151 protein-coding genes, 2 tRNA genes, 1 other RNA gene and 1 pseudogene (1 of these 155 running past the window's edge) are annotated in these 174,610 nt (G+C 59.2%); 67 read left to right on the top strand and 88 right to left on the bottom strand.

The window, feature by feature from the left end; genetic code table 11:
* Positions 1 to 373: 373 nt before the first annotated feature.
* From msrQ to mrcB, 9 genes are all read right to left on the bottom strand, one after another.
* On the bottom strand, positions 374 to 994 hold the full coding sequence (msrQ, locus tag TX23_RS18000) for a protein-methionine-sulfoxide reductase heme-binding subunit MsrQ (RefSeq protein ID WP_057703344.1): 621 nt from the start codon (positions 992 to 994) through the stop codon (positions 374 to 376).
* The gene (gene msrP / locus TX23_RS17995) at positions 994 to 2,007 is read right to left on the bottom strand and encodes a protein-methionine-sulfoxide reductase catalytic subunit MsrP (RefSeq protein WP_057703343.1); all 1,014 of its coding nucleotides are present in this window, start codon (positions 2,005 to 2,007) and stop codon (positions 994 to 996) included. The genes msrQ and msrP overlap by 1 nt, the downstream gene beginning before the upstream one ends.
* Before the next feature lie 63 nt (positions 2,008 to 2,070).
* Positions 2,071 to 2,928: a CDP-diacylglycerol--serine O-phosphatidyltransferase gene (gene pssA, locus TX23_RS17990; RefSeq protein WP_005791399.1), complete on the bottom strand. Its 858-nt coding sequence runs from the start codon at positions 2,926 to 2,928 to the stop codon at positions 2,071 to 2,073.
* 145 nt (positions 2,929 to 3,073) lie between these two features.
* Positions 3,074 to 4,090, bottom strand: coding sequence for a ketol-acid reductoisomerase (gene ilvC / locus TX23_RS17985; protein ID WP_057703342.1), 1,017 nt, complete (start codon positions 4,088 to 4,090; stop codon positions 3,074 to 3,076).
* A 47-nt stretch (positions 4,091 to 4,137) separates the two neighbouring features.
* Positions 4,138 to 4,629, bottom strand: coding sequence for an acetolactate synthase small subunit (gene ilvN, locus TX23_RS17980; protein ID WP_003176102.1), 492 nt, complete (start codon positions 4,627 to 4,629; stop codon positions 4,138 to 4,140).
* Between the two features lie 2 nt (positions 4,630 to 4,631).
* The gene (locus TX23_RS17975) at positions 4,632 to 6,356 is read right to left on the bottom strand and encodes an acetolactate synthase 3 large subunit (RefSeq protein WP_057703354.1); all 1,725 of its coding nucleotides are present in this window, start codon (positions 6,354 to 6,356) and stop codon (positions 4,632 to 4,634) included.
* A 431-nt stretch (positions 6,357 to 6,787) separates the two neighbouring features.
* Entirely contained in the window at positions 6,788 to 7,117 is a 330-nt protein-coding gene (locus TX23_RS17970; protein ID WP_005791409.1) for a YqcC family protein, read from the bottom strand.
* Complete coding sequence (locus TX23_RS17965) at positions 7,117 to 7,851, bottom strand: tetratricopeptide repeat protein (RefSeq protein WP_057703341.1); 735 nt, start codon at positions 7,849 to 7,851, stop codon at positions 7,117 to 7,119. The genes TX23_RS17970 and TX23_RS17965 overlap by 1 nt, the downstream gene beginning before the upstream one ends.
* A 16-nt stretch (positions 7,852 to 7,867) precedes the next feature.
* Complete coding sequence (gene mrcB / locus TX23_RS17960) at positions 7,868 to 10,192, bottom strand: penicillin-binding protein 1B (protein WP_057703340.1); 2,325 nt, start codon at positions 10,190 to 10,192, stop codon at positions 7,868 to 7,870.
* Positions 10,193 to 10,310: 118 nt separating this feature from the next.
* Here mrcB and TX23_RS17955 point away from each other — a divergent pair, with 118 nt between their 5' ends.
* The 3 genes from TX23_RS17955 (at position 10,311) to TX23_RS17945 (ending at position 12,777) form a co-directional block, all read left to right on the top strand.
* Entirely contained in the window at positions 10,311 to 11,867 is a 1,557-nt protein-coding gene (locus TX23_RS17955) for a bifunctional aminoglycoside phosphotransferase/ATP-binding protein (RefSeq protein ID WP_057703339.1), read from the top strand.
* 90 nt (positions 11,868 to 11,957) lie between these two features.
* Positions 11,958 to 12,302, top strand: a complete 345-nt coding sequence (locus TX23_RS17950) for a pentapeptide repeat-containing protein (RefSeq protein ID WP_057703338.1) — start codon at positions 11,958 to 11,960, stop codon at positions 12,300 to 12,302.
* Between the two features lie 202 nt (positions 12,303 to 12,504).
* Entirely contained in the window at positions 12,505 to 12,777 is a 273-nt protein-coding gene (locus TX23_RS17945) for a TfoX/Sxy family protein (RefSeq protein ID WP_005791418.1), read from the top strand.
* A 241-nt stretch (positions 12,778 to 13,018) separates the two neighbouring features.
* Here TX23_RS17945 and TX23_RS17940 read toward each other — a convergent pair whose 3' ends face one another.
* The 3 genes from TX23_RS17940 to TX23_RS17930 are packed head-to-tail and all read right to left on the bottom strand — an operon-like array spanning position 13,019 to position 15,698.
* Positions 13,019 to 13,786, bottom strand: coding sequence for a heme ABC transporter ATP-binding protein (locus TX23_RS17940; protein WP_057703337.1), 768 nt, complete (start codon positions 13,784 to 13,786; stop codon positions 13,019 to 13,021).
* The gene (locus TX23_RS17935) at positions 13,786 to 14,823 is read right to left on the bottom strand and encodes a FecCD family ABC transporter permease (protein ID WP_057703336.1); all 1,038 of its coding nucleotides are present in this window, start codon (positions 14,821 to 14,823) and stop codon (positions 13,786 to 13,788) included. The genes TX23_RS17940 and TX23_RS17935 overlap by 1 nt, the downstream gene beginning before the upstream one ends.
* Complete coding sequence (locus tag TX23_RS17930) at positions 14,820 to 15,698, bottom strand: heme/hemin ABC transporter substrate-binding protein (protein ID WP_057703335.1); 879 nt, start codon at positions 15,696 to 15,698, stop codon at positions 14,820 to 14,822. The genes TX23_RS17935 and TX23_RS17930 overlap by 4 nt, the downstream gene beginning before the upstream one ends.
* 156 nt (positions 15,699 to 15,854) lie before the next feature.
* Between TX23_RS17930 and TX23_RS17925 the strand changes: the two genes are divergently transcribed.
* The gene (locus TX23_RS17925) at positions 15,855 to 16,172 is read left to right on the top strand and encodes a Rieske (2Fe-2S) protein (RefSeq protein WP_057703334.1); all 318 of its coding nucleotides are present in this window, start codon (positions 15,855 to 15,857) and stop codon (positions 16,170 to 16,172) included.
* On the opposite strand, the gene sfsA is transcribed toward TX23_RS17925, so the two are convergent.
* The gene (gene sfsA / locus TX23_RS17920; protein WP_057703333.1) at positions 16,169 to 16,882 is read right to left on the bottom strand and encodes a DNA/RNA nuclease SfsA; all 714 of its coding nucleotides are present in this window, start codon (positions 16,880 to 16,882) and stop codon (positions 16,169 to 16,171) included. The two genes, TX23_RS17925 and sfsA, sit on opposite strands and share 4 nt — an antisense overlap.
* The gene (locus TX23_RS17915; RefSeq protein ID WP_057703332.1) at positions 16,882 to 18,054 is read right to left on the bottom strand and encodes a pyridoxal phosphate-dependent aminotransferase; all 1,173 of its coding nucleotides are present in this window, start codon (positions 18,052 to 18,054) and stop codon (positions 16,882 to 16,884) included. The genes sfsA and TX23_RS17915 overlap by 1 nt, the downstream gene beginning before the upstream one ends.
* A 319-nt stretch (positions 18,055 to 18,373) precedes the next feature.
* Here TX23_RS17915 and dksA point away from each other — a divergent pair, with 319 nt between their 5' ends.
* The 13 genes from dksA (at position 18,374) to TX23_RS17850 (ending at position 37,081) form a co-directional block, all read left to right on the top strand.
* On the top strand, positions 18,374 to 18,817 hold the full coding sequence (gene dksA / locus TX23_RS17910) for an RNA polymerase-binding protein DksA (protein WP_057703331.1): 444 nt from the start codon (positions 18,374 to 18,376) through the stop codon (positions 18,815 to 18,817).
* Positions 18,818 to 18,899: 82 nt separating this feature from the next.
* Positions 18,900 to 19,787 carry a tRNA glutamyl-Q(34) synthetase GluQRS gene (gluQRS, locus tag TX23_RS17905; RefSeq protein WP_057703330.1) on the top strand — a complete coding sequence of 296 codons (888 nt, stop codon included), beginning with the start codon at positions 18,900 to 18,902 and terminating at the stop codon, positions 19,785 to 19,787.
* A 62-nt stretch (positions 19,788 to 19,849) separates the two neighbouring features.
* A complete protein-coding gene (locus TX23_RS27855) occupies positions 19,850 to 20,026 on the top strand; it encodes a hypothetical protein (RefSeq protein ID WP_003176118.1) in 177 nt (58 codons plus the stop codon).
* Positions 20,010 to 22,964 carry a sensor histidine kinase gene (locus tag TX23_RS17895; protein ID WP_167346941.1) on the top strand — a complete coding sequence of 985 codons (2,955 nt, stop codon included), beginning with the start codon at positions 20,010 to 20,012 and terminating at the stop codon, positions 22,962 to 22,964. The genes TX23_RS27855 and TX23_RS17895 overlap by 17 nt, the downstream gene beginning before the upstream one ends.
* 22 nt (positions 22,965 to 22,986) lie before the next feature.
* Positions 22,987 to 24,426 (top strand): sigma-54-dependent transcriptional regulator, encoded by a 1,440-nt coding sequence (locus tag TX23_RS17890; protein ID WP_057703328.1) that lies wholly within the window; start codon positions 22,987 to 22,989, stop codon positions 24,424 to 24,426.
* Between the two features lie 697 nt (positions 24,427 to 25,123).
* Positions 25,124 to 26,527, top strand: coding sequence for a polynucleotide adenylyltransferase PcnB (locus TX23_RS17885; protein ID WP_057703327.1), 1,404 nt, complete (start codon positions 25,124 to 25,126; stop codon positions 26,525 to 26,527).
* 2 nt (positions 26,528 to 26,529) lie between these two features.
* Positions 26,530 to 27,015, top strand: coding sequence for a 2-amino-4-hydroxy-6-hydroxymethyldihydropteridine diphosphokinase (folK, locus tag TX23_RS17880; RefSeq protein WP_057703326.1), 486 nt, complete (start codon positions 26,530 to 26,532; stop codon positions 27,013 to 27,015).
* A 365-nt stretch (positions 27,016 to 27,380) separates the two neighbouring features.
* Positions 27,381 to 28,181 (top strand): 3-methyl-2-oxobutanoate hydroxymethyltransferase, encoded by an 801-nt coding sequence (panB, locus tag TX23_RS17875; protein WP_057703325.1) that lies wholly within the window; start codon positions 27,381 to 27,383, stop codon positions 28,179 to 28,181.
* A complete protein-coding gene (panC, locus tag TX23_RS17870) occupies positions 28,178 to 29,029 on the top strand; it encodes a pantoate--beta-alanine ligase (RefSeq protein WP_057703324.1) in 852 nt (283 codons plus the stop codon). Before panB ends, panC begins: the two co-directional genes overlap by 4 nt.
* A gap of 224 nt (positions 29,030 to 29,253) precedes the next feature.
* Positions 29,254 to 30,918 carry a glucose-6-phosphate isomerase gene (pgi, locus tag TX23_RS17865; protein WP_057703323.1) on the top strand — a complete coding sequence of 555 codons (1,665 nt, stop codon included), beginning with the start codon at positions 29,254 to 29,256 and terminating at the stop codon, positions 30,916 to 30,918.
* Positions 30,919 to 31,023: 105 nt separating this feature from the next.
* Positions 31,024 to 32,961 (top strand): acetate--CoA ligase, encoded by a 1,938-nt coding sequence (gene acs / locus TX23_RS17860; protein ID WP_057703322.1) that lies wholly within the window; start codon positions 31,024 to 31,026, stop codon positions 32,959 to 32,961.
* 94 nt (positions 32,962 to 33,055) lie between these two features.
* Complete coding sequence (locus tag TX23_RS17855) at positions 33,056 to 34,072, top strand: class I SAM-dependent rRNA methyltransferase (protein WP_057703321.1); 1,017 nt, start codon at positions 33,056 to 33,058, stop codon at positions 34,070 to 34,072.
* Positions 34,073 to 34,159: 87 nt separating this feature from the next.
* Complete coding sequence (locus tag TX23_RS17850) at positions 34,160 to 37,081, top strand: DUF748 domain-containing protein (protein ID WP_057703320.1); 2,922 nt, start codon at positions 34,160 to 34,162, stop codon at positions 37,079 to 37,081.
* Between the two features lie 700 nt (positions 37,082 to 37,781).
* Here TX23_RS17850 and TX23_RS17845 read toward each other — a convergent pair.
* The 16 genes from TX23_RS17845 to rlmE form a co-directional block, all read right to left on the bottom strand.
* Positions 37,782 to 38,405 carry a BON domain-containing protein gene (locus TX23_RS17845; protein ID WP_057703319.1) on the bottom strand — a complete coding sequence of 208 codons (624 nt, stop codon included), beginning with the start codon at positions 38,403 to 38,405 and terminating at the stop codon, positions 37,782 to 37,784.
* Between the two features lie 295 nt (positions 38,406 to 38,700).
* Positions 38,701 to 40,806 carry a polyribonucleotide nucleotidyltransferase gene (pnp, locus tag TX23_RS17840; protein WP_005791474.1) on the bottom strand — a complete coding sequence of 702 codons (2,106 nt, stop codon included), beginning with the start codon at positions 40,804 to 40,806 and terminating at the stop codon, positions 38,701 to 38,703.
* 195 nt (positions 40,807 to 41,001) lie between these two features.
* Positions 41,002 to 41,271, bottom strand: a complete 270-nt coding sequence (rpsO, locus tag TX23_RS17835) for a 30S ribosomal protein S15 (protein WP_003177875.1) — start codon at positions 41,269 to 41,271, stop codon at positions 41,002 to 41,004.
* Between the two features lie 115 nt (positions 41,272 to 41,386).
* Positions 41,387 to 42,304 carry a tRNA pseudouridine(55) synthase TruB gene (truB, locus tag TX23_RS17830; protein ID WP_014719950.1) on the bottom strand — a complete coding sequence of 306 codons (918 nt, stop codon included), beginning with the start codon at positions 42,302 to 42,304 and terminating at the stop codon, positions 41,387 to 41,389.
* 3 nt (positions 42,305 to 42,307) lie between these two features.
* Positions 42,308 to 42,703: a 30S ribosome-binding factor RbfA gene (gene rbfA / locus TX23_RS17825; RefSeq protein ID WP_003176137.1), complete on the bottom strand. Its 396-nt coding sequence runs from the start codon at positions 42,701 to 42,703 to the stop codon at positions 42,308 to 42,310.
* Between the two features lie 159 nt (positions 42,704 to 42,862).
* The gene (gene infB / locus TX23_RS17820) at positions 42,863 to 45,379 is read right to left on the bottom strand and encodes a translation initiation factor IF-2 (protein ID WP_057703318.1); all 2,517 of its coding nucleotides are present in this window, start codon (positions 45,377 to 45,379) and stop codon (positions 42,863 to 42,865) included.
* A gap of 27 nt (positions 45,380 to 45,406) precedes the next feature.
* Positions 45,407 to 46,888, bottom strand: a complete 1,482-nt coding sequence (gene nusA, locus TX23_RS17815; protein WP_057703317.1) for a transcription termination factor NusA — start codon at positions 46,886 to 46,888, stop codon at positions 45,407 to 45,409.
* A gap of 47 nt (positions 46,889 to 46,935) precedes the next feature.
* On the bottom strand, positions 46,936 to 47,394 hold the full coding sequence (gene rimP / locus TX23_RS17810) for a ribosome maturation factor RimP (protein ID WP_032873230.1): 459 nt from the start codon (positions 47,392 to 47,394) through the stop codon (positions 46,936 to 46,938).
* 140 nt (positions 47,395 to 47,534) lie between these two features.
* Positions 47,535 to 47,611, bottom strand: a tRNA-Met gene (locus TX23_RS17805).
* Positions 47,612 to 47,707: 96 nt separating this feature from the next.
* Positions 47,708 to 47,793 (bottom strand) — tRNA-Leu (locus TX23_RS17800).
* Between the two features lie 22 nt (positions 47,794 to 47,815).
* The gene (gene secG / locus TX23_RS27355) at positions 47,816 to 48,199 is read right to left on the bottom strand and encodes a preprotein translocase subunit SecG (protein WP_003194191.1); all 384 of its coding nucleotides are present in this window, start codon (positions 48,197 to 48,199) and stop codon (positions 47,816 to 47,818) included.
* A gap of 4 nt (positions 48,200 to 48,203) precedes the next feature.
* Positions 48,204 to 48,959, bottom strand: a complete 756-nt coding sequence (gene tpiA, locus TX23_RS17795; protein ID WP_005791483.1) for a triose-phosphate isomerase — start codon at positions 48,957 to 48,959, stop codon at positions 48,204 to 48,206.
* A gap of 66 nt (positions 48,960 to 49,025) precedes the next feature.
* Positions 49,026 to 50,363, bottom strand: coding sequence for a phosphoglucosamine mutase (gene glmM, locus TX23_RS17790; RefSeq protein WP_054917976.1), 1,338 nt, complete (start codon positions 50,361 to 50,363; stop codon positions 49,026 to 49,028).
* Positions 50,364 to 50,379: 16 nt separating this feature from the next.
* Entirely contained in the window at positions 50,380 to 51,231 is an 852-nt protein-coding gene (folP, locus tag TX23_RS17785; protein WP_057703316.1) for a dihydropteroate synthase, read from the bottom strand.
* An 8-nt stretch (positions 51,232 to 51,239) separates the two neighbouring features.
* The gene (gene ftsH / locus TX23_RS17780) at positions 51,240 to 53,150 is read right to left on the bottom strand and encodes an ATP-dependent zinc metalloprotease FtsH (RefSeq protein ID WP_043205904.1); all 1,911 of its coding nucleotides are present in this window, start codon (positions 53,148 to 53,150) and stop codon (positions 51,240 to 51,242) included.
* Positions 53,151 to 53,350: 200 nt separating this feature from the next.
* Positions 53,351 to 54,001 carry a 23S rRNA (uridine(2552)-2'-O)-methyltransferase RlmE gene (gene rlmE, locus TX23_RS17775; RefSeq protein WP_003194199.1) on the bottom strand — a complete coding sequence of 217 codons (651 nt, stop codon included), beginning with the start codon at positions 53,999 to 54,001 and terminating at the stop codon, positions 53,351 to 53,353.
* Between the two features lie 106 nt (positions 54,002 to 54,107).
* Between rlmE and TX23_RS17770 the strand changes: the two genes are divergently transcribed.
* Complete coding sequence (locus TX23_RS17770; protein WP_010206607.1) at positions 54,108 to 54,416, top strand: YhbY family RNA-binding protein; 309 nt, start codon at positions 54,108 to 54,110, stop codon at positions 54,414 to 54,416.
* Positions 54,417 to 54,425: 9 nt separating this feature from the next.
* Here the strand turns inward: TX23_RS17770 and TX23_RS17765 are convergent, their stop codons facing one another.
* From TX23_RS17765 to grpE, 8 genes are all read right to left on the bottom strand, one after another.
* Complete coding sequence (locus tag TX23_RS17765; protein WP_057703315.1) at positions 54,426 to 54,830, bottom strand: hypothetical protein; 405 nt, start codon at positions 54,828 to 54,830, stop codon at positions 54,426 to 54,428.
* A gap of 28 nt (positions 54,831 to 54,858) precedes the next feature.
* Positions 54,859 to 55,335, bottom strand: coding sequence for a transcription elongation factor GreA (greA, locus tag TX23_RS17760; RefSeq protein WP_032873232.1), 477 nt, complete (start codon positions 55,333 to 55,335; stop codon positions 54,859 to 54,861).
* 2 nt (positions 55,336 to 55,337) lie between these two features.
* Positions 55,338 to 58,559 carry a carbamoyl-phosphate synthase large subunit gene (gene carB / locus TX23_RS17755; RefSeq protein WP_005791497.1) on the bottom strand — a complete coding sequence of 1,074 codons (3,222 nt, stop codon included), beginning with the start codon at positions 58,557 to 58,559 and terminating at the stop codon, positions 55,338 to 55,340.
* A gap of 104 nt (positions 58,560 to 58,663) precedes the next feature.
* Complete coding sequence (gene carA, locus TX23_RS17750) at positions 58,664 to 59,800, bottom strand: glutamine-hydrolyzing carbamoyl-phosphate synthase small subunit (protein WP_005791498.1); 1,137 nt, start codon at positions 59,798 to 59,800, stop codon at positions 58,664 to 58,666.
* A 259-nt stretch (positions 59,801 to 60,059) separates the two neighbouring features.
* Positions 60,060 to 60,866: a 4-hydroxy-tetrahydrodipicolinate reductase gene (gene dapB, locus TX23_RS17745; RefSeq protein ID WP_057703314.1), complete on the bottom strand. Its 807-nt coding sequence runs from the start codon at positions 60,864 to 60,866 to the stop codon at positions 60,060 to 60,062.
* A gap of 10 nt (positions 60,867 to 60,876) precedes the next feature.
* Positions 60,877 to 62,001, bottom strand: coding sequence for a molecular chaperone DnaJ (dnaJ, locus tag TX23_RS17740; protein WP_057703313.1), 1,125 nt, complete (start codon positions 61,999 to 62,001; stop codon positions 60,877 to 60,879).
* Between the two features lie 318 nt (positions 62,002 to 62,319).
* Entirely contained in the window at positions 62,320 to 64,236 is a 1,917-nt protein-coding gene (dnaK, locus tag TX23_RS17735; RefSeq protein WP_057703312.1) for a molecular chaperone DnaK, read from the bottom strand.
* A 102-nt stretch (positions 64,237 to 64,338) separates the two neighbouring features.
* Entirely contained in the window at positions 64,339 to 64,899 is a 561-nt protein-coding gene (grpE, locus tag TX23_RS17730) for a nucleotide exchange factor GrpE (protein WP_057703311.1), read from the bottom strand.
* Between the two features lie 254 nt (positions 64,900 to 65,153).
* Here grpE and recN point away from each other — a divergent pair, with 254 nt between their 5' ends.
* Positions 65,154 to 66,827 carry a DNA repair protein RecN gene (gene recN / locus TX23_RS17725; protein WP_057703310.1) on the top strand — a complete coding sequence of 558 codons (1,674 nt, stop codon included), beginning with the start codon at positions 65,154 to 65,156 and terminating at the stop codon, positions 66,825 to 66,827.
* A gap of 86 nt (positions 66,828 to 66,913) precedes the next feature.
* On the opposite strand, the gene fur is transcribed toward recN, so the two are convergent.
* Positions 66,914 to 67,318 carry a ferric iron uptake transcriptional regulator gene (fur, locus tag TX23_RS17720; RefSeq protein WP_003194220.1) on the bottom strand — a complete coding sequence of 135 codons (405 nt, stop codon included), beginning with the start codon at positions 67,316 to 67,318 and terminating at the stop codon, positions 66,914 to 66,916.
* 98 nt (positions 67,319 to 67,416) lie between these two features.
* Between fur and TX23_RS17715 the strand changes: the two genes are divergently transcribed.
* The gene (locus tag TX23_RS17715) at positions 67,417 to 67,944 is read left to right on the top strand and encodes an outer membrane protein assembly factor BamE (RefSeq protein WP_005791510.1); all 528 of its coding nucleotides are present in this window, start codon (positions 67,417 to 67,419) and stop codon (positions 67,942 to 67,944) included.
* A 63-nt stretch (positions 67,945 to 68,007) separates the two neighbouring features.
* On the opposite strand, the gene TX23_RS17710 is transcribed toward TX23_RS17715, so the two are convergent.
* A complete protein-coding gene (locus TX23_RS17710) occupies positions 68,008 to 68,310 on the bottom strand; it encodes an RnfH family protein (protein WP_057703309.1) in 303 nt (100 codons plus the stop codon).
* Positions 68,303 to 68,737, bottom strand: coding sequence for a type II toxin-antitoxin system RatA family toxin (locus tag TX23_RS17705; RefSeq protein WP_005791512.1), 435 nt, complete (start codon positions 68,735 to 68,737; stop codon positions 68,303 to 68,305). Before TX23_RS17705 ends, TX23_RS17710 begins: the two co-directional genes overlap by 8 nt.
* A gap of 167 nt (positions 68,738 to 68,904) precedes the next feature.
* On the opposite strand from TX23_RS17705, the gene smpB reads away from it, so the two are divergent.
* Positions 68,905 to 69,387: an SsrA-binding protein SmpB gene (smpB, locus tag TX23_RS17700; protein ID WP_005791513.1), complete on the top strand. Its 483-nt coding sequence runs from the start codon at positions 68,905 to 68,907 to the stop codon at positions 69,385 to 69,387.
* 36 nt (positions 69,388 to 69,423) lie between these two features.
* On the opposite strand, the gene TX23_RS17695 is transcribed toward smpB, so the two are convergent.
* Positions 69,424 to 70,191 carry an FCD domain-containing protein gene (locus TX23_RS17695; RefSeq protein ID WP_057703308.1) on the bottom strand — a complete coding sequence of 256 codons (768 nt, stop codon included), beginning with the start codon at positions 70,189 to 70,191 and terminating at the stop codon, positions 69,424 to 69,426.
* 250 nt (positions 70,192 to 70,441) lie between these two features.
* Between TX23_RS17695 and TX23_RS17690 the strand changes: the two genes are divergently transcribed.
* From TX23_RS17690 to TX23_RS17675, 5 genes are all read left to right on the top strand, one after another.
* Positions 70,442 to 72,136, top strand: a complete 1,695-nt coding sequence (locus TX23_RS17690; RefSeq protein ID WP_057703307.1) for a lactate permease LctP family transporter — start codon at positions 70,442 to 70,444, stop codon at positions 72,134 to 72,136.
* A gap of 70 nt (positions 72,137 to 72,206) precedes the next feature.
* Positions 72,207 to 75,035: an FAD-binding and (Fe-S)-binding domain-containing protein gene (locus TX23_RS17685; protein ID WP_057703306.1), complete on the top strand. Its 2,829-nt coding sequence runs from the start codon at positions 72,207 to 72,209 to the stop codon at positions 75,033 to 75,035.
* Between the two features lie 112 nt (positions 75,036 to 75,147).
* Entirely contained in the window at positions 75,148 to 75,426 is a 279-nt protein-coding gene (locus TX23_RS17680) for a hypothetical protein (protein ID WP_020301768.1), read from the top strand.
* A gap of 94 nt (positions 75,427 to 75,520) precedes the next feature.
* Positions 75,521 to 75,917: a transfer-messenger RNA gene (gene ssrA, locus TX23_RS27350) on the top strand.
* Between the two features lie 303 nt (positions 75,918 to 76,220).
* Positions 76,221 to 76,433 (top strand): DUF4224 domain-containing protein, encoded by a 213-nt coding sequence (locus tag TX23_RS17675; protein WP_057703305.1) that lies wholly within the window; start codon positions 76,221 to 76,223, stop codon positions 76,431 to 76,433.
* A 70-nt stretch (positions 76,434 to 76,503) separates the two neighbouring features.
* Here the strand turns inward: TX23_RS17675 and TX23_RS17670 are convergent, their stop codons facing one another.
* The 3 genes from TX23_RS17670 to TX23_RS17655 form a co-directional block, all read right to left on the bottom strand.
* On the bottom strand, positions 76,504 to 77,502 hold the full coding sequence (locus TX23_RS17670) for a DUF4238 domain-containing protein (RefSeq protein ID WP_057703304.1): 999 nt from the start codon (positions 77,500 to 77,502) through the stop codon (positions 76,504 to 76,506).
* A 797-nt stretch (positions 77,503 to 78,299) separates the two neighbouring features.
* Positions 78,300 to 79,742, bottom strand: coding sequence for a hypothetical protein (locus TX23_RS17660; protein ID WP_157243925.1), 1,443 nt, complete (start codon positions 79,740 to 79,742; stop codon positions 78,300 to 78,302).
* Between the two features lie 83 nt (positions 79,743 to 79,825).
* Positions 79,826 to 80,422, bottom strand: a complete 597-nt coding sequence (locus TX23_RS17655; RefSeq protein WP_057703301.1) for a hypothetical protein — start codon at positions 80,420 to 80,422, stop codon at positions 79,826 to 79,828.
* A 1,059-nt stretch (positions 80,423 to 81,481) separates the two neighbouring features.
* Between TX23_RS17655 and TX23_RS17650 the strand changes: the two genes are divergently transcribed.
* From TX23_RS17650 to TX23_RS17630, 5 genes are read left to right on the top strand one after another with little or no spacing between them, the layout of a single operon-like run.
* Positions 81,482 to 82,351: a GTPase gene (locus tag TX23_RS17650; protein WP_057703300.1), complete on the top strand. Its 870-nt coding sequence runs from the start codon at positions 81,482 to 81,484 to the stop codon at positions 82,349 to 82,351.
* A gap of 11 nt (positions 82,352 to 82,362) precedes the next feature.
* Positions 82,363 to 82,956 carry a hypothetical protein gene (locus TX23_RS17645; protein ID WP_057703299.1) on the top strand — a complete coding sequence of 198 codons (594 nt, stop codon included), beginning with the start codon at positions 82,363 to 82,365 and terminating at the stop codon, positions 82,954 to 82,956.
* 7 nt (positions 82,957 to 82,963) lie between these two features.
* Positions 82,964 to 84,727 carry a dynamin family protein gene (locus tag TX23_RS17640; RefSeq protein ID WP_057703298.1) on the top strand — a complete coding sequence of 588 codons (1,764 nt, stop codon included), beginning with the start codon at positions 82,964 to 82,966 and terminating at the stop codon, positions 84,725 to 84,727.
* The gene (locus TX23_RS17635) at positions 84,724 to 86,358 is read left to right on the top strand and encodes a GTPase (protein ID WP_057703297.1); all 1,635 of its coding nucleotides are present in this window, start codon (positions 84,724 to 84,726) and stop codon (positions 86,356 to 86,358) included. Before TX23_RS17640 ends, TX23_RS17635 begins: the two co-directional genes overlap by 4 nt.
* On the top strand, positions 86,351 to 86,674 hold the full coding sequence (locus TX23_RS17630) for a YkgJ family cysteine cluster protein (protein WP_057703296.1): 324 nt from the start codon (positions 86,351 to 86,353) through the stop codon (positions 86,672 to 86,674). Before TX23_RS17635 ends, TX23_RS17630 begins: the two co-directional genes overlap by 8 nt.
* A gap of 64 nt (positions 86,675 to 86,738) precedes the next feature.
* On the opposite strand, the gene TX23_RS17625 is transcribed toward TX23_RS17630, so the two are convergent.
* The gene (locus tag TX23_RS17625) at positions 86,739 to 87,476 is read right to left on the bottom strand and encodes a hypothetical protein (RefSeq protein WP_057703295.1); all 738 of its coding nucleotides are present in this window, start codon (positions 87,474 to 87,476) and stop codon (positions 86,739 to 86,741) included.
* A 296-nt stretch (positions 87,477 to 87,772) separates the two neighbouring features.
* Between TX23_RS17625 and TX23_RS17620 the strand changes: the two are divergent.
* The 7 genes and pseudogenes from TX23_RS17620 to TX23_RS17590 form a co-directional block, all read left to right on the top strand.
* Positions 87,773 to 88,009 (top strand): annotated as a pseudogene (locus TX23_RS17620) (LysR substrate-binding domain-containing protein); the annotation flags it as partial.
* 235 nt (positions 88,010 to 88,244) lie between these two features.
* The gene (locus tag TX23_RS17615; protein WP_057703293.1) at positions 88,245 to 88,763 is read left to right on the top strand and encodes a cysteine hydrolase family protein; all 519 of its coding nucleotides are present in this window, start codon (positions 88,245 to 88,247) and stop codon (positions 88,761 to 88,763) included.
* A gap of 622 nt (positions 88,764 to 89,385) precedes the next feature.
* On the top strand, positions 89,386 to 89,637 hold the full coding sequence (locus TX23_RS17610; protein WP_057703292.1) for a DUF6124 family protein: 252 nt from the start codon (positions 89,386 to 89,388) through the stop codon (positions 89,635 to 89,637).
* 128 nt (positions 89,638 to 89,765) lie between these two features.
* Positions 89,766 to 90,299 carry a hypothetical protein gene (locus TX23_RS17605; protein ID WP_057703291.1) on the top strand — a complete coding sequence of 178 codons (534 nt, stop codon included), beginning with the start codon at positions 89,766 to 89,768 and terminating at the stop codon, positions 90,297 to 90,299.
* A gap of 417 nt (positions 90,300 to 90,716) precedes the next feature.
* Positions 90,717 to 90,971, top strand: coding sequence for a DUF6124 family protein (locus tag TX23_RS17600; RefSeq protein WP_057703290.1), 255 nt, complete (start codon positions 90,717 to 90,719; stop codon positions 90,969 to 90,971).
* Between the two features lie 106 nt (positions 90,972 to 91,077).
* Positions 91,078 to 92,103, top strand: a complete 1,026-nt coding sequence (locus TX23_RS17595; protein WP_057703289.1) for a hypothetical protein — start codon at positions 91,078 to 91,080, stop codon at positions 92,101 to 92,103.
* Positions 92,104 to 92,219: 116 nt separating this feature from the next.
* The gene (locus TX23_RS17590) at positions 92,220 to 93,653 is read left to right on the top strand and encodes an ArnT family glycosyltransferase (RefSeq protein ID WP_057703288.1); all 1,434 of its coding nucleotides are present in this window, start codon (positions 92,220 to 92,222) and stop codon (positions 93,651 to 93,653) included.
* 15 nt (positions 93,654 to 93,668) lie between these two features.
* Here TX23_RS17590 and TX23_RS17585 read toward each other — a convergent pair whose 3' ends face one another.
* Positions 93,669 to 94,157, bottom strand: a complete 489-nt coding sequence (locus TX23_RS17585; RefSeq protein WP_057703287.1) for a TIGR00645 family protein — start codon at positions 94,155 to 94,157, stop codon at positions 93,669 to 93,671.
* A gap of 162 nt (positions 94,158 to 94,319) precedes the next feature.
* On the opposite strand from TX23_RS17585, the gene TX23_RS17580 reads away from it, so the two are divergent.
* The gene (locus tag TX23_RS17580) at positions 94,320 to 96,143 is read left to right on the top strand and encodes a hypothetical protein (RefSeq protein WP_082629649.1); all 1,824 of its coding nucleotides are present in this window, start codon (positions 94,320 to 94,322) and stop codon (positions 96,141 to 96,143) included.
* Positions 96,144 to 96,149: 6 nt separating this feature from the next.
* Here TX23_RS17580 and TX23_RS17575 read toward each other — a convergent pair whose 3' ends face one another.
* On the bottom strand, positions 96,150 to 96,467 hold the full coding sequence (locus tag TX23_RS17575) for a PA4575 family protein (RefSeq protein ID WP_005791586.1): 318 nt from the start codon (positions 96,465 to 96,467) through the stop codon (positions 96,150 to 96,152).
* 400 nt (positions 96,468 to 96,867) lie between these two features.
* Positions 96,868 to 99,306 carry a Lon protease family protein gene (locus TX23_RS17570; protein WP_057703286.1) on the bottom strand — a complete coding sequence of 813 codons (2,439 nt, stop codon included), beginning with the start codon at positions 99,304 to 99,306 and terminating at the stop codon, positions 96,868 to 96,870.
* A 264-nt stretch (positions 99,307 to 99,570) separates the two neighbouring features.
* On the opposite strand from TX23_RS17570, the gene TX23_RS17565 reads away from it, so the two are divergent.
* The 4 genes from TX23_RS17565 (at position 99,571) to TX23_RS17550 (ending at position 103,149) form a co-directional block, all read left to right on the top strand.
* Positions 99,571 to 100,059, top strand: a complete 489-nt coding sequence (locus tag TX23_RS17565) for a DUF3015 domain-containing protein (protein ID WP_003194274.1) — start codon at positions 99,571 to 99,573, stop codon at positions 100,057 to 100,059.
* A 91-nt stretch (positions 100,060 to 100,150) separates the two neighbouring features.
* The gene (locus tag TX23_RS17560; RefSeq protein ID WP_057703285.1) at positions 100,151 to 102,004 is read left to right on the top strand and encodes an Lnb N-terminal periplasmic domain-containing protein; all 1,854 of its coding nucleotides are present in this window, start codon (positions 100,151 to 100,153) and stop codon (positions 102,002 to 102,004) included.
* Between the two features lie 220 nt (positions 102,005 to 102,224).
* Complete coding sequence (locus TX23_RS17555; protein ID WP_057703284.1) at positions 102,225 to 102,581, top strand: hypothetical protein; 357 nt, start codon at positions 102,225 to 102,227, stop codon at positions 102,579 to 102,581.
* A gap of 70 nt (positions 102,582 to 102,651) precedes the next feature.
* Entirely contained in the window at positions 102,652 to 103,149 is a 498-nt protein-coding gene (locus tag TX23_RS17550) for a GreA/GreB family elongation factor (protein ID WP_057703283.1), read from the top strand.
* Here the strand turns inward: TX23_RS17550 and gdhA are convergent.
* Entirely contained in the window at positions 103,146 to 104,483 is a 1,338-nt protein-coding gene (gdhA, locus tag TX23_RS17545) for an NADP-specific glutamate dehydrogenase (RefSeq protein WP_057703282.1), read from the bottom strand. The two genes, TX23_RS17550 and gdhA, sit on opposite strands and share 4 nt — an antisense overlap.
* A 347-nt stretch (positions 104,484 to 104,830) precedes the next feature.
* Positions 104,831 to 106,495, bottom strand: a complete 1,665-nt coding sequence (gene ettA / locus TX23_RS17540; RefSeq protein ID WP_057703281.1) for an energy-dependent translational throttle protein EttA — start codon at positions 106,493 to 106,495, stop codon at positions 104,831 to 104,833.
* 284 nt (positions 106,496 to 106,779) lie between these two features.
* On the opposite strand from ettA, the gene TX23_RS17535 reads away from it, so the two are divergent.
* Together TX23_RS17535 and glyA are read left to right on the top strand one after the other, a co-directional pair.
* A complete protein-coding gene (locus tag TX23_RS17535; RefSeq protein WP_057703352.1) occupies positions 106,780 to 110,631 on the top strand; it encodes a sensor domain-containing protein in 3,852 nt (1,283 codons plus the stop codon).
* 231 nt (positions 110,632 to 110,862) lie between these two features.
* The gene (gene glyA / locus TX23_RS17530) at positions 110,863 to 112,116 is read left to right on the top strand and encodes a serine hydroxymethyltransferase (RefSeq protein ID WP_057703280.1); all 1,254 of its coding nucleotides are present in this window, start codon (positions 110,863 to 110,865) and stop codon (positions 112,114 to 112,116) included.
* A 126-nt stretch (positions 112,117 to 112,242) separates the two neighbouring features.
* Here the strand turns inward: glyA and yjiA are convergent, their stop codons facing one another.
* From yjiA to TX23_RS17515, 3 genes are all read right to left on the bottom strand, one after another.
* Positions 112,243 to 113,202, bottom strand: a complete 960-nt coding sequence (yjiA, locus tag TX23_RS17525) for a GTPase (RefSeq protein ID WP_057703279.1) — start codon at positions 113,200 to 113,202, stop codon at positions 112,243 to 112,245.
* A 156-nt stretch (positions 113,203 to 113,358) separates the two neighbouring features.
* Positions 113,359 to 113,556: a YbdD/YjiX family protein gene (locus TX23_RS17520; RefSeq protein WP_057703278.1), complete on the bottom strand. Its 198-nt coding sequence runs from the start codon at positions 113,554 to 113,556 to the stop codon at positions 113,359 to 113,361.
* Positions 113,557 to 113,570: 14 nt separating this feature from the next.
* The gene (locus TX23_RS17515; RefSeq protein WP_057703277.1) at positions 113,571 to 115,637 is read right to left on the bottom strand and encodes a carbon starvation CstA family protein; all 2,067 of its coding nucleotides are present in this window, start codon (positions 115,635 to 115,637) and stop codon (positions 113,571 to 113,573) included.
* Between the two features lie 173 nt (positions 115,638 to 115,810).
* Here TX23_RS17515 and TX23_RS17510 point away from each other — a divergent pair, with 173 nt between their 5' ends.
* Complete coding sequence (locus TX23_RS17510) at positions 115,811 to 116,179, top strand: PilZ domain-containing protein (RefSeq protein ID WP_057703276.1); 369 nt, start codon at positions 115,811 to 115,813, stop codon at positions 116,177 to 116,179.
* Positions 116,180 to 116,291: 112 nt separating this feature from the next.
* On the opposite strand, the gene radA is transcribed toward TX23_RS17510, so the two are convergent.
* From radA to katB, 3 genes are read right to left on the bottom strand one after another with little or no spacing between them, the layout of a single operon-like run.
* Positions 116,292 to 117,659 (bottom strand): DNA repair protein RadA, encoded by a 1,368-nt coding sequence (gene radA, locus TX23_RS17505; RefSeq protein WP_046069598.1) that lies wholly within the window; start codon positions 117,657 to 117,659, stop codon positions 116,292 to 116,294.
* Positions 117,660 to 117,694: 35 nt separating this feature from the next.
* Positions 117,695 to 118,234, bottom strand: a complete 540-nt coding sequence (locus TX23_RS17500) for an ankyrin repeat domain-containing protein (protein WP_057703275.1) — start codon at positions 118,232 to 118,234, stop codon at positions 117,695 to 117,697.
* A gap of 57 nt (positions 118,235 to 118,291) precedes the next feature.
* Positions 118,292 to 119,833, bottom strand: coding sequence for a catalase KatB (gene katB, locus TX23_RS17495; protein WP_057703274.1), 1,542 nt, complete (start codon positions 119,831 to 119,833; stop codon positions 118,292 to 118,294).
* 287 nt (positions 119,834 to 120,120) lie between these two features.
* Here katB and mscL point away from each other — a divergent pair, with 287 nt between their 5' ends.
* Positions 120,121 to 120,540, top strand: a complete 420-nt coding sequence (gene mscL / locus TX23_RS17490) for a large-conductance mechanosensitive channel protein MscL (RefSeq protein ID WP_057703273.1) — start codon at positions 120,121 to 120,123, stop codon at positions 120,538 to 120,540.
* A 40-nt stretch (positions 120,541 to 120,580) separates the two neighbouring features.
* Here the strand turns inward: mscL and TX23_RS17485 are convergent, their stop codons facing one another.
* Positions 120,581 to 121,357 carry a ferredoxin--NADP reductase gene (locus TX23_RS17485; RefSeq protein ID WP_057703272.1) on the bottom strand — a complete coding sequence of 259 codons (777 nt, stop codon included), beginning with the start codon at positions 121,355 to 121,357 and terminating at the stop codon, positions 120,581 to 120,583.
* 449 nt (positions 121,358 to 121,806) lie between these two features.
* Between TX23_RS17485 and TX23_RS17480 the strand changes: the two genes are divergently transcribed.
* Both TX23_RS17480 and TX23_RS17475 read left to right on the top strand, forming a co-directional pair.
* Positions 121,807 to 122,517, top strand: a complete 711-nt coding sequence (locus TX23_RS17480) for a helix-turn-helix transcriptional regulator (RefSeq protein WP_057703271.1) — start codon at positions 121,807 to 121,809, stop codon at positions 122,515 to 122,517.
* 144 nt (positions 122,518 to 122,661) lie between these two features.
* Complete coding sequence (locus tag TX23_RS17475; protein ID WP_057703270.1) at positions 122,662 to 123,786, top strand: methyltransferase; 1,125 nt, start codon at positions 122,662 to 122,664, stop codon at positions 123,784 to 123,786.
* A 119-nt stretch (positions 123,787 to 123,905) separates the two neighbouring features.
* Here TX23_RS17475 and TX23_RS27345 read toward each other — a convergent pair whose 3' ends face one another.
* From TX23_RS27345 to TX23_RS17465, 3 genes are read right to left on the bottom strand one after another with little or no spacing between them, the layout of a single operon-like run.
* The gene (locus tag TX23_RS27345) at positions 123,906 to 124,073 is read right to left on the bottom strand and encodes a DUF2474 domain-containing protein (RefSeq protein ID WP_005791626.1); all 168 of its coding nucleotides are present in this window, start codon (positions 124,071 to 124,073) and stop codon (positions 123,906 to 123,908) included.
* A gap of 12 nt (positions 124,074 to 124,085) precedes the next feature.
* The gene (gene cydB, locus TX23_RS17470) at positions 124,086 to 125,093 is read right to left on the bottom strand and encodes a cytochrome d ubiquinol oxidase subunit II (protein WP_005791627.1); all 1,008 of its coding nucleotides are present in this window, start codon (positions 125,091 to 125,093) and stop codon (positions 124,086 to 124,088) included.
* A 1-nt stretch (position 125,094) separates the two neighbouring features.
* On the bottom strand, positions 125,095 to 126,534 hold the full coding sequence (locus TX23_RS17465; protein WP_057703269.1) for a cytochrome ubiquinol oxidase subunit I: 1,440 nt from the start codon (positions 126,532 to 126,534) through the stop codon (positions 125,095 to 125,097).
* A gap of 317 nt (positions 126,535 to 126,851) precedes the next feature.
* On the opposite strand from TX23_RS17465, the gene TX23_RS17460 reads away from it, so the two are divergent.
* Positions 126,852 to 128,090: an MFS transporter gene (locus tag TX23_RS17460; RefSeq protein WP_057703268.1), complete on the top strand. Its 1,239-nt coding sequence runs from the start codon at positions 126,852 to 126,854 to the stop codon at positions 128,088 to 128,090.
* A 137-nt stretch (positions 128,091 to 128,227) separates the two neighbouring features.
* Here TX23_RS17460 and TX23_RS17455 read toward each other — a convergent pair whose 3' ends face one another.
* The 4 genes from TX23_RS17455 to TX23_RS17440 all read right to left on the bottom strand — a co-directional run bounded on the left by TX23_RS17455 (position 128,228) and on the right by TX23_RS17440 (position 132,461).
* Positions 128,228 to 130,411: a xanthine dehydrogenase family protein molybdopterin-binding subunit gene (locus TX23_RS17455; RefSeq protein WP_057703267.1), complete on the bottom strand. Its 2,184-nt coding sequence runs from the start codon at positions 130,409 to 130,411 to the stop codon at positions 128,228 to 128,230.
* Entirely contained in the window at positions 130,408 to 131,397 is a 990-nt protein-coding gene (locus TX23_RS17450; RefSeq protein ID WP_057703266.1) for an FAD binding domain-containing protein, read from the bottom strand. Before TX23_RS17450 ends, TX23_RS17455 begins: the two co-directional genes overlap by 4 nt.
* The gene (locus TX23_RS17445) at positions 131,397 to 131,918 is read right to left on the bottom strand and encodes a (2Fe-2S)-binding protein (protein ID WP_057703265.1); all 522 of its coding nucleotides are present in this window, start codon (positions 131,916 to 131,918) and stop codon (positions 131,397 to 131,399) included. Before TX23_RS17445 ends, TX23_RS17450 begins: the two co-directional genes overlap by 1 nt.
* 96 nt (positions 131,919 to 132,014) lie before the next feature.
* Entirely contained in the window at positions 132,015 to 132,461 is a 447-nt protein-coding gene (locus TX23_RS17440) for a DUF4879 domain-containing protein (RefSeq protein ID WP_057703351.1), read from the bottom strand.
* 188 nt (positions 132,462 to 132,649) lie between these two features.
* Here TX23_RS17440 and TX23_RS17435 point away from each other — a divergent pair, with 188 nt between their 5' ends.
* Entirely contained in the window at positions 132,650 to 133,945 is a 1,296-nt protein-coding gene (locus TX23_RS17435; RefSeq protein WP_005791636.1) for an NCS2 family permease, read from the top strand.
* Positions 133,942 to 135,021 (top strand): tRNA (uridine(54)-C5)-methyltransferase TrmA, encoded by a 1,080-nt coding sequence (trmA, locus tag TX23_RS17430; protein ID WP_057703264.1) that lies wholly within the window; start codon positions 133,942 to 133,944, stop codon positions 135,019 to 135,021. The genes TX23_RS17435 and trmA overlap by 4 nt, the downstream gene beginning before the upstream one ends.
* Before the next feature lie 125 nt (positions 135,022 to 135,146).
* Here trmA and TX23_RS17425 read toward each other — a convergent pair whose 3' ends face one another.
* From TX23_RS17425 to TX23_RS17385, 9 genes are all read right to left on the bottom strand, one after another.
* On the bottom strand, positions 135,147 to 135,614 hold the full coding sequence (locus TX23_RS17425; RefSeq protein WP_057703263.1) for a DUF2442 domain-containing protein: 468 nt from the start codon (positions 135,612 to 135,614) through the stop codon (positions 135,147 to 135,149).
* The gene (locus TX23_RS17420) at positions 135,611 to 136,039 is read right to left on the bottom strand and encodes a DUF4160 domain-containing protein (RefSeq protein WP_057703262.1); all 429 of its coding nucleotides are present in this window, start codon (positions 136,037 to 136,039) and stop codon (positions 135,611 to 135,613) included. The genes TX23_RS17425 and TX23_RS17420 overlap by 4 nt, the downstream gene beginning before the upstream one ends.
* Positions 136,040 to 136,174: 135 nt before the next feature.
* Complete coding sequence (locus tag TX23_RS17415; RefSeq protein WP_057703261.1) at positions 136,175 to 137,503, bottom strand: TolC family outer membrane protein; 1,329 nt, start codon at positions 137,501 to 137,503, stop codon at positions 136,175 to 136,177.
* Positions 137,500 to 138,825 carry an HlyD family type I secretion periplasmic adaptor subunit gene (locus TX23_RS17410; protein ID WP_057703260.1) on the bottom strand — a complete coding sequence of 442 codons (1,326 nt, stop codon included), beginning with the start codon at positions 138,823 to 138,825 and terminating at the stop codon, positions 137,500 to 137,502. Before TX23_RS17410 ends, TX23_RS17415 begins: the two co-directional genes overlap by 4 nt.
* A complete protein-coding gene (locus TX23_RS17405) occupies positions 138,822 to 140,570 on the bottom strand; it encodes a type I secretion system permease/ATPase (RefSeq protein ID WP_057703259.1) in 1,749 nt (582 codons plus the stop codon). Before TX23_RS17405 ends, TX23_RS17410 begins: the two co-directional genes overlap by 4 nt.
* Positions 140,571 to 140,689: 119 nt before the next feature.
* Complete coding sequence (locus tag TX23_RS17400; protein ID WP_057703258.1) at positions 140,690 to 141,310, bottom strand: heme acquisition protein HasA; 621 nt, start codon at positions 141,308 to 141,310, stop codon at positions 140,690 to 140,692.
* A gap of 81 nt (positions 141,311 to 141,391) precedes the next feature.
* Complete coding sequence (locus tag TX23_RS17395; protein WP_057703257.1) at positions 141,392 to 144,049, bottom strand: TonB-dependent receptor; 2,658 nt, start codon at positions 144,047 to 144,049, stop codon at positions 141,392 to 141,394.
* Between the two features lie 214 nt (positions 144,050 to 144,263).
* Positions 144,264 to 145,262, bottom strand: a complete 999-nt coding sequence (locus TX23_RS17390; RefSeq protein WP_057703256.1) for a FecR family protein — start codon at positions 145,260 to 145,262, stop codon at positions 144,264 to 144,266.
* Between the two features lie 63 nt (positions 145,263 to 145,325).
* Positions 145,326 to 145,847, bottom strand: coding sequence for an RNA polymerase sigma factor (locus TX23_RS17385; protein WP_057703255.1), 522 nt, complete (start codon positions 145,845 to 145,847; stop codon positions 145,326 to 145,328).
* Between the two features lie 205 nt (positions 145,848 to 146,052).
* On the opposite strand from TX23_RS17385, the gene aroQ reads away from it, so the two are divergent.
* Positions 146,053 to 146,499 carry a type II 3-dehydroquinate dehydratase gene (gene aroQ / locus TX23_RS17380; RefSeq protein ID WP_057703254.1) on the top strand — a complete coding sequence of 149 codons (447 nt, stop codon included), beginning with the start codon at positions 146,053 to 146,055 and terminating at the stop codon, positions 146,497 to 146,499.
* On the top strand, positions 146,499 to 147,347 hold the full coding sequence (locus TX23_RS17375) for a shikimate dehydrogenase (RefSeq protein WP_057703253.1): 849 nt from the start codon (positions 146,499 to 146,501) through the stop codon (positions 147,345 to 147,347). Before aroQ ends, TX23_RS17375 begins: the two co-directional genes overlap by 1 nt.
* Positions 147,348 to 147,488: 141 nt before the next feature.
* On the opposite strand, the gene TX23_RS17370 is transcribed toward TX23_RS17375, so the two are convergent.
* Together TX23_RS17370 and quiC are read right to left on the bottom strand one after the other, a co-directional pair.
* Positions 147,489 to 148,154: a TetR/AcrR family transcriptional regulator gene (locus TX23_RS17370; RefSeq protein WP_014720036.1), complete on the bottom strand. Its 666-nt coding sequence runs from the start codon at positions 148,152 to 148,154 to the stop codon at positions 147,489 to 147,491.
* Between the two features lie 77 nt (positions 148,155 to 148,231).
* Positions 148,232 to 150,133 (bottom strand): 3-dehydroshikimate dehydratase QuiC, encoded by a 1,902-nt coding sequence (gene quiC / locus TX23_RS17365; protein ID WP_057703252.1) that lies wholly within the window; start codon positions 150,131 to 150,133, stop codon positions 148,232 to 148,234.
* Positions 150,134 to 150,358: 225 nt separating this feature from the next.
* On the opposite strand from quiC, the gene TX23_RS17360 reads away from it, so the two are divergent.
* Entirely contained in the window at positions 150,359 to 151,693 is a 1,335-nt protein-coding gene (locus tag TX23_RS17360) for an MFS transporter (RefSeq protein ID WP_057703251.1), read from the top strand.
* 1 nt (position 151,694) lies between these two features.
* Here TX23_RS17360 and TX23_RS17355 read toward each other — a convergent pair whose 3' ends face one another.
* Positions 151,695 to 152,573: a DMT family transporter gene (locus TX23_RS17355; protein ID WP_057703250.1), complete on the bottom strand. Its 879-nt coding sequence runs from the start codon at positions 152,571 to 152,573 to the stop codon at positions 151,695 to 151,697.
* Between the two features lie 184 nt (positions 152,574 to 152,757).
* Here TX23_RS17355 and TX23_RS17350 point away from each other — a divergent pair, with 184 nt between their 5' ends.
* The 3 genes from TX23_RS17350 to TX23_RS17340 are packed head-to-tail and all read left to right on the top strand — an operon-like array spanning position 152,758 to position 155,076.
* The gene (locus tag TX23_RS17350) at positions 152,758 to 153,168 is read left to right on the top strand and encodes a membrane lipoprotein lipid attachment site-containing protein (RefSeq protein ID WP_057703249.1); all 411 of its coding nucleotides are present in this window, start codon (positions 152,758 to 152,760) and stop codon (positions 153,166 to 153,168) included.
* A 45-nt stretch (positions 153,169 to 153,213) separates the two neighbouring features.
* Positions 153,214 to 154,101 carry a KPN_02809 family neutral zinc metallopeptidase gene (gene ypfJ, locus TX23_RS17345; protein ID WP_057703248.1) on the top strand — a complete coding sequence of 296 codons (888 nt, stop codon included), beginning with the start codon at positions 153,214 to 153,216 and terminating at the stop codon, positions 154,099 to 154,101.
* Positions 154,102 to 155,076, top strand: coding sequence for a hypothetical protein (locus TX23_RS17340; protein WP_057703247.1), 975 nt, complete (start codon positions 154,102 to 154,104; stop codon positions 155,074 to 155,076).
* A gap of 133 nt (positions 155,077 to 155,209) precedes the next feature.
* Here the strand turns inward: TX23_RS17340 and TX23_RS17335 are convergent, their stop codons facing one another.
* From TX23_RS17335 to TX23_RS17325, 3 genes are all read right to left on the bottom strand, one after another.
* Positions 155,210 to 155,797, bottom strand: coding sequence for an HAD family hydrolase (locus tag TX23_RS17335; protein ID WP_057703246.1), 588 nt, complete (start codon positions 155,795 to 155,797; stop codon positions 155,210 to 155,212).
* On the bottom strand, positions 155,794 to 156,663 hold the full coding sequence (tesB, locus tag TX23_RS17330) for an acyl-CoA thioesterase II (RefSeq protein ID WP_005791655.1): 870 nt from the start codon (positions 156,661 to 156,663) through the stop codon (positions 155,794 to 155,796). The genes TX23_RS17335 and tesB overlap by 4 nt, the downstream gene beginning before the upstream one ends.
* A 159-nt stretch (positions 156,664 to 156,822) precedes the next feature.
* Complete coding sequence (locus tag TX23_RS17325; protein WP_057703245.1) at positions 156,823 to 157,392, bottom strand: GNAT family N-acetyltransferase; 570 nt, start codon at positions 157,390 to 157,392, stop codon at positions 156,823 to 156,825.
* A 76-nt stretch (positions 157,393 to 157,468) separates the two neighbouring features.
* Between TX23_RS17325 and TX23_RS17320 the strand changes: the two genes are divergently transcribed.
* Positions 157,469 to 158,389 carry a histone deacetylase family protein gene (locus TX23_RS17320; RefSeq protein ID WP_057703244.1) on the top strand — a complete coding sequence of 307 codons (921 nt, stop codon included), beginning with the start codon at positions 157,469 to 157,471 and terminating at the stop codon, positions 158,387 to 158,389.
* Positions 158,390 to 158,560: 171 nt separating this feature from the next.
* Positions 158,561 to 159,787, top strand: coding sequence for a TIGR03862 family flavoprotein (locus tag TX23_RS17315; protein WP_057703243.1), 1,227 nt, complete (start codon positions 158,561 to 158,563; stop codon positions 159,785 to 159,787).
* Between the two features lie 120 nt (positions 159,788 to 159,907).
* Here the strand turns inward: TX23_RS17315 and TX23_RS17310 are convergent, their stop codons facing one another.
* Both TX23_RS17310 and yedA read right to left on the bottom strand, forming a co-directional pair.
* On the bottom strand, positions 159,908 to 161,242 hold the full coding sequence (locus TX23_RS17310; protein ID WP_057703242.1) for a DEAD/DEAH box helicase: 1,335 nt from the start codon (positions 161,240 to 161,242) through the stop codon (positions 159,908 to 159,910).
* 48 nt (positions 161,243 to 161,290) lie between these two features.
* On the bottom strand, positions 161,291 to 162,187 hold the full coding sequence (yedA, locus tag TX23_RS17305) for a drug/metabolite exporter YedA (RefSeq protein ID WP_057703241.1): 897 nt from the start codon (positions 162,185 to 162,187) through the stop codon (positions 161,291 to 161,293).
* A 160-nt stretch (positions 162,188 to 162,347) separates the two neighbouring features.
* Between yedA and TX23_RS17300 the strand changes: the two genes are divergently transcribed.
* Positions 162,348 to 162,809: an Lrp/AsnC family transcriptional regulator gene (locus tag TX23_RS17300; protein ID WP_057703240.1), complete on the top strand. Its 462-nt coding sequence runs from the start codon at positions 162,348 to 162,350 to the stop codon at positions 162,807 to 162,809.
* 90 nt (positions 162,810 to 162,899) lie between these two features.
* On the opposite strand, the gene TX23_RS17295 is transcribed toward TX23_RS17300, so the two are convergent.
* The 4 genes from TX23_RS17295 to TX23_RS17280 form a co-directional block, all read right to left on the bottom strand.
* Positions 162,900 to 163,163: a hypothetical protein gene (locus tag TX23_RS17295; protein ID WP_057703239.1), complete on the bottom strand. Its 264-nt coding sequence runs from the start codon at positions 163,161 to 163,163 to the stop codon at positions 162,900 to 162,902.
* A gap of 253 nt (positions 163,164 to 163,416) precedes the next feature.
* Positions 163,417 to 164,028 carry a 3'-5' exonuclease gene (locus tag TX23_RS17290; protein ID WP_057703238.1) on the bottom strand — a complete coding sequence of 204 codons (612 nt, stop codon included), beginning with the start codon at positions 164,026 to 164,028 and terminating at the stop codon, positions 163,417 to 163,419.
* A 25-nt stretch (positions 164,029 to 164,053) separates the two neighbouring features.
* Positions 164,054 to 164,530, bottom strand: coding sequence for a LabA-like NYN domain-containing protein (locus tag TX23_RS17285; RefSeq protein WP_003194396.1), 477 nt, complete (start codon positions 164,528 to 164,530; stop codon positions 164,054 to 164,056).
* 120 nt (positions 164,531 to 164,650) lie between these two features.
* A complete protein-coding gene (locus tag TX23_RS17280) occupies positions 164,651 to 165,373 on the bottom strand; it encodes a DUF2076 domain-containing protein (RefSeq protein ID WP_057703237.1) in 723 nt (240 codons plus the stop codon).
* 182 nt (positions 165,374 to 165,555) lie between these two features.
* Here TX23_RS17280 and TX23_RS17275 point away from each other — a divergent pair, with 182 nt between their 5' ends.
* Both TX23_RS17275 and TX23_RS17270 read left to right on the top strand, forming a co-directional pair.
* The gene (locus TX23_RS17275; RefSeq protein ID WP_057703350.1) at positions 165,556 to 166,215 is read left to right on the top strand and encodes a YciC family protein; all 660 of its coding nucleotides are present in this window, start codon (positions 165,556 to 165,558) and stop codon (positions 166,213 to 166,215) included.
* Between the two features lie 41 nt (positions 166,216 to 166,256).
* The gene (locus TX23_RS17270) at positions 166,257 to 167,345 is read left to right on the top strand and encodes an endonuclease/exonuclease/phosphatase family protein (protein ID WP_057703236.1); all 1,089 of its coding nucleotides are present in this window, start codon (positions 166,257 to 166,259) and stop codon (positions 167,343 to 167,345) included.
* A gap of 3 nt (positions 167,346 to 167,348) precedes the next feature.
* Here the strand turns inward: TX23_RS17270 and TX23_RS17265 are convergent, their stop codons facing one another.
* On the bottom strand, positions 167,349 to 168,104 hold the full coding sequence (locus TX23_RS17265; protein WP_057703235.1) for a hydroxypyruvate isomerase family protein: 756 nt from the start codon (positions 168,102 to 168,104) through the stop codon (positions 167,349 to 167,351).
* Positions 168,105 to 168,294: 190 nt separating this feature from the next.
* On the opposite strand from TX23_RS17265, the gene TX23_RS17260 reads away from it, so the two are divergent.
* The 4 genes from TX23_RS17260 to TX23_RS17245 all read left to right on the top strand — a co-directional run bounded on the left by TX23_RS17260 (position 168,295) and on the right by TX23_RS17245 (position 174,048).
* Positions 168,295 to 169,197 carry a GntR family transcriptional regulator gene (locus tag TX23_RS17260; RefSeq protein ID WP_057703234.1) on the top strand — a complete coding sequence of 301 codons (903 nt, stop codon included), beginning with the start codon at positions 168,295 to 168,297 and terminating at the stop codon, positions 169,195 to 169,197.
* 372 nt (positions 169,198 to 169,569) lie between these two features.
* Complete coding sequence (locus TX23_RS17255; RefSeq protein WP_057703233.1) at positions 169,570 to 172,026, top strand: membrane-bound PQQ-dependent dehydrogenase, glucose/quinate/shikimate family; 2,457 nt, start codon at positions 169,570 to 169,572, stop codon at positions 172,024 to 172,026.
* A 296-nt stretch (positions 172,027 to 172,322) separates the two neighbouring features.
* Complete coding sequence (locus TX23_RS17250) at positions 172,323 to 173,060, top strand: TSUP family transporter (RefSeq protein WP_005791677.1); 738 nt, start codon at positions 172,323 to 172,325, stop codon at positions 173,058 to 173,060.
* Positions 173,061 to 173,091: 31 nt separating this feature from the next.
* Positions 173,092 to 174,048, top strand: coding sequence for a TauD/TfdA family dioxygenase (locus TX23_RS17245; RefSeq protein WP_057703232.1), 957 nt, complete (start codon positions 173,092 to 173,094; stop codon positions 174,046 to 174,048).
* An 86-nt stretch (positions 174,049 to 174,134) separates the two neighbouring features.
* On the opposite strand, the gene hrpB is transcribed toward TX23_RS17245, so the two are convergent.
* A protein-coding gene (gene hrpB / locus TX23_RS17240; protein ID WP_057703231.1) for an ATP-dependent helicase HrpB crosses the window boundary here: on the bottom strand, positions 174,135 to 174,610 show its final stretch. Its footprint extends 2,035 nt past the window's final position; 476 of the gene's 2,511 nt are visible here — the last part of the coding sequence; its start codon lies off the right edge, out of view; it ends in the stop codon at positions 174,135 to 174,137.

Here is a 174,610-nt window from a genome sequence, read left to right as displayed (position 1 = left end):
CTCCACAAGCACCCACACGAATTGCTTGATTCAGTTGTTAAAGAGCGGTTGGTTAAGATCTTTCGTCTCAACCGAGGCGCGCATTCTACAGCAGCCTCATTTGCTGTCAAGTGATTATTTTCAGAAGCTTTCGAAGATTTCTTCAACAACTTCAACCACTTGCGCTTAAGATCTCTCCGAAGCGGGAGGCGAATTCTACAGCGTTACACGCTGCTGTCAACACCTCTTTTTCAACTTCCTTTTGGCTTCGATGAACTGAAGCAACCCACTGCCGAAAACTGCGTAACTCATTGTTTAAAAAGGAGTTTTAAGTTTCGACTGCGCCGAAAGTGGGGCGAATTATAGGCTCCCAGAATCTGCCGTCAAGGGTTAATTACACTTTTGTTGCAGAAGGCGTTTTTTTAGCAATAAGGCGAGGGATTCGGCGCATCACCGGCGGCACCCGCAACAGCAGCAGCAGCGCACCAATGGAAGCATAGACAGCCCACTCTTTCAGATCTGCCCGAACTATCCAGAGCATGTGCAGCAAGCCCAGCCCCAGAATCACATAGACCAAGCGATGCAACTTCTTCCAACGACTACCCAGCCGTCGCTGGCTGTAGCGATTGGATGTGACGGCCAGCACCAATAAAGCAAGAAACCCCAACGCCCCCACAATTATGTAAGGCCGCTTGCGCAGCTCTACGCCGAGCTGGGACCAATCGAGCCCAAGGACGAACACGCAATATGCCGCCAAATGCAACACCACATAGGCAAAGCACCACAACCCCAGTTGCCGCCGTACCGCTATCCACCCCGCCCAACCGCTCAACTTCTGCAGCGGCGTCATCCCAAGCGTTATCAGCAGCAGGATCAAAGTACCCAGCCCCAGGCGATCGACCAGCACTTTGCCCGGATCAGGCCCCAGGGCAAAACTCCAAGCCTCATATAGCCAGAGCAAGGGCCAAACCGCCGCAGCGATAAAGACCCCAATGCGCCAGATTGGAAAACGCATCAGTAGTTCTTCCGTAGGTCGAGGCCTGTATATAGAGAGGCGACCTCTTCCGAGTAGCCATTGAACATCTGCGTATCGCGCACGTTCGGGCTGAACAGGCCGCTGGGTAGACGTCGCTCCCGCGCCTGAGTCCATCGTGGATGATCGACCGTGGGGTTCACGTTTGCATAGAACCCATACTCATCTGCCGCAATGCTTTGCCAGGTGGTTTTCGGCTGCTCGCTGACAAGACTGATCCGCACGATGGATTTGACACTTTTGAAGCCGTACTTCCACGGCACCACCAAGCGCAACGGCGCACCATTCTGGTTAGGCAGCTCGCGTCCATACATGCCCACGGCGAGGATCGCCAGCGGGTTCATCGCCTCATCCAGACGCAGCCCTTCTACATAAGGCCAGTCGATCAAACCGAAACTGGAGCGCTGCCCTGGCATGCTCTTCGGATCCTGGAGGGTTTCGAAACGGATGTACTTCGCCTTAGAGGTAGGTTCAACCTGCTTGAGCAAGGCCGAGATCGGGAAACCGATCCACGGAATCACCATCGACCAGGCTTCAACACAGCGCAGTCGATAGATCCGCTCTTCCAGCTCATAAGGCTTCATGAAGTCTTCCAAGGCATAACGCCCAGGCTTGGCTACCTCACCATCAATCACAACACTCCACGGCTCGGTCTTGAGCGAACCTGCATTCGCCGCCGGGTCGCCCTTGTCGGTACCGAACTCATAGAAATTGTTGTAGTGGGTTGCGTCCTTGAACGGCGTGATCGCCTCGTCTTTGACCGTCACCGCCTGCCATTTCGTACCAGCAAGCTTCTCGGCAAACCAGTTGGGCGCCCTGCCCGCTTCGACATCGGCATAACGCGCTGCATCTTGCGCACTGGCCCAACGCGGCAAGCTACTGGCGGCAATGCCGGCCAGCGCACCGCCGAGCAAGCTGCGACGAGACAAATAGAGGGATTCAGGCGTGACATCCGACTCGTGGCAATCGGACGCTTTGGGTAGTTTGATTAACATGGCAACTCCGCAGCATTGGAGAACTGATGCACCAATAGACTGCGGAGTATGGGGGAAATTACATTAAGGCAATGTTTTGTCCCGGCGCAGATGCAGCAAATACTGAATCGGACCAGAAGCGGCGTAAACCAGGAACGCCAGCAGCAGAATCCGCGGCGGATCGCTGAACACCACTGCGAACACCAGCACTACCACAAGGATCGCCACGAAAGGCACGCGGCCTTTGAGATCCAGTTCCTTGAAGCTGTTGTACTTGATATTGCTGACCATCAGCATCCCGGCCGCTGCAACCATCAACGCTACCAGGAACGACATCTTCGACCCCTGGATGCCGTAATCACTGAACGCCCAGACGATACCTGCAACGACGCCAGCTGCTGCCGGGCTGGCAAGCCCGATGAAGTAACGCTTGTCGGCAGTGCCCACCTGCGTATTGAAACGTGCCAGTCGCAACGCGGCACCTGCGACATAGATAAAGGCAACCATCCAGCCAACCTTGCCCATGTCACCCAATGCCCAGGCAAATGCCAGCAATGCGGGGGCAACACCGAAGGCGACCATGTCCGACAGCGAGTCGTACTCGGCGCCGAAAGCGCTTTGAGTATTGGTCATACGCGCCACGCGCCCATCCAGGCCGTCGAGCACCATGGCCACGAAAATGGCGATAGCAGCAAAACCGAAGTATTTGCTGGCACTCGCCGCATCACCTGCCGCCAGCGCACTCTGGGCACTCATGGAGTTGATGATGGAATAGAAGCCGGCAAACAGGTTTGCCGTGGTAAACAGGTTGGGCAGCAGATAGATGCCACGATGCCGGACCTTGCGGCCTTCGGCGTCATGCCCTTCTTCGACATGTTCATCGATCGGCAGCATGCTTTCGGCGTCGGAAGCCTGATTTGGCTCTTCGGGACGTTCGCTCATGGACTTTACCTTGCAACGGTGTGAAAAAAATTCGACAGATACTTGCGGCGAGTGTTCGCCCGCAAACGATGCAGCTTTATACCAGAACCAACCCCTCAAACGAAAAAACGCGGCCTAAGCCGCGTTTTCCCTTGATGTGTACGACTTAGTTCTTGGCTTTGTCGACGATCTTGTTGGCACCGATCCACGGCATCATGGAGCGCAGTTGCTCGCCGATGACTTCGATACCGTGAGCGGCGTTGTTACGACGCTTGGCGGTCATCGAAGGGTAGCCGGTAGCGCCTTCGCTGATGAACATTTTGGCGTATTCGCCGTCCTGAATACGTTTCAGGGCGTTGCGCATGGCCTGACGGGACTCGGCGTTGATCACTTCCGGACCGGTCACGTACTCGCCGTACTCGGCGTTGTTGGAGATCGAGTAGTTCATGTTGGCGATACCGCCTTCGTACATGAGGTCAACGATCAGCTTGAGTTCGTGCAGGCATTCGAAGTAGGCCATTTCCGGCGCGTAGCCAGCTTCAACCAGGGTTTCGAAACCAGCTTTTACCAGCTCAACGGTACCGCCGCACAGAACAGCTTGCTCGCCGAACAGGTCGGTTTCGGTCTCGTCCTTGAACGTGGTTTCGATGATGCCGGTACGACCGCCACCCACGCCAGCAGCGTAGGACAGGGCTACGTTCTTGGCGTTGCCCGACGCGTCCTGGTAGATCGCGATCAGGTCAGGGATACCGCCGCCTTTGACGAACTCGGAACGCACGGTGTGGCCCGGTGCTTTCGGCGCGATCATGATCACGTCGAGGTCAGCGCGCGGCACAACCTGGTTGTAGTGAATCGCGAAGCCGTGGGAGAAGGCCAGGGTGGCGCCCTTCTTGATGTTCGGCTCGATTTCGTTCTTGTACAGCGAGGACTGGAACTCGTCCGGGGTCAGAATCATGACCAGGTCGGCAGCCGCGACAGCAGAAGCAACGTCAGTCACTTTCAGGCCATGGGCTTCAGCCTTGGCGACAGTGGGCGAGCCTTTACGCAGGCCAACGGTGACGTCAACGCCGGAGTCTTTCAGGTTGCACGCTTGAGCGTGGCCCTGGGAACCGTAGCCGATGATGGCGACTTTCTTGCCCTGGATGATCGACAGGTCACAATCTTTATCGTAATAAACTTTCATGAGGTTCCTCTATATATCCAGGCCGTAAGGCCATTCGCTAATTTGGGTTAGATGCTGAGTACTTTGTCGCCACGGGCAATCCCGGTGACACCACTGCGTACGGTTTCCAGAATCGAGGCCGTCCCGATCGACTGGATGAAGCTGTCCAGCTTGTCGCTTGTACCGGTCAGTTGAACGGTATAAACGCTGGCGCTCACATCGACGATCTGCCCGCGATAAATATCGGTAGTGCGCTTGATCTCGGCACGCTGGGCGCCTGTGGCCTTGACCTTGACCAGCATCAGTTCGCGCTCGATGTGGGCGCTTTCCGACAGGTCGACCAGCTTGACCACTTCGATCAGCTTGTTGAGGTTCTTGGTGATCTGCTCGATCACCTCATCGTGGCCTACGGTGGTCAACGTCAGGCGCGACAGGGTCGGGTCTTCGGTCGGGGCCACGGTCAGGCTTTCAATGTTGTAGTTGCGTTGCGAAAACAGGCCGACAACACGGGACAAGGCGCCGGGTTCGTTCTCCAGAAGCAGGGAGATAATATGCCGCATGATTAAGTACGCTCCGTCTTGTTCAGCCACATGTCGCGCATAGAGCCGTCTTTGATTTGCATCGGATAGACGTGCTCGCTGGTATCGACCTGAATATCGATGAACACCAGACGGTCCTTCATGGCAAACGCTTCTTCCATCTTCGGCTTCAGATCTTTCAAATCAGTGATGCGAACGCCGACGTGGCCATAGGCTTCAACCAACTTGATGAAATCCGGCAACGATTCCATGTAGGAATGGGAGTGACGGCTACCGTAGCTCATGTCCTGCCATTGACGAACCATGCCGAGCACGCCGTTGTTCAAGCAGACGATCTTCACCGGAAGACCGTATTGCAGGCACGTCGACAGTTCCTGGATGTTCATCTGGATGCTGCCTTCGCCGGTGACGCAGGCAACGTCGGCATCCGGGAAGCTCAGTTTCACACCCATGGCCGCAGGGAAACCAAAGCCCATCGTGCCCAGGCCACCGGAGTTGATCCAGCGGTTAGGCTTGTCGAACTTGTAGTACTGCGCCGCGAACATCTGGTGCTGGCCCACGTCGGAGGTCACAAAGGCGTCGCCCTTGGTCACTTCGCACAGGGTTTCGATCACGGTTTGTGGCTTGATGATGCTGCCGTCACCCTTGTCATAAGGGAACAGGCCGCGATCACCGCGCCATTCGTCAATCTGCTTCCACCAGCTGGCAACGGATTCCTTGTTCGGCGCCTCGCCAATGTCCTTGAGCGCGGCAACCATCTCGGTCAGCACGCTTTCCACCGGCCCAACAATCGGCACATCGGCCTTGATGGTCTTGGAGATGGACGCCGGGTCGATGTCGATATGGATGATCTTGGCATTCGGGCAGAATTTGCTCGCACCGTTGATCACACGGTCATCGAACCGCGCGCCCACGGCCAGGATCACGTCAGCGTGGTGCATGGTCAGGTTGGCGGTGTAGCTGCCGTGCATGCCGAGCATACCGACGAACTGGCGGTCCGTACCCGGGAATGCGCCGAGGCCCATCAGGGTGTTGGTCACCGGCAGGTTGAGCAGCTTGGCCAGCTCGGTCAGTGGCGCGGAACCGCCGCCCAGAATCACGCCACCGCCGGAGTACAACACGGGGCGCTTGGCCGCCAGGAGCATTTCTGCTGCCTTGCGGATCTGCCCCGAGTGCCCACGGACGGCCGGGCTGTAGGAACGCAGCTTGGCTTTCTTGGGAAAAACGTATTCGAATTTTTCGGCCGGGTTGGTCATGTCTTTCGGGATATCGACCACCACAGGGCCCGGGCGACCGGACTGGGCGAGGTAGAACGCCTTTTTCATGACTTCCGGGATTTCCGACGCGTGCTTGATCATGAAGCTGTGTTTCACGATCGGGCGGGAAATACCGATCATGTCGGTTTCCTGGAAAGCGTCGGTGCCGACCATGGTGCTAGGCACCTGGCCAGAGATGATCACCATCGGGATGGAATCCATATACGCAGTCGCGATGCCGGTAATGGCATTGGTTGCGCCTGGGCCGGACGTTACCAGCACCACGCCGGCTTTACCGGTGGCACGGGCGTAACCGTCAGCCATATGGGTCGCGGCCTGTTCGTGGCGAACCAGGATGTGGGTAACAGCCGGTTCCTTGAACAGTGCGTCGTAGACATGCAGCAGAGCACCGCCTGGGTACCCGTAGATATAGTCGACGCCTTCGTCACGCAAAAAGCGGACGAGCATCTCACCGCCAGATAAAAGCTCCACGTTGTTCACCTCTAAAACGCCAGAATACCGTCCGTTAAAAACCGACGGGTCTTAATAGGTTTACTTCTCAACAGAGCATGAGCGACGGTGGTCGCCGACTACGTCAGCACTGACTGAGCAAGTATTGGGATCGTCCCAAGTGTTGCGGGCTTTTCCCACCCAGCGCGAGGTAACGCGTTGCGGGTGTTACAGGTCGGCGCGGATGTGCGCCTCATGATCTGCTGAGCGGGCCTGCTTCTGGCAGTCCCGATACAGCGGACTTTGGATTCTTCTGTTTCAGGCCCTTCAAGTCAAGCAATAATTGCGCTTTTTTCCAACTAAGCGCATGTGAACGTAGAAGAAAGGGCTGTGATGAGGGATAAAACTCGCCTGAATGTCGTCAAGCGGTAGAAATGTGCGCAAGACTGCCGGAAAACCCGGCAGTCAGGCAATTAACGAGCGTCGACGATCAATTGGTCGAACTTTTTCAGCGCGTTACGCAAGCCAAGGCTCTGTAACGGTCGGTCGGCATAGACCATTTCGGCCATTTCCAGGATCCCCGACGCATTCGGTAATGGCAGGTCCTGTTCCAGAATCTGCTTCATGCGCACCAGGAAGATCCATTGCAGCCACTGGTGGAAGTCCAGGGTATCGACTGAAAAGGGTTCGACACTGCTGAGCGCTTCAGCACCCGGCGACTCTTCGTCCCACCAGCCCTGCACGCGCAGCTCTCGCTCGATCAGCAATAACTGTTCGGCAATCGCGGGAAAACGCGCATCCATCAGAGGCTGACCTTGGCTTTTTGTCGCGCCTGGGCGGCACCTGCAGCATCACCCTGAGCGGCACGCGCATCACCGATCAAGGCCCACAGGCTGGCTTGCAGGTCTGGCCGGCCATTGGCCAGGCTCAAGCCGCGGCGAGCGAATTGTTCCGCCTGTGGCGCATCGCCCTGAGCCATGCGCACCTGGGCCAGGCGATACAGCACTTGTGGCTCGCGAGGCGCCACGCGCTGGGCACGTTCAAGGCTCGACGAGGCGCCATTCAGATCGCCACCCGCTTGCTGCTGTTGTGCGGTGGTCAGCAGCGCCAGCACCGGGCCATCGAGCTGTTCGTCAGCCGACAACCCGCCGGAATTGGACGATGACGGAATACCGCTCGGCGTCGAAGGCATGTTGTAGGTGCCCTGATTGACCGGTGCAGTTTGAATCGGTGTGGAGTTCACCGGCCCGGACGTACTTGGGCCTGGGGTCCATGGCTCGGCACTGATAGGCGCCGAGGTCGCAGCACCACTGCCGGGCACCATCACCACCACGCCGGAATCCTGGGGAATTGCCTGGGTTGCAGCTTGGGCAGGCCGTTTGACCACGGTCTGGCGGAAGCCACCATTGGCCGAAATGCGGTCGTTATTGGAGACGGACGTGCTTGAGTCCACCACCGGGATGGAGCCGCGCTGCACGCTGGAGCAACCGCCGAGCAAAGCCAGAGCCGTAATGGCTGGAATCCACAACTTGTTCACTTGAAACCCTCTTTGCTTAATTCATCCAGCCCTTGACCCAATCCATCACCGAATCCGCATCAGCAGGGGCACTGCCACCGCACGCGGCGCCGGGTGGTGGTTCGCTGCCGCGAATATACGGCATCTGCACCGCGCCCGGACAGTTGGCATCCGAGCCTTGGCCCGTGTGCGGATCAATCCAGGCCTGCACGATGTTGTCCGGCTGCGGCATGTTGAGCGGCAACGGGTCAGCTTTACGCATAAAACTGGTCCACACCTGCAGCGCGCCGGTCGCGCCGGTAAACGGTGTCTTGCCGTTATCGTCACGCCCCAGCCACACCACCGCCAATACATCCTGGCCGAACCCTGCAAACCAACTGTCACGCGAGTCGTTACTGGTACCGGTCTTGCCTGCCAGCGTCAGGTTCGACGGCAGCACGCTGTAGACCGAGCGCCCCGTACCCTCACGCATCACGCGCTGCATGGCGTTCTGGATCAGGTAGATAGAACCCGCATCGAAACGCTGCTGGATCTGGAACGGGTAGCGCTTGAGCGGTTCGCCTTCGGCGGTCAGCACACTGCGGATCCCGCGCATCGGCGTATTGAAACCACCGTTGGCGAGGGTCTGGTACATGGTCGCCACTTCCATCGGGGTCATGGCCGCAGCGCCCAGAAGCATGGATGGGAATGCCGGGAACTCACGTTCCACCCCCAGTCGCGCTATGGTTTTCAGCACATTCGGCACGCCGACTTCAAGCCCCAGGCGTGAGGTCGAAATATTGTAGGAATGCGCCAGCCCCTGATACAGAAACACCGTACCGTGGGAGCGGCGATCGAAGTTCTTGGGCGTCCATACCTGGCCATTCGCGCCCTTGACCGACAACGGGTCATCCGACAGCCAACTGGTCAGCGTGTACTTGCTGGGCTTTTCCAACGCACTCAGATAGACCGCCGGCTTGACCAGCGAGCCAATCGGCCGCACGGCGTCCAGTGCCCGGTTGAAGCCGGCGAAACTGGCCTGACGGCTGCCGATCATGGCCTGGACTTCACCGGTTTCCGGGTTGGTCACCACCATGGCGGCTTCGACTTCATCCGAGCCTTTACGGCCGGTCAGACGCTTGAAGGTGTCGTTGACCGACGCCTCGGCCTTCATCTGCAGGATCGGGTCGAAGCTGGTGAAAATCCGCAAGCCCTCTTCGGTCAAGTCTTCGTCACGGTAGTCTTCACGCAACTGGCGCTTGACCAGATCGATAAAGCCGGGGAATGAGCTATCCGCCAACTTGCCGCGAGTGGTCACACCCAGCGGCATTTTTTTCGCAGCGGCCACCTGCTCAGCCGTGGCGACGCCCTGCTGTTCCAGTACATCGAGGACCAGGTTGCGACGCTCAAGCGCCCGCTCCGGGTTGCGACGCGGGTTGTAATAGGACGGCCCCTTGACCATCCCCACCAGCAACGCGACCTGATGCAACTTCAACTCGGACAACGGTTGCCCAAAGAAGAACTGGCTGGCCAAACCGAAACCGTGCACCGCGCGCTGGCCATCCTGACCGACGAATACCTCGTTGAGGTACGCCTCAAGGATTTCCTGCTTGCTGTAATGCAGCTCCAGCAACATCGCCATCATGGCTTCGGTGAGTTTGCGGGTGAGGCTGCGCTCGTTGGTCAGGTAGAAGTTCTTGACCAGCTGCTGCGTGAGCGTACTGCCGCCCTGGGTCATCTTGCCGCCAGAGGTGTTGACCCAGACAGCGCGGGCAATCGACTTCGGCGAGACGCCCCAGTGGCTGTAGAAATCGCGGTCTTCGACCGCCACCAGGGTTTCCAGCAAATAAGGCGGTACCTGATCAAGCTTGATCAGGATGCGATCTTCAAGGTTTTTCGGATAAATACCGCCGATCATCAACGGTTCCAGGCGCACTACCGGCAGCTTGGAGCCATTGAGCGAGGACAGTTCAGCCACATAGTCGCCGGAGAAACGCACGCGCACCGGCTGGGCTTTTTCCAGGCCTTCGTAGAACTGGAAGCCACGGGTATTGAGGTCGACGGTGTTACCGCTGACGGCTGCGGCGCCGGGGCCATTGCTCACAGGTTCGCGGCGATAGCCCAGTGCGTCGAGCTCGGTAAGGAAGTCTTCTTTGCTCAGCTTCTGGCCGGAGAACAGTTCCAGCGGGCGTGCATACACCTTGGCCGGAATCGTCCAGCGCTTGCCGGAGAATTTTTCCTGCACCACGGCATCGAGGTACACCGCAAAGCCGGCGACCACTACAAGGCCAACCAGGCCCAGCTTGAGCGCCCAGCCCAACCAGGGGCGCAAGCTGCGGGAAGGAGGTTTTTTACGGGAACGGGGAGATCGGGTTCGAGTCATGGCGGCGGATTATACGCACTTTATTGATGATCAACATGAGCCGGACAGCGGTTTGCACGACTGGCATCAGCAGCCATAATGGCCGCCATGATTTCTCCCAGACTTTGAAGGATCGCCCGTGAGCCAGTCCCTGATCGCTGCCCTGCAAAACCCGGCTTTGTACCCTCATCCGGTTGAAGCGTTTCAAGTCATCGAGACCCATATTTCCTGGGTGGTACTGACAGGTCCTTATGCTTATAAATTGAAGAAACCGATGAACTTCGGATTTCTGGATTTCACCGACCTGGAAAAACGCGGCCACTTCTGCAATGAGGAGCTGCGTCTGAACCAGCGCTTGACCAAAGACTTGTATCTTGAAGTGTTGCCGATTACCGGCACTGCCGACGTGCCGCAGTTGGGCGGCGACGGCCCGGTGATCGAGTACGCGCTGAAAATGCGCCAGTTCCCGCAAAGCCAGATGCTTAGCACCCTGCAAGCCAACGGCGAACTGACCAATGGCCACATCGACGAGATGGCCAGGCAGATTGCGCACTTTCACCTCACCGCGCCCAAAGTCCCGCAGGAGCACCCGGCCGGCACGCCCGATGAAGTCATGGCGCCGGTACGCCAGAACTTCGACCAGATTCGCCCATTCCTCAGCGACAAAGCCGACCTGACGCAACTTGAGGCCTTGCAAGCCTGGGCCGAAAGCAGCTTCGAGCGCCTCAAACCGCTGCTGGAGCAACGCAAGCTCAATGGTTTCACTCGCGAATGCCACGGTGATATCCACTTGGGCAATGCCACCCTGATTGACGGCCACGTCGTGATCTTCGACTGCATCGAGTTCAACGAGCCTTTCCGCTTTACCGATGTGTACGCCGATACCGCCTTCCTCGCCATGGACCTTGAAGACCGTGGGCTCAAGTCCCTGGCGCGCCGCTTCATCAGCCAGTACCTGGAACTGACCGGCGACTATCAAGGCCTGGAGGTGCTGAATTTCTATAAAGCCTACCGTGCGCTGGTACGTGCAAAGGTTGCGCTGTTCAGCATGCCGAGCGAGGCAAGCCCGGTGCAGCGCGCCACTACCCTGCGCCAGTACCGCAACTACGCCAACCTCGCGGAAAGCTACAGCACCATCCCGTCGCGCTTTTTGGCAATCACCCATGGTGTTTCGGCGGTGGGCAAGAGCCATGTTGCCATGCGCCTGGTCGAAGCCCTGGGCGCCGTACGCCTGCGTTCGGATGTGGAGCGCAAGCGCCTGTTTGGCGAGCAACAGATCGAAAACACGCCACAGGCCGGCATCTACAATCAGGACGCGAGCACTGCGACTTACGCACGTCTGAATGAAATTGCCGAGACCGTACTGCGCGCCGGTTACCCGGTGGTGCTGGATGCAACCTTCTTGAAACAGGCACAACGTGACGCGGCAGCCCAGATCGCCGAAGCCACCGGTGCGCCATTCCTGATCCTCGATTGCAACGCACCTCAAGCGGTTATTACCAGTTGGCTGGCACAACGTCAGGCGGATCTAAACGATCCGTCCGACGCAACGCTGAGCGTTATCCAAGAGCAGCAAGCCAGTCGTGAGCCGCTGACGGCGCAAGAGCTGCTGTTGAGCAAGCGCGTGGAGACCAATGAAAGCGGGACTCTCGATGCGTTGGTCGCGCAGATTCGCCAGCGCCTGCCGGGCCTGTAAGAAATATTTCTTGGTCGTGTCGCCTACATTCGCGCACGACCGAACAATAGAGCCACTATAATGACATCACCCCCAACAGGAGTCGCTATCGTGAGTCAGCCCAAGCTTCTTGATACCCCGCTCTATGCGCTCCTGCACAAGGACGACATCCGAGGCTTCAACCAGCAGCGCCCTCAAGACGGCCCCATCGACATGCGCGGTGGCGACTTCCGAGGGCTGGACCTGCGAGACCTGAACGCCGCAGGTGTTGACTTCACCGACGCCTATTTTCGCTCTGCCGACTTGCGCGGCCTGGACTTACGCGACTGCTCGCTGGAAGGCGCCAGCCTGGCTCACGCGCAGATTTCCGGCACTTACTTCCCACCCGAGCTCACGGCTGACGAGATCCTGATGTCAGTCAACTTCGGCACTCGCCTGCGCTACCGCACCAAGTAACCCCCCTTCTGAGCCCCGGCTTCGCCTAAAGCGAGCCGGGCGTTTCCCGCCTGCCCTTCAGCTAAAGCATCGCCACATTCTTATAAGCTTTTCAGCCGCTCCTGCCCAAAGAACTGCGTTTTTTCTACTGAGCGCTACACTCATTTTCAGGCTGCCTGGTCACGATACCCACCGCACCATTCGGCCGTCGCAAGGAGGCTTGATGAACGATGAGCTGCAACACCTGAAAAACCTCGGCAAGACGTCAGCGCAGTGGCTGCATGCGGTGGGTATCCACAGCGCGTCTGACTTGCGCCGCCTGGGCGCGGTCGATGCTTACCGAGCCGTACGGACTCGCGGCTTCCGAGCTTCGAAAGTCCTGTTGTACGCAATTGAAGGCGCGTTGATGGATGTGCACTGGAACGACCTTCCCTCTGAACGCAAGGAGGCGCTGAACCGCCAGTTGGACGCTCTGTCAGCGCGCCAGAAAAACTAGATCTTCCCTCAAGCCCAATGTTTACCCGTATTACAAACGAGCGTTTGAGAAAATTCGATGAGCTGATAAAACAATAGTTGACTCTCAAATGAGAATCGTTATGATTATCACAACTGGTCGCGAGATCAGCCGATAACTGAAAGACCATTGGTTCGGACTCTCAGATTATCTCCTCATCAGGCTAATCACGGTTATTTGACCCGGCTCTTGCCGGGTCTTTTTTTGCCTGCGAATTACTGACTCAGCGCGCAATGATCAACGGATGCCCACGCTCCGGATGCGGCTGTACCAGCACATCCAGGCCAAACACGGCCTTGAGCGGCTCAGGTTGCAGGACTTTTGCGGGCGTATCCAGGGCATGGGGGCGTCCGCTCTCCAACAGCAGGATCCGGTCGCAGTAACGCGCCGCCAGGTTTAAGTCATGCAGGATCACCAGCACCGCAGCGCCTCTGTCGGCAAAGCGGCGAATCGCCTGCAAGGTGGTGTGCTGGTGCAGGGGATCGAGCATCGACGTTGGCTCGTCCAGCAACAGCGTTTGCCCCGCCTCACCCGGCCATAACTGCGCTAACACCCGCGCCAGGTGCACCCGCTGTCGCTCGCCGCCCGACAGGGCCAGGTAACTGCGACCACTCAGGTGGCCCACATCCGCCGCGTGCAGCGCCGCGCAGATGATTTCATCATCGCGCACTCGCCCGGACTGATGAGGCAAGCGCCCCATGCCCACTACCTCTTCGACACGAAAGGCAAAGTCCAGGGTGGAGGTCTGTGGCAACACCGCCAGGCGCTGGGCACGTTGCGCCCCTCCCAGGCTCTTCAGCTCTTGCTGGTCCAACCAGATCTTGCCCTGATCAGGCAACAACTCTCCGCACAGCGCTCCGAGCAAGGTACTTTTGCCCGCGCCATTGGGGCCCAACACGCCCAGCACTTCACCCGGTACCAGGTCCAGGGTGACATCGGACAACACGGTTTTAGCACCGCGCCGAATCTGCAACGCTTCTACCCGCAGCATCAGGCGCGCCCTCGTAACAATAAATAGAGGAAAAATGGCGCACCGATAAACGCAGTGACAATACCGATCGGCAGTTCCGCCGGCGCCAACGCCAAGCGCGCCACCAGATCAGCAAACAACAGCAGGCTCGCACCTGCCAGCACTGACGCCGGTAACAACACCCGATGATCCGGCCCCGCCAGCAGCCGCACCAGATGTGGCACCACCAAACCGACAAAACCAATCATGCCCGCCGCCGCCACGGCTGCGCCAACACCCAGGGCCGTGCAGAGCACCAACTCACGCTTGAGCCCTTCAACATCAACCCCCAGATGATTGGCCTCCGACTCACCCAGCAACAATGCGTTCAGCGCCTTCGCGCGGCGCGGCAACCACAGCGCCACACCCGCGCTCACCAGCAGCAAGGGCCACAACCGCGAATAGCTCGCGCCATTGAGGCTACCCAGGTTCCAGAACGTCAGGGTGCGCAAGGTGGCATCGTCGGCCAGATAGGTAAACAGCCCCACCGTTGAACTGGCCAGGGCCGTCAGCGCGATACCGGCAAGCAGCATTGTTGCGACATTGGTTTGGCCATTGCGACGTCCCAACCGGTATACCAGTGCGGTAACGCCCAGGCCACCCAGAAATGCGCACAGCGACAACAAATAGGGGCCGAACGCATCCGGCAGCCCACCCAACAACGACCCGCCGACAATCGCCACCGCCGCCCCCAACGCGGCACCGCTGGACACCCCCACCAACCCGGGATCGGCCAGCGGGTTGCGAAACAACCCCTGCATCGCCACACCCGACAACGCAAGCACACCACCGACCGCCAGCCCCAATAGGGTGCGCGGCAGGCGAATCTGCCCCAGGATCAATTCCGCCTGCTCCAGCCCCGCGGCCTCAATCGGCACGCCCACAAGCCTTAATGCGGCCCTGAGCGTATCGATCAATGGCAAGCTGACCGGGCCGAGAGCCAATGAAAGCCAGATCGCCAAGACACACAGCAGCGACAGACCAATAAACAGCGTCTTGGGCTTAAGCAGAGTAGTCATGGAGCCGATTTAGCCTGGGATGGATAAAACCCGGCGGAGAGTTTCACCAGGCTTTCCGGTAACCGCGGCCCCAGGCCACCTACCAGCAAGGTCGGATCCAACTCAAACACGCGCCCACCCTTGGCTGCCGGTGTCGACGCGAGAATCGGGTTTTCCTTGAACAGGGCTGCACGCGCCGCATCACCGGTCAGCGCACGATCGGCAAACACCAATACATCAGGGCTCAACCCCGCCAAAGACTCGACTGAAAAAGGCTTATAACCCGAGTGCGTGGCCAGATTACGCCCGCCTGCCTGCTGCAGTATCCAATCGGCGGCCGTGTCCTTGCCGGCGATCAGCGGCTTGCCGCCAGCATGGCCCAGCAGCAACAGTACGCCCGGAGCCTTTTGCGCCGCCTGGGCCTTGGTCACCCAGTTTTTTTGCTGCTCCAGCGCCTGACCGTATTGGGCAAAGAGCGCATCTGCCTGGGCCTCACTGCCCAGCAGTTTTCCCAAATGTTCAAGGTTGCCTTTCAATGTCGGCAAATCCGGCTGGGCCGAAAACAGCTCAACCTGTACGCCGGCATTGCGAATCTGCGTCAGTACCGGTGGCGGCCCCATTTCTTCTGTGCCCACCAGGATGTGCGGGCGCAGGCTGAGAATGCCTTCAGCCGACAGCTGCCGCTGGTAGCCAATGCTCGGCAACGCCTTGAGCGACTGCGGATGCTGGCTGGTGGTGTCGACCCCGACCAATTTAGATTCGCCACCCAAAGCCGTCACCCATTCCGATAGCGCCCCTCCTGCACTGACCCAGCGTTGTGGCAGTTCAGAGGCTTGTGCCCCGTGGTTGACCAGCAATGAGGCAACAAGCGCAATAGCGCTGGTTCTCAGGCGCATAACAGGGTTTCCTTCCTAGGGCAGGGCCACTCAGGTACTCATCAATGTGACAGAGAACCGCTGCCGAACATCGTAATGAGCACCCAGTCAGCTGACGGGCGAAGCGGGCATTTGATAATTGTTTGCATTTGCACGTCAAGGCACTTAAGGATTGAAATGAAGTTTCTCTGCCCCTCAAGCGACCTCGCACCCAACAGCAGCCGTGGTTTTGATATCGACGGCCACAAACTGCTGGCAGTGCGCCGGGACGGCATTGCCTACTTCTATCGCAACCGCTGCCCCCATCGCGGCATCCCGCTGGAATGGCAGCCCGACAGTTTCCTCGACGCCAGCGCCAGTCTGATCCAATGCGCGACCCATGGCGCTCTGTTCCTGATCGAGAGCGGCGAGTGTATTGCCGGCCCTTGCGCAGGCCAAAGTCTCACCGCCCTGCCCGGCCATGAGGATGAACAAGGCTTGTGGGTAGAACTCTAGTCGCCCAGCAAAACCTTCAGGCGGTGCTCGACGTACATCTCTTGCGGCGTGACCCGCACGCCGTACGCCAACACCTCGACACCCGCGGCCTTGGCCTCGCGTAATGCCGCAGCGTAACCGGCGTCAATTTCCACCGCTGGGCGCACCGCATCAACACCCGATAGACACACGCAATACAGCTGCACCGCCCGCACACCTTCACGCGCCAGGTGAGCCAGTTCACGCAAGTGCTTGGCACCGCGCTGCGTCACCGCATCAGGAAAAGCCGCCACCGACGTTCCATCGAAGCCCAGGGTGACGCTCTTGACCTCAACGAAAGCGGCACCCTGTGGGTAATCCAGGCGAAAGTCGATGCGACTCTTCTCCTGACCGTATGGCACTTCACGCTTGAGCGCCGTAAAGCCCTTGAGTTCAGTGATCACACCAGCCAGCAGCGCCTCTTCCACCAACTGATTGGCTCGCGCGGTGTTGACGCACGCCAGCCGGCCCTGAGGCGTTTCGGCAATTTCCCAGGTGCCTGGCAACTTGCGCTTGGGGTCCGAGGACCGGCTGAACCAGACCTGGCCACCTTCGACCATGCAATTGAGCATCGATCCGGTGTTCGGGCAATGAATGGTGAGCAACTCGCCGGTAACGGTTTCGATATCGGTGAGAAAGCGTTTGTAGCGGCGGATCAGCCGCCCTTCTTCGAGGGGAGGATGAAAGCGCATCAGCCTTGCCAGCTCCGCAGGCCACGAGCGATGCGCTCCACCGCTTCTTGCAGCCGGTCAATATTTTGCGTGTAGGCAAAACGCACATGATGGCCCGCTTGATAACGACCGAAATCCAGCCCGGGTGTAAACGCCACGTGCTCGGTTTCCAGAAAGTGACGGCAGAACGCGAAGGCATCGCCGCCAAACGCGCTGATATCGGCGTACAAGTAGAACGCGCCTTCCGGCTCCACGGCGATGCCGAATCCAAGCTCACGCAAGGCTGGCAGCAAAAAGTCACGACGCCGACCGAATTCGGCTCGACGCTCTTCAAGAATGCTCAGGGTCTGCGGGGTAAAACAGGCCAAGGCAGCGTACTGAGCCATGCTCGGCGCACTGATGTAGAGGTTCTGCGCCAGTTTCTCCAATTCGCTGATCGCAGCGGTAGGCGCTATCAGCCAACCGAGGCGCCAGCCGGTCATCCCGAAATACTTCGAAAAACTATTCAAGACGAAGGCGTCATCGTCGACCTCCAGCACGCTGGCCGCATCAGTGCCGTAGGTGAGACCGTGGTAGATCTCGTCCACCACCAAGTGGCCGTTACGCGCTTTGACTGCACTCGACAAGCCTGCCAGTTCGTCCCGCGTGAGGACTGTGCCGGTAGGATTGGCCGGGGATGCAACCAGCGCGCCCACGCTGTCCTGGTCCCAGTGCCTGGCGACCAGATCGGAGGTCAATTGATAGCGGACCTCAGGGCCCACCGGCACCAGTTGCGCCGCGCCCTCGACCAGTCGCAGAAAGTGTCGATTGCAGGGGTAGCCTGGGTCAGCCAGCAGCCAGTGCTTGCCAGGGTCGACCAGCAAGCTGCTGGCCAATAACAACGCACCGGAGCCACCGGGCGTAATCAAGATACGCTCGGGATCGACGCTCAAACCGTAGCGCTGCTGGTAAAACCCGCTGATCGCCTCACGCAACTCGGGCACCCCACGGGCAGCGGTGTAACGCGTCTTGCCGTTGGCCAGCGCAGCCTGGCCGGCCTGGATGATCGGCTCGGCGGTAGTGAAGTCCGGTTCGCCGATTTCCAGATGAATCACGTCATGGCCGGCAGCCTGCAGCTCATTGGCGCGGGCCAGCAACGCCATGACATGAAAAGGTTCGATGGCGCGACTGCGCGCACTGTAGGGCTGAGCCATTAGCCTTCCTTAACGGTTAGGACAAAATCAGGATTCTACCGAACCCTCGCGTTAAAACATGCTCTATTGCCTGATTGGGGCTGCAAGTGCACCCTGCGCACGCTCGTAAAACAGCTAAAATCAACATTCGAGGCGATACATAACCAGTCATGGCGGGCTGCTGCGGTTTGCAACCCCTTTGCCCTGGAGCTCGACAACCGGGAGTAGCGCACCCTGAATCTATCTGGTAAGTTCGCCCGCTTGCAGCCGCAGGGCCGGCAGGTGTCGGTGACGTTGCAATCCTGCGCAATGGATTAGAAGAGTGAGAGGCGGTCTATTCATGTCCACCCAAGCAAAGCAACAACAATCCTCAGCCCTCAGCGGCTTCACACCCTACGTCGAGACAAAGGGTGAGGAGTATATGAGCGAGTCCATGCGTAAGCATTTCTCCAATATTCTGAAGAAGTGGAAGCAGGACTTGATGCAGGAAGTCGACCGCACGGTTGACCATATGAAGGACGAAGCAGCCAACTTCCCGGACCCGGCAGACCGTGCCAGCCAGGAAGAGGAATTCGCTCTGGAACTGCGTGCCCGTGATCGCGAGCGCAAGTTGATCAAAAAGATCGACAAGACCCTGCAATTGATCGAAGACGAAGAGTATGGCTGGTGCGAATCCTGCGGCGTCGAGATCGGTATTCGCCGCCTTGAAGCCCGCCCGACCGCGGACCTGTGCGTAGACTGCAAGACCTTGGCTGAAATCAAGGAAAAACAGGTCGGCAAGTAACCTTGCCGGTCTGAACAAATGGGGCGTGCAAACGCCCCATTTTTGTTTCTGGCGTTTACCGGTTTTGCAGTAGTATCCGCCCATGACAGCCTCTACCTATATCGGGCGTTTCGCCCCCACGCCCAGCGGCCATTTGCACTTCGGCTCCCTGGTTGCCGCCCTCGCCTCCTACCTCGACGCACGCGCCCACCATGGCCGCTGGTTGATGCGTATGGAAGATCTCGACCCTCCCCGTGAAGAACCCGGCGCCCAGGCAGCGATCCTGCATGCCCTGCAAAGCTACGGCTTTGAATGGGATGGCGAACTGGTCAGGCAGAGCGATCGGCATGACGCCTACGCCAAAGTGCTGAATGACCTGTTCAACCACGGCCTGGCCTACGCCTGTACCTGCTCGCGTAAGCAATTGGAGCCCTACCACGGGATTTACCCAGGCTTGTGCCGCAATGCCGGCCACGAACAGCAGGATGCCGCGATCCGCCTGCGTGTTCCCGAACTGGAATATCACTTTACCGACCGCGTGCAGGGCGAGTTCCGACAGCATCTGGGCCGCGACGCCGGCGACTTCATCATCCGGCGCCGCGACGGTCTCTACGCTTATCAGCTGGCCGTGGTCCTCGACGATGCCTGGCAAGGTGTCACCGATATTGTGCGCGGCGCCGACCTGCTGGACTCCACGCCGCGCCAGCTTTACTTGCAAGAGCTGCTCGGCCTGCGCCAGCCTCGTTACCTGCACGTACCGCTGATTGTGCAGCCGGACGGCAACAAACTGGGCAAGTCCTACCGCTCCCCACCATTGACCGCCGACCAGGCCACGCCTTTGCTGCTCAGAGCCCTGCGCGCCCTCGGCCAGCCAGCCGGTGACGAACTGCTTTACGCAAGCCCACGCGAACTGCTGGATTGGGGCATTGCGCACTGGGACGCTACGCAGATCCCGCGCACACTCACGCTGGCCGAAGCGCAATTGAGTTGAAGGCGCTTGCAGGTTGCCAGCCATCCGTTACCATCGCCGCAGATTTTTAATCAGAGGCCAATATGTACATCTATCGATTGGTCCTGCTGCTGGTCGTCGGGATCTACCTGTTTTCCCCCGCCATCATGGACTGGTGGATCGACGCCACGGGCGCCTGGTACCGCCCTTATCTGCTGTGGCTGATCCTGATCGTTGTGACCTTCATCCTGCAGAGCCAAAAAGATGCCGATGAGCTTTAGCCTCACCCAGATGCTGCTGATCAGCGCCGCCTACCTGGCTGCGTTGTTCGGCGTGGCCTGGATCAGTGAGCGCGGAATGATTCCGCGGGCGATCATTCGCCATCCGCTGACTTACACCTTGTCCCTGGGCGTGTACGCCAGCGCCTGGGCGTTCTACGGAACGGTGGGCCTGGCCTATCAATACGGCTACGGGTTTCTGTCCAGTTACCTGGGGGTGTCCGGTGCGTTCCTGCTGGCGCCGGTGTTGCTGTACCCGATTCTGAAAATTACTCGCACCTACCAGTTATCGTCCCTGGCAGACCTGTTCGCCTTTCGCTTTCGCAGCACCTGGGCCGGTGCGCTGACCACGATTTTCATGCTGATCGGCGTACTGCCATTGCTGGCCCTGCAGATTCAAGCGGTAGCCGATTCCATCAGCATCCTCACCCGCGAACCGGTGCAGCACCGCGTCGCACTGGCGTTTTGCGCACTGATCAGCCTGTTCACGATTTTCTTCGGCTCGCGCCATATTGCTACCCGCGAGAAGCACGAAGGGTTGGTGTTCGCGATTGCCTTTGAGTCGGTCATCAAGCTGATCGCCATTGGCGGCGTTGGCCTGTATGCGCTCTATGGGGTGTTCGACGGCCCGCAACAACTGGAGCTGTGGCTGCTGCAAAACCAGACCGCCCTCGCCGCGCTGCACACGCCCTTGCAGGAAGGCCCCTGGCGCACGCTGCTGTTGGTGTTTTTCGCCTCAGCGATCGTGATGCCGCACATGTACCACATGACCTTCACCGAAAATCTCAACCCACGCTCGCTGGTGAGCGCGAGCTGGGGTTTGCCGCTGTTCCTGTTGCTGATGAGCCTGGCGGTGCCGTTGATCCTGTGGGCCGGCCTGAAACTGGGGGCCACCACCAACCCTGAGTACTTCACCTTGGGTATCGGCATTGCCGCCAACAGCCCGGCGTTGGCACTGCTGGCGTATGTCGGCGGTTTGTCGGCGGCCAGCGGCTTGATCATTGTCACCACGCTGGCGCTATCGGGCATGGCACTCAACCACTTGGTGCTGCCGCTGTACCAGCCGCCGGCTGAGGGCAATATCTACCGCTGGTTGAAATGGACCCGCCGCGCGCTGATCGTCGCGATCATTACCGCAGGCTACGGGTTCTATCTGCTGCTCGGCGCCGGGCAAGACCTGGCCAACCTCGGCATTGTCGCGTTTGTGGCCACCTTGCAGTTCTTGCCGGGGGTGTTGTCGGTGCTGTACTGGCCGACCGCCAACCGCCGTGGGTTTATCGCCGGGCTGCTGGCGGGGATCCTGGTGTGGGTCGTCACCATGCTGCTACCGCTGGTCGGCAACTTGCAGGGCTTCTACATTCCGTTGCTGAACATGATTTACGTGCTCGACGACACCAGCTGGCACATGGCGGCCATTGCCTCGCTGGCCGCCAACGTACTGATGTTTACCCTCATCTCACTGTTCACCAATGCCAGTGCCGAAGAAACCAGCGCCGCCGAAGCCTGCGCAGTGGACAACGTGCGCCGCCCGCAACGCCGCGAACTGCACGCCGCCTCGCCCCAGGAGTTTGCCACGCAGCTGGCCAAGCCACTGGGCGCCAAGGCGGCGCAAAAGGAAGTCGAACAAGCGCTGCGTGACCTCTACCTGCCGTTCGACGAGCGCCGTCCTTATGCCCTGCGCCGCCTGCGTGACCGGATCGAGGCCAACCTCTCCGGCCTGATGGGCCCCAGCGTGTCCCAGGACATGGTCGAAACCTTCCTGCCCTATAAGGCGGGCGGCGAAAACTACGTGACCGAAGACATCCATTTCATCGAAAGCCGGCTGGAGGATTACCACTCACGCCTGACCGGCCTGGCTGCCGAACTCGACGCCTTGCGCCGTTACCACCGCCAGACCTTGCAGGAACTGCCGATGGGCGTCTGCTCCCTGGCCAAGGACCAGGAAATCCTGATGTGGAACAAGGCCATGGAAGAACTCACCGGCATCGCCGCGCAACGGGTGGTGGGCTCGCGGCTCAACACCCTCGCCGATCCGTGGAAAGAACTGCTGCAGGGTTTCATCAACCTGCCCGACGAGCACTTGCACAAGCAGCACCTGGCCCTCGATGGCCAGACTCGCTGGCTCAACCTGCACAAAGCCGCCATCGATGAGCCCCTGGCCCCCGGTAACAGCGGCCTGGTTTTGCTGGTAGAAGACCTCACCGACACGCAGATGCTCGAAGACAAGCTGGTGCATTCCGAGCGCCTGGCCAGTATTGGCCGCCTGGCGGCTGGCGTGGCCCATGAAATCGGCAACCCGATCACCGGTATCGCCTGCCTGGCGCAGAACCTGCGCGAAGAGCGCGAGGAAGACGGTGAAATCACCGAAATCAGCGGGCAAATCCTCGAACAGACCAAGCGGGTGTCCCGCATCGTGCAGTCACTGATGAGCTTCGCCCACTCCGGCGCGCATCAAAATCAGGACGAAGCAGTGTGCCTGGCCGAAGTGGCGCAGGACGCGATTGGGCTTTTGGCCTTGAACCGGCGCAATTTCGAAGTACAGTTCTTTAATTTGTGTGATCCGGACCATTGGGTCGACGGCGACTCACAACGCCTGGCACAGGTATTGATAAACCTGTTGTCCAACGCCCGCGATGCCTCTCCGCCCCACAGTGCGGTACGCGTCAAGAGCGAGGCTTTCGAGCACACGGTCGACCTGATCGTGGAGGACGAAGGCAGCGGCATCCCGCAGAACATCATGGACCGATTATTCGAACCCTTCTTCACCACCAAGGACCCCGGTGAAGGTACCGGTCTGGGCCTTGCACTGGTCTATTCCATCGTTGAAGAGCATTATGGACAAATCACCATCGACAGCCCGGCTGACACACAAAGCCAACGCGGCACCCGTATACGGGTGACCTTGCCGCGTCATGTCGAAGCGACGTCCGCTGTGAACTGAGACCGTCGAGAGAATTGAATCAATGCCGCACATTTTGATCGTCGAAGACGAAACCATTATCCGCTCTGCCTTGCGTCGCCTGCTTGAACGAAATCAGTACCAGGTCAGCGAAGCCGGCTCGGTGCAGGAAGCCCAGGAGCGGTTCAGCATCCCCACGTTCGACCTGATTGTCAGCGACCTGCGCCTGCCCGGAGCCCCGGGCACCGAGCTGATCAAGCTGGGCCAAGGCACCCCGGTGCTGATCATGACCAGCTACGCCAGCCTGCGCTCGGCCGTCGACTCGATGAAGATGGGCGCGGTGGACTACATCGCCAAGCCTTTTGATCACGATGAGATGCTCCAGGCCGTAGCCCGCATTCTGCGTGACCGTTCGTCCGCCAGCAGCGCGCCTGCCGAACAGCGCCCGGCCGGCAAAGCGGCCAGCAGCGCCGACAAGCCCGGCGTGGACAACAGCAACGGCGAGATCGGCATCATCGGCTCCTGCCCACCCATGCAGGACCTGTACAGCAAGATCCGCAAAGTGGCGCCGACCGACTCCAATGTATTGATCCAGGGCGAGTCGGGCACCGGCAAGGAGCTGGTCGCTCGCGCCCTGCACAACCTGTCCAAGCGCGCCAAGGCACCGATGATCTCGGTGAACTGCGCAGCTATCCCTGAATCGCTGATCGAATCCGAACTGTTCGGCCACGAGAAAGGCGCGTTCACCGGCGCCAGCGCCGGGCGTGCCGGCCTGGTCGAAGCGGCGGACGGCGGCACCTTGTTCCTCGATGAAATCGGCGAGCTGCCGCTGGAAGCCCAGGCGCGCCTGCTGCGCGTGTTGCAGGAAGGCGAGATTCGCCGGGTCGGTTCGGTGCAATCGCAAAAGGTTGATGTGCGGCTTATTGCAGCAACGCACCGTGACCTCAAGAGCTTGGCCAAGATCGGCCAGTTCCGGGAAGACTTGTATTACCGCCTGCACGTGATCGCCTTGAAATTGCCAGCGCTGCGTGAGCGCGGCGCCGACGTCAACGAGATCGCCAATGCCTTCCTGTTGCGCCAGAGCGCGCGTATCAACCGTACCGACCTGAGGTTTGCCGCGGACGCCGAGCAGGCCATCCGGCATTACTCGTGGCCGGGTAACGTGCGGGAACTGGAGAACGCCGTGGAGCGTGCGGTGATTCTGTCGGAGAGCCCGGAGATTTCCGCCGAGCTTTTGGGCATTGATATCGAGCTCAGCGACCTGGAAGACGACGACTTCATCGGCCTGGCCCCACAACAGGGCGGCGGTAGCAATACCAGCCATGAGCCGACGGAGGATTTGTCACTGGAAGACTACTTCCAGCATTTCGTCCTGGAGCATCAGGACCATATGACCGAGACCGAACTGGCCCGCAAACTGGGTGTAAGTCGCAAGTGCCTGTGGGAACGGCGCCAGCGCCTGGGTATTCCGCGGCGCAAGACCGGAGTCGCCAGCGAAAGCTGAGGCGGCGCGCCCACAGGTAACACCTGTGGATGTGAAAAAACTGTTACCGCTGACTTTTCACGTAACAAAAGCCGGGGCTTACGGTAACGAAGCCCCGGCTTTTTTTGGGCCCCGAAAACTGCAAAACCACCTCAACCCCCTTATTTTGCTGGCCGGCGCAAAAGTTGGCACGCACCCTGCTATATGCTTAGTACAAAAACAATAACAAGCTTTGTACAAGACAATAAAAATAAGACGAATCGACTCACGCATAACAAAAACAACACGGCGGAGGCGCAGCTAACTGATTCTTTTGGAGAGGCGTTGCATTTGGGGCTTGCCCCGCAACCAGGCCGAGAACAACAAAAACTGCCCTAAGGCAGAGCCTGAACTGGTTGGATCGTAGATCAGCAACACAGCGACCAAAGCAATCCGTTTGCTCTTGACTCTCGATTGGGAGTGTCATGAAGGTGAAGCTTCATGGCGAGGGCGATCAACAAAAACAAGAAGCCCGACATCAATAATAAAAATAGAGCACGCAACTACTTCTGGGGGAGCTTCGGCTCCCCTTGTAGTTTCCGGAATTTGACCTCCAAACGCTTATGGCGCAATGCCTGTAGCTTGTTCCTACACCATCCCCTGACTAAATGCTAGAATCCCCGCCCATCATGCGGTCATTCTTCGTTATGGCCGAACATTCCTTCAAACAGTGCATCCCATGCTGAAGAAGTTGTTCCAGTCATTCCGTTCTCCCTTGCGTCGTACGCAACACAAACGCAGCACGCCTGAAGTGCTCAACAGCAGCCAGCATTCGTTGCAGCGCGCTCAATTCAGCCGTTATGCAGTGAACATCGTCGAACGTTTGCAGAACGCCGGCTACCAGGCTTATCTGGTGGGTGGTTGCGTACGCGACATGCTGCTCAATATCACGCCCAAGGATTTCGACGTCGCCACCAGCGCCACGCCTGAACAAGTGCGCGCCGAGTTTCGTAACGCACGAATCATCGGCCGGCGCTTCAAGCTGGTGCATATCCACTTTGGTCGCGAAATCATTGAGGTCGCGACCTTTCGCGCCGGTCACCCGCAAAACGACGAAGAGGAAGACACCAACCAGTCTTCCCGCAACGAGAGCGGGCGCATCCTGCGCGATAACGTCTACGGCACTCTGGAGGAGGACGCGCAACGTCGCGACTTCACCATCAATGCTCTTTATTACGACCCGGTCAGCGAGCGCATCCTCGATTACGCCAATGGCGTACACGACATTCGCAACAACCTGATCCGTCTGATCGGCGACCCGACGCAACGCTACCAGGAAGACCCGGTACGTATGCTGCGTGCCGTGCGGTTTGCCGCCAAGCTCAACTTCGGCATCGAGAAGCACACCGCCGCGCCGATTCGCGAGCTGGCACCCATGCTGCGCGAAATCCCCTCGGCACGCCTGTTCGAAGAAGTGCTCAAGCTGTTCCTCTCGGGCTACGCCGCCGACACCTTCGAAATGCTCGTCGACCTGCAGTTGTTCGACCCGCTGTTCCCGGCCAGCGCCGAGGCGCTCGAATACAACCCGACGTACACGCACACACTGATCAGCGAAGCGTTGATCAACACCGACCTGCGCATCAAGCAGAACAAACCGGTAACCCCGGCGTTCCTGTTTGCCGCACTGCTGTGGCCGGCCCTGCCCAAGCGCGTACTGCGCCTGCAGGACCGTGGCATGCCGCCGATCCCGGCCATGCAAGAAGCGGCTCACGAGCTGATCGCCGAGCAGTGCCAGCGCATCGCCATCCCGAAACGCTTCACCATGCCGATCCGCGAGATCTGGGACATGCAGGAGCGCCTGCCGCGTCGCAGCGGTAAGCGCGCCGACCTGTTGCTGGACAACCCGCGCTTCCGTGCCGGCTACGACTTCCTGCTGCTGCGCGAAAGCGCCGGTGAGCAGACCGATGGCCTGGGCGAATGGTGGACCGACTATCAGGACGCCAACGACAGCCAGCGTCGCGAGATGATTCGTGAGCTTGGCAGCAAAGGCGATGGCGCCAGTGAAGGGCCGAAAAAGCGTCGCCGCAGCGGCAGCAAGCGCAAACGCAGCGCTGCCGATGCCTCGGGCAACGCGGGCGAATAAACGTGGAGCGCATCTACGTAGGCCTGGGCAGTAACCTGGCAGCGCCGGAACAGCAATTGCGCAACGCGATCAAAGCGTTGGCGCAATTGCCTGGCACCCACCTCGCCGGAGTGTCCGCCTTCTATCAAAGCGATTCACTGCTGCCAGGCCAGCCGCGCTACACCAACGCAGTTGCGGCACTGGACAGTCACCTGGCGCCCCTGGACTTGCTCGATGCATTACAAGCTATAGAAAACGATCAGGGCCGCGAACGCCTCGAACGGTGGGGCCCGCGCACCCTGGATCTGGATATCCTTCTGTTCGGCGATCGCCTGATCGACGAGCCACGCCTCAAGGTGCCGCACTACCAGATGCATGTGCGGGCGTTTGTGCTTTACCCGCTGGCCGAGCTGGCGCCAGCCGACCTGCAGTTGCCCGACGGGCAAAGCCTCAACGGCCTGCTTGAAGCCTGCCCATTCGTCGGCCTGGAACGCCTCCCTCAAGAATGACTCGGTCAATGTGGGAGCTGGCTTGCCTGCGATGCAAGCGACACGGTGTATCAGCCACACCGAGGTGATGCCATCGCAGGCAAGCCAGCTCCCACATTAGATATTCAGTGCCCCCCAAACCTGTGCCCATCTTGCTGAATCGCGTCAGTAACAGCGGTAACACCGCCATCGTAACAATGCGGTAACACATCCAATTGACTTCCCGTGTCCTCCTCACGACTATAGGCGTCCCGCTGCCGCCAACCCGGCGCTACAGGGCGCAATCCAGGCCTTATAAGCACTGCTTTCAAGACAGTGCGCCTGTATAAACGAAGACTCACGCGCGTTACTCGCTGTTTCCAAGCGCCTGAACGAGGACCCTTTTCATGCCAGACATTACCCTGACCACCTTGCAGAGCCTCAAGCTCAAAGGTGAAAAAATCACCATGCTGACCTGCTACGACGCCACTTTCGCCCACGCCAGCTGCCAGGCAGGGGTCGAGGTGTTGCTGGTGGGCGACTCCCTGGGCATGGTTCTTCAAGGGAATGACAGCACGCTGCCCGTGACCACGGATGAACTGGCCTACCACACCGCCAGCGTCAAGCGTGGCAACGACGGTGCGCTGATCATCGCCGACCTGCCGTTCATGGGTTACGCCACTCTGGAGCAAACCTTCCAGAACGCCGGCAAACTGATGCAGGCTGGCGCGCACATGGTCAAAGTCGAAGGTGCCGTGTGGCTTGCCGAGTCGATCCGCCTTTTGGCTGAGCGCGGCGTGCCAGTGTGCGCACACATGGGCCTGACGCCACAGTCGGTGAACATCCTCGGCGGCTACAAGGTACAGGGCCGCAATGAAGCCCAGGCCCGCCAGATGCGCGCCGATGCCATTGCCCTGGAACAAGCCGGTGCGGCGATGATTCTGCTCGAATGCGTGCCGAGCGAACTGGCCGCAGAAATTACCCAGGCCGTCAAAGTGCCAGTGATCGGCATTGGTGCCGGCTCTGCCACTGACGGCCAGGTGCTGGTACTGCACGACATGCTCGGCCTGTCGATCAGCGGTCACGTGCCGAAGTTCGTGAAGAACTTCATGGCCGGCCAGGGCAGCATCCATGCAGCACTGAGCGCTTACGTCAGCGAAGTCAAAGCCGTTACTTTCCCCGGCATCGAACACGGATTCTCTGCATGAACACGGTTAAAACCCTGCGTGAACTGCGCGCTGCCGTTACTCACGCCCGCAGCGCCGGCAAACGCATTGGCTTTGTGCCCACTATGGGCAATCTGCACAGCGGCCACGCCACGCTGGTGACCAAGGCTGCGCAGCAGGCGGATTTCGTAGTGGCGAGCATTTTCGTCAACCCGCTGCAATTCGGCGCCGGCGAAGATCTGGACAAGTACCCGCGCACACTGGCGGCCGATCAGGAAAAACTCCTGCAAGCCGGCTGCAACCTGCTGTTCGCCCCTACCGTCGAGGAGATGTACCCCGGCGGCATGACCGGCCAAACCCGCGTTATTGTTCCCGAGTTGTCCGAAGGGTTGTGCGGTGCCAGCCGCCCGGGCCATTTCGAAGGCGTGGCGACAGTAGTCAGCAAGCTGTTCAACATGGTCCAGCCGGACATGGCCGTGTTCGGCCAGAAGGATTACCAACAGCTGGCGGTGATCCGCGCCATGGTCCATGACCTGAACATGCCGATCCAGATCATCGGCGAGCCTACCGTGCGCGCCGAGGACGGCCTGGCGCTGTCATCGCGCAACGGCTACCTCACCGAGGAGCAACGCGCCGTTGCGCCGATCCTGTACCGGGCCCTCAGCCAGATCGCCACGGCCATCAAGGGCGGCGAGCGCGATTTCGCCCAGCTGCGCGCCGAGCAGGTCCGGCACATCGAGGCCGCCGGCCTGCGCATGGACTATCTGGAAGTGCGCCACGGCGTGAATTTGCGCCCGGCCACCGCGCAAGATCAGGATCTGGTGATCCTGGTCGCCGCTTATCTGGGCACCACACGCCTGATCGATAACCTGCACCTGAACCTCGCCTGATCCATCTTTAATCCCCAACCTGTTGCCCCGAGGGCTGTGCCGGTATAAAAAAGTACCGGCCACAGCGCAGACAAAGCCAAGACATATCCACACGCTAGGTTTAATGTAATCGCCCTGCGCTATGGTTAGCGCTGTCTGGAACCCAGTCGTTGAGACAAGAATGGATGTTCCGGGCTTTTAAGTGTCCTAAAGGCAGTCCCTGTAATAAAAGGAAACCCGCAGCGATGGCGTACTACCGCACCCCTCATGACGTTACCGCTCTGCCCGCCTGGCAAGCGCTTGTTCAACATCGCCAAGCCATGCAGGATTTCAGCATGCGCGAGGCGTTCAATGCCGATCCTCAGCGTTTTTCCCAATTCACCTTGAGCAGCTGCGGACTTTTCCTCGATTACTCGAAAAACCTGATCACCAGCGAAACCCGCGACTTGCTGGTGGGCCTGGCCAAGGAAGTGAACCTTAAAGGCGCCATTGATGCGCTGTACGCCGGCGAGCCTGTCAACTCTTCCGAAGGCCGCCCGGCGCTGCATACCGCGCTGCGCCGTCCGGTGGGTGACAAGCTGTCGGTCAACGGCGTGAACATCATGCCGGACGTGCACAAGGTACTGAACCAGATCACTGACCTGGTCGGCCGCATTCACGACGGCCTGTGGCGCGGCTACACCGAAAAGCCGATCACCGACGTGGTGAACATCGGCATCGGTGGCTCGTTCCTCGGCCCGGAACTGGTCTCCGAAGCGCTGTTGTCCTACGCCCACAAAGGCGTGCGCTGCCACTACCTGGCCAATATCGACGGCAGCGAGTTCCACGAGCTGACCATGAAGCTGCGCGCCGAGACCACGCTGTTCATTGTCTCGTCCAAATCCTTCAACACCCTCGAAACCCTGAAGAACGCCCAGGCCGCCCGCGCCTGGTACCTGGCCCAGGGTGGTTCGGAAGCTGAGTTGTATCGCCACTTCATCGCCGTATCGAGCAACAACGCTGCGGCCGTGGCCTTCGGTATTCGTGAAGAGAACATTTTCCCGATGTGGGACTGGGTAGGCGGGCGTTACTCGCTGTGGTCGGCCATTGGCTTGCCAATCGCCCTGGCCATCGGCATGTCCAACTTCAAGGAATTGCTGTCGGGTGCCTACACCATGGACCAGCACTTCCTGAACGCGCCGTTCGAAGCCAACATGCCTGTGCTGCTGGGTTTGCTGGGTGTGTGGTACGGCAACTTCTGGGGTGCGCAGAGCCATGCGATCCTGCCGTACGACCATTACCTGCGCAACATCACCAAGCACTTGCAACAGCTGGACATGGAATCCAACGGCAAAAGCGTGCGCCAGGACGGCACGCCGGTATCCACCGATACCGGCCCGGTGATCTGGGGCGGCGTAGGCTGCAACGGGCAGCACGCTTACCACCAGCTGCTGCACCAAGGGACCCAACTGATCCCGGCTGACTTCATCGTGCCGATCGTCAGCTTCAACCCGGTCTCTGATCATCACCAGTGGCTGTACGCCAACTGCCTGTCCCAGAGCCAGGCCCTGATGCTCGGCAAAACCCGTAGCGAGGCCGAAGCCGAGCTGCGCGAGAAGGGCCTGCCGGAAGCCGAAGTGCAGAAGCTGGCCCCGCACAAGGTGATCCCGGGCAACCGCCCGAGCAACACTATCGTGGTGGAGCGCATCAGCCCGCGTCGCCTGGGCGCACTGGTAGCGATGTATGAACACAAGGTGTTCGTACAGAGCGTGGTCTGGGGTATCAACGCCTTCGACCAATGGGGCGTTGAACTGGGCAAGGAACTGGGCAAAGGCGTGTATAACCGTCTGACGGGCGCCGAAGAAACCTCCGCCGAGGACGCTTCGACCCAAGGCCTGATCAACTATTTCCGCGGTCGTCACCGCGGCTGATGCTGATCACTCAAGGCCAACGTCCGTTTGGACGTTGGCCTTGAACCCTCCCATCACAGGGTGCATCTTTATGACTTGTCGCAAAAACAAGAATAAGGATCGCTCATGTTCGATATCAGCACGTTTCCCACCGCCGATGCCGTCCGCCGGGCTGCGCAACTCAGTCAAGAGGACTATCAGCGCCTCTATCGCCAATCCATTAAACAGCCAGATGCCTTCTGGGCCGAACAGGCCAAGGGCTTTCTCGACTGGATAACTCCCTGGCACACCGTTCAGCAGTCAGACATCTACACCGGAGCCGCTCAGTGGTTTGCCGGCGGTCAACTGAACGTCAGTTACAACTGCATTGACCGTCACCTGGCGCAACGCGCCGATCAGACGGCCTTCATTTGGGAAGGCGATGATCCATCAAAATCCTCCAGGATCACTTACCGCCAACTGCATCAAAACGTCAGTCGCCTGGCCAACGTGTTGAAAAGCCGTGGCGTGAAGAAAGGCGACCGCGTGTGCATCTACATGCCGATGATCCCGGAAGCAGCGTACGCCATGCTGGCCTGCACGCGAATTGGCGCGGTGCACTCGGTGGTGTTCGGCGGCTTTTCGCCTGATGCCCTGCGTGACCGTATTCTCGATGCCGATTGCCGCACCGTGATCACTGCCGATGAAGGCGTGCGCGGCGGCAAGCCCGTGGCATTGAAACAGAATGTCGATAAAGCCCTGACCAGTTGCCCCAATGTCAGCACGGTGTTGGTGGTCGAGCGCACCGGAGCAAGCGTGAACTGGACCGAGGGGCGCGACCTCAAGTATCAAGCGGCCCTGGACGCCGTCAGTGACAACTGCCCGCCTGAACCAATGGACGCCGAAGATCCCTTGTTCATCCTCTACACCTCCGGCAGCACCGGCAAACCCAAAGGCGTGCTACACACCACCGGTGGCTACCTGCTGCAAGCGGCGATGACCTTCAAATACGTGCTTGATTACCAAGAGGGTGAAGTGTTCTGGTGCACCGCCGATGTGGGCTGGGTCACCGGGCACAGTTACATCGTCTACGGCCCGCTGGCCAATGGCGCCACTTCACTGATGTTCGAGGGCGTGCCGAGCTATCCGGACAGTTCGCGCTTCTGGCAGGTGATCGATAAACATCAGGTGAATATTTTCTACACCGCGCCCACTGCCTTGCGCGCCCTGATGCGTGAAGGCCAAGGCCCATTGGCGAGCACCTCCCGCGCCAGCCTGCGCCTGCTGGGTAGCGTCGGTGAGCCGATCAACCCGGAGGCCTGGGACTGGTACTTCAATGCGGTGGGCGAACAGCGCTGCCCCATCGTCGATACCTGGTGGCAGACCGAAACCGGCGGCATCATGCTCAGCCCGCTGGTCAGCGCCCAGCGCATCAAGCCAGGCTGCGCGACACAGCCGATGTTCGGCATTCAGCCGGTACTGCTCGATGAGCAAGGCAAGGAAATCAACGGCCCCGGCAGTGGCGTGCTCGCTATCAAATCAAGCTGGCCGGGGCAGATTCGCAGCGTCTACGGCGACCCGCAGCGCATGATCGACACCTATTTCAAACCCTACCCGGGCTATTACTTCACCGGCGACGGCGCGCGCCGCGATGAAGATGGCGACTACTGGATCACCGGGCGCATTGATGATGTGATCAACGTATCCGGCCATCGCATCGGCACCGCCGAGGTGGAAAGCGCCCTGGTGCTGCATGATCAGGTCGCTGAAGCCGCTGTGGTCGGCTACCCCCATGACGTCAAGGGCCAGGGTATCTATGCCTTTGTAACGCCAATGAACGGCGTCGAGCCCAGCGATACGCTGAAAAAGCACTTGCTGGACCTGGTCAGCAAGGAAATCGGCAGCTTTGCCAAGCCGGAGCTGATCCAATGGGCGCCTGCCCTGCCGAAAACCCGCTCCGGCAAGATCATGCGCCGCATCTTGCGCAAGATCGCCTGCAACGAACTGGACAGCCTGGGCGATACCTCGACTCTGGCTGACCCAAGCGTCGTAGACGGATTGATCGACAAACGCCTGAACCGATAGCACTCAGGATAATCCCCGGCCTGTGCAGGCCGGGGTTAACTGTTAAACTGCGCGCCCCCGATTTTCTTATTTATCTGCAAGCAAGGCGCGCTCCATGACTCCCCTGAATCAGGCGCTGCGCGCCGCACTCGATCATCGTCAAGACCTGATCAACGAACTGCACGCCCAGGGCACGGACTGCTATCGGCTGTTTCACGGCAGCCAGGAAGGTGCCGGGGGTCTGACCATCGACCGCTACGGCCCGCAATTGCTGGTGCAGAGCTTCCACCATTCGCTGGATAGCGCAGACCTGCTGGACCTGCATCAACTGATCAACCAATACATGGGTCTGGAGTTGCTGCTGGTGTACAACGACCGCGCCCGAGGCAACTCGCGTATCGATCGTGAAGACACGGTGTACCGCGCAGAGCTTGCGGCGCTGGAAGACCTGGTCGGCCATGAATGGGGCCTGAGCTACCGTGTACGCGGGCGCCATGCCGGGCAAGACCCGTTATTGTTTCTCGACCTGCGTAACACCCGTGGCTGGGTGAAGGAGCACAGCGCCGGCAAAAGCGTGCTGAACCTGTTCGCCTACACCTGCGGCGTGGGCTTGAGCGCGGCCGCCGGCGGCGCACGTGAAGTCTGTAACCTGGATTTTGCCGAGGGGAACCTGGCGGTTGGGCGTGAAAACGGCCAGCTCAACCCGCAATTGCCGAGCATGGAGTTTGTACAGTCCGATTACTTCCCGGCCATTCGCCAACTGGCCGGCCTGCCGATCACCCAGCGTCGCGGCCAGAAGCTGCCGAGCTATCCGCGCCTGGAGCAGCGCCAGTATGACCTGGTGCTGCTTGATCCGCCCGCCTGGGCCAAAAGCGCGTTCGGTACCGTCGACCTGCTGCGCGACTATCAGAGTTTGCTCAAACCTGCGCTGCTGGCCACCGCTGACAACGGCGTGCTGATCTGCTGCAACAACCTGGCGAAAGTCAGCATGGATGACTGGCGTGAACAGGTGCTGCGCTGTGCGGAAAAAGCCGGTCGCCCTGTGCGCGACTGGCAGGTCATGACACCCGGGGCGGACTTTCCGTCCACCGATCAGCAGCCTCCGTTAAAGACCTTGATCCTGCATTTGTAGGAAGTTTCCCAACAGCCACTGTTCTTCGGAACCGAATTACCGTGCCATACTCCAAGGCACTCTCGTTCGACACAGATGGCGTCACCCATGCCCAAAGGATTGATCCGCGCCGTAGGCGCCTTGTTGACCGCCCTTGCTTTGTACAGCTTGCTGGGCTTTCTGATTTTACCCGGCATCGCTCTTCGCATTGCCAACCAACAGTTGGCCAATTACGCCACGGTGCCGGCGCGAATCGAGCGCATCGAGCTCAACCCGTTCAGCCTGGAACTCACGCTGTGGGGCCTGAAGATCGGTGAGCCGGGCAAAGAACAAGTGGGCTTCGAGCGCTTCTACGCCAACCTGCAGGCCGACAGTCTCTGGACCCGCGCCCTGCACCTGGCCGATGTGCAACTGGATCAGCCCAAGACCGAACTGCTGTTCGATAAATCCGGCCAGTTGAACCTGGCGCAGTTGTTCAAACTGCCGCCGAGCGAGCCGACGCCCACAGATCCCGATACCAAACCGTTCCCGCTGCGTATCGACAGCATCAAGCTGGCGGGCGGCAACCTGCATTTCCAGGACTTGCGCCCCAGCGAACCGATCGAATTCCTCTACGACGAACTCGACTTTGAGCTGAAAAACCTCAGCACATTGCCCGAGGACAACGCCGACATGACCCTGGTGGCCGCCGGCCCTGACGGCGGGCAGATCGACTGGAAAGGCAATTTCAGCCTGGTGCCGATCACCTCCGAAGGTACCTTGAAGGTCACCGACGGCAAGATGAAAGCCTGGTGGCCGTATGTACGTGACGCCCTGCCATTGGTGCTCGAAGACGGTGTGCTCAACTTCAGCACCCACTACAAGTTCAGCCTGGCCAAAGAGACCGAACTGAACCTGACCAACACTGCTGCGAGCATTGCGCCCTTCGCGATCAAGGCGCCGGATGGCCGACCATTGGTGCGCCTAGAACGCCTGGACGTCAGCGAAACCACGGTAGACCTGGCCAAGCAGCAGGTGGTTGTCGGCAAGATCCGCAGCAACAAGCTGGAAACCTGGGCAGCCCTTGAAGCCGATGGCCAACTCGACTGGCAGAAACTGTTCGCCAGCCAACCGAGCAAGCCCGCCAAAGCGCCGGAAGCGGCGACTGCCAACGCGCCCGAAGCGCAACCGGCAGCCCCGAGCAAACCCTGGCAAGTGCTGCTCAAGGATGTACAACTGCGTAACTATCAGGTGCACCTGGCCGACCGCCAGGCCAAACCCGCAGTCGCACTGGAGCTGGGCCCGCTGAACGTCGATGTACAAAACTTCGACAGCCTCAACCAAAGCCCCTTCACCTTGAAAGTCGATAGCGGCGTGGGCAAACAAGGCAAGCTTCAGGCAACCGGTGAAGTTAACCTCAACCCGGTCAGCGCCAAGCTTAAGGTCAACACCCAGGACATCGACCTGCGCGTTGCCCAGTCGTATATCAGCCCCTTTATCCGCCTGGAACTGCGCAGCGGCATGTTGGGCAGCAATCTGGACGTGAACCTCAAAAGCACCGAGCCGTTGGCCCTGCAAGTCACCGGCCGCGCTCAGGTCGATCAGTTGCACACCCTGGACACCCTCAAGACCCGCGACTTCCTCAAGTGGCAGCGCCTGGTACTCGAAGGTGTGAACTATCAGCACGGCCAAAGCCTGTCGATCGATAAGGTCAACCTGCTGCAGCCCTATGCGCGCTTCATGATCAACGACGACCGCACCACCAATATCGATGACTTGCTGATTCCCCAGCCTGCCGACAGTGGCGCCAAGTCAGCCGCCAAGCCGGCGGCCAGTAAGGACAAGCCCCTGGGCATCCACATCGGGCAGATCGCGATCAACGATGGTTCGGCCAACTTTGCCGACTTCAGCCTGACCCCGAACTTCGCCACCGCAATTCAACAGCTCAACGGCCAGATTGGCACCATCGACAGTCGCCAGGCCAAACCGGCCAGCGTTGATATCAAGGGTAAGGTGGACCGTTACGCACCGGTGACCATCAAGGGCAGCGTGAACCCGTTTGACCCGATGGCAGCTCTGGATATCGCGACCAGCTTCAAACGTGTCGAATTGACCAACCTGACGCCTTACTCGGGCAAGTTTGCAGGCTTCCGTATCCGCAAGGGCCGGCTGAATCTCGACTTGCACTATGTGATCACCAAAGGCCAGTTGAAGGCCGACAACAAAGTCGTGGTCGAGCAGCTGCAGCTGGGTGAAAAAGTCGACAGCTCCGACGCGGTGGACTTGCCGATTCGCCTGGCCATCGCCCTGCTCAAGGACAGCGACGGCAAAATCTCCATCGAACTGCCGGTCAGTGGCGACCTGAATAACCCGCAATTCAGCGTGATGCCGATTGTGTGGCAAACCCTGCGCAACCTTGTCGTGCGCGCTGCGACGGCGCCCTTCAAGTTTATTGGCGGCCTGGTCACCGGCGGTGGCTCGGAAGATTTGGGTAATGTGTCCTTCGCCGCAGGCTCCAGTGAGCTGAACAAAGATGCAGAAGGCGCGCTGAACACTCTGGCCAAGGCGCTGAAAGAACGCCCTACCCTGCGCCTGGAAATTGAAGGCACGGCGGCTGCCAGCAGCGACGGGCCGTTCCTGGCGGCACAGCGACTGGAACGTGAATACCAATACAACTACTACAAGATCCTCCAGCGCCGTGGCGACAAGGTTCCCGCCCAAGCCTCGCTGCTTGAAGTGCCCGAGAAGGAAAAGGCACCGTTGCTGGAAGGTATCTACCGCACTCGACTCAAACAGCAACCGCCCGCCGAATGGAAAGACCTGGGCAGCGATGAGCGCTCGGCGAAGCTCAAGGACGGCGTGATCAAGTTCTGGAGTGGCAGTGATGTACTGCTGCGCCAACTGGGCCAGGACCGCGCCAGTACCATCAAGGATTACCTGGTGGACAAGGGCCAGCTGGAAGATGAGCGGGTGTACTTCATTGATGCGCAACTGGGCCAGGCCGAGAAAGATGGCCGGGTCATCACCCCGATGCACCTGGATGCCGAATAACCCAAAGCTGGCGCATTACTAAATATGGGAGGGGCCTTGCCCCCGATAGCGGTGTGACAGTCAATATGTAAGTGACTGAGCTACCGTCATCGGGGCATGGTTATCTACACAACGGTAGTTCGCATTACCGACCCCACGGTAACCACGATGCGAAGCGAGCCGCTCTTGCTCTTGCTTTTGATCTGCTTTTGATCTTGATCTTAGGCGCCCCGTCAAACCACGCTGGCCGGAATTCGCCATGGATTTGGGGGGTAAACCGGCAGGGATGCCGGTTTAGCCGCCCCGCGCCATGGATGGCGCGTGGCGGCGGCCCCACAAATCCATGGCGGATTACGGGCACACCGAGCCTAAGCGAGGTGCCGAGTGGTGGGGCAAGAGCCCTTTGGTTACTTTGGGGCTCTTTTCCAAAGTGACCCGCTGTAAAAGCGGAACCAATAGCAGCCGTGACCCAAATAACGGATATGCACTCGATCAAAGTCCAGCATCCTGGTCAGCCCTGAGGCCGCCATCGGGGGCAAGCCCCCTCCCACATTTCATTCCGTTCATTGCACCCTCGGAAATAGAACAGGCCCCGACACAAGTGCCGGGGCCTGTAATGACCACATCCATGTGGTCGGTCGCATGAACTCCAGAGGTGCATCGGGTGGATAACTGGCTCACCCTAAGCCGCCGCTATTTCGTTCAGACGAAACCTTTAACGTTACTCTGCTTTCAGGCCATCGGCCGATACAGCTTTAACGCCTTTAATCTTCTTGGTGATAGCGACCGCAGTTTCTTTCTGCGATGCAGTCACGGCAGTCGGGGACGACAGGGACACTACGCCCTTGTTGGTTTCGACCTTGATATCGGTACCAGGAATACCTTTCTCGGTCACCAGGTCAGCTTTTACTTTGGTGGTGATCCAGGTATCGCTAGTCGCCTCGCCAGCATCGTGTGCAGCACCTTTGGTCTTGTCGATGCCGTCAGCTTTGGTAGCACCGCCAGCCAACAGGCCGTCAGCCGAAACAGCAGTCACACCTTTGATTTTCTTGGTTATGGCTACAGCAGTCGCTTTCTGCGAGTCCGAGATAGCTACTTCCGAAGACAGGGAAACCACGCCTTTGTTGGTTTCTACCTTGATGTCGGAGCCTGGGATGCCTTTTTCAGTCAGCAGGTCTGCTTTGACTTTGGTGGTGATCCAGGTATCCGAGGTGGATTCTTTAGCCTTGGTCATTTCGCCAGCTGCCAGAGTCATTGGCGCCTGGGTTGGCTGAGCGAAGGCGGCGTTAGCCATGGCCAGGGTCAGAGCGGTAGCAGTTGCGGTAGCGAGAGCGAACTTCTTCATACGAGTAACTCCTGTTTTATTAAAAGACTGCAGCGTGTGAACCTTGATACGGCAGCGCTAACAGGGATATTGCAGGCGGCGTGCCAAGTCACTAAACAGGATAAAAACGTTATAAAACAACGAGTTAAAAAACATGGTGATTTTTGAAATCATGCAAATTGCATGAAGCCGGTCGTGTCTGCGTGCAAGTTGCGGTTTTTTGCCGGCGACTAAACGACTGATTTTAGGGGATTTTCCTTCTCCCATAAAAAAGGGACTCCGAAGAGTCCCTTTTTTCAGCTAGAGCGCGGGGTGATTAAACGCCCGAAGCCTTGGCTGCTGCTACGTCCTTGATGGACAGCTTGATACGGCCGCGGTTGTCCACGTCCAGTACCAGTACTTCCACTTCCTGACCTTCTTTAAGAATGTCGGTCACTTTCTCAACACGAGCATCGCTCAGCATGGAGATGTGAACCAAACCGTCTTTGCCTGGCAGGATGTTGACGAATGCGCCGAAGTCGACGATGCGCTCAACCTTACCAACGTAGATCTTGCCGATCTCGGCTTCAGCGGTGATGCCCAGGACGCGCTGACGTGCAGCTTCAGCCGCTTCCTTGGTTTCGCCGAAGATCTTGATCGAGCCGTCGTCTTCGATGTCGATCGAAGCCTTGGTCTCTTCACAGATCGCACGGATAGTCGCGCCGCCTTTACCGATAACATCACGGATTTTGTCGGTGTCGATTTTCATCGCGATCATGGTCGGAGCGTTTTCCGACAGTTCGGTACGCGACTGGCCAATGATCTGGTTCATCTGGCCGAGGATGTTCAGGCGCGCTTCCAGGGCTTGGCCCAGAGCGATTTCCATGATCTCTTCGGTGATGCCCTTGATCTTGATGTCCATCTGCAGCGCGGTCACACCTTTAGCGGTACCGGCTACTTTGAAGTCCATGTCGCCCAGGTGATCTTCGTCACCCAGGATGTCGGTCAGGATGGCGAACTTCTCGCCTTCTTTAACCAGACCCATGGCGATACCGGCAACCGGCGCCTTCATCGGCACACCAGCGTCCATCAGCGCCAGGGAAGCACCGCAAACGGAAGCCATCGAGCTGGAACCGTTGGATTCGGTGATTTCCGACACGACACGGATGGTGTACGGGAACACGTCGGCAGCCGGCAGCATCGCTGCAATCGAACGACGGGCCAGACGGCCGTGACCGATTTCACGACGACCAGCACCACCCATGCGGCCACACTCGCCCACCGAGAACGGAGGGAAGTTGTAGTGCAGCATGAACGGGTCTTTTTTCTCGCCTTCCAGGGTGTCCAGCAGCTGGGCGTCACGGGCAGTACCCAGAGTCGCGACTACCAGGGCCTGAGTTTCGCCACGGGTGAACAGCGCCGAACCGTGAGTCTTGGGCAGCACGCCAACTTCGATGTTCAGCGGGCGCACGGTGCGAGTGTCGCGACCGTCGATACGTGGCTTGCCGTTAACGATGTTTTCGCGAACGGTGCGGTATTCGATTTCACCGAATGCAGCTTTAACGTCGCTGGCCGAAGGCTGGCCTTCTTCACCGGACAGCTTGGCGACAACCTGATCCTTCAACTCGCCCAGGCGAGCGTAACGGTCGGCCTTGACGGTGATGGTGTAAGCGTCGGAGATGGCTGCGCCGAACTCGGAGCGGATAGCGCCCAGCAGGTCGGTGGCTTCCGGGGCAGCAGCCCAGGTCCAGGTTGGCTTGGCAGCTTCGGCAGCCAATTCCTTGACCGCGTTGATTACCACCTGGAACTCGTCGTGAGCAAACAGCACGGCGCCCAGCATCTGGTCTTCGGTCAGCTCTTTGGCTTCCGATTCAACCATCAATACGGCTTCGGACGTACCGGCAACGACCATGTCCAGGCTCGATGCTTTCTGTTGCTCGTAGGACGGGTTCAGCAGGTAACCGGTGCTTTCATGGAAAGCAACGCGAGCGGCACCGATAGGGCCGTCGAACGGAATGCCCGAAATAGCCAGCGCAGCCGAAGTACCGATCATCGCAGCGATGTCCGGATCGGTCTTTTTGCTGGTGGAAACGACGGTGCAGACAACCTGCACTTCGTTCATGAAGCCTTCTGGGAACAGCGGACGGATCGGACGGTCGATCAGTCGGGAAGTCAGGGTTTCTTTCTCGGAAGGACGGCCTTCGCGCTTGAAGAAACCGCCAGGGATCTTACCGGCAGCGTAAGTTTTTTCCTGGTAGTGAACGGACAGAGGGAAGAAGCCCTTGCTCGGGTCAGCGGTCTTGGCGCCAACAACGGTCACCAATACGGTCACGTCGTCGTCAACGGTAACCAGCACTGCGCCGGAGGCTTGACGGGCGATACGGCCTGTCTCGAGGGTAACGGTCGACTGACCGAACTGGAATTTTTTGATAACCGGGTTCACGGTGTCCTACCTTCTTTGTGGCTCTTGGGGGAACTTGTCTTCTTGCGAAATTCTTGGGCAATGCCGGGAATCGGCCCGACGCTCGTCCAGGGTAAAACGTGTATCCAGATAAAACTTGAGGCTGGGAGCCTACCATGGGCCAGCGGGAATCCCGATGACACACGGCAGACAACCAACCTCTAGCGCAATCGCTGATTAGCGACGCAGACCCAGGCGACCGATCAGAGTCTGATAACGACCCAGATCCTTGCCTTTCAGGTAGTCCAGCAGCTTACGGCGCTGGTTTACCATGCGGATCAGACCACGACGGGAGTGGTGATCTTTACCGTTGGCCTTGAAGTGACCTTGCAGTTTGTTGATGTTGTGGGTCAGCAGTGCAACTTGCACTTCTGGCGAACCAGTGTCACCAACAGCTTGCTGATAGTCAGCTACGATTTGTGCTTTTTCTTGAACGTCGAGAGCCATGAGGCAATCCTTTTTTCAGGAAACCACCCAAGGGGTGATCTCAATAGGCCGAGGGCATACCCCCGTATCTATAAATGAGAAGTGACCATGCCTATTAACAGCCACCCTCGTTCGGTCATTCTGACCGAATCAGTCGACGCGGCGCGATGCGCCCGTCTTCGCTCACTTCACCGATACCGATAAAGCGACCGTTATGATCCTGTACTCGCACCATGCCGAACTTCGGGGCATCCGGGGCGCGTACCGGCTGGCCGTTGAGCCAGTAGAACGCGCTGTGCTCCGAGAAGTGCAGCAGCGGCCAATCGAGCAAACCGCTGTCCGATGGCATCAGGAAGCGATCAACCGCTTCATTGCCGCCCTCGGCGTGTACCGCTTCCAACTCTTCCAGCGTGACCGTCTGGGCCAGGCTGAAAGGCCCGGCCTGGGTGCGTCGCAGTTCTGCAACGTACGCGCCGCAACCGAGCTTTTCACCAATATCTTCCACCAGGGTACGGATATAGGTGCCTTTGCTGCAGTCCACCGCCAATCGAGCAGTGTCACCTTCACAGGCGAGCAGCTCCAGCCGGGCAATAGTAACAGAACGCGGTTCGCGCTCCACCACTTCGCCCGCACGTGCCAGCTTATAAAGAGGTTGCCCATCGCGCTTGAGCGCCGAGTACATCGGCGGTATCTGACTGATTTGCCCACGAAAAGCGGGTAAGGCAGCTTCGATATCCGCACGACCAACGGTCACGTCGCGAACCTGCAAAACATCACCTTCGGCGTCGGCCGTGGTGGTTGTCTTGCCCAGTTGCATGAGGGTTTCATAACCCTTGTCCGAATCAAGCAGGTATTGCGAGAACTTGGTGGCCTCACCAAAGCACAACGGCAGTACGCCGGTGGCCAGTGGATCCAGACTGCCGGTGTGCCCCGCCTTCTCGGCGTTAAGCAGCCAGCGGACCTTCTGCAGTGCCGCATTGGAGGTAAAACCAATGGGCTTGTCGAGCAGAATGATGCCACTGACGTTGCGACGGATACGTTTGACCTGAGCCACCGCTTACTCCTTGGCGTCTTCAGGTGTGGACGGATGCTGGCTGTCTTCAGCCACGGCGCGCTCGATCAGGGCCGACAGGTGCGCGCCACGCACGACGCTTTCGTCGTAATGGAAGTGCAACTGCGGAACGCTGCGCAGCTTCATTTCACGGGCCAGCTGCATCCGCAGGAAACCTGCGGCGGAGTTGAGCACCTTGATGCTTTGCGCGATTTCTTCGCTGTTGTCCTGCCCCATCACGGTGATGAAGATTTTGGCATGACCCACGTCACGGCTCACTTCAACGGCGGTGATGGTGACCAGGCCAACGCGCGGGTCTTTGACTTCGCGACGGATCAGTTGGGCCAGCTCGCGCTGCATCTGATCGCCGATACGCTGGGTACGGCTGTATTCTTTTGCCATGTCTTGTTACCTGTTACTGCCACACGGTGAAACCCGTGGGGTCTGAAAGCGGCAAACGCCCGGCCTGACAAAAGCCAGACCGGGCGTTGCGTTTAGAGTCCGGACACGGCGCGAGGCATGTACATGCCCACGCGCTGTGTGGCTCCTGAAGTGCGCGAGTTAGAGGCTGCGAGCAACCTGAACCTTCTCGAAGACTTCGATCTTGTCGCCAACCTTGACGTCGTTGTAGCTCTTGACGCCGATACCGCATTCCATGCCGGCACGTACTTCGGCAGCGTCATCCTTGAAGCGGCGCAGGGATTCCAGCTCGCCTTCGAAGATAACGATGTCTTCACGCAGTACACGGATTGGACGGTTACGGTACACGGTGCCTTCAACAACCATGCAACCGGCAATCGCGCCGAATTTCGGCGAGCGGAACACGTCACGCACCTCGGCGATACCCAGGATGTTCTCCCGGACGTCGCTGCCAAGCATACCGGTAAGGGCTTTCTTGACGTCTTCGATGATGTCGTAGATGACGTTGTAGTAACGCATGTCCAGGCCTTCCTGCTCGACGATCTTGCGAGCGCCGGCATCGGCACGCACGTTGAAGCCGAACAGTACAGCGTTGGAAGCCAGTGCCAGGTTGGCGTCGGATTCGGTGATACCACCGACACCGCCACCGACAACACGCACTTGCACTTCGTCGTTACCCAGGCCGTTCAAGGCGCCGTTCAACGCTTCGAGGGAACCACGAACGTCAGATTTGAGGACGATGTTAAGCGTCTTCTTCTCTTCCTGGCCCATGTTCTCGAAGATGTTTTCCAGCTTGCCGGCGTGAGCACGGGCCAGCTTGACCTCGCGGAACTTGCCTTGACGGAACAGAGCCACTTCACGGGCTTTCTTCTCGTCGGCAACTACGCTCATCTCGTCGCCAGCGTCCGGCGTACCGTCCAGGCCGAGGATCTCGACCGGGATAGCAGGACCTGCTTCCTTGATTGGCTTGCCGTTCTCGTCGAGCATGGCACGTACACGGCCGTAGTTCGAACCGACCAGTACCATGTCGCCTTGGCGCAGGGTACCGTCTTGAACCAGCACGGTCGCGACTGGGCCACGGCCCTTGTCGAGGCGGGACTCAACCACAACACCACGGCCTGGGGCCGAAGGCGTAGCGGTCAGTTCCAGGACTTCAGCTTGCAACAGGACGGCTTCGAGCAGTTCGTCAACGCCGGTACCCATTTTCGCCGAGACCGATACGAATGGCGTCTCGCCACCCCATTCCTCGGACGTCACACCGTGAACCGACAGTTCGCTACGGATGCGATCAAGATCGGCGCCCGGCTTGTCGATTTTGTTCACGGCTACAACCAGAGGAACACCGGCAGCCTTGGCGTGCTGGACAGCTTCAATGGTCTGCGGCATTACGCCGTCGTCCGCTGCAACCACCAGGATCACGATGTCGGTCGCCTTGGCACCACGGGCACGCATTGCGGTAAACGCGGCGTGACCTGGGGTGTCGAGGAAGGTGACCATGCCGCGTTCGGTTTCAACGTGGTATGCACCGATGTGCTGGGTAATACCACCGGCTTCGCCTGCGGCAACCTTGGCACGACGGATGTAGTCGAGCAGGGAAGTTTTACCGTGGTCAACGTGGCCCATTACGGTCACGACCGGCGCACGGGAAACTGCCTCGCCTTCAAACTTCAGGGACTCGGCCAGGGAATCTTCCAGGGCGGTGTCGCTGACCAGGGTCACTTTGTGGCCCAGCTCCTCAGCAACCAGTTGGGCAGTTTCCTGATCCAGTACCTGGTTGATGGTGGCCGGGGTGCCCAGCTTGAACATGAACTTGATGATTTCAGCAGCCTTGACCGACATCTGCTGGGCCAGATCGCCCACAGTGATGGTCTCGCCGATCTTCACTTCACGCACGACAGGGCCGGTTGGGCTCTGGAAACCGTGGGCGTTGCGTTTTTTCAGCTTGGCCTTGCCGCGACCACCCCGACGGAAGCCATCGCTTTCTTCGTCGGTAGTACGTGGGGCAACGCGTGGAGCAGGCGCTTTCTCTTTGACCGAGGCGCGATGCGGAGCGTTTTTACGCTCGCCATCGCCACCACCACCGCGACGATTGTTATCGTCGGCACGTGGTTTGTCCGGACGACGAGGCTCGTCGCGCTTGCGGGCGTCTGCTGCAGGAGCTGGTGCGGCGGCAACCGGGGCGGCCTCACGCACAGCTTCAACAGGGGCGGCGACCGCGTCAGTGGCAGCAGGTTGCGCAGCAGCAGGCTGGCGACGCGCTTCTTCTTCGGCGCGACGCTTGGCTTCTTCTTCAGCCTTCTGGCGAGCAGCATTTTCTACTGCGCGACGTTCATCCAGCTCGCGTTTGCGCTCGGCTTCGATTTCTTCCGGGCTGCGCTGTACGAAGACTTTCTTCTTGCGTACTTCTACGCTGATGCTCTTGCTACCCGCAACACGCAGGGTGCTGGTGGTTTTGCGCTGCAATGTAATCTTGCGCGGTTCTTCCACTTTCGCCTTGTGGCTGCTCTTCAAGTGAGTCAGCAAAGACTGCTTCTCACTATCGCTCACACCTTCATCGGCGGCGGTGTGCGGCAGACCTGCCTCACGCATCTGCTGCAACAGGCGCTCTACCGGTGTTTTGACCTCATCGGCCAGTTGTTTCACCGTGACTTGCGTCATGCACTTCTCTCCTCAGGCCGCGCCTAATTACTCGAACCAATGGGCTCGGGCGGCCATGATCAACTTGCCGGCACGATCTTCGTCAATGCCGTCGATGTCGAGCAGATCGTCAATAGACTGCTCGGCCAGGTCTTCGCGGGTAATTACGCCGCGCACCGCCAGTTCCATCGCCAAATCCTTGTCCATACCCTCAAGCGAGAGCAGGTCTTCGGCCGGATGGGCGTCTGCCAGCTTTTCCTCAGTAGCGATGGCTTTAGTCAACAAACGATCCTTGGCCCGAGCGCGAAGCTCGTTGACGGTGTCTTCGTCAAAGCCGTCGATGTTGAGCATTTCTTCCAACGGTACGTAGGCAATCTCTTCCAGGCTGGTGAAGCCTTCATCAACCAGTACCTGTGCCAGGTCTTCATCGACTTCCAACTCTTCGATGAAGTTGCGCAGGATGTCGCCGGTTTCAGCTTGCTGCTTAGCCTGGATGTCCGATTCGGTCATCACGTTCAGGGTCCAGCCGGTCAGTTGGCTGGCCAGACGCACGTTCTGACCACCACGACCAATGGCCTGAGCCAGATTGTCTGCGCCAACGGCGATGTCCATTGCATGGGCATCTTCGTCAACGATAATTGCCGCCACTTCAGCCGGCGACATGGCGTTGATCACGAACTGCGCCGGGTTATCGTCCCACAGGACGATGTCCACACGCTCACCGCCCAATTCGCCCGACACTGCCTGGACGCGCGAACCGCGCATACCGATGCAAGCGCCTTGCGGGTCGATGCGTTTGTCCTTGGAGCGAACCGCGATCTTGGCGCGCGAACCCGGGTCGCGGGACGCAGCCATGACTTCGATCAGACCTTCGGCAATTTCCGGCACTTCGATGCGGAACAGCTCGATCAGCATTTCCGGCGCTGTACGCGACAGGATCAACTGAGGGCCGCGGTTCTCGGTGCGGATTTCCTTGAGCAGCGCACGCAGACGCACGCCGACACGGAAGGTTTCGCGAGAGATGATGTCTTCGCGGGCCAGCAACGCTTCGGCGTTGTTGCCCAGGTCGACGATAACGTTGTCGCGGGTAACTTTTTTCACGGTGCCGGAGATGATTTCACCCAGGCGTTCGCGATAGGCGTCAACGACTTGAGCGCGCTCGGCTTCGCGAACCTTCTGCACGATGACCTGCTTGGCGGTCTGTGCAGCAATACGGCCGAATTCGATCGACTCGATCTTTTCTTCGACAACATCGCCAACCTGGGCGCCCGGATGCGTTTGCGCAACCTTGCTTGGCCAGGTTTCGATGGCCGGATCATCAAGATCGTCCTCTTCGACCACCGTCCAACGACGGAAAGTCTCATAGGCACCGGTGTGGCGGTTGATTTCCACACGCAGATCTACTTCGTCTTCAAAACGTTTCTTGGTAGCAGTGGCCAGGGCCAGCTCCAACGCTTCAAAAATCACGCTTGCCGGTACACCCTTTTCATTGGATACCGACTCCACAACCAGCAGTACTTCTTTGCTCATCGTACGCCTCGCCTTTCGCAAGCCATTGGATCCGCGGGATCCGCGTCTCAGTCAAAACTGGGAATAATGTTGGCCTTGTCGATCATATCGATCGGCAACAGGAACTCATGGTCTTCTACCTGCACCACGACATCCTGCTCTTCTACACCGCGCAGAAGGCCCTGAAAGTTGCGTCGCCCTTCAAAGGGGGAGCGCAGCTTGATCTTCACTTGTTCACCGGCATATTTAGCAAACTGCTCGATAGTGAACAGTGGGCGTTCCATGCCTGGCGAGGAAACTTCAAGGGTGTATTCAACGGAGATTGGATCTTCAACATCCAGCACACCGCTGATCTGACGGCTGACAATGGCACAATCGTCCACCAGCACGCCGCCCTCTTTATCGATATAAACGCGCAACATTGAGTGGCGACCTTGAGCCGAAAACTCAATACCCCAGCATTCATAGCCTAGGGCCACGACCACCGGGGCCAGCAAGGCCTGCAACTCTTCTAGCTTGCTCGACACCTGAACCCCCTCGTGCATGTATGTGCATGCTGTGCAAAATAAAAAAATGGGCGAAACGCCCATCCTTGAAACGCCGTCGAACAGCGGCGTTGAAAGTGTCCAGCTAACAAAAAGCCCCTTAAAAGGGGCTCCGCTAAAACTGGTTGCGGGGGCCGGATTTGAACCGACGACCTTCGGGTTATGAGCCCGACGAGCTACCAGACTGCTCCACCCCGCGACAAAGCTGGGGCGGAAGTATACGACCGATCCCTTACAGGGTCAATGTAACCTTCCACCTACAAGAAAGCCCGCAACAGCGGGCTCTCCTGATAATTGGTACCGAGAAGGGGACTCGAACCCCTACACCCTATGGGCACAACCACCTCAAGGTTGCGTGTCTACCAATTCCACCACCTCGGCAATACAGCGCTTACAACCCTTCTTACTTTTGCTCTTGAGCTGGAGGTACGTCAGTCGCTGGAGTAGCCGACTTTTGCTCTTGAAGCACCGGGACATCATCAGAAGCCGGTTTTGCTTTTGGAACTTCCAACACCGCTGGGTTTGGCAAACCTACTTGAGTCAGCACATGAGCTTTCTCTTTAGCAAAGTAACCTAACCCTAAGCTGGTTATGAAGAAACCTGCGGCAAGTATAGCAGTAAACTTACTAAGAAAGGTAGAGGAACCTTGGCTTCCGAACACAGTATTTGAAGCACCTGCACCGAAAGACGCACCAGCATCCGCACCTTTACCCTGTTGCAACAAAACCAGAGCAACTACGCTCAGGGCAGCCAACAGATGAAAAACGACTACGACTGTTTCCAGCATTTTTTCAGTTTCCCGCGGCGCGACAGATCGCACCGAACTCATCTGCATTCAGGGAAGCTCCACCAATGAGCCCCCCATCGATATCCGGCATGCCGAACAGTTCGACCGCATTGGCCGCCTTCACGCTGCCGCCGTATAGAAGCCGCACACCTTGCGCGACTTCAGAATTCTCTGCCGCCAACTGCGCGCGGATGGCTGCGTGCACATCCTGCGCCTGTTGCGGTGTAGCAGTCAGCCCGGTGCCAATGGCCCAGACCGGCTCGTAAGCAATAACCGCCTTTGCAAACGCACCAACACCCAGCTCCTCGATGATGCTGCCCAGCTGACGCGAGACAACCTCAAGAGTCTTGCCCGATTCACGCTGCTCAAGGGTTTCCCCTATGCACAACACTGGAACCAGACCACAAGCCTGTGCTGCGGCGAATTTGCGGTTGAGCGTTGCATCCCGCTCGCCCATCATCTGACGGCGCTCGGAGTGCCCGACAAGTACATAGGCACAACCCGCATCAACCAGCTGACTCGGCGAAATCTCACCGGTCAACGCACCTTGCATCGGCTCCACCGCAGAATTCTGCGCGCCGACCTGGATCGACTTACCCTTCAAGCCATCAACCACTTGGTTGATATGCAAGCAAGGCGGGAAAACCGCGACATCAACACCGCTAGGCAAGGCCAAGTGACGAAGGCCATTGATCAGCTCAGCGACACTGGCGCGGGTACCGTGCATCTTCCAGTTACCAGCTACCATAGTGCGACGCATGCTGTACCCCGTCGGTCAAAGTGGGCGCAGATGTTACCCAACCACACCATCACTGGCAAGCCGAATTCAGGCGCAAACTTCAGTTACCAGTTTTGCCAGGTCTTCGGCATGGCCGCGAACCTGGGTTTCGTCCTCGCCTTCGACCATGACACGCACCAGAGGCTCGGTGCCCGACTTGCGCAACAACACGCGCCCACGCCCGGCCATTGCCTGGGTGACACGCTCACAAGCCTCTTTGACGGCTGGGTGCTCAATCGGATTTTCGCCACCGGCAAAACGTACATTGAGCAGCACTTGCGGGCACTTGCGCAGAGCCTGACGCGCCTGCGCCAGGCTTTCTTCACGGCGACGCAGAGCCAGAAGCACCTGCAGCGCAGCGATGATGGCATCCCCCGTGGTGGTGTGCTGGAAGCAGACAACGTGCCCCGAGTTCTCGCCGCCTACCAGCCAGTTACGCTCCAGAAGCTCAGCGATCACATAACGGTCGCCGACATTGGCGCGGATAAACGGAATACCCAACTCAGCCAACGCCAATTCAAGCCCCAGATTGCTCATCAGGGTACCCACGACGCCGCCTTGCAGCTTGTTACGCTCATGCAGATCACGGGCAATGATGAACAGCAAATCATCACCATCCACAATCATGCCGGTGTGATCCACCATCAGCACACGATCGCCGTCGCCATCGAACGCAATACCCAGATCCGCGTGTTCGGCCAGAACCGCCGCCTGCAGTTGCTCCATGTGCGTGGAACCGCAGTTGTCGTTGATGTTCAAACCGTTAGGCTGAGCCGACAGCACGGTAACCTGGGCACCCAACTCCTTGAATACACTTGGCGCCACCTTGTAGGTCGCACCGTGGGCACAATCGACAACGATCTTCAGCCCGGCAAAATTGGTGCTGCTCGGCACGCTGCTTTTGCAGAATTCGATATAGCGACCTGACGCGTCGTTAATACGCGAGACCTTGCCCAGCTTGCTGGACTCAACCACCGTCATCGGCGCATCCAGCAGCTCTTCGATCATCAACTCGATCTCATCCGGCAGCTTGGTGCCCTGCCCCGAGAAAAACTTGATGCCGTTGTCGTCATGGGGATTGTGCGACGCGCTGATCACAATACCGGCTTCAGCGTGGAAGGTACGCGTCAGGTAAGCGATCGCCGGCGTGGGCATAGGCCCCAGCAGCATCACATCAGCTCCGGCGGCTGACAAGCCGGCCTCCAGCGCGGACTCAAACATGTAGCCCGAAATACGGGTGTCCTTGCCCACCAGGATGCGACACGCGCCCATGCTACGGAACGCCATGCCTGCCGCCCAACCCAGCTTGAGCATGAAATCAGGGGTAATCGGAAATTCGCCGACCCGACCACGAATGCCGTCGGTACCAAAATATTTTTTAGTCATAAGTACTCCATCATTCTTATTCGGCTGATTCTACAGCAGCAACCATGCGCACCACGTCCACCGTCTCGGCAACGTCATGCACACGCAAAATACGCGCGCCCTTGGTCACGGCAAGCGCTGCAAGCGCAAGGCCGCCGTACAAGCGCTCGCCCACCGGACGATTCAAGGCCAGACCTATCATGCTCTTGCGCGACACACCGACCAACAGCGGTCGACCAAGGGCGTGCAGCGCCTCCATATGCTTGAACAGGCTTAAATTATGTTGCAGGGTCTTGGCAAAGCCAAACCCCGGGTCAAGGATGATCTTTTCGCTCGCGATGCCCACCCCGACACACTGAGCGATCCTGTCTGCCAGGAACCCCGTGACCTCACCGATCAGATTGTCGTAGTGAGGACTGTCCTGCATGTTGCCGGGCTCCCCCAGCATATGCATCAGGCACACCGGCAGGCCGGTCGCTGCCGCTGCATCGAGAGCGCCATCACGCCGCAACGAGCGCACATCATTGATGAGCCCCGCGCCCAAGCGCGCTGTTTCACGCATTACCGCGGGAGTTGAAGTGTCCACCGAAATGATCACATCCAGCTCACGGGCGATACGCTCGACGATAGGCGCTACCCGCTCAAGCTCTTCCAACGGGGAAACCACACGAGCCCCGGGCCGAGTGGACTCGCCACCCACGTCGATCAAGGTCGCGCCGGCAGCCACCATCGCCTCGGCATGACGCAACGCGGCATCCAGCTGGCTGAAACGGCCACCATCGGAAAAGGAATCAGGGGTTACATTGAGAATGCCCATGACGTGCGTATGGGCCAAATCAAGAACCCGATTGCCGCAAGGCAACCGGGTAGAGGACAAAGCAGAAGTCATTTCAAACCTTAGTGGTCAGCTGCCGGGCCACCGATCGGGGTCTCAGGACGCTCATTCTGAACGACGGGCGGGGTGCCCGAAGTACCTGAACCACCTTCCCAATCGCGAGGCTCACGCGGCGCACGGCCCGCCATGATGTCGTCGATCTGATCCGCATCGATCGTCTCGTACTTCATCAACGCATCAGCCATGGCATCCAGCTTGTCACGATTGTCGGTCAGGATCTGCTTGGCCGTGCCGTAGCACTGATCAATGATGCTGCGAACTTCAGAGTCGATCAGCTTGGCTGTTTCACCGGAGAAGCTGGCACTTTGCCCGCCACCACCGCGACCCAGGAACACTTCACCCTCTTCCTCTGCATACATCAAAGGACCGAGTTTTTCCGACAAACCCCACTTGGTCACCATATTTCGTGCGATCTGGCTGGCACGCATGATGTCATTGGAAGCACCTGTGGTAACGCCGTCGAAGCCCAACGTCATCTCTTCAGCAATTCGACCACCGTACAGCGAGCAGATCTGGCTGATCAGTGCGCGCTTGGAAAGGCTGTAGCGATCCTCTTCAGGCAGGAACATGGTCACACCCAGCGCCCGGCCACGAGGAATGATCGACACCTTGTAGACCGGGTCATGCTCAGGCACAACGCGACCCACAATGGCGTGACCGGCTTCGTGATAAGCGGTGTTTTGTTTCTCTTTCTCGGACATGACCATGGATTTGCGCTCAGCGCCCATCATGATCTTGTCTTTTGCCAATTCGAACTCTTTCATTTCAACGATGCGCTTGCCGGTACGGGCAGCAAACAACGAAGCCTCGTTGACCAGGTTGGCCAGGTCGGCACCGGAGAAGCCAGGCGTACCACGAGCGATCACGGCCGGAGCTACGTCGTCACCCATTGGCACTTTACGCATGTGAACTTTAAGGATCTGTTCACGACCGCGGATATCCGGCAGACCAACCACGACCTGACGGTCGAAACGGCCCGGACGCAGCAAGGCTGGGTCGAGCACGTCCGGACGGTTGGTCGCGGCGATGACGATAATGCCGTCATTCATCTCGAAACCATCCATCTCTACCAGCAACTGGTTGAGGGTCTGCTCACGCTCATCATGACCACCGCCCATGCCAGCGCCACGGTGGCGACCAACGGCATCGATCTCGTCGATGAAGATGATGCACGGTGCGTGCTTCTTGGCCTGCTCGAACATGTCGCGAACACGGCTGGCACCCACACCGACGAACATCTCGACGAAGTCAGAACCGGAAATAGTGAAGAAAGGCACCTTGGCTTCGCCGGCAATCGCCTTGGCCAGCAAGGTTTTACCGGTACCCGGCGGGCCCACCATCAGCACACCGCGAGGGATACGGCCACCCAGGCGCTGGAACTTGCCCGGATCACGCAGGAACTCGACCAGCTCACCGACTTCTTCCTTGGCTTCGTCGCAACCGGCAACGTCAGCCAGGGTAGTCTTCACCTGATCCTCGGAGAGCAGGCGCGCCTTGCTCTTGCCGAAGCTCATCGGCCCGCCCTTGCCTCCCGCACCACCTTGCATCTGGCGCATGAAGAACATGAACACGGCGATAATCACCAGAATCGGGAAGCTTGCCACCAGGAGCTGAGTCCAGATGCTTTGCTGTTCAGGCTGCTTGCCTTCGACAACCACGTGGTTATCCACCAGGTCGCCGATCAGACCGTTGTCCTGGATTGCCGGACGAATGGTCTTGAAGCTGTCGCCGTCGTTGCGCTTACCGGTAATCACGTAGCCATCAACCGCTACGCGCTCGACCTTGCCATCCTTAACTTGCTGGATGAAGTCGGAATAGTTGAGGGTCTGCGGCTCGTTAGGGCTGGAGAAGTTGTTCATCACCGTCACCAGGACAGCCGCGATGATCAACCACAGGATCAGATTCTTTGCCATATCGTTCAATTAACTACCCTCTGAAGCAAGCTCCGCTACTGGCGCGCGCTTCGCATGATATTCACCGGCCTAACTTACTACATTACCTACAACTCTGGCAGGCGCCGTCTGTAACCCTTTGTGAAACTTTGACTACACAATATTCGTAAAGCTTCGTGACGAAAGCGATATAAAAAAACCTATCGCCCTCCTCGAATTTCTCAAAAGCGCTCTTCACTCGCCGCGCCTTCGACGCCGCGGTAGCCACGGCACAGCAGATACTGCTCCCTGGACCTGTCACGGGAAGAGTCCGGTTTACGGGTCTGCACCTTGTCGAACAACTTGCGAATGTTCTTGTGGTACTCGTCGAAACCTTCACCCTGGAAGACCTTCACCAGGAAATCGCCACCCGGACGCAACACCCGACCCGCCAAATCCAGCGCCAGTTCACACAGGAACATGGCACGCGGCATATCAACAGCCGGTAATCCACTCATATTGGGGGCCATGTCGGAAATCACAAGGTCTACCTGTGAATTTCCCACAGCCTCCAGGATCTCGGCCAATACCTTGTCCTCGGTGAAATCGCCGTGAACAAAGGTCACGTCCGGGATGCTGTCCATTTCGAGGATGTCGGAAGCGATCAATCGGCCTTGCCCACCAATCAGACGACTGGTCACCTGGGACCAGCCACCGGGGGCCGCGCCGAGATCGATAACACTCATGCCTGGACGGATTAATTTGTCCTTGTCCTGGATCTCCAGCAGCTTGTAGCTGGCCCGGGAACGGTAGCCGTCCTTTTGCGCCTTTTTGACGTAAGGATCGTTGAAATGTTCTTGTAGCCACTTAAGGCTGGTTTTGGAACGGGCCACGGGCCACCTCGAAAAATAAAACGGGTCGTGATTAACTGGGCGGTCCCGGACTCGCTCGGGTAAACTGGCCGCCGCTTTTTACAAGATCAGACGCAGGGGTCAGATTATGCCGCTCACTCAAGAGCAGAAGAAACAGTACAAATCCATTGGCCACCATCTGAAACCAGTTCTGATTGTGGCAGACAATGGGTTGACTGAAGGTGTTTTAGCCGAATTTGAACGCGCACTGAACGATCACGAACTGATCAAGATCAAGGTCAATATCCTCGATCGCGAAGCGCGTTTGGCCGCCATTGCAGAACTGTGCAAGGTGGGCAAAGCGGACCTGGTTCAGGTCATCGGCAAGATGGCGCTGCTGTATCGCAAGAACTTCAGCGTCAACAAGCAACTGTCGAACGTTCATCGCTTCAAATGATGAAAAGGGTCACGGGCGTGCTTCGCGCGCCCTGCCACTCCACCCCGGCGCCGGCTGCATGACCAGCACCAAACCGGAAAACCCTAGCACAAGATAGCTGAATAACTGCCAGCGCAACGCTTGCGGTAGCCAAATATACACCACGCAAAACATCGCGCACGCATACAGCGACATCAACAGCAGTTGCCCGCGAATGTCCCGCCATAAACTCTCCAAACCCTCAGCCTTGACCAGCACTAACGCCTGGAGCAACACACACGCCGCCGCAAAACCCACCAGCAACGCGCTCAGCAATCTGTCGATCTCATCGATCAGCAACGGTGCCAGACCAATAAGGCCAAGCACCGGTAACACACCCATATGCAACAGCCACAGGCCACCCACCCAAAGCATCTGAGAGAACTGCCAGAGCATGGCGCCCGCGCGTAGCGGGCGCCGTCTTTCAGATGTGGCGAACTTCGACAATCTCGTACTCAATGACGCCGCTCGGCGTTTTCACGGCAACGACGTCGCCCTCTTCCTTGGCAATCAAGGCGCGAGCGATAGGCGAGCCGACAGAGATCTTGCCTTGCTTGAAGTCAGCCTCGTCCTCACCCACGATCTGGTAAGTCACGCTTTCGTCAGTCTCGACGTTGGCGATTTCCACGGTCGTGCCGAAAATCACCTTTCCGGTATGCGGGATGGTCGTGACATCAATGATCACCGCATTCTGCATGCGGCCTTCGATGTCACGAATCCGCGCCTCGACCATACCCTGCTGCTCGCGAGCAGCGTGGTATTCGGCGTTTTCCTTCAAGTCACCCAGCTCGCGAGCCGTACCGATGTCCTGGCTCAGCTTCGGACGTACGACCTTGGTCAGGTGGGCGTGTTCCTCTTCCAGGGCGCGAGCGCCCTGAACGGTCATCGGGTATTTGGTTATGCTCATGCCTTCAATCCTGCGTGTAGATCCTGCAAGCGACGCACGGTCTTTTCCGGACCGAACTTGAGCGCTTCGCAGATGGCTTCGCCAGCAGCAATGGTGGTGGTGCAGTAGATCTTGTGCTGCAGGGCATTACGACGAATGGAGTAGGAATCCGCGATCGACTGACGACCTTCGGTGGTGTTGATGATCAGGGTGACTTCGTCATTCTTGATCATGTCGACCACATGCGGACGGCCTTCCGTCACCTTGTTCACGCGACGTACTTTCAGGCCGGCAGCTTCGATTAGCTTGGCGGTCCCGGCAGTCGCGACGACTTCAAAGCCCAAGTTGATCAGATCACGGGCCACGCCCGCAACCAGTGGCTTGTCGTCATCACGCACGCTGATAAACGCGGTACCGCCAGTCGGCAGGACTTCGCTGGCACCCATCTGGGCCTTGGCGAACGCCTCACCGAAGGTATCGCCCACGCCCATCACTTCACCGGTGGACTTCATCTCTGGGCCCAGGATCGGGTCCACACCAGGGAATTTGGCGAATGGGAACACCGCCTCTTTCACGCTGTAGAAGTTTGGAATGATTTCCTTGGTAAAGCCGATTTCCTTCAGGGTCTTACCAGCCATCACGCGGGCAGCGATCATGGCCAGGGACACACCGATGCACTTGGAAACAAACGGCACGGTACGCGAGGCACGCGGGTTGACTTCGATGACGTAGATGTCCTCGCCTTGCAGCGCCAACTGTACGTTCATCAGGCCGACCACACCCAGTTCCAGGGCCATTTTCTTGACCTGTTCGCGCATCTCGTCCTGGATGTGCGCCGGCAGCGAGTACGGCGGCAGCGAGCACGCAGAGTCACCGGAGTGAACGCCAGCCTGCTCGATGTGCTGCATGATCGCGCCGATCACCACATCAGTGCCGTCGCACACCGCATCCACGTCCATTTCAATGGCGCAGTTGAGGAAGTGATCCAGCAGCACCGGGCTGTCGTTGGACACTTTTACCGCATCACGCAGGTAACGCTTGAGCTCGTCTTCTTCGTAGACGATTTCCATCGCACGACCACCCAGTACGTAGGACGGACGCACCACCAGCGGGTAGCCGATCTTGCTGGCCGCGCGGATGGCTTCGTCTTCGCTGCGCACGGTAGCGTTTGGCGGCTGACGCAGGTTCAGGCGCTCAACCATCTGCTGGAAGCGCTCACGGTCTTCGGCACGGTCGATAGCGTCCGGGCTGGTACCGATGATCGGCACGCCAGCAGCTTCCAGGGCACGCGCCAGTTTCAACGGGGTCTGGCCGCCGTATTGGACGATGACGCCTTTAGGCTTCTCGACGCGGCAGATTTCCAATACGTCTTCCAGCGTTACCGGCTCAAAGTACAGACGGTCGGAAGTGTCATAGTCGGTGGAAACGGTTTCCGGGTTGCAGTTGACCATGATGGTCTCGTACCCGTCTTCGCGCAGGGCGAGAGCGGCGTGTACACAGCAGTAGTCGAACTCGATACCTTGGCCGATACGGTTCGGACCGCCGCCCAGAATGATGATCTTGTCGCGATCCGACGGCGCAGCTTCGCACTCCTCCTCATAGGTGGAGTACATGTAGGCCGTGTCTGTAGCAAACTCAGCCGCGCAGGTATCAACGCGCTTGTAGACCGGGAAGATATCCAGCTTGTGGCGATGAGTACGCAGGTTCTTCTCGGTCACACCCAGCAGCTTGGCCAGACGCTGGTCGGAGAAGCCTTTGCGCTTGAGGCGGAACATCAGGTCGCGGTCGATAGACGACAGGCCAAGGGTTTTGACCTTCTCTTCTTCCTTGATCAGATCTTCGATCTGCACCAGGAACCACGGGTCGATCATGTTCATGCCGAAGATATCTTCGACGCTCAGGCCGGCACGGAAGGCGTCAGCCACGTACCAGATACGCTCGGCACCCGGCACGGTCAGCTCGCGCTTGAGGATGCTCATGCTTTCCGGGTTGCTCAGGTCGAGCTTCTCGTCCAGGCCGCAAACGCCGACTTCCAGGCCGCGCAGGGCTTTCTGCAAGGACTCCTGGAAGGTGCGGCCGATCGCCATGACTTCACCAACAGACTTCATCTGGGTGGTCAGGCGCGCATCAGCCTTGGCGAATTTCTCGAAGGCAAAGCGCGGCAGCTTGGTCACGACGTAGTCGATAGACGGCTCGAAAGACGCCGGCATAGCGCCGCCGGTGATTTCGTTTTGCAGCTCGTCCAGGGTGTAGCCGATAGCCAGCTTGGCGGCGATACGCGCAATCGGGAAGCCGGTCGCTTTCGAGGCCAGGGCCGAAGAACGCGATACACGTGGGTTCATCTCGATCACGACCATGCGGCCGGTGTCCGGGCAGATGCCGAACTGAACGTTGGAACCGCCGGTTTCAACGCCGATCTCGCGCAGTACCGCCAGGGAGGCGTTACGCAGGATCTGGTATTCCTTGTCGGTCAGGGTCTGTGCCGGAGCCACGGTGATCGAGTCACCGGTGTGCACGCCCATCGGGTCGAAGTTTTCGATGGAGCAGACGATGATGCAGTTGTCCTTCTTATCGCGGACCACCTCCATCTCGTATTCTTTCCAGCCGATCAGGGATTCGTCGATCAGCAGCTCTTTGGTCGGTGACAGGTCCAGGCCACGGGCGCAGATTTCTTCGAACTCTTCACGGTTGTAAGCAATACCGCCGCCGGTGCCGCCCATGGTGAACGACGGACGAATAATGCACGGGAAGCCCAGGGTCTCAAGGACCGCGTTGGCCTCTTCCATGCTGTGGGCGATACCGGAACGCGGGCAAGCCAGGCCGATGGACTTCATGGCCTTGTCGAAACGCGAACGGTCTTCAGCCTTGTCGATGGTGTCGGCATTGGCGCCGATCATCTCTACGCCGAACTTTTCCAGAACGCCTTCGCGCTCCAGGTCCAGGGCACAGTTCAGTGCGGTCTGGCCGCCCATGGTTGGCAGCAGCGCGTCCGGACGCTCTTTCTCGATGATCTTGGCAACGGTCTGCCATTTGATCGGCTCGATGTAGGTCGCGTCGGCCATGGCCGGGTCGGTCATGATGGTGGCCGGGTTGGAGTTCACCAGGATGACGCGGTAACCCTCCTCACGCAGGGCTTTACAGGCCTGGGCGCCGGAGTAGTCGAATTCGCAGGCCTGGCCGATCACGATCGGGCCAGCGCCGAGAATCAGGATGCTTTTTATGTCTGTACGTTTTGGCATGGGTTTGTCACTCAAATCCGCAGGTCAGTCGGCAAGCCGTCTTGAACAATCCTTGAAGAGCCTGCGGGGGCCACCGAGTTCGGGGCCGCCCGCAGACCACTCAGTCAGCGTCGCTTGGCCATCTCATTGATGAAACGGTCGAACAGCGGCGCTACGTCGTTCGGGCCCGGGCTGGCTTCAGGGTGGCCCTGGAAGCTGAACGCGCTCTTGTCGGTGCGCTCGATACCCTGAAGGGAGCCGTCGAACAGCGACTTGTGAATGGCGCGCACGTTACTCGGCAAGCTGGCTTCATCGACCGCAAAACCGTGGTTCTGGCTGGTGATCATCACAACGCCGGTGTCCAGGTCTTGTACCGGGTGGTTGGCACCGTGATGGCCGTGGCCCATTTTCAGGGTCTTGGCGCCGGAAGCCAGGGCCAGCAGTTGGTGGCCAAGGCAGATACCGAACACCGGAATGTCGGTTTCCAGCACGTCCTTGATAGCCTGGATAGCGTAGTCACATGGCTCGGGATCACCCGGGCCGTTGGACAGGAACACACCGTCCGGCTGCATCGCCAGCACATCGCTGGCAGGCGTTTGCGCCGGCACCACGGTCACGCGGCAGCCACGCTCGACCAACATGCGCAGGATGTTGTACTTGACGCCGTAGTCGTAGGCGACCACGTGGTAAGGCAGATCGGCAGCCTCGATAGTCGCGTGGCTGTCGGTCTTCAAGTCCCAGACCGTGGAGCGCCACTCGTACTTTTCTTTGACGCTGACGACTTTCGCCAGGTCCATGCCTTTCAGGCCAGGGAAACCTTGTGCTGCGGCAATCGCCGCCTCGTCGGAAATATTGTCACCGACCATGATGCAGCCATTCTGCGAGCCCTTTTCACGCAGGATGCGCGTGAGGCGGCGCGTATCGATACCGGCGATCGCCACAACATTGTTGGCTTTCAGGTAATCGGACAGCGACATCGTGTTACGCCAGTTGCTCGCAACCAGGGGCAGGTCACGAATCACCAGGCCCGCCGACCAGACACGATCAGACTCGACGTCTTCCGGCGTAGTGCCGGTGTTGCCGATGTGCGGATAGGTCAGGGTAACGATCTGTTGGGCGTAGGAAGGATCGGTAAGGATTTCCTGATAGCCGGTCATGGCGGTGTTAAACACCACCTCTCCAACGGTTTGACCGTCGGCTCCAATGGCTTCGCCGCGAAAAATGCTGCCATCAGCAAGGGCGAGTATGGCTGGCTTAGTCAAGAAGACCTCCCGTAAATAAAGCCTGAAAGGGCGATCGCAGGTTGTAAAAAAGCGGAGTGACGTATGGACACGTCACCCCGCTTCTTCACCGAATTATTCTGCGCGCTTTTAGTGGACACACTAAAGCTGTAGCTTACAGAAAAAGGCTTTTTGGGTCCACCGCTAATGAGCCTTAAAGGCAGGAGAATGCGACAGGACGTCGCTTAGCGGGTAAAAACGAGGCCACAGGATAATCCTGAGGCCTCGTTTAAGCTACTGATTAGTGCAGATCCAGCACGTCACGCATGTCATACAGGCCCGGCTCGCGACCGTCCAACCAAAGCGCAGCACGCACCGCGCCCTTGGCGAAGGTCATGCGGCTGGAGGCTTTGTGCGTGATCTCCAGGCGCTCGCCTTCGGTGGCGAACAGCACGGTGTGATCGCCAACCACATCACCACCGCGCACGGTTGCAAAACCGATGGTGTCGCGTGCGCGCTCACCGGTGTGGCCTTCACGCCCGTATACCGCCACTTTCGACAGATCGCGACCCAGCGCATCGGCAATAGCTTCACCCATGCGCAACGCAGTGCCCGACGGAGCGTCGATCTTGTGACGGTGATGAGTCTCGATAATCTCGATATCAGCCTCATCACCCAGCACGCGCGCCGCCAGGTCCAGCAACTTCAGCGACAGGTTCACGCCAACGCTGAAGTTGGCAGCAAAGACGATCGGAATATCCTTGCCCGCCTCCACCAGCAACTGCTTTTGTTCAACGCTCAAGCCGGTCGTGCCGATCACCATGGCCTTGCCTGCCTTGCGGCAGAAGGCCAGGTTTTTCAGCATCACGTCAGGCAAGGTGAAGTCGATGAGCACATCGAACTCGTCAGCCACCTGCTCCAGGCTGCCCGTCAACGAAACACCAATGCGGCCCAACGAAGCCAACTCACCGGCATCCGCGCCGATCAACGTGCTGCCCGGGCGAACAATCGCCGCCGTCAGCCCGGAGGCCGGCGAGCGCTGCTGCACCGCCTCGACCAGCGTCTTGCCCATGCGCCCGGCAGCGCCCATTACGGCTATACGTCGCATACTCACGTCCTTACAGGTCGCCGAAGAAGCGTTTCACGCCATCGAAAAAGCCCGTGGTTTTCGGCGAATGAGAGTGATCGCCTTCCAGCGAGCTACGGAACTCTTCGAGCAGTTCGCGCTGACGACGCCCCAGGTTAACCGGGGTTTCCACCGCCACACGACACATCAGGTCGCCCGCACCGCCACCGCGCACCGGCGCAACGCCTTTGCCACGAATACGGAACTGCTTGCCGGTCTGAGTCCCTTCGGGAATCTTGAGCTTGACTCGACCATCAAGGGTCGGAATCTCCAACTCACCACCCAGGGCCGCATCGACAAAGCTGATCGGCACTTCGCAGAACAGGTGTTTGCCATCGCGCTGAAAGATCGAGTGCTCACGCACATTGATCACCACGTACAGGTCGCCCGTCGGACCACCCTGGGTCCCCGCCTCACCTTCGCCCGACAGGCGAATACGATCACCGGTATCCACACCCGCCGGCACTTTCACCGAGAGGGTCTTGTACTCTTCAACGCGGCCTTCGCCGTGGCAAGAGTCGCACGGGTCGGAAATGATCTTGCCCTGGCCATGGCACCGCGGGCAGGTTTGCTGCACCGAGAAGAAGCCCTGCTGCATGCGCACCTGACCGATACCACCACAGGTCGGGCACGTGATCGGCGAGGAGCCTTTCTTCGCACCCGAACCGTCGCACGGCTTGCAGTTAACCAGCGTCGGCACCCGAATATTGACGCTGGTGCCGCGCACGGCTTCTTCCAGATTCAACTCAAGGGTGTAGCGCAAGTCACTGCCACGCTGCGCGCCGCCACGCTGACCGCCACGGCCACCGCCGAAGAAATCGCTGAACACGTCGCCGAAAATATCGGAGAAGTTCTGACCGCCGAAACCGGCACCGCCACCACCCATGCTCGGGTCGACGCCGGCATGACCGTACTGGTCGTAGGCCGCACGCTTGTTTGGATCACACAGGCATTCGTAGGCCTCATTGGCCTCTTTGAACATCTCTTCGGATTCTTTGTTATCCGGATTACGGTCCGGGTGGTGCTTCATCGCCAGGCGACGGTAAGCCTTTTTCAGCTCCGCTTCGCTGGCCCCGCGCTCCACACCCAATACTTCGTAATAGTCACGCTTTGCCATAAGTCTTTGCACTCTTAAGGACGTTCGGCCTGGCCCTCCTGAACCCTGCCAAACTCGTTGAGCCCCAATACAGGCCCGGACCCAACTCACGTCAATTCAACGATCCTGGTCATTACTGCTTTCAGCCAGGGACCCGGCCAAAAAACGCGGTGACAGTCACTCGAAAAGCAGGAGCATTCCCGATCACACCGCCAGCATCCGAGCGTTGTCGCATGCTGTAAAAATTCGCGTACCCCAGACACGCCAACGCGGGAGCAAGCTCCCGCGCGGCGACATCCTACCAGTCACCGCTGGATCGCGGTCAACCGGACGAGCAGATTACTTCTGCTCTTTGACTTCTTCGAACTCGGCATCGACAACATCATCGTGCTTGGCTTCTGGCTCTGCTTGCTGCGCAGCACCGTCAGTCGGCTGGCCTTGTTCGGCGTACATTTTCTGAGCGACCGGCGCGGAGACTTTCGACAGCTCCTCGATCTTGGCTTCGATGGCAGCCTTGTCGTCGCCTTTAATGGCGGCCTCCAGGGCAACCACGGCAGCTTCGATTGCGGTTTTCTCTTCTTCGGTCACTTTATCGCCAGCATCAGCGATCATCTTGCGAGTCGAGTGCACCAGCGCATCACCCTGGTTACGGGCACCGGCCAGTTCAGCAAACTTGGCATCCGCATCAGCGTTGGCTTCAGCATCACGAATCATCTGTTGAATTTCTTCATCAGACAGACCGGAGTTGGCCTTGATGGTGATCTTCTGCTCTTTGCCGGTGGCCTTGTCTTTCGCGCCGACGTGCAGGATGCCGTTGGCGTCGATGTCGAAGGTCACTTCGATTTGCGGCACACCGCGTGGTGCTGGTGGAATCTCAGCCAGGTCGAACTTGCCCAGGGACTTGTTCTGAGCGGCTTGCTTGCGCTCACCTTGCAGCACGTGAATGGTCACAGCGCCCTGGTTGTCATCGGCAGTCGAGAACACCTGGGATTTCTTGGTAGGAATCGTGGTGTTTTTCTCGATCAGCGCAGTCATTACGCCACCCATGGTTTCGATACCCAGGGTCAGCGGGCTTACGTCCAGCAGCAATACGTCTTTTACGTCACCGGCCAATACAGCACCCTGGATGGCAGCACCCATGGCAACGGCTTCGTCCGGGTTCACGTCTTTACGTGCTTCCTTGCCGAAGAACTCGGTGACCAGCTTCTGAACCAGCGGCATACGGGTCTGACCGCCCACCAGGATCACGTCGTTGATCGAACCAACGTCGATACCGGAGTCTTTCAGTGCAATACGGCAAGGCTCGATGGTGCGCTGAACCAGGTCTTCAACCAGAGCTTCGAGCTTGGAGCGCGAGATTTTCACGTTCAAGTGCTTAGGACCGGTAGCGTCTGCAGTGATGTACGGCAGGTTCACGTCGGTCGACTGAGCGGAAGACAGCTCGATCTTGGCTTTTTCAGCGGCTTCTTTCAGGCGCTGCATGGCCAGCGGGTCACCCTTGAGGTTCATGCCGCTTTCTTTCTTGAATTCGTCTACGAGGTAGTCGATCAGACGAATGTCAAAGTCTTCACCACCCAGGAAGGTGTCGCCGTTAGTGGCCAACACTTCGAACTGGTGCTCGCCGTCAACTTCTGCGATCTCGATCACGGAGACGTCGAAAGTGCCGCCACCCAGGTCGTAAACGATCACAGTGTGGTCGCCCTTGGCCTTGTCCATGCCGTAGGCCAGAGCGGCCGCGGTTGGCTCGTTGATGATACGTTTTACGTCCAGACCCGCGATGCGACCAGCGTCTTTGGTAGCCTGGCGCTGGCTGTCGTTGAAGTAGGCCGGAACGGTAATTACCGCCTCAGTCACTGCTTCACCCAGATAGTCTTCGGCGGTTTTCTTCATCTTTTTCAAGATTTCAGCCGAAATTTGCGGCGGCGACATTTTCTGGCCGTTTACTTCAACCCAGGCGTCACCGTTGTCGGCCTTGGCAATTTTGTAAGGGACCATCTTGATGTCTTTTTGTACGACTTCTTCGTCGAACTTACGACCGATCAAACGCTTTACCGCATACAGGGTGTTATGCGGGTTGGTCACTGCCTGGCGCTTGGCCGACTGACCGACGAGGATTTCACCGTCGTTGGCGTACGCGATGATCGACGGAGTGGTACGTGCGCCTTCGGCGTTTTCGATAACTTTTGCAACGCCGTTTTCCAGCACGGAGACGCAGGAGTTGGTGGTCCCCAGGTCGATACCGATAATTTTGCCCATGATTTACTCTCCCGAAACTTGAATTTGGTTGCCGCAGCAGTTTTGGCTAACTGCGGTAGCACTTAAACGCTTGACTTATAAATGGGGGCCTTGCGGCGAATTTCAAGCCTGCTCATCAATAGTAGGTGCAACGGGTGAAGGAGCCTTGCTCACCACCACCATTGCCGGACGCATCAGGCGACCGTTGAGCTGGTAGCCCTTCTGGAACACTTTCATCACGCTGTTAGGCTCCAGGTCGTGGCTTTCCTGCATGGCCATGGCCTGGTGATGTTCAGCGTTGAACGGCTCGCCGCCTTGCGGATCGATCGCTTCCAGCTGATAACGCTTCAGGGTGTCCTGGAACATTTTCAGCGTCAGCTCGATCCCTTCGCGCATTGGGCGAATGTTTTCGTCGGCCGGGTCAGACAACTCAAGACCACGCTCCAGGCTGTCGATGATCGGCAGCAGGTCACCGGCGAATTTTTCCAGCGCGAATTTGTGCGCCTTTTCTACGTCCTGCTCGGCACGGCGGCGGACGTTCTGCAGATCGGCGGCAACACGCAACGATTGATCCTGCGCAGCGGCCAATTGCTCTTCGAGCACCTGCACACGAGTCGCCAGTTCATCACCGGCAGCCGAATTGGCGTCTGGAGTTTGCGTATCCTGCGTCTGTTCGTCAGCCATAGATTTCTCCTTTCAAAATCATGCGCGATCTCGACTCGCGCTTCTGTTCCGGTATATGGGGCCACAATTTCCAGGTTCAAGGGCGCGGGCGTTACCAAAAGTCTTTCGCATGACTTGGATCATTTCCTGCCGCCACATTCCTCATCGCGCTAAAAAAAGCCATTGACCAAGCAAATCGAGCTAAGCGTCAGGATTGTCAGCCACAAACAAAACACTGTATAAATAACCAGACCTAAAGCCTGGGAGCGGCCGTCATGCTCGTGCACCTGTCTGTACATAACTACGCCATCGTTGAACATCTGGATCTCGAACTGGATCGCGGGATGAGCGTAATCACAGGCGAAACCGGCGCCGGCAAGTCGATCATGCTCGACGCCCTGGGCCTGACCCTCGGCGACCGCGCCGACAGCGGCGTGGTACGCCCAGGCTCCGACAAGGCCGATATCCTGGCCACCTTTGACCTGGCCGACATTCCCGAAGCTGAGGCATGGCTGGTCGAGCGCGACCTGAATAATGAAGGCCCGTGCATCTTGCGCCGGGTGATCACTGCCGAAGGGCGCTCCCGCGGCTATATCAACGGCACGCCCTGCCCACTGGGCGACTTGAAAGCCCTGGGCGAATTGCTGATCGATATCCACAGCCAGCACGAACACCAATCCCTGCTGAAAACCGATACCCATCGTCGCCTGCTCGATGAATACGCCGGTGCCACCGACCTTTCCCGGCAGGTTCAACTGGCCGCCCAACGCTGGCGCCAGACACGCCAGGAACTAGAACGCCTTTCCAACTCCGGCGACGAACAACGCGCCCGCCACCAGTTGCTCAGCTATCAACTCGAAGAGCTCGAAAGCCTGGGCCTGGGTGAGACCGAGCTGGAACAGCTTGAGCAGGAACACAAGAACCTGACCAACGCCGAGACCCTGCTGGGTATTTGCCGTCAGGTGGTCGAGCAATGCAGCGAGAGCGACTCGGGCAATGTGCTCAACGCACTGACCGCCAGCCTCAATCGCCTGTCCAGCGTGAACAATGCTTCCGGCTCGCTGAGCGAAGCGACCACCCTGTTGACCAGCGCGCAGATCCAGGTTGAAGAGGCCGTGGGCGAACTCAATCGTTTCCTGGACCACTTCGACGCCGACCCCGCACGCCTGCAGGAAATAGAAGAACGCCTGGACACTATCTATACCCTGGCTCGCAAGCATCGAATCCAGCCGACGGAAGTCGCAACCATGCAGCAGAAACTGCTGGATGAAATCGAAACACTCAACGCGAACGACGAATCCATCGAACGACTGGGCGAGGAGCTCGCTTCGTTTGCCCGTCATTATCAGGAAAAGGCCCGAGAGCTGAGCGCTCTGCGCCAGCAGGCGGCTACTAGCCTGGCCAGCGCCGTCGAGCAGGAAATTCAGCGCCTGGGTATGCCAGGCGGGCGCTTCACCATCGAGCTGCATCCCAATGCCAGTCAAGAATTGCAGCCCCATGGTCTGGAGCACGTCGAACTGCTGGTGAGTGCCAACCCCGGGCAACCGCTCAAGGCCCTGGCCAAAGTGGCCTCAGGCGGCGAGTTGTCGCGGATCAGCCTGGCGATTCAGGTGATTACCGCGCAGACCTCGCGGGTACCGACCCTGGTGTTCGATGAAGTAGACGTTGGCATCGGCGGGCCAACCGCAGAGATTGTTGGGCAGCTGTTGCGCCGCCTGGGGGATCGCGGACAGGTACTGACGGTGACCCACTTGCCGCAGGTGGCCGCTCAAGGGCATCAACATCTATTTGTGCATAAGGTGCGCGGCAGCGACGCGACACACACGGCCGTCTCCAAGCTGAACAAGTCCGAACGGGTAGAAGAAGTCGCGCGGATGCTTGGCGGTATCGACCTGACCAAGGAGTCGTTGGCTCACGCGAAAAAAATGGTCGTGGCCGCGAAGGCTTGAACGGGTACTTTTCCTCTTTATAGAAAGCACGAAGGCGACCCCAGGGTCGCCTTCAATCGTTTCGCAGAGCAAAACTGCGTCGATTTTTACTTTTTCTTACGGATGTACAGCACCAGATTATGGTCGACCAAATCGAAACCGTGCTCCTCAGCAATCTTGTGCTGCAGCGCTTCGATTTCAGGGCTGGTGAACTCGATAACCTCATTGGTATCCAGATCAACCATGTGGTCATGGTGGCCACCGTCAGCCAATTCGAACACGGCATGACCGCCGTCGAAATTATGGCGAACCACCAGCCCTGCGGCTTCAAACTGGGTCAGTACACGGTAGACCGTGGCCAGACCGACGTCCTCGTTAGACTCCATCAGCGCCTTGTAAACATCCTCGGCACTCATGTGGCGCTGCTCAGCAGAATCGAGCATTTGTAGAATCTTGACTCGTGGCAGAGTCACTTTGAGACCGGCTTTGCGTAGTTCGCTATTTTCAACCATGGTTAGCTTTCTCGCGGATGCTGCTTCGCAGCTTCTCTTAATACGGGTATGATCGGCGTTTACGTTGTCCCAGCCAAGATAGTGGAAGTCGCCCACCGATGCAAAACACCAAGCTCTTGCTAACCAGTTTCACCTTTGTGGGACTGCTCGCACTCGCCGGTTGTTCATTCCCCGGGGTTTACAAAATCGACATCCAGCAGGGCAATGTCGTCACGCAGGACATGATAGACCAGTTACGCCCGGGAATGACCCGACGGCAAGTACGGTTTATCATGGGTAACCCCCTGCTGACCGACACTTTCCATGCCGATCGCTGGGATTATCTCTACAGCCTGCAGCCTGGTGGCGGTGAACGCCAACAGGAGCGCGTCAGTGTCATCTTCAATGGCAATGACCAGCTCGTGAGCCTGTCCGGTGACTTCATGCCCGGCGTAAGCCGCGATGAAGCCTTGCTGGGCAAGGACAGCGGCACTAACGTGACTGCGCCTGCGCAGGAAGCCGAAAAGCCAAAATCCGAGGTGCCGGCCAAGCCAGGCTCCTTGCTGGACCAGATCCAGAAAGACGTCGACGGCGTAGAAACTGTGCCCGTCCCGACGCCACAGCCCCTGGACACCAGCCCGCAATAATTTTGCGGCGCTCGATAAAAAGCCCGGCATGCCGGGCTTTTTGTTGCCTGCCGGTTGGCAAGCTTAGGTGTTCTGCCGCTTGAACATCGCCGCCTTGGCCGCACGCAGCCTGCGTATTTCCTTGGGATCTGCCAGCAACGGCCGGTAGATCTCAATTCGATCTCCCGACTGCACGGCGCGCACATCAGCGTCCGCCACCACCTTACCGAAGATGCCCAGCGTGCAGTCCGCCAACGCCAACTGCGGAAAATGTTCTGCAATGCCCGACGCCAGCACTGCCGCCCTCAAGCTTGTGCCCGCCGGCATCGTTACGGCCAGCAGAACCTGGCGATCGACATCGGCATACACCACTTCAAGATCAACCATGCAATTGCTTGGCTCGCTGACAGAAAGCGTCCACCAAGGTATTGGCGGCCTGATTGAACAGTGGCCCCAACGTCGCCCGCACAATGGGGCCGGCATAATCGAACGAAAGATCCAGACTGATCTTGCAGGCCTTATCCGTCAGCGCCTTGAACACCCACACGCCGTGCAGCTGCGTGAACGGCCCTTCCTGCAAATTCATTTCAATGGACTTGCCCGGCACCAGCACATTGCGGGTAACAAAATGCTGACTGAGGCCACCCTTGGCCACCCCGACACTGGCAACCATGTGCTCATCACTGCTCTCCAAAACCTCGGCAGTCGAACACCAAGGCAGGAATTCCGGGTAACGCGCCACGTCGTTGACCAGGTCATAGAGCGCCTGTGCCGGATAGGGCAGCAGGGCTGAACGTTGAATATGCGTCGTCATGTGAGCGTTACTTCCACTGCTTAAGGCAAACATCGCGAAAGTACAGCCCAATCCGCGAGCGAAAAAAACCAAAGAACTGCCCGTATTGTCCGGGATTCGTCCAACACGCTCAAGCACGCAGGTTGACCGTAGCCGACACGCTCGCAACTCCCTATAATGCCGCCCCTATGGCTAAACAAAAGAAACACCCCACAGGGACCATCGCGCAAAATAAAAAGGCGCGACACGATTACTTCATCGAACATCGGTTCGAGGCTGGTCTGGTCCTGGCCGGCTGGGAAGTAAAAAGTCTGCGTGCCAGCAAACTGCAGCTGGTCGACAGCTATGTGCTGCTCAAGGATGGCGAGGCGTGGCTGCTCGGCAGTCATATCACCCCGCTGACCACCGCGAGCACCCACGTGATTGCCGACCCGGTACGCACGCGCAAGCTGTTGCTCAATGCCCGCGAACTGGAAAAGCTCGCCGCGGCCGTGCAGCAAAAAGGCTACGCGTGCGTCTGCTTGTCCTGGTACTGGAGCAAGCACCTGGTCAAGTGCGAAATCGCACTGGGCAAGGGCAAGAAGGAATACGACAAGCGCGACACCGAACGCGAGCGCGACTCCAATCGCGAACTGCATCGCGCCGTGCGCAACAAGGGCAAGGAAGACTAGCCCGTGTGACGATGTAGCCGCGGGCAGCCCCCGTGGCTACATGCCTTTACGTCGTTCCGCCCGCGCTACGCGCTGAACCTCCTGACGCACTTCCTCCAACACTTCCTGCACGTACAACAGGTGACGTGTTGAAACGTCGCGCGCCTGCTCGGCCCGCCCCTCAATAATCGCCAGGTACAGGTCCCGATGCTGACTGATCAGCATGTCGCGAGTCTCGGTGCGCTGTTGATACATACCGCCAATATTGGTCACCACGTTGCGCTTGAGCAGGTCGAACAACCCGCGAATGGTGTGCAGCAGCACAGCGTTATGACTGGCCTCGGCAATCGCCAAGTGAAACCTTGCATCCGCAGCGCCCTCCTCCACTCGGCTCACCTCGTCGGCTTGCGCATAACAATCCTGCAGCGCCTCAAACGCCGCCGTTAACCGCTCACGGTCGACCTCGGTTGCACGCAATGCCGCGTAATAAGCACACGAAGCTTCCAGGGTCTGGCGAAACTCAAGAAGATCGCGCTGCGCTTCAGGATTGTTTTCCAGCAGATGCAGCAGCGGATCACTGAAGGTCGAGCCCAGGGAATCCACCACATAGTTGCCGCCGCCCTGTCGACTGACCAACAAACCCTTGGCCGCCAACTTCTGGATTGCCTCACGCAATGAAGGACGCGACACACCAAACTGTTCAGCCAAAGCGCGTTCCGCCGGCAAGCGCTCGCCCGACTTCAACGTGCCCTCAAGGATCATGCCCTCAAGCTGCTCGACAATATCGTCAGACAAACGGCGCTGACGCACCTGATCAAACCCCATAACTCACTCTCCACCATCCCGACCACTCGCCGGGGCCCCTATTCTGGCCTATCGCCGCGCTTGCAGCACCTATCAGAACACCTTCGATTTACCCGATCAGAACACTCGACACCCACTCTCAGACCAAAGTTTGACGAGCGGCAAATTGACACACCCCTGCCAAGGCTCTTAATCTAGCCCACAGCAACTGTAAATTGGTATTACCAATTATCCAAGCTGACCAAACAACAACAATCAGGGGCCACCCCATATGCAAACCTGGCAACAGCTCTACAGCCCACTCGGCAGCCTCGGCCTGTCCGCACTGGCCGCCGTTATTCCCATCGTGTTCTTCTTCCTGGCCCTGGCCGTATTCCGCCTCAAAGGCCATGTGGCCGGCAGCATCACCCTGGCGCTGTCGATCCTGGTCGCCATCTTCGCCTTCCAGATGCCGGTAGACATGGCGCTGGCAGCGGCCGGTTACGGATTTGCCTATGGCTTGTGGCCGATCGCCTGGATCATCGTGGCGGCAGTATTTCTCTACAAACTGACGGTCAAGAGCGGGCAGTTCGAGATCATCCGCAGCTCCGTCTTGTCGATCACCGATGACCAGCGCTTGCAGGTGTTGCTGATCGGTTTCTGCTTTGGCGCCTTCCTGGAAGGCGCCGCCGGGTTCGGCGCGCCTGTGGCCATCACCGCCGCTCTGCTGGTGGGCCTGGGCTTCAATCCGCTGTACGCCGCGGGACTGTGCCTGATCGCCAACACCGCGCCGGTTGCGTTCGGCGCACTGGGCATCCCGATCATCGTCGCAGGCCAGGTCACGGGCATCGATGCGTTCAAGATCGGCGCCATGACCGGCCGCCAACTGCCGCTGCTGTCGCTGTTCGTGCCGTTCTGGCTGGTGTTCATGATGGACGGCCTGCGCGGCGTGCGTGAAACCTGGCCGGCAGCCCTGGTGGCCGGCTTGAGCTTTGCCGTCACCCAGTATTTCACCTCCAACTTTATTGGCCCGGAACTGCCGGATATCACCTCGGCACTCGCCAGCCTGATCTCCCTGACACTGTTTCTGAAAATCTGGCAACCCAAGCGCACCGCAGGCGCACAGATTGCCGGTGCTACCTCCAGCGTAGCGGTCACCTCCAGCGCCGGCGGCTTTGGCTTGCCGCGCAGCACAGTGGTTTCACCCTACAGCCTGGGGCAGATTTTCAAGGCCTGGTCGCCGTTCCTGATCCTGACCGTGCTGGTCACCATCTGGACCCTCAAACCTTTCAAGGCCATGTTCGCCGCGGGCGGTTCGATGTACAGCTGGGTGTTCAACTTCGCGATCCCTCATCTGGACCAAATGGTAATCAAAGTCGCGCCAATCGTGACTAACCCCACCGCCATCCCCGCCGTCTTCAAGCTGGACCCGATTTCGGCCACCGGCACTGCGATTTTCTTCTCCGCGCTGGTCTCGATGCTGGTACTGAAAATTGACGTCAAAACTGGTCTTACCACTTTAAAAGAGACGTTCTTTGAGCTGCGCTGGCCGATTCTTTCCATCGGCATGGTGCTGGCGTTCGCCTTCGTCACCAACTACTCCGGCATGTCCTCGACCATGGCCCTGGTATTGGCCGGTACCGGTGCCGCCTTCCCGTTCTTCTCGCCATTCCTCGGCTGGCTTGGAGTTTTCCTGACAGGCTCGGATACCTCATCCAACGCTCTGTTCAGCTCGTTGCAAGCCACCACCGCCCACCAGATTGGCGTCAACGACACCTTGCTGGTAGCCGCCAATACCAGCGGCGGCGTGACCGGCAAAATGATCTCGCCGCAATCGATCGCCGTGGCTTGCGCAGCCACTGGCCTGGTGGGCAAAGAGTCCGATCTGTTCCGCTTTACCCTAAAGCACAGCCTGTTCTTCGCCACCATCGTCGGGCTGATCACCTTGGCGCAGGCGTACTGGTTCACCGGTATGCTGGTGCACTGAGACCTGCACGTAATAGGGTAAGAATCGACGCCGGACAACGATGCCGGCGTCTGCTATTTCTGGAGGACCGATGAGCCTGCCTGCTGCTTTTCTCAGCGACGTCGCACAACTGATCCCGCAAGATCGCCGCTTCGACGATCCACTTTCCACCCTCGCCTTCGGCACCGACGCCAGCTTCTACCGATTGATCCCACAGCTGGTGATCCGCGTGGAGTCGGAAGATGAAGTGGTCGCACTGCTGCAACTGGCCCAGCGGGATCATGTGCCGGTGACCTTCCGGGCAGCGGGCACCAGCCTGTCGGGGCAGGCGATCAGCGACTCGGTGCTGATTGTGCTCGGTGACAATTGGAACCACCGCGAAATTCGTGGGCAAGGCACACAGATCCGCCTGCAACCCGGCGTCATCGGGGCCCAGGCCAACGCCTGGCTCGCGCCATTCGGGCGCAAGATCGGCCCAGACCCAGCGTCAATTAACGCCTGTAAGATCGGCGGTATCGTCGCCAATAATGCCAGTGGCATGTGCTGCGGCACCGCGCAAAACACCTACCACACCCTGGCGGGCATCCGCCTGGTACTGGCCGATGGCAGCCGCCTGGACACCGAAGATGCCGCCAGCGTGCAAGCCTTCCGCCAGTCACATAGCGCACTGCTTGAACGCCTCGCCCTGCTGGGCCGCGAGACACGGGCAAATACTGAGCTGGCGGTAAAGATTCGCCATAAATACCGCCTGAAAAACACCACCGGCCTGTCACTCAATGCCTTGGTGGATTTCGATGACCCTCTGGACATCCTCAGCCATCTGCTGGTCGGCTCCGAGGGCACCCTGGGGTTTATCAGTGCGGTCACCTACGACACCGTGATCGATCACCCAAACAAAGCCTCAGCGCTGATCGTCTTCCCGGATGTCGAAACTTGCTGCAACGCAGTCACCGTGCTGAAAACCCAGCCAGTCTCCGCCGTTGAACTGCTGGACCGACGCAGTATGCGCTCGGTGCAAAACAAACCGGGCATGCCCGACTTCGTACAACACTTATCGGAAAACGCCTGCGCACTGCTGATCGAATCCCGCGCCGCCTCGCCATCACTACTGCACGAACAACTAACGCGGATCATGGCCTCCCTGGCGGCGTTTCCCGTGGAGCAACAAGTCGACTTCACCGAAGACCCACTGGAAAACGCACGCCTGTGGGCCATCCGCAAAGACACCTTCCCCGCCGTAGGTGCCGTGCGCAAAACCGGCACCACCGTGATCATCGAAGACGTCACCTTCCCGGTAGAACAATTGGCGATTGGCGTGAACCGCCTGATCGCACTGTTCGACAAACACCACTACGACGAAGCCATCCTTTTCGGACATGCCCTGGAAGGCAATCTGCACTTTGTGTTCACTCAAGGCTTCAACAGCAGCGAAGAAGTCGCGCGCTATCAAGCGTTCATGGACGACGTCGCGCAACTGGTGGCCGTGGAGTTCGGTGGCTCGCTGAAGGCCGAACACGGCACCGGTCGCAATATGGCGCCGTTCGTTGAGCTGGAATGGGGCAGCGACGCCTATCAATTAATGTGGCAACTCAAGCGCCTGCTCGACCCCAACGGCATCCTCAACCCGGACGTGGTACTCAGCGAAGACCCGCAGATCCACCTCAAACACCTCAAGCCGTTGCCCGCCGCCGATGAGCTTGTGGATAAGTGCATCGAGTGTGGCTTCTGCGAACCGGTGTGCCCATCAAAAGGCCTGACCCTGAGCCCGCGCCAGCGCATTGTGATCTGGCGCGACATCCAGGCCAAAAAACGCGCAGGCGTGGACACCACCGAACTGGAAGCGGCCTACCACTACCAGGGCATCGACACCTGCGCCGCCACCGGCTTATGCGCGCAACGTTGCCCTGTAGGCATCAATACCGGCGACCTGGTGAAAAAGCTGCGCAGCCGCGAGGCGGACCGTACGAAAACCGCCGACTGGCTCGCCAGCCATTTCGCCACCGCACTGCAAGGTGCGCGCTTTACCCTGCACGTCGCCAATGGTGCACGCATGTTATTGGGTGCCCCGCGCCTGACGAAGTGGTCGGCCACCGTGAACAGACTGTCCAAAGGGCAAATCCCGCAGTGGACCAATGCCATGCCGCAACCGGAAAAAGCCATTCGCTTCAGCCCACCGGTGACGGACGAGCGCCCACGGGTGGTCTACCTGGCCGCCTGTGTCTCCCGCGCCATGGGCCCGGCAGCCGGTGATAAAGAGCAGATGTCGCTGTACGACAAAACCCGCCATCTGCTGGAAAAAGCCGGTTACCAAGTGGTCTTCCCCGACAACCAGGACAGCCTCTGCTGCGGCCAACCCTTCGCCTCCAAAGGCTACGCCGAACAGGCCGAACACAAGCGCCAGGAGCTGATCGGCGCCCTGCTCCACGCCAGCCGCGGCGGCCTCGACCCGATCTACTGCGACACCAGCCCCTGCACCCTGCGCCTGGTACAAGACCTGGGTGAGACGCGTCTGGACCTCTACGACCCGGTGCGCTTTATCCGCACTCACCTGATGGACCGCCTCGACTTCACCCCCCAGGAAGCGCCCATCGCCGTACACGTCACCTGCAGCACCCAGCACTTGGGCGAAAGCCAGGCCCTGATCGAACTGGCCCGCCGCTGCGCAAAAACCGTCGTCATCCCCGAAGGCATTCACTGCTGCGGCTTTGCCGGCGACAAAGGCTTCACCACCCCGGAACTCAACGCCCACTCCCTGCGCTCACTCAAGGACGCCGTGCAATATTGCAGCGAAGGCATCTCCACCAGCCGCACCTGCGAGATAGGCCTGAGCCAACATGGCGGCATCGACTACCACAGCCTGGTCTACCTGGTAGACCGCGTCACCCGCGCCCACTGCCCCGGCAAAAAAACCGAACCCTGACGCACCGGCGCAGTCATCTGCATAGGCCTCGACAAACGAGGCCCTTCAGTGATGTCGCTGGCAGCGGTTGAAGGCCAGCAGCGTCGAGCCCTTTTGCGCAAGGAGACACCCTATGAAGCGTTCCGCTCTTGCTGGCTTGTTCATGACCGCTGCGATGCTCGCCTCCCCCGCTTTCGCCGCCGGTGACAAAGACCTGTGCCAGATCAACTTGGACAAAATCAACAACGGCAAAGCCCTGCTCGCCACCGACACCAGCGGTAAAAGTGGCGAAATAGACACCGCCGTCTCCCAGGCCAAGGCAGCCCACGCTGCAGGTGATGAGAAGAAGTGCATCGAAATCACCTCCAAGGCCCTGCAAGACCTGCAGAACAGCGAGAAAGGCGGCCAGTAAGCGAGAGGGCCAACCTTCGGGTTGGCCTTCGCTGACGTTTTGGCGTACACTGCACAGGCTTGTCACTCACTAAGAAACAACGAGTTACAAGCACGGGGCCGTTTAGGATTCGACGCCGGTCGCGAAACTTTAGGTGCATGCCGAGTTGGTAACAGAACTCGTAAATCCACTGTTGCAACTTCTTATAGTTGCCAATGACGAAAACTACGGCCAGGAATTCGCTCTCGCTGCGTAAGCAGCCTTAGCCCTGAGCTTCTGGTACCTTCGGGTCCAGCAATCACCAGGGGATGTCTGTAAACCCAAAGTGATTGTCATATAGAACAGAATCGCCGTGCAGTACGTTGTGGACGAAGCGGCTAAAACTTACACAACTCGCCCAAAGCACCCTGCCCTTCGGGTCGCTGAGGGTTAACTTAATAGAAACGGCTACGCATGTAGTACCGACAGCGGAGTACTGGCGGACGGGGGTTCAAATCCCCCCGGCTCCACCAATTGAACGAAAAAAGACGTCTTTGGACGTCTTTTTTTGTGTCTGGAATTCAGTGAATACGGTGTGAAAAATAAGTCCGTCCCCTTTTCCAGGTCTCTGATTTCATCAATTTCTCGCAGGTATCGTGCAGCTAGTCCGTATCTCACCAGGTCGGGTTGGATGGCGTGAGTCAGCAATCATTGCTTGGCAGGAAAATCCTGGCAAGTGGTGCTCCACAGATGCCCTGTGACTCATCCTTCCAGATAACTTCGCCCCAGTCGCAGCGCCAGGCTGCCCGGGGCGCTTCACATACGAGGTATACGCTATGAGTTCCCACGTGGACAACGTCTTGGTATTTGCAGATCTCCAACGTATTACCGGCTACCAACGCCGCTATGATGTCGAGAAGACACTTGCCGAACAGGGCATCCGATTCTTCCGAGGTCGCTGTGGGCCATGGACAACGATTGATCTCATTAACTACGCTGGCGGCATCACAGCGACCAACAGCGAACGCTACAACGCCGATATTTTATGAGGCGTCAAGGGAAACCATCCTATGCGAATTACGCAGCCCTCCCCCTGATCAGGGAAAAGCGTGCGGTCGGTCAGACCGTAACACGACCCTCAAAAGTTCTCCGGTACCGTCTCCCGATGTGCGTTTGGAAGGGACGAATGGCCTTCTCGGTATCACCGATAATATGCACCATCGATTGAGCTGCAACCTTGGCATTGAGCTCCACCACGGTGTCTTCATCAACCCAATTCTTGCCCGATGTGAACCGTTCGGAATCGCAAATTATGTAGGCGATTCGCGGAGAGATCGGATAGTAAAAATCAGCATGTTCAGGTGCGACGAACTCTGTCTCTGAAACACACGGGTGCACGTTGACGACAGGATGGTCTGACGTAATGAAAGGCACATTGGTGTCGTTTACCAATAACGCATGCCTATCATTCTGGCGACTCGCGTACAGGTTGAATCCGATACTCATCCCAAACATGTAGCTTAGAAACCACCAGGCGTGCGCCATCGCGTCGGCCACTTCAATCTCTAGAGCGTTGCGTCGGGGTTGAGCCGTGATCACGCCATCTCGGAAAGGCTTCGTGCGGGAGATCTGGTGTCCAAAGAACATCATGAACTCAATCATGTGCTGGTCATCTTGCAGTACATCAAGTTGCTCATCAGCAAGCGCGGACAACACAGTGAGTGCCCCTTTTTCGTGGGATGCGTGAAGATTCTCCAGCAGGTTGCACTTCATGGCATGAAGATGCAGCTCGGCTTCTTGATTCTGCACACCAGACTCACGATAGATAGCCTCAGCGTGCTGCATCCTCAGGAAGTCATTGAGGTATGACACATGCTGCTGATGAAGACGGTCAGGGCTTTTTCTGGAGAAGCCTTTAATCACTTCCACGTGCATGTTGGTAAGCGCAGTGGTCTTGTAGAAATAGTCGTCAGCAGCTATGGCTCGCACGCTGTCGTGGGCAATCTTGCCAGTCTTCGTGGTGTAGAAAACTTTATTCGTGCCGCTTCCCCAGCGGGTCAAATATTTCGCCCAAACGTAATGGTGACGCTTCTTGGCTTCGAGGTCTTTGCGCGACATGGGCGTCCGTTCCATAGGGTGTTGGCTCGCAAGCTCTCAGCCTACGAAGCTACCGTCAAGCCATTCGTTGTACCTACCTGGGGATGACAGCTCGCCTGCTGACTGGCCAACTTAGCGTCGGTGTCAGGCCGCTCTCTGCTAGTCATTACTACCGCGTGTTTTCGTTAAGGGGATGCAAAGGGTTGACGCCACGAATGCAATTGACTGGTCAGTGAAAACGCAAATATGCGATCACGTCCATGCAATGACGCAAACGCCCCCGCAAGCACTTGCATGTCGAGAAGTGAAAATGAAATAACCAGCCAGACCAGGCTGGAAGCTTTGCACCATAAGGCCTGCACGCGTTCCGTGAGCTCCCACTTCATAAGCATGAACCCCAAGAAAACAAGCCGTTTACTTTGAGAAAACTCCGCCGCCCCCCTATTGCCATTGGGTTTGGTGACTTGAAACGCCGCCTTGAAGGGGGCGCTGTCTGTGTAATGGTTTGTCATTTTCTTTCAAAACTTTGCACAAAATGAAATTGACGATTGCCTGGGAGGCCCCACGGCCCGCCTAGGCTGGAGGATGGTTTGCACTACACCTATGTTTGCAATAAAAACGCACACGAAGCGCGTCGGCGGGAGAGGGATAAGTGCTTTTCCATGGCGTTTTTTTAAGCATTCGATTGCAGCTGTTGCAGTGAGTGCTTTTTTACATCCCTCCCCGGCGTGAACAAAAACAGCTACGGGATGCTCATCAACATCATGAACATCCCGCGTCAAGCGATTACATGCCGCATGTTGCGGGGTCTACTACATTCAAGACATTATTATTCGATTTTTTATATCGTTCAATATATCTTCAAGAGGAGTTTTCTTTTCAAACTTGAGACCTTCAAGTGCAACAATCAAATCAGCGTCAGTTAACGGTATTATCAAGCCGTGACCATTCTTGAATGAGTCCCTGCACCGTTCAATGAACAGATCCTTTTTAGATATTTCCCTACAAGTTATGATCCCAAGCATGCCGCGATTAACAGTCAACCTTCCGATCATCTGATCGAGCTCAGGATTTTGTATATCCTTAGTATAATTCTTGCATTCGATGATCACATACGGACAAGGGATTTTATTAATCATATGGAGATTATAGAAAAAGCCTTCCTTAGCACAATTTTCAAAGTATATATCGATCCTCTTCCTACCTTGATTGATCTCGGCCTCAAGAACTGGAGAAGATGCACTCGGATAAAACAACATCTCCAGCACACCAACTATGGTCTTGTGGTACTCCGAAGCAGTTGCAGCACCCTGCTTGATAGCGTTAAGTCTAGAAATCAAGTGATCAACCACAACATTTAAATTCAACTTTGTATCAATTGAGTCAGATGGTAGAGGTCTTACCTGTTCCGCTTGCTGCTCTCTGAACGACTGAAAAACCAACGGATGATTTTCTGTAAATTCAAATAACCACTCTTTGCTGAACTTCTTAACGAAATTCTCTTTTAAGCTCTTTTTGGATATATAGGGGGTCCCATCTTTACGGTGCTCAACCCATATACTGCCAGACCTTATATGCTCGTGCTGAAGATACTCCAACACGTGCATATTGTAGTAGTTTTCAGGTGCATAAGCCTTGCTATAAGAAACGATACCTTTCGGTGTTAGAAGGATCTTCTTCCCCTCCACCAGTAATGTGTCCTCATGAGAAAAAGTCCATTTTTTCTTAGAGGCATCCCAGATCGGCCCCGCAGACACACCAGCAGTCAAAGCAATGCCGTGTAATTTGCACTGAGCTTGCGTGTAGGCAATGAGACTCCCCCTAATGAGGTTGGTAGTCATGTCAGATACCTTATCTTTCCCAATGCCTGGGATGAATAACCTGAAGTCCTCTAAATCAGTAATTTTTCCAGACTTTATCGCCTTGCTACCCATGATGCTTTCAAATAATTTTTTTGCATCTTCACTTCCAATACCATTACCTCTAGGCCTACCCGAAGAAAGCCCCAAGCAAGTTTCATTTGGTTCATGAAGATGTGAAAACAACTCAAAAGCATCTTCATCCTTTCCTTCACGAACAAGATCTAAAAAATGTGAGAAAAAAGATCTCACAGAACTAGATGCCTTCATTGACCAGCGATCCGGTCTAAGTCCTAACAAATAAGGGTCAACAAACAGCCTAGTATCAAGATCAGTATCAATATCCACAAAATCGAGTTCAAACTGAGTTTTTGAAAGACTGAAGCGCTTCGATAATTTCATAAAACCCTTAATCCACGAGAAAACACTGACCGCTTTTTGAGAACTCATCGACTACTGAATAATCTTGAGAACTATATTTGATCTCAAAGCGCAGACACGTATGCCAGCTCCGCATTAACCATCTTCATTAGTTTCGCTTGCGAAAGCGAGTCATTAGAACTGCAAAATAGCTTTCCATTTCTGACATCAAGCACCGCCATTTTACAGTCTGCAACTGCCCCCCCAGATAGTGCGATCACCATCAACGCGAGGACAATATCTATGCGGAGCTTTTGCAGAGGCTCATCTTTGAGATACAGTTTTATTAGAAACGGCTCGCCTTCAATGACGAGACCTAGCTCCGGATTAATTCCAATATCAATACCTTGAAAGCTATAATTCGAACTGAACGGCGCACTCCAAGCAATATTCTTTTTCCCCCACCACTTCTCGTAACCTTGGATGGCTTTCGGATAATTTTTTATCTTTTTTTCATCAGTGAGAAATTTCAGAATTTCGTAAAGTTCTTTTTTCGAATGACTGTTCTGGTGAACTGAAACAATGCCTTCCCTGAGAGCCTTACAGAAGTCAGTCTGAGGAGAATAAGATTGGCGATATTTTATTTGACTGACTTTTGTTGCCTTGGGAGTTCCCGACTTGGAAATGATGTCTACAACGTCGGTGAGAGAAATTCTCGGCATCCATGACCCCCTAGACAAAAAATCGCTTTTTTTGCTCGATCTATAAACTCTAGACCAATAGAGGCTTTTTGCAATCACAAGAAGGAAGGATCAGGCGTTTTGTAGGGTAATGCTGTCAATCCGCAACAAGCTGCGAAGCGCGCGCTTTGTTTATCCCGCTACGGCGCAGAAGGACTGATTCAATTTCAGCGGTGTCAGGGTCTGAGAGCTGAAAATAGGGAAGAAATCTCAGCAGAAGTATAGAGAGGAGTAACCAGGAGCATCTAGTTTGCTGTCACGCTGCTGTCACCGCATGAGAAGAAAACGACCTTCCTGGTCCGAAAGCATTGAAAAATATGGTGTCCCAGGGCAGGTTCGAACTGCCAACTTTCCCCTTAGGAGGGTGGAGGTCCGCTTCTGGCCGGTTTCTGCCAGCCACCACCTTCAGCTTTTTATCAAGCGTAACCTGTGTCCCGACAGCGGCAGGAAGATCACCCCTGATCATAGATGAGAGCAAGGGTGTAAAATTGATTACAAGCGACGGGCCAGAGCATGGCTATCTCGTGAGGTATTCCAATTGGTATTCCAATAAAAATAAAAAAAGAAAGTTAATTATACTAATCAATAGTATAGGAGGCCAATTCAGATTACCCCGACCCACCAAACAAGCTATAAAAATCAGTCACTTAGCGTTTATCACAAGTGCCTTTTTTGTGCCTGTCAGGTTTTTGGGGCTGGGTACTGCCAGCTTTATGACAGCCTGCCTGACCGCGAAGCCCATCCTCGGCCTGTCGCCTTTAGCTGTCCAATGCCACTGCCCAATCGCTGGCATTTAACAATTCGGCGAGAGCCAGAGTACTGAGCCTTACAAGCGTAACGGGTCCTGGCGGAAAGGAATTTCGGAATCATTTTTCGTCCCAACGTTTACGCAGCGTCCTGATCAGCTCGTTACCGATAGAGCCCGGCAATCAAAGTCAAAATGCATTTTAAGTGGCCGTATGACATCATGCTCAGTACCCCAAGCCTGGGAGTGGGCTGATGCACTGCAAACAACAGTGATGCGACAGGAGACGCTGACTGATGGACCGAACCAAACGACTTGAGGCGCTGGAGGCGCAGTACCAGCTGTTTGTTAGCCAGCGCGACAATGCCTCTCCGAGCAAGCCCCGCATTGCCGCCTGGGGCCTGGTCAAGGCAGGGAAAAGCTCCCTGCTCAATATGCTCAGCGGCCACGCCAACGACGAGCATTTCCAAACCGGTGATGTGCGTACCACCCGTGCCAACCAAGCTCTGGAATTGGATGACTACGTGCTGGTGGACACTCCAGGTCTGGGCTATGACCAGAATGACACTCAGCAAGCTAACCAGGGCCTCGATGCGGCTGATATTGTCCTGTTCGTCCATGCTCCTCCCGGTGAGCTGGACCAGGAAGAAGTGGCCCTGCTCGACCAACTGCCCAGCGCTTATGGCCAGGATGTCGGCGAGCGGGTGGTACTGGTGATCAGCCAACTGGACAAGCTGCAGGACGCCGACCTCGCCGCAGTCAAAGACACCATCGAACGCCAGGCCTTGATCCATCTGGGCACAGCGCCTGAATGCTTCGTCATCTCCAACACGCGCTTTAAAAGCGGTGTAGAGAAGAACAAACAAGGGCTCTGCGAGAAAAGCGGCATTCCGCAGTTGGCGCAACATCTGCAAACGCTTTCGAAAAGTCTCGCCCAGTCTCTGACAGAGGCACGACACAAGCGCCTGGCACGGCGTGCCCTGGAGCTGGGCGAGCGGATCGACGCTGAGATCAAACGGGATCTCAAGCTGATCGAGCAAATCACCGAGCCTTATGTGGTCAAGGCCCAAGCCTTCGTCGAGCACATCGACGGCGCTCGGCGCACCTTCAAAGCTCATACGTCCGACATGCAAAAAGCACGCACCAAACTCGACAGCCTCAAGTAAGGAGACTTGCAATGCCTCTACCCTGGTTGATCGGCGTTGCGGCAGTCGCTGCTGTCGCCGCCATTGCCAAAGCGGTCAGTGACGACAGCCCTTCGTCTTCGAGCAGCACCACGCGCCACGACGACAGCGAACAGCGTCAGCAGGAGCTGGAAGCCAAGCGCAAGCGCGAACGCGAAAACCTGAAAGCCCGAGTGCAATCACTTGCGGGAGACCGACGGGAACAACTCAAGGCCCAGCTCAGGGGAGCGGCCTCTACGCTGGCCGCCTCGTCGGACAAACACAACCCGATCTCTGAAGGTGTCAGCAAGATGACCCGCTTGACGCTCGAAGGAGTGCCGGGGGATCAGCTCGAACAACGCATCCGCAGCACCGCATCGTCGACGTCGAGTTACGGCAAGACAGTCAAAGCCATTCTTCAGGCGTCACCCGCCATGGAAGGCGGCCAAATCGTTCATTTCATGCAGGGTGTGAATCTGCTCGAATCCGTGACCGCGCCTGCCGAAGCGTCTGCATCCGACCAGGCAGCGCTCGCCCAGGCGCAAGCGGCCCAGGCACGTATCGAGCGGCTGCAGCAGCTCAAACGTCAACTTCTCTCTCAGGCGTAATTGATCCATGAGCACTGTTACTCGCGATGAGTTGATGCAGGTCTTTCAACAACTGCAGGGTCAGTTTTCCAGTAAGAAGCAAGACTTAGCGCAGGCCCAGCAACGCTTCGATACGCTGCGCACGGGCTTTGTCACGCTGTTGCGCCAGCAAACCGAAAGCATGGCTAGCGCGGTCAGCGACAATAACCCACTCAAGGAAGGCGCGACCCAGATGGCGCGACGCCTGACGGATCAATTCAGCGTTTGGGAAGCACGCGCCGAAATACGTGCGAGAGGCGCGACGTTTCGTGAAAATTACAACGATTCCCTGCTGGTGTTCGTGTACGGCAAGGTCAAGTCGGGCAAGAGCTCGTTGGGCAACTACGTGGCCTGGGGGCACAGTGAGCCCACTGCGCAACTCAAAGATCACGCCACGCTGAAACCCACGTATTTCTCCCATGAGCAAACCGACGTCGCCAGCGGCGACAAAGAAGGCGAGGCCTACACTTCCAAGCAATTCAGGGTCGGTGCCACTGAGGCCACCAGTTCTATTCAAGGCTTCAAGCTTCCCGGATTCACCTGGGTCGACTCGCCAGGGTTGCATTCGACCAATACGGCCAATGGCGACTTGGCGCGCAAGTATGTCGACCAGGCAGACTTGATTCTCTACACCATGAATTCGCAAGCTCCGGGCCGCCAATCCGACATGAGCGAGGTCAGCAGCCTACTCAATGGCAAGCGCTCGTTGATGATTCTGCTCACCGGCAGCGATATCACCGAAGAAGACGAAGACGACGATGGGCAACTCATCACCGAAGTATTGATGAAGTCCAGGGAAACACAGCAGCGGCAGATCCGGGAGGTCACCGGCAACCTGGTGGAGATGCAGCATGACGCTGACAACCAGGTCACCATCCTGCCTATCTCGACCCGCTTCGCCGAGCGCCACCCCTCGAACTTGCAGGAAAGTGGCCTGGGTACCCTGTACCAAACTCTCAAGGCGTTGGCGCAAGGCCCAGGTGTCGATCTTAAGCTAACCACCCCTCTGAACAACCTGCGCAAGGCCATAGCTGAAACCTGCGACGACTTGAGCCTGATCAAAGAGCTGACCGATACGTTCGACCAGCAGATCCAAAAGCAGGAGCAGGCGGTAGAGCGCGAGCTGCGCACTCTGAGCCAGAAGGGCGTCACCGAAATGCGCAGTTGCGTCAACCAGCTGTTCAACGGGCCCCGCACCGACGACGCGCAGCTTCAGCTGCGCGAGCGCCTGGCCACGGTGCTCGGCAAGCTGACCGGCGAGGCCATGAAAGGCATCGGTGAAAGCCAGCAAAATGCGCTGCAGCGTGCGTTCAACACCAGCCGCCTCGGCGCCATTCCTGCTTACCGGGAAGTTACAGTCGAGAAGGAATACACCAGCGGCACCCGCAGCAGCACCAAAACCGCGTGGGGCGCAGGCGGGGCAGTTCTCGGCGGAGTCATTGGTTTCTTCGTTGGCGGCCCCGCGGGTGCCGCTGCCGGGGCCTCGATGGGGAGTGCCGCGAGCATGATCGGCCGAGGTGCCGAGGCCATCCGCGCCAAACACAACGTGGTCGTCGGCGACAACCTGGAGGAACAACGCCAGGTAGCCATCGAGCAGTACGCCAACGCCCTGCCAGACTATTTGACCGAGCAGGTACGGGGCATCTACGACCCGCTGCGGGATTCCATGCTCGAACACTGTCAAATCCTGACCATTGAAATGGAGCGCCTGCGCCAGGCACTCATCACCCTAGAAACGAGCACCGCACAATGACCCAACCAGGCCCGATGACCCAACTACTGGCCCTCTACGACGAAGTGGATGGACTCTGTGCAACCTACAATCCGCAGGCTGTCGCCAGTATTCGCGAACTGAGCCAGGCGAAGAAGGCCCAGGCCGGCGCGAGCATCATGGTGTATGGCGTCTACAACGCCGGTAAAAGCACGCTGATCAACGCCCTGCTCGGCCAAGAGCTGGCCGCGGTAGCCGATGTGCCGGAAACCGCCCGTGTGCAAGGCTATCGCTGGGGCGACTTCGAAGTACTCGATACGCCCGGCATCGACGCGCCGCTCGAGCATGAAGCCATCACCCGAGAGCAGCTGGTGCAGTCGGATGTGGTGATCTTCGTGGTCAACCCGCTGGGCGTGGTCGAGGAAGAGAAAACCCTCGATGTGCTGCTTGAGCTGGTGCTTGCCGGCAAGATGATCTTCCTGGTGCTCAACTGCAAGAGCCGTTTCGACCCGATCGACCTGGCCCGCATCAAAGATGAACTCAGCGAACGCATTCAGCAGAAGGCCGGCAACCAGAAAGTACTTGGGCATATCCCGATCGTCGAGGTCAACGCCCGCTCCGCGCTAAAGGCGAAACTGGAGAACAAGCAGAACCTGCTGAACAGCTCGGGCTTTCCGAAGTTCGAAAGCGATCTGGCCGGCTTCTTTGCATCCGTGGAGCAGAAGGCCGTCGTCGCGCGTGTCGCTACCGAATTGCGCAGCTTCCTCGATGCAACGGTAGCCGAGCTGGACAACCACCAGGACCAGGCCTCGATCAAACGCCTGGACGCCTTCTATGGCGAAATCGCGCGTCGCGAAATCGATATTCGTCACGGTTTGAAATCGCTGATCGAAGCCAAGGCCGCCTACATCGGCAAGAGCACGATCACTGCGCTGAACCAGAACATCGAGGGTGCTCAGGGCAAGATCGAGCAACTGATCGGGCAGGCCAACGAACAGGTCTGCAGTGAGCTCGAAGACGCACTCACTCGCCTGGGCCTGGACGCTTCGGAGATGCTCGACGAAGTCATTCGAGAAGTGCAGGTACAGCCACAGGCCTACAATGCCCAGGCCGCACCGGACCTCGATACGCCTGAAGCCCCCGCGAACCAGACGCCCGCATCGCAGGGCATCGACCTGAGCCTGCTTGAATCCGGCGTCCGCCAGGCCAGCGGTATGCTCAAGGCCGAGCATGTCGTCCACGTGCTGAAAGTCGGCAAGCAGTGGCTGCCGACACTGTTCAAAGGCGTCGGCCCGGTCACCATGGGCAAGGTGGCCGAGCAGATTGTCGGAAAGGTCATCCCGGTCATCGGTATTGCGTTCCAGGTAGGTAGCACGCTGTACTCCGCCTTCGCCGGCGACCCTGACCAGCAGCGCCTGGAGGAACACGCCAAACGCGAAGCCCAGGAGCGCGAGCGTCGCGACCAGGCGATCCAGGCATTCGCCGATGAGACTGCATGGGAATTCTCGCGGTCGCTGAACACCATGGTCGACACCCACCTAAAGAGCAACTTCGCCGAGATCAAGAACAAACTGCAGAGCCTACGTGGCAGTCTGGGCCAGGACCAGCGCCGCCTCAGCGAGGACCGCGAACGCCTGGTCCAGTGCCAGGCCGCGATGGGTGAGTATGCCTGACACGCCCCTGGCCTTTGCCTGCAGCCGCTGCATGGAATGCTGTCGACGCGTACATCTGCTGGCTGATACCGCCGCGATGGACCGCGGCGACGGTGTCTGCCGGCACCTGGATGAAAACAACGCCGGTTGCCGCATCTATGACCAGCGGCCGGACGCCTGCCGCATTGATCGCCAGTACGAACTGCATTATCGCCAGGCAATGAGTTGGGAGACGTTCGTCCAAATCAACGAAGCCGGGTGCAAGCAATTGCAGGCTCTTGGTGTTGGCGAGGGCACCCGAGCAATCCCGGCCTCTACAGACAACCGCAACACATAGGCAAGGGGCTCCAACATGAGCCCCAGCCAGCCGCTGGTGTTTTCCCAGCATGAACAGCTTGCGTTCACTTGCGCAGTAACTGATGCCGGAAGCGTGCCTCCAGCGAGGGTATTTCCAGCAACACATCTTCATCCTCATAGACATCGTAGGAGCGCGCCATCTCGATGTCTCCCACCATGAACGCCTCATCCAGGGGGGCATCCTCGTCGATCTCTTCGTACAGCGCGGATGTGTACCCCTTGACCCACAGCTTGCGCTTGTCGGCGCTCACGACATAACCCGACGTGTACTCATTGCCTGCCAGGCGATCTGGTTCGGCGGTCCCCTTGCGGGACAACCCTGTGATTGCGATCACCAGATGCGCCAATTCATCCATGTCCGGGCAAACAAACTTGTGAAAGTCCGGCCAGAACGCCCTGTCACCCTCCGAAGCGCGCCACCCTTTGATATCGTTGACCTCGCTCAGATCTTCGTAGGGGTGCGAGTGGAACGTGCCGATCAGCTCCAGCTGCGGCCAGTATTCGCCGAAGAAGTCCCGCTTCATCGCGATGGACTCGAAATCAGGTCGCACCCAGTCGGTGTGCCGCAGTGCCGAGGTCTCCACAGTGGCGACCACTGCGACCAGGCGCGCCGGCACACCGTTACGCACCGGCAACGCATATCCCCACAGCAACCCGAACGTCTCAAGTTTCTTGTTGCTTCGCCCCCGAGCATGAGCTCTATGTGACACTTCGTAAGCTTCAATAGCCGAAGTGAGCAGCTGTGGCAGAACATGATCTTCCACGATGACCTGCGTTCGCATTTATTCCTCCTTGGTTTCTGATTGCTTGCCATGTTCCATTGGGGTGCGAATTCCTCTCCCACGCCAATGATGGCAAATTGCCGCAACCTTAACCCATTTCCCTGTGGAACGGCGGTGCACAGGCAAAATCAAACATCGCCGTGCCGAACACAGCTCACGGTTTCCAATCTCCCGGATCCGCGCCCAACAAGCGTTGTGGCGGCATGCCAGTGCCATCTACCAGAGTTCGCACAACTTCAAGTACTGCAGCAGAAGCACTGCCAGGATCACCCTTTGCCTCGCAGCCCCCACCAATGGCCGTGGTGGACGGGCACGGCATCGCATTTGTCCCGGACTTCCTCGCGCGCGAAGCCATCGCCCAGGGGCGCCTGGAAACCGTGCTCGACGGTTACAGTGAAGACCAGGGGCAGTTCTGGGCGCTGTGGCCATCCAGCCGCCACCTTTCACCGAAAATCCGTGTATTCGTGGACTTTGCCGCCGAGCATCTATTTGCCGCTCCAGGCGACGACGGCCAAGGTATAACGCCGTTATAAATCAATGCCGCGACCGCGTCGTCGGGGGCTCGGCCTTGTCAGCCCGCAGTGATATTGCTAGTGTCGATTCATGACTCATTACCGCCTCACCTCGACAACCACCACCACGACCGCCGAAAGCGGAGCGTGCGAGGTGTCGTGAGCCAATAACCAACGAACTTCAAAGGCCCGCCAGCGATGGACAGGGCCTTTTTTATGCCTTGTGTCGCTGGTTCACACGCAAGGAGATGCACCTATGTACGCCCTCTTGATACTCGATATCCAAGTCGGACTCATCCATGGCCCGGAAAAGCCCTGGCGCTGCGACGAGCTGTTGGAAACGCTCAATACACTGATGGACAAGGCCCGCAGCGCAGACGCGCCGATTTTTCTCGCGCGTCACATCGGCCCCGCTGGCTCGCCAATTGAGCCGGACAGCCCACTTACGCTGATTGCACGGGAACTGAAGTTGCTGGGTGGAGAAGTGGTGTTCGAAAAGCGCCGGCCTAACGCTTTTGCAATGACTGACCTGGCGGACAATCTGCGCTCCAGCGGCGCCACCGGCGTGGTAGTTACCGGGATGAAAACGCAGTACTGCGTCGACAGCACCTGCCGTGCCGCCCGTGATCTTGGCTTCGATGCGGTGCTTATCGCCGACGGTCATACCTGTTCTGATACGCCTTTGATGAAAGCCGAGGCCATCGTGGCTCATCACAATGCCACGCTCAATGGGCCGTTCTGCCAGGTGGTTCGGGCTGCGGAGTGGAGCTTTTAGTAGAGGTTTCCGGAGGAAAGAAAGTCGCCAGAGCAGTGCTTCGGAATTTTCCCGCAATATGGCGCGCTGTTGGTGAACTGGCCAAACTCGCCTGTCGCGAATAACCTGCGACTGTTGCAGCAATCGCAGCGCCAGACTCGACGATAGCCCCATCTCGTCCTTGGCGCTCAGGCAGCGACTGAACAAAACCCTCTACCAGCTCAGTACAGCGCGCAGGCAATTGTTAGAACCTGCCCAGCAGTCCTGAGCTTTTTTTCGCCTGGCAAAAACACACCAGTAATAATCATGAACCCAGGCTTGAACCCCGCAGAGCCGAGCTTCGGAATTTTCCCGCAAGTTGCCGCGCTGTTGGTGAACTAGCGCAAGCCACCTCACAACGCTAACTTCTTTGCGTCGCTGATGATCAGCGTCCGGCTTTGACAGGCCGAAAAGTGTAACCTTTCACACCCCGTGATAAGACGGCATGCTTACGCATTCCGCCCTGTTCATGGCGGCTGTGCGTGGGGCATCTTCGGGTGCGCCGGGTTCCTACACTTCCGGTCTGTCAACCCGCGTACAGCTGCCACCTATTCTGTTTGACAGCAGGGGGAGGCAGCTCCTTAAACAGTGTAGGAGCTTCATCGTGAAAAAGATCACCCCCAATCCCCCCTCCGCCAACCTCTTCACACTCTCTCCAGACATTCCCTGCGAAACCCTCCTGATCCAAGCCAGCGAAACTCTCGCCTCTCTCAACGCCATGACCACCGACCTGGCCTTCGAACTGGAAGGCGCCAACCGCCACAAGCTGTTGGCCGCTCAGCAACTCACCGTGCTGGGTGAGCTGTTGGTTGAGCGGGTGCTGGTGCTCACCCAAGACAGGCAAACCTTCCAGTAACCAAAAGGCCGAGGCGCGTTCAGCGGCTCGGCCTTTTTCTGTCATGCGTCTCAGACATCCAAGCGCATCGCTGCCATCATATCCCCCGCCGCGGCCCTCAAAGCATTGATGACAAGGACGAACTCCCATTGAACAAAAACTCCTACGCCTTCGTAATACCGGTCGCCATTGGCATGCTGGTGTCCATGGCGCTGGTGCTGGCCTGGGTATTCGTTATCTGGCCGTCTGTGCACTTCAAGCCGTTGGCCGAGAAGATCTGCCTGATCGCGTCGCCGGTGCTGGCAATTGTGCTGATGCTCTATGTCTGGCGCGTCAGGAAAACCGAATGGCTGCGTAAAAAGCCCCTGGACCGATTGAGGTTTTTTCTCGGTACGTTCATCGCAAGTGCCATGGCCATGATCTCCCTGCTAGCAGTCGTCATCCTTCTTACAAGTGCGACGCTGCGCACCTACACAACCCAGTACGAATACACAACAGGCGGCAGCCGTAGTTGTTCGGGCATCCTGGTGTTCGATACGGAAGTGAACAAGCAAATCAAGATCTGTCATGTGGGCGGTAGCGGTGATCAGGGCTGGGCGACGGTGGAAAAGCGCAGCGGGCCTTTGGGGATTGTGGTGACGAACGCAACACCTGCGCTCAATATTTCCCCATCCGTTCACTAAAGGCACCAACACCGGGGCGGTGCGGGCCGTTCTGCCAGGTGGTTCGGGCTGAGGACTGGATCTTTTAGCAGAGCCTGACGACGAGGGAGGTCAACAGGGCCAGGCTTCGGAATTTTCCCGCAAGATGCAGCGCTATTGATGAACTAGCGCCCCCCAACCAACAAGCCTAGCCTTCCCCCTGTCGCTGCAAAATCAGCGACCGGGTTTAGCAGCTCGGTTAATATCAAGGCCTGCAAAGCCACCATCCGTTCGGGCGATGCTTTCTGCATCCGCTGGTTCGTATCATGGCGGCTGTGCGTGGGGCACTTTCGGGTGCGCCGGGTTCCTTGATTCCTGGTCTGCTAACCCGCGTACGGTCGCCACCCTTTTCGTTTAGCAGCGATGTCTGGCGACTCCATCAATCAAGGAGTTTGAGCCATGAAAAAAATCACCCCCAATCCCCCAACCACCCTCTTCATCCTCGCCGAAAACATCCACCCCGAAACCCTGCTAATCCAAGCCAGCGAAACCCTCGCCTCCCTCAACGCCATGACCACCGACCTGGCTTTCGAGCTTGAAGGCGCGTACCGCCACAAGTTGCTGGCTGCTCAGCAATTGATCGTTCTAGGTGAGCTACTAGTAGAACGGGTCTTGAACACCCAGCCATTCACTACCCATCCGCCACAACCCTAAAACACAAAAAAGGGCGAGACGCCTCAGCGCATCTCGCCCGCTGGCATCCCCTCACACTTCCCATTACCCTGACGGCCTTTATCAGACAACCGGAAGTCAGATACCCGTGTTCAAGCCCTTTGCCGTCATCGCCCTCTCCGTCATGCCCTTACTCGCAACAGCCGCCGATCTGGCCGGGGTTTGGCAAGGCACTTTGGGCAAGTCCGCTATCACCGTGTGTTTCAACGGCGCCGACGGGGAGCATGGCAGTTATTACTACCAGCGCATTCGTACCCCGATTCAACTGACCCAGGCCAACGACAACGCCCCGTGGGTGGAGGAAGGCAACACAGGTTTCTGGGCCCTGCAAAACCCTCAGGGCGATGCCCTCTCGGGTGCCTGGCGCAAAACAGATGGCGGCACGCCGCTGCCACTGGCCCTGCGCCGCATTGGCACGGACGGCTGCGGCAGTGATGCCTATAACGCGCCCTTGGAAGCCGCGCCGCTGCCGATCAAGACTGAGAAGAAAACTTTCCAAAACCACACCTACCAGCTCAAGACCCAAGGCCCACGCGTCACGCTCAAGCTTGCGGGTGACGGCCCGGCGGTGCAGAAGATCAACCAGCAGCTCGCTGCCCTGGCCGTCAATGACGAAGATCTAACCGACTATTTTTATGAACGCCGTGAATACCTGGGTCGAAACGGCTCGGTCTATACCAGTGAAATCGAGGTTGAGCCTGCCTATTGGTCATCGCAATTTCTCACCGTGCGGTTCTACCGCTGGGCCGCAGGCCAAGGCGCGATGGGCATCAGTTGGGGCCTGCACTCCTGGAACCTGCAAACCGGCGAATCGGTTGACCCCTGGACCTGGCTCGGCGGCCATCAGCAATGGTCTGACGCCTATTCCGGCCACTTGAAGCTGCCGGCCGTCTTCAGCACCTGGCTAGCCAAACAAACCACCACCGACGAAGGGTGCCCCGCGATTACCGATTACTCCAACTTTCACCTCAGCTTCAACACTCAGGGCCTGCAACTCTCGACACCGGCCAATGGTGACGGTTGCGACAACGACTTGGCCTTCACCTGGGAGCAGTTGGAGCCGGTGCTGACCGAACAAGGCAAAGCGGCAGTGCCCAGCTTGAAACTGCCTTGACGCGCCGGAGAAAAACCACAAGGCCGTTCACCAAAGGTTAAGAATCGCGCTCGTATACTCCCTGACTACCCATGACCGGTCGCCCGATCGGTCTCATGCCCCGGTAGCCAGATTCCATGACGCGTCCCGCTCCCCTGCTGCTCTTGCTTGCTGCTCTGTTGTTCTTCTTCGCCCTCGGCAACCACGAGCTGCAAGGCTCTACCGAGGCCCGGGTATCCGGGATCGCCATGGCGATGCACCTGGACAATGACTGGGTAGTGCCGCGCCTGTTTCGCGAACCCTTCCTGGAAAAGCCACCCCTGAGCCTGTGGCTGGACGCCGGGGCGATTCGCCTGTTTGGCGCCAGCACCGGAGCGGTGCGTCTGGCGTCGGCGTTTGCCGGGTTGTTCAGTGTGATGCTGTTGTACGGAATGCTGCGTCGCTTCGGGCGGCCGCAGACGCTGGCATTCAGCGCTGCGCTGATCCTGGCGACCATGGCCAGTTATTGGGGCAATGTGCGGGGGGTGGGTGAGGATTCATTGCTCAGCCTCGGTGTCACCGCTGCCCTGCTGGGGTTTTACCAGGCGGTGCGGCCCGAGCGCGAAGGCTCCAGTGTGTGGGCCTGGGCGTTGTTTACCGCCGGGATGGTCATCGCTACGTTGAGCAAGGGCGTGTTGGGCCTGGCGATGCCGGGCATTGTGATTTTTGTGTACCTGCTCAGCACCAGCCTGATGGATAAACGCCTGCGGCTGGGCGACTGGCTCAAACCGGCGCTGTTCACGTTGTTGGCCTTGGTGCCGTTGCTGATCTGGCTGGGGTTTCTGTTTCAGCGCGGCGGGATGCAGGCGGTGGGTGAAGTGTTATGGACCAATAGCGTCGGGCGCTTCAGCGGTTCGTTCGTAGAAGCCGGGCATTACGAGCCGTTTTACTATTACCTCGCGAAACTGCCTGAGGCCTTCCTGCCCTGGAACATTCTGGTGTACTTGGGCCTGTGGCATTTCCGTAAAAGCCTGATGCAAAACCGTTATCGTCTATTTTTCAGTGTTTGGCTGGTGGCGCAGTTCACCCTGCTGACTCTGGCGTCGAGCAAACGCACGGTTTACTTGATGGCGCTGACGCCAGCTGCGGCGGTACTGGCTGCCGAGTATGCGCGGGTGTTGCTGGAGTGGGCCAAAGACCGCAAGCCGACGCTGTACCGCTACCACCGCCAAATCATCGGTGGAGTTTTCACCCTGGCCATCGCCTGCTACCTGAGCGCAGCGTTCTGGTTTGCACCAAAAGCCGATGTGCGCCACTCCTTCGTACCGGTGATCAGCCAGGTCCAGACCCTGCAAGACGAAGGCCGAACGGTGGCGATGTTCCAGCCCAACGAACGAATCGCCGGCGCCAGCGTGTTCTACCTGCGGGCCTACTTGCCGATCCTGAACACCGAAGCCGAACTGCGCGCCTTCCTTGCCGACAAGCCCGGCAACGTTGCGCTGACGGACCACACTGACCGGCTGAAAGAGCCGGTCACGGTGATCAAGCAAATGGCGATCAACCGCCAGCCTTATTACTTCGTGGAGCAGTAAGGCCGGCGCGCGGCATCAGTGCTTGGTGAGTTTGTCCAGGTAGCCCATGGCGAACGCCGACACCACGAAGGTCATGTGGATGATCACGTACCACATCAGGTGCTGTGGATCGACGTTCTTGGCGTCCATGAAGATGCGCAGCAGGTGGATGGAGGAAATCGCCACGATGGAGGCCGCCACTTTCATCTTCAGTGAAGACGAGTCCATGGTGCCCAGCCAGTTGAGCTTTTCCTTGTTCTCGTCGATATCCAGCTGCGAGACGAAGTTCTCGTAGCCGGAAATCATCACCATCACCAGCAAACCGCCGACCAGGGCCATGTCGATCAACGACAGCAGCAACAGGATCACTTCGGCTTCCAACATGGTGAAGATGTTGGGAATCACATGAACGATTTCCTGGAAGAATTTCAGCGCCAGGACCAGCAAGCCCAGGGACAGCCCCAGATAGATAGGCGCCAGCAGCCAACGCGAGGCGTACATCGTATTTTCGATAAAGCGTTCCATTGAATCTCACACAGCTTGGCTAAAAATGGCGCCGAGTATACCAGCCGCCACCCGGCCCCTGTCACCGCGAGAAAACTGACCCAAGTGGCATCTGTAAGAGAATTTTTCTGCTAGTGTCGAGGCCATTCACTCGGCTCGATGATGTCGGACAGGAAAACTCAGATGATGGATGTGCGATCCCCTTTGGCCGCTCTCGGCCTGTGCGCGGCGTTGCTGATGGCCAGCGGCTGCTCCCCCAAAGAAGAGCAGAAGCAGGCGACCCTCGAAGAGAAAACCACGACGTTCGAACAGTCCCTGGACAGTATTCAGGACCCCAAGCTGCGCGATGCCATCGCGGATCTGGGCGGCTCGCTGCTGTTGCTGGAACGGGCGCGCCTCAAGCTCGCCACCAAGCCCATCGAGGCCGAGTATGGCGAAGATTCCCTGGCCTTGCTCAAGCACTACCCCACGCCCCAGGCCCTGGTGGACACCTATATCAACGGCCTGTTCGTCCTGCGCAAAACCTCGCACTCCGACTATCTGACGGATTTGCAGCCGGTCTTCCCGTTCAACTTCAACGCCCCTGACCAGTTCCCCTTCCCCCATGGCCTGGAATGGCAGTCGGTGACCCTGAGCAACAACAAAATCATCCCCTTCCAGCCGGAATGGTCGGAAACCGACCCGGGCATCCAACTGAGCCCCAGCAGCTCCAACCTGACCAACCCCGACGACCTGACGGTGACCTACCCGTTTATCGAAGGCATCGAGACGGAAAACAAGAGCCAGCCGCAGCCTGTCAGCCTCAAGGGCGCGGTTGAAGTGATCACGCCGGGCAAAGTGCTGAGCTTCGATCTAACCAAAAAGGACGTGGGTCATAAACGCACCGAGGGCAACATCACCCTCAACCTGCTGTTGCTGGAAAAGAACTATGCCGAAATCGAGCTCACCAACAGCGCCCCCCTTGCCGCAGAGGTGGGCGACGAATCACCGAACCCTCTGTTGGTGCAGGCACGGGACAGCACCGGGCAGTTTCTGACCCGCTCGGGCTCGATCAATGAGAGTGCCGCGCAAGTGGCGTTCTACGAGAAACAATTGGCTGAAATGCACAAGCAAACAGCCTGGTCCGACGCGTTCGAAAAACAGCTCACCGATGAGCAAAAAGCCTTCGAACACAAGCAGACCAGTCATTACGCCAAGGTGTATTTCAACGGGCTGATCGATAACCTGCAGGTCAATGTGCTGGATTTCTCCCAGGCTACGGTTACCCACAAAGACCTGGAGCTGCCGGTACTACGCTTCGACAGGAATAGCCTGCAACAAACCGTGCAGGCCCTGCCGATGCCGGTCACGGTGTATGACGACGGCGCCGCCGGCTGGCTCAAGGACGCCACCATGACCGAGGACCAGCTCAAAGCCAGCGTCACCATCAGCCAATCGACCGAAGACGCCAGCGCCGCGAAAATCGTGTTTGACCACCCTTTCACCTTCAACGACGACCTGGTCGGCGCCGAGCGTAACAACAGCGATGCGCCTATCACCTTCTTCACCGCCGACGACCAGGGCGAGCGCGGCGAGCCCATCGAGTTACCGGCCGAGGCGTTCGAGCTGAACGCGGGCAGCGGCACACTCACTTACGACCTCAACCTGTTCCCGGAAACCCCGGCGTTTGTGGTGGGTTCGGTGCCGCTGTTCCTGGCGACTATCGAGAAAGCCACGATTGATGTCGCCAAACTGCCCAAGGGCCTGTCGCTCAAGGACAACGCGCTGATCGTCGATCAAAAGGACTTCCCCTCCGACAGCTGGCGCTTCTACGCCAAGGACGCCAGCGGCAATTACCTCAAGGAAATCCTCGGTGTCAGCCACCGCGCCGAGGAGTACGGCACCGCGCTGTTTGACGTGCATTATTTCTACGGCCAGCCGACTACGCTGGAAAGTTACCAGCGCACCGACCTGAGCACCGTGCAGTACGGCTTTGAGGTCAAGCTGGACAAGCCAGAGAGCAAATAGCTGGCGCTAAAGGGCCAACTGCTCCTGGCCGCCATTGAGTTGGCGCAGATGGGCTTGCAGGTGCAGGCACCAGATCTGCGGCTCGTCCATTTGCTCGTAGCCATGCAAGGTCAGGCTATCAACGATGGTGCCCAGCATTCTTTCGGCCACGAAGGGCCCATGGAACGGGCCCTGGGATTTGATCGTGGAAGGCTGCTCGCCCGACATCCCGGCGGCAAACAATAGCGTCCACATGCCGTTATCCCCGGCGAGAGGGCGAATGGAGCATTCAATACGGGTGACCAGGCCCAGGCACTGGCGGGTAAGGCAAAGGTTGCGCGACATGGCGGCGACCCTCGATAGATCGGTGTTCAGCCCCAGCGCAAGGCGAGGCTGTTTCTATCCTGCGACTCCTGTGGATATCCCTGACTCTGAGAATAGAATAAAAACGCGACAAACCAAGGTTGTAGGGACCAACGGGCGTTGGTCCCTGAGGGTGGAGTCAATTTTGTGGCACGCTAAACGTTCCCAAAAACACCACGGACCAGTGTGGGAGCTGGCTTAAGCGGTCATCGCCTTCTGTAGGAGCGAGCTTGCTCGCGAAAAACGGCAACGATAACGCGTGTTTGCTGAATGAACGCGGCGCCTGAAAGTTTTTCGCGAGCAAGCTCGCTCCTACAAAAAAGTCTTAACTGACTGGCCTTAAGGCAAGCCAGCTCCCACCTTGACCGAGTGATGACAGCAATCAGGTTGGCTTGGCTTCCGCCAACGCCTGCTGCGCCAGCTCCTTTTCCGCCTCCTTCAAATCTTCCTCACTGATCATCTCGGCAATCGCGCGCAGGCGCTCAACCACCCGAGCATTCACGGTGCCTTCCGGGAATTGCCCCTCGGCGTCCGGCTCACCGGCATCCTCGCCCACCAGCAGGCTCAGCGCCTCGTCGGCCTGGCGTACCGCATAGATATGGAATTGCCCGGCGCGCACGGCCTGCAACACCTTCTCGTCGAGCATCAACGTGGCGACGTTGGCCTGAGGGATGATCGCGCCCTGCTCACCGGTCAGCCCGCGGGCTTCGCAAAGGCGGAAGAAGCCTTCGATCTTCTCGTTGACCCCGCCCACCGCCTGCACTTCACCAAACTGGTTGATCGAGCCGGTGATGGCAAAGCACTGCTTGAGCGGCGTCTTCGACAAGGCCGAAATCAAGGTGCACGCCTCGCCCAGGGAAGCACTGTCGCCATCCACATAACCGTAGGACTGCTCCAGGGCGATACTCGCGGAGATCGCCAACGGAAACTCCTGAGCATAACGGCTGCCCAGGTAACCGGTGAGGATCATCACGCCCTTGGAGTGAATCGGCTGGCCAAGGTTAACTTCGCGCTCGATGTCGACAATGCCGCTGCCGCCCGGGTACACCGTGGCGGAAATCCGCGCCGGTACGCCGAAGGCCGAGTCGCCGACCTCCAGCACCGTCAACCCGTTGCACTTGCCCACGGCGGCGCCCGCGGTGTCGATGAGGATGACGCCGGCGAGCATGTCGTCGAGAATCCGCGCCGACACGCGACCGGTGCGCGTGGCCTTGGCCTTGAGGGCGCGTTCGATATGCCCGGCATCGGTCATTTCGTCACCGGCCAGGTGGCGAATAAAGTCCGCCTCGCTGACCAACTGGAACAGGTCGCCAATACGCGCCGACAAACGGCCCTGATGTTCCGCCAGGCGTGCGCTGTAAGTCGCCAGGCGCGCGACCGCATCCGAGGTCAGCGGCGCCATGCCCTCTTCCGAAGTACGGGTTTTGAGCAACTGGGCGAACTGCTCCAGGCTTTCGTCGACCATCGGGATGTCTTCGTCGAAGTCCACCAACACGCGGAACATCTCCTGGAAGTCCGGATCGGCGTCTTGCAGCGCGTAATACAACTGGCGCGAACCGATGATGATCACCTTGACCTGCAAGGGAATCATCTGCGGGTTGAGCGTCACGGTGGCCAGACGGCCCAACTCGCCCAGGGGCGATTCCATCTTCAGCTTGCGCGATTGCAGGGAACGCTTGAGCGCGTCCCATACGAACGGCTCGCTGAGCATTTTTTCGGCTTCCAGGATCAGGAAACCGCCGTTGGCGCGGTGCAACGCACCTGGACGCAACTGGCGATAGGTGGTGTAGAGCGCGCCCTGGTCGGTGCTGTATTCGATACGGCCGAACAGGTTGTCGTAGGTCGGGTGCGGTTCAAACACCACTGGCGCGCCACCGTTGACCGGGTGACCCACCACCAGGCTCGGGCAGTACTGCTCTTCGAGCAGCTTGCGCGCCTGGGCGTCGGTCTTGGCGTCGTCCACCAATTGCTCGACCACGGTTTTAAGCAGGTACACCTGCATGGCTTGCAGGTAGCCGCACACGCCGGCGTTTTCTGCATACTTTTCCGACAACGGGGCCAGCAAAGGCTGCAGGGCCAGGGTGATGGTTTCTTCGTTGAACTGGCGCAGCTGGTTGTTGGACTCACGCTTCCACTGCGGCAGGCTGGCCAACTCTTCGTTGAGGCGCTCTTCCAACTCGGAAATATCGTTGTGGAAACGCTCGCGATCGGCTTCCGGCAGTTGTGAAAACTCGGCTTCGTCCAGCGCCTTGCCGTCGAGCATCGGCGTGAAGGCGATGTTGGTGCTGTCGCGGTACAGCGCCACGTCTTTTTCCAGGGCCAGGCGTTCGATCACGTCCAGCGCCTTGTCGTAGCGCTGGTTGAAGGCGCGGTCGATGGCGCTTTTGCGCTGTTGATATGTGGGGTGTTCGAACACCGCAGGGAAGGTGGCGACCAGGTTGTCGACCAACCCGTTGATATCGGCGATAAACGCTGCGGCGCCGCCCCCTGGCAATTCCAGGGCACGGGGCTCGCGGGGCTCATCGAAATTATTCACATAAACCCAGTCCGCCGGGGTTTGCAGGCGCTTGCCTTCGGCTTTGAGGTAGCGTTTGACGAACGAAAAGCGGCCGGTGCCGGGCTCGCCCATCACAAACACGTTGTAACCGGGGCGTGGCATGGCCACGCCGAACTGCAAGGCTTCAACCGCACGTTCCTGGCCAAGCACACCGCGAAAGGGCTCCAAATCATTGGTGGTCGAGAAGCTGAACTGTTCAGCGGAGAAAGGGCGAGTCAGCGCTTCGGGCGCTAGACGCAAGCTGGCAGCAACAGGATCAGGCATCGGGCTTCCTTACATCAGGCGGGGCAGATGGGGGCATTCTGGCTCCGGGTTGAGCGCTCTGGCAAGGCGCGCTTTCGGGAAAGCATAGCCACCGCACGCGTCTTACAAAAAAATCGCCCGAGACTGAATGTTTATAAAAAATCACGGAACCCTGGGAACGTGCCTAAACTCCAAACTGCGCGGGTTGGACTAATAACTGGCCCCTAGGGTGCATTGAGCACCTGAACCCTTGTCCATTGGTTTGCACACAAAGAGAACAAAGCTATGAAACGGATCCTTCTTGGTACTCTCTTCACCGTCGTCTCCCTCAATGCAATGGCAGAAGCACCAGGTGGCCCGAACTGCGGTTGGGGCAACATGTTGTTCGAAGGCCAGCGCGGTACTCCGGCTCACTTCCTCGCGTCCACCACCAACGGCACCTCGGGTAACGCCACCTTCGGCATGACCTCGGGCACCAACGGTTGCAGCACCAACAGCGCCCTGACCTACGGCGGCAAGTCCTGGATTGCCATGAATGGCATGATGAACGAGCTGTCCGAAGACATGGCCAAAGGCAACGGCGAAGCACTGACCACCTATGCCGTGGTACTGGGTGTTGCCCCGGAAGATCGCGATCACTTCGCGGCCGTGACCCACGAGCACTTCCAGCAGATCTTCAGCAAGGCTGACGTGACCGCTGACGACGTGCACAACAACACCATTGCAGTACTGAAAAGTGATGCCCGTCTGGCGAAATACGCTACCCAGGCTTAAGCTCGACCACCCGCGTCTTTCGAGGCGCGGGTTTTATTTTTTCGACCTGCCCCCCTTGGGTCTTTTTTTCAGTCCGACTTAAGTAGCCCCCATGCTCAAACGCCTCGCTTGCCTGGCTCTCTTCGCTTGCGCCCCGCTGCACGCGGCACCGCACCTGGACGATCAACGTTTGCAGCAACTGGCCAATGACCCGTTCTGGCTGTCGCTGGGGCATTACGAAGCCGGCAAGATCAGCGGCTGGCGCAGCTATGTCAGCGACAAGAAATTCTTCCTCGCCGCCGACGGCGCCCATCACCCGGACGCCGAACTCAAGGCCACCGTGCAGGCGCTGTATGCACCGGCCAGCCTGGGTGAAAAGCACGCCCAATGTGTGTACCCCGCACGTACCCGCTGGCTCAAGGATCAGTTGCACCTGAACGACTTGCCGGCCCTGGACTGCAAAGAATTCACCCAATGGTTCACGGACGTTGCGCCCCATAGCGCGGTGATGATTTTCCCGGCGGCCTATCTCAACAGCCCGTCATCGATGTTCGGCCACACCCTGCTGCGCATCGACCAGGCTGACGTGCAAAGCAACAACACCGCCCTGCTCAGCTATGCGATCAACTTCGGCGCCTATATCGAAGGCTCCGACAACAGCATCCTGTATGCCTGGAAGGGCCTGATGGGCGGCTACCCCGGCCTGTTCGCCCTGGTGCCCTATCAGGAGAAACTCTCGGAATACCGCAGCCTGGAAAACCGCGACCTGTGGGAATACCGTCTGAACCTCACCGAGGTCGAGACCAAGCGCATGGTCGAGCACGTGTGGGAGCTCAAGCAGATCCAGTTCGACTATTTCTTCTTCGACGAAAACTGCTCCTATCGCTTACTGGAACTGCTGCAAGTGGCCCGCCCCGGTCTGCGCCTGACCGAGCAATTCCCGCTCACCGCGATCCCGACCGATACCGTCAAGGCGGTAAAGGACGCAGGCCTGGTGGAAAAGATCGACTATCGCCCCTCGCGTGAACGCGAACTGCTGGAACGCGCCAAGCCGCTGGACGGCGATGAGCAAGCGTGGGTGTTGAAAGTCAGCGATGACCAGAAGCAACTGCAAGAACCGGCCTTCAAGGCCCTGCCCCGCGAGCGCCAGGCGCTGATTATCGACGCCGCCTACCGCCTCGGCCGCTACCGCGCCAACGGCCTGGAGCGTGATACAGAACGCTCCCAGCGCAGCTTCGAACTGCTGCGCGCGATCAACCAGAACCCTGCGCCGGACCTGAAAATCACACCGCCTGGCTTGCCGGAGAACGGCCACCAGTCGCGCACCTGGCAAGCCGGCATCGGCACCCGTGGCGACAAAGCCTTCGGTGAATATGGCCTGCGCATGGCCTATCACGACCTTAACGACAACGCCGAAGGCTTCCCCCTGGGCGCCCAGATCGAAATCCTGCAAATGAAACTGCGCCAGTACGAAGGCAATCACTGGCAGTTGCAGCAACTGGACCTGGCCACCATCCGCTCGCTGACGCCGCGCAATGCGCTGTTGCAGCCGTGGTCATGGCAAGTCACCGGCGGCCTGGAGCGGGTGCCGGGCAAGCACGACGACGAAACCCTGGTCGCCCACGTCAACGGCGGCGCCGGCGGCACCTGGCAACTCTCCGACGACATGCTCGGTTTTGCCCTCGGCACCGTGCGTGTGGAGCACAACAACGACTTCAGTGAAGCCATCTCCCCCGCCGCCGGCTTCAACACCGGCGTGCTGTGGAAGAACCCGCTGGGCAACCTGAGCCTGGAGGCCAAAGGTGACTTCTTCACCAATGGTGAAGTACGGCGCAGCATCAGCCTCAACCAGCAATGGGAACTGTCACGCAACCTGGGCCTGCGCTTGAGCGCCCAGCGTGAGTTCAGCCACCTGTCCACGCCAGTCAATGAAGTGATGCTTGAAGTGAAGTGGTATCACTACTGACTAAAGCCTGGTGAAATGCCCAATGTAGAGCGAGCTTGCTCGCGAAAAACGTCAACGATAACGCGTGTTTCCCGAATAAACGCGGCGCCTATGGGGTCTTCGCGAGCAAGCTCGCTCCTACAAAAGTCCTGCACATCCCTCTGACACCTCTTTCACATACAGCTGACAAATCCCCTTCTAGACTCTCCTTATCAGCCGTTAACCGGCCAGGGAGTACGCCATGTGGCGTTATGCGCTAATGCTGTGTGCTGGGGTGTGGCTGGCGGGTTGCCAGACAACCCATGAGGACCTGCTGGCCAAGGGTTATCCACCCGCCTTCGCCGATGGCTTTGACGACGGTTGCAGCAGCGGTCGCCAGGCCGCTGGGGTGATTACCGGGGAGTTTCGCAAGAACGTTCCACGCTACCTCAAAGACCGGCAATACGCCGAAGGCTGGGAAGACGGTTTTCGCCAGTGCAAGGCCATGCGTGAAAACGAGGAGCTGCGCGACTACCAGGACAACCGCAACAATGACCGCGAGCGCGAGTGGCAGCATGAAAAAGACCGCGATGCGGCCAAGGCGTATCGCTCGCAATAGGTCGTTTTCAGACATTCACCGAAACTAATGCGCGGCGAACATGGCCCAAACTCCATAGAGGGAGAACGTCATGAGCCGAGCTTTTGTAAATGAAGACAATGCCGCCGCCCAGGCCGATCAGCCGGTGGAGCGCCAGGTCAGCGAACAACCCAACCGCCTGACCGCGCAAGGGTTGGCGCAGTTGCAAGCCAAGGTGGCGCAATTGCAGCTTGAGTACAGCGCCGAATCCGCCAAGGGTGAGCAGGCCGATAAACAGCGCCAGGCGGATCTTGAGCGGGATTTACGCTACTTCAACCAGCGGGTGCAGAGCGCACAGGTGGTCGCACCGGCGACATCCACCGACAAGGTACAGATCGGCAGTTGGGTCACGTTCGCCAACGAGCAGGACGAGCAGCAGCGCATTCACTTGGTGGGTGAGGACCAGGCTGACGCCAACGCGGGTTTGATCAACTGGGGTTCGCCTCTGGGCCGTGCCTTGTTGGGGGCCCAGGTGGGCGACGAGGTGCTGTGGAAACGCCCCGTCGGCGATCAGTTGATCGAAGTGCTGAGCATTGAACCCGAGCGTTAGACGATGCCCTGGGCCAGCATTGCGTCAGCCACTTTCACGAAGCCTGCGATGTTGGCGCCCTTGACGTAGTTGACCCGGCCGTTTTCCTCACCGTAATGCACGCAGGCATGGTGGATTGACTGCATGATGTTGTGCAGCTTGCTGTCCACTTCCCCGGCGGTCCACAGCAGGCGCATGGCGTTCTGCGACATTTCCAGGCCGCTCACCGCAACGCCGCCGGCGTTGGAGGCCTTGCCCGGTGCGAACAGAATGCCCGCGTCGATGAAGATATCCACAGCCTCCAGCGTAGTCGGCATGTTGGCGCCTTCGGCCACGCAGATGCAGCCGTTGCGCAACAGCGTGCGTGCGGCCTGGGCATCGAGTTCATTCTGGGTGGCGCAGGGCAGCGCGATATCGCAGGCCAGCTCCCAAGGGGTTTGGCCTTTGCAAAACTCCAGGCCGAACCGTTCAGCCAATTCACTGATACGCCCGCGCTGTACGTTTTTCAGCTCCAGCAGGGCCGACCATTGCTCTTCGGTCAAACCACTTTCGGCGTACAGGGTGCCTTCGGAGTCCGACAGGGAAACTACCTTGCCCCCCAGGTCCATGACCTTGCGCGCCGCGTATTGCGCCACATTACCGGAGCCGGACACGGCCACACGCTTGCCTTCAACCCGCTGACCTTGGCGCTTGAGCATTTCCTCGGCGAAATACACACAGCCGAAACCGGTGGCTTCCGGGCGGATCAGGCTGCCGCCGTAGGTCATGCCTTTACCGGTCAGCACTGAGGTGAATTGGTTACTCAGGCGTTTGTACTGGCCGAACAGGAAGCCGATTTCCCGTGCGCCCACGCCGATATCCCCGGCCGGTACGTCAACGTCCGCACCGATGTGGCGGTACAGCTCGCTCATAAAGGCCTGGCAGAAGCGCATCACTTCGGCATCGCTCTTGCCCTTGGGGTCGAAGTCCGAGCCGCCTTTGCCGCCGCCCATGGGCAGTGAAGTCAGGGAGTTCTTGAAGGTCTGCTCGAAGGCGAGGAATTTCAACACGCCCAGGTTGACCGAAGGATGAAAGCGCAAGCCGCCTTTGTAGGGGCCGATGGCGCTGTTCATCTGGATACGGAAACCGCGATTGACCTGAACCTTGCCGTGATCATCCACCCACGATACTCGAAAGGTAATCGCGCGTTCCGGCTCGCAAATGCGTTCCAGAATGCCCGAGGTCAGGTAGTGGGGATTGGCTTCAAGAAAAGGCCACAGGCTGCGCAGGACTTCTTCCACGGCCTGGTGGAATTCCGGCTGGTCGGGGTCGCGTTTCTTGAGACGGGCAAGGAAGGATTCGACGGATTCGATCATGAAAAGTCTCGGCAAATTGATTGTTGTTAAACAGAGAATGAGCCGGACTTTATCAATTCGTTTCGCACCGTGACAGGGCAAAATGTCGCTTTTGTGAATTTAAATGGTGCATTGGATATAAATAATCAGGTTTTTTGCCCCCTAACAGGGATTTCAACGCGAGATATGCACCAATAGTTAAACCGCTATCGCAGGCAAGCCAGCTCCCACATTGGACCGTGTCGTAGCAGAGGTACTCGATCTAATGTGGGAGCTGGCTTGCCTGCGATGAAGTCGCCTCGGTCCACCTGAATAGCGCCCAAAAAAAAGCGGAGCCCGAAGGCTCCGTTTTTTTAAACCAACCCGAATCAGGCCAGTTTTTTGTGACGCACACGGTGCGGCTGGGCAGCAGCTTCGCCCAAGCGCTTTTTACGGTCGGCTTCGTACTCGGTGTAGTTACCCTCGAAGAACACCGCCTGGGAGTCATCTTCGTACGCCAGGATGTGGGTCGCAACGCGGTCAAGGAACCACCGATCGTGAGAGATCACAATGGCGGCGCCCGGGAAGTCCAGCAGGGCTTCTTCCAGGGAACGCAGGGTTTCAACGTCGAGGTCGTTGGACGGTTCGTCGAGCAGCAACACGTTGCCGCCCTCTTTCAAGGTCAGGGCCAGGTGCAAGCGACCGCGCTCACCACCGGACAGGTCCTTGACGAACTTCTGCTGGTCGCCGCCCTTGAAGTTGAAACGGCCGACATAGGTGCGCGACGGGATTTCATAGTTGCCGATACGGATCTGGTCGGAGCCGTCGGAAATCTGCTGGAACACTGTCTTGCTGCCGTCGAGGTCGTCACGGCTCTGGTCCACACAGGCCAGTTGCACGGTGTCGCCAATCTCGATGCTGCCCGAATCCGGAGTTTCCTTGCCCATCAACATACGGAACAGCGTGGATTTACCCGCACCGTTACCACCGATAACGCCGACGATCGCGCCTTTTGGCATGGAGAACGACAGGTTATCGATCAACACGCGGTCGCCATAGCCCTTGGATACGTTCTTGAACTCGATGACCTTGTCACCCAGGCGCGGACCGGCCGGGATGTAGATCTCGTTGGTTTCGCTGCGCTTCTGGAATTCCTGCGACTGCATTTCTTCGAAGCGTTGCAGACGTGCCTTGGATTTGGACTGGCGGGCCTTGGCGCCTTTGCGCACCCATTCCAGTTCTTCCTTCATGGCTTTTTCGTGGGCCGATTGCTGCTTGGATTCGGCGGCCAGACGGTCGGACTTGGCTTCCAGCCAACCGGAGTAGTTGCCCTCGTAAGGGATACCGGCGCCGCGGTCGAGTTCGAGGATCCAGCCGGCAACGTTGTCCAGGAAGTAACGGTCGTGCGTGATCGCTACCACGGTGCCCGGGAAATCGTGCAGGAAGTGCTCCAGCCAGGCGACGGAATCGGCGTCCAGGTGGTTGGTCGGTTCGTCGAGCAGCAGCATGTCGGGGGCCGACAGCAGCAGGCGGCACAGGGCCACACGACGCTTCTCACCACCGGACAGGTGCTCAACCTTGGCGTCCCACGCCGGCAGGCGCAGCGCATCGGCGGCGACTTCCAGCTGGCGCTCCAGGTTGTGGCCGTCGCCAGCTTGCAGGATGGCTTCGAGCTTGGCCTGTTCGGCGGCCAGCTTGTCGAAGTCGGCATCCGGTTCGGCGTAGGCGGCGTAGACCTCGTCAAGGCGCGCCTGGGCGTCCTTGATCACGCTGACGGCTTCTTCAACCACTTCGCGCACGGTCTTGGTCGGATCCAGGATCGGCTCTTGCGGCAAGTAGCCGATGTTCAGCTCCGGCATCGGACGGGCTTCGCCCTCGAACTCGGTGTCGACGCCGGCCATGATTTTCAGCAGCGTGGACTTACCCGAGCCGTTGAGGCCGAGCACGCCGATCTTGGCGCCTGGGAAGAAGGACAACGAAATGTTTTTCAGGATTTCCCGCTTCGGCGGAACAACTTTTCCCAGCCGATGCATGGTGAAGACGTATTGAGCCATGGTGAACCTAGCGTCAGTGACTGATGAATTAAGCGGACGAAGCCCGTGCCAGGCCATGCGCCGCGCGGGCCTTTGACTATCATCAATGCCTGCGTGGGGAAAAAGCCTGAATGTCTGGGGCTGGAACGCCCCCGCGTAACCGGCAAAGCTACCTGAATGCGTTGGGGCAGTCCAGCCAGGCAGGACTGGCACTTTGCCACAACTCAAGGCATGCTAGCCGCCCTCCGGGCGTCCGGCTTATAGTGCACGTCGCGCGCCAGTCCAGCCAACCGCAGGATCACAGCTTGTCCAAAGTCACGCCGCCCACTCCCTTGCGCGCCGCTCATATTGCGCCGGGAGCGCCCCTGCACGGTACCTTGAAGGGCGCATTGGCGACGCTTGTCCTGATGTTGCTCGCATTATTGTTCTGGCAACTGCTCGACCAGTTGCAGCAAAACCAGAAAAACCAGCAGCAATACACCATCGACTACAGTGCCGACCTGGCCGAGCAGATCAGCCAGAGCATGGCCCTGAGCGCGCAGATCGCCCTGAACCTGTTGCCGATTGTCGAGCCGCCGCGCAATGCCGAACAGCAGCAGGCCCTGATGCGCACGCTGCAGCGCTCATTACCGGACCTGCGCAGCTTCGCCCTGCTCGCCCCCAGCGGCGCACTGATCAGCGACACTGCCGAAGGCAGCCAAGACAGTGCCCTGCTTGAAGACCTGGTCAAGCGCAGTCACGCCCAGTCCTACTACCTGAGCAACGATAATGACGGCACAGTCATCTATCTGTTGCTGCACCAACCCAGCGGTGGCTCCAAGGTGTACTGGGCCTTGCGCCTGGCGCCCAACTATCTGGCCAACCTCACACGCCAGGATGTCCAGGGCCCGCGCCCGATGTGGGCAATCGAGAACAGCCTGAACCATCGTGTGGTCAGCCGTGACAGCGGGATGCCGGCGCAGTGGTCCGGTGCCCTGACACCGGAAGAGTTGAACCGCAGTGTGCTGGTCACGCCCTTGAGCAAAAGCGATTGGCAACTGCGCGGCATGTTTGACCGCAGCGCGGTGCTGGAACAACTACTGCCCGCCTTTATCGGCAAGTGCCTGCTGGGGCTGGCGTTCTCGCTGATCCCGGTGATCGTGCTGCTCAACATGCGCCGTCGCCAACGCCAGGTGAACGAAGGCCGGCGACGCTATCAGGACATCTTCGAAGGCACCGGCGTGGCCTTGTGCGTGCTTGACCTGGCGGGGCTCAAGGCGTTTTGCAACAAGACCCAGGTGCAAAGCCGCGAGCAGTTGCACGCCTGGTTGCAGGCCAACCCCGCCGAGCGCAAGCAACTGCTTAAAGAGTTGCGCGTCACCGAGGTCAACCAGATGGCGGTGCGCCTGCTCAACGTCGCGTCTTGCGAGCAAGCCTGGGAGCGCCTGATCGATGATTGCCCGAGCAATACCACCTCCATTGGCTACCAGGTGCTGGAAGCCGTACTGACCCGGCAAAAACAGCTGGAGCTGGAAATCCAGCTCAACGATGTGGCGGGCAACGAACAGTACCTGTGGCTGGTGATGCGTTTGCCGGAACAGCAGGATGACGTCAAGGCCGTGATTCTCAGCATCAGCGACATCACCAGCCGCAAGCTGATCGAGTTGTCGCTGGTGGAGCGCGAGAGCTTCTGGTCGGACGTGGTGCGCACCGTGCCCGATCACCTGTATGTGCAGGACGTGATCAGCCAGCGCATGATTTTCAGTAACCATCATTTGGGTCACACCCTGGGCTACAACAAAGCCGAGTTGCAGCAAATGGGTGAGTACTTCTGGGAAATCCTGCTGCACCCCGAAGACGCCGAGCACTACCATGACGCGCGCGAACAGCAACGCCAGGTCGGCTACACGACCCAATTGCACTGCCAACTGCGCTTTCGTCACCGCAATAACCAGTGGCGCCGCTTCGATATCCGCGAACAGGCCCTGGCCCGCGATACGTCTACGGTGGTCACCCGGATCATCGGCGTGGCCAAAGACATTACCGATCAGATCGAGGCCAGCGAATCCCTGCGCGACAGCGAACAGCGCTACCGGATGCTGGCCGAAAGCATCAGCGACGTGATCTGCTCCACCGACAGCCAGCTGGCGCTGAATTACATCAGCCCATCGGTCAACACCGTATTGGGCTATGACGTGGACTGGGTATTCAAGAATGGCTGGCAGTCGATCGTCGCGAACCCGCAACAGTTGACCGGCATTTATAGCCTGATGGAACAGGTCAGCCGCGCTCTCGGCAACCCCGAGGCCTTGAACACCTTGCGCGATGAAGTCCAGACCCAACTGTTCCTGTTCGACTGCCTGCGCGCCGACGGGCGCAAGGTGCCGATCGAACTGCGCCTGGTGCTGGTGTGGGATGAACATGGCGCGTTTGAAGGCATTCTCGGCGTGGGCCGTGATATCAGCCAGCAACGCCGCGCCGAAAAGGACCTGCGCATGGCGGCCACGGTCTTCGAACACTCCACCTCGGCGATTCTGATTACCGATCCGGCCGGCTATATCGTGCAAGCCAACGAGGCATTCAGCCGGGTCAGCGGCTATGAAGTGGCGGACGTGCTCGACCAGTTGCCGAACATGCTCACCGTCGATGAGCAGCAGGAAGCCCACCTGCGCTATGTGCTCAAGCAACTGCACCAGCACAGCACCTGGGAAGGCGAGGTGTGGCTCAAGCGTCGCAACGGCGAGCATTACCCGGCCTGGGTCGGCATTACCGCGGTGTTCGACGATGAAGGCGACCTGGCCAGCTATGTGTGTTTCTTCAGCGATATCAGCGAGCGCAAGGCCAGCGAGCAGCGCATCCACCGCCTGGCTTACTACGACGCCCTGACCCACCTGCCCAACCGCACGCTGTTCCAGGACCGCCTGCACACCGCGCTGCAGTCCGCCGAACGGCAGAAGTCGTGGGTGGTGCTGATGTTCCTCGACCTCGACCGCTTCAAGCCGATCAACGACTCCCTCGGCCACGCCGCGGGCGACCGGATGCTCAAGGAAATGGCCACGCGCCTGCTCGGTTGCGTGGCCGAAGACGACACCGTGGCGCGCATGGGCGGCGACGAGTTCACCTTGCTGTTGCAACCACGGGTCAGCCGCGAAATGGCGCTGAACCGCGCGATTCATGTGGCCGAGCAGATTCTGGCCAGCCTGGTGAAGCCATTCGTGCTCGAAGGCCGCGAGTTCTTTGTGACCGCCAGTATCGGCATCGCCCTCAGCCCGCAAGACGGCAACGAGCTGAGCCAGCTGATGAAAAACGCGGATACGGCGATGTATCACGCCAAGGAGCGCGGCAAGAACAACTTCCAGTTCTACCAGGCCGACATGAACGCCAGCGCCCTGGAGCGCCTGGAACTGGAAAGCGATCTGCGCCACGCCCTGGACCAGAACGAATTCGTGCTGTATTACCAGCCACAATTCAGCGGCGACGGCAAACGCCTGACCGGCGCCGAGGCCCTGCTGCGTTGGCGTCACCCGCGCCGCGGGCTGGTGCCGCCGGGGGATTTCATCCCGGTATTGGAAGAACTCGGGCTGGTAGTGGATGTGGGCGACTGGGTGATCAGCGAAGCCTGTCGCCAACTCAAGACCTGGCACCAGAACAAAGTGCGGGTACCCAAAGTCTCGGTGAACATCTCGGCGCGGCAGTTCTCCGACGGGCAACTGGGCACGCGCATCGCCACCATCCTCAAGGACACTGGCCTGCCGCCGGCGTGCCTGGAGCTGGAACTGACCGAAAGTATCCTGATGCGCGAGGTCAACGAAGCCCTGCAGATCCTCGCCAGCCTGAAAAACCTGGGCTTGAGCATCGCGGTGGACGACTTTGGCACCGGCTATTCGTCGCTCAATTACCTCAAGCAATTCCCTATCGACGTGCTGAAGATCGACCGCACCTTCGTCGATGGCCTGCCCTCCGGTGAGCAGGACGCGCAGATCGCCCGGGCGATTATTGCCATGGCCCACAGCCTGAACCTGGCGGTGATCGCCGAAGGTGTGGAAACCCATGAGCAATTGGACTTCCTGCGCGAACACGGCTGTGACGAGGTGCAAGGCTACCTGTTCGGGCGACCGATGCCGGCGAATCGGTTTGAAGTGCAGTTCAGCAATGATGCGCTGTTCATGTTTGACTGAAAGTGCTGTGGTGAGTCTGAGGGCCTCATCGCAGGCAAGCCAGCTCCCACGTTTGACTGTGTCAACCCGATCAAGTGTGGGAGCTGGCTTGCCTGCGAAGGGGCCAGTACCGACACCACCCAGCCCCAGATGAGCCCCACTTGTCCGCGACATGATGTCCTTTCATATGCCATCCAAAACCCATTGGGTTAGAATGCCCTCCTTTTCTGCCCCCGATCCTTGAGGACCGCCATGTTCAGCCGTGATTTGACTATTGCCAAGTACGACGCCGATCTCTTCGCCGCCATGGAGCAAGAAGCCGTGCGCCAGGAAGAGCACATTGAGCTGATCGCTTCGGAAAACTACACCAGCCCTGCGGTGATGGAGGCTCAAGGTTCGGTTTTGACCAACAAGTACGCCGAAGGCTACCCGGGCAAGCGCTACTACGGTGGTTGCGAGTACGTCGACGTGGTTGAGCAGTTGGCCATCGACCGTGCCAAAGAGCTGTTCGGCGCCGATTACGCCAACGTCCAGCCACACGCCGGTTCCCAGGCCAACGCGGCCGTTTACCTGGCCCTGCTGCAAGGCGGCGACACCATTCTGGGCATGAGCCTGGCCCACGGCGGTCACCTGACCCACGGCGCCAGCGTTTCCTCCTCCGGCAAGCTGTACAACGCCGTTCAATACGGTATCGACGGCAACGGCCTGATCGACTACGACGAAGTCGAGCGCCTGGCGGTCGAGCACAAGCCGAAAATGATCGTGGCCGGTTTCTCTGCCTACTCGCAGATCCTGGACTTCCCACGCTTCCGTGAAATCGCTGACAAGGTCGGTGCCTACCTGTTCGTCGACATGGCCCACGTGGCCGGTCTGGTGGCTGCTGGCGTGTACCCGAACCCAGTGCCTTACGCTGACGTGGTCACCACCACTACCCACAAGACCCTGCGCGGTCCACGTGGCGGCCTGATCCTGGCGCGCGCCAACGCCGAAATCGAGAAGAAGCTCAACTCCGCCGTTTTCCCGGGCGCCCAGGGTGGCCCGCTGGAGCACGTGATCGCCGCCAAAGCGATCTGCTTCAAGGAAGCACTGCAGCCTGAGTTCAAGACCTACCAGCAACAAGTGGTGAAGAACGCCCAGGCCATGGCAGCTGTGTTCATCGAGCGCGGTTTTGACGTGGTGTCCGGCGGTACTGAAAACCACCTGTTCCTGCTGTCGCTGATCAAGCAGGACATTTCCGGTAAAGATGCTGACGCCGCTCTGGGCAAAGCCTTCATCACCGTGAACAAAAACTCCGTGCCGAACGACCCACGTTCGCCGTTCGTCACCTCCGGCCTGCGCTTCGGCACCCCGGCTGTGACCACTCGTGGCTTCAAGGAAGCAGAGTGCAAGGAACTGGCCGGCTGGATCTGCGACATCCTGGCTGACCTGAACAACGAAGCCGTGATCGACGCGGTACGCGAGAAGGTCAAGGCTATCTGCAAGAAGCTGCCGGTATACGGCGCGTAATACAAAGAAGCCCACTGTAGGAGCGAGCTTGCTCGCGAAAAACGTCAACGATAACGCGTGCATCCTGGGTGCACGCGTTGCCTGTGAGTTCTTCGCGAGCAAGCTCGCTCCTACAGGTGGGCTTTTTTATGCCTGATAGACCCGCGCAAAGCCTTGGCGAATTTTGTCTTCTGGCAGCTCATCGGCAATAAACACGATCACACTCTCCCGCGCCTCGCCCTCCGCCCATTCGGTATCCCAGTCGAAACCATAGAGTTTCAGCACGCCCTGGAACACCATGCGCCGGTCTTCCCCGGCAATATTCAACACACCTTTGTAGCGCAGCAGCTGCTTGCCGTGTTCTTCCAGCAATTGGTTCATGAACTCACTGAGGCGGTCGATATCCAGCGGCTGGTCGGTGCGCAGCACCAGGCTGGAAATACGATCGACCGATGGCGCAGCGGTGACCGGGCGCAGGCTCATGCCGGCGTTGAGGTTGAAGCCGCGCACATCCAGCAACTCGGCCAGGTCAATCTTGCCGTGATCCACTACACGGATCGGCGCACGCCGGTTAATGCGGGTGAGGCGCTGGCTGAGGGCGTCGAAGCTGGCGTCGTCCACCAGGTCACGCTTGCTCACCAGCAGGCGGTCGGCAAAGCCGATCTGGGCCTGGGCGATGGTCTGGGTCAGGTGATGCTCGGCGTGGGCGGCGTCCACCAGGGTGATGATGCCGTCGAGGATGTAGCGCTCGCGCAGTTCTTCGTCGATGAAAAACGTCTGGGCCACCGGCGCAGGATCCGCCAGGCCGGTGCATTCGATCACCAGCCGGTCGAAGGCGATCTCGCCACTGTCCAGGCGCTCAAGCAGCAGGTACAAGGCTTTGGTCAGGTCGGTGTGGATGGTGCAGCACACGCAGCCGTTGGACAGGGTCATGACTTGCACCGGCTCGTCGCCCAAGAGCTGGGTGTCGATACCGGCGTCGCTGAATTCGTTTTCGATCACGGCGATTTTCAAGCCGTGCTCGGCCTTGAGCAGGTGGCGCAGCAAGGTGGTCTTGCCGGCGCCGAGAAAGCCGCTGAGGATGGTGACGGGGATGGGAGAGGACAAAGAGATTCTCCTGAAAAATGAGGGCGCAAAAACAACTGTAGGAGCGAGCTTGCTCGCGAAGAACGTCAACGATAACGCGTGCTGTCTGGATGCACGTGGTGTCCTTGGGTTTTTCGCGAGCAAGCTCGCTCCTACAGGTACAGCCGTTTTACCAACTTAGCAGCACTTGGGCCCACCCTTGCCGCCGTAACGGGCCTCTTGGCGTTCGCGGAAGAACGCCTTGTAGTCCATCACCGGCTTGTCCGGGTGTTTGGTTTGCATATGCTCAACGTAGGTGTCGTAGTCGGGAATGCCGACCATCAGGCGCGCGGCCTGACCGAGGTATTTACCGAGGCGACTGATGTCATTGAACATGTCTGCAATCCTCGTTATGCGTCCGGTACAGCCTGGAAGGGGGCTTCTTTATCCGTACGCTCTTTGTTGCCCCAGGCGGCGACGCCGACTTTGAGCGCATAGAACAGGATGCTGAACACCACGAACAGGAACAGCGCCGTCAGCGTTGCGTTGGTGTAGGCGTTCCAGATCACATGCTGCATCTGGTCGATGCTCTTGGCCGGGGCGAGGATCTGGCCGTTGGCCAGGGCATCGCTGTATTTCTTGGCCAGCGACAGGAAGCCGATCGCCGGGTTGGCGTCGAACAGCTTGATGAAGCCTGCGGTGGTGGTGCAGATCAGCAGCCAGACAGCCGGCAACATGGTCACCCAGATGTAGCGCTGACGTTTCATTTTGATCAGCACAACAGTTGCCAGCATCAAGGCGATACCCGCCAGCATCTGGTTGGAGATACCGAACAGCGGCCACAAGGTATTGATGCCACCCAGTGGGTCGATCACGCCCTGGTACAGCAGGTAACCCCACATCGCCACGCAACCGGCCGTCGCGATCAGGTTGGCGGTCCAGGACTCGGTGCGTTTGAGCGCAGGCACGAAGGAGCCGAGCAGGTCTTGCAGCATGAAACGACCGGCGCGGGTACCGGCATCCACTGCCGTAAGGATGAACAGCGCTTCGAACAGGATCGCAAAGTGGTACCAGAACGCCATGGTGTTTTCACCTGGCAGCACACTGTGCAGGATCTGCGCGATACCTACCGCCAGCGTCGGCGCACCGCCGGCACGCGCCAGGATGGTGGTTTCACCGATATCGTGGGCAACGGCCGACAGCGCCTCAGGGGTAATTGCAAAGCCCCAGCTGCTGACGGTTTGCGCCACGGTGACCACGTCGGTACCGACAATCGCCGCCGGGCTGTTCATGGCGAAATACACGCCTGGCTCGATCACCGAAGCGGCAACCATCGCCATGATGGCCACGAACGATTCCATCAACATGCCGCCGTAACCGATGTAACGGGCGTGGCTTTCATTGGCGAGCAACTTGGGCGTGGTGCCCGAGGAGATCAGCGCGTGGAAGCCCGACACCGCGCCACAGGCAATGGTGATGAACAGGAACGGGAACAGGCCGCCCTTCCATACCGGGCCAGTGCCGTCGATGAACTGGGTCAGCGCCGGCATTTTCAGGTCAGGCATGGTGACGAGGATGCCAATCGCCAGGGCGATGATGGTGCCGATTTTCAGGAACGTCGACAGGTAGTCACGCGGTGCCAGAATCAGCCATACCGGCAGCACAGCGGCAACGAAGCCGTAGCCGATCAGCATCCAGGTGATCTGGATCCCGGTGAAGGTAAAGGCTTTGGCCCACACCGGGTCAGCGGCAATTTGCCCGCCCAGCCAGATCGAACCCAGCAGCAACAGCACGCCGATGATCGAAATTTCACCGATGCGGCCCGGGCGGATGTAGCGCATGTAGATACCCATGAACATCGCAATCGGGATGGTCGCCATCACCGTAAAGATGCCCCACGGGCTCTCGGCCAGGGCCTTGACCACGATCAGCGCCAGCACCGCGAGGATGATGATCATGATCAAAAAGCAGCCAAACAGCGCGATGGTCCCGGGAATGCGGCCCATCTCTTCGCGCACCATGTCGCCCAGGGAACGCCCGTTACGGCGTGTAGACAGGAACAGGATCATGAAGTCCTGCACCGCCCCCGCCAGCACCACACCGGCAATCAGCCACAGGGTGCCGGGCAGGTAACCCATCTGTGCCGCCAGGACCGGACCGACCAGCGGGCCTGCACCGGCAATCGCCGCAAAGTGGTGACCAAAAAGGATATGTTTGTTGGTTGGCACGTAGTCCAGACCGTCGTTATTGACCACTGCGGGGGTGGCCCGCCGTGGGTCGAGCTGCATCACGTTATTGGCGATGAACAGACTGTAGTAACGGTACGCAACCAGATAGATGGCCACAGCAGCGACCACGATCCACAAGGCGTTGATCGCCTCGCCGCGGCGCAAGGCCACTACGCCCAGGGCGCACGCTCCCAGGATTGCCAGCACCAGCCAGGGTAGGTGGCGTAGCAGGCTATTATTATTTTTCATTTTTGTATTCCAGCCAGGGTGGACAGAAAGGACAGCCAGCCCGAGTTTAGCGCTGTTGGCTTCAAAGACCAGCCCCCTACGTTGGTCTAGAGCCTTCTATGCGGCAAAAAAACGAAATAAATGCCAAATGATGGCGCAAGGCTACAATTCTCCTATCCACCGAGGGCTTCACCATGACCGAACACCCGTCTGAACGTCGCCGTTTTCGCCGGATCGCCTTTGATGCCACTGCCGAACTTCGGCAAAACGGCAGCGAATGGCCAGTGACACTGGTGGATCTGTCACTCAAGGGATTGCTGGTGGAACGGCCTGACGACTGGAAGGGGAATAAAGCGCTGCCCTTTGACGTCGACATACGCCTGGACCAGAAGACGCATATAAAGATGCAAGCGCGGCTGACCCACGAAGAGCATGGTCAATTGGGCTTTGTGTGCAAACACATTGATCTGGATTCGATCAGCCATTTGCGTAGGTTCGTTGAGTTGAACCTGGGTGATGAGCAAGAGCTGGAGCGCGAGTTGGGCGCCCTGCTGGAGATCTGAAAACACACATCAATCAAAATGTGGGAGCTGGCTTGCCTGCGATGACGGTGTCTCAGGCAAGGATGGGTAAGCTGACCCGCCGCTATCGCAGGCAAGCCAGCTCCCACAGGGGTTACTCGAACAGCGCATCCAAGGCTTGTTCCAGACGGGTAACCCCAATCACCTGCAAGCCCTGGGGCATTTCCTTGGGCGCATTGCCCTTGGGCACGATCGCCCGCTTGAACCCATGCTTGGCCGCCTCCTTCAACCGCTCCTGCCCACTGGGCACCGGGCGGACTTCGCCCGACAGGCCGACTTCACCAAACACCAGCAGGTCATGGGGCAGCGGTCGGTTACGCAGGCTGGACATTACCGCCGCCATCAGCGCCAGGTCGGAGGCGGTCTCCAATACCTTGACCCCGCCCACTACGTTAAGGAAAACATCCTGGTCATGGGTCGGAATGCCGCCGTGACGGTGCAATACCGCCAGCAACATCGCCAAACGGTTCTGGTCCAGGCCAAGCGTGACCCGGCGCGGGTTGGCCAAATGGCTGTCATCCACCAGCGCCTGAACTTCCACCAGCATGGGCCGGGTGCCTTCCCACGTCGCCATCACCACACTGCCGGGGACTTCCTCCTGGGCACGGGTGAGAAAAATCGCCGAAGGGTTAGAGACTTCTTTCAGCCCGCGGTCAGTCATGGCGAACACACCCAGCTCGTTCACAGCGCCAAAGCGGTTTTTTACCGCCCGCAGCAAACGCAGGCGGCCATCGGACTCACCTTCGAAATACAGCACGGTATCCACCATGTGCTCCAACACCCGTGGCCCGGCTAGCGCGCCTTCCTTGGTCACGTGACCAACCAGAAAGATCGCCGTGCCGCTTTGCTTGGCGTAGCGCACCAACAGCGCCGCACTTTCACGCACCTGGGACACGCCGCCCGGCGCCGATTGCAGTTGCTCGGTGAAAATCGTCTGGATCGAGTCAATCACCATGACCTTGGGTTTTTCGATCCGCGCCGTGGCGATGATGCTTTCGATACAGGTTTCGGTCATGACCCGCAGCTGATCCTGGGGCAGGCCCAAACGGCGGGCGCGCATGGCCACTTGCTGTTGGGATTCTTCGCCGGTGACATACAGCGCCGGCATACGGCTGGCGATGCTGCACAGGGTTTGCAAGAGGATGGTCGACTTGCCGATACCCGGGTCACCGCCAATCAGCACCACCGAACCATCGACCAGGCCACCGCCAAGTACGCGGTCCAGTTCGCCGGAGGCGGTGGAGAAACGCGGGATCTCTTCGACACTGACTTCGGCCAGGGTCTTGATCTGTGCCTGTTGCCCGGTCCAGCCGGCGCGGCCGGTCGGCGCTGCGGCACCACCGCTTTCGATCATGGTTTCAGTCAGGGTGTTCCACGCACCGCATTCGGAGCACTGGCCCGCCCATTTGGGAAAGGTCGCGCCGCACTCCGTGCAGCCGTACATGCGCTTGGCCTTTGCCATGTGAGAACCTCCAACCGAAAAACCGCGATGATAGCTCAGCGCGACGCCGGGGTCCGGATTTCGCCACTGGCCAAACGTGAAGCACTGTTACCGACGGGGTCCTCGGCGTTCAGGTCCGCGCCTTTGGCTTGCAGTTCACCCAGCAACTCGACGCGTTTGAACAACCCGGCGTACATGGCGGCGGTCTGCCCCGCGCCATTGCGTTGGTCGGGGTTGCAGTCGGTGGCCAGCAGGCGCTGGGCGATTTTCAGCTCGCCCTTGAAGATGGCGCCCATCAGCGCCGTGTTGCCGCGTTTGTCCTGAACGCAGGCGTTGGCACCGGCATTGAGCAGGCGCTCCACGTAAGGGGCCTGGCCGTGATAAGCGGCGAGGATCAGTGCGGTGTAGCCTTTGTCATCCTGGGTGTTAAGGCTGTAGCCGGATTCAATAAAGGTGTTGAGCATGTCGAGGTCGCCACGCCGGGCGGCGTCAAAGTAATAATCCTGTAGCTGCGCTTTGAGCGCCACCGGGTCTGGAGACTCCGCCTGGGCGACGAAGGCCAGCATGGCCATCAGTAAACCAATAGAGATACGCATAGGGGCTTCTCCTGCCAAAGGCCGACGCCCATCCAGGCGCCGACCGCAACCAACGAATCAGTCAGTCAGTTTTTCCGCCAGCGCCTTCACGCGAGCCAGGTCACCTTTGGCAACCTTGGTCACGCCGGTGCCGTATTCCGGATCAGCCTTGTAAAGGAACGACAGGATGATGTGCTTGCTCTCGTCATCGGTGGTGGCCAGCGAGCCGCCGAAGTTGTCGATCAAGTCCTGACGCTCTTTCTTTGTGTAGGAGCGGTACAGGTCACCGGCCTGTTTGAAGTTCTGCTCGCGCTGGATCTTCGCCTGCTGGGTGCTGCCCGACAGCGGCGACTGGCTGTAGCGCGCGGTTTGCGGCTCTTCGCGTGGCAACAGCCGGCTTGGCTGGTAGTTCACGCCGGTGGTGGTCTTGCCGACGTTCATCGCGCCATCCTGGTTGCCGTTGTTGACGGTGACCCGTGGGGCGTTGATCGGCAGTTGCAGGGCATTCGCGCCCAGACGGTACATTTGCGTATCGGCATAGGAGAACACCCGGCCTTGCAGCAGGCGGTCTTCCGACGGCTCGATGCCCGGCACCAGGTTGGCAGGCGCCATCGCGACTTGCTCGGTCTCCTGGAACACATTGCCGGGGTTGCGGTTCAGCACCATTTGGCCAACTTTGCGCTCGGGCACATTTGGCCAGATCTTGGTGGCATCCAGAGGGTCGAAATCAAACTTGGCCAAGTCCTCGGGCTTGAGCACTTGCACATACAAGTCCCACTTGGGGAAGTCGCCCTTGTTGATATGGGTGACCAAGTCATTGGTCATATGGCTGTAGTCACGCCCCTGCACCTCGGTGACTTGCTTGGGATCAAGGTTCTTGATGCCTTGCAGGCTCTTCCAATGGAACTTGACGTAGTGCACTTCGCCCTTGGCGTTAATCAACTTGTAGGCATGTACGCCATTGCCGTCCATCTCGCGGTAACTGGCCGGAGTGCCGGAGTCCGAGTACAACTCGGTCAACGTACGTGTGGCCTCGGGAACATGAGAGAAGAAGTCAAAACGGCGTGAGTCGTCATCCAGGTTAGTGCGTGGGTCGGGTTTAAAGGCATGGACCATATCCGGGAACTTGATGGCATCGCGGATAAAGAAAGTCGGGAAGTTATTGCCGACCAGGTCCCAGTTACCTTCGCCAGTGTAGAACTTGGTGGCAAAGCCCCGTGGGTCACGCAGGGTTTCCGGGGAATGGTTGCCGTGGACGACCGCCGAAAAGCGTACGAACACTGGGGTGGTTTCACCCGCCGCAAACACCTTGGCCTTGGTCAGGTCACTGAGGTTGTCGGTCACCGTGAAAGTGCCATGGGCACCGGTGCCGCGGGCATGTACCACGCGCTCGGGGATACGTTCGCGGTCAAAACGCTGCAACTTCTGAATCAGTTGAACGTCCTGCAACAACACCGGGCCGTTCGCTCCGGCCGTTTGGGAGTTCTGATTGTCGCCGACGTTGGCGCCGTTATCCCGGGTCAGGTTGGCGGCTTGCACGGAGAGGGACAGCAGGCTGGCGGTCACCAGTGCCAGCGCATGGCGCGCGGACACGGGCCTACGGCTGATTGGAGTGTTCATCGAGGTTTCCTCTGGTTTTTTTAGCGCACATTCTGTTGTGCTTGTCAGAGGCTAGTGACCTGCGAGTCAGAAGATAAATAGAAAAACACCACAGGTCCGATTAAGAAAATAATCTGGTAACTGGCTGAAAGGACGGGTAATTCGCGCGCGACTGGTGGCACTTTGCAAACTATTTGCGTTTTAATGTGTCGATAAAAACCGACAGTGTTAACAGTTGTGTCGAGCAAGCCTTGTACGACTGAATTACACTGACCTCCACCCTTCTCAACTGTAACAAGGAATAACCTATGGGCGTGATCAGTGAGTTCAAGGCCTTCGCGGTCAAAGGTAATGTGGTCGACATGGCCGTCGGTATCATCATCGGCGCCGCCTTCGGCAAAATTGTTTCCTCGTTTGTGGGCGACGTGATTATGCCGCCTATCGGTCTGTTGATCGGGGGTGTGGATTTTGGCGACCTGGCGATAACGCTCAAAGCCGCGCAAGGTGATGTACCGGCGGTGGTGCTGGCCTATGGCAAGTTTATCCAGAGCATCATCGACTTCGTAATCGTCGCTTTTGCGATCTTCATGGGCGTGAAGGCCATCAACCGCCTGAAGCGAGAAGAAGCCGTAGCCCCTAGCTTGCCGCCGACACCGACCAAGGAAGAAGTGCTGCTGGGCGAGATCCGCGATCTGCTCAAGGCTCAAAACAACAACAAACCGCTTTAATCAGCGATTGCAAAAAGGCGCCTCGTGAGGCGCCTTTTTTCTACCAGTAATTTTCTACTGCAACCTGACCAGGGCGTCGGCTCAGGCTCAGTTGCATGTCCCGTTGCTTGAGTAGCTGGCGGGTGTCATCGACCATCTGCGGATTACCGCAAATCAATACGCGGGAGTGTTCCGGCGTTAACTCAAGGCCGGCGGCACGCTCCAGTTCGCCATTTTCGATCAGCGTGGTAATGCGCCCGTTGAGCGCACCCGGATGTTGCTCGCGAGTGACGATGGGGATGTAGGTGAGTTTATGCGCGTATTCGGCCAGGTACTCGCGCTCCCCCAGTTCCTTGATCAGCGCCTGGTAGGCCAGCTCTTTCGCTTCACGCGCGCTGTACACCAGGATGATGCGTTCGAATTTTTCCCAAACCTCAAAGTCCTGCAGAATCGACAGGAACGGCGCGACCCCTGTGCCGGTGCCCAGCAGCCACAGGTCGCGCCCGTCGACGAAGCGATTGAGGGTCAGGAAGCCGGTGGCCTGGCGTTCTACCAGCAAGGTGTCGCCGACCCGCAGCCGGCTAAGCTCACTGGTGAACTCGCCGCCTGGGACAACGATGGAAAAAAAGTCGAGGTGCTCATCAAAAGGCGATGACACCACCGAGTAGGCACGCCACACGGTGCTGCCATCGGCCTTGGTCACACCCAGGCGCACGAACTGCCCGGCGGTAAATCGAAAGCCTGGGTCGCGAGTGGTGCGCAGGGTGAAGAGGCTGGGGGTCAGCGATTGCACGTCGAGCAAGGTCTGGCGGGTAAATTTCTCAGCACTGGCCGTCATGGGAGGCTCCGTTTTGCACAGGCCGTTAGTGTCTCTCAAAGCGGGTGACGCAAACACCGCTGATTTGTACTGGCATTGCAATATCCCAGGGTACGTGGGCTGTCAGTGACCATCGGCCCTCAGGCAATCGAGAAAGATCAAGGCGCCACCCACTCACACTAATCATTTGGCTATTAATCCCACCAGAATGCGCAACAAGATGAAACTGGGACGCTCTTAGGCATCATTTTGATATTACCCACAAACTATTAAAACCAGTGTAAAAAAAACATTCCCACCGTTTTTTTCATACAACTTATCTACAGTTGTACAAGTCTGGAAACTGTAGCTGGACTCACTGATGAAATTTTTTTCAGACTAGCTTGTACGACGTGTCCTACACTTGTTTTCGTGCTGCATTGGGGATCAGGAAGTACCCAAGTCACAAAGAAACCCATGGAGAGTTACCGATGGTCAATTGGCGCAATTCACGGCTGCCCAAGCTGGAAGGCGAGAGCGAAATCACCACCGTGTATGAAATGGTGATTAACCGCACTCAGGAAATGGGCTTCAAATATTGCTCGTTCACAATGAGTACCCAATCCGAAAGCACCCAAACCAAGCCATTCAACTGCAACAACTACCCAAATGAGTGGAACAGGATTTATCAACAAGCAGGTTTCTTCGACAAGGATCCGGCTGTAGTCCACTGCAAGCACTCTGTACTGCCCATTCTCTGGGAGAAAAAAGCCTTCAGTAACGCACCCGAACTGTGGGACTTGGCTCAGTCATTCGGGGTGCATGTGGGCTGGTCCCAGGCGGTGCATGATTTCAAGGGTGTATTCAGTATGCTGACCCTGGTGCGTGACAAGGGTGAGGTCAGCCCTGAAGAGCTTTACGAAAAAGCCGGTCAGGTATTGTGGCTTTGCCATGCGATGCATGCGGTAGTCGCACATCAATACGCCTGTGAGCCCGTCGACGAGGTGCCGTTCAAGTTAACCGCCCGCGAAACGGAAATTCTCAGATGGTGCGCCATGGGCAAGACCGCCGCGGAGATTGCTCGCATTCTGTGTCTGTCAGAGCGAACGGTGGGTTTTCATGTCGGCAGAGTACTCAGCAAATTGAAGGTCACCAGTAAGATCCAGGCTGTGCTCTGCCTCGCCAAAGCCGGAATGCTCTAACCGTCAATTAAACACCCCATGTCATTGCGTTAAAAAAAACGTAACATTTACGGCCAATTCTGAGTGTTGATGCCGCCCCCTTTAGCGGGTCGCGTCGCCGTCCACTCAGACGGTTCCGTCGATTACCCAGAGCACTCCTCCCCCATGCCCCTGCTTGACAGCCCCTTCGCCCAGCTCGATCTGATTCGTCAGCCAGAGCAACACAATGATCCGCTGCAAGCCTTCGATGCCGCCGACGAATACCTGCTCAACCACCTTGGCGCACAGCAACCCGATACGCTGAGCCGTGTGCTGGTACTCAATGACAGCTTCGGTGCCCTCGCGGCCAGCCTTGCGGGCCAGGTGCTGGTGACCTCCAGCGGCGACTCGTTCCTCGCCGCCCAAGGCCTGGAGAAAAACCTGGTGCGCAACGGCAAGGCGTTTGATGCCGTGCCATTCATCCCCGCCAGCACTGCGCCGGTGGGGCCCTTTGATCGGGTGCTGATCCGCGTGCCAAAAACCCTGGCGCTGCTGGAAGAACAGTTGATCCGCCTGCAAGGGCAATTGGCGCCGGGCGCCGAGGTGATTGCCGGGGCGATGGTCAAGCACTTGCCCCGCGCCGCCGGTGAGCTGCTGGAGCGTTACATCGGGCCGATGCACGCTACGCTTGCGGTCAAAAAGGCGCGATTGCTGATCGCCACCGTGGCAGATCGTCCTGTCGCCGTCTCGCCCTACCCCACCCGCTACAGGCTGGACACGCCGGCGATCGAGTTGCTCAACCACGCTAACGTTTTCTGCCGCGAAGGTCTGGACATCGGCACCCGCGCCTTCCTGCCGCACCTGCCGAAAAACCTTGGCAGCGCTCGCGTGGCAGACCTGGGCTGCGGCAATGGCGTATTGGCAATTGCCAGCGCTCTGCTAAACCCCGACGCACAGTACACGCTGGTGGATGAGTCCTACATGGCCGTGCAATCGGCGGCTGAAAACTGGCAGGCCGCCCTGGGCGATCGCGACGTCAGCGTACGCGCCGATGACGGCCTGGCCGGGCAGGAGGCACAATCGTTGGACGTGGTGCTGTGCAACCCACCGTTTCATCAACAACAAGTGGTCGGTGACTTCCTCGCCTGGCGCATGTTCCAGCAGGCGCGGGAAGCCCTGGTAGTGGGCGGCGCGTTGTATATCGTCGGTAACCGTCACCTGGGCTACCACAGCAAATTGGCGCGATTGTTCCGTGGCGTCGAGCAAGTGGCGGCCACGCCAAAGTTTGTCATCCTCAAAGCGCGCAAATAAAAAAAGCCCTGCTTATTGTAGGAGCGAGCTTGCTCGCGAAAAACCTGAGAACACCGCGGGGCGTCAGGCACCCCGCGTTATCGTTGACGTTTTTCGCGAGCAAGCTCGCTCCTACAGTGTCAATGCGTGGTCAGGCCCGCCGCATTCATGAACATGCGCATCAGGCTGGCCACGACGAACAGGGCCAGCACGCTGCCGACCCAGATCATCGCCAGCCATCCCAGGCGCCGCCACAATGGTTGTTTCTCGGCTTGTTCAATCTCGTGCAACGAAGGTTTACCGGACATGTTTCAACCCTCCTAGTGATAGCCGTCTTCGTGGGTGACCTTGCCGCGGAACACGTAGTAGCTCCAGAAGGTGTACCCCAGAATGAACGGGATGATGAACAACGTGCCCACCAGCATGAAGCCCTGGCTTTGGGGTGGCGCCGCAGCGTCCCAGATCGATACGGACGGCGGGATGATATTGGGCCACAGGCTGATGCCCAGGCCGCTGTAGCCGAGGAAGATCAGCACCAGCGTCAGCAGGAACGGCGTGTAGTGCGCATGACGGGCCACGGCGCGGAACAGTCCGTACATCGTGACCAATACCAGCACCGGCACGGGCAGGAACCAGAACAGATTCGGCAAGGTGAACCAGCGCGAAGCGATTTCCGGGTGGGTCAGCGGCGTCCAGATACTGACGATACCGATCACCGCCAACACCACGAACGCTAACGGCCGCGCCAGGTTATGCATCTGCTCTTGCAACTTGCCTTCGGTCTTCATGATCAACCAGGTGCAGCCGAGTAAGGCATACGCCACGATCAGCGCCACGCCGCAGAACATGGTGAACGGTGTGAGCCAGTCCAGTGAGCCGCCGGCAAACTGGCGATCCACCACCGGGATACCGTCGATAAACGCCCCCAGCGCCACCCCCTGGAAGAAGGTCGCCGCCAGCGAGCCGCCGATAAACGCCTTGTCCCACAGGTGACGCTTGTGGTCCTTGGCCTTGAAGCGGAACTCAAAGGCCACGCCGCGAAAGATCAGCCCGATCAGCATCAGGATCAGCGGCAGGTACAAGGCCGACAACACTACCGAATAGGCCAGCGGGAACGCGCCAAACAACGCCGCGCCGCCGAGGACCAGCCAGGTTTCGTTGCCGTCCCAAACGGGGGCCACGGTGTTCATCATCACGTCACGGTCGACTTTGCCGGGGATAAACGGAAAGAGGATGCCGATACCCAGGTCGAAGCCGTCCATGACCACGTACATCATGATGCCGAAGATGATGATCACGGCCCAGATCAGCGGAAGATCAATACCCATCTCAATTCCCCTTGTGCTGGATGTGGTCGTGGTCGTTATCGCTACCATCGTCGGCGGCAGACAACGGACGCGCCGGGGTGCGTTTCTGACCAGGGCCACCATGGGTAGGCTCGGAACCTTCGTGAGTCTGAGGCCCTTTGCGCACCAGGCGCATCATGTAGCCCAAACCGGCACCGAACAGCGCGAAGTACACCACCACGAACAACACCAGGGTAATAGTCATTTGCGCCAGGCTATGCCCGGATGAGGCATCTGCCGTGCGCATCAACCCGTAGACCACCCACGGCTGGCGACCGATTTCGGTGGTGAACCAACCGGCAAGAATCGCAATCAAGCCAGACGGGCCCATCCACAGCGCCAGGTACAGGAACGGTTTGGACGTGTACATCTTGTCGCCCCGGCGCAGCCACAGGCTGAACAGACCGGTGAAGATCATCAGGAACCCCAGGCCGACCATGACCCGGAACGACCAGAAGACAATGGTCGAATTGGGGCGATCTTCAGGCGGGAACTCCTTGAGGGCCGGCACCTGTTTGTCCAGGGAGTGGGTCAGGATCAGGCTGCCCAGATACGGAATCTCGACGGCGTATTTGGTTTTCTCGGCTTTCATGTCCGGCCAGCCGAACAGGATCAACGGCGTTGGCTCGTTGCCGATATTTTCCCAGTGGCCTTCAATCGCGGCGATTTTTGCCGGTTGATGCTTGAGGGTATTGAGGCCATGGAAGTCACCGATCACGGCCTGGATGGGCGCGACAATCAGGGCCATCCACATCGCCATAGAGAGCATTTTGCGGATCGCCGGGTTGTCCTTGCCGCGCAGCAAATGCCAGGCCGCCGACGAGCCGACGAAGAACGCCGTGGCAACAAACGCAGCCGTGGCCATGTGCATCAGGCGGTAAGGGAACGAAGGGTTGAAGATCACCGCCAGCCAATCGGTGGGAATCACTCGGCCGTCGATGATTTCAAAGCCCTGGGGCGTTTGCATCCAGCTGTTGGAGGCGAGAATCCAGAACGTCGAGATCAGCGTACCCACGGCCACCATCACCGTAGAGAAAAAGTGCAGCTTGCGCCCCACCTTGTTCCAGCCAAACAGCATCACGCCCAGGAAGCCAGCCTCAAGGAAGAAGGCGGTGAGCACTTCGTACGTCAGCAACGGCCCGGTGACGGCGCCGGCGAAGTCCGAAAAACGGCTCCAGTTGGTGCCGAATTGGTAGGCCATGACCAGGCCGGAGACCACGCCCATGCCGAAGTTGACGGCAAAGATCTTCGACCAGAAATGGTAGAGGTCACGGTAGGTATCGTTATGAGTCTTGAGCCACAAGCCCTCCAGCACCGCAAGGTAACTGGCCAGGCCGATGGTGATCGCCGGGAACAGGATGTGAAACGAGATGGTGAACGCAAATTGAATTCGGGCGAGATCTAGCGCCTCCAAACCGAACATAAGTCTTCCTCTGTCAGGTAATACCGGCTGCTGGCTGGGAGCCTGCACCCACTGCCCCCACGGATATGGAGTGTGGCGAATTTCAATTCGTTTCTTTTTTTACCCATCTCGTGGGGATTCTGGCCTTGCGGCCGCCAGAGCAATTCCGGGGCAGGTTTTGATCTGGATCAAGCATCGTTGAAAGAGTAGTCCCATTTTTGCTGTAGGACTGTGTGGTCTTTTGCCGCGTGACAGCTTGCCTCAGCCCTGTTCTTGCAACTATTTGTTACAGCTTGATGCTAATCTCGCCATTCCCCCGCTCCTGACCTGAATTTCCGATGCCCAGTGAACCTGCGTTGCTGCTACGTCACCACCGTCCTTTCATCGCCTTCTGGCTGGCACGTATCTTTACCGCCAGCGGCTTCCAGATGCTCACCGTGGCAATCGGCTGGAACCTCTACCAACTGACCGGCAACGTGCTGGACCTGGGCCTGGTTGGCCTGGTGGAATTCGTACCACGCGTGCTGTTCATGCTGCACACCGGGCATGTGGCCGATCGCTATGAACGCCGCAAGGTCGCCGCCATTTGCCAGACGTTACAGGCGCTGATTGCCCTGTCCCTGGCCATTGGCGGCCTGACCGGCAACGTGACTCGCGAGATGATCTTCATCCTTGCCTTCCTGCTCGGCGCTGCGCGCTCATTTGAAATGCCCACCACCCAGGCGCTGCTGCCGAGCATTGTGCCCAGCGCGCTGTTCCCCCGGGCCGTGGCGGCATCGCAATCGGCCCAGCAACTGGCGACCATCGTCGCACCCGCCGTGGGCGGTTTGCTCTATGCGTTTGGCAGCGTGTGGGTGTACGGCCCAACCGTGGCGCTGTACCTGATTGCCTGCGTGCTGACCCTGAACCTGCCCGCCCGCCAGACGCCGCTCAACAAAGCCAAAGCCACGATGGACTCGCTGCTGGCCGGCATCCGCTTTATCCGCAGCCGCCCGGACATCCTCGGCGCCATCTCCCTGGACCTGTTTGCCGTACTGCTGGGCGGCGCCACCGCGTTGCTGCCGGTGTTCGCCAAGGACATCCTGCTGACCGGCGCCTGGGGCCTGGGCCTGCTGCGCTCGGCACCGGCGGTGGGCGCCTTGCTGATGTCATTGTGGCTGGCGCGCTTTTCGGTGGACCGCCAGGTGGGCCGCGTGATGTTCACTGCCGTCGGCGTGTTCGGGGTGGCAACCATCGCCTTCGGCCTGTCGACCTCGTTCTGGTTTTCCCTGGCGGTGCTGGTGGTATTGGGCGCGGCGGACATGATCAGCATGGTGATCCGTGCGTCGTTCGTGCAGTTGGAAACGCCTGATGAAATGCGCGGGCGGGTGAGTGCGGTCAATGGCCTGTTTATCGGCGCCTCGAATCAATTGGGCGAGTTCGAATCCGGGATAACCGCCCACTGGTTTGGCACCGTGCCTGCGGTGGTGATGGGCGGGGTTGGCACGCTGGTGGTGACCGGGGTGTGGATCAAGCTGTTTCCGACCCTGGCCAATCGCGATCGCATGCATGTGCCGATGGAAGAAACCAAGCCATAAGCTTAAGCGTTGTACCCTGTGGGAGCCGGGCTTGCCCGCGATAACGGTGTATCAGGCAACTCTCTGGTGGCTGAGGCACCGCTATCGCAGGCAAGCCAGCGCCCACAGTTGGAGCTTCGGTGTTTGGAAGACCGGTGCTAGAGCACTTTATCCAAGGTGATCGGAAACTCCCGCACCCGCTTGCCGGTGGCATGGTAAACCGCATTCGCCACCGCCGCCGCTACCCCGACAATGCCGATTTCCCCCACGCCCTTGGACCCGAGCGCATTGACGATCTCGTCGTGTTCTTCAACAAACAGCACGTCAATCTCGCCAATATCGGCGTTCACCGGGATGTGGTATTCGGCCAGGCTGTGGTTCATGTAGCGCCCCAGTTGATGGTCAATTTGAGTCTCTTCATGCAGCGCCATACCAATGCCCCACACCACCCCGCCGAGGATCTGGCTGCGGGCCATCTTCGGGTTGACCACGCGCCCGGCGGCTATCGCGCTGACCACACGGCTGACCTTGATGGTGCCCAGGTCTTCATCCACCCGCACTTCAACGAACACCGCCGAGTGAGTGGCACTGGCATAGCCCTCGCGCTTTTTATCGGGCTGGCTGTCGACCTGCACCTGCAAGGCGTCTTCACCGCTGTCCTTGACCAGTTGCGCCAACGACACGCTCACATCACCGCTGTGTAGCTGACCGTCTTCAAACCGAACCGAATCGGCATCCTTGAATACCGGGTAAGTCTGCCGGGCGATCTCCAGCAACCTGGCATTCAGCGCTTCGCACGCTTGCTGCACGGCGGTGCCGACGGACGACACGGTAAACGAACCGCCCTGCAACGGCGCCGTGGGCAATGACGAATCCCCCAGCAGAAAGCTGATATCGGCCATCGCCACGCCACTGGCCTGGGAGGCAATCTGGGTCATCACCGTGTAGGTGCCCGTGCCGATGTCGGTGGTGGCGCTGCTGACGGTGAGTTTGCCGTTGCTATCGATGCGCGCCTTGGCGCTGGCCTTCATCTGCATGGCTTCCCACACCCCACCGGCCATGCCCCAGCCGATCAATTGGCGGCCGTCGCGCATACTGCGTGGTTCCGGGTTGCGCCGGCTCCAGCCGAAGCGTTCGGCGCCTTCGCTGTAGCATTCGCGCAGGGCTTTGCTCGACCAGGGTTTGTCTTCGTTCTGGTTGCGCTCGGCGTAGTTGATCAGGCGCAGTTGCACCGGGTCGATGGCCAAGGCGCAGGCCAGTTCGTCCATGGCACACTCCAGGCCGATCACGCCCAGTGCCGCGCCGGGCGCGCGCATGTCCAGCGGGGTAAAGACGTCCAGCGGCACCAGCTTGTAGGTCAGTTGCACGTTGTCGCAGTGATAGAGCATGCCGCTCCACTCCACCACGTGTTCGCTGAAATCCTCGAAGCGCGAGGTCTGGCCAATCGCGGTATGCCCCAGGGCCAGCAAACGCCCATTGGCGGCGGCCCCCATCTGCAAACGCTGCAGGGTGCGTGGGCGATAGCCGAAGGTGAACATCTGCTGGCGAGTCAGGGTCACGCGCACCGAGCGCTTGAGCGCCAGCGACGCCATCACTGCCAATGGCAACTGGTACTGCGGGCGCAGGCCCGAACCGAAGGCGCCACCGACGAAAGCGGCAAAGATGCGCACCTGGCTTTTATCCAGGCCGAACACTTTTTGCACATAGGCCTGGCAGTTTTGCGGGCCCTGGGTTTTGTCGTGGATATGCAACGTGCCGTCCGGCTGATACAGCACGGTGCTGGCATGGGGCTCCATGGGGTTGTGGTGTTCGATGGGGGTGCTGTAATGCAGATCAAGGCTGATCGCCGCGCCGGCCCACTCGGCCTGGAAGTTGCCGCGTGGCTTGGGCGGTGTCTGCGGCGAAGGGTGAGCGCGTTCCTGCTGGGTGAGCAGGTCGGTTTCGAACGCTTCAGGCGCGTATTCGATCTGCACCAGTGAACCGGCGTGCCGGGCCAGTTCCAGGTTATCGGCGATCACCAGGGCCAGGGGCTGGCCGCTGTAGAGCACGCGGTCGTTGTACAACGGGCGAAAGGGTGAGCCGTCAGCGGCGTCAGCATCCTGGAAGGCGTCGTCGTAGCTGGCAATTCGGGGTCGATTGAGGTGATGGATGACCTCGACTACGCCGGGCAAGGCCAGGGCCTTGGCGGCATCGATCTTGATAACACGGCCTTTGGCGATGGTGCTGGAGACCACGCTGCCATGCAGCAGGCCGTCCTCCGGGAATTCACCGGCATAGCGCGCCTGGCCTGTGACCTTGAGCAGACCGTCGACACGGTCCAGAGGTTTGCCGATGGCACTCATGGCTGTTCTCCTGCGACGGCGGCGTCGCTCAGGGCACGGATGATTGCGCGTCGTGCCAGTTTGATCTTGAAGCCGTTGTGTTCCAGCGGCTCGGCATCCTGTAGCAAGGCGTCGGCAGCAGTGCTGAAGGTTTCGCGGCTGACGGTCTGACCGATCAATGCCGTTTCCACTGCGCGGTCGCGCCAGGGTTTGTGCGCCACGCCGCCAAGGGCCAGGCGCGCATCGATGATCGTGTCGCCGTCCAGTTCCAGCGCCGCAGCCACCGACACCAAAGCAAAGGCATAGGACGCCCGGTCGCGGATTTTCAGGTAGTGGCTGTGCCGGGCCAAGTGGTCGGCAGGCAGTTCAATGGCGGTGATCAGTTCATCATCGGCCAGTTGGTTGTCGCGCTGCGGCGCATCGCCGGGCAGACGGTGGAAATCGGCAAACTCGATGACCCGCGCACCGCCCCGCCCTTCTACATGCACCCGTGCCTGGAGCGCCGCCAGGGCCACGCACATGTCCGAGGGATGCGTGGCCACGCACTGCTCGCTGGCGCCGAGGATCGCATGGATGCGATTCAACCCCGTACGCGCCGGGCAGCCGCTGCCGGGCTCGCGCTTGTTGCACGGCACCGTGGCGTCATAAAAGTAATAACAGCGGGTACGCTGCAACAGGTTGCCACCGGTGCTGGCCATGTTGCGCAATTGCGGCGAGGCCCCGGCCAGGATCGCTTGGGACAGCAACGGGTAACGCTGCTCGATCAGCGGGTGCCAGGCCAGGTCGGCATTGCTCACCAGCGCGCCGATGCGTACGCCGCCGTCGGCGGTTTCTTCAACTTCGTGCAAGGGCAAGCCGGTGATATCGATCAGGTGCTCGGGGCGGCTGATGTTTTCTTTCATCAGGTCGAGCAGGTTGGTGCCGCCGGCAATAAAGCGCGAGGCGGCGTTGCTCAGGTGCACCGCCTCTTGAACATCGACAGGCTTGCTGTAATGAAAGGGGTTCATTATTCACCCCCCGAACGGCGGCACGCCGGCAGAGCTTCTTCAATGGCGTCGCGGATATTGCTGTAGGCACCGCAGCGGCACAGGTTGCCGCTCATCAGTTCCTGGATCTGCGCACCGTCGTGGGCGCGTCCTTCATTGGCCAGGCCCACGGCGGAACAGATCTGGCCGGGGGTGCAATAGCCGCACTGGAAGGCGTCATGTTTGATGAAGGCTTGCTGCATCGGGTGCAACTGGTCGCCGTCGGCCAGCCCTTCGATGGTGGTCAACTCGGCGCCGTCGCACATCACGGCCAGGGTCAGGCAGGCGTTTACGCGCTTGCCGTCACGCAACACGGTGCAGGCGCCGCACTGGCCGTGGTCGCAGCCCTTTTTGCTGCCGACCAGGTCCAACTGTTCGCGCAGCAGGTCGAGCAAGGTGGTCCAGGGCAGCACATCCAGTTGGCGCGGCTGGCCGTTGAGTGTCATGCGTATCGGGTGGCGGGCAAACGGCTGGGCCGCCGCGCCATTGGGGTTTGCGCTCATAAACACCTCACGGGTTGAAGTACATCCGCGGCGTTCAGGAAAATCGCCGTCTTAGGGGTACGACTTCCCGGGTTTTTGAGCGTTCAAGATGATTGATCAGCGGATATTGAGCTGGGCTTTCAAGGTGTTTTGCGGAGGATTGATCGAGGTATTGGTGAATTCGAACCAGCCCTGGGCCTGGACGTTCAGGTCAAACACATAGATGTAGCCCATCAAGGTGCCCACGCCGTTGCACGCCTCACTGATGTTGCCCACCTGGCACACCGCGGTGCGTTGCCCGTTCAACTCTGCCCCATTGAAGCGGCCCATGGGGCTGTTGCCCAGGCCGACTTCCATCACCGACACCTGGGTGGGCCCACGGTGTTCGCACATCTGCGTGGTGTTCACCCGCTCCGGGATCGCTTCGCTGCAGTTGGCCGATTCCACCTTGAACACGCGCACCTCGCTCAAGGCCGGTGCAGCCGCGCCCCACGCCGGTGCTGCGCCCAGCCACGGGCCGATACTGGCAATCAGGGCTAGACTCCACGCGTTGGCTTTTTTCATGCTGGCAATGACCCGGTATTGAACGTCGGCGCAGTATGCCTCAAGGCCATGCGCCACACAGCCTCGGCTGCTGGTATGATGCGCCGCTTTTTCCGATCCTCTCTGAAACCACAGGCGCTTGGCGCAGTTTGTGCTTTGACTTAGAGGTCAACAAATAACGACGCACACTCGCGTCACAGGGAGCCGGCATGCTGGAAAAGCTGTTTCAACTCAAAGCCCACAACACCAATGTGCGCACCGAGATTCTTGCGGGGATCACCACCTTCCTGGCCATGGCCTACATCCTGTTCGTAAACCCGAGCATCCTCGGCGAAACCGGCATGGACAAGGGCGCGGTATTTGTCGCGACCTGCCTGGCGGCGGCCATTGGTTCGACCGTGATGGGCCTGATCGCCAACTACCCGATTGCGCTGGCGCCGGGCATGGGCCTCAACGCGTTCTTCACCTACACCGTGGTCCTGCACATGGGCCACACTTGGCAGGTGGCACTGGGCGCGGTGTTCATTTCGGCGGTGCTGTTCTTCCTGCTGTCGATCTTCCGCATTCGTGAGTGGATCATCAATGCCATCCCGCTGCCTCTGCGCTCGGCAATTGCTGCCGGCATCGGCCTGTTCCTGGCGCTGATTGCCCTGCATAACGCCGGGATCGTGGTCGCCAACCCGGCCACCCTGGTGGGCCTGGGCGACTTGAAACAACCGGCGCCAATCCTGGCGACGCTGGGTTTCGTTCTGATCGTCGCGCTTGAAGCGCTGGCCGTACGCGGCGCGGTGCTGATCGGCATTCTGGCAGTGACCATCGCCTCCATCGTATTGGGCTTCACGCCTTTCATCGGCGTGACTTCGGTGCCACCGTCCCTGGCCCCGACGTTCCTGCAGCTGGATATCAAGGGCGCGCTGGATATCGGCCTGGTCAGCGTGATCTTCGCCTTCCTGTTCGTTGACCTGTTTGATAACTCCGGCACCCTGATCGGCGTCGCCAAGCGCGCCGGCCTGATGGGCAAAGACGGTCATATGCCGAAAATGGGCCGTGCGCTGATCGCCGACAGCACCGCCGCCATGGCCGGCTCGCTGCTGGGTACTTCCACCACCACCAGTTACATCGAATCGGCGGCGGGCGTGAGCGCCGGTGGCCGCACTGGTTTGACGGCCATCGTGGTCGCTATCCTGTTTCTACTGGCGCTGTTCTTCTCGCCGCTGGCCGCCAGCGTGCCCGCCTATGCCACCGCGCCAGCCCTGCTGTTTGTGGCGGTGCTGATGAGCCAGGGCCTGGCCGAAATCGACTGGGATGACATTACTGTTGCAGCGCCGGTGGTGATCACCGCCCTGGCGATGCCCTTCACTTACTCCATCGCCAACGGCATCGCCTTCGGTTTCATCGCCTGGACCGCCATCAAGCTGCTTTCGGGCCGCTACCGTGAGCTGAACCCGGCACTGGTGATCCTGTCGATTCTGTTTGTGATCAAGCTGGGCTGGTTCAACGCATGACTTTCGACGCCGCAAGCTACACCGCTCAACTGCAAGACAAGGTCACGCGTTTGCGTGACCTGCTGGCACCCTTCGACGCGCCCGAGCCGCAGGTCTTCGATTCGCCGTTGCAGAACTTCCGCCTGCGCGCGGAGTTCCGCCTGTGGCGCGAAGGCGGTGATCGCCATTACGCGATGTTCTCCCAGGACGACAAGCGCACGCCGATCCTGATCGAAGAGTTCCCCATTGCCAGCCAGCGCATCAACCAGTTGATGCCGCAACTCAAGGCTGCCTGGCAAGCCAGCGCCGCCCTGAGCCACAAGCTGTTCCAGGTGGAGTTCCTCACTACCCTGGCCGGCGACGCGATGATCACCCTGTGTTATCACCGCCCGCTGGACGAGCACTGGCACACTGCTGCGAACAAGCTGGCAGCCGAGCTGAATGTGAGCATCATCGGCCGCTCCAAGGGCAAGCGCGATGTGATCGGCCAGGACTACGTGGTGGAAAAACTCGACGTCGGTGGCCGCACTTTCAGCTACCGCCAGCCCGAAGGCGCCTTCACCCAGCCCAACGGTACGGTGAACCAGAAGATGCTCAACTGGGCATATGAAGCCTTGGGCGATCGCCCGGACGATTTGCTGGAGCTGTATTGCGGCAACGGCAACTTCACCTTGCCGCTGGCGACCCGCGTGCGCAAGGTGCTGGCCACCGAGATCAGCAAGACCTCGGTGAATGCGGCCCTGAGCAACCTGGATGAGAATGGCGTGGATAACGTCACCCTGGTGCGCCTCTCCGCCGAAGAACTCACCCAAGCCCTGAATGAAGTGCGCCCGTTCCGCCGCCTGCACGGCATCGACCTGAAAAGCTACGAGTTCGGTAGCGTCTTCGTCGACCCGCCCCGCGCTGGCATGGACCCGGACACGTGCGAACTGACCCGGCGTTTCGACAATATCCTGTACATCTCCTGCAACCCGGAGACGTTGGCGGCCAACATTGCGCAACTGCATGACACACACCGGATTACCCAGTGTGCAATGTTTGACCAGTTCCCGTGGACGCACCATATGGAATCAGGTGTGTTGCTGACCCGCCGATAAGCCTGCGGGGCCTGGGCATTGCAGGAGCGAGCTTGCTCGCGAAAAACGTCAACGATAACGCGTCCTTCCTGGATAAACGCGATGCCTGAGAGTTTTTCGCGAGCAAGCTCGCTCCTACTGTTTATTCAAGTGTCTGTTGTCTCTGGGGGCTGCGGGACTTCCTTGCGTGGCCGCCCACCCTTCTTGCCATTGGCCCTGGCCGCTGCGGATTTGGCCGCGCTGCTTTTGCGACCATTGCGCGATGCCACCAGGCTGGTTGCCAGATCCATCAGCGGCTGGCTTGTAGCGATCAGGCCTGTGATGGAAACATCCAGGTCCTGAGCCTCACAGCTAATCGCCTTGCCACCGAACGTCACTTCCAACTGCTGGAAATCCTTCGCTGAAAATCCTTCGAACTCCGGCAGGCCAGCCACCGGCAACACGACGCGGCTGCCATCGGAGAAGCCAATGGAGAGGCAGTCGTTTTCATAACGTACGTTGCTGGCGTTGGCGTATAGGCGTTTTAACTTGCGCCCACGGGCGATTGCCTTGTCAACGTCGGCTTCAGTGAGAGGTACATAAGGTGTGACTTTGGCTTTTATGATCTTTTTCATAAATCGATCTCCACAAAACCTGGGGCTCTGACCAGATTCAAAATTGTTTTCTGCCGTACGACATCGTGTCGGGCACGTGCAATCACGTAAACACCACGCCGAATGACCAATCCAGGAATGAGCTCATCCGTTTCCCAATTCCAGGAATGATTCTCCAGGCAAACCGTCTGCAGTTTTTCCCACCAGATCCTGCGTGCCCGCGCCAAGTAGTGCCGCTGCATGATCGCCCCGCGTATCTCCTTCAGAAGTGCTAGGGGCGGCCGCCTCCGTTCAGGCTCTACGTCCCACAACTCAACATCCCCATCCAGAAAACTGAAGCGAAAACGCGCATCCCACCCCTTGCCCCTGACATGCACATGGGGTGGGCAATGCTCATCCCTGATAAACACCGAAATCACGTAGCCTTTGTAAGCACCTACTTTCATCGTAACCCATCCGTTAGGTTATTTTCCGCCAGGTAACAATTTCCCTCCGCCACCCGACAACCGGCTCCTGACTCCCGAAGCTGTTTCACAGATTAGTAAGCACAAAAAACCCGGCGAATGCCGGGTTGTAACCACTCATGCCGAGGGCTGGAAATACCCGGCCAGCGCCCGCAAGTCCTGCTCGCTCAGCAACCCCGCGTAATACTTCAACTGAATGCGCGCCAGCAGGTACGCATGACGCGCATTGGCCAGGTCGCGGCGGGCGGTGAACAGTTGCTGCTCGGCGTCGAGCACGTCGAGGTTGACCCGCTCACCGCCGCTGACGCTTTTCTTCGTGGCGCTCACCAGCGCCGTGGCGGAACTCACTGCCATTTCATAGGCGCGCACCTTGGCCGCGCCGCTGGTGTTGAGGTTGAATTGCTTGCGCAACTCCACCAAGGTCGCAGCGGTTTGCGCGTCCAGCTCGTATTGGGCCTGAGACAGTTGGTTAGCCGCCTGACGGGTGGAGGCCGAGACCGAGCCACCGGCAAACAGCGGCAGGCTGACCTGGATGCCGACGCTGTTGGTGTCGTACTTCTGGTTGTAGCTGCTTTCTGAATCGGAACTGGTCTTGCGACTGGTCGCATACAGGCTGACCTTGGGCAGGTGCCCGGCGCGCTTGCGCTCCACCTCATACGAGGCCACGTCGAGCGCGTGGTGCTGGGACTTGAGTTCGGGGTTATTGGCCATGGCCAGTTCACGCCAGGTTTCAAAACGATGGGGCTCAAGCGGCGCGATCTCGAATTGACGCGCCAGGGGCGCCAGCTCTTCGATGTGCAGCGGCTGGCCGACAATGGCTTCCAGCTCACGCAAGGCAGTGTCCTGGGCATCCATGGCTTCGATTTCTTCGGCCTGGGCCAGGCTCAGGCGCGCCTGGGTTTCGAGCACATCGGTCCGCGTGCCCTCACCGCCTTTGAGCAGGCGATCATTGAGTTGCAGGCGCTCGGCAAACGCACGTTTCTGGGCACGGCTCAACGCGATGCGCTCTTGTGCCAGCAATGCCTGGCTGTAGGCGCTCAGCACCCGCACGGCCAGTTCCTGGCTCTTGCCGCGAAAGCGCTCGTCGGCCATCAACGCCTGGGCGGTGCCTTGGCGAAAACGCGCATAGGCTTCGTAATCAAGCAACGGTTGCTGCAAGGTCAGGGCCGAGGCGTAGCTGCGGTAATTGCGGTCGCTGCTGACATTTCCGATTGCCGTGCTCTGGGTCACTTCAGACTCATTGCGCGAGTTGTTGTAGCTCCATGACAGGTTAGGCAGCAATGCGGCCCGACCGATCACGCGGTTTTCTTCACCGGCCTCGCGCTCCTGAATCGCCGCCTGAAAGGTCGGGTCGTTGCGGAGCGCCAAATCATAAACGTCCAACAAACCCAGGGCATACGCCGTCGGTGTGCAGCTTAAACAGAGGGTGAACAACAACGCCTTCATTCTTCCACCAGGGCCATATGGGTACGGTCCAGCAAGGGTTTGAACAGGTAGTTGAGCATCGAGCGCTCGCCGGTCTTGACGAAGGTTTCCACCGGCATCCCCGGACGGATCTGCACGCCGTCCAGTTGTTGCATACCCGCCGCGCTGACCTGGGCCCGCAGCGTGTAATACGGCTCATCGGTGCGCTCATCGACCTGGCGGTCGGCCGAGACCAACGTGACTTCGCCCGCCACCCGTGGCGTGGTGGATTGGTTGAACGCCGAAAACATCAACTCAACCGGCAAGCCCGGGTGCACCTTGTCGATCATTTGTACCGGCACCCGCGCCTCCACCAACAAGGGCTCGCCCTGGGGCACGATGTCCATCAGCGCCTCCCCGGGCTTGATCACCCCGCCCTCGGTGTACACCTGCAACCCCACCACCACGCCGGATGCCGGTGCACGCACCAGGCTGTTGGCCAGTTCGAACTCGGCGGAGGCCAGGCGATTGCGCAAGTCGTCGCTGCGGGTGCGGGTTTCGGCCAACTGGCTGCGCAGGTCTTTCTGGAAATCTTCGCCCAACTGGCGGATGCGCAAACGCAACTCCAGCACCTGGCGCTGCAACTGGCCGATACGCCCGACATCCTCGGCAATGGCGCCGTCGATTTGCGCATACAACCGCTCGCTGTCGAGCAGGCGATTGCGCGGGATGTAGCCGTCGCGCGCCAACTCGCGCAGCCCCTGAAGCTGCTCATTCAAGGCCACACGCTGCAAAACCTTGCTCGCCTGGGAGGCCCGCGTGCCGCGCAACTGCGCCTCAACGCCGGCGATAGTTTCACGCAGGCCCGCCTGCTCGGTGGCCAATGCCTGGGCACGGCTGTTGAATAGCTGGCGTTGCAGGCTCAGGGTGTTCGCGGCGTCGGGATCGGCCAGCAGCTCGGGGCTAAATACAATGGTCGGCAAGCCTTCACTCTCGGCGCTCAAGCGCGCTTCGCTGGCCAGCGACGCCAGGTATTGGCTGCGCAGTGACTGCATCTGCCCGCGCAACGGGGTTTGCTTCAAACGCAACAACACCTGGCCTGCGCTGACCTGGTCACCGTCATGCACCTCGATACGCTCGACGATCCCGCCCGCCGGGTGTTGCACCGTCTTGCGGTGCCCCGACACCATGACCTTGCCCGGCACCGCCACGCCCTTGTCCAACGGCGCCAGTGCCGCCCAGCCAAGAAACCCGACAAAGCCTCCCAGCACCAGCCACCACCCCAGGCGTGAATATTTTTTATCATCCAGCGCCAGCACGTTGTGTGGCTGGTCGCTGACCAACGCAGGTTTGCTCTGGCTCATGCGGGTTTTCCTTCACCGAAGCGGTAGCTCATGCTCATGGTCGAGACCGGCTTGCTCGCCACCGTTTTTTGCCGCGCCTCCAACACCCGCGCCGTCGGGCCGAACGCCTGCATCTGGCCGTCCTTGAGAATCAGCAATTGGTCGGTCAGGCTCAGCACGTTGGGTTTGTGGGTGATCAGAATCAGGGTGCGACGCTGTTGCTTGAGTTGGGCGATGGCTTGCAAAAGCGCCTGCTCGCCCACTTCGTCGAGGTTGGCATTGGGCTCATCCAGCACAATCAGCGCCGGCAGGCCGTACAGCGCACGCGCCAGGGCCACCCGTTGTTTTTGCCCGCCGGACAAGCCCGCGCCGCCCTCACCCAGTTGCGTGTCGTAGCCTTGCGGCAGTTGCAGGATCAGTTCGTGCACGCCGGCCATTTGCGCTGCGGCGAGGACTTTGTCGGCCTCCACCGTTTCAAAGCGCGCGATGTTTTGCGCAATGCTGCCGGCGAACAGTTGGATGTCCTGGGGCAAGTAACCGATATGCGGGCCCAGTTGCTGTTTGTCCCACACCGCCAGGTCGGCGCCATCCAGGCGCACCTTGCCGGCCAGCGGTGCCCAGGCCCCCACCAGCACCCGCGCCAGGGTGGACTTGCCGCAGCCCGACGGGCCGATCACACCCAGCACATCACCCGCCGGCAGGCTGAAACCCAGGTTGGCCAGCGCAGGCCGACGGCTGCCGGGGGCACAGGCGCTGATCTGCTCCAGGCTGACCTGGCCCTTGGGCACGGGCAGGTTCATGCGCGCCGGTCGCGCCGGGTTATCTTGCAGCATCAACGATAAACGCTCGTAGGCCAGACGCGCCGAGCCCCATTGCTTCCACACACCGATCAATTGGTCGATGGGGCTGAGCACACGTCCCATCAGGATCGAGCCGGCAATCATCATCCCCGGCGTTATGTCGCCGTTGACCGCCAACCAGGCGCCCAGGCCCAGCACCAGCGATTGCAGGGCCAGGCGTACGCCCTTGGACCAGGCCGTGACCACCGCAGTCTTTTCACTGGCCAGGTTCTGCTGCACCAGAAACGCCTGGTGCTGGCTGAACCAGCGCCCGCGCAAGGTGGCGAGCATACCCATGGCCTCAATGGTGTCGGCGTTGCGCAGATTGGCCGTGGCCTGCTGGCTGGCGCTGATCGACAGTTGGCTGGCCAGGGCCATCGGCGCCTGGCTGACATGATGGTTGGCCCACGCCAATGCCATCAGCAATAACGCGCCACCCAACGCCAGCAGGCCCAGCCAGGGATGGAACAGAAAGATCACCAACAGGTACACCGGAAACCACGGCGCATCGAAAAAGGCGAACAACGCCTGGCCGGTGGCGAACTGGCGCAAGGTGGTCAAGTCGTGCAGAGCCTGGCCCGCAGCCTGGGTGCCGCCCTTGAGCTGGGCTTCATAAGCGGCGTCGAATACGCGCTGGTTCAAGCGCATGTCCATCTGCGTGCCGAGGCGAATCACCACTTGGCTGCGCACCCACTCCAACGCGCCCATCAAGGCGAACAGGCCGAGGATCATCAGCGTCAGCATCAGCAGGGTCATCTGATTACCCGAGGCCAGCACCCGGTCGTACACTTGCAACATGTACAGCGCCGGAGCCAGCATCAACAGGTTGATCACTGCCGAAAACAGGCCGATGTTGAAGAAGGCACTTTTATAGGCCGTGAGTGCAGCCAGCATCTCATTCGCGCGCTTGGCACCGGGCCGAGTCATGAAGGTTGTCCCATTGAAGAGTCAAGCAAGGGCCCGCCCGGTGCGTTGACAGCACCTGCGGCGCACCCACAGGATTCGCAAGGCCGATGAAGGCGTGATCCTCCATCGGCTTTTTTGCATCAGGCAGCCAGGGCGAAGTCGTGCGGCGCGTCCTGAATCCCCACCAGGCCCACATCGGCAGCGGCGAACGCAGCCGAATCCTGATGTGCCACACCGGCAGCAGCCAGTTGATCGAAGGTGGAGTTGACCGACAGGCTTGGGTCGATGCCCTTGAGCAAGGTGTCGATCGCCGAGGCCAGTGCCGAACTGTCACCACTCATCAGGCCGTACACGATCTTGTGCACCTGGCCGTCACGGCCTTCGGACTGCAGGCTCGACAGGCCCAGGTTGGTAAAGCTGACTTCCTGGTTGGCGATGGAGTAGCCACCGCTGGTTGCGCCACCGGCGAGGGTGTCGCCCAGGGTCAGGCCATCGAGCGAACCCCACAGCGTGTGGGTCGGCGGGTTGAACAAGGTGTAATGCAGGCTGCCTTCGGCAACCACTGCCGCATCACTGACGCTGCTCGATACGCCATATTGGGTGCCGTCGAACGGCCCTGGATTGAAACCACCGGTGTTCACACCCTCTTTGACCGAACCTTCACGGTGGTTGAGATCACCGAAGTAGGCCGACCAATCGCTCAGGTACTGGGCGACGGTGCTAGCGGCGTAGGTCGTGCTGTATGAAATAGAAATGCTCATGCAAAACTCCAAGTCATTGGGTGGTCACTCCGCAGCAAGCCAGTGCCTGCTGTGGTTTTGCCCGTCACTGGGCAAAAGCGGTCAGAACTGATATTCAACGGTGCCCTGCAACGTGCGCCCACGGCCCAGGGTGAAGGCCAGTACATCGCCCAGCGGCACCAGGTAGGCGCGGTCGGTGACGTTTTCCATGGCCAGGCGCAGGGTCAGTTGGTCGGTGGCGCGGTAGCTGCCGTAAAGGTCGTAGACGGTGTAGGGCTTCCAGTCGGCGGGGTAGACGCCGGTTTGCGCGGTGGTCACCCCGGCGGCACCTTTGACGTAGTAGCCCGCGCTGTAGCGGGCGCGCACGCCTACATCAAGCTTGCGCTCAAGGAAGCGTGCGCCCAGGGTTGCGGTGCCACGGTCCATGGGCATGTGTTCGGAGGAGCCCAGGATCGCGCTGCAACCCACGCCGGCATTGGCTGCATCGTCGGGCACCATGGCGTCCACCGGCGCCCGGTTGCCGGGCCTCTTTTGGGTTTTGGTCACGCCGCCGAGCCAGGCGGTTTTGCTGCAGAACTTGTTGCTGCCCAGCATCCGCGTGTAGTTGAACTGGCCGTAGGCAAAACCGGCGTCGTAATCGAGCTGGTATTCAAGGCCGCGAAAACGCGTGGTTTCCAGGTTGTTGACGTAGGCCGCACTGCCGATATTGACGTTGCCATAACCGGGCGGCTGCACGCCCAGGGCCATGTAGGAAAAGTCATCGACCCGGGTGTTGAAGTACGACACTTTCATGCCCGCGCGATCATCGGCGAACAGCAGGTCTTGCTTGAGTACATTGAAACCGACTTCCCACGCGGTGGATCGCTCAGGCTTGAGATAGGGGTTGGGGAGAATCGACTCCGAACCACCGCCATGGGGCCGGCCGCTGACCAGGGTTTCGGTCACCGCCGGCGGACGCCAACCCTTGCCGTAAGTGGCGAAAAGCTGCAGCCAATCGACACCGGGCTTGATCGACAGGCCGAAGGTCGGGGAGAAACGGCCTTCCTCGCGGTCCACGTCGTAATTGACCGGTACGCCGATCTGGCGGGTGGTGCCGAGGATGAACGTGCGGGTGTTCAAGCCGGTTTCGCCGCGCAGCCGATAGCGGTCATAACGCAAACCGGCGTTGAGGTTCAGCCAACCGTCGTAATCGAAATCCAGGCGCCCGAACAGGCTGCCCATCGCGCGGTCGCCTTTGGGCGTGATGCTTTCCGCCGCCGAGGCCGTCAGCGCCGAGCCGGCCTCTACGGCCTGGTTGGAATCGGGCCGAACCTTGTCGTAAAAAAACTCCAGCCCGTAGTTGGCCTTGAGTGCGGCAAGCTCGGTCAGGGCAAAGGTCGAGATGTTCTGCGCCTGCACGCCATAGGTATTGGTTTGATAGGTAACGTCATAGCCCTTACTGATACCCCGGGCCAGCGTGGATTGATCATTGCGCGTATCCACGTGGTAGAGCTTGGCCTTGAAATCGATCAGCGGGTTGTCCGGTGCGTAGCTGTAATCCAGCGCGAAGTTCTGTGCCTTGACGTTGCTGCTGCCCAGCTTTTCCCACAGCTGGGGCTTTTCGGCGGTCATCATGTTGACGTCGTCGTAGTCGACCTCGGTGACCAGGTAGCTCAGTTGCAGACGCTGATCAACCGGCAGGTTGAGCCCCAGCTTGAGCAGGCGCGAGCGCATCACCGAGCCTGAATAGGCAACCGTGCTGTGCTTGATGCGCTCTTCACTGGCCGGCATATACGCCGCACCGGTACGCAGCTCGCCAATGCTGCCCTTGGTGCCGGGGTTGTAGTCGCCCAAATGACGCTCACTGGCCGCCACCAGCATGTCCCACACGTCGGTCCCCACGGCAAACGCCGAGCTGCCGATAAAGTGCGTGCCGTTGCTGCGCCCGCCCAGGCCGGTGGTGAGGCGAATGCGCCCGCCGATTTGCTTGCCATCCTTGAGCAGGTCGGCGGCCTCCACCGTACGAAAGTTAGCCACCCCGCCAATCACGCCCGCCCCGCCCTGGGTGGAGGTCGCGCCCTTTTCGATCACGACTTCGGACAACAATTCGGGGTCGACATACAGCGTGCCGTTGCGTTGCTGGTGACCGCTCTGCTGGTAATTCTGGCGCATGCCATCGACCGACATATTGACCCGGCCATAGTCCTGGATACCGCGGATATTCACCGACAAACCGGGGTCTTGCTGGCTGACGGCGGAATAGACACCTGGCGCCTCTTCGAGCATCTCGGCGGCATGGCGTGGCGGGTTGCGGTCCAGTTGTTCGCGATCGACCACGCTGACCGAACGTGGCGTTGAATACACCCAGTCCTGCTTGTGCAGGCCGGTGATGGTGGTGGTCCCCAAGGCCAGCGCTCCGGCCTGTTGCTCGACGCGGGTCAAGGTGACCTGGCGTTCGCCGGTAAAGCGATATTCAACCGGTGCGGCACCGAGCAGGCGGCCAAGACCTTCCTGCACATCGAAACTGCCCTTGAGCGCGGCGCTGCTCAAGCCTTGCAGGCGCTGGCTGTCGAACAACACTTGCAGGCCCGCCTGATCGGCGAACGCCAGTACCGCACTGCCCAGGGATTGCGCAGGGATGTCGAACCTCAACACCGCGGATTGAGCTGCGCCAGTTGCAGGTTGCACGGCATGCACCGGCGCGGCGAGGGCAAACAATCCCAAGTGAATGGCCAGGGCCAACCGACTGCCGGTGATACGCCCCTTGGTGAGTGCTGACATGTGTGGTTATCCCTGCGCTAAGCGTTTTTTGTTTATGCGAATGCTTCTCACCTAGAAAGACGTGTGAGGCACGGGAAGTCAGTAATATTTTTTTGCAGGAGCGAAGCGGGCGGCTAGCCCTTGCTCGCGAAGAACGTCAACGAAAACGCGGTGCCCTTGGGGTTTTCGCGAGCAAGCTCGCTCCTACAGAACAGCGGCTTTTAGCGGGGACAGGTCAATAGATCAGGCTGAGGCCGGCCAGGTCCAAGCGTTGCACTTGAAGTTCCTGGGTCAGGGTAGCGAGGGCGCTGTCGAGCATGTCCAGGCGGAAGACGCCGCTGACTTCGCGCTCACCCAAAGCCGCGTCAGCCAATACCACGCGCCCGGGGCGGTAACGGTTGAGTTGCTCGATAACCTTGGCCAACGGCTGACGGTCGAAGATCAACACACCGCGCCGCCAACTGGTGGCGCGATCCACATCAAACTGATCAAGGCTGACCACACCGTCATCGGGGCTGTAACGCGCAGCCTGGCCTTGCTGCACAACGCGCTCGGCCGGGCCTGTGGTCGGTGATGCCTGCATGGACACCTCGACACTGTGCTGCAACACACCGACCCAGGCCTGGCTCTGGCCCTCACGCTCGACCACAAACCGCGTACCCAGCGCCCGAGTCTGCCCCCCGGCACTGTGCACCACGAACGGCCGGGGTTCTTCGCCCTTCATCGGTGCCACATCAAACACCGCCGAGCCCTGGAGCAGGCTGATGCCGCGCTGCACGCCATCGTAATCCAGGCGAATGGCGCTGGCGGAATCCAGCTCCACCTTACTGCCGTCCGCCAGCTGCACTGTGCGCACTTCGCCCTTTTGCGTGACGTAGTCGGCCTGCAGGTGCAGCAACACATCGGGCCCGCGCACCCAGCCCACGCCCGCCACCACCACAATAAGCGCCACGGCGGCCGCACGTTGCCACGGCCTTCGGCGTTTGGAGCGACGCACGGGCGGGGTCGGCGTGGCGGGCCGCTGTCGGTGTACGGGATCATCCTTGTGCACTTCACCCAGCGCTGCCCAGGTTTGCTCGGCAAACCGCAGCGCCCCTTCGTGACGGCTGTCACGGGCGATCCACTGACGCAACTCGGCCTGCTCCTGTTCGCTCAGGGCACCGGCGTGCAGGCGCACCGCCCATTCGGCAGCCGCCTCGGTAATGCTGTGCTGTTGCGGACCCTGGCTATTCACGTGTGAATCTCGATTTTTCGTTATATAGACGCTCTGACGTCTGGCCTGGTACTTTTCGGTAATTCATTCGTCGGATGGCATCCCCTCACCTTCCTGCAAGCGCTGCATCACATAGGCCAACGCCTTGGCCAAATGCTTTTGCACCGAGCTGTCGGAAATATTCAGGTGCCGGGCGACCTGGGCGTGGGTCATGCCTTCGATACGGTTCAAGCGGAAAATCTGCTGGGTGCGCTCCGGCAATTGCGCCAGTGCCTGCTTCAATGCCTGTCGCTGTTGCTGGGCCATTGCCTGAGCCTCCAACCCGGCCACGTCATCTTCAATCTCGGCCAGCGCCTCATGGGGCACGGTGTCGGTCTTGCGCCGTGCTTCCTGACGAATATGGTCGATCAGCAGATTGCTCGCCGTTCGATAGAGATAGCCCTGGGAGTTGTCGATGCGCTCACCGGCCGGTTTTTCCGCCAGGCGCAGGAAGCTCTCCTGCACCAGGTCTGCGGCCAATTGCGGGTCCCGTACCTTGCGAGCCAGATACCCGCGCAGGGTATCGGCGTGCTTGAGAAACAGGCCCTTGAGATCCACGTCCGACAAACCGACTCCCTGGAATGTATAGGAAACAGGCGGGCATCTTAAGCGTTGTCGAGAATGATTTTCAATTGATATCTAATCTGATCGAGCGGCAAGAGGATGTTGATAACAGTTCGATAACCGCACAGATCCGCAACGATCAATTGACCAAACTAACTAACCAGTACATTTTGTCCACATAACCAATAAGAACTGTGGAGATCCCGCTATGCCGCCCATCGTGCTGGTGCTCAACGGCCCCAACCTCAACCTGCTCGGCACCCGCGAGCCGGCCACTTATGGCCATGAAACCCTGGCCGACATCGCCGCCCTGTGTGGCCGCAGCGCCGATGAACTCGGGCTGAAAATCGAATTTCGCCAGACCAACCACGAGGGCGAATTGCTCGACTGGATCCACGGCGCCCGTAACCGTTGCGCAGGTATTGTGATTAACCCGGCTGCCTGGACCCACACCTCGATCGCAATCCGCGATGCGCTGGTGGCCAGTGAAGTGCCGGTGATCGAAGTGCATTTATCCAACGTGCATGCCCGTGAAGCCTTTCGTCATCACTCGTTTGTGTCACCGATTGCCAAGGCCGTGCTGGCCGGATTTGGCAGCCACGGCTACCACCTGGCGCTGGAGCATTTCAGCCAGACACTCAAGGGACGCGCCTGATGAAACCGCGCATTCTCGCCGGCCTGATCGGCGCCGGTATCCAGGCTTCCCGCACCCCAGCCCTGCATGAACACGAGGGTGATGCCCAGGGCCTGCGCTACCTGTATCGCCTGATCGACCTGGAGCCGCTGCACCTGGACCTCAACGCCCTGCCGGAACTCCTGCGGGCCGCCGAGCTGATGCACTTCACCGGGCTGAACATTACTTACCCGTGCAAGCAGGCGATCCTGCCGCTGCTCGATGAACTCTCCGATGAGGCCCGGGGCATTGGCGCGGTCAATACCGTGGTGTTCAAGGACGGCAAGCGCATCGGCCATAACACCGACTGCCTGGGGTTCGCCGAAGGTTTTCGGCGCAACTTGCACAACGTACCGCGCCAACGCGTGGTGCAGATGGGCGCCGGTGGCGCGGGCGCGGCAGTGGCCCATGCGCTGTTGGCAGAAGGTGTGGAGCAGTTGAACATCTTCGACGTCGACCGCACCCGCGCCCAGGACCTTGTGGATAACCTTGCCCGGCAGTTCGGTGCCGGTAGCGCTCAAGTCGGCAGCCACTTGGAAAACGCCATGGCCGAAGCCGATGGCCTGGTGAACACCACGCCGATGGGCATGGCCAAGTTACCCGGCACGCCGGTGCCAGCCGCGTTATTGCGGGCCGAATTGTGGGTAGCGGAGATCGTGTACTTCCCGTTGGAAACCCAACTGCTACGTGACGCTCGCGCCTTGGGTTGCCGTACGTTGGACGGCGGCAATATGGCGGTGTTTCAGGCGGTGAAGGCGTTTGAGTTGTTCAGCGGTGAAGTGGCGGATGCAGACAGGATGCTGGCGCATTTCCAGAGCATGAATATCTAGGGATGCAACCCCATCAAAATGTGGGAGCTGGCTTGCCGGCGATAGCGGTGGGCCAGTCAACCTATGGGGCACTGACAGACCGCTATCGCGGGCAAGCCCGGCTCCCACATTGATTGGGTTCAGCCATGAAAACGGGTGTTCTCAGGCTTGCAGGTAGCGCAACACCGACTCGCAGATCATCTCCCGGTGCCGCTGCTTGATCGCCTCGTCCGACAGTTCGATCTGGAAGATCTCGCTGAAGGTATGCCGGTTGGACACTCGGTAAAAGCTGAACGAGTTAATCAACAAGTGCACGTCCAACGGCTCCAGCCCTTCGCGAAACAGCCCCAATTCGGCGCCACGGCGCAAGGTCTCGCCCAGTCCTTCGAGGATCTTGCTGTTCATCGCCTTGATGGTCTCGGTGCGTTTGACGTACTCGGCGTTGTGGATATTTTCGATGCTGACGATGCGCACAAAATCCACGTTCTGGTCATGGTGATCAAAGGTGAATTCCACCAACCGGCGAATCGCCTCACGCGGCTCCAGGGCTGTGAGGTTCATGCGGGTTTCGGTGTTGCGGATATCGCCGTAGAGCTTCTCCAATACCTCGACGTATAACTGCTCCTTACTGCCGAAGTAGTAATAGATCATGCGCTTGGAAGTGTGGATGCGCTCGGCGATGGCGTCCACCCGAGCGCCGGCCAGGCCCTGTTGAACAAACTCGACAATGGCTTCCTGGAGAATATTCTCCCGGGTCTTTTCCGGATTGTTCTTGCGACTCTTGCGCGGTGCGTCAGCTACCGCGGGGAGATCGGGACTTGAGGTCATGGTGCGCTCACGGCCATTGTTGTGCAGGCGCTGATTATGGGCCGCGGCGCTCCCCGAAGGAAGCACCTGCCTTGCGGTTATAGCCGAGCCTGGCGTACCGCCCCACTGCGCGACTTGGCCATCGCCGCCAGACGCACCGCCACGTTGGCCGCGCCGTAGCCGGCATAGCCATTCTTGCGCTGGATGATCTCGAAGAAAAACCGCCCCTCGAACGCCTCGGTGTACACATGAAACAACTCACCGCCCTGGGCGTCGCGGTCGTACAGGACGTTGTAATACGCCAGTTCACTGAGGAACTCATCGTCGAAATCGAAGCGTGCCGCCAGGTCGTCATAATAGTTGAGCGGGATATCCAGCAACGGCACACCGGCCTCTTTGGCCCGGCGTACCTCGGCGAAAATATCCGCGCAATCGAAGGCAATGTGGTGCACGCCCGAACCGCGATAGCTGGAGAGCGCGTGGGAAATCGCCGTGTTGCGGTTTTCGGAGATATTCAGCGGCAGGCGAATCGAACTGCAACGGCTGCGCAACGCACGGCTTTTCACCAGGCCGTAGGGATCGGGCAGGACCACTTCGTCATCGGCTTCGAAATCCAGCAGGCTTTTGTAGAACAACACCCAACTGTCGAGGCTGTCGGCCGGCAGCGCCATGGCCATATGGTCAATGCGCAGCAAGCCGCCGCTGGCGGGTGCGGCCGTTTGCAGGTTGAAATCGGTGTCGTACAGCCCGCCTTCGCTGGGGTCCACCAAGTAGATCAGGCTGCCGTCCGGCGCACGCACCGCAGCCAGTTCCAGCTCGTTGGGGCCGACCAGGCCACGATATGGCTGGCCCTTGTAGGCCACCGCCCGCTCCAGGGCCTTGGCACTGTCCTTGACCCGAATTGCCGTGGCGCACAGGGATGGCCCGTGGGCCTCGAAAAAGTTGTGGGCGAAGGAGTACGGTTCGCAGTTGAGGATCAGGTTGATGTCACCCTGGCGCAACAGGCTCACATTCTTGGAGCGATGCTGACCGGCCTTGGCGAAACCCAGACGCTCCAGCCAGTGGGTCAGCTTGGCGCCGAGGTTTTCGTCCACGGCAAATTCAAGAAACTCGATACCGTCGTATTCGCTGGCCACCGGGGTTTCAAACAGAATATCCACGGGCGCAGCGGGGGCTTCTTCAGCCAGGCGCTGACGGGTTTTTTCTTCCAGGTACAACAGCGAACGCAAGCCATCCGCCGCATTCGCGCGGGTCGGCGCAGCGCGGAAACCGTCATTGAAAATTTCCAGGGACAAGGGCCCGGTGTAGCCACTTTTGATAATCGGCGCGAGAAAGCCCGCCAGGTCAAATTCGCCCTGGCCTGGGAAGCAACGGAAATGCCGGCTCCACTCCAGCACATCCATGGCCAGGATCGGCGCGTCGGCCATTTGCACGAAGAAGATCTTGTCGCCGGGGATCTGCGCGATGCCGCTCGGGTCGCCCTTGAGCGACAAGGTGTGAAAGCTGTCGAGCAACACGCCCAGGCTTGGGTGATCGACCTGGCGCACCAGGTTCCACACCTGCTGCCAAGTGTTCACATGCTTGCCCCAGGCCAACGCTTCATAGCCGATGCGCAGGCCGCGCTTGCCCGCGTGTTCGGCCAGCAGGCTCAGGTCATCGAGCAGAATACGCTCGTCGCCCACGCTGTCGGCCGAGGCATTGCTGCACACCAATACCAGATCGGTGCCCAGCTCCTGCATCAAGTCAAACTTGCGCTCGGCGCGCTCCAGGTTGCGCGCCAGGCGGTCGCGGCGGCAGCCTTCGAAGTCGCGAAACGGTTGGAACAGGGTGATGGCAATACCCAGGTCGGCGCACATCTGCCGGACTTCCCGGGGGCTGCCGTCGTAGTACAACAAGTCGTTCTCGAAGATTTCCACCCCATCAAACCCGGCGGCGGCGATAGCCTCAAGCTTTTCCGGCAGGGTGCCGCTCAAGGACACAGTGGCAATAGAACGTTGCATGGAAGACTCCCGGCCATTGTTGTTTGTGGCAAATTATTCGCCCCCAGCCTACAGGCAGCAATTAAAATGTACGAACCGGTTAGTTTTTGGTGCGATTATCGAACACTATGCCCCTTTGGCGAATTGACGACTTTTTAACCACTGCGCACCATCGACCGGGCAATTCGTTCATGTAACAAAGACCCAGAACACACCATAAGAATTTCAAAAAACGGGTACGACCTCATGCCTCTGCAAAATCCCGCCCTGGCCACGCGCCCGGGCAACCCGCACGCCGGCATCGGCGACAAGATCCGCGGTGCCCTGGCCGTGGGTAAAACGCGCTGGGGCATGCTGGCCCTGGTGTTTTTCGCCACCACCCTGAACTACATCGACCGCGCCGCTCTGGGCGTGATGCAACCGATCCTGGCCAAGGAAATGAGCTGGACGGCGATGGACTACGCCAACATCAACTTCTGGTTCCAGGTCGGCTACGCCATCGGCTTTGTGCTGCAAGGCCGCCTGATTGACCGGGTTGGCGTCAAGCGCGTGTTCTTCTGCGCCGTGCTGCTGTGGAGCCTGGCCACCGGTGCCCACGGGTTGGCCACTTCGGCGGTGGGCTTTATGGTCTGCCGGTTTATCCTCGGGCTGACCGAAGCCGCCAACTACCCCGCCTGCGTCAAGACCACACGTTTGTGGTTCCCGGCGGGCGAACGTGCGGTGGCCACCGGCATCTTCAACGCCGGTACCAACGTCGGCGCGATGATGACGCCGATGCTGCTGCCGTTGATCCTGCATGTGTGGGGCTGGCAAGCGGCGTTCCTGTGCATGTCGGCACTGGGTGCGATCTGGCTGGTGTTCTGGGGGTTGAAGTACTACAACCCGGAAGACCACCCAAGCGTTAAACAATCGGAACTGGACTACGTGCAACAGGAAGTCGAGCCCGAACAGCCCCGCGTGCCGTTCAGCCGCATCCTGCGTATGCGCGGCACCTGGGCCTTCGCCATCGCCTACGCGCTGACCGCGCCGGTGTTCTGGTTCTACCTGTACTGGCTGCCGCCGTTTTTGAACCAGCAATACAACCTGGGCATCAACGTGACGCAGATGGGCATTCCGCTGATCATCATTTACCTGACTGCCGACTTCGGCAGCGTGGGGGGCGGGATTCTGTCGTCATTTTTGATTGGCCGCGGGATGAACCCGATCAAGGCGCGGCTCTTGTCGATGCTGCTGTTCGCCTGCTGCATTGTCGGCGTGATCATGGCGGCCGGCTCCAGCCAGCTGTGGGTCGCAGTGTTCGCCATCTCCCTGGCCATCGGCGCGCACCAGGCCTGGACCGCTAACATCTGGAGCCTGGTGATGGACTACACGCCCAAGCACATGATGAGCACGGTGTTCGGCTTCGGCGGCATGTGCGCGGCCATCGGCGGCATGTTCATGACCCAGATCGTCGGCCACATCCTCACAGTGACCCACAACAACTACACCGTGCTGTTCACCCTGATCCCGGCGATGTACTTCATTGCGCTGACCTGGATGTACTTCATGGCACCGCGCAAGATTCCTACCGTAGACGTTTGATCTACCTGCGCCGCTGCTGCCAGGCAGCGGCCAACCCGCTCATGCAGATCACCCCGATACCCACCACCGTGGTCATATCGGGGGTATGGCTGAACACCAGCCAGCCCAACAACCCCGCAAATACGATCTGGCAATAGCCGAAAGGCGCCAGCAAGGCCGGCGCCGCGAAGCGGAACGCCTGGGTGAGCATCAGGTGCGCCGTCATCCCGCAGGTGCCCAGCGCCAGCATCAACACGCCGTGCCACAGGCTCGGCACTTGCCAGAAGAACGGCACCATGGCGCTCATGACCAGGGTATTGCACAGCCCGGCGAAGAAATTGCTGGTTGTTGGCGTATCAACCTTACTGAGGATGCGCGTCAACAGCTGGTAAAAGCAGAAGAACGTCGCCGAACACAACGGCAACAGCACTGCCGGCGTGAACAGTTCGCCGCCGGGATGGATGATCACCAGCACCCCGATAAAACCGCAGATCACCGCCAGCCATTGGCCGCGTGTCACGTGTTCGCCCAACAGCGGCACCGACAGCGCCGTCACCAGGATCGGCGCGAGGAAGTTCACCGCCGTGGCTTCGGCCAATGGGATGTAGTGCAATGCGGCGGTGAAAAACAGGCTGGTGCCCAACAGGCACAAGGCCCGCACCACCTGCATACCCGGGCGCTTGCTGCGCAGCACGCGCAGCCCCGACTGCGGCAGGAAGATCCCGGCCATCAGCAGGGTGTGCACCATATAGCGTGCCCATACCACCATCACAATGGGGTAGAACCCGGCCAGGTATTTGGACAAGGCGTCGTGGCTGGAGAACAGGAACGTCGCCACCACAATCAGCAAAATGCCTTTGAAGGGATGGTTGACGCCTGAGAGGGGGGTACTGACAGTCATGGAATTCTCTTGCTGGCGGGCTGAACGCGATGGTACTCAACCCGGTAATCTAGCAGCCGGGCCAGCGCCTGCTCCAAGAGCATAACCAAACAGCGGGCGAACAGCGCACTAAATCACCGGAATCGAGTCCAACCCTGCACGCTCGCCCAGGCGTTGCACACTTTTTAATCAAGGCCTTGCCGCTATGAAAAAAATCCTCTTTGTTCTGTCTGCCGTCGCCCTGCTGACCGCCTGCGATAAAGCCAAGGAAGCCCCCAAGCCCGCGCCGCCGTCTGTACAGGCGACCCTGGTGCCGCAAACGCCGCCCACCGATCAGTGGGTCGGCAAATGGATCGGCGTGGAAGGCTTGCACCTGACCATCGCCAAAGACGACAGCATCGGCCGCGGCCACTACCTTCTGACCATGCAATACGGCCTCGACGCCGACAACTCCGGCACCTTTAAAGGTGAGGCCGCCGAAGACGGTATCGCCTTCACCCGCCCCGACGGCCCGCAACTTTTACGCGCCGGCGACGGTGCCGCCACCGGCCTGAAATGGCTGTCGGATAAAAAAGACTGCCTGATCGTGACCACCGGCGAAGGCTATTGCCGTTAATACCGACCATAATCAATCACGGTTAGCACACAGAGGAATGCTCACATGCTATGGAAAAAAGGCCGACGCAGCGACAACGTGGTGGATGCCCGCGATGACAGTGGCGGCGGCGGTGGCGGTATGCGCTTTGGTGGCGGCAAAGGCCTGAGCCTCACGGCCATTGTGCTGATCGTCGGCATTGGCTGGCTGACCGGCCAGGACCCGATGCAGATCCTCGGCCAATTGACCGGCCAGATGGAACAGGCACCGTCGGTGAGTACGCAATCGCGCCAGGCACCACCGGCCAATGATGAGCACGCCGATTTTGTACGCGCGGTGCTGGGCGATACCGAAGACACCTGGGGCCAGGTGTTCCAGGAAAACGGCCTGGCCTACAAGAACCCCAAGCTGGTGCTGTTCCGTGGCCGGGTGAACTCCGCCTGCGGTGGCGCCACCTCGGCCAGCGGCCCGTTCTATTGCCCGGCTGACCAGCAGGTTTACCTGGACCTGGATTTCTTCCGTGAAATGTCGCAACGCTTTCAGGCCGCCGGCGATTTCGCCCAGGCCTACGTGATTGCCCACGAAGTCGGGCATCACGTGCAAACCCTGCTCGGCATCTCGTCCAAGATCCAGGCGGCGCGCCAACAGGGTCGGCAGATGGAAGGCGATGGCGGCCTGCTGGTACGTCAGGAGCTGCAAGCCGACTGCTTTGCGGGTGTGTGGGCCAACCGGGCGCAAAAACGCCTGAACTGGCTGGAGCCTGGCGATATCGAAGAAGCCCTGAACGCCGCCAACGCCATTGGCGATGACCGCTTGCAGCAACAGGGGCAAGGGCGCGTGGTGCCCGACTCCTTCACCCACGGCACCTCGGCCCAGCGGGTACGCTGGTTCAAGACTGGTTTCGCCCAGGGCCAGATCACTCAATGCGATACCTTCGCGGCCAAGAGTCTCTAAATGATCAAACGATGGGGGTTACTGCTGGGGGTGTGCGTGTCCTGCTCGACCCTGGCTGCCACACCTGGCACCAAGGTGGCCGGGCTTGATCGCTTCCACCTGGCAGAGGGCGACCTTAGTCTGGGCTTGAGCCAGGACTGGGCCAAGCCGCTGCCAAAGGTCACACGTGCGTTGATCATCGTGCACGGTCGCCTGCGCAATGCGCAGACCTACCTGCACAGTGGTGAACACGCCGCTGAGCACGCAGGGGTTGCTGTCAGCACACTGGTAATCGCGCCGCAATTTCTGGATGAGTCGGACATGAATCACGACCTTCTGGATAAACAGCTACTGCGCTGGAAGGTCGATGACTGGATGGCGGGCGCACCGTCCACCGGCCCTGGCAAGATCAGCTCTTACGGCGCACTCGACCAGATCATCAAGCACCTGGGCAACCGCAAACTCTTCCCGGCGCTGAACGAAATCGTGATCGCCGGGCATTCCGGTGGCGGCCAGGTCGTGCAACGTTTCGCCCTTGCCGGCCACGACCACCCGCTGCTGAAAACCGAAGGCATCAGCCTGCGGTACGTGGTGGCCAACCCCTCGTCCTACGCCTACTTCAGCCCGCAGCGGCCGGTGCCGTTCGATACCGCCCGTTGCCCAAGCTTCAACGACTGGAAATACGGCATGCAAAAACTGCCGGATTACGTAGGTGACCGAGGCGCCCAGCAATTGGAACAGGCCTACGTCTCACGCGACATCACCTACCTGTTGGGCCAGCAAGACACCGACCCCAACCACCCTGCACTGGATAAAAACTGCGAGGCCGAAACCCAGGGTGCGTATCGGCTGATTCGTGGGCACAACTACTTTGACTACCTCAAGCTGCGTCATCCGCAGTTGGCTCACAGGCTGGTAGAAGTGCCCGGGGTGGGGCATGACGGGGACAAGATGTTTACCTCGTCAGAGGGAGAAAAGGTGCTGTTCACGCAGTAATCACTGAAGAAACCCAATAAAAATGTGGGAGCTGGCTTGCCTGCGATGACGGACTGTCAGTTGACAGAGTGTCAACTGACCCACCGCTATCGCAGGCAAGCCAGCTCCCACAATTGGATTTGTGCTAACCGATTCAAATCATTCGGCGCAGCGCTGCACAATCCTCGGCATGCCAATCCGCCAATTCCGGCCAAGGGTTCTCCGGCAAGTTCACCAACACCGTCTTGCTGCCCGCTGCCCGACCACAATCCAGGTCAAAGCGATAATCCCCCACCATCACCATTTCGCTGGGTGCTACGTCCCAAGCCGCCGCCAGTTTCAGCAACCCACCCGGATCCGGCTTGTGCAGCGCATCATCACGCCCCAGCACATCCTCAATGGCAAAGCAGTCCGCCAGGCCTATCGCCTCCAGGGTGATATGGGCCAGCTCCCGCGCATTGCGGGTCAGGATCCCCAAGCGATAACCGCGCCCAGCCAATTCGCGTACCAGCTCCACCGCGCCTTGCGCCGCCACCGAACCCAGGGCCAGCTCACGCTCGTGCTCCAGCAACCAGGCGTGCTTGGCGGCTGCAACCGGGGCCGGCAAGGCCGCCAGGTGCGTGAGGATGTCGTCTTCAGGTGGAATGTCCAGGGCCACGCGAATAGCGGCAAAATCATGCACCGCCACCGTCAGCGTGCCGTCCATGTCGAACACCCAGTGTTTAACGTCCGACAGGCTCATGCCCAATCCTTGCGATGGCGGATCAAACCTTCCTGGGTCACCGACGCCACCAGTTGCCCGGCGCGGTTGTACACACTGCCGCGGGAGAAACCTCGGGAGTTACCGGCCCATGGGCTGTCCATGGCATACAGCAACCAGTCATCGGCACGCAGGTCGGCGTGAAACCACAGCGCGTGATCGAGGCTGGCAACCTGCATGTCTTTCTGCCACACGGTCTTGCCATGGGGCAGCAATGAGGTGGTCAGCAGCCCAAAGTCCGAGGCGTAGGCCAGCAGGTACTTATGCAGCGCCGGCGAGTCCGCCAGGGCGCCGTCGGCACGAAACCACACGTACTTGACCGGGTCGGACGGCTGCGGGTTGAACGGGTCTTTTTCGGTGACCGGGCGCACTTCGATGGGCTTGGGGCACAGCAACTTGTCGCGCATGTGCTCGGGGATCAGGTGCGCACGCTGCTGGGTCAGTTCCAGCTCCGACGGCAGGTTCTCCGGGCCCACCACCACCGGCATGGTGGTCTGGTGCTCAAAGCCTGCTTCGTCGTACTGAAACGAAGTGGTGCAGGTAAAAATCGGATGGCCCTTTTGAATCGCCGTGACACGACGCGTGCTGAAGCTGCCGCCATCGCGCACGCGGTCCACCGAATACACCACCGGCAACGCGGCATCGCCAGGGCGCAGGAAATAACCGTGCAGGGAATGCACATGCCGCGCTTCTTCTACGGTCTGGCTGGCCGCCGACAACGACTGCCCCAGCACCTGGCCGCCGAACAACTGGCGAAAGCCCAGGTCCTGGCTGCGGCCGCGAAAGAGGTTCTCCTCGATCGGCTCCAGGGTCAGCAAGTCCACCAGATCTTCCAATACTTGGCTCATTCAAACTCTCCTCAAAGCAAAACGGTATCCACCCGTAGGAGCGAGCTTGCTCGCGAAGAACGCAAGAGCGCTGCGGTAAACCAGAAGCACTGCGTCATCGTTAACGACCTTCGCGAGCAAGCTCGCTCCTACAGGTTTCTATTGAGCATGACCGCCTGCTTATCCGTGCAGCGTGTCCAACCATTGGGCGCGGGTGATGCGGTACAAAACATGCGGGCGCAGCGGGTCACCGGCTGCGACTTTCGGGTGTTCAAAATCTGCCTGCGGATCGTAATGCATACCGATGGCCTGCATGACCTTTTGTGAAGGCAGATTGGCTTCAGTGGTGAAGGCGACGACTTCGTCCAACTGCAAGCGATCAAAGCCACAGCGCAGCGCCGTCCAGGCGGCCTCACTGGCATAACCCAGGCCCCAGTGCTCACGGGCCAGGCGCCAGCCGATTTCCACCGCCGGGGTGAAGCCGGCTTCGAAGCTGACATTCGCAAGCCCGGTCAGGCCGATAAATTCGCCGGTGTCCTTGCGCTGCAAGGCCCAAAAACCAAAGCCGTATTCCGCGAAATGCCCGCGAATCCGGCCGATCAACGCGGCGCTTTCCAAGTGGCTCAATTGAGCCGGAAAGTAGCGCATCACCTGCGGGTCGGCGCACATGCGCGCAAAGTCCGGCAGGTCGCTGTCGCGCCATTGGCGCAGCACCAAGCGTGCACTTTCCAATTCCAGTATCGGCTCCATGGATCCCCCTGCCTTGCCATGTGCGTGAGTGTACAGCGCTGTTAAGATCCTTCGCAGGTTCCCGTCAGAAAATCCCATGCCCTTGCCATTGATCTACCACGAAGACTACAGCCCTGAGTTCCCGGCCGACCACCGCTTCCCCATGGACAAGTTTCGCCTGTTGCGTGACCACCTGGTGGACACCGGCCTGACCCAGGACAGCCAATTGCTGCGCCCGCAGTTGTGCCCGGCAGATATATTGGCCCTGGCCCATGAACCTGGGTATATCGAACGCTACATGGGCGGCGAACTGTCCCGCGAAGACCAGCGCCGCCTCGGCCTGCCCTGGAGCGAAGCCCTGGCCCGACGTACGGTGCGGGCGGTGGGCGGCTCGATACTCGCGGCCGAGCAGGCCCTGGAACATGGCCTGGCCTGCCATTTGGCCGGTGGCACCCATCATGCCCATTACGATTACCCAGCGGGTTTCTGCATTTTCAACGACCTGGCGGTGATCAGCCGCTACCTGCTGGCCAGCGGCCGGGTCAATCGCGTGCTGATCTTCGACTGCGACGTGCACCAGGGCGATGGCACCGCACGCATCCTGCACGACACGCCGGAGGCCATCACTGTGTCGCTGCATTGCGAAAAGAACTTCCCGGCCCGTAAGGCCCAGAGCGACTGGGACATCCCGCTGCCCATGGGCATGGGCGATGCCGACTACCTCAAGGTGGTGGATGATGCGCTCAACTACCTGCTGCCGCTCTACCAGCCTGACCTGGTGCTGTACGACGCCGGCGTGGATGTGCACAAGGACGACGCCCTCGGTTACCTCAAGCTGACAGACGAAGGCGTCGCCGCCCGTGATGAAAGCGTGATGCGCCACTGCCTGGGCCGCGACATTCCGGTGATGGGCGTGATCGGCGGCGGTTACAGCAAGGACCGCCCCGCCCTCGCCCGCCGCCACGGCATCTTGCACCACAGCGCGCAACGGGTATGGACGTCATCAGGCTGTCATTGAAGTGTGAGCGTTACCCACAATGCCTGTGGAACGGCCTGTGGGTAACTTGAGCGTAAGCGGCTGCAAGCGAGTAGCCGTATGGCCTGTAGGAAAGTGTACGTTTTTTGATCAGGCAGCGGCGTCGTGGTCGGGTAGAATGCTCGGCCTATTCACATCACCGTAGCCCTGCCCATGCCTCAGACTTCTGCCCACCACGTCTCCATTATCGGCGGCGGCCCCGCCGGGCTGATGGCCGCTGAAGTTTTGAGCCAGGCGGGCGTGCGCGTGGACCTGTACGACGGCATGCCTTCAGTGGGGCGCAAGTTCCTGCTGGCAGGCGTGGGCGGCATGAACATCACCCACTCCGAGGCGTACCCGGCGTTCCTGTCGCGCTATGCCGAACGCGCGCCGCACATGGCGCCGTTACTGCGCAGCTTTGGCGCCGAAGCGTTGTGCGAATGGATCCATGGCCTGGGTATCCAGACCTTCGTCGGCACCTCCGGCCGCGTATTTCCTACCGATATGAAAGCTGCACCGCTGCTGCGGGCCTGGCTCAAGCGCCTGCGGGAGCACGGTGTGGTTATCCACACCCGTCATCGTTGGACGGGTTGGAATGCCGAGGGCGATTTACTTATCCACAGCCTGGATGGCGAAAAAGTTGTCCACAGCGACGCCGTGCTGCTGGCCCTGGGCGGCGGCAGCTGGTCGCGATTGGGCTCCGACGGTGCATGGCTCAACCTGTTTGAAGGCAAAGGCCTGCCCTATGTGCGGCTGCAACCGAGCAACTGCGGGTTTGAAGTGTCAGCCTGGAGCGAGTTGATGGTCAGTAAATTCGCCGGCGCGCCGTTGAAAAACGTCGCCATTGGCCTGGGGGATGACAAGCCTCGGCTGGGCGAATGCGTGATCACCGCCACCGGCATTGAAGGCAGTTTGATTTACGCCTTGTCGGCGCCGATTCGCGAAGCAATCAACCGCGACGGTGCGGCCACGGTGCATATCGATTTGCTGCCCAGCAAGCCGTTGGACAAGGTGCAGGCCGCATTGGCCAAGCCCCGTGGCTCGCGTTCGATGAGCAAGCATTTGCACAGTCAGTTGGGATTGGATGGCGTGAAAGCGGCGTTGTTGCGCGAGCTGACGCCCGCTGAACACTTCACCGATCCGGCGCAATTGGCGGTGGATATCAAGGCGTTGCCGCTGACATTGGTGAAAACGCGGCCGATGGATGAGGCGATCAGCACGGCGGGGGGTGTGCCGTTTGAAGCGCTGGATGAGCGGTTGATGCTCAAGCCGTTGCCTGGGGTGTTTTGTGCGGGGGAAATGCTCGATTGGGAAGCGCCGACCGGTGGGTATTTGCTGACCGGGTGTTTTGCCAGTGGCCGGGCGGCTGGGCTGGGGATGTTGGAGTGGCTTAACCGCTGAGCGCTGCGGTGGACTTAAGGCCGCCATCGCAGGCAAGCCAGCTCCCACCTTTGACTGTGTTCACAATTCAAAAGGTGGAAGCTGGCTTGCCTGCGATGAGGCCATCAGCCACCGCGAAAATCACTTCTTCTTACGCGGCCCAGTGTTAAAAACCGGCACCTTGCGCACCGGCTTGATCGAAGGCTCGGCCGGGGCTACGTCCCCACTGTCTACCCATTTACCCAAGTTGCGCTTACCGCCACCACCGGACGCTTTAGGCTTCTTCGGCTTTTTCGGTTTCTTCACCACCTGCCCGCTGGCATCGGTGTCCGGCACGCGGTGCTCCGGTTCGAAATCCGGTTCCATCTTGCGGGTGAGGGTCTGACGGGTCAGCATCTCGATGGCCGAGAGCATGTTCACCTCATCGGCGCACACCAGGGAAATCGCCTCACCGGTGTTGCCCGCACGCCCGGTACGGCCGATACGGTGGATGTAGTCCTCGGCCACGATCGGCAGGTCAAAGTTGACCACCAGCGGCAGGTCTTCGATATCCAGACCACGGGCCGCCACATCGGTGGCCACCAGGATTTGCACTTCGCTGGCCTTGAAGCGGTCCAGTGCGCGTTGGCGGGTGGCTTGGGGTTTGTCGCCATGAATGCCGTCGGCGTTGATCCCCAGGCCCTGCAACTTGTCCACCAGAGCGTCTACGCCGTTGCGGGTCTTGGCGAATACCAGCACCTGCTTCCAGCGGCCTTTGCGCATCAGGTGCACAAACAGCTCCGGCTTGCGCTTTTTGTCTACCGGCACCACCCACTGTTTGACGGTGTTGGCGGCAACGTTGCGCGGGCTGACCTCGATGCTCAGCGGGTCGTTGAGCATCTGCCCGGCCAGCAGGCGGATGTCATCGGAGAAGGTCGCGGAAAATAGCAGGGTCTGGCGCTTTTTCGGCAACATGCGATAGATGTTCGCCAGTTCTTCGGAGAAGCCCAGGTCGAGCATACGGTCGGCTTCATCCAGCACCAGGGTTTGCAGCTGGTTGAGCTTCAGCGCGTTCTGGCGGAACAGGTCGATCAGGCGGCCAGGGGTGGCGACCAGAATGTCCACACCCTTGCGCAGCTTCATCATCTGCGGGTTGATGCTCACGCCGCCGTACACCGCGTAAGTGGTCAGCGGCAGGTGTTGGGCGTACTCGGCAACGCTGGCGTGAACCTGCTCAGCCAGCTCGCGAGTGGGGCACAGGATCAGCGCACGCGCCGAGTTGGCGGCGACTTTCGGCCCTTCCATGGTCAACAGTTGCAGCAGCGGCAAGGCGAAACCTGCGGTCTTGCCGGTGCCGGTCTGGGCCGCGGCCATCAGGTCGCGACCGGCCAGCACGGCCGGAATGGCTTGGGCCTGCACCGGCGTCGGGGTCTGGTAGCCAAGCGTCTCAAGGGCGCGCAGCAAGGGTTCGATCAGGCCAAGGGTGGCGAAAGTCATGTAGTTACCGTAGGAAAAATTCAGCGCAAGGGCGTAATGCGCGGCAGTTTACCTTATTTCGGGTTTGGGCTTGCGCCATTGGGGCAGGCTGATCAGCAACACCGCGCTGATGATCACCAGCATTGCCAGGGCTTCTTCCAGGCCGATGCTCTCACCGACGAACACAATCCCCAGCAACACCGCCACGGCCGGGTTCACATAGGCGTAACTGGTCGCCGCCGCCGGGCGTACGTGCTTGAGCAGGTACATGTAGGCGTTGAAGGCGATGATCGAGCCGAACACCGTGAGGTACGCCAGGGCCAACCAGCCTTCCAGCGGCGGCATGGCCTGCAGGTGCTCGCCAGACAACGCGCTGACGATCAGCAGCGCCACGCCGGCCACGAGCATTTCTGCGGCACTGGCCATGGCGCCTTGAGGCAGCGGCAAATGGCGGCTCCACACCGAGCCGAAGGCCCAGGACGCGGCCGCCATCAACAGCAACACCGCACCCAACGGGCTCGACTGCAAGGTACTGCCCATGTTGAGCATGGCGATACCGATGATGCCCAGAATCACCCCGGCCCATTCCAGCCGCGTATTACGCGCGCCCCAGAAAAACCCACACAGCAAGGTAAACAGCGGCACCGTCGCCACCGCCAGCGCGGCCACGCCGGACGACACACCCATATGTTCCGCCACACTGACGCCACCATTACCCACGGTGAGCAATAAAATGCCGATCATCCCGGCTGCCTTCCACTGCGGCCAGGTCGGCGCCGGCACCCCGCGCCACCTGAGGTACGCATACATCAACACCCCCGCCGTGCAAAACCGAATCCCCGCCAGCAACAGCGGCGGCCAGTACTCCACGCCGATACGAATCACCAGATAGGTGGAACCCCAGATCACATACAACGCAAAAAAGGCGGCGATCAACGGTAAGGGAAAGCGACGTGGGCCAGGCATGGGGCGGCTCGATGGCAGGTAAAGGGAGACTTATTCTAGAAACGAAGCTGGATAAACTTAAGTTACAAAACCTGTTTAAACCGCCCGTACACTTTTCAAACCATGGTTATGAGGGCTATAACCCGTGCTTTCGAAAGCCACGCGCAACCGGAGCCTTACCATGGACAAATACGACCGAATGCTCCTAAGCGCCCTGCTTGAAGATGGCCGTGCTTCCTACGCGCAGCTGGCGCGCACCGTAAACCTCTCCGCCCCCGCCGTGGCCGAACGCGTGGCCAAGCTGGAGGCCAGCGGAGTGATCACCGGGTACCAGGCCAAAGTGGATTTATCCAAGGTCGGTTTGCCGATTCAATGCGTGATCGAACTGCGGCTGACCAATCATGGCAGCCAGAAGGTGTACGACGCCCTGGCGCAAATTCCCGAACTGACCGAATGCCACCGCGTCACGGGCGACCCGTGCGTGATCATGCAAGCGGCGGTGGGCTCGATGCCCGAGTTGGAGAACCTGATTAACAGGGTCGCGAAGTTCGGGTTCAGCAAGACCTCAATTATTTTGTCCAGCGCCATAGAGCGGCGGGTGCCGTTGGGGCAGTTGGAAGCCCATGGGAAAAATGCTGGCTGAGCGATCGCCATCGCGGGCAAGCCCGGCTCCCACAGGGATCGCGTACTGCCAACTGTGGGAGCTGGCTTGCCTGCGATGGCGTCAGTGGCCTCACCGAAGAGTCGAACGCTGAACAATCAAATCGACTACCTGCTCAATCGTAGTGATGTGATCCCAATCCTCCTGCGTCGCTTGCAGCTTGAACTGCCACTTGATCTGCATGACAAAGCAGGTCAGGTCGTCATCAATGATGTCGAAGTCATGGATGAAGTCGGTTTGCTCCGACACCTCGCTTCGGTCGATAAAGCCGATGATATCGACGAATAGCTGGATCACTTTTTCGCTGATTTCGGCTCTGGTCGGATGATCCTTCATTTCTAGCTGCCTCTCCAAAACGTTGTCCAATAAGCCTGCCACTATTGGCAAGCAGGACCAATCCCGATCGCGTAGGGTGAGGGACCAGGCGTTGGAGTGCGCACAGCCTCGATAGGCGACGCAACCCCACTGTGGGAGCGGGCTTGCCCGCGATAGCGGAGGGCCAGGCAATAAATGGCTGGCTGATACACCGCTATCGCAGGCAAGCCAGCTCCCACACTGGAACTCCAGTGTGCTTGAGGGGGTGGCCGGATCAGAACCCGCGATGTTTCTTCAGATGCTCATTGATCTTCGCCGCCGGCACTTTCTGCAAGGTGCACAACAGGTCATGGGACAGTTCACGCAAACCATGAGTCTGGCGCAGTTCCTGGGCCAGGTGCGCCGTGAGATTGGCGGCCATTTCCGCATCCGCCAGCGCCCGGTGAGCCTGGCCGGTGTGGGGCAATTTGGCGTAAGCGTTGAGGGTGCCGAGCTTGTGGTTGGGCGCCGCCGGCATCAGGCGGCGGGACAGCAGCAGGGAGCAGGCAAATTTTTGCAGGCGGGTGCGGCGGATCAGGCCCAGCTCAAAGTCCCAGAACTTCTGGTCGAACGCGGCGTTGTGCGCCATCAAGGGCGTGGTGCCGACGAACTCATTGACTTCGTTCATCACCCGTTCAGCCGGTGGCGCGCTGCGCAGCATGGCGTTGCTGATGCCGGTGAGCTGTTCGATAAAGGCCGGTACGCGTACACCGGCGTTCATCAGACTCTGGTAGCGATCCACGATTTGCCCGCGTTCGAGGATGACCACGCCAATCTCCGTGGCCCGGCAGTGGCTGCTGGGGGTGATGCCGGTGGTTTCAAAGTCGATGACCGCTATACGTTCCAAACCTGTTCCAACTCCGTTCTACGATCTATTTGAGCAACAACGCGCCTTCGATCGGCACGTAGTGGCTGGCGGCGCGTATCAATGAGTTGGCCGTCAGCCCCGGCACGCCGTAGGCCACGGCCCGCACGCCATGCTTGTGGATGATGCGTTCGAGCAGCATGTCGAAATCACCGTCACCGGAGGCCAGTACGACTTCGTCGACGTGGTCGGCGGCGTCCATGATGTCGAGGGTGATGCCAACGTCCCAGTCGCCCTTGGCCGAGCCGTCGCTGCGCTGGATGTACGGCTTGAGTTTTACCGTGAACCCCAGGTTGCGCAGGATCTGCTGGAACTGCTGCTGCTTGCTGTCGCCACGGTCGATGGCATAGGCGTACGCCTCGACAATCTGCCCGCGCGCGCTGATGTCAGCCCACAGGGCGGCATAGTTGAAGTGGCAACCGTAGGCCTGGCGCACGGTGTAGTAGAGGTTTTGCACATCGGCGAACACTGCAATTTTTTTCACCGCACTTCCTCATGGGCAGCCAGGCGCCAGCGCCCGGAAAGGGCGCCAGTATGCCAGCCAAGGGAGTGTTGCCGGGAAAAAATCAGACCGGAGCGCCACAGCGCTCCGGGCCTGGGTGTGTCAGACGAAGGAGTCGTCGTCGCCAAAGGAAGAGGAATCGTCGGAATAATCGCTGTCGGCGAAGTTGTCAGAGTTGCTGCCCCAGCTGTCATTGCCGGCAAACTTCTGGTCATCGTTGCCCCAGTTGCCCTGGTCACTGGCCGGTGCAGGTTGTTCGATGATTTCTTCGACCACCTGCGGCTGCTGGTTGTGATGGAACAGGCTGCTGATGCCTTCGGCCAGCAACACGCCCCCGGCCACACCGGCGGCGGTTTTCATGGCGCCACCGAGGAAGCCGCTGCCAGCTGGCGCGGCGGCCGGTGCTTGCGGCTGTTGATAGTTCTGCTGCGGTGCTGGCTGGCCAAAAGCGGGCCGCGCCGGCTCACGCCAGCCGCCACCGGAGTTGTTCGGCGCAGGCTGTGGCTCGCGGGAGCTACCGCCAAAGATGCTCGACAAAAACCCACCGCCGCTGGCCGGCGCCGGTTGCGTGGCCTTGGCCCTTTGCAGTTCATCCTGCAATTGCTGGATCTGCTGGGCCTGTTGCTTGTTCTGCGCGTCCAGGCTCTGCAGCGCGTGTTCCTGCACCAGAATCGACTGGGTCATGTAGTACCCGGCGGCGGGTTGGCGCGTCATGTGCTCCTTGATCCGCGCTTCGGCCTGGGCGTCGCGGGGGGCTGAGTCCGTTTCGGCTTGCTGCAACCGTGAAAACAGTCCATCGATCAGGGTTTGCTCTTCGCTGTTCATGGCGACCTCGTTAGATTGCCGATAAAAAATTCCGATCCCACCTGTGATCAGGCCGGGGGCTTTCCAGTTATGGGGATGTTACGAGTTGTTTCAATGGTCTTTACTCAAGGTTTACGTTTGCGCCCCCTGGACCCTGATCGGTTAAAGTGTGGCCCTCTGCTTCCAGGCCTGTGATGACCCTGATGAATCCGTTAGACGTTTTGCGCGACTCCTTGCGTTTTACCCAGCGCAACCTGGGCGCCATCGTGCAGTTGTGCCTGCCGCTGGTGATCCTCGAAGCCCTGCTGCAACAAATACTGGACCACACGCTGGGCCCGGATGCGTTTCCCGGCTACAGCGTGGTCGTGGGTTTATTGGTGTACCCGCTGTACACCGGCGCCTTGATCCTGTTTCTCGACGCCCGCACCCGGGGCGAATCGCCGCGCACCAAGGATGTATGGGCCATGGCCCTGAGCCTGTGGCCGCGTTTTGCCCTGCTGACGGCGATGAGCACGTTGTTGATATTGCTGGGGCTGTCGCTGTATTTCCTGCCGGGCTTGTGGCTGATGGTGGTGCTGGCGTTTGCCGAATACCTGCTGGTGCTGCGCGGTATGCCGGCGTTGGCGGCGATGAAGGAAAGCTTTCGCCTGACCCGCGGGCATTTCTGGCGCATCCTGGTGTGCCTGCTGTGCGTGATGACGCCGTTGTGGCTGCTCAAGGGCGCCAGCGTGGCGGCGTATCCCGAGCCCGCGCCGCTGCTGGGGCTGCTGATGGACAGCGCCCACAGCTTTTTGCAGTTGTTTACCAGCGTGGTGCTGTTCCGTTTATTCATGTTGATCGGTGGCGACGCCGACGCGCGGTGATATGCTCCGTGCCTCTTCTGACACGCATATAAGCCGAGCCGATGACCCGTTTATTGCGCATCACCCTGTTGAGCCTGTTGGTCATCGCCGGCCTGCTGGCGACGCTGATCTACAGCCTGACCTGGCGCCCCGCCGACAAAGAAACCCTGCCCGTCAGCTGCGTGGCCCCCCGCGCGCCGACGCTGCTGCCGGGGCAGGCGCTCAAAGTCATGACCTGGAATGTGCAATACCTGGCCGGCAAGAACTACGTGTTCTGGTACGACACCCCGGACGGCAGCGGCCCGGACGATCGCCCCACCGTCGAAGACATGGCCTTTAGCCTCGACGAAGTGGCCCGGGTGATCCGCGACGAACAACCCGACATCCTGCTGTTGCAGGAAATCGATGAAGGCGCCAAACCGTCCCACTATCAGGACCAGCTTGCACTGTTGCAGGAGCGTCTGGTCGACCTCTACCCGTGCAGCGCCCAGGCCTTCGACTGGAAAGCCGACTTTGTGCCCAGCCTGCACATCTTCGGTAGCGTGGGGCGCAAGCTCGCTACGCTCAGCCGCTACCAGATCGAACACGCCGAACGCCTGCAACTGCCAATCGCCGATGCCAACTTCATCAGCCGTCAGTTCCAACCCAAGCCGGCCCTGCTGCTGACGTATCTGCCCTTGAGCGACGGAGGCCAACTGGCGGTGCTCAACACCCGCCTGGACGCCGGTGCGCTTGGGCGCAGTGCCGTGCGGGAGCAAGTCACGAGTACGGTAAAACTGCTGGATAAACTCGAAGGTCGCGGCACCCCCTGGTTGATTGGCGGGGATTTCAACCTGCTGCCACTGGGCCAGTTCCTGCGCCTGGACGCGGGCAAGCGTGGCCAGTATTCGCCGGACAGTGAGTTGCATCTGCTGTGGGACAAATACCCGATGATCCCCAGCAACAGCCAGTCCAGTGGCATCGACCGTGAGAAATGGCTGACGCACTTCCCCAACGACCCAGGCCTTGATGGCCCGGATCGCACGCTGGATTACCTGTTCTACAGCTCACGGATCAAACGCGTGGAAGCCAAGGTGCGCCAGGAAGATACGTTGCGCATTTCCAACCACCTGCCGGTGATCGCCCGCTTCCTGCTGCCTGCCGCGCAATAAGCCCTAGGGTTTCAGCAGCGGCTTGAGCCACTCAAGGCTGGCAACCGTGGTGCCGGATGGGCGGTATTCACAGCCGATCCATCCCCGGTAGCCACGCTGCTCCAGCGCCGCGAACAAGCCAGCAAAGTCCATGGTCCCGGTGCCCGGCTCATGACGCCCCGGGTTGTCGGCGATTTGTACATGGACGGTCCTGTCGTAAAACTGCGCCAGCACCCCGGCGGCGTCGCCGGTCAACAGCTGGGCATGGTAAAGGTCCAGAATCAGCCCGACACTCGTAAAGGTTTCCAGCACCTGCTGGGCCTTGCTGAAGTCAGACAGGTAATAGCCTGGCATCGCCTGCGAGCTGATCACTTCAATCAGCGTTCGCAAACCCTGATCTTCGAGGTACTTGACCGCGTATTCCAGGTTATTGGTGTAGGCAACCGCGCTCTCATCCTGAGGCGTGGTCACGCCCGACATGATGTGCACATCCGAGCAGTTCAGCGCCTTCGCATAGCGGGCCGCTTCGCGCAGCCCATCGCGAAATTCCTGCTCCTTGCCCTGCAAGGCAGCGATGCCTTTGGTCACACCCGCCGGCGCCGCGAACTGAATCAACGGCAGGTTGTATTGGGCCAGGTGGTCGGCGAGCAGGCTGGCGTCGAATTCATAGGGGGACGGGAACTCCACCGCCCTGAAACCGGCAGCGGCGGCGGCTTCGATGCGTTGCAGAAAAGGCAATTCGTTGAATTGAAAACCGAGGTGAGCATTGAATTTGAGCATTGGGTACCTATCCATCCTGGGAATAAACAAATCATCAGCCTGGAGCCTCCTTCGCGGCTCCAGCGCCACGCTATCGAAAGTGGTCAGTGCAAATACTCATGCTCTTCGTATGGTATTTTCCCACTCCAGTGCGGTGGGGGCATCTGCCCCGACGGGAACGGACTGAAGCTAACCATTCGGAATAGAACCTGTGATCAAGAAAGACCTCGCCCTGCAGTTGGCCCCCCGCGTCATCGACCTGGTTCGCGCCCGTTCGATGAAAGCCGGTGAGCCCTTGCGCGAGCAGACCTTTGCCCAAGCGCTCGGGGTGTCGCGCTCGCCGATTCGGCGGGTCTTTGCCTTGCTCGCCGAATGGGACCTTGCCATTCAAGAGCCCAATCGTGGCTACTTCCTCAAACAAGGTGCCGGGCAGATTCAAGAGGCCGCAGTGCCTTGCGCCAGCGATCCTTTCGAGGACTTTTACCTGCGTGTGGTCGATGACATTCTGGGCGGTGAAATACCTGCGCACTTTTTCGAAGCGCAGTTGTTGCGGCGTTACGAGGTGCCGCGGGGGCAGTTGCTCAAGGTGCTGAACCGGCTGGCCAGCGAAGCGATGGTGGAGCGTAAGCCGGGCCAAGGGTGGGGCCTCAAGGACTTCGTGCATAACACGCAGGCGCACATTCAAAGCTACCGTTTCCGGATGGCCATCGAACCGGCGGCGCTGCTTGAGCCGGGTTATCAGGTCAATCACGCCGCGTTTGCGCAGGCCAGGCAACAGCAACAGGCCCTGATCGACGGCGAGATCCAGACCCTGTCCCGCGCGCAACTGTTCCAGGTGGGCGCCCAGTTTCACGAAATGATCGTGCAGTGTTCCGGCAATGTTTTTTTCATCGACGCCATACGCCACCAGAATCAGCTCAGGCGCTTTATGGGCTACAAGGCCAACATCGATCGCACGCGTCTTAAGGCGCAATGCCAGGAACACATCCATTTGCTCGACCTCATCGAGTCTGATCGGCGTGAAGAAGCCGCACAGTTTCTCTGGCGCCACCTGGATCAAGTCGGTCGACTCAAGACTGATCAACGCGCAGTGCCAGAAGAAAGCCAAATCTAGAGCACGTCACTGGCGTAATGCCGTGCGTTTTAAGGCTTTTTGTAGGAGCGAGCTTGCTCGCGAAAAATCACAGGCGCCGCGTTAAAACAGGAAACACGCGTTATCGTTGATGTTTTTCGCGAGCAAGCTCGCTCCTACAGAGGGCGCTATACGCTTAACTGCACGGCATTACGCCAGTGCAGCAGCTTCGCCATCCCCCGCCCGATAAAGGGCCAATCAGCCTAGCACAATTGTTTCTAATCGAAACACAATACAAAAAAATCACCAAACAGTTAATTTTTTCACTACATATTGTATTTCGTTACAACAATAGGCAATCATGCGCGCCGCTCGGACACGGATCCGCATCGAAATCGCACAGGGATGGTTGCCATGAACGAAAGGACGTTGGGTAGCGCAGCGGGAGTCTCAAACCTCCTGTTTGGGGGGTACAACACAGTGGTTGCCCTGCTAGGCGTGATGCTGGCCTATAAAGGCGGCGTGCTGATGGCCGCAGGCGGGTCACCCTATTACGCGATGATGGGCACCGCGCTGTTGTTATCGGCCATCCTCATGGGCCTGAAAAAGCCCCTCGGCCTCTACCTTTATGGCGCGGCCTCTGTGGCCACCTATGCCTGGGCGGTGTGGGAGTCTGGTTACGATGGCTGGGCCTATATTCCACGCCTGGCCTGGCTGGCGGTTCTCAGCGTGCCGTTCCTGGCGTTCTGGCCCGTGGTACGGCGTGATTTTGCCAACGCCAGAAAAAGTCATTATTTCACCATCATGGGTGTGCTGCCGCTGGTGATGGGGGCTACCATCCTGGTGCCGCTGTTCTTCCCGAAAAGCGTGCACCTTGCCGACTCGGCGCTCGCCACCACACGCCCCACCGCAACGTTCAGCCGCAGTACCGTGGCCTCTCCAGACGGCAATATTGCCGCGTCACACACCGAGACCAACTGGACCGCTTATGCAGGCTCCAACCTGGGCAACCACTATTCAGCCGCGTCGCAAATCACGCCTTCGAATGTGTCGGGCCTGGTCAAAGCCTGGGAATACCACCACGGCGACGTGAAGCAACCCGGTGAGAAAACCAAGTACTTGAACGAAGCCACGCCGATCAAGGTGGGTAACTCGCTCTACACCTGCACCCCCAAGCAAATCATCATTTCCCTGGATGCCACTACCGGAAAGGAGAACTGGCGATTCGACTCCAAAGTCGACCCGGACTACTTCGCCAATGGCGGCGCCTATTGCCGTGGCGTCTCTTATTTCGAAGTCCCCAATGCCAGTGGCTTGTGCGCCTCGCGCATCATTTGGGGCACCAATGATATTCGCCTGGGCGCGGTAGACGCCCTGACCGGCCAGGCGTGCCCCGACTTCGGCAACGCAGGTTTTGCGGATTTGAAAGACGGGCTGGGCACCTTCAGAAAAGGCTCAACCGGCATCACGTCTGCCCCTCTGGTCATTCGCGGGGTGGTGATCACCGGGGGCCGCGTGCTCGACTCGGATGTACGCCCTGCCCCCTCGGGCGTGGTACGCGCCTACGATGCAGTGACCGGCAAACAGAAGTGGGCCTGGGATTTGGGCCGGCCAGACAGCAACGCCCCCGCGCGTGACAACGAGACCTACACCCTCAGCACCCCCAACTCGTGGGCACCGCTGTCGGCCGACGATGAACTGGGCCTGGTGTACGTCACCACCGGCAACGCAGCGGGCGATTTCTATGGCGGCACCCGCACAGAACAAGAAGACACGTTCAGCTCTTCTTTAGTCGCACTGGACGCCACCACCGGTAAGGTCCGCTGGCACTTCCAGACAGTCCACCATGATCTATGGGACTACGACCTGAGCCCGCAACCCAGCCTGATTGATTTTCCGACGGCTACCGGGCCACGCCCGGCCGTGATTCAGGCGACCAAATCCGGCCAGTTGTTCGTGCTTGACCGCGCCACCGGCGAACCGCTGGTAGATGTCGTGCAAGCTCCCGTTCCACAGGGCACCGCCCCGGGCGACTACACCGCAGCCACCCAACCACTGTCCCCCGATATGCCGAGCACCATGGGGCGCCCATCGAAAACACCGGAAGTACTGACCGAAGCCAACGCCTGGGGCCTGACGCCTTTCGATCAGATGCAATGTCGCCTCGAATTTCGCCAGGCACGCTACGAAGGGATCTTCACCCCGCCGGTCGTGGGCCAGCAAAGCCTGATCTTCCCCGGCCATCATGGCGGCTTGAACTGGGGCGGGGTGATGGTCGACCTCAAGCGGGGGCTGCTGATCATCAACAACCAGCGCCTTCCTTATATGCAGGGGCTGGTACCGCGCGAACAGCTCGACGCCATCAATGCCAAGTCGTTCCAGGAGTCGCCGGGCAATGCCCAGGGTTTTCGCGTTCAGGCCGGTTTGCCTTACGGCGCGATTAAAGATCCGTGGATGTCATCCCTTGACCAACCTTGCATTGCGCCACCCTGGGGCTTTATCGCCGGTATCGACCTGCGCACTCGCGATGTCGTGTGGAGTCGCCCGTTCGGCACAGGCTATGACAGTGGACCTTGGGGGATCGCCTCCCGGATGCGCTTCGAAATCGGTACACCGAGTGATGCAACGGGCGTGACAACCGCCGGCGGCGTGACGTTCATCGGTGCCGCTATCGACCGGTTCATGCGGGCTTACAACAGCGAAACGGGCGAACTGCTCTGGGAAGAGCGCCTTCCGGCAGGCAATCAGGCGTCGCCCTTGACCTACATGAGCCAGGGTCGACAGTACGTCGTGGCGGTGGTTGGCGGTCATGACCGGATCCCAACCAAGTTGGGCGACAGCATCATCGCCTGGGCCTTGCCCGCGCAATAAATCGCGTGCTGTTTGAGAGGCTCGCTATGACCATATGGGTAGACATGTTCTATCCCGTAAGTCATGGCGTAGCTTCTGGCGTGATGCAGTTCTTATTACTTATTGCGGGAAGGTTACAAGTAACGACTATCACGGCTGCCCTTTAAACACGCTTCAACACTCACTTCTACGCAAGTTTTAAAGCGCCTGACTCTCAGCGCGCTCGCAGGCGATTGCGCCCGGCTTATTCACCCCGTGAGAAGCCAGCACATCGATATATACGCTTTACGCTTTATAAAATGGAACAGGAATTAATAATGCTCGAACTTTCTGATGGTTTGTATCTATTGGTGGGCGTCAGTTTTATCACTTCATTCATGACGGCTGCCATTGGTGTGGGCGGCGGGATTGGACTGCTGGCGGTCATGCCTCAATTTATCCCTATCTCTGCGGTCGTACCGGTTCACGGTTTGATTCAAATGGTCAGCAACGCCAGTCGATTCGCGTTTGACTTCAAAAGTGCAAAAGTGGAAATCCTGCCCAAATACGTAATAGGTTGCCTGGTCGGCGCCTTCATCGGCTACTTCTTCATCGGCAAATTCCCCGAGCAATACTTATCACTGATTCTCGGCTTCTTCATTCTGGCCATCACGTGGACCAAGATCGTCGCGCGCCTGGGTTTTATATTTAAAAACTTTGCCCTGGTGGGCTTCTTTCAAACCTTCCTTTCGCTGTTCGTGGCCGTAACCGGTTTGATATCGCAGCCCATCCTGATGAAGATGAATATTAATAAAAACGAAGTCATTGTCACCCACGCCATGCAAATGAGCGTACTGCACGGGCTCAAGGTTGCCGCCTTTGTGATTGCAGGTTTTGCGTTCATGGATTACGCCAACCTGATCATCATCATGATTACCGCCTCCACATTGGGTTCTTACCTGGGCGGCTTTCTCAGAGACCGTATATCGCAGCGTGTCGGCGCAATGCTGTTAAAGGCAGGGGTGACGTTTTTTGGTTTGAAGATGATCTTCGATCATTTTTTCAACGGCCTATAAAAAGTTCTTCCAATAAAACAAGGAGCGTGAAATGAGCACACGTAAGTTTGATTTTTTTGAGACCCAAGAAATCTCGAGCTTTCTGAAAGAGCATGGCTATTGCATCATCAAACCTCGAGACCACTCTCTGGAAGCCTTTAGAGAGGCCGCCGGAAAGTTCGGGCTGATTCAGTTTCATACCAAGTCCGATGAACATGGTGTGGTGGGCGGTGGCGAACCGATCAACAAGGACTGGCAACGGTTCAAGGATGATTATCATGGTGAACTGTCGAGCGATTTTTTCCCGCATACCGATGGATCATTCTTGAATGGCATCGCCTACGTCGAGGGCACGGCGAAAAAAATCACGCCACCCAAATTCGTCATTCTCCAGTGCGTTTCAAAGCCTGAATTTGGCGGCGACAACTTCCTGGTGGATGGGCAGAAAATCTACAACGACTTGCTTGCCAATAATACCGAGACGTTAAACATATTGATGACCAGCGGCAGTGTCACCTACTGCCGCGACGATTTGTTGTCCATCGATTGCGCCGTCTTCGAAAAGATCGACGACCAAAAGTTAAGAATTCGCTACCGGTATGACAGCACCGCGTTTATCCCCGAGTGGGCCAACGCTGCGTTCAAATACATCCAGACCCACTACTCCACCAACGAGCACTACATCACCCCTGTCAGCCTTGAACCGGGGGATATTCTGGTAATGGATAACCTGCGGGTCCTCCATGCACGGCATAAGTTCGTCGATGGCAACCAGCAGAGAAAAGTCAGAAGACTGTGGATCGCCGATGATACAAGCACCACATTCCAGAACATCCTGGATCAGTCACCGGTGCGCAGGGCCATGCTGCCCTTTCAGAACTACAATATCGCCCAGTCTGAAACAGCCGAACATTCGTTCATCGAGTACACCTGCGGCATCCACGCTCAATCGAGCCAGTCGTTGCCGAACGCGCATAAGCAATTCGATAGCGCGCTTGAAGCGCTTTAAGTCCTTCAAGGCAACCTTCTTGCGGTGATTACACCCTTTCAGGTAACTCCCCCAGTCATCAAAAAAGACTGGGGCGTTACTTATACTCAGGGCTTTCTGGGTTTGATTCGCGCCGTTGCTTCGGCCACCAACGGGTCATCCGGCCAGTAATGCTTGGGGTAGCGCCCCTTGAGATCCTTCTTCACCTCGGCGTAGGTACTGCGCCAGAAGTTCGCCAGATCCTGCGTGACCTGCACCGGCCGCCGCGCCGGGGACAACAGGTGCAACTTCACGGCCAGGCGCCCGCCGGCAATACGCGGGGTGTCTGCCAACCCGAACAATTCCTGCAAGCGCACCGCCAGAATCGGCGGCTGCTCGCTGTAGTCCAGGCGTACCGATGACCCCGACGGTACTTTCACATGCTGCGGCGCCAGTTCTTCCAGGCGTTGGGGCAAGGGCCAGGGCAGCAGGTTGTGCAAGTAGCTGGAAATATCCAGATTGGCGAAATGGCTGAGGCGCGAGACCTTGCCCAGGTAAGGCATCAGCCAGTGTTCGAGGCTGGCAAGCAGGGCCTTGTCGCTGA

It is taken from the genome of Pseudomonas paralactis, assembly GCF_001439735.1.
GTDB classification, from domain to species: domain Bacteria; phylum Pseudomonadota; class Gammaproteobacteria; order Pseudomonadales; family Pseudomonadaceae; genus Aquipseudomonas; species Aquipseudomonas paralactis.
The sequence above is the reverse complement of the archived record's forward strand: the minus strand, read 5'-3'. Positions and strand labels throughout refer to the sequence as shown.

Coding starts and splice junctions, on each gene's coding strand:
- TX23_RS17425 (WP_057703263.1), bottom strand. CDS start 135,614: ATGAAAAAGATCATAAAAGCCAAAGTCACACCTTATGTACCTCTCACT.
- pgi (WP_057703323.1), top strand. CDS start 29,254: ATGGCGTACTACCGCACCCCTCATGACGTTACCGCTCTGCCCGCCTGG.
- TX23_RS17600 (WP_057703290.1), top strand. CDS start 90,717: ATGAAAAAAATCACCCCCAATCCCCCAACCACCCTCTTCATCCTCGCC.
- TX23_RS17565 (WP_003194274.1), top strand. CDS start 99,571: ATGAAACGGATCCTTCTTGGTACTCTCTTCACCGTCGTCTCCCTCAAT.
- TX23_RS27855 (WP_003176118.1), top strand. CDS start 19,850: ATGTACATCTATCGATTGGTCCTGCTGCTGGTCGTCGGGATCTACCTG.
- TX23_RS17615 (WP_057703293.1), top strand. CDS start 88,245: ATGTACGCCCTCTTGATACTCGATATCCAAGTCGGACTCATCCATGGC.
- msrP (WP_057703343.1), bottom strand. CDS start 2,007: ATGTTAATCAAACTACCCAAAGCGTCCGATTGCCACGAGTCGGATGTC.
- TX23_RS17970 (WP_005791409.1), bottom strand. CDS start 7,117: ATGGATGCGCGTTTTCCCGCGATTGCCGAACAGTTATTGCTGATCGAG.
- TX23_RS17270 (WP_057703236.1), top strand. CDS start 166,257: ATGACCCGTTTATTGCGCATCACCCTGTTGAGCCTGTTGGTCATCGCC.
- TX23_RS17670 (WP_057703304.1), bottom strand. CDS start 77,502: ATGTCGCGCAAAGACCTCGAAGCCAAGAAGCGTCACCATTACGTTTGG.
- TX23_RS17340 (WP_057703247.1), top strand. CDS start 154,102: ATGATCAAACGATGGGGGTTACTGCTGGGGGTGTGCGTGTCCTGCTCG.
- dapB (WP_057703314.1), bottom strand. CDS start 60,866: ATGCGACGTATAGCCGTAATGGGCGCTGCCGGGCGCATGGGCAAGACG.
- TX23_RS17650 (WP_057703300.1), top strand. CDS start 81,482: ATGGACCGAACCAAACGACTTGAGGCGCTGGAGGCGCAGTACCAGCTG.
- TX23_RS17485 (WP_057703272.1), bottom strand. CDS start 121,357: ATGACGGCCAGTGCTGAGAAATTTACCCGCCAGACCTTGCTCGACGTG.
- TX23_RS17555 (WP_057703284.1), top strand. CDS start 102,225: ATGTGGCGTTATGCGCTAATGCTGTGTGCTGGGGTGTGGCTGGCGGGT.
- TX23_RS17445 (WP_057703265.1), bottom strand. CDS start 131,918: ATGAGCGCAAACCCCAATGGCGCGGCGGCCCAGCCGTTTGCCCGCCAC.
- radA (WP_046069598.1), bottom strand. CDS start 117,659: ATGGCAAAGGCCAAGCGCATGTACGGCTGCACGGAGTGCGGCGCGACC.
- TX23_RS17580 (WP_082629649.1), top strand. CDS start 94,320: ATGATGGATGTGCGATCCCCTTTGGCCGCTCTCGGCCTGTGCGCGGCG.
- TX23_RS17245 (WP_057703232.1), top strand. CDS start 173,092: ATGAGCACACGTAAGTTTGATTTTTTTGAGACCCAAGAAATCTCGAGC.
- TX23_RS17320 (WP_057703244.1), top strand. CDS start 157,469: ATGCCCTTGCCATTGATCTACCACGAAGACTACAGCCCTGAGTTCCCG.
- TX23_RS17660 (WP_157243925.1), bottom strand. CDS start 79,742: ATGAAATTATCGAAGCGCTTCAGTCTTTCAAAAACTCAGTTTGAACTC.
- TX23_RS17890 (WP_057703328.1), top strand. CDS start 22,987: ATGCCGCACATTTTGATCGTCGAAGACGAAACCATTATCCGCTCTGCC.
- dksA (WP_057703331.1), top strand. CDS start 18,374: ATGTCCACCCAAGCAAAGCAACAACAATCCTCAGCCCTCAGCGGCTTC.
- TX23_RS17315 (WP_057703243.1), top strand. CDS start 158,561: ATGCCTCAGACTTCTGCCCACCACGTCTCCATTATCGGCGGCGGCCCC.
- folP (WP_057703316.1), bottom strand. CDS start 51,231: ATGACTTCTGCTTTGTCCTCTACCCGGTTGCCTTGCGGCAATCGGGTT.
- TX23_RS17635 (WP_057703297.1), top strand. CDS start 84,724: ATGACCCAACCAGGCCCGATGACCCAACTACTGGCCCTCTACGACGAA.
- quiC (WP_057703252.1), bottom strand. CDS start 150,133: ATGCAACGTTCTATTGCCACTGTGTCCTTGAGCGGCACCCTGCCGGAA.
- TX23_RS17940 (WP_057703337.1), bottom strand. CDS start 13,786: ATGCTGCGGGTAGAAGCGTTGCAGATTCGGCGCGGTGCTAAAACCGTG.
- TX23_RS17885 (WP_057703327.1), top strand. CDS start 25,124: ATGCTGAAGAAGTTGTTCCAGTCATTCCGTTCTCCCTTGCGTCGTACG.
- pssA (WP_005791399.1), bottom strand. CDS start 2,928: ATGAGCGAACGTCCCGAAGAGCCAAATCAGGCTTCCGACGCCGAAAGC.
- msrQ (WP_057703344.1), bottom strand. CDS start 994: ATGCGTTTTCCAATCTGGCGCATTGGGGTCTTTATCGCTGCGGCGGTT.
- dnaJ (WP_057703313.1), bottom strand. CDS start 62,001: ATGGCAAAGCGTGACTATTACGAAGTATTGGGTGTGGAGCGCGGGGCC.
- gluQRS (WP_057703330.1), top strand. CDS start 18,900: ATGACAGCCTCTACCTATATCGGGCGTTTCGCCCCCACGCCCAGCGGC.
- sfsA (WP_057703333.1), bottom strand. CDS start 16,882: ATGCGCTTTCATCCTCCCCTCGAAGAAGGGCGGCTGATCCGCCGCTAC.
- TX23_RS17460 (WP_057703268.1), top strand. CDS start 126,852: ATGCCCAGTGAACCTGCGTTGCTGCTACGTCACCACCGTCCTTTCATC.
- TX23_RS27345 (WP_005791626.1), bottom strand. CDS start 124,073: ATGTCCGGTAAACCTTCGTTGCACGAGATTGAACAAGCCGAGAAACAA.
- TX23_RS17455 (WP_057703267.1), bottom strand. CDS start 130,411: ATGAGTGCCATCGGCAAACCTCTGGACCGTGTCGACGGTCTGCTCAAG.
- TX23_RS17585 (WP_057703287.1), bottom strand. CDS start 94,157: ATGGAACGCTTTATCGAAAATACGATGTACGCCTCGCGTTGGCTGCTG.
- TX23_RS17325 (WP_057703245.1), bottom strand. CDS start 157,392: ATGGAGCCGATACTGGAATTGGAAAGTGCACGCTTGGTGCTGCGCCAA.
- TX23_RS17435 (WP_005791636.1), top strand. CDS start 132,650: ATGCTGGAAAAGCTGTTTCAACTCAAAGCCCACAACACCAATGTGCGC.
- TX23_RS17420 (WP_057703262.1), bottom strand. CDS start 136,039: ATGAAAGTAGGTGCTTACAAAGGCTACGTGATTTCGGTGTTTATCAGG.
- TX23_RS17945 (WP_005791418.1), top strand. CDS start 12,505: ATGAACGATGAGCTGCAACACCTGAAAAACCTCGGCAAGACGTCAGCG.
- ettA (WP_057703281.1), bottom strand. CDS start 106,495: ATGGCTCAATACGTCTTCACCATGCATCGGCTGGGAAAAGTTGTTCCG.
- glyA (WP_057703280.1), top strand. CDS start 110,863: ATGTTCAGCCGTGATTTGACTATTGCCAAGTACGACGCCGATCTCTTC.
- rbfA (WP_003176137.1), bottom strand. CDS start 42,703: ATGGCAAAAGAATACAGCCGTACCCAGCGTATCGGCGATCAGATGCAG.
- TX23_RS17500 (WP_057703275.1), bottom strand. CDS start 118,234: ATGCGTATCTCTATTGGTTTACTGATGGCCATGCTGGCCTTCGTCGCC.
- TX23_RS17405 (WP_057703259.1), bottom strand. CDS start 140,570: ATGACTCGGCCCGGTGCCAAGCGCGCGAATGAGATGCTGGCTGCACTC.
- TX23_RS17655 (WP_057703301.1), bottom strand. CDS start 80,422: ATGCCGAGAATTTCTCTCACCGACGTTGTAGACATCATTTCCAAGTCG.
- TX23_RS17480 (WP_057703271.1), top strand. CDS start 121,807: ATGGTCAATTGGCGCAATTCACGGCTGCCCAAGCTGGAAGGCGAGAGC.
- mrcB (WP_057703340.1), bottom strand. CDS start 10,192: ATGACTCGAACCCGATCTCCCCGTTCCCGTAAAAAACCTCCTTCCCGC.
- TX23_RS17450 (WP_057703266.1), bottom strand. CDS start 131,397: ATGAACCCCTTTCATTACAGCAAGCCTGTCGATGTTCAAGAGGCGGTG.
- TX23_RS17705 (WP_005791512.1), bottom strand. CDS start 68,737: ATGACGACGCATATTCAACGTTCAGCCCTGCTGCCCTATCCGGCACAG.
- TX23_RS17685 (WP_057703306.1), top strand. CDS start 72,207: ATGAGCCTGCCTGCTGCTTTTCTCAGCGACGTCGCACAACTGATCCCG.
- TX23_RS17250 (WP_005791677.1), top strand. CDS start 172,323: ATGCTCGAACTTTCTGATGGTTTGTATCTATTGGTGGGCGTCAGTTTT.
- tpiA (WP_005791483.1), bottom strand. CDS start 48,959: ATGCGTCGCACTATGGTAGCTGGTAACTGGAAGATGCACGGTACCCGC.
- TX23_RS17575 (WP_005791586.1), bottom strand. CDS start 96,467: ATGTCGCGCAACCTTTGCCTTACCCGCCAGTGCCTGGGCCTGGTCACC.
- TX23_RS17675 (WP_057703305.1), top strand. CDS start 76,221: ATGAGTTCCCACGTGGACAACGTCTTGGTATTTGCAGATCTCCAACGT.
- ilvC (WP_057703342.1), bottom strand. CDS start 4,090: ATGAAAGTTTATTACGATAAAGATTGTGACCTGTCGATCATCCAGGGC.
- TX23_RS17935 (WP_057703336.1), bottom strand. CDS start 14,823: ATGACTACTCTGCTTAAGCCCAAGACGCTGTTTATTGGTCTGTCGCTG.
- TX23_RS17625 (WP_057703295.1), bottom strand. CDS start 87,476: ATGCGAACGCAGGTCATCGTGGAAGATCATGTTCTGCCACAGCTGCTC.
- grpE (WP_057703311.1), bottom strand. CDS start 64,899: ATGGCTGACGAACAGACGCAGGATACGCAAACTCCAGACGCCAATTCG.
- TX23_RS17520 (WP_057703278.1), bottom strand. CDS start 113,556: ATGTTCAATGACATCAGTCGCCTCGGTAAATACCTCGGTCAGGCCGCG.
- panB (WP_057703325.1), top strand. CDS start 27,381: ATGCCAGACATTACCCTGACCACCTTGCAGAGCCTCAAGCTCAAAGGT.
- acs (WP_057703322.1), top strand. CDS start 31,024: ATGTTCGATATCAGCACGTTTCCCACCGCCGATGCCGTCCGCCGGGCT.
- TX23_RS17630 (WP_057703296.1), top strand. CDS start 86,351: ATGCCTGACACGCCCCTGGCCTTTGCCTGCAGCCGCTGCATGGAATGC.
- TX23_RS17310 (WP_057703242.1), bottom strand. CDS start 161,242: ATGACTTTCGCCACCCTTGGCCTGATCGAACCCTTGCTGCGCGCCCTT.
- TX23_RS17850 (WP_057703320.1), top strand. CDS start 34,160: ATGCCCAAAGGATTGATCCGCGCCGTAGGCGCCTTGTTGACCGCCCTT.
- TX23_RS17765 (WP_057703315.1), bottom strand. CDS start 54,830: ATGCTCTGGCAGTTCTCTCAGATGCTTTGGGTGGGTGGCCTGTGGCTG.
- TX23_RS17715 (WP_005791510.1), top strand. CDS start 67,417: ATGCAAAACACCAAGCTCTTGCTAACCAGTTTCACCTTTGTGGGACTG.
- ftsH (WP_043205904.1), bottom strand. CDS start 53,150: ATGGCAAAGAATCTGATCCTGTGGTTGATCATCGCGGCTGTCCTGGTG.
- TX23_RS17360 (WP_057703251.1), top strand. CDS start 150,359: ATGCCTCTGCAAAATCCCGCCCTGGCCACGCGCCCGGGCAACCCGCAC.
- TX23_RS17355 (WP_057703250.1), bottom strand. CDS start 152,573: ATGACTGTCAGTACCCCCCTCTCAGGCGTCAACCATCCCTTCAAAGGC.
- TX23_RS17465 (WP_057703269.1), bottom strand. CDS start 126,534: ATGTTCGGTTTGGAGGCGCTAGATCTCGCCCGAATTCAATTTGCGTTC.
- nusA (WP_057703317.1), bottom strand. CDS start 46,888: ATGAGCAAAGAAGTACTGCTGGTTGTGGAGTCGGTATCCAATGAAAAG.
- TX23_RS17300 (WP_057703240.1), top strand. CDS start 162,348: ATGGACAAATACGACCGAATGCTCCTAAGCGCCCTGCTTGAAGATGGC.
- TX23_RS17895 (WP_167346941.1), top strand. CDS start 20,010: ATGCCGATGAGCTTTAGCCTCACCCAGATGCTGCTGATCAGCGCCGCC.
- TX23_RS17680 (WP_020301768.1), top strand. CDS start 75,148: ATGAAGCGTTCCGCTCTTGCTGGCTTGTTCATGACCGCTGCGATGCTC.
- TX23_RS17440 (WP_057703351.1), bottom strand. CDS start 132,461: ATGAAAAAAGCCAACGCGTGGAGTCTAGCCCTGATTGCCAGTATCGGC.
- TX23_RS17845 (WP_057703319.1), bottom strand. CDS start 38,405: ATGAAGAAGTTCGCTCTCGCTACCGCAACTGCTACCGCTCTGACCCTG.
- TX23_RS17255 (WP_057703233.1), top strand. CDS start 169,570: ATGAACGAAAGGACGTTGGGTAGCGCAGCGGGAGTCTCAAACCTCCTG.
- TX23_RS17915 (WP_057703332.1), bottom strand. CDS start 18,054: ATGGCTCAGCCCTACAGTGCGCGCAGTCGCGCCATCGAACCTTTTCAT.
- TX23_RS17695 (WP_057703308.1), bottom strand. CDS start 70,191: ATGGGGTTTGATCAGGTGCGTCAGCGCCGTTTGTCTGACGATATTGTC.
- rpsO (WP_003177875.1), bottom strand. CDS start 41,271: ATGGCTCTCGACGTTCAAGAAAAAGCACAAATCGTAGCTGACTATCAG.
- TX23_RS17770 (WP_010206607.1), top strand. CDS start 54,108: ATGCCGCTCACTCAAGAGCAGAAGAAACAGTACAAATCCATTGGCCAC.
- TX23_RS17280 (WP_057703237.1), bottom strand. CDS start 165,373: ATGAACAGCGAAGAGCAAACCCTGATCGATGGACTGTTTTCACGGTTG.
- TX23_RS17375 (WP_057703253.1), top strand. CDS start 146,499: ATGAAACCGCGCATTCTCGCCGGCCTGATCGGCGCCGGTATCCAGGCT.
- TX23_RS17510 (WP_057703276.1), top strand. CDS start 115,811: ATGACCGAACACCCGTCTGAACGTCGCCGTTTTCGCCGGATCGCCTTT.
- TX23_RS17645 (WP_057703299.1), top strand. CDS start 82,363: ATGCCTCTACCCTGGTTGATCGGCGTTGCGGCAGTCGCTGCTGTCGCC.
- TX23_RS17640 (WP_057703298.1), top strand. CDS start 82,964: ATGAGCACTGTTACTCGCGATGAGTTGATGCAGGTCTTTCAACAACTG.
- gdhA (WP_057703282.1), bottom strand. CDS start 104,483: ATGATCGAATCCGTCGAATCCTTCCTTGCCCGTCTCAAGAAACGCGAC.
- panC (WP_057703324.1), top strand. CDS start 28,178: ATGAACACGGTTAAAACCCTGCGTGAACTGCGCGCTGCCGTTACTCAC.
- TX23_RS17550 (WP_057703283.1), top strand. CDS start 102,652: ATGAGCCGAGCTTTTGTAAATGAAGACAATGCCGCCGCCCAGGCCGAT.
- TX23_RS17265 (WP_057703235.1), bottom strand. CDS start 168,104: ATGCTCAAATTCAATGCTCACCTCGGTTTTCAATTCAACGAATTGCCT.
- TX23_RS17855 (WP_057703321.1), top strand. CDS start 33,056: ATGACTCCCCTGAATCAGGCGCTGCGCGCCGCACTCGATCATCGTCAA.
- smpB (WP_005791513.1), top strand. CDS start 68,905: ATGGCTAAACAAAAGAAACACCCCACAGGGACCATCGCGCAAAATAAA.
- recN (WP_057703310.1), top strand. CDS start 65,154: ATGCTCGTGCACCTGTCTGTACATAACTACGCCATCGTTGAACATCTG.
- TX23_RS17335 (WP_057703246.1), bottom strand. CDS start 155,797: ATGAGCCTGTCGGACGTTAAACACTGGGTGTTCGACATGGACGGCACG.
- TX23_RS17475 (WP_057703270.1), top strand. CDS start 122,662: ATGCCCCTGCTTGACAGCCCCTTCGCCCAGCTCGATCTGATTCGTCAG.
- fur (WP_003194220.1), bottom strand. CDS start 67,318: ATGGTTGAAAATAGCGAACTACGCAAAGCCGGTCTCAAAGTGACTCTG.
- yedA (WP_057703241.1), bottom strand. CDS start 162,187: ATGCCTGGCCCACGTCGCTTTCCCTTACCGTTGATCGCCGCCTTTTTT.
- TX23_RS17400 (WP_057703258.1), bottom strand. CDS start 141,310: ATGAGCATTTCTATTTCATACAGCACGACCTACGCCGCTAGCACCGTC.
- secG (WP_003194191.1), bottom strand. CDS start 48,199: ATGCTGGAAACAGTCGTAGTCGTTTTTCATCTGTTGGCTGCCCTGAGC.
- mscL (WP_057703273.1), top strand. CDS start 120,121: ATGGGCGTGATCAGTGAGTTCAAGGCCTTCGCGGTCAAAGGTAATGTG.
- ilvN (WP_003176102.1), bottom strand. CDS start 4,629: ATGCGGCATATTATCTCCCTGCTTCTGGAGAACGAACCCGGCGCCTTG.
- TX23_RS17710 (WP_057703309.1), bottom strand. CDS start 68,310: ATGGTTGATCTTGAAGTGGTGTATGCCGATGTCGATCGCCAGGTTCTG.
- TX23_RS17930 (WP_057703335.1), bottom strand. CDS start 15,698: ATGCGCCTGAGAACCAGCGCTATTGCGCTTGTTGCCTCATTGCTGGTC.
- TX23_RS17275 (WP_057703350.1), top strand. CDS start 165,556: ATGAATCCGTTAGACGTTTTGCGCGACTCCTTGCGTTTTACCCAGCGC.
- TX23_RS17570 (WP_057703286.1), bottom strand. CDS start 99,306: ATGCCTGATCCTGTTGCTGCCAGCTTGCGTCTAGCGCCCGAAGCGCTG.
- TX23_RS17410 (WP_057703260.1), bottom strand. CDS start 138,825: ATGAGCCAGAGCAAACCTGCGTTGGTCAGCGACCAGCCACACAACGTG.
- TX23_RS17690 (WP_057703307.1), top strand. CDS start 70,442: ATGCAAACCTGGCAACAGCTCTACAGCCCACTCGGCAGCCTCGGCCTG.
- cydB (WP_005791627.1), bottom strand. CDS start 125,093: ATGGGTATTGATCTTCCGCTGATCTGGGCCGTGATCATCATCTTCGGC.
- TX23_RS17515 (WP_057703277.1), bottom strand. CDS start 115,637: ATGAAAAATAATAATAGCCTGCTACGCCACCTACCCTGGCTGGTGCTG.
- TX23_RS17590 (WP_057703288.1), top strand. CDS start 92,220: ATGACGCGTCCCGCTCCCCTGCTGCTCTTGCTTGCTGCTCTGTTGTTC.
- TX23_RS17370 (WP_014720036.1), bottom strand. CDS start 148,154: ATGACCTCAAGTCCCGATCTCCCCGCGGTAGCTGACGCACCGCGCAAG.
- TX23_RS17395 (WP_057703257.1), bottom strand. CDS start 144,049: ATGTCAGCACTCACCAAGGGGCGTATCACCGGCAGTCGGTTGGCCCTG.
- tesB (WP_005791655.1), bottom strand. CDS start 156,663: ATGAGCCAAGTATTGGAAGATCTGGTGGACTTGCTGACCCTGGAGCCG.
- TX23_RS17350 (WP_057703249.1), top strand. CDS start 152,758: ATGAAAAAAATCCTCTTTGTTCTGTCTGCCGTCGCCCTGCTGACCGCC.
- dnaK (WP_057703312.1), bottom strand. CDS start 64,236: ATGGGCAAAATTATCGGTATCGACCTGGGGACCACCAACTCCTGCGTC.
- TX23_RS17295 (WP_057703239.1), bottom strand. CDS start 163,163: ATGAAGGATCATCCGACCAGAGCCGAAATCAGCGAAAAAGTGATCCAG.
- katB (WP_057703274.1), bottom strand. CDS start 119,833: ATGAACACTCCAATCAGCCGTAGGCCCGTGTCCGCGCGCCATGCGCTG.
- infB (WP_057703318.1), bottom strand. CDS start 45,379: ATGACGCAAGTCACGGTGAAACAACTGGCCGATGAGGTCAAAACACCG.
- ypfJ (WP_057703248.1), top strand. CDS start 153,214: ATGCTATGGAAAAAAGGCCGACGCAGCGACAACGTGGTGGATGCCCGC.
- glmM (WP_054917976.1), bottom strand. CDS start 50,363: ATGACTAAAAAATATTTTGGTACCGACGGCATTCGTGGTCGGGTCGGC.
- carB (WP_005791497.1), bottom strand. CDS start 58,559: ATGCCAAAACGTACAGACATAAAAAGCATCCTGATTCTCGGCGCTGGC.
- TX23_RS17560 (WP_057703285.1), top strand. CDS start 100,151: ATGCTCAAACGCCTCGCTTGCCTGGCTCTCTTCGCTTGCGCCCCGCTG.
- TX23_RS17925 (WP_057703334.1), top strand. CDS start 15,855: ATGAAGTTTCTCTGCCCCTCAAGCGACCTCGCACCCAACAGCAGCCGT.
- trmA (WP_057703264.1), top strand. CDS start 133,942: ATGACTTTCGACGCCGCAAGCTACACCGCTCAACTGCAAGACAAGGTC.
- aroQ (WP_057703254.1), top strand. CDS start 146,053: ATGCCGCCCATCGTGCTGGTGCTCAACGGCCCCAACCTCAACCTGCTC.
- TX23_RS17415 (WP_057703261.1), bottom strand. CDS start 137,503: ATGAAGGCGTTGTTGTTCACCCTCTGTTTAAGCTGCACACCGACGGCG.